The following is a 223,500-nucleotide window of genomic DNA, read 5'->3' as shown; positions in this document are numbered from 1 at the left end:
CTGACCCACGCCTCCCGCTCCAAGCTCGTCGTCCGGGCCGCCAAGGCCCACCCCGGTGGCCTCGTCGTGCGCCTCATGGACGGCGACCCAGCCACCTTCAACGGGCTCGCCGAGGAGGCCGCCGCCTGCGTCAAGGCCGGAGTCCCCTTCGAGGTCGTTCCCGGGGTGAGCTCGGTGAGCGCGGTCCCGACGTATGCCGGTGTCCCCCTCACGACGACCGGCTCGCGCGGGATCCACGTCATCACCGCCGGCCAGAAGCTCAAGGACCTCGCGGTCGCCACCGACCCGTCGGTGACCGTTGTCGTCCTCGGCCAGCCGGACACCCTCGTCGCCACCCTCGAGGCGCTGCGCGAGGCCGGCCGGGCCGGCGAGACCCCCGTGGCCATCACCGAGCGCGGCACGACCGTCGAGCAGGTCACCGTCACGACGACCCTGGCCGAGGTCGCCACCGCGGCGAAGTCGATCCAGTTCCCGGCGCTCGCCGTCGTCGGCGACACGGTCTCGCTGCGCGACAACCTCTCGTGGTTCGAGACCAAGCCGCTCTTCGGCTGGAACGTCCTCGTCCCCCGCACCAAGGACCAGTCGGGGCCGATGGTGCGTCGCCTCGAGCGCTACGGTGCCCGCGCGACCACCGTCCCGACGATCTCGGTCGAGCCGCCGCGCACCCCCCAGCAGATCGAGCGGGCGGTCAAGGGCCTCGTCACCGGTCGCTACGAGTGGGTCGGCTTCACCTCGGTCAACGCCGTCAAGGCGATCCGCGAGAAGTTCGAGGAGTTCGGGCTCGACGCGCGCTCCTTCGCCGGGCTCAAGGTCGCGGCCGTCGGCGGCGTGACCGCGGACGCGCTGCGCGCCTGGGGGATCAACCCCGACCTCGTCCCGCAGGGCGAGCAGTCCGCGAAGGGCCTGCTCGACGAGTGGCCGCCCTTCGACGAGCTGCTCGACCCCATCAACCGGGTCTTCCTGCCCCGCGCCGACATCGCCACCGAGACGCTCGTCGCCGGGCTGCACGACATGGGCTGGGAGGTGGACGACGTCACGGCATACCGCACCGTCCGGGCCGCCCCGCCGGCCGCGCCGATCCGCGACGCGATCAAGAGCGGCAACTACGACGCAGTCGTCTTCACCTCGAGCTCGACCGTGCGCAACCTCGTCGGCATCGCCGGCAAGCCGCACCCGTCGACGGTCATCGCCTGCATCGGGCCGGCCACCGCCAAGACGGCGGAGGAGTGCGGCCTGCGGGTCGACGTCCTCGCGCCAGAGCCGTCGGCCGACCAGCTCGTCGACGCGCTCGCCGACCACGGTCGCTCGCTCGCGCTGGCCGCCGAGGAGTCCGGCGGCGCGGCAGTGCGCCCCAGCCAGAAGCGGCCGACGGCCCGTCGTCGCGCGAAGTGATCGGCCCCCGCCGGTGAACGCCCAGCGTCCGCGCCGCCTCCGACAGTCGGGGGCGGTGCGCCGCCTGGTCGCCGAGACGCGGCTGCACCCGGCCGAGCTCGTCCTGCCCGTCTTCGTCCGGGAGGGCATCGACGAGCCGCAGCCGATCACGGCCATGCCCGGCGTCGTGCAGCACACGCTGGACTCGCTCGTCGCCGAGGCGCACCGCTGCGTCGAGGCCGGTCTCGGCGGGATCATGGTCTTCGGCGTGCCCGCGGCCAAGGACGCCATCGGGTCCGGGGCCGACTCGGACGAGGGCATCCTCAACGTCGCGCTGCGCCGCGTCGTCGACGCCGTCGGCGACGACCTCGTCGTCATGGCCGACCTGTGCCTCGACGAGTTCACCGACCACGGACACTGCGGCGTGCTGGACGCCGACGGCCGGGTGGACAACGACGCGACGCTCGTCCGCTACGCCGACATGGCGCTCGCGCAGGCCCGCGCGGGGGCGCACGCCCTCGGCCTGTCCGGGATGATGGACGGCCAGGTCGCCGCCGTGCGCGAGGCGCTCGACGACGCCGGCTTCACCGACACGATCCTGCTCGCGTATGCCGCGAAGTACACCTCCGCGCTGTACGGCCCGTTCCGCGAGGCGGTCCAGTCCTCGCTCGTCGGGGACCGCGCCACCTACCAGCAGGACCCGGCCAACACGACCGAGGCGCTGCGCGAGATCGAGCTCGACCTCGCCGAGGGCGCCGACATCATCATGGTCAAGCCGGCCCAGCCGCACCTCGACATCGTCGCGCTCGCCGCCCAGACGTCGACGGTGCCGGTCGCGGCATACCAGATCTCGGGGGAGTACGCCCAGATCAAGGCGGCCGCCGAGCGCGGCTGGATCGACGGCGACCGCGCCGTCCTCGAGTCGCTGCTGCACATCCGCCGGGCGGGGGCGCAGATCATCCTCACCTACAGCGCCCTCGACGTCGCGCCCCACCTCTGACCCCCCGGCCCGTTCCGCGACTTGTTGCGCATTCCGGCCCCACCAGCACAACTGATTGCGCCTTCCGTTCACCGAGATGAACGGAAGGCGCAATCAGTCGCACTTCCTGGAACGGAAGCCGCAATCAGTCGCACTTCCTGGAACGGGATGCGCAATCAGTCGCGGGGGGGTCAGGCCTGCTTGGCGAGCTGGACGTCAATGTTGATGGTGATCTTGTCGGAGACGAGCACGCCGCCACCCTCGACCGCGGCGTTCCAGGTGAGGCCCCAGTCCTTGCGGTTGACGGTCGTCGTGGCCTCGAATCCGGCCTTGGTGTTGCCCCACGGGTCCTGGCCGACGCCACCGAACTCGACGTCGAAGGTCACCGGCTTGGTGACGTCCTTGATGGTGAGGTCGCCCGCGAGCGTCGCACCGTCGAAGGAGGTGGAACGGAAGGTCATGGCCGGGAACTGCTCGGCGTCGAAGAAGTCGGCGCTCTTGAGGTGGGTGTCGCGGTCGGGGCTGCCGGTCTCGACCGAGGCGATCTGGGCGGCGACCTCGACGGAGGACTGGGTGACGTCCTCGGCGACCTCGACGGTGCCGGAAACCTCGCGGAAGGTGCCGCGGACCTTGGAGACCATGAGGTGGCGGGCGACGAAACCGACCTCGGTGTGGCTGGCGTCGATCGCCCAGGTGCCGGAGGGGAGCTGGACGGTGGTGCCGGCAGTCGTGGTCATGCGCACTCCTTGAAGAGGTGGGGGTGAGGGTGTCCTGAGGGTCAACACTGGTCGTCTTGTCAATATTTCAACTATCGCGACCTTTCCGGATCGCGCGGAGGTCGGTCGGTCCGGGCCCGCGGAGCGCTAGCATGCGAGCGTGTCCACAGGGGAGAGCGCGGGGGTCCGCTGGCTGTCGCACGGCGAACAGCAGGCGTGGCGGGCCTACCTGCGCGGCCACCGCGAGCTCGAGGTGGCGCTCGAACGCGACCTCGACGCCTTCGGCATGAGCCTGCCCGAGTACGAGCTGCTCTCGATGCTGTCCGAGCAGGACGGGGACCGCGCTCGCATGTCGGTGCTCGCGGACCTCGTCGTGCAGAGCCGGAGTCGGGTGACGCACACCGCGAAGCGCCTCGAGGCGCGCGGCTGGGTCCGACGCGAGCCGACCCCCGAGGACGGCCGGGGGGTGGCCCTGGCGCTGACCCCCGCAGGTCGCCGCACGGTCGAGGCCGCGGCGCCGGTGCACGTCCAGTCCGTGCGCGCCCACTTCGTCGACCTCCTCACCGACGAGCAGGTGGCGAGCGTCCACGACGCGTTCGCGCAGGTACGGGCCCACCTCGTCCCCGGAGCCCGGGCGGACGACGAGATCCACTGAGCGGGACAATGGACGCATGACGTCCAGCCCCGCCAGCCCCGCCGTGCCCGCACCCGACGCCGCCGGCGCCACCGCCGCCCCCGCCTCCGCCGCCCTCCTCGAGCGCGCCACCCGGGTCATCCCCGGTGGGGTGAACTCGCCGGTGCGCGCCTTCCGGGCCGTCGGCGGCACGCCGCGGTTCATCGCCAGCGCCACGGGCCCGTGGCTCACCGACGTGGACGGCCGCCGCTACGTCGACCTCCTCTGCTCGTGGGGGCCGATGATCCTCGGACACGCCCACCCCGACGTCCTCGCCGCCGTCACCGAGGCGGCGGGGCGCGGTTTCTCGTTCGGCACGCCGAGCGAGAACGAGCTGCTCCTCGCCGAGGAGATCGTCCGTCGCGTCGACCCCCTCGAGCAGGTGCGCCTCGTCTCCAGCGGCACCGAGGCGACGATGAGCGCCGTCCGGCTGGCCCGCGGCTTCACCGGCCGCTCGGTCATCGTCAAGTTCGCCGGGTGCTACCACGGCCACGTCGACGCCCTCCTCGCTGCCGCCGGTTCCGGAGTCGCGACCTTGGCGCTGCCCGACTCCGCCGGCGTCCCGCGCGAGATGACGATGGACACCGTCGTCGTCCCCTACAACGACGTCGAGGCGCTCGAGGCCGTCTTCGCCGCACGCGGCAGCGAGATCGCCGCCGTCATCACCGAGGCGGCTGCCGGCAACATGGGGGTCGTCCCGCCCGCCCCCGGCTTCACCGAGGCGTTGCGCCGGGTCACCCGTGACCACGGCGCGCTGCTCATCTCCGACGAGGTCATGACCGGCTTCCGCTGCAGCCCGGCCGGGTGGTTCGGTCTCGAGGGGCCGTATGCCGCCGGCGCACCCGACCTGTTCACCTTCGGCAAGGTCATGGGCGGCGGTTTCCCCGCCGCGGCCTTCGGGGGCACCGCCGAGATCATGAGCCACCTGGCACCGCTGGGCCCGGTCTACCAGGCAGGAACGCTGAGCGGGAACCCCGTCGCCACCGCCGCCGGGCTCGCCACCCTCAAGGGCTGCACCGACGACCTCTACCCGCGGCTCGAGGCGACCGCGCGCACCATCGCCGACGCGGCGAGTGCGGCGCTGGCGGACGAGGGCGTCCCGCACACCGTGCAGTGGGCCGGTTCGATGTTCTCGGTGTTCTTCCGCGGCGCCCCGGTGACGAACTACGACGAGGCCCGCGACCAGGACACCGCGGCATACGGTCGTTTCTTCCACTCCATGCTGGACCAGGGCGTCCACCTGCCGCCGAGCGCGTTCGAGTCCTGGTTCGTCAGCGGCTCGCACGACGACGAGGCGGTCGGCCAGGTCGTCGCGGCTCTGCCCGCCGCGGCCCGCGCCGCCGCCCACGCCGGGTGACCGGGCGCTCAGGTTCGTTTGAGACAATCGGTGCCATGACGCCCTCCCCGACCGCCGACCGCACGGTCGTGCACCTCGTGCGGCACGGGGAGGTCCACAACCCGGACCGGGTCCTCTACGGGCGGCTGCCGGAGTTTCACCTGTCCCCGCTGGGCCGGGAGATGGCCGAGCTGGTCGCGGCGCACCTCGCCGACCACGACGTCACCCACGTCATCTCCAGCCCGCTCGAGCGCGCCCGCGAGACGGCGGCGCCCATCGCGGCCGCCCACGACCTCGAGGTCGAGCTCGACGCGCGGGCCCTCGAGGCCGAGAACGCCTTCGAGGGGCGTGCGGTCGCCGGTGGCAAGGGGATCTTCCGCGACCCGAAGATGTGGAAGCTCATGGTCAACCCGATGCGTCCGTCCTGGGGCGAGCCCTACGTCGACCTCGCGGCTCGGATGCAGGCCGCCGTCGACGACGCGCTCGAGCTCGGCCGGGCCCACGAGGTCGTCATCGTGTCGCACCAGGCCCCGATCTGGATGCTGCGCCTGGCGATCGAGGGCCGCCGCTTCGTCCACGACCCGCGGCGCCGCGAGTGCTCCCTCGCCTCGCTCACCTCGCTGACCTACGTCGGCGACGAGCTCGAGTCGCTCGCCTACAGCGAGCCCGCTGCCGCCCTCCTCCCGCAGGCCCAGGCGGGTGCCGGCGCATGACCCGCAGCCCTTCTCGGTATGCCGTGTCCCGCGCCTTCGTGGCCCTCACCTCCATCGTCGCGCTGCTCGCGCTGGGCGCCTGCTCGTCCGACCCCAACTCCATCGCCGAGCAGGCCAAGAAGGGCGACCAGAAGGGCTACATCGCCGGCAACGGTGCGCTCGAGCAGATCGCGGTCGGCGACCGGCTCAAGCCGATCACCCTCGAAGGCGCCACCCTGGACGGACGGCAGTGGTCGAGCACCTCCGAGCGGGGGAAGCAGGTCGTCGTCGTCAACATGTGGGCCTCGTGGTGCGGGCCGTGCATCAAGGAGATCCCGGACCTGCAGAAGGTCTGGACCGACGTCCAGGCCGCCGGCAAGCCGGTGCAGTTCATGGGGATCAACTTCCGGGAGGGGCCCGAACGCGGAGCGGCCCTCGCCCAGGAGACGAAGATGACCTACCCCAGCCTCACCGACGAGGGCGGCACGCTCATCCTCGCCTTCGGCCGCCAGGCCCCGGTGAACACGCCGTCCACCCTCATCCTCGACCGCGAGGGCCGGGTCGCCGCCCGCGCCAACGGAGTCGTGTCCGCCACGACGCTGCAGGGCCTCATCGACGACGTGCTGAAGTCCTGACCCCTTGACCGACACGATCGCCTCCGGCGCCCTGCCCCTCGCCGTCCTCGTGGCGGCGCTCGCGGGCCTGGTCTCCTTCGCCTCCCCGTGCGTGCTGCCCCTGGTCCCCGGGTTCCTCGGCTACGTCACCGGCCTCAGCGACACCGCGCTGGAGCGGCGCTCGCGCGGACGCATGGTGCTCGGGGCGACGCTCTTCGTCGTCGGGTTCGCCGCCGTGTTCGTCATCGGCTCGATCTTCATCGCCTCCCTCGGCCGCGCCCTCGTCGAGCACCGCGTCCTCCTCATGCGGGTCGGGGGAGTGCTCGTCATCCTCATGGGCCTGGTCTTCCTCGGCGTCGGGGCGAACGCCGGCTCCCAGCGGCAGCTCGCCCCGTCCTGGCGCCCGCGCGCCGGGCTCCTCGGCGCCCCTCTGCTCGGCGCCGTCTTCGGGCTCGGCTGGGCCCCCTGCACCGGGCCGACCCTGGCCGCGGTCCTCACGCTCTCCGCCTCCACCACGAACCCGAGCACCGGCCGCGCGGTCACCCTCGCGACGGCATACGCCCTCGGTCTGGGGATCCCGTTCATCCTCGCGGCCGCCGGGATCGAGCGCTTCGGGCGCGTCTCCGGGTGGGTGCGTCGCCACCACCGCGCCATCCAGCTCGTCGGCGGGGGGCTGCTCATCGTCGTCGGGCTGCTCCTCCTCACCGGTGTCTGGGAGGAGCTGACCCGCTGGCTCCAGGCCGAGCTGGTCTCCGGGTTCGAGGTCCCGATCTGATGAGCCTGTCGACCCAGCCCGCCGACCCGCGCACCGAGCGCGACGACGTCACCCAGCCGCAGCTCGGGCCGCTCGGCCTGCTCCGGTTCGCCTGGCGCCAGCTCACCTCGATGCGCACCGCGCTGTTCCTCCTCCTGCTCGTCGCCGTCGCGGCCCTGCCGGGGTCGATCTTCCCGCAGCGCTCGATCGACGCCGTCCGCACGGCCGACTGGATCGCCCGCCACGAGACCGCCGGCCCGATCCTCGACACCCTCGGGTTCTTCGAGGTCTACGCCTCGCCATGGTTCGCGGCCATCTACCTGCTCCTCTTCGTCTCGCTCGTCGGCTGCGTCCTGCCCCGGTCGAGGATCCACTGGAAGGCCATGCGCTCGCTGCCGCCGCGGGCACCGAAGCGGCTGGAACGACTCTCCGCCCACGAGTCGGTGACCCTCGACGGCGCCCCCGACGAGGCGCTGCGCGAGGTCCGGTCGGCGCTGCGGTCGGCGCGCTTCCGGACCCACTCGCACGACGCCACCACGGTGTCGGCGGAGAAGGGCTACCTCAAGGAGACCGGCAACCTCCTCTTCCACCTCGCCCTCATCGGCGTCATCGTCGGCATGGCCTGGGGCCACCTCCTCGGGTGGAAGGGCGACGTCATCCTCCCCGTGGGACAGACCTTCGCCAACACGGTCGCCCGCTACGACACGATCAGCCCCGGCCCGCTCGTCGACCCCGCCGACTTCACCCCGTTCACGATGACGCTCACCCGCTTCGACGCGGAGTTCGAGGACGACGTGCAGGGCAAGGGGCAGTTCGGGTCGCCGCGCGACTTCACGGCACACGTCGACTTCACGAAGGAGCCGGGCGCGGAGCCGGAGAAGAAGGTCATCCGGGTCAACGGTCCGCTCGAGACCGGAGGGGGGACGGCGTTCCTCCTCGGCAACGGCTACGCCCCGAAGATCACCGTGCGCAACGCGGCGGGCAAGGTCCTCTACTCCGAGGCGACGCCGTTCCTCGCGCAGGACAACAACTACACCTCGGTCGGCGCCGTCAAGGTCGCGGGCGCCGGCCCGGCGGGCAAGCAGCTGGGGTTCGCGGGCCTCTTCCTGCCGACCGCGGTGCTCGACGAGCAGGGGCCGCGCTCGGTCTTCCCCGACGCGCTCGAGCCGGCGCTCGCGCTCAGCGCCTTCGAGGGCACGCTCTTCCCGCAGGGGCGCCCGTCGTCGGTCTACTCGCTCGACACCGACGACATGACCCAGCTCAAGAGCGCCGACGGCTCCGACCTGCTGCGGATCTGGCTCACCCCGGGCCAGACCTTCACGCTTCCCGGTGGACAGGGCTCGATCACCTTCGACGGTCTCGAGCGGTTCGCCGGCATCTCGATCCGCAGCGACCCGGGCAAGGAGCTGACGCTCGCGTCCGCCCTCGCGGCCCTGCTCGGGCTCATCCTGTCGCTGACGATCCGGCGCCGACGGGTCTTCGTGCGGGTTGCGCCCTCCTCGGAGCAGGGACGTACCGTAGTGAGCATCGGCGGACTGGCCAAGGACGACGACGAGGGCATGGGCGAGCAGCTCGAGGACGTCCTCACCCGACTGAAGGAACGGCGCACGTGACGAACGAGACCCTGGCGAGCTACGCGAACCTCAGCCTCTACTCCGCCATGGCGGTGCTCACCCTCTCCATGCTCGGGTATGCCGGCTACCTCGCCGGGCTGCTCCCGGCCCGTGACGCTCGAGCCGAGTCCGCGGACGCCCCCGACCGTGAGCTCGTCGCCGCCGGTGGTGCCTCGGCGTCCGACGGGGGACCGGTGCGGGCCGACGCGGTGACCGCTCGCGGCGGCTCGGACGCGGAGGTGCCGCTGCGGGCCCGCAAGGCCGCCGGCGTCGCCCAGACCCTGGCCCTGCTCGGAACGGTGCTCCTCTTCGCCTCGGCCGCCCTGCGCGGCGCGTCGGTGCAGCGCTGGCCGCTGGGCAACATGTTCGAGTTCGGGGTCGCGGCAGCGCTCTTCACCATGGTCGTCTTCGTGGCCTACGGGGTGCGCCGGGACCTGCGCTGGCTCGGGCTCTTCGTCGTCGCCCCGGTCCTCATCCTGCTCGGCCTGGCCAACACCGTCTGGTACACCGAGGCCGCCGAGCTCATGCCGTCGCTCAAGAGCGTGTGGCTCGTCATCCACGTCACCGTCGCGACCATCTCCGTGGGGCTGTTCGCGGTCGGCTTCGTCATCGCCCTGCTCTACCTCGCGCAGGACCGGTTCGGGACCGAGCGTGGCGTGCTGCGGGCGCTGCCGGACGGGAGGACGCTCGAGCGGCTGACCTACGGGCTGCACATCATCGCCTTTCCGCTGTGGACGTTCACCCTCATCGCGGGGGCGATCTGGGCCCGTCAGGCGTGGGGGTCCTACTGGAACTGGGACCCCAAGGAGGTCTGGACCTTCATCATCTGGGTCGTCTACGCGGCCTACCTGCACGCCCGGGTGACCCGCGGCTGGCGGCGCCAGTCGGCGACCTGGGTCGCGGTGGCGGGCTTCGTCTGCATCATCGTCAACTACGCCGTCGTCAACGTGTACTTCGTCGGCCAGCACTCCTACTCGGGCCTCTGAGGTGAGCATGGTCCGCTACCTCATCCTGAGGACCCTCATCTTCACCGGCTGCCTCGCCGCGACCTGGCTGCTCGGTCTGCGTGACCGCGAGGAGCAGCTGCTCGCCGTGGTCATCGCGGCCGTCGCCTCGCTCGTCATCTCGGCGTTCGTGCTCAAGCCGTTTCGCCAGCAGGCCTCGGCCGACATCGCGGCACGGGTCGACCGTCGCGTCGATCGCAAGCGGGAGCAGGGCGGCGACGAGGTCGCCGAGGACGCCGAGGTGGCACGGCCCGACGCCCGCCGCGCCGCTCCCGACGACGGCAGCTCCGACTTCCGCTGACCCGCGAGCGAGCGCGGTTCAGGCCCGCGATCGAGCCCGGCTCAGGCCAGGGAGCGGGAGGCGACGATCCCGGCGAGGACGGCGACGGCATACGCCAGCTCGTACCTGCCGGTCGAGCCGAGCACGGGCACGAGCCCGCGGCCCTGGGAGCCACCCATGACGACCTTGACGGCACCGGCGACGACGACGAGGGAGAGCAGGCCGATGAGGGCCCACACGTCCCACAGCGCCATGACGCCGAGGGCGAGGACGCTGACGGCGATGAGGCCGAGCCAGAGCCGGCGCGTGCCGGCGTCGCCCAGCCGCACCGCGAGGGTGCGCTTGCCGGACTCGGCGTCGGTGGGGATGTCGCGCAGGTTGTTGACGACGAGGATGGCCGACGCGATGGCCCCGACCCCGACCGCAGCCGCGAGCCCGAACCACGACAGCTCCGCGGTCTGCGCGTACATCGTGCCGAGCGTGGCGACGAGGCCGAAGAAGACGAAGACGAAGAGCTCGCCGAGCCCTCGGTAGCCGTAGGGCTTGTCGCCGCCGGTGTAGGTCCACGCCGCCCAGATCGACGCGATGCCGATGGGCAGGAGCCACCACGCCTCCGAGAGGGCGACGAGGGCGAGGCCGGTGACCGCGGCGAAGCCGAACGACAGGAACGCCGCCGCCTTGACGTTGCGGGCGACCGCGAGCCTCTGCCCGACGAGCCGCACGGGGCCCACGCGCTCGTCGTCGGTGCCGCGGATGCCGTCGGAGTAGTCGTTGGCGTAGTTCACGCCGACCTGGAGCGAGAGCGCGACGACGGCCGCGAGGATCGCGATCCCCCAGCTCGGCTCGGAGTGCTGGGCCGCCGCGGCGGTGCCGATGACGACCGGGGCGACGGCGGCGAAGAGGGTGCGAGGGCGCGCGCCGGCGACCCACTGTTGGTACGTGGCCATGAGGGGAGGTGCCTAGAGTCCTTTGAGGAAGTCGGGGTCGTCGTCGGGCCCGCGGGGGAGCGGGCGGCGTGGCGCCGGTGTGGCCTTGGGGCGACCGGCGAAGAGCCACGCGAGCGAGCCCGCGAACGGGAAGAGCAGGATGACGAACACCCACACGAGCTTGGGCAGGCCACGGACCGCGCCGTCGTTGCTCTGGATGCAGTCGACGACGCAGTAGATCGACAGTGCGAGAGAGATGACCACGGGCAGGAAACGGAGCACGTGCTCATTCTCCCACGTCGGCGAACAGTGCTCGGATCGCGGCTCGGTCGGGCTTGCCGGGCCCTCGGGTCGGGATCGCGTCGACCTCCCGGACCGCTCGGGGCAGGGCGTGGTCGGGGAGTATGCCGCGCAGCCGCTCCCGCAGATCGGTCACCCCGGGTGCCCCGCGGGCGGGGTCGCTCACGACGACGACGGCGACGACCTCGCCCCACTCGGGGTGGGGGACCCCGACGGCCACGGCCTCGCGGATGCCGGGCAGCGCGGCCACGGCCTCCTCGACGAGCCGGGGTGCGACCTTGAGGCCGCCGGTGTTGACGAGGTCGTCGATGCGACCCTGCACATGGAGGACCCCGGCCCCGTCGACGTGCCCGACGTCGTCGGTCCGGAAGGTCCCGGGCTCCGGGAAGGCCGCGGCCGTGAGGGCGGGGTCGCCGAGGTAGCCGGCGGCGACGACGGCTCCGGTGAGGTGGATCCGGTGGTCGCCGTCGAGGCGGATCCCGACACCGTCCAGCGGCCGGCCGGAGTAGACGCAGCCACCGGCCGTCTCGGACATGCCGTACGTCGTCACCACCGCGACCCCGGCGTCTGCCGCCCGGGCGAGCAGCGCGGGGTGGGTGGCGGCGCCCCCGACGAGGACCGCGGCGAACCGGGCGAGCCGCGCGGTGGCGCTTGGGTCGTGGAGCAGGCGGGTGAGCTGGGTCGGGACGAGGGAGACGTGGGTGGGACGGTCGGTGGCCGGCAGGGCGTCGACCGCGGTGGACCAGGACTGCGGGGTGAACCCGGCGGCGGGGTCCAGGACGTGGGGGGTGGTGCCGGCGACGAGCGAGCGCAGCAGCACCTGCAGCCCGGCGACGTGGTGGCCGGGCACGGTGAGCAGCCACTGGCCGTGCCCGCCGAGGCGTGCCGCGGTCGCCTCGATGCTGGCGTGCAGGGTGGCCGTCGTGAGCATCGCCCGCTTGGCGGCCCCGGTGGACCCCGAGGTCCCCACGACCACGGCGAGGTCGTCGGGGAGATCGGGGATGGCGCCCGGGACGGACGGCGACAGGTCCGGGGGAGGTGAGCCGACGGCATACGGGGCCACGGGGTGGCCACCCTCGAGGGCCTGCGCGAGACGGGGGAGGACGGCGAGGACGGCCACGCCGGAGGGCACGGCGAGCGGCTCGATCCTCATGGCGACCACTCTAGGCAGCGCCGCACATCGTGAGGATGATGGCCGCATGGACCCCGAGTTCGCGGCATACCTCGAGCGGGTGCGAGGCCACCGGGCCGAGCTGGGCGAGTCGATGGCCGCGCTCGACGCGGCCCTGGCCCTGCCCGTCGGCCTCGGCTCGCTGTGGCGGCGCCGGGTGCGCGCCGCGCTCACCGAGCTCGCCCACGACCTGCGCGACCACCGTGCGGTCACCGAGGAGCCCGGAGGGCTCTACGCGGACGCCGTGTCCCGCGCGCCCCGGCTCGCGTCGCTCGCCAAGGTGCAGATGAACGAGCACCTCGACTTCATCGAGGTCGTCGAGCGGTTGCTGGGGGAGCGGGAGGCCGGCCTCCAGAGCCCGGATGCCGTTGCGGCACACCGCGAGGCGGCGACCGAGCTCGTGGGCCGCATCGTGCGTCACCGCCAGCGCGGGGCCGACCTCATCTACGAGGCGTACGAGGTGGACATCGGCGGGTCGGGCTGAGCACCCGGCGTGACGCGCTCCCCGGGCCTCAGAAGTACCAGGGGAAGGGCGACCAGTCGGGTTCGCGCTTCTCGAGGAACTGGTCGCGTCCCTCGACGGCCTCGTCGGTCATGTAGGCGAGCCGCGTCGCCTCGCCGGCGAAGACCTGCTGCCCCATGAGCCCGTCGTCGGTGAGGTTGAACGCGAACTTGAGCATGCGCTGTGCCTGGGGTGACTTCGACATGATCTCGCGGGCGACCTGCAGCGCGTCGGACTCGAGCTCCGCGTGGGCCGAGACGATGTTGACCGCGCCCATGCGGTGCATGTCGTCGGCGGTGTAGGTGCGGCCGAGGAAGAAGATCTCGCGGGCGAACTTCTGCCCGACCATCTTCGCGAGGTAGGCGCTGCCGTAGCCGCCGTCGAACGAGCCGACGTCGGAGTCGGTCTGCTTGAACCGGGCGTGCTCGCGCGAGGCCATCGTGAGGTCGCAGATGACGTGCAGCGAGTGGCCGCCGCCGGCCGCCCAGCCGTTCACGAGCGAGATGACGACCTTGGGCATGGTCCGGATGAGGCGCTGCACCTCGAGGATGTGGAGCCGTCCGCCCTCGGCCTTGACCCGGCGCTCGTCGACGCCCGCCGCCGTGTCGTCGTCGGTGTCCTGCGCCGCGTACTGGTAGCCGCTGCGCCCGCGGATCCGCTGGTCGCCGCCGGAGCAGAACGCCCACTTGCCCTCACTGCCGGTGCCGGACGGACCGGGGCCGTTGCCGGTGAGGAGGACGACGCCGACGTCAGGGGTGCGGCGGGCGTGGTCGAGCGCGCGGTGGAGCTCGTCGACGGTGTGCGGCCGGAAGGCGTTGAGCACCTCGGGCCGGTCGAAGGCGATGCGTACGCAGCCGAGGTCCCGGGCCCGGTGGTAGGTGATGTCGGTGAAGTCGAAGCCCTCGACCTCGTCCCACGCCCCCGGGTCGAACGTCTCGCTCACGCCTTCGATCGCCGTCACACGCGCGAGCCTATCCGGGCGTGATCAGGCCCAGTACGTCGAACCGCCCGCGCTCGGTGGTGGGCCTCGCCCCGGCGTCGCAGGAGCCGCCTGTGGAGAACTCGGCTGTCGTCTCGACGATCTCTGGGACGGTGGCTCACAGCGGCAGTCGAGCCGCAGGGACCGAAGGAGCAGGGTGAGCAACGACATCGTCAACCTCGGCCGGTCGCGCCGGGTGGAGCCCTACCAGGACTGGGGAGCCGACGACCCGTACTCCTACGGTGACGACCACCTCGGCCCGGGACACGGCCGCGGATCGCTGGGCGACCTCCTCGAGGTGGTCGTCATCGACGACCACGTGGTCGACGTGCGTCGTCGGCCCGTCGACGGCACCGGCTACGAGTGCGCGGCGGAGGAGCTGGGGCGTGGGCGACTCGTCGTCCGGGCGCCCGCGACGCCGCCGGAGCCGCCCCGGCACGAGAAGGTGCTGACCTGGCTCGGACTGCTCGTCGGCGGCGAGGGCCCGCTGCTCGCCCTCGAGCCGACGACGTTGCCCGATGAGCCAGTGCAGGCCGACGGCCTGTCCGAGCAGGCGCGAGGCACGCTCCTGCGCGTCGACGCCGAGCTGACCAGGGTGACGGACCTCCTGCTGGGGTCCGAGGTCCGCACGGCCGCGCGGCGACTCCTGGTGCGTGCCGTGACCGCCCAGCCCACGCTCCTGCGCTCCACGGCATCCGAGGAGGTCGTGGCGTGCGCAGCCCTGACCGCGGTCGCCAGGGCCAACGACCTCGTCGGACCCGGCCGCGTCGTGCCCGTGTCCCTGCTGCGGACGATGTTCAACCTCCGTTCGTCCCCCAACGACAAGGTGCAGGCGTTGGCGCGCGCGGTGGCCCCGCAGACCGCCTTCCTCGCCGGCTGGGACCGGCCGGAGTTCGATGTCACGGTGCTGGGGTCCGAGGACTACCTCGTGGGTTCGTTCCGACGGGCGGTCGTCCTGGCGCGTGACGCGGCCCTCCGGCTGCGAACGGCCACCGAGGCCGCCCCCGACCCCGCCCCCGACCCCGCGGACGCCGTCCCGGAGTAGGTTCGCGGGCATGGCCCTGCTCTGGTACACGCTCGTCGTCGACAGCCACGACCTGGCGGCCCAGGCCCGCTGGTGGGCGGAGACGCTCGACTGGAAGGTCGGGTACGAGGACGACGAGGAGGTCGTCATCGCCCCCCCCGACGCGACCGAGGACCCGGTCGCGACGCTGGCGGAGTGGCGGCGCCAGCCGCAGGAGCTCGTCTTCGTCCGGGTCGAGGAGACCAAGACCCGGAAGAACCGGCTCCACATCGACCTCGCCCCCCACACGAGCCAGGACCGCGACGCCGAGATCGCCGCCCTCCTCGAGCGCGGCGCCACCCGCGTCGACGTCGGCCAGTCCGACGACGTCACCTGGACCGTGCTCGCCGACCCGGAGGGCAACGAGTTCTGCGTCCTCTCCTCGCGCGACCGGTGACCGGCCCGTCGCTGGACGACCTGCTCGGCTCCGTGCGGGTCGTGTCGATCCCGTTGCGCGTGCGCTTCCGCGGGGTGAGCGAGCGCGAGGTGGCCCTGATCGAGGGGCCGGCGGGGTGGGGGGAGTTCGGTCCCTTCCTCGAGTACGGACCGGCCGAGTCGGCGCGCTGGCTGTCCGCCGCGGTGGAGGCGGCCTGGCGCGGGTGGCCCGTTGCCCTGCGGGACACCGTCCCCGTCAACGCGACCGTGCCCGCCGTGGCTCCCGAGGCCGTGCCCGGTGTCCTCGCGCGCTTCCCGGGCTGCACGACCGCCAAGGTCAAGGTCGCCGAGCGTGGGCAGTCGCCCGACGACGACGTGTGCCGGGTGGCCGCGGTGCGTGACGCGATGGGACCTCGCGCTCGTATCCGGGTCGACGCCAACGGCGGCTGGGACGTCGCCACGGCGACCGAGGTGCTGCGGCGGCTCGCCGCGCACGACCTCGAGTACGCCGAGCAGCCCTGCGCCACCGTCGAGGAGCTGCGGGACCTCCGGCTCGCCCTGGCCCGCCAGCGGATCGACGTGCCCGTCGCCGCCGACGAGTCGATCCGCAAGGCCGAGGACCCGATGCGCGTGCGCGACCTCGACGCCGCCGACCTCATCGTCATCAAGGCGGCGCCGCTGGGCGGGGTGCGCCGAGCGCTCGAGGTCGTCGCCGAGTGCGGGCTCCCGGCCGTCGTGTCGTCCGCCCTGGACACCAGCGTCGGCATGGCCGCGGGGGTGGCGCTCGCGGCCGCGCTGCCGCGGCTCGACCACGCGTGCGGCCTCGGGACGGTGGCGCTGCTCGACGGCGACGTCACGACCGCGTCGCTCGTCCCGGTCGACGGGCAGCTCGCGGTCCGCCGGGTCGCGGCCGACGCCGACCTCCTCGACCGTCACGCCGCACCGGCCGACCGCGTCCGCTGGTGGCGCGACCGCCTCACCGCCGCCTGGGAGCTCGCATGATCGAGATCCGCTGGGTCTGGGCCTTCCTCGACACCCCGACGTCCGACGCCGAGGAGTCGTGGCGGTTCTGGGCCACCGTGACCCGCTCCCGCCTCTCGCAGCCCCGGGGCGAGCGCGGCGAGTTCGCGACCCTCCTGGCCGAGCGCGGGGACGCCTGGGTCAAGCTGCAGCAGGTCCTCGAGGGTGGTGGCGTGCACGTCGACCTCGACGTCGACGTCCCCCTGCCGGAGGCGGCCGTCGAGGCCAACCGGCTCGGTGCCGTCGAGGTCGCCCGTCACGACGACGTCGTCGTGCTGCGCTCGCCGGGAGGCATGACCTTCTGCCTCACCTCGTGGGCGAACGCCGGGTCGGCCGCGCGGCAGGTCCGGGAAGGCCAGCCCGACCTGCTCGACCAGGTCTGCCTCGACGTCCCGTCCGCGTCCTTCGCCCGGGAGGTCGACTTCTGGGAGACCCTCACCGGGTGGCCGAGACGGCCCGGCTCGCTGCCGGAGTTCGTCTCGCTGACGCGACCGGACGGCATACCCGTGCGGTTCCTCCTGCAGCGGCTGGGGGAGCCCACCGGCACCGTCTCCGCCCACGTCGACCTCGCCACGCAGGACCGCGGTGCCACCCGCGAGGCGCACGTCGCCGCCGGCGCGGAGGTCGTCTCCGAGCACGAGTTCTGGACGGTGATGCACGACCCGGTCGGACGCACCTACTGCCTCACCGACCGCCGGCCCTGAGTTCGCGCAACTCCCGGGCCACGCACAGGCAGGCCCCTTAGCCTGAGCCCGGACGAGCGGATGGAGGGTCGATGGCGACCAAGGGCCTCAAGGGTCGACGCAGTGCGCTCGAGCGTGCGCGGTCGGCCTGGGCGGAGCGCGCGGACCGCCCGGACCGGCTCGGGACGCGCCCGCACGCGAGCGAGGTGCCGGAGACCATCGTCGACAGCTGGGACCGCAGCGCCGGCCACGTCCCCGAGGGCGTCACCGAGGCGCCGATGGCGGACCCGGACCAGACCCGGGCCGAGTTCGAGGACTCGCCGCTCCACGTCGCCGTCGGCAACATCTCGAGCGAGCTGCGCCGCGCCGCCGAGGACGGCGACCTCGTCGTCGCCATCACCGACCGTGACACCCGGATCCTCTGGACCTACGGCGGCCGGGTGATGAGGCGCAAGGCCGAGCGGGTCAACTTCGTCGCCGGGGGCCGGTGGGACGAGGAGAGCGTCGGGACCAACGCCCTCAGCCTGGCGCAGCGGACGGGCCGCACGCAGACGGTGTTCTCCGCCGAGCACTACGCCCCGATCGTCCACAACTGGGTGTGCTGGGCGGCGCCCGTGCACGACCCGGCCACCGGTGAGCAGATCGGCGTGCTCGACCTGTCGACGACGTGGGACCGCACCCACCCCATCGGCGCGGCGACCGCGACGGCGCTGGCCGCCCTCCTCGAGCGCGAGATCCCGCGCGGGGGTCTCGCCGGCGCCGCGCCCCGAGTCGGAAGCGGCCTGACCCTGCGCATCCTCGGAGCGGCCGAGGCCCACCTGGACGGCACGCGGCTGCTCCTCACCCGGCGGCAGAGCGAGATCATCGCCCTCCTGGCCCTGCACCCCGAGGGGCTGACCCTCGACGCGCTGCACGCCGCGCTCTACGGCGACGCTCGGGTGTCGGCGTCCACCCTCAAGGCCGAGGTGTCGCACCTGCGCCAGGCCCTCGGGGGGCGGCTCGCCTCACGCCCCTACCGGCTCGACCTGCGGGTGACGTGTGACGCCGTCACCGTGATGGAGGCCGTCCGTGCCCGCGACGTCGAGCGGGCGGTCGAGCACTACGGCGGCGACCTCGTGCCCGGGACCGACTCGCCCGAGCTCACCTCGACCGGTGAGTACCTCGCGGTGGCCGTGCGCGAGTCGCTGCTCGCCGACCCGCGCCCCGACGTCGTCGCCCGCTACGCCCGCGCGGTCCCGTGGGACACCGAGGTCGTCGAGCGCGCCCTCGCGGTCCTCGGCGACCGGCCGCACCCTGCTCGCGCCGAGCTCGCCGCGCACCTCGCCGCCGGCCGCTGAGCGCCGACCAACCTCTGACCAACCCACGCCGGCCTAGGGTCCGCAGCAGGTGGTGACGCACTGGCGCGTCGCCGCAAGGACAAGGAGGTCCGGTCATGGTGTTTGCACCCCCCAACGCGGACGGCTCGAAGGTGACCCTGCCGTCGCAGCTCGACAACTTCATCGGTGGCAAGTGGGTCCCCGCCCAAGACGGTGAGACGTTCGAGGACATCTCACCCGTCGACGGCAAGGCGTTCGTCCTGGTCGCCCGCAGCAAGGCAGCCGACATCGACGCCGCGGTCCAGGCCGCGACCGACGCCAAGGACGCCTGGGGCCGCACGTCGACGACGGAGCGGAGCAACATCCTGCTCAAGATCGCCGACCGGCTCGAGAGCCACCTCGAGGAGCTCGCCGTCCTCGAGGCGTGGGAGAACGGCAAGCCGGTCCGCGAGACCCTCGCCGCCGACCTCCCGCTGGCGATCGACCACTTCCGCTACTTCGCCGGATGCATCCGCGCCCAGGAGGGCGGGATCTCCGAGATCGACCACGACACGATGGCCTACCACTTCCACGAGCCGCTCGGCGTCGTCGGCCAGATCATCCCCTGGAACTTCCCCATCCTCATGGCGACGTGGAAGCTCGCCCCCGCGCTCGCCGCCGGCAACTGCGTCATCCTCAAGCCGGCCGAGCAGACCCCCGCGTCGATCCTGCGGGTCGTCGAGATCATCGCCGACCTGCTCCCCGACGGTGTCCTCAACGTGGTCAACGGCTTCGGTGTCGAGGCCGGGAAGCCGCTCGCCTCGCACCCGGGCATCAACAAGGTGGCCTTCACTGGTGAGACGACGACCGGCCGGCTGATCATGCAGTACGCCTCGCAGAACATCATTCCGGTGACCCTCGAGCTCGGCGGCAAGAGCCCGAACGTCTTCTTCGAGGACGTCATGGCAGCCGACGACGCGTTCCTCGACAAGGCGCTCGAGGGCTTCACGATGTTCGCGCTCAACCAGGGCGAGGTGTGCACCTGCCCGTCGCGGGCCCTCGTCCAGGAGTCCATCTACGACGAGTTCATGGACAAGGCCATCGCCCGCGTCAACGCGATCACCGTGGGCAACCCGCTCGACCCCAACGTCATGGTCGGCGCGCAGGCGAGCAACGACCAGTACGAGAAGATCCTCAGCTACCTCGACATCGGCAAGAAGGAGGGCGCCAAGGTCCTCACCGGTGGCAACCGGCGCACGGTCGAGGGTCTCGAGGGCGGTTTCTACATCGAGCCGACCGTGTTCGAGGGCGACAACTCGATGCGCGTCTTCCAGGAGGAGATCTTCGGACCGGTCCTGTCGGTGACGAAGTTCAGCGACCGCGACGACGCCCTCCGGATCGCTAACGACACCCTCTACGGGCTGGGAGCCGGCGTCTGGTCGCGAGACACGAACACGGCATACCGCATGGGTCGTGGAATCGAGGCGGGACGCGTCTGGGTGAACTGCTACCACCAGTACCCCGCGCACGCCGCGTTCGGTGGCTACAAGCAGTCAGGCATCGGCCGTGAGAACCACAAGATGATGCTCGACCACTACCAGCAGACCAAGAACCTCCTGGTCAGCTACAGCCCCGACAAGCTCGGCTTCTTCTGAGATGGCCGAGGCACCGGCGACGACCCGCGTCGACCTCACCGCGACCGCTGCCGTGCTCCTCGAACGGCTCGAGCGGATCCACGGACCGCTGATGTTCCACCAGTCCGGTGGGTGCTGCGACGGGTCGTCCCCGATGTGCTTCCCGGACGGCGACTTCATCACCTCGGACGCCGACGTGCTCCTCGACACGTTGGCGCCCGAGGGGGTGACGCCCATCGAGTTCTGGATGAGCGTGGCGCAGTACGAGTACTGGAAGCACACCCACCTCACCGTCGACGTCGTGCCCGGCCGCGGCTCGGGGTTCTCCGTCGAGGCGCCGGAGGGCGTGCGCTTCCTCATCCGCTCGCGGCTCATGACCGAGGAGGAGCTCACCGCCTTCGGGCTGCTCTGAGCACGTCCGTCGGCCTCGCCGTAGGCTCACCCGCGTGCCGCTGCTCCTCGACCTGGAACCGCTGCGGAGCAACCTCGACTACCGCCGGCTGTATGCCGGGTTCACCCTGTCGAACGTCGGCTCCCAGCTCGCGGTGGTCGCCATCGGGCTCCAGGTCTACGAGCTGACCGGCTCCACCGCCTCGGTCGGCCTCGTCGGTCTCTTCGCCCTCGTCCCGCTCGTCGTCATGGGGCTCTACGGCGGCTCGCTCGTCGACCACTTCGACCGGCGGGTCGTCGGGCTCGCCGCGCAGTCGGTGGCGTTCGTCGTCAGCCTGCTGTGCGCGCTCCAGGCCTGGCTCGGCAACACCGAGGTGTGGGTGCTCTACGTCCTCGTCGCCGCGTGGAACGCCGCGTTCGCCGTGTCGTCGCCGGCCCGCACCTCGATCTACCCGCGGATCCTCCGGCGCGACCAGCTGCCTGCGGCCAACGCGCTGTCGGTCTTCGCGATGAACGCGTCGATGACGGTCGGACCGCTGCTCGCCGGGGTGCTCGTCGACGTCGGCGGCTTCCGGACGGCGTACACGGTCGACGCGGTCATCACGACCGCCGCGCTCTGGGGGCTCGCCCGGCTGCCCTCGCTGCCGCCCGAGCCGGCCGAGACTCCCGATCGCGCCGGGGACGCCGCGGCGAGCGGGGCGGCGAGGCGGGCACCCGGGATACGGTCCGTGCTCGACGGCTTCACCTTCCTCGCGACCCGACCGAACGTCCGCATGACCTTCCTCGCCGACATCGCCGCGATGGTCCTCGCGCAGCCACGCGTGCTCTTCCCCGCCGCGGGCGCCCTGATCTTCGGCGGCGGGGCGACCACCGTGGGTGCGCTCTGGGCGGCCGCCGCGGTCGGCGGCATCGGGGCGATGTTCTTCTCGGGCCGGCTCGGCTCGGTCCGGCGCCAGGGCCTCGCGATCCTCGTGTCCATCGTCGGGTGGGGCGCGGCCATCGCCGGGCTGGGCGCCGCGATGCTCATGGCCGGTGACGTCCTCACCCGCGGGCAGGCCCTCTGGGTGGGGCTGGTCGCCATGGCGCTCGCCGGTGGCGCCGACTCGGTGAGCGCGGTGTTCCGGACCACGATCCTGCAGTCCGCGACCCCCGACCACCTGCGCGGCCGCCTGCAGGGCGTCTTCATCGTCGTGGTCGCGGGCGGGCCGCGCCTGGGTGACGTCATCGGCGGGTTCGTCGCGGAGCACGTCGGTGAGGGGCTGACGGCGGTGCTCGGTGGGGCCGCGTGCGTCGTCGCGATCGTCGTCCTCGCGCGCGTCCAGCCGGGGTTCACCCGCTACGACGCGCGGCACCCGACGCCGTAGGGCTGGGCGGCAGAGCGCTGGTCGTCAGACCTCGAGGCCGATGAGGGCGTTCTCGACGACCTCGGCCAGGGCCGGGTGGATCCAGTACTGGCCGCGGGCGACCTCGCCCGCGGGCTGCCCGAAGGACGCGGCCTGGATGAGCGGCTGGATGAGCGTGGACGCGTTGGGCCCCAGGCAGTGCGCGCTGAGGAGCAGGCCGGTCTCGGGGTCCGCGCACACCGTGAGGATCCCGGTGGTGTCCTCGAGCGCCCACCCGTAGGCCGTGTCGCCGAACGCCTGCGTGTAGTCGACGTACGGAGTGCCGGCCTCGTCGAGCTCGGCGCGGGTGGGACCGAACGCCGCGATCTGCGGGTGCCCGAACACGGCGTGCGGCACGAAGCGGTGGTCGGCCTCCATCGGCTCGCCCTCGCTGCGCCCGGTGTCGACGGCGAGGTTGTGCGCGACGACCCGGGCCTCGTGGTTGGCGACGTGCTTGAGCTGCCACGCGTTCGCGACGTCACCGAGGGCCCACACGCCGTCCGCCGTGGTGCGCTGCTGCGCGTCGACGACGACGACGCCTCGCGGGTCGAGCTCGATGCCGCCGGCCTCGACGCGGAGCCGCGAGCCGTTCGGGGTGCGACCGACCGCGACGAGCACGGCGTCGACCTCGACGTCGGTGTCCCCGTCGAGGCCCTTGAGGGCGAGCGTCCACGTGCCGGCGTCGCTGCGGGAGGCGGAGGTCACCTGCGTCTCGAGGCGGAGGTCGTGCCGGCCACGGGCCAGCTCGGTGTAGCGGCGGGAGATCTCGGCGTCCTCGCTGCGCAGGAGCGCGCCGGAGCGCTGGATCTGGGTGACCTCGACACCGAGCGCCGCGAAGACGTGGGCGAACTCGCAGGCGACGAACCCGCCTCCGACGATCGCGATCCGGCGGGGGAGCTCGTCCATCCGCATGACGGTGTCGCTCGTGTGGACCCCGCGGTCGGGGGCGACGCGGTCGAGCCCGTCGACCTCGAGCAGGTCGGCGCGCGACCCGGCGGCGACGACGACCCGGTCGGCGGTGATCTCCTCACCCGTCGACAGCGCGAGTCGCCGCGGTCCGACGAACTCGGCGGTGGCGGCATACACGGTGACGAAACCCTGGCTGCGGCGGTAGCGCTCGCCGCCCGCCGAGATCTGGTCGATGCGGTCGGTGAAGATGCGGTCGCGGATGGCCGGCCAGTCCACGGTGACCTCGCCGTCGATGGTCACGCCCAGGCGGGCGGCGTCGCGGCTCTCGAGCACGCGGTCGGCGGGCAGGACGAGCATCTTGGTCGGGATGCACCCGACGTTGAGGCAGGTGCCGCCGAAGGTCCCCTCCTCGACGATGGCGATGTCGAGCCCCTCGAGCTCGGGAGTGACGAGCGAGTTCCCCGACCCGGTGCCGATGATGATGAGGTCGTGGTGCGTGGCCATGCCGATCAGCGTATGCCGCCCGCTCACGGCGCTCGGCCGGGTGCGCCCTGCGTGGCCTTGGCCTCGTCCACAGAGGTCCGTCGGTGAGCTGGGCATCCACAGGTCGGGGGCCGACCGCTGGTCGTGAACCGCCCTGTGGGAGTGGGATGTCGGCATGAACGAGGCGAGCGAGCTGAGGCGCAGGGCGGCCAGGTGGCGGGAGGGTGCCGAGGTGACGCGCACCGAGGTGCGGACGCTCCGGACGCTGGCGACGCTCACGTGGCGGGGCGAGTCGGCCGCAGCCTTCCGCGAGGTGCTGGGCCGACGGGTGCGCGAGCTCGGGGAGCTCGCCGACCGGGAGGACGCCGTCGCCGACCTGCTCGACCGGGTCGCGGCGGTGGTGGAGCAGGCCGCGTGAGCGACCTCGAGGTCGTCGGCGGGCTCGGCGGCCTCGAGGTGGCGGTCGAGGACCTGCGCCGGGCCGCCGCGGGCCTGCGCCGCTGCGCCGCGGTGCTCGAGGACTGGCTGGGTCCCCACTGGGACGTCGCCCCGTGGCTGTCGCTCCACGTGCCAGCGGTCCCGCTGGTCCCGCCGGTGCAGCCCGCCGTGGCGGTGCAGGTCACCCGGGCCCGGGCGGAGTCCGGTGAGCTGCGCCGGTGGGTGGCCTCGGCCGCCGTCCGGCTCCGCGACCTGGCGGACGCGACGGCGCGGGCGGCGGACGGGTTCGAGGCCGTCGAGGCGCGCAACCGCGCCCTCGTCGGGGCCGTCCACGACCAGGCGATGCTCGTCGCGCGGATCGTCACCGCGGCGACCGGGCGCGCGTTCGGGCTGCTCGACGAGGGGACGGGCTGGGAGGTCGCGGTGACCGCCGCCCGCACGCGGGACGGGGTGGTCGTGCCGGTCCCCGACTCGGCCGAGACCCTGCTGGCCGGCGTCGAGTCGCTGGCCGTCGAGGGACGGGTGCGTGTCGTCGAGGTGTCGACGGCCGACGGCTCGACGACGTGGGTGGTGCAGGTCCCCGGAACCCACGGCTCCTGGTTCGAGGGCGGCTCGGTGCCGATGGACTGGCCCGCCAACGTCTCCCTCATGCTTGCCGCGACGAGCGCGTCGGCGGTCGCGGCGACGACGGCGCTCGACCGCGCACAGGCGGGGCGGGCCCGCCCCGGGGACCGCGTCGTCCTCGTGGGACACAGCCAGGGGGGCCTCGTCGCCGCGGCGCTCGCGTCCGACCCCGTGTTCGGTCGGCGCCACCGGGTGACCCACGTCGTCACGGCCGGGTCGCCGATCGACGAGTTCCCGATCCCGGCGTCCACCGACGTGCTGTCGCTCCAGCACCGCGGCGACCCCGTGCACGGGCTCGACGTCTCCCCGCCGCCCGACCGTCGCTCGTGGACCACGGTGGTCGCCACCCCGGCGACCCGCTCGCTCTCGCGTGGCGGACCGGCGCCGGCCCACGAGCTGGGCGCGTACCGCTCGACGGCGGCGGCCGTGGACCGCTCGGGCGACGTGTCGCTGCAACGCTGGCGGGCCGGAGTCGCCCCTGCTCTGACGTCGCGCAGCGGCTCGGTCCCGGTGGTGCATGAGTTCCGCTCCGAGCGGCGGTGGCACAATCGCGACTCGTGACCCCCTCGCTGCTCTTCCGCCGTGTCGCCATCGCCGAGGCCATCACCTGGGCCCTCCTGCTCGTCGGCATGTTCCTCAAGTACGTCACCGAGACCACCGACCTGGGCGTGCGCGTCTTCGGGATGGTGCACGGGGTCGTCTTCATCGCCTACGGCCTCGTCGCCCTCGTCACCTGGGTCAACCAGAGGTGGCCGCTCGGGGTCGGCCTGCTCGCCGTCCTCAGCGCGGTCCCGCCCTTCGCGACGATCGTCTTCGACCGCCGCGCCGAGGCGTCCGGGCTGCTCGAGGGGCCGTGGCGCTTCGGTGACGGCGGCGAGTCGCCGACGTCTCTCCCGGAGAAGGTCCTCGCCTGGCTCACTCGCCAGCCCGCGCTCGCCGCCGTCGTCGGCGTGGTCGCCGTCGCCGCCCTGACCGGGGTCGCCCTCGTCGTCGGCCCCCCGGCGTCGGGCAGCTGATGAACCCCTCCACCGCGCTCGCTCGGGTCCTCGTCGACGAGCTGGTCCGCGGTGGGGTGCGTGACGTCGTCCTCGCTCCCGGGTCGCGCTCGGCACCCCTGGCGTATGCCGTCCAGCAGGCCGAGCGCGACGGTCGCCTCCGCCTCCACGTCCGGGTGGACGAGCGCACCGCGGGGTTCCTCGCCCTCGGGCTGGCGAAGGGCTCGGGACTCCCGGTTCCCGTCATCACGACCTCCGGGACGGCGGTCGCCAACCTGCACCCCGCCGTGCTCGAGGCCCACCACACGGGGGTGCCCCTCGTCGTCCTCTCCGCCGACCGGCCGCACGAGCTGCGGGGGACCGGCGCCAACCAGACGACGACCCAGCCGGGGATGTTCGGGTCCGCGGTCCGCTGGTCCGCCGACCTCCCGGCGCCGGAGTCGGTCGAGTCCGTCGGCGCGTCCCACCGGTCGACCGTTTGCCGCGCCCTCGCCGCCGCGACCGGTGCGCCGGGAAGCGGGGTCCCGTCGTCGCACCGCGGCCCGGTCCACCTCGACGTCGGGTTCCGCGACCCCCTCACCCCCGACCTCGGTGACGACGCCCCGCAGGGCTCGGGACTGTCGGGACGCGCCGACGGTGGGCCGTGGGTGGAGGTGTCGTTGGATGAATGGATCGGCGGCGCTCACTCGATGGCCGATGTCCCGCGCACCCTCGTCGTCCTCGGCGACCTGTCGCCCTCGCCTGTGGCCTCGCGCCAGGTGTGCGAGTGGGCTACGGCGCGGTCCTACCCGGTGGTCGCGGAGCCGTTCGGGGACCACGCCCGGGATGGCGTCGTGCCGCATGGCCCTCTGCTCCTCACCGACGCCGACTGGCTCGCAGCTCACCTGCCGGAGCGCGTGTTCGTCGTCGGGCGCGTCACCCTGTCGCGTGCCGTGGCCGGACTCCTGCGCCACCCGGCCGTGCGGGTCGAGGTCTTCAGCTCCCAGCCCCAATGGTCCGATCCCGGCCACGTCGCGCACGCCGTTCACCCCTTGGTCCAGCTCGCTGGCGCGGGGGAGCCCGAGGGGGACACCGAGTGGGCCTCCCTCTGGTCCGAGGCGGGATCGGCTGTGGCACAGGCGGTCTCGACATCCGCTGCCCAGTGGGGTACCGGGCTCGCCGTCGGGACAATCGTGGGGGAGTCGCTGCCGGACGGTGCTCGGCTCTTCGTGGGTTCGTCGAACCCGGTGCGCGACCTCGACCTCGGTCTGGCCCCTCGCAGCGCGCAGCTCACGGTCGTGGCCAACCGCGGGCTGGCCGGCATCGACGGGTGCCTCTCCACGGCGGTCGGCTTCGCGCTCACCACCGACGCACCGAGCTACGCGTGGGTGGGCGACCTCACGTTCCTCCACGACTCGAACGCGCTCGCCATCGGCTCGGACGAGCCGCGCCCCGACCTCACGATCCTCGTCACCAACGACGGTGGCGGTGGGATCTTCCGCACTCTGGAGCACGGGGCCCCCGAGCGCGCCGAGGACTTCGACCGGATCTTCGGCACCCCGACCGGGACCGACGTCGGGGCACTGTGCCGTGCGCACGGCATACGTCATGTCCTGGCGCAGACGCGTGGAGCGGCAGCCGAGGCGCTGTCCGCGCACCCCGACGGCATCACCGTCGTCGAGGTGCCGGTCGACCCGGAGTCGCACCGCGAGGCGCACGCCGAGCTGCGCCGCGTGGCCCGCGAGGCGCTGGCGATTTCGGGCTGAGCGCCGCGCTTGCGAGAATGAGCCCGTGACCACCACCCCCCAGCGCACGGATGTCCTCGTCGTCGGTGCCGGTCCGGCCGGGTCCGCTGCGGCGACCTGGGCCGCCCGCGCCGGCCGTGACGTCGTCCTCGCCGACGCCGCCGTCTTCCCGCGTGACAAGACCTGCGGCGACGGGCTGACGCCGCGCGCGATCGGCGAGCTCCAGCGGCTCGGCGTCGACGACTGGATCCGGGCGCACGCCGTCAACCAGGGTCTGCGCGCCCACGGGTTCGGCCAGACCCTCGAGCTGCCGTGGCCCGGCGGGTCGCTGCCGGACTACGGGTCGGCCGTCGCCCGCACCGAGCTCGACGACCACCTGCGCACCACCGCGCTCAAGGCGGGCGCCACCGGCGTCGAGGGTGCGAAGGCCGTCGACGCCCGGCTCGAGGGTGGCCGCGTGCGCGCCGTGACCTTCCAGCGCGACGGCGAGACCTTCGAGATCGAGTGCGAGAGGCTCATCGTCGCCGACGGCGTGCGGTCCGGGCTCGGCAAGGTGCTCGGCCGCGTGTGGCACAAGGACACCGTGTACGCCGTCGCCGGCCGGTGCTACGTCGACTCCACGATGTCGGACGACCCCTGGATCAGCAGCCACCTCGAGCTGCGCGGTGAGTCCGGCGAGATCCTGTCGGGCTACGGCTGGATCTTCCCGCTCGGCGGCGGGCAGGTGAACGTCGGCGTCGGCACGCTCGCGACGACGAAGCGCCCCGCCGAGGTCGCCATCAAGCCGGTCATGGCGCACTACGTCGACGAGCGGCGCAAGGACTTCGGCGTGAGCGGCGAGGCCCGCCTCCCGATGAGCGCGCTGCTACCCATGGGCGGGGCAGTGAGCAACGTCGCCGGACCCAACTGGGCCCTCATCGGTGACGCCGCCGCCTGCGTCAACCCGCTCAACGGCGAGGGCATCGACTACGGCCTCGAGTCCGGCCGGCTCGTCGTCGACCTGCTCGACACCGACCTGTCGCGGACCTGGCCGGCGCTGCTCACCGAGCACTACGGCGAGGCGTTCTCGATCGCCCGCCGGCTCGCGGGCGTCGTCACCGTGCCGCGGGTGCTGCCGGCGCTCGGACCGGCCGGCATGCGCTCGGACTGGCTCATGACGCTGGCGCTGCGCTGGATGGGCAACCTCGTCACCGACGAGGACCGCGACCGCGCCGCCCGGGTGTGGCGCTGGGCCGGGCGCCAGTCGGTGCGCCTCGAGCACCGCCCGCCCTTCAGCTGACGGGTCCTTCCCGCTGGGCCATGGCGTTCTCGCCGAGCCATGGCGCCCCGGCGGCGTGCGGGAGCGGGACCGACGTGCCAGAACGAGAGTGACCCGACGACCTGGGGTGTCCGGCGTCCCGTGTGCCGAGCGACCGGCGTGTCGCGTCCCTCACGAGGGGAATTGGCGAGTTAGGCGCGGGGGGGCCGGGGCGGTGAGGGCGTCGCGCATGGGAATGAGCTTGGCGTCGGACTCGGCCACCTCGGCCTCCGGCACGGACCCCGCGACGATGCCGCACCCGGCGTACAGGGACATGGCGTGGTCGTCCTGCGGGTGCACCGCCCCGCAGCGCAGCGCGATGCCCCACTCACCGTCGCCGCTGGCGTCCATCCAGCCGACCGGTCCGGCGTAGCGGCCGCGGTCCATCTGCTCGAGCTCCTGGAGGAGGGCGTCGGCCGCGGCCGTCGGCGTCCCGCACACGGCGGCGCTCGGGTGGAGCGAGGCCGCGAGCGCCAACGAGGACGTCGCGTCGGTGAGCACCCCGGCGACGTCGGTGGCGAGGTGCATGACGTTGGAGAGGTGGAGGACGAACGGCGCCTCGGGCACGTTCATCGAGGAGCAGTGCGGGGCCAGGGCGTCGGCCACGGAGCGCACGGCGTACTCGTGCTCCTCGAGGTCCTTGGACGAGCGGGCCAGCGACGCCGCGAGCGCGAGGTCGTGCTCGTCGTCGCCGGTGCGCCGGATCGTGCCCGCGAGGACCCGTGACGTGACGAGCCCCTTCTCGCGGCGCACGAGCATCTCGGGCGTCGCCCCGACGAGCCCGTCGACGGCGAACACCCACGTCGACTCGTAGCGCTCGGCCAGCCGCGACAGGAGCCACCGGACGTCGACCGGCTGGGCGGTGCGCACGTCGAGGTCCCGGGCGAGGACGACCTTGTCGAGGTCGCCCGCCTGGATCCGCCGGACCGCCTCCGCGACGGCGCCGGCCCATTCGGTCGGCGAGAGCTGGCCGTCGGCGAAGGTCACGTCGCCCGGCGCCTCCGGGGCAGGCCCGGCGAACGCCACCGACGGGTCCACGACCACGGGGAGCGCGTCGGTCGAGGTCGTCGTCACCCACCACCGGTCGCCACGCCGCCCGACGACGACCGAGGGCACGACGAGGGTGGCACCGGCAGGCGAGTCCGCGGCATACGCGATGGAGCCGAAGGCGACCGGTCCGGTGCCGGGCAGGTCGACCTCGTCGCGCACGACGGCGGACCCGGACACCGACCGCCACCACTCCTCGAGGACCTCGAAGCGGTCGGCGCCCCCGGCGGAGACCGAGAGGGTGCGCCCCCAGCCGACGAGGCCCTCGCCGCGCCGGACCCACGACGTCGTGTCACGCGCCCTCGTCGCGGGAAGGAGGTCCAGCAGGGCCGTGCCGTCCGCGGGGGACAGCGCGACGGTGCGGGTGACGAGAGGCGCGTGCGGCGCGGTGTCCTGGGCGGACGTGGGCAGGGACGTCATCACGCACGAGCGTAACGCCGAGGGCCGCCCGGGCCGGCACGGGCGCGGTGAGAGGATGACGACATGAGCCGCGCCTCCCTCGACAAGCAGCCCCGCGACGTCGCCGCGATGTTCGACGACGTCGCCGAGCGGTACGACGTCACCAACGACGTCCTGTCCCTCGGGCAGGACCGGCTGTGGCGGCGGGCGGTCGTCCGGGCGCTCGCCGCGCAGCCGGGGGAGCGGGTCCTCGACATCGCCGCCGGCACCGGCACGTCGAGCGAGCCCTTCGCGGACCACGGCGTCCACGTCGTCCCCGCCGACTTCTCGCTCGGCATGCTCCGGGTCGGCAAGAAGCGCCGCGACGACCTCGGCTTCACGGCTGCCGACGCGATGAGGCTCCCGTTCGCCGACGGAGCCTTCGACGCGGTGACGATGTCGTTCGGGCTGCGCAACGTCGCCGACGTCGACGCCGCCCTGCAGGAGTTCGCCCGCGTCACCCGCCCTGGCGGCCGGCTCGTCGTGTGCGAGTTCAGCCAGCCGGTCAACGGGCCCTTCCGCAAGGTCTACTCGGAGTACCTCATGGAGGCGCTGCCCCGCGTCGCCCGCAAGGTGAGCTCCAACCCCGAGTCCTACGTCTACCTCGCCGAGTCGATCCAGGCATGGCCCGACCAGAAGGCCCTCGCCACCCGGGTCGCCGGCGCCGGGTGGAGCCAGGTCGAGTGGCGCAACCTCAGCGGCGGGATCGTCGCTCTGCACCGAGCGGCGAAGCCGGCCTGAGGACACGAGCCGGGTCCCATGCTCTGCGTGGGCGTGCCAGCGAGGCCCGGACGGGTGGCAGAGCGCGAGCAAGGGTCCGAGCGGCGAAGCCGGCCTGAGGGCCTCCGCGGACCGCGACGGCGCAGGTTAGGCGCGCCTTAGTGCGTGCGCCGGAAACCGGTGCATAGAGTGGTCCGTTGTTCGTGAAGACATTCACAAGCAAGGTGTGTCGTTGACTTTCTCCCCTGATGCCGCTGGTCCCGCCAGCGCCGCCCGCGCCCTCGAGAGCGCGGTCGTCGTCGTCGTCGGAGCCGGCCCGGCTGGTTCCGCCGCTGCCGCACACCTGTGTGCCGCCGGCCTCGACGTCATTGTCCTCGAACGCGCCGACGCCGGCGCCGTCCGCACCGGCACCGCGGCCCTCACTCCGCAGGCCGTCGCCGAGCTGCGGGCCCTGGGGATCGACGACGCCGGCACCCGGCGGTGGCACCGGACCACCGGCGTGCGCTTCGTCGGCGGCGGCATGCGCCTCGCCCTCGCGTGGCCCGACGTCGCGGGGCGCCCGGGCCTCGGGCTCGCCTGCGCACAGGCCGTCCTCGATGACACCCTCTCCTCGTATGCCGTCGCGCGCGGCGCACGCGTCCACCGCGCCACCGAGGTCGCCGGCCTCCGGACCGACGCGCAGGGTCGGGTCACGGGTGTGGCGGCGCAGCCGGTCGACGCGTCCGGGCAGCCGACCGGAGCCGGCTTCACCGTGGAGGCCGGGGTCGTCATCGACGCCTCCGGTGTCGCCGCCACCGACCAGCCGTCCGGCATCGCCGTCAGCGCCGACTTCGCGAGCCCGCGCCATCTCGACGACCACGTCGAGTCGTGGCTGTCCCTCACGTCCGCGGACGGCACCCGCCTGCCCGGCCACGGCTGGATCGTCGGGCGCGGAGACGGTCACGTCACCGTCGGCGTGGGTGCCCTCGCCGCCGACACCACCGCGACCCCCGACCGGTGCGCCGGCGTGCTCCAGCAGTGGCTCACCGCGCTGCCGGCCACCTGGCAGCTCACCGAGACCACGATGACCGGCCCGGTCGCTGCCGCCCGCCTGGGCGCCGCCCGCGCCCACCGGGACGGCGCACGGGACGGAGTGCTGCACGTCGGTGACGCCGCCGGTGCCGCGCACCCCGTCACCGGCGAGGGCCTCACCGGCGCCCTCGTCTCCGCGCGTGTCGCCGCAGCCACCGTCGTCGACGCCCTCACCCGCACGACTGACGCCGAGACCGCGACGACGCTCGCGGCATACGGCTCGCGCCTGGACGACGCACTCGGCCGGCACGAGCGGTGGGACCGGCTCGCGGCCCGCCTGCTCGACCGGCCGTCCGTGGCGCGGCTGGTCACCACGCACGCCCTCCCGCGGGAAACGCTGATGAAGCGCGTCCTGCGCCACACGACCACGACGCCGGGCGCTGCAGTTGAGACCTCGGTCACTCCCCCTACGATGGTCTCCGTGACCCGAGCCGCCGCACACCCAGGCACCGAAAGGGGAGTTGACCAGCGATGAGCAACCCCTACGTCCCGATCCTCTTCCTCGTCGGACTCGGCTTCGTCTTCGCCGTCGGCTCGGTGGGCACCAGCCTCGTCGTCGGGCCGAAGCGCTACAACCGCGCCAAGTCCGAGCCCTATGAGTGCGGCATCCAGCCGACGCCGCGGGCCGAGGGCGGCGGGCGCGTGCCGATCAAGTACTTCATCACGGCCATGCTCTTCATCATCTTCGACATCGAGTCGGTCTTCCTCTACCCGTTCGCGGTGGCCTTCGACCAGCTCGGCCTGTTCGCCCTCGTCGAGATGGTCCTCTTCATCCTCACCGTCTTCGTGGCCTACGCCTACGTGTGGAAGCGCGGGGGTCTCGAGTGGGACTGACGCGTATGCCGTGTGCCCGGTTGGCCTGTGCGCCAGCCGTCCTGATGTCTGAACCGATCGGAAGGGGTCTCTAGATGGGACTCGAGGAGAAGCTGCCCGCGGGGTTCGTCCTCACGACGCTCGAGAACGTCGTCGGCTACATGCGCAAGGCCTCGATCTGGCCGGCGACCTTCGGCCTGGCCTGCTGCGCCATCGAGATGATGGCCGTCGGCACGCCGGACTACGACATCGCGCGCTTCGGCATGGAGCGCTTCTCGGCGACGCCGCGCCAGGCCGACCTGATGATCGTCGCCGGACGCGTGTCCAACAAGATGGCGCCGGTGGTCCGCCAGGTCTACGACCAGATGCCGAACCCCAAGTGGGTCATCGCCATGGGCGTCTGCGCCAGCTCGGGCGGCATGTTCAACAACTACGCGATCGTCCAGGGCGTCGACCACATCGTGCCCGTCGACATCTACCTGCCCGGCTGCCCGCCGCGCCCGGAGATGCTGCTCAACGCGATCATCGAGCTGCACGACCAGATCCAGAACTCCAAGCTCGGGGTCAACCGCATTGCCGCCGCGCGTGCCGCCGAGGAAGCCGCGCTGCGCGCCACCCCGACCCACCTCATGCCGGCCACCCACGACCACGGGGCCCTCACCGCGACGCCCGGGAAGAGCCTGCTCGCATGAGCGACGACACCCCCAAGGGCACCGAGGCCGCCGAGCCCGCCCCCGCGACGCTCGACTCGTCCGACCTCCACGCGACCGACGTTGACCTCACCCGGGCCCGCGCCGCCGACGACACCGACCCGGTGAGGATCGGCGAGCGGCGCGGCATGTTCGGCGCCTCGACCGGGACCGACACCTCCGGCTACGGCGGACTGCGCACCCCGATCCTCTTCCCCGGTTCGGCCGAGAAGCCCTACGGCGGCTACTTCGACGAGCTCACCGGCACGCTGGAGACGGCCCTCGACGGCGCCGGCGACACGAGCTTCGGCGCGGCCGTCGAGCGGGTCGTCGTCGACCGCGGCGAGCTGACCCTGCACATCGCCCGTGAGGCGCTCCCGACCGTGGCGCGCGCGCTGCGCGACGACCCGGCGCTGCGCTTCGAGATCTGCACCGGCGTCTCCGGGGTCCACTACCCGGACCTCGTCGGTCGCGAGATGCACGCGGTCTACCACCTGCTCTCGATCACCCACAACCGGCGCGTGCGCCTCGAGGTGAGCGTCCCCGACGGCGACGCGACGATCCCGTCGGTCGTCGAGACCTGGCCCGCCGCCGACTGGCACGAGCGCGAGACCTGGGACATGTTCGGCATCGTCTTCGAGGGGCACCCGTCCCTCACCCGGATCCTCATGCCGGACGACTGGCCGGGTCACCCCCAGCGCAAGGACTATCCGCTGGGTGGCATCCCGGTGGAGTACAAGGGCGGAACGGTTCCCCCGCCCGACGAGCGGAGGTCGTACAGCTGATGACCACTCACGATGACACCGTCTACGAAGAGATCCCGGCGGACGAGCAGAGCCCGGGGCTGCACCCGGACCTCGGCGACGGGGACCCCTACGCCACGACCGAGGGCGACCGCGAGGGCGGCGCCCGGGTCCTCAACGCCAGCGGTGGCGACTGGGCCGACCTCGTCGACGAGGCGACCTCGCTCAACGAGGAGCGCGTCGTCATCAACATGGGTCCCCAGCACCCCTCGACCCACGGCGTCCTCCGCCTCATCCTCGAGCTCGACGGCGAGACGGTGACCGAGGCCCGCGCGGGCATCGGCTACCTCCACACCGGCATCGAGAAGAACATGGAGTACCGCACGTGGGTGCAGGGCGTGACGTTCTGCACGCGCATGGACTACCTCACGCCGATGTTCCAGGAAACGACGTACTGCCTCGGCATCGAGCGGCTCCTCGGCATCGAGGACCAGATCCCCGAGCGGGCGACGATCATCCGCGTCCTCATGATGGAGCTCACCCGGATCAGCTCCCACCTCATCTGCCTCGGCACCGGCGGCATGGAGCTGGGCGCGACGACGGTCATGACCGTCGGCTTCCGTGAGCGCGAGCGGATCCTGCGCATCATCGAGAGCGTCACCGGCCTGCGCATGAACAACGCCTACATCCGCCCCGGTGGCGTGGCCCAGGACCTGCCGCACGGCTGCCTCGACCTCGTCAACGACACGGTCGGCGAGCTGCGCACCGGCATCCGGGAGCTCGAGCTGCTCCTCAACGAGAACCCGATCCTCAAGGGCCGCACCAAGAACGTCGGCTACCTCGACCTCGCCGGCTGCATGGCGCTCGGCATCACCGGCCCGATCCTGCGCTCCACCGGCCTGCCGCACGACCTGCGCAAGAGCCAGCCTTACTGCGGTTACGAGACCTACGACTTCGAGGTCGTCACCCGCACCGGCGCCGACGCCTACGACCGGCTCCGGATCCGCCTCGACGAGATGTACGAGTCGCTCAAGATCATCGAGCAGTGCGTCGAGCGCCTCAAGAAGGTCACCGGCCCGGTCATGGTCGAGGACAAGAAGATCGCGTGGCCGGCGCAGCTGTCCGTCGGCAGCGACGGTCAGGGCAACAGCCTCGACCACATCCGCGAGATCATGGGCACTTCCATGGAGTCGCTGATCCACCACTTCAAGCTCGTCACCGAGGGCTTCCGCGTGCCCGCCGGGCAGGCGTACGTGCCGATCGAGTCGCCCAAGGGCGAGCTGGGGGCGCACGTCGTGTCCGACGGGGGGACCCGTCCGTTCCGGGCGCACTTCCGGGACCCGAGCTTCAACAACCTGCAGGCCGTGGCCGCGCTGTCCGAAGGCGGCCAGGTCGCTGACGTCATCGTCGCGGTGGCCAGCATCGACCCCGTCATGGGAGGCGTGGACCGCTGATGGAGCACTACGGATTGCAGACGGCCGCCGGTCACCTCACGGTGTCGGCGGAGTCGAAGGAGCCGTATGCCGCGGACCAGCTCGCGCAGCTGCACGCGGACGCCGAGCTGGTCGTCTCGCGCTACCCGCAGAAGCGGTCGGCACTGCTGCCCCTGCTGCACCTCGTGCAGTCGGTGGACGGCTACGTGACCGGTCGCGGCATCGACTTCTGCGCCGAGGTCCTCGACCTCACCCGCGCCGAGGTGTCCGGCGTCGCGACGTTCTACACGCAGTACAAGCGCCACCCCAACGGCGAGTACACCGTCGGCGTCTGCACCAACACCCTCTGCGCGATCATGGGCGGCGACGAGATCTGGGAGTCGGTGTCCGAGCACCTCGGCGTCGCCCACGACGAGACCACCGCCGACGGCAAGGTCACCCTCGAGCGCATCGAGTGCAACGCGGCGTGCGACTACGCACCCGTCGTCATGGCCAACTGGGAGTTCTTCGACAACCAGACGCCGGAGTCGACCAACCAGCTCGTGGACGACCTGCGTGCCGGTGCTGCGGTCAAGCCCACCCGCGGCGCGAACTCGGTGTGCACGTTCAAGCAGATGTCGCGGGTCCTCGCGGGCTTCGAGGACGGCCGGGCCGACGAGGGCGTCGGCGCCGGGCCGGCGTCGCTGCGAGGCCTCGAGGTCGCGCACGCCAACAACTGGACCGCCCCGGCCGGCGCCGACGCCGACGAGGGCGCGGGGTCCGGCACCGCGGACGCCGACACCGCTGCGAGCCCGGCGGGCGAGCAGGTCGAGGGCCGGGCGGCCGGACGGCACACCTCGGTCAACACGCCGACCAACGAGCCGGACGAGAAGCCGGGCGGCGCGCCCGCGAAGGACTCCCGCAAGGACGACGCTCCCAAGGAAGAGGGGAAGTGACCGCTGTGACCACCACGCTCACCCCGATCCTCACCAAGTTCTGGGACGACCCCCAGAGCTGGACCCTCGAGACCTACGAGAAGAACGAGGGCTACCAGGCCTTCAAGAAGGCCCTGGGCATGAAGCCCGAGGACCTCGTCCAGCTCACCAAGGAATCCGGCCTGCGCGGGCGAGGCGGCGCCGGGTTCCCGACCGGCATGAAGTGGGGCTTCCTGCCCCCGCCGGACGGCGGTCCCCGCTACCTCGTCGTCAACGCGGACGAGTCCGAGCCGGGCACGTGCAAGGACATCCCGCTCATGATGGCCGCGCCGCAGTTCCTCATCGAGGGCGTCGCGATCACGTCGTACGCGATCGGGTGCAACCACGCCTTCATCTACATCCGTGGTGAGGTCGTCCACGTCTACCGGCGGCTGCTGCGCGCCGTCGAGGAGGCGTACGCCGCCGGCCACCTCGGCAAGAACATCCACGGCTCGGGGTTCGACCTCGAGGTGACCGTCCACGCCGGTGCCGGCGCCTACATCTGTGGTGAGGAGACGGCGCTGCTCGACAGCCTCGAGGGCCGTCGTGGCCAGCCGCGGCTCAAGCCCCCGTTCCCGGCCGTCGCCGGGCTGTACTCGCGCCCCACGGTCGTCAACAACGTCGAGAGCATCGCGTCGGTGCCGCCGATCCTGCTCCACGGCTCCGAGTGGTTCTCCGACATGGGCACCGAGAAGTCCCAGGGCTTCGGCATCTTCAGCCTCTCGGGCCACGTCAAGAACCCCGGCCAGTACGAGGCGCCGCTCGGCATCACCCTGCGCGAGCTGCTCGACATGGCCGGTGGCATGCGCGACCCCGACAAGCAGCTGAAGTTCTGGACGCCGGGCGGCTCCTCGACACCGCTGTTCACCGCCGAGCACCTCGACACCCCGCTCGACTTCGAGTCGGTCGCCGCGGCCGGCTCGATGCTCGGCACGCGAGCCCTGCAGATCTTCGACGAGACGACCTGTGTCGTGCGCGCCGTCGACCGCTGGACCGACTTCTACAAGCACGAGTCCTGTGGCAAGTGCACCCCGTGCCGTGAGGGCACGTGGTGGCTCAAGCAGATCCTCGGGCGCCTCGAGCACGGCCAGGGGTCCGAGGAGGACCTCGACAAGCTGCTCGACATCTGCGACAACATCCTCGGCCGCGCCTTCTGTGCGCTGGGCGACGGAGCGACGAGCCCGATCACGAGCTCGATCCAGTACTTCCGCGAGGAGTACATCGCGCACCTCACGCAGGGTGCCTGTCCCTTCGACTCCCGCGAGTCGACGCTCTTCCACAAGGACCGCGTGACGGCATGACTGTGATCTCCAAAGAATCCGCCGACAAGTCCGGCGCCGGAGCCGGGGACAAGCCGGCGGTCGAGATGGTGGCGCTCACCATCGACGGCATCGACGTCTCCGTCCCCAAGAACACCCTCGTCATCCGGGCGGCCGAGGAGGTCGGGATCGAGATCCCGCGCTTCTGCGACCACCCGCTGCTCGAGCCGGTCGGCGCCTGCCGCCAGTGCCTCGTCGACGTCTCCACACCCGGCCCGGACGGCACCCTGCGACCCATGCCCAAGCCGCAGGCGTCGTGCACGATGACGGTCTCGCCGGGCATGCAGGTCCAGACCCAGCACACGTCACCCGTGGCGGAGAAGGCCCAGAACGGCATCATGGAGATGCTGCTCATCAACCACCCGCTCGACTGCCCGGTCTGCGACAAGGGTGGCGAGTGCCCCCTGCAGAACCAGGCGATGAGCAACGGCCGCGCGGTCAGCCGCTTCGAGGACGTCAAGCGGACCTACCCCAAGCCGATCAACATCTCCAGCCAGGTCCTCCTCGACCGCGAGCGCTGCGTCCTCTGTGCGCGCTGCACGCGCTTCTCCGACCAGGTCGCCGGCGACCCGTTCATCGCCCTCGTCGAGCGCGGTGCCCTGCAGCAGGTCGGCATCTACGAGGAGAAGCCGTTCGAGTCGTACTTCTCGGGCAACACCGTCCAGATCTGCCCGGTCGGCGCGCTCACCGGGGCGGCCTACCGCTTCCGGGCCCGCCCGTTCGACCTCGTCTCGACGCCGAGCATCTGTGAGCACTGCGCGAGCGGCTGCTCGATGCGCACCGACCACCGTCGCGGCGCGGTCCTGCGCCGCCTCGCGGGGAACGACCCGGCGGTCAACGAGGAGTGGAACTGCGACAAGGGCCGCTGGGCCTTCCAGTACGCCGCCACCCCGGCCCGGCTCCAGCTCCCGATGGTGCGCGAGGACGGCGAGCTCCGTGTCGCCTCCTGGCGTGAGGCCCTCGAGGCCGCCGCCGCAGGCCTGCGCGCCGCGTCCGGGGTCGGTGTCCTCACCGGCGGGCGCGTGTCCGCCGAGGACGCCTACGCGTACTCGAAGTTCGCGCGAGCGGTGCTGGGCACCAACGACATCGACTTCCGGGCTCGCCCGCACTCGGCGGAGGAGGCCGACTTCCTCGCCTCCCGGGTCGTCGCCACCGGCCCCGAGGGCGGCGCGGTCACCTACGCTGATCTCGAGACCGCCAGGACCGTCGTCCTCGCGGGCTTCGAGCCCGAGGACGAGAGCCCGATCGTCTTCCTGCGCCTGCGCAAGGCGTCGCGCAAGAACAGGACGGCGGTGTATGCCGTGTCGCCCGTCGCGACCCGCGGGCTCGAGAAGGTCTCCGGTCGGCTCATCCCCACCGCCCCGGGCACCGAGCCCGAGGTGCTGGACGCGCTCGGCAAGGGCTCGGCCAGCGGCGCTGCCGGTGACGGCCCCGACACCGTCCGCGCGGCCGCCGAGGCGCTGCGCGGTGACGGCGCGATCATCCTCGTCGGCGAGCGGCTCGCGACCGTGCCCGGTGCGCTGAGCGCTGCTGCTCGTCTGGCCGAGACCACCGGGGCCCGCCTCGCGTGGATCCCCCGTCGTGCGGGGGAGCGCGGTGCCCTCGAGGCCGGCGCCCTCCCGACCCTGCTGCCCGGCGGCCGCCCCGTCGCCGACGCCGCGGCCCGGGCCGACGTCGCGTCGGTGTGGCGGGTCGACTCTCTCCCCGAGGCGCCCGGCCGGGACGCGGCCGCGATCCTCGAGGCGGCTCGCTCCGGCGCGATCGGTGCCCTCGTCGTCGGTGGCGTCGACCCCCTCGACCTCGGCCGGGCCGACGCGCTCGCCGCGTTCGAGGCACCCTTCGTCGTCTCCCTCGAGATCCGCGAGTCGGCCGTGACCGCGCTCGCGGACGTCGTCCTGCCGGTCGCCGCGCACGCCGAGAAGTCGGGCGCCTTCGTGGACTGGGAGGGCCGCACGCGCCCCTTCGCTCAGGCCCTCGACACCGGCTTCGTCAGCGACCACCGCGCCCTGCACATGCTCGCCGACGAGATGGGCGAGTTCCTCGGGTGCCGCACCGTCGCCGAGATCCGCTCCGAGATGGAGCGCCTCGGCCCGGGGTCCCAGGGCGGCCGCCTCGCGGCCCCCGACGTCGCCGCCGGTGAGGTCCCGAGCGCCGAGGACGGTCACCTCGTCCTCGCGACCTGGCGCCACCTGCTCGACAAGGGCACGCTCCAGGACGGTGAGCCGTTCCTCGCCGGCACGGCCCCCCGGGCCGCCGCCAAGGTCTCGGCGACGACCGCCGCCTCGATCGGGGTCGCCGACGGCGACTCCGTGACCGTCCGGGCCGGCGACGCCACCGTCACCGTCCCCGTCGACGTCACCGAGATGGCCGACCACGTCGTCTGGCTCCCGACCCACTCCGCGGGCTGTGACCTCCGGGGCACGCTCGCGGACGCCCCGGGCATCCGCGTCTCCGTCACCAAGGTGGACAAGGTGGACACAGCATGAGCACTCTTCTCAGCCTCCAGCACGCGGTCGGGACGTTCGCCGACACCGGACTGACCGGCATACAGGCGCTGGCGACCGAGGGCAAGGACAACCCGCGGGCCGACTTCTCGGACACGCCGTGGTGGCTCTCGCTCGTCAAGGCGCTGATCATCTTCGTCTACCTGCTCGTCTCGACCCTGCTCGTCATCTGGTTCGAGCGCCGCGTCATCGGCCGCATGCAGCAGCGCCCCGGGCCCAACCGCAACGGTCCGTTCGGCCTGCTCCAGACCCTCGCCGACGGCATGAAGTCGATGCTCAAGGAGGACAACACCCCCGCGAAGGCGGACCGGTTCGTCTTCACGCTGGCACCGCTCATCACCGCGACCATGTGCTTCATCGGCTTCGCGATCATCCCGCTCGCCGGCGAGGTGAGCATGTTCGGGCACCGGACGCCGCTCCAGCTCGCCGACTCCTCGATCGCCGTGCTCTTCGTGCTCGCCATCGCCGGCATCGGCATCTACGGCGTCGTCCTCGCCGGCTGGTCGTCGGGCTCGCCGTACCCGCTCATGGGTGGACTGCGATCCTCGGCCCAGATGATCTCCTACGAGATCGCCATGGGCCTCTCGCTCGTCGCCGTCTTCCTCTACAGCGGCTCGATGTCGACCTCGCAGATCGTCGGCGCCCAGGGCAACGTCTGGTACATCATCCCGGCGTTCTTCAGCTTCTTCGTCTACGTCATCACCATGGTCGGCGAGACCAACCGTCTCCCGTTCGACCTCGCCGAGGGCGAGGGAGAGCTCACCGGTGGCTTCCACACCGAGTACGGCTCGATGCGCTTCGCCATGTTCTTCCTCGGCGAGTACATCAACATGTTCACCGTCGCCGCGCTGGCGACGACGATGTTCCTCGGCGGATGGCAGGCACCTCCCGGTATCGCCGCCATCAACGACGGCATGTTCAACGAGGGCTGGTGGGGCCTGCTCTGGTTCACCGTCAAGCTCTGGATGTTCATGTTCGTCTTCGTGTGGCTGCGCGGCTCGCTGCCCCGCACCCGCTACGACCAGTTCATGCGGTTCGGGTGGAAGTTCCTCATCCCCGCCACCCTGGGCTGGGTCGTCCTCGTCGCGTTCTTCCGCGGTGCGCAGAACGGCTGGTTCGGTGACTCGGCGCTCGAGTTCGCGGGCCGCCGCTTCCCGATCTCGTCGCTGGCCATCGTCGGCCTCGTCGCCGTCGGCGCGCTCGCGCTCGGCTGGTGGTGGGACAACCGTGCCCTCGCCAGGGAAGCGGCAGCGTCCGCCGCTCCGCCGGAAGAGATCGACCCGTATGCCGGTGGGTTCGTCGTGCCGCCACTGCCGGGTCAGCGACTGCGCGAGACCGCCCGCGTCGGCGCCCCCGCACTTCCCGAGGCCGAACCCGTGACGCAGTCACCGGTGTCCGCCACCACGCCCGACCCCGACAAGGAGGCCACTCGTGGCTGACGACCAGAAGAAGGGCGGGTTCCTCTCCGACCTCTTCGCCCCCGTGGGTGGGTTCGGGGTGACCTTCGCGACGATGTTCCGCAAGGTCGCCACGACCGAGTACCCCGAGGTGAAGCGCCCCACGGCGCAGCGTTTCCACGGCCGCCACCAGCTCAACCGTCACCCCGACGGGCTGGAGAAGTGCGTCGGCTGTGAGCTGTGTGCATGGGCCTGCCCCGCGGACGCGATCCTCGTCGAGGGTGCCAACAACGACGACAGCGAGGGCGGCGCCGGTCGCTTCTCACCCGGCGAGCGCTACGGCCGCGTCTACCAGATCAACTACCTGCGCTGCATCTTCTGCGGCCTGTGCATCGAGGCCTGCCCGACGCGCGCGCTGACGATGACCAACGAGTACGAGATCGCCGACAACAACCGCGCCGACCTCATCTTCACCAAGGAGCAGCTGCTCGCGCCGCTGCAGGCGGGCATGCTCGCGGCTCCTCACCCGATGGTGGAGGGGCTCGAGGAGCGCGACTACTACCTCGGCTCCGTCTCCGAGGCCACGCCCACCCAGCAGGCCTGGGCCGCCGAGCACCACGTCAAGGCGACCGAGGAGGTCCCGTCATGACCAGCACAGGTGAGGCGGTCCTCTTCTGGATCCTCGCCCCCGTCTGCGTCGTCGGCGCACTGGGCCTGGTCTTCGCCCGCAAGGCCGTCCACGCCGCCCTCGGCATGGCCCTGACGATGATCATGCTCGGCATCTTCTACCTCGCGCAGGGAGCCGACTTCCTCGGCGTCATCCAGATCTTCGTCTACACCGGCGCCGTGATGATGCTCTTCCTCTTCGTCGTCATGCTCGTCGGCGTCGACTCCTCCGACAGCGTCGTCGAGACCCTCAAGGGACAGCGCGCCGCGACCGTGGTGCTCTCCCTCGGCCTCGGCGCCCTCCTCGTCGGCGCCATCGGCCGGGTCACCGTCGGTGACGGACCGGCGAACAAGCTCGACGCGATCAACTCCGAGACCGGCAACGTCTCCGGGGTCGCCGAGCTGATCTTCGGCCGCTACGTGTGGGTCTTCGAGACCACTTCGGCGCTGCTCATCACGGCGGCCCTCGCCGCCATGGTCCTCGCCCACCGCGAGCGCCTCGGCGCCGCGCCGAGCCAGCGCACGTGGAGCGAGCGCCGGATCCGCTCCGGTGAGAACCTCGCCGGGCTGCCCGCCCCGGGCGTCTACGCGCGCCACAACGCGGTCGACACCCCCGCCCTGCTCCCGGACGGCTCGCCGAGCGAGCTGTCGGTCTCGAGGGTCCTCACCGCCCGCGGCCAGGTGGCCTCCGCGACACCGTGGGTCGAGGCCTCCGACGAGATGGAGCGCGACATCGCCGCCGACGACGTGCCCGGCCGGCTCCCGCAGCCCGGGAGCCCGGTCACCAGGGAGGACCAGCCGTGAACCTGATGAACTACGTCTACCTCGCGACGCTGCTCTTCGTCATCGGTGGCGCGACGGTCCTCACGAGGCGCAACGCCATCGTGGTCTTCATGGGTGTCGAGCTCATGCTCAACGCCGCGAACCTCGTGTTCGTCACCTTCGCGCGCATGCACGGCACCCTCGACGGCCAGGTGATCGCGTTGTTCGTCATGGTCGTCGCGGCGGCGGAGGTCGTCGTCGGCCTGGCCATCATCATGATGATCTTCCGCTCCCGCCGGTCGGCCTCGGTCGACGACGCCAACTTGCTGAAGCTCTGAAGGGGCCGCACTCGTGAACTCACTCGTACAGCTCGCCGTGGAAGGCGAGGTGGCCACGGCCACTGGCGTCACGGCATACGCCTGGCTCCTCGTCGGGCTGCCCCTGCTGGGAGCCGCACTGCTCCTCTTCGGGGGCCGCGCCACGAACGCCTGGGGCCACCTCCTCGCCACCGCGCTCTCGTGGGCCAGCTTCGTGCTCGGCTTCCTCATCGTCCTCGCGATGGCGGGGCGGGGCACCGAGGAGCGTGCGGCCCACGTCGGCGGCTGGGACTGGGTCCCCGCGGGGCAGTTCCAGCTCGAGACGGGGCTGCTCGTCGACCAGCTGTCGATCGCCTTCGTCCTGCTCATCACGTTCGTCGGCTCGCTCATCCACGTGTACTCGATCGGCTACATGGAGCACGACGCCGACCGGCGCAAGTTCTTCGCCTACCTCAACCTCTTCGTCGCGTCGATGCTGCTGCTCGTGCTCGCGGACTCCTACCTGCTGCTGTTCGTCGGCTGGGAGGGTGTGGGACTCGCCTCGTACCTGCTCATCGGGTTCTGGAACCACAACCCGGCGTACGCGACCGCGGCCAACAAGGCCTTCTTCGTCAACCGGGTCGGCGACGTCGGCATGTCCGTGGCGATCATGGTCATGTTCTTCACCTTCGGCGCGGTCGACTTCGAGACCGTCCACGCCGGTGCCGCCGAGGCCGGGTCGACGGCGATGACCGTCCTCGGCCTGCTCCTGCTGCTCGGGGCGTGCGCCAAGTCGGCGCAGTTCCCGCTGCAGTCGTGGCTCGGCGACGCCATGGCCGGTCCGACCCCGGTGTCCGCGCTCATCCACGCGGCGACGATGGTCACCGCCGGCGTCTACCTCATCGTCCGCTCGCACACGATCTTCAACGCGGCCCCGAACGCGCAGCTCGCCGTCGCCGTCGTCGGCGCGATCACGCTGCTCTACGGCGCCATCGTCGGCTGCGCCAAGGACGACATCAAGAAGGCGCTGGCCGCCTCGACGATGAGCCAGATCGGCTACATGATGCTCGCCGCGGGTCTCGGCCCGGTCGGCTACGCCTTCGCGATCTTCCACCTCGTCACCCACGGCTTCTTCAAGGCCGGGATGTTCCTCGGCGCCGGCTCGGTCATGCACGGCATGAACGACCAGGTGAACATGCGCCGGTTCGGTGGCCTGTCGACCGCGATGAAGATCACCTGGGTCACGTTCGGCCTCGGCTGGCTCGCGATCCTCGGAGTCCCGCCCTTCTCCGGGTTCTGGTCCAAGGACAAGATCATCGAGTCCGCGTTCATCGGTGAGGGCTGGCAGCCGTGGGTCTTCGGCTTCGTCGCGCTCATCGGCGCCGGCATCACCGCCTTCTACATGTCGCGCCTGTTCTTCATGACCTTCCACGGCAAGAAGCGCTGGGTCGACGCCCGCGAGGGAGAGCCGGAGTACCACCCGCACGAGTCGCCGCTGACGATGACCGTGCCGATGATCGTCCTCGCCGTCGGCTCCGGCGTGCTCGGCCTCGCCCTCTCCTGGGGCGGCATGTTCTCGCACTGGCTCGAGCCGGTCGTGGGGGAGCACGGTGAGGAGCACCCCGTCCTCGCGGTGCCCGTCATCATGGGGCTGACCCTGCTTCTCGTCGCCGGTGGGGCGGCCTACGCCTGGATGCTCTACTGGCGTGACACGGTGCCGGAGACGGCCCCGCGTGGCTCGCTCCTCACCCAGGCGGCTCGCGCCGACCTCTACCAGGACGCCATCAACGAGGGCCTGTTCATGCGGCCCGGCACCCACCTCACCCGCGCGCTCGTCTTCACCGACGGCAAGGGTGTCGACGGTGTCACCGGCTCGCTCGCCGCCTCCATCGGCGGGGCGTCCTCACGGCTGCGCCGCCTGCAGACCGGCTACGCCCGGTCCTATGCCCTGACGATGCTCACCGGCGTCGTCGTCGTCCTCGGAGCCCTGTGGGTGATGAACTGATGTCCGGCTTCCCCCTGCTCACGGTCATGATGGTCGTGCCGCTCGTCGGCGCGGCGATCGTCGCGCTGCTGCCGGGCGGGTCCGCGCGACTGGCCAAGCCGATCGCGCTGGCCACCTCGCTCGTCACCCTCGCGCTGGCCCTGCTCGCGTGGGCCCGCTTCGACGGCGGCGGCTCGGCGGAGCGCTACCAGCTGGCCGAGACGCACTCGTGGATCCCCCAGTTCGGGGTCTCCTACGCCCTCGGCGTCGACGGCATCGCGCTCTCCCTCATCGTCATGGCGACGATCCTCACGCCGGTGTGCCTGCTCGCCGCGTGGAACGACCTCGGTGAGGACGCCGAGCCGCAGCGCGAGAAGACCTACTTCGCGCTCATGCTCGTGCTGCTCACCTTCATGGTGGGCGTCTTCGCGGCGCGCGACGTCTTCCTCTTCTACGTCTTCTTCGAGGCCATGCTCATCCCGGTGTACTTCCTCATCGGGCTGTTCGGTGGCCCGCGGAGGCAGTACGCCGCGGTGAAGTTCATCCTCTTCTCGCTCGTCGGCGGGCTCATCATGCTCGTCGCCGTCATCGCCCTGTACTTCAACGGGCCCGGCGGTGAGCAGGGCTTCCTCTACGAGGCTCTCGAGGGTGGCGTGACCGCGTCCACCACCACGCAGCGCTGGCTGTTCGTCGGCTTCTTCATCGCCTTCGCGATCAAGGCGCCGATGTGGCCGGTCCACACGTGGCTGCCCGACGCGGCCTCCGAGTCGCGTCCGGCCACGGCCGTCCTCCTCGTCGGCGTGCTCGACAAGGTCGGCACCTTCGGGATGCTGCGCTTCTGCCTCGGCATGTTCCCCGAGGCCTCCAAGTGGGCCACCCCGGTGGTCATCACGCTCGCCGTCATCTCGGTGATCTACGGAGGCCTGCTCGCGATCGGCTCCCGCGACATCATGCGGCTCATCGCGTTCACCTCGATCAGCCACTTCGGGCTCATCGTCCTCGGCATCTTCGCGATGACGTCGACGGCCGGGTCCGGGTCGGCGCTCTACATGATCAACCACGGGTTCGCGACGGCCGGGCTGTTCCTCATCGCCGGCTTCCTCATCACGCGCCACGGCTCGCAGCGGATCGCCGACTACGGCGGCTGGCAGCGGGTCACGCCCCTCCTCGCCGGGACCTTCCTCGTCTCCGGGCTGTCGTCGCTGGCCCTGCCCGGGCTGTCGTCCTACGTCTCCGAGTTCCTCGTGCTCACCGGGACGTTCCAGCGCTACGAGGTGGCGGCCGTCATCGCGACGCTCGGCATCGTGCTCGCCGCGCTCTACATCCTGCTCACCTACCAGCGGGTCTTCACCGGGCCGCGCCCGGTGTTCCTCGAGGGGCGCGAGCCGCGTGACCTGGGCCTGCGCGAGAAGGTCGTCGTCGTCCCGATCATCGCCTCGTTCCTCCTGCTCGGGGCCTACCCGAAGCCGGTCCTCGACCTCGTGAACCCCGCCGTGAAGCAGACCCTCGACCTCGTCGGCGTCACTGACCCGGCGCCGACCAACGCCTCCGGGAGTGCCCAGTGACCGCCCTCATGCCCACGGCCTTCGAGGCCGTGACGGTCGACTACGCCGCCGTGGCGCCGATGCTCATCATCGTGGGCGCCGCGCTCGTCGGGGTGCTCGTCGAGGCGTTCGCGCCGCGGCTCCAGCGCCACGCGATCCAGGTGGGGCTGGCGCTCGTCGCGCTGGTCGCGTCGTTCGCTGTCCTCGCGCTGGTCTCCGTCGACCACCACACCGTGACGGCCGGTGGCTCCATCGCCATCGACGGCCCGGCCCTGTTCCTCCAGGGTGGCCTGCTGATCTTCGGGATCCTCGGCGTCCTCACGATGTCGGAGCGCTTCGGTGGCCGGTCCGCCGACGCCTTCACGCCCATGGGTGCGGCGACTCCGGGGTCGCCGGCCGAGTCCGCCGCCGACCGTGCCGGGTACGCCACGTCGGAGGCGTTCCCGCTGACGATGTTCGCGGTCTTCGGCATGCTCATGTTCGTCGCGGCCAACGACCTCATCACGATGTTCGTCGCCCTCGAGGTCCTCTCGCTCCCGCTGTACGTCCTCACCGGCCTGGCGCGCCGCCGCCGCCTGCTCTCGCAGGAGGCGTCGCTGAAGTACTTCATCCTCGGCGCCTTTTCGTCGGCGTTCTTCCTCTTCGGTGCCGCCCTGCTCTACGGGTATGCCGGTTCGTCCGACCTCGCGGACATCGCCACCGCGATCACGACGGCCAACAGCGCCTACGAGGGGCTGCTGCTCCCCGGCGTCGTCCTCGTCCTCATCGGTCTGCTCTTCAAGATCGGTGCCGTGCCGTTCCACTCGTGGACCCCGGACGCCTACCAGGGTGCGCCGAGCCCGGTCACCGGCTTCATGGCCGCCGCCACCAAGCTCGCGGCCTTCGGTGCGATCCTGCGCTTCACCTACGTCGGCGTCGAGTCCTCGCGTCTCGAGTGGCGCCTCGGCGTCGCCGCCATCGCCGTGCTGACGATGGTCGTGGGCGCGGTCCTGTCCGTGACCCAGACCGACATCAAGCGGCTGCTCGCGTACTCGTCGGTGGCGCACGCGGGCTTCATCCTCGTCGGCGTCCTCGCCTTCGACGTCACCGGCGTCTCCGGCGTGATGTTCTACCTCCTCGCCTACGGCCTGGCCACGATCGCGGCCTTCGCCATCGTCGCCCTCGTCCGCTCCGGCGGGTCCGAGGCGACGCACCTGTCGCAGTGGGCCGGCCTCGGGCGCAACCACCCGGTCGTCGCCGGGATCTTCGCGCTGCTGCTCCTCGCCTTCGCCGGCATCCCGCTGACGTCCGGGTTTACCGCGAAGTTCGCCGCGTTCGCCCCGGCGATCGCCCACGGCGGGCTGGCCGGCGTCGTCATGGTCGTCGTCGGAGTGCTCGCGTCCGCGGTCACGGCGTTCGTCTACTTCCGACTCATCGTCCTCATGTACTTCACCGAGCCGACCGGCGACGAGGTCGTCGCGCTCACGCCGTCCATCGCCTCGACGATCGCCATCACCGTCGGAGCCCTCGGCACCGTCATCCTCGGCGTCGTCCCGGGCCCGATCCTCGACCTCGCCGGTCGGGTGTCGCAGTTCATCCAGTGACCCTCGCCCTGCCCGAGGTGTCGGACGGTCTGCGGCAGCGGCTCACCGACGGTCTGTCCCGCGTCGAGTCGCTCATCGAGGAGCGGATCGACCACGAGGACCCGTTCATCGCCGAGGCCAACGTCCACCTGCTGCGCGCGGGCGGCAAGCGGTTCCGGCCCATGCTGACGATCCTCGCGTCCGAGCTCGGGGAGGGCGTCGACGACTCGGTGGTGGCCGCCGCCGCGGCGGTCGAGCTGACCCACCTCGCCTCGCTCTACCACGACGACGTCATGGACGAGGCGGACCTGCGCCGCGGGACGCCCACGGCCAACACGGCATACGGCAACTCCACGGCCATCCTCGTCGGTGACCTGCTCTTCGGTCACGCGTCCGCGCTCGTCGCGGACCTCGGCCCGGTGGCGGTGCGCATCCAGGCCGAGACCTTCATCCGCCTGTGCACGGGGCAGATCCGCGACGAGCGACAGGCACCCGAGGGGACCCCCGCCGACGAGCACTACCTGCGCGTCCTCCAGGACAAGACGGGGGTGCTCATCGCCACCGCCGCCCGGTACGGCGCCATGTTCTCCGGGTGCCCCGACGACGTCGTCGAGACGATGCGGGTCTATGGAGAGCGGCTCGGCATGGCGTTCCAGCTCGCCGACGACCTCATCGACATCGAGTCCTCGGAGGAGGAGCTGGGCAAGACCCCCGGCACCGACCTTCGCGAGGGCAAGCGGACGCTGGCGGTCCTCCACGCCCTGGCCTCCTCCGACCCCGCGGACGAGCGGCTCCGCTCGCTGCTGCGCTCGGACCTGTCGGGTGACGCCGAGCTCGCGGAGGCGCTCGGCCTGCTGCGTGCCCACCCGGCGCTCGAGCAGGCGCGCGCCGAGACCCGAGCCGTCGGCGTGCAGGCCCAGGAGGCGCTCGCCCCCCTGCCCGACAGCGAGGCCAAGACGGCCCTGCTCGCCCTCGCCACCTCGGTCACCGACCGCACCTCCTGACCCGGACGTCGGGCTCGGAGTCGGCTCAGCGGGGGCACCGTGGCAGCCGAAGGTACTGCTGGCACTCGTCGTCGGTGAGGGACCGGGTGACCCGGGTGCGGGCCAGGGCGGTCAGCTCCCCGACCCGGAGCGGGTGCAGGGCCACCGTGCCGTCGATGCTGGCGGTGGCGAGGAGGCGCCCGTCGGGGCTGAACCGGACCCGGTAGACGCTCTTGGTGTGGCCGACGAAGGTGATCCGCTCGCGGCCGGTGGCCGCATCCCAGAGCCGGGCGGTGCCGTCGGCGCTTCCGGTGGCGATGGTCCGGTGGTCAGGGCTGACGGCCAGTCCGAGGATCGCCCCGTTGTGCCCGCGGAGCGTGCGCAGCTCCTGTCCACTCGTCACCTCCCAGAGGGTGGCGACGCTCTGGTCGTCGCCGAACGAGGCGATGGTCCGGTCGTCGACGAACGCGAAGCCGAGGACCCGGCCCACGCGTGACCCGAGGACCCGCGTGCGGGCCCAGTCGTCCGTCGCGAACACCGCCATGAGGCCGTTGGCGTCCGGGCCGGCGACGAGCGTGCGGCCGTCGGGGCTGAACGACATGGCCGACGCGTCCGCACCGACCTCGATCGTGCGCAGCGCCCCGCCGGTCGCGGCGTCCCAGATCCGCAGGGTTCCGTCGGCGCTGCTCGTGACGAGGCGCCGGCCGTCGGGGCTGTGCACGACGTTGGAGACTTCGCCCGTGTGGCCCCTCAACGTCATGACGAGCTGGCCGGTGTCGGTGTCCCAGATGGGCACGGTGTGGTTGACGGGGTCCGTGCTGACGGCGGATCCCGCGGACCCGGCGAGCCGCGAGCCGTCCGGGCTGAAGGACAGCTGGCTCAGGGTCGCGGCGTTCCCGCCGAGGACGCGTTCGACCCTGCCGGTGTCGCTGTCGTGGAGGGTGGCGCCGTACGCGGACCCGGCCACCGCGAGCAGGTCGGCGCGCGGGTGGAAGGCGAGGCCCCCGTAGTGACGGACGGACCCCGCCACCGTCGCCCAGTCCCGCGCACCTCCGACGCTGAGGTCCCACATCCGGGTGGTGTCGTCGCCCCCCGAGGTGAGCAGCCGGGAGCCGTCGCCACCGAAGGCCACCGACGTGACCACACCCTGGTGCCCCGCCAGCGACTCGAGGAGGACGCCGGACGCCGAGTCCCAGACCCGCACCCCGCCGTCGGTCGCCCCGGTCGCGACCCGTGAGCCGTCAGGGCTCCAACCCACGGCGTACACGTCACCCTTGTGGTCGGCGAGGCTGGTGACGAGAGCGCCGGTCGCGGCGGTCCAGATCTTCGCGGTCCCGTCGATGCTCGCGGTCGCCACCCGCCCACCGCGGGGGTCGAACGCCAGGTCCATGACCGGCCACTCGTGGCCCACGAGGCGGCTGACGAGGCGCCCCGTCCGCACGTCCCAGACGACGGCCGTGGCACCCGCCTGGCCGGCGGCCAGAAGGGTGCCGTCCCGGCTGAACGCCAGACCGTGCGAGCGGGACCCGGAGGTGCTCTCACCGGGCGGGTCGGCGAGCACCCACTCCTCCCCGCCGGTGCGGAGCCGCCACACGTGGACGCGACCGTCCGTGCCGGAGGCCGCGAGGCGCTCCCCGTTGGGGCCGAAGGCCACGCGCTCCGCACCCGTGGGCACGCGGTAGGTCGACAGCGCCGCGCCGTCCTCGCTGTCCCACAGCCGGACCGTACCGTCGACGCCGGCGGTGGCGAACGTGGTGCCGGTCGGGGCGAAGGCGACATCGTTGACCGCCCCCACGTGCCCCGCCACGTCGTACAGCCGCCTGCCGTCCTCGGCGGCCCACACGGTCGCACCGCCCTCCCGGCCCAGTGTGGCGAAGCGGACCCCGGCGGGCCCCAGCGCGGCGCCGCCGCCGTCGGCGACCGTGAGGACGAGCCGAGACCGCCAGAGGGCCCGGTGCAGGGCCTCGGTGACCTCTCGGGCCGAGGACTCGTCGACCCCACGGGTCGTCTCCATCCCCTCGAGGGCGAGCAGGATGCTCCGCTCCGGGTCGACCTCGAGGTTGGCGACCGAGGCGGCCGCGAGCTCCCGGCCCGTGGCGATGCGCGCCTCGAGGGCGCTGCGGCGCTGGTTCTGCAGGGTGAGCCCGGCCAGGACCGCGGCGACGACGGTCAGGAGCCCGAACACGACCACGGCCCCCTGCAGCAGACGCTTCGAGCGACGCTCGGCCTGGACCTCCCGCGCCACGCGCGCCTCCTCGGCATCCGCGAGGGCGGCCTGCCGGCGCAGGCTCGTGTCCAGGTAGGCGCGCTCGTCCGACGTGAGGGCGATGCCGGACCGGTCCGCCCACGCCTCGACCCGGGCGAGGCGGTCTCCCAGCAGGAGCGTGCTCTCGTCCCGGTCCGCCTCGATCCACTCGGCGGTGGCCGAGGCGATGCGGCGCTCGAGCTCGACGTCCTCGCGGGCCGCCTCGAGCCATCCGCGCAACCGGCCCCACTGGGTGAGCAGGGCCTCATGGGCGACCTCGACCGTGGGTCGCCCGCTCGACGCGTCCCGGTCGAACGCAAGCAGGCGGCGGGCCCCGAAGGACTCGATGACCGTCGCCACCGCGACCGGGTCGAGCCCCAGGGTCTCGAGCTCGGAGCGCAGCACCCTCCTGCGTGAGTGCCCCGTCCCGACGTCGCCCAGGGTCACCAGCCGCAGGAAGAGCTGCCGGGCCACCGCTCGGGCCGTCTCGTCGAGCCGGCCGTAGGTCTCCTCCGCGCCGCGGGTGAGCGCGCCCGCGAGACCCCCGAGGTCGCGGAAGGCGCGCGAGGTGAGGATCCCGTCGTCCCGGTTCTCGAACGTCTCCCTCAGGGCGTACTGGAGCAGCGGCAGGGCGGCGGGCTGGCTCGAGAACTCGAGGACGATGTCGGTCAGCAGGGTCCTGTCCAGGCGCACCCCGACCCGTTCGGCCGGCTGGGCGACGGCCCGTTGGAGCTCCTCGACGGAGAACGGGGGCAGCGCCTCCGTGCGCTCGGCGATGAGGTCGCCGAAGCCGGGCAGGGCCAGCGGGCGGTCGTAGAAGTCGGCCCGCAGGGTCACGACGACGCGGACCCGGCCGCCCGGGGCGGTGACCGCCTCCTCGACGGCCGCGAGGAACCGGGCGCGGTCCCGATCCTCCGTCACCAGGGTGAAGACCTCCTCGAACTGGTCGACGACGACGAGCAGCTCGGCGCCGCCGTCGGGGAGGACGGTGTCGACCGCGCCCATGAAGCCGCTGTCGCCGTCGAGTCGCGCGCGGAGGTCGGGCGGGCAGGCGCACTCCCGGGCGAGCGCGCCCGCCAGCTCGTCGAACGGGTCGAAGCCCGGCCGCATGAGCGCGATGACCCAACGGTCGGAGCCCGGAAGGGCGCCGTTCCGCAGGGCCGGCACGAGTCCCGCGGCCACGACCGACGACTTGCCGCTGCCGGACGGACCGACGACGGCGAGGAAGCGTGAGCCGGGGGCCTGCTCGGCGAGCCGGCCGACGAGGCGCTCGACGACGCGCTCACGACCGAAGAAGTGCTCGGTGTCCGACTCGAGGAACGGCCGCAGGCCCATGTAGGGGTTGGGCGGCGCGGCCCGCGTCGGAGTGACGACGACGAGGGCCTCGTCCTGGGCCAGCATCCGCTGGTGGAGCAGGACGAGCTCGGGGGACGGGCTGATCCCGAGGTCGTCGCGCAGCACCTCGGCCGCCCTCCGGAACGCGGCCAGGGCCTCGGCCTGGCGCCCACAGCCGTAGAGGGCCGTCATGTGCTGGGCGACGAGCCGCTCCCTCAGGGGGTGCTCGGACACGAGCAGCTCGAGCTCGGGCACGAGCAGGGCGTGGTGGCCCAGGTCGAGCTCGACGGTGATGAGCTCCTCGGTCGCCGCCATCCGCATCGCCTCGAGGTGGGCGACCTCGGGCTGGAGGGCGGTGAGGCCAGCGAGGTCCTCGAGGGCCGGACCGCGCCAGAGGGCCAGGGCCTCGCGCAGCACCCGGACGGCACCCGCCGTGTCGGTCGGGACGAGCCCCCGCCCCTCCTGCACGAGCTGCGTGAACCGCTGCAGGTCGACGGTGCCGGGGTCCACGACGAGGAGGTAACCCGGTGGGCGGTGCGCGATCCGGTCGCCACCGACGATCTTGCGCAGGTGGCGGACGTAGGTCTGCAGGGTGTTGCGTGCGGTCTCGGGGGGTTCCTCGGCCCACACCGTGTCGATGAGGCGCTCGACGGACACGACCTCCCCGGCGTGCAGGGCCAGCAGGGCGAGGACGGCGCGCTGCTTCGGGCCACCGAGGGGCAGCGACAGTCCGTCAGTGGTCACCTCAAGGGGACCGAGGAGCCTGAACTCCATCTTGGGACCGTAGCGCTGTGGGACCCGCCCGCGCTGCCATTTTTTCGGCTTCCAGCGCTTCTCCAGCGGCAGCACGCCGCTCTTCCACCGCCCCGGGCCACGGTGGAGCCTGACCACCGGTTCAACGGGACCACGACGCACCGTCCGGTCCTCCACCACCAGCCGAAGGAGCAGGGGTCATGTCTCACCGAACCAGCATTCGTCGGACGGCCGCGATCGTCGGGACCTCCGGCATCATCGCCCTCTCGATGGCGGCTCCCGCCAGTGCCCGTCAGGACCCGGGCGCGGGGAACCAGCAGGAATGGAGCTGCCGCTCCCTCTGCTACGAGGGTGGCACCACGGGAAGCAACGTCACGGGCGCGATCACCGCCGACGACGGGGCGATCGAGATCGTGCAGCTCGGCGCCGGCGTGCTCGCCGGGGTCGCCCTGGCGGGCGCGGGACTCGCGGTGGCCACGCGCCGCCGGCACGCCCACGCCGTGCACCCGGCCTGACCGGGACGTCCCGAGGAACGACGGAGCCGAGGTGGGTGCGCTGCTGAAGGCAGCGGCGCATTCACCTCTCCCGTCCGGGTCAGACGGCCGCTGTGGCCCGTCGGGGGATCGACAGGGCGACGACGACGCTGGCGAAGCAGAGCCCCGACGCGAACAGCCACGCCCCGCTGTAGCTGCCCGACGAGGTGCGCACCCACCCGGCGATCGAGGCCCCCACCCCCGCGCCGACCATGTGCGACGCGAAGACCCACCCGAAGACGATCCCGGAGTCGGCGAGCCCGAAGTGCTGACGGCACAGCGCCACCGTGGGCGGCACGGTCGCCACCCAGTCGAGGCCGTAGAAGACGATGAAGACCCACAGGGCCGGTTGGACGTCGGGTGCGAGGACGGCGTCGATGGCGAGCAGCGAGAGACCCCGACCGCCGTAGTAGATGGCGAGGAGGATGCGCGAGTCGACCCGGTCCGTGAGCCACCCGGAGGCCACCGTCCCGGCGATGTCGAAGATCCCGACGAGCGCGAGGAGCCCGGCCGCGGTCTGGGTGCCCATGCCGTGGTCGTGGGCGGCCGGGATGAAGTGCGTCTGGACGAGGCCGTTGGTCGACCACCCGCACACCCAGAACGTCAGCATGAGGGCCCAGAACGTCCAGGTCCGGCTGACCCGAGCGAGGACGGCGACGGCGGTCCGGGCAGGGGAGACGACCGGGCGGGTGGCCGCCAGCCGAGCCGCTTCCGAGGCGGCCCGCTCGGACTTCTCCGTGGCGCCGTACGGCAGCAGTCCCCGGTCCGAGGGGCGGTCCGGGAGCAGCGCGGCGACGAGCACCGACACGACGAGGGCGAGGACGGCCACGACGAGGGCGGCCGACCGCCAGCCGTGCCTCGTCGCGGCATACGCGATCGCGGGCAGGAAGACGAGCTGACCCGTGGCGTTCGCCGCGGAGAAGATGCCCATGACGAGCCCGCGGTGCGAGACGAACCAGCGGTTGGCGACGATCGCCCCGAAGACGAGGGCCATCGAGCCGGTCCCGATGCCGATGACGAAGCCCCACAGCACCCACAGGTGCCAGGCTGAGGTCATGAGGGTCGTCGCCGCCGAGGCGAGCCCGACGGCGACGAGCGAGATCGTGACGATGCGGCGCAGGCCGAAGCGCTCCATGAGGGCCGCCGCGAACGGCGCGGTCAGCCCGTAGAGGACGAGGTTGAGGCTCACCGCACCGGAGGTCGTCGCGCGTGACCAGCCGAACTCCTGCTCCACGGGCTCGAGGAGCACGCCGGTGGAGGAGCGGAAGGCGGCCGCCGCGACGAGACCGGCGAGCGTCACCCCCGCGACGATCCACGCGCGGTGGAGGGGACGACGAGGAGGGTCGCCGGCGAACGGCTCGGTGGAGGCCGGCGAGGTCGCGTCGGCGCCCGTCGCCATGTGCTCGGTCATGCAGCGATCCTGACAGGGACGAGGCCGTCGACCTAGTGGCAGGAACGCCACAATGTGCAAAGATCCAGCCATGAGTCCTCGGGTCTCCACCGGTCCGCACCGTGTCGTCGTGCTCCTCCTCGAGCCGCTCGTCGGCTACGACGCGACGATCCCGCCCGCCGTCCTCGGCGGTGCCCTCGGGCCCGGCGGTGAGCCGCTCTACGAGGTGGTGATGGCCACGCTCGACGGCGGGCCGGTCGCCACGACGAGCGGGTACGCCGTGGTGCCGCACGGTGACGCCGGCCTCCTCGCGCACGCCGACACCGTCGTCGTGCCCGGGACCCGCTGCCCCGCTCCCCGGCGGGAGGGCGTCCTGGACGATGCACTGCGCGCCGCGCTGGACCGGGTCCGCCCGGGAACCCGGATGGTCTCGATCTGCACCGGCGCCTTCGTCCTCGCCGCCGCGGGCCTGCTTGACGGACGCCGGGCCACGACCCACTGGCAGCACACGGAGTCCTTCCGGGCGCTGTACCCGCGGGTCGACCTTGACGAGGACGTGCTCTTCGTCGACGACGGGGACGTCCTCACGTCCGCGGGCCTCTCGGCCGGCGTGGATCTCTGCCTGCACCTCCTGCGCCGCGACCACGGGTCCCACGTTGCGAACGAGGCCGCCCGCTACTGCGTGGTCCCGCCGTGGCGGGACGGCGGGCAGGCGCAGTTCATCGAGCGCCCGGTGCCCGTCGTCGACGACGCCTCGACCTCGGCGGTGCGCACCTGGGCGCTCGCCCACCTCGACCGCGACCTCTCTGTGCCCGCGCTGGCCGTCCGGGCCCGCATGAGCGAGCGCACGTTCGCCCGGCGGTTCCGCGACGAGACCGGCCTCACCCCCGCGACCTGGGTCACCCAGCAGCGGATGCGCCGCGCCCAGCACCTCCTCGAGACCACCGACCTCACCGTCGACGTCATCGCGACCCGGTCCGGCTTCGGCACGGGGGCGTCGCTGCGCAAGCACTGCGCTGCCACGCTGGGCGTCTCCCCGCACGCCTACCGCCGCACCTTCCGTGGCACGAGTGAGAGCAGGAGCGCATGACCGGCCGGGACGAGCCCTTCGTCGACGTCGACGCGCTCGACGCGGCGACGGCCGGGCTGCCGGCACCGCTCGTCGCCGTCGACCTCGACGCCTTCGACGCGAACGCCGACGACCTCGTGCGGCGTGCCTCCGGCCGCCCGATCCGGGTGGCGAGCAAGTCGGTGCGGTGCCGGTCGCTGCTGCGGCGCGTCCTCGACCGTCCCGGCTTCGCCGGCGTCATGGCGTATGCCGTTCCCGAGGCCGTCTGGCTCGTGCGGCAGGGCTTCACGGACGTCTACGTCGCCTACCCGAGCGTCGACCGCGAGTGGATCGAGACCCTCGCCGTGGACGAGCGGCTGCGCGATGAGGTCACGCTCACCGTCGACAGCGTCGAGCAGGTGCACTTCCTCGTCGGGGTCGTGGGCGCCTCGAGCGGCGTCCGGGTCGCCCTCGACGTCGACTGCTCCCTGCGGGTGGGGCGTCTCCACCTCGGGGTGCGGCGCTCGCCGCTGCGCACCCCCGCCCAGGCGCTCGCGGTGGTGCAGGCCGCGCTCGATGCCGGGCTTCGGGTCGCCGGGGTGATGTTCTACGACGCGCAGGTCGCCGGGCTCCCCGACCGGGGGCCGCATCTGCGGGGTCTGAAGAAGCGCTCCCTGGCCGACCTCGCCGAGCGCCGGGCCCCCCTCGTCGAGGCCGTGAGGGCGCTCACCGACCTCGACTTCGTCAACGGGGGCGGGACCGGCAGCCTCGCACGGCTCGCCGCCGCGGACACGCTCACCGAGCTCGCCGCCGGCTCCGGCCTCTACGGGCCGACCCTCTTCGACGCCTACGACGACTTCAGCCCCCGGCCCGCGATGGCCTTCGCGCTCCCGGTGGTGCGTCGCCCCGCGACGGGGGTCGTGACGGCATACGGCGGTGGGTACGTCGCGAGCGGTGAGCCGGGGTGGTCGCGGGTCCCGCGGCCCGTGGGCCGGGGCCTGCGGCTCGTGAGGAGCGAGGCGGCCGGTGAGGTGCAGACCCCGCTGCGCGGTCGCGCCGCCGACGGTCTCGCGGTCGGCGACCGCGTCTGGATGCGCGGCGCCAAGGCCGGCGAGCTGCTCGAGCGCTTCGACCACGTCCACCTCGTCCGGCAGGGGCGGCTCGTCGAGACCGGCCCCAGCTACCGCGGCGAGGGGCAGAACTTCGGATGACGTGGACCAACTGGTCGGGCGACGTCACCGCCACGCCGGCCCGGGTCCTTTCACCGCGCTCCGCCGACGAGGTCGCCGACGCGGTCCGGGACGCGGCGCACTGCGGGCAGCGCGTCAGGGTGGTCGGCGCCGGCCACTCGTTCACGCCGCTCTGTGCCACCGACGGGACGATGCTGCACCTCACGCGCCTGTCGGGCGTCGTCGAGGCGGACCTGGCCGCGCGACGGGTGCGGGTCGCCGCCGGCACCGAGCTGCACGTGCTCAACCCGCTCCTCGAGGAACTCGGGCTCGCGCTGCCCAACCTCGGCGACATCGACCGGCAGACCATCGCCGGCGCGGTCGCGACCGGCACGCACGGCACGGGCGTCCGCCACCAGGGGATCGCGGCGGCGGTCACCGGGCTGACCCTCGTGCTGGCCGACGGCTCCGTGGTCCGCGTCGACGCCGAGCACGACCCGGACCTCTTCCGGGCGGCGACCGTCGGGCTGGGCGCGTTCGGCGTCGCCACCGAGGTCGAGCTCCAGTGCGTGCCGGCGTTCCGGCTGCGCGCGCTCGAGACGCCGGGCCGGCTGGGCGAGGTGCTCGAGGGCTACGAGCAGCTCGTCGTGGAGCACGACCACGTCGACGTCCACTGGTTCCCGCACACCGACCGCGTTCTGCTCAAACGGAACTCACGCGTCGAGGACGACGACCCGGGTGTGCCGCAGCCCGCGTGGCGGGCCAGGCTCGACGACCACCTGCTGAGCAACCGGCTCTTCGAGGTGGTCAACCGGGTCGCGGCGGCGCGCCCGCAGGTCGTCCCGCGGCTCAACCGGGTGAGTGCCCGGGTGCTCGGCGCCAAGGAGTACACCGACGCGTCGTGGAAGGTCTTCTGCACGACGCGCGACGTCCGCTTCCGGGAGAGCGAGTATGCCGTCCCGCGAGGCTCCCTGCCCGCCGTCATCTCCGCGTTGCGCTCGTGGATCGACGCGCACGACGTGGCGCTGCCGTTCCCGGTCGAGGTGCGCTCGACCGGCGCGGACGACGTGTGGCTGTCCACGGCACACGAGCGGGAGAACGCCTACGTCGCGGTGCACCAGTACCACCGGATGGACGACGGGGGGCTGTTCGCGGCCTTCGAGGCGATCGTGCGCGAGCACGACGGGCGTCCGCACTGGGGCAAGCTGCACACGCTCGGAGCCGAGGAGCTGATGCACCTCTACCCCCGGTTCGGTGACGTGCAGCGCGTCCGCGACCGCGTCGACCCCGACCGACGCTTCGCCAACGCCCACCTCGACCACGTCCTCGGTCCCTGACCGGCGCTGTGCACTGCTGCGCCGGACCGCAGCACCGCACACTCTCCCTGTGCGCTGCTGCGCCGGACCTCAGCAGTGCACTCTCCGCCCGCCCTCGCTGCACTGCTGCGCCGGGGGGCAGCAGTGCACAGCGCCGCGGGACGAGGTCAGCGCGGCGGCGACCCGGACGTCAGGGGCAGGGGTCGGGCTCGAGCGCCGCGAGGCGGGTCCGGCGGTTGCTCCGGGCCTGGCGCAGCGAGTCGATCGAAAGCAGCACCAGCGCGACCCAGACGATGCCGAACCCGATCCACAGGGCGCCGCTCACGTGCTCGTCGAGCAGCAGCACCCCGATGAGCAGCTGCAGCATCGGCGTGAGGAACTGGATGAGCCCGATGGTGACCAGCGGGATCCGTCGGGCGGCGGCGGCGAAAAGCAGCAGCGGGATCGCCGTGACGACACCGGCGGCCACGAGCAGGGACGTGTGCCAGGGCCCTTGGGAACCGAACGTCGTCGATCCCTGCGACCCCAGCCACACGAGCACCCCGACCGCGACCGGGGCGAGGACCAGCGTCTCGACGGTCAGCGAGTGCATCGCGTCGAGCGTCGCGCCCACCTTCTTCTTGACCAGCCCGTAGAACGCGAACGAGAAGGCGAGCGAGACGGCGATCCAGGGGAACTCGCCACCGGCCACGGTGAGGTAGACCGCCGCCACCGCACCCACGGACACCGCAGCCCACTGCAGCGGCCGCAGCTTCTCGTGAAGCACGAGCACGCCCAGCGCCACGGTGACGATGGGGTTGAGGAAGTAGCCGAGGGCGGCGGCATACGTGCGGCCGGTGATGACGGCGAGCACGTAGACGGTCCAGTTGGCGGCGATCAGGAGCGCGGCGATCGTGAGCCCCGCGAGCAGGCGCGGTCGGGCCGCGACCGTCCGCAGCCACCCGAAGTCGCGCTTGACCAGCAGCACGAGGCCGCAGAAGCCCAGCGTCCACAGGATCCGGTGCGCGAGGATCTCGAACGCGCCGGACGGCTTGAGGGCGTGGAAGTACAGCGGGAACAGGCCCCAGATCCCGTAGGCCAGGAGGGCGAAGACCGTGCCGCGCCTCAGCTCACCGGGGTCGCCCGCGAGGGGCGCGCTCACGCTCCTGTCACCGGGTGGTCCACGATCACCCGACGGTCCAGGTGTCGCGGCCACGTAGCAGGGCGCCGAGGTCGTCGTCGGTGGCCGGCCCGCCGGCGATGTCGACGGCCGCCCGGATCTGGGAGCGCACCCCGTCGTCGTACGTCGGGCGCGACACCGAGCGGAAGATTCCCATCGGCACGTGCGTCATCTCGGGGGAGTCGAGCCGGGACAGGGCGAACGCCTGGCTCGGGTCCTCGGCCCCGGCGTCGTGCACGACGACGTCGGCACCGGCAGCGTCAGCCGCGGGCACGAACTCGACGCGACCACCCGGCATACGGACGAGGACCTTGCGGTCGTCCTCGGGACCGACACCGACGGGCTCGCCGTCGAGGAGGTGCACGATCCGCGCCTCCTGCTGGGTGCGGTCCTTGATGAGGTCGAACGCGCCGTCGTTGAAGATCGGGCAGTTCTGGTAGATCTCGACGAGCGAGGTCCCACGGTGCTCGGCCGCCGCCCGCAGGATCGCGGTGAGGTGCTTGCGGTCGCTGTCCATCGTGCGCGCAACGAACGTCGCTTCGGCGCCGAGCGCCAGCGAGACCGGGTTGAACGGCTGGTCGACCGAACCGAGCGGCGAGGACTTGGTGACCTGGCCGACCTTCGAGGTGGGGGAGTACTGGCCCTTGGTCAGCCCGTAGATCTCGTTGTTGAACAACAGGATCGTCATGTTGACGTTGCGTCGAAGGGCATGGATGAGGTGGTTGCCGCCGATGGACAGCGCGTCACCATCACCGGTGACGACCCACACCGACTGGTCCGGCCGCGAGGTCGCGAGCCCGGTCGCGATCGCCGGCGCGCGCCCGTGGATCGAGTGCATGCCGTACGTGTCGAGGTAGTACGGGAAGCGTGAGCTGCACCCGATGCCGGAGACGAAGGTGATGTTCTCGCGCTTGAGCCCCAGCTCGGGCAGGAACGACTGGACGGCGGCGAGGATCGCGTAGTCGCCGCACCCGGGGCACCAGCGAACCTCCTGGTCGGAGGTGAACTCGCGCTTGGTCTGCTTCGGGGCGTCGGCGGCGAGCAGCGGTATGCCGGCCAGTCCGCTCGGGCGGGCGGCTCCGCCCACGATGGTGTCCGGGTGCGTCGTGGGGTCGGTGGTGGTCACGAGACCTCCTCGAGGTGGGAGAGGACGACGTCGGCGAGGTCGACCGTCGAGAACGGCAGGCCGCGCACCGACGTGTGCGGGCGGACGTCGACGAGGAACTGCGCGCGCAGCAGCATGGACAGCTGGCCGAGGTTCATCTCCGGCACGACGACCCGGTCGTAGGCGCACAGGACGTCGCCGAGATTGGCGGGGAACGGGTTGAGGTGGCGCAGGTGCGCCGACGCGACGTCGTGCCCCGCGTTGCGCACCGCGCGCACGGCCGCGGCGATCGGGCCCTGGGTCGAGCCCCAGCCGAGCACGAGCACCCGGGCGGCACCGGACGGGTCCTCGACGACGACGTCCGGGATGCCCGCGATGCCGGCGATCTTGGCGGCGCGCAGCCGCGTCATCCTGTCGTGGTTGTCGGGGTCGTAGGAGATGTTGCCGGTGATGTCGGCCTTCTCGATGCCGCCGATGCGGTGCTCGAGACCGGGCGTGCCGGGGACGGCCCACGGCCGGGCGAGCGTCTCCTCGTCGCGCAGGAACGGGTGGAAGACCGGCTCACCCTTGTCGTCGACGCCGTTGGGCTCGGAGGCGAACTCGACGCGCAGGTCGGGCAGGTCCGCGACGTCCGGCACCGACCACGGCTCGGAGCCGTTGGCGAGGTAGCCGTCGGAGAGCAGGAACACGGGGGTCCGGTATGCCGTGGCGATCCGGACCGCCTCGAACGCGGCGTCGAAGCAGTCGGCCGGGGTGGACGGCGCGATGATCGGGACGGGCGACTCCCCGTTCCGTCCGAACATCGCCTGCAGCAGGTCGGCCTGCTCGGTCTTGGTCGGCAGCCCCGTCGACGGACCGCCGCGCTGGACGTCGACGATGATGAGCGGCAGCTCGAGCGAGACCGCGAGCCCGATGGTCTCGGACTTCAGCGCGACCCCGGGTCCGGACGTCGTCGTCACGCCGATGGCGCCGCCGAAGCTGGCGCCCAGCGCGATCCCGATGCCCGCGATCTCGTCCTCGGCCTGGATCGTCATGATGCCGTGGCGCTTGAGCGAGGACAGTGCGTGGAGGATGTCCGACGCGGGAGTGATCGGGTAGGACCCGAGGACCAGGGGCAGACGGGCCTGGTGCGCCGCGGCGACGAGGCCGTGCGCCAGGGCGGTGTTGCCGGTGATGTTGCGGTAGGTCCCGGGCGGCATGACCGCGGGGGCTATCTCGTAGCTCGACGCGAAGTCCTCGGTCGTCTCGCCGTAGTTCCACCCCGCCTTGAGCGCGGTGAGGTTGGCCTCGAGGATCTCGGGGTGGGCGCCGAACTTCTTCGTGAGGAAGCGCTCGGTGCCGGTGAGGGGGCGGGTGTACATCCACGAGAGGAGCCCGAGGGCGAACATGTTCTTGGCCCGCTCCTTCTCCTTGCGGGTCAGGCCGTCGAACTTCGCGAGCGCGTCCACGGTGATCGACGTGAGCGGCACGGCGTGGACGTGGAAGGACTCGAGGGTGCCGTCGTCGATGGGACTCTCGGCGTAGCCGACCTTGCCGAGGTTGCGCTTGGTGAACTCGTCGGTGTTGACGATGATCGTCGCCCCACGCGGCACGTCGTCGAGGTTGGCCTTGAGCGCGGCCGGGTTCATCGCAACGAGGACGTCAGGAGCATCCCCGGGGGTGAGGACGTCGTGGTCGGCGAAGTGGAGCTGGAAGCTCGACACCCCGGGCAGCGTCCCCTGGGGCGCACGGATCTCGGCGGGGAAGTTCGGCAGCGTCGAGAGGTCGTTGCCCATCGCCGCCGTCTCAGAGGTGAACCGGTCCCCCGTGAGCTGCATCCCGTCGCCGGAGTCGCCGGCGAAGCGGATGACGACGCGATCGAGCTTCTGAACCGTCTTGCTGGACATGAACACCTGACTCGAGAGACGTCAGTCGGGCCTTTGTCTCGTCTCGCCCGACGTGTGTCATCCCATCGTACGACCGAGGTGAGGCAAGCCTTGCGCGCGCCCACCGTGCGTCGGGGAGTGCTCCCCATTGTCGCCGCGGCCGCGGGCCTGACAGCCTTGGGTCCGGGGGCCGCACACGACGGGGGGAGCCGGATGACGTACGAGGTCGAGATCACCGACCTGCGCGACTCGGCCGAGGCGGCCCGGTCCGCTGCCAGGCAGCTGGGGAAGTTGACGCCCGGCAGCGACCTCATCGGGGCGGCGTCCGGCATCCCCGGAGCGGCGAGCGTGGCGGTCATGACGCGGGTGAGCAGCGGCTGGACCACCGAGCTGTCGGACTGGGCCTCGGCCGCCCGGGACTACGCGCGCACCCTCGACACCAACGCCACCCAGTACGAGCTCGACGACGAGGCCGCCCGCGTCGCCTTCGGGCCCCTCGGCGGGACGCCCTGATCATGGCGCTCACGTGGTCCGACGTCACGTCGTGGAGGCACGAGCCGTTCGCCACCGCCGAGCGCGACCTGCGGACCACCCGGCGCGACATGCTGGACCTCGCCGACGAGCTCGCGACGATGGGCCTGCCACGGCACTGGACCGGCCCGGCGTCACAGGCGTCGGGCAACCGGCTCACGGCGGTCACCGACGACCTGCGGGACGTCGTCGCCGAGGTCTCCGCGGCATACACCGCCGTCTGCGACGCGGCCGACGCCGTCCTCGGCGTGGTCCACGCCGTCGACGCGGCACACGAGTACGCGCGCATCAACGGTCTCGTCATCAGCGCCGACGGCACGGTGGCGACGACCGAGCTCCTCGTCTGCCGGGTCGACGAGACCGAGGCCGACGGCGACGCCCGCCGGGCACGGCAGGCGCAGGTCGACGAGTGCACCACCCGGATGTCGGAGGCGCTGCGCAAGGCCGAGGACGTCGACGCCGACCTCGGGGCCGTCCTCCGCAGCATCGAGAAGGACCGGATCGACGGCGGCACGGGAACGCTCGCCCAGGCCTCGGCGCTCGGGGCGGTCGAGGGCGACCTCACCGTGCTGAAGCCCCCGCCGGGAGGCTCTCCCGTGGAGAACGCCGCCTGGTGGGCGACCATGTCACCGGACGAGCGGGCGTTCGTCATCGCCCAGCACCCGGAGTGGGTCGGCAACCGCGACGGCGTGGACGCGGTGTCGCGCGACCTCGCCAACCGCTCGCTGCTCGACGCTCGCCGGACCCACGTCGAGGACCGCTTGGCGGAGCTCCGAGAGGGGTTCATCCGCCCGGACGGTACCGTGCCCGACGCCTACTGGGCGGCCCACATCGACGAGTACACCGACCTCATGGAGGAGCAGGGAGCCATCTCCACCCTCGACGAGATGCTCGCCTGGCCCGGGGAGCACCAGCTGATCGGGCTCGACTTCACGACGCCGCGGACCCAGGCGATCGTCGCCAACGGCAACGTCGACACGGCCGACCACGTCGCCGTCTTCACGCCGGGCCTCACCTCGACGGTGGAGGGGATGGGCGGCTACGACTCGTCCATGGCCCAGCTGCGGACCCGCACCGAGGACGAGCTCTTCCGCCGCGGGGAGACGGGGACGGTGGCGACGGTGACGTGGCTCGACTACCAGGCACCGCAGTGGGGCACGACGTTCGCCGGGGACTCGGTCGCCCTGTCGGGGGCCGCTCAGGACGGGGGCCGTGACCTCGCGGCGTACTTCACGGGGATCAACGCCTCCCGGATGGCCGACCCGGACCTCACCGGGCTCGCGCACTCCTACGGGTCGACGACGCTCGGGTACGGCCTGCAGCACGAGGGAACGGGGGTGGACCGCGCCGTGGTGTTCGGCTCTCCCGGGCTCGGCACGAGCGACCTCGGCGACCTGCACCTGCCCGACGGCGCCATGTACTACGCCGAGGCGAAGTGGGACCCGGTCGGCGACTTCGGACGGTTCGGCACCGACCCGACCGGACTCGAGGGGATGAACCACCTCCAGCCCGGGGACGCGTCCTCCGGTGACGGGCGCGACTGGGCGGGGGTCACCGGCCACTCGGACTACCTCCAGGAGGGCTCGACGAGCCAGTACTCGATGGCCCAGGTCGTGGGCGGTCACCCGGAGGACGCGATCGAGGGCAAGAATGTGGGACTGCTGACCGACCCGCTCGACGCCCAGGACTGGTGGCCGGACTTCCTTCGATGAGAGACGACATGCCTCCCGACCACACCGCCGCGCCACCCGCGCCACCCGGGCCGCCGTGGCGGCCCCGACGGCGCCGGCGCCGGACCGTCGCTCTCGCGACCGTCGTGGTCGCCGCCCTCATCACCCTGCTTCCCGGATGCACAGGAGAGAACGTGGACGCACGACAGCAGCTCGAGTCCCGCCGTTCGTCGGCGGAGGCGGAGCGTGAGAACCTCGCACTGCTCACCGAGGTCCGCGCGGCCCTCAGCGAGGTCGCGCCTGGCCTCACGTGGCGCACCCCGGCTCCCGAGGTCGAGTCGGGCTCCCTGTGCAAGAAGCCCTTCGACGGGGTCGACGGGGCGGGAACGCTCACCCTCACGAGCGGTGGCGCCCTCGGCGCGGTCCCGGACGCCGACTGGCCGCGGGCCTGGGAGGCCGTCAAGAAGGCCGCGGCGGCGAGGGGGTACGGCGACGAGAACGTGCTCAAGGACGCACCCGGCGAGCACCAGGTGTCGCTCTACGACCAGGACGGCGCCGAGCTCTCCGTGGGCACGGGCGTCAACACGGTGGCCACGATCTACGGGGGCTGCCACCTCGAGCGGTGACGTGCGCGAGGTCGGGCTCGCGCCGGACCTCATGGGGGGCCGCTCGCTATGGTGACGGCATGACCGGATACGTCGCCGCCGCCGCGGTGCTCGCCACCGGCATCCTGCTCGTCCTCTCGGCGTCCGGCGCGCGCTGGCTGCTCGCGCCGAGGGCCGCCACCGCAGCCAAGCTCACGACCTACGAGTCGGGGGTCGACCCGGTGGGGGAGGGCTGGGCGCAGAGCCAGGTCCGCTACCTCTCGTACACGTTCCTCTACGTCGTGTTCGCCGTCGACGCGGTCTACCTCTTCCCGTGGGCGTACGTCCTGCGTGACCCGGAGCTCGGCGCGGCGTCGCTGGTCGAGATCGCCGTCTTCATCGGCATCATCGTCGTCGGCCTGGTCCACGCGGCCCGCCGGGGACTGCTGCGCTGGACGTGAGCGCCGCGAGGTCACCGCGAGGTCTCTGCCCGTCGACAACCGGTTGTCCTAGGGTGGCCACGTGAGCGTCGACGAGCCCGTGCTGCTGCCGATGCCGCGCGTCGGGCCGCTGGGTGAGCACGCCCCGAAGCCGATCCGGGTGGTGCTCAACTGGGGACGGCGTTACTCCCTGTGGGTCTTCAACTTCGGCCTCGCCTGCTGCGCGATCGAGTTCATCGCCGCCTCGATGGGACGGCACGACTTCATCCGGCTCGGGGTCATCCCGTTCGCGCCGGGGCCGCGCCAGGCCGACCTCATGGTCGTCTCCGGGACGGTCACCGACAAGATGGCGCCGGCCATCCGCCGCCTCTACGACCAGATGCCCGAGCCCAAGTACGTCATCTCCTTCGGCGCCTGCTCCAACTCGGGCGGGCCCTACTGGGACTCCTACTCCGTCACCAAGGGCGTCGACCAGCTCATCCCCGTCGACGTCTACGTCCCCGGGTGCCCGCCCCGCCCCGAGGCCCTGCTCCACGGCATCATCCGGCTGCAGGAGCAGATCGCCGGGGAGAAGCTGTCGGGCCGCGGGATCGCCGACCGGCTCGGCGGCGCGGGCGCCGGGCACGACACCGGGACGGCCGCGCGCTACACCGCCCACCGCACCGGGTCGGCCGCCGAGGTCACCCGCGGGCGGGTCAGCAGGCCGCGCTGATGCTCGTCGTCCTCGGGCTGCTCGCGTTCGTCATCGAGTTCGCCTTCATGGTCGGCGTCTTCCTCCTCGCCTCGGGGGTGGCGGGTGGCGGGGTCGCCGGCACGGTCGCCGGCGTCCTGGCCGTCGTCGTCGTGGCCGCCCTCTGGGGGCTCTTCGTCGCGCCCAGGGCGCGTCGCCGCATCCCCAAGGTGCCACGGGCGCTCGCGGCCGGTGGGGCGGTCGGTGTCGTCGGGGCGGGACTCCTCGGCCTGGGCCACCAGCGCTTCGGGCTCGTCCTCATCGGCGCCGGGCTCGTCCTCGTCCTCGCCCAGATCGCGCTCGACGACGTCGCCCTACCTTCCCGCTGACCCGCAGCGTCCGCAACCTTGGTGGGGAACCCGACCACCCTTGCGGACGCTGACCGTCAGCGTCCGCAACCGTGGTCGGGAACTCGACCACCTTTGCGGACGCAAGGGCGGCGCGCGCGGGGGGGCGGACGGCATACGGGCGTCGGGTCAGGACTTGGCAAAGGTGACGTCCACCGGGTGCGGTGGGTGCACCCGCGGCCCTAGGTTGCGAGCACCAGCCCTCGCGACCCTGGGGAGATGTCCATGACGACAGTTCGAGCGATGGGTGTGGTCGCGGCGTGTGCCGCCGCGACCAGCCTCGTCATCAGCGCAGCACCGGCGCAGGCCGCCGCCACCTCGTACGTCGCCCTGGGCGACTCGTACTCGTCGGGCACGGGAACGCGCAGCTACCTCAGTGACGGCACGACCTGCCAGCGCTCGGCGCTCGCCTACCCCTCACTCATCGCGGCGGCCCAGGGGCTCACGCTGAACTTCCGGGCCTGCTCGGGCGCGACCGTCACCGACGTCACCACGACCCAGCTCAGCGCGCTCACGTCGTCGACCACCCACGTGAGCATCTCCGTCGGCGGCAACGACGCCGGGTTCGCCAAGGTCCTCACCGAGTGCGCCAAGCCCGCGTGGGCGAGCAGCTGCAACGGGGCCATCGACACGGCGCAGAGCTACATCACCAACGTCCTCCCCGGCCGGCTCGCCACCCTCTACTCGAGCATCCGCAGCAAGGCCCCCAACGCCAAGGTCGTCGTCGTCGCCTACCCGCGGATCTTCCAGGGCGAGGACTGCAACGCCCTCACCTGGTTCTCGCCGACCGAGGAGGCCCGGCTCAACCAGATGGCCGACCTCCTCAACGGCAGGACGGCAACAGCCGCCGGTGCCAAGGCCTTCGGCTTCGCCAACCCCACGTCGCGCTTCATCGGCCATGCGGTCTGCGACGACGTCGAGTGGCTCAACGGCCTCTCCAACCCGATCGGCGAGAGCTACCACCCCAACCGCCCCGGTCACAGCTCCGGCTACGCCCCGGCCGTGAGCACCCCGCTCACCGGCTCCGCCTTCACGAGCTCGACGGCCACGCTGCAGCGGGCCGCCGCCTCAGGCGACCGCCTCGCGGCCCAGCAGCGGACGTATGCCGCACGGGACGCGAGCATCACGCCGGAGCAGGTCCTCGCCCCGGACCTCGGCTCGCCGCAGGTCAGGGCGGCCGCCACCCGTGCCGGTGTCGACCTCTCGTCGCGGGCCAGCATCGACCGCGCCGACCGGGTGCACGCGGCGCGCCAGGCCGCCGAGCACGCCGCCCGCCGCTGACAGTTCCGTCCTCACCGCCCCACGGCGGCGTCCGCAGAAATGGTCGGGTTCTCGACCACTCCTGCGGACGGTCGCGTGCGCGGGGCCGCCTAGTCTCGACGTCATGGGCGAGGCGGCGCGGAAGGCGCGGGTGGCGCAGGTGGGGACGTCGTGCTGATCGCCCTGCTCGTCGCCGCGGCCGTGCACCTGGGCTTCCAGCTGACCGTCACCGTCATCGTCTATCCCGCCCTGCTCGCGACGTCCGACGCCGAATGGCCCGCCGCACACGCAGCGCACGGGCGGCGGATCGCCCCACTGGTCGCCGTGGTCTACGGGGCGCTCGTCGTCACCGCTCTCGGCGCTCTGCTCACGTCCCCCTCTCCCGCGGTGGTCGTCGCCGCGTCGGCCGCTGCCGTGGCGCTCCTCAGCACGGCGGCGGTGGCCGCACCGACCCACGGCCGGCTGGGCGAGGGCCGCACCGTCGAGCTCGTCCGGCGGCTCACGGTCGCCGACGGCGTCCGCACCGCAGCCGCCGCCGTCGCCGCGGTCGCCGCAGCGGTGGCGGTCGTCGGGGGTGGCTAGGCTGCGCAGGTGAGCACCGACGAGCTGCGTGGGGTCGCCCCGGCCGACTGGCACGACGCCGTCGCCGCCGCCCGCGCGCAGCGCTTCACCTTCTTCGACTGGCTCACCGCGGTCGACCGCACCTACGACGACGCGGCACCCGGCTACGACGTCGTCCTCCGGCTGCTCGCGTTCCCCCGGTTCGACCCGGTCGTCGGTGTGGAGATCACCCACCTCCGCGGCCTGCGGCTCACGACCCGGGTCCCGGAGGGTGTCGCCCTCGCGTCCGTCACCGACGTGTATGCCGGTGCGGCCTGGCACGAGCGCGAGACGCACGAGATGTTCGGGGTCGAGTTCGCCGGCTTCGACGACGGGTCCGGGCTGGGCCTGCGCCCGCTGCTCCTCCCCGACGGCTTCGAGGGCACACCGCTGCGCAAGTCGTTCGTCCTCGCCGCCCGTGCGTCCAAGCAGTGGCCCGGCGGCAAGGAGCCGGGCGAGGGCCACGACTCCGCGAAGTCCCCGTCCCGGCGGCGCGTCCAGGCGCCCGGTGTCCCCGGGCCCGACTGGGGTCCGCGCTGACGGGGCTCCTCGCACGAGAGGACTCGCGTCACTCGGGCTCGTTGGAGTTCGACCCGCCCACCCGGTAGGGCGTCGTGACGTCGTCGTACATGAGGTGGGCGACGAGTCCCTCCCGGGCGTGGGGCAGGTTGTGGCAGTGGTCCATCCAGATGCCCGGGTTGTTCGCGACGAACGCGACGTCGAAGCTGGTGCCGATCGGGACCTCGAGCGAGTCGTCCACCAGGGGCTCCCCGTCGCCGGCTTCCCGTCGCGGGCCAGGACGAGGACGTGGTGCCCGTGGAGGTGCATCGGGTGCGTCTCGTTGCTGCGGTTGGTGATCTGCATCCGCACGACGTCGCCCTCGGACACGACGTACATCGGGATGTCCGGGTAGAGCTTGCCGTTGACCGACCAGAACACCCCGGGACGTCCCTTGACGAACCCGGGCCGCCGACCGATCGAGTAGGTGAACCGCCGGTCGGGCCGGTCGGGGTCGAAGTCGGGCGGCGCAGGGGAGCCGTAGGTCAGCAGGTCGACGGGGTCCTTCGGGACGCGGGTCGAGGGGGCGCTCGAACCCGCCGGGCCCAGGACCATCGAGGCGCCGCTCAGCTCGACCCGGGCGGCCCCCGATGTGGGTACCTCGACGACGAGATCGGCCCGTCCTCCCGCCGGGACGTTGAGCGAGCGGCCCTGAACCGGCGTCGGCGCGTTGACGTCGGTGCCGTCGATCGCGGCGACGACGTATGCCGCCCCGCTCACCCAGAGCGGTGCGACGCCGGCGTCGGTGTTGATCACCCGGACGCGGACGCGCTCACGCGGCGCGGCGTCGACGTGCTGTTCGCCCACCTTCCCGTTGATGGTCCGCTTGCCGCCGTAGGTGTGCGACAGGGCCACGACGTCACCGCCGCCTTCCGACGCGGTGGAGGCGGCCGACGCGGTGGACTCGGCCGACGCGGCCGACGGGCCCGACTCCCCGGGTGTGATGACGAGCGCCCCGAGGAGGCCCTTGCGCACCTGCTCGTGGGAGACCTGGTGGGAGTGGTACCAGAACGTGCCGGACTGCCCGGCGACGAAACGGTAGACGTGGGTCTGCCCCCGGTGCACGGCGTCCTGCGTGACTCCCGCGACGCCGTCCTCGGCGTTGGGCACGTCGAGGCCGTGCCAGTGCAGCGTCGTCCCGCCCGGTACCGACTCGTTGACGAAGGTGACCTCGACGAGGTCGCCCTGGCGTGCCCGGATCGTCGGCCCGGGTGAGGACCCGTTGAGGGTGATCCCGGCCACCGTGACGCCGGGCGCGATGGTGACCCGCCCTGCAGCGGCCACGAGCCTGACGGTGACGTCGGGTGGCCCCTGCTGCTTCTCGACGAGGTCGTCCACCGAGACCGTCGCCGCGGTGGGGTGGGGGAGTGGATGCCCTGACGCGTGCCCTGACCGCTGTCCGCCGGTGACACCGGCGAGCCCGGGCTCGTGGACGCCCATGTCCATGACCGAGTACGTCTCGGGCATGCGGCTCGCGTTCCACATCCAGGCCAGGGGGAGCGTGATGGCGAGGGTCGCGACGAGGGCCAGCAGGAGTGCCATCCGGCCCTTGCCGCGAACCCGTGAGTCGTCAGGCGATGACACGTTCCCTCGGGACGTCCGACGCCGCCGAGGTGTCGCCGACCACGCGCCGGGACCGGTAGACCGTCCACGCGGCCGACGAGAAGAGCAGCAGCGCGTTGATCCCGTGCAGCGCCCCGATGATCGGGTAGCTGTGCCCGAGGAGTCCCAGGGTCACCTGGAGCAGCACGAGTCCGAAGACGATGGCCGCCCATTTGACGCCGCCCGGCACCTTGGCGAAGAAGGACGAGACGAGGAGCCCCAGAGCGAGGAGCGGGATGACGAACATCCCGTTCATCCCGTGCAGGAGGAGCCCGATGAACTCGGCGAAGGGCGCGTCGCCGCTCTCGAAGGCCGCTTCCATCCCGGCCTTGTCGATGACTCCGCCGTCGTCGACGTACTTGCCCATCCCGGCGTCGCCGTACACGATGAACGACGCCTGGAGCATGACCTCGACGGCGACCAGGCCGGCGAACACGCGGTAGAGAGTCCGCATGGTTGAGCCTTTCTGACAGGGCTCGGTGGGAGCAACGCCGCCAACCGCGCCGCGGAACCGCAGTGGAGGTCCCCTGCGATGGTGGGGAGGCTCCGGTTCGACCTCGAATCCATGGTCCCGCTGCCGCTTCCGGCTGTCCACCGAATGGCGAAATGCCGCTGCCGCTCGGCACCCACCACGCGCTGCCGTCGCCAACTAGGCTGCGCACGATGAGCGCGCTCGAGGTGGTCGTGAGGTCAGTGGCCGTGCTGGCCGCCTTTCTCGTGCTCCCGCTGCTCGTCGGCCAGACCGAGCACAAGGTCATGGCGCACATGCAGGGACGACTCGGACCGATGTATGCCGGGGGGTTCCACGGGTGGGCCCAGCTCGTCGCCGACGGGGTGAAGTTCGCGCAGAAGGAGGACATCACCCCGCGCGCGGCGGACCGGACGATCTTCCGGATCGCGCCCTTCGTCGCCCTGGTGCCCTACCTCCTGGCCATGGCGGCGCTCCCGCTGCACGAGGGCGTGGCGGCCGTCGAGGTTCCGGCCAGCGCCGTCCTCCTGCTCGCGGCGACGAGCGTCGGCGCCCTCGGCACGCTCATGGCCGGCTGGGCCAGCGCCAACAAGTACGCCCTCCTCGGCGCGCTGCGCTCCGCCGCCCAGCTCGTCTCCTACGAGCTGCCGCTCGTCCTCTCCGTCGCGTCGGCCTGCCTCGCGGCCGGCACGCTCAGCCTCGCGGGGGTCGTCGAGGCGTGGTCGCCGTGGTGGCTCGTCTGGCAGCTCCCCGGCGCGGTCGTGTTCCTCGTCGCCGCCCTCGCCGAGCTGCAGCGGCCGCCGTTCGACATGCCGATCGCCGACGCCGAGCTCGTCATGGGGCCGTGGACCGAGTACACCGGGCTGCGGTTCGCGTTCTTCCTGCTCGCCGAGTACGCGGGGATCGTCGTCTTCTCGCTCCTCTTCGCCGTCCTCTTCCTCGGCGGCTGGCGCGGCCCGTTCAGTGACGAGCTCGGCTGGCTCTGGACCCTGCTCAAGGGCCTCGTCGTCGCAGTGCTCGTCATCTGGTTCCGCGTCGCCTGGCCGCGCATGCGCGAGGACCAGCTGCAGCGCCTCGCCTGGCTCGTCCTCCTGCCCGTCGCCCTGGCCCAGCTGGCCCTCACCGGAATAGGAGTGGTGGTGACCCCATGAACGCCCCCACAGGACACGACCACTCGGGCCACGACCACTCGAGCCACGGCCATGGCGGACCCGGCCACGGCGGGAGCAAGCCAGCGGCGAAGGGCATGCTGCCCGGCATCCTCAAGGGTCTGGCGACGACCGCGAAGACGGCGACGCGCAGGACCCACACGGCCGAGTACCCCGACGTCGCCCCCGACCTCCCGCCGCGCAGCCGCGGCGTCATCGCGCTCCTCGAGGAGAACTGCACGAGCTGCATGCTCTGCGCCCGCGAGTGCCCCGACTGGTGCATCTACATCGACTCGCACAAGGAGACGATCCCCGCGACGACCGAGGGTGGACGCGACCGCCAGCGCAACGTCCTCGACGACTTCTCGATCGACTTCTCGCTGTGCATGTACTGCGGGATCTGCATCGAGGTCTGCCCGTTCGACGCGCTCTTCTGGAGCCCGCAGTTCGAGTACGCCGAGACCGACATCCGCGACCTCCTCCACGACAAGGAACGGCTCGGCGGCTGGATGGACACGGTGCCGCCGCCGCCGGCCCTGGACGAGCGGTCGGCCGAGCCGGCCGAGGTCGCCGCGGCCAACAAGCCGGCCCGGGCGCCGCGGGGCGCGGCGACGACGGGGACGTCCGGGACGTCCGGGGCATGACCTCTCTCGACCTGGCGTTCGCCGCGTGCGGTCTGCTGGCGGTCGTCGCCGGCCTGCTCGCCGTGACGACCCGGCAGGTCGTGCACGCCGCCCTCTGGCTCGTCGTCGCGCTGCTCGGGGTGGCGGGGTGCCTGCTCGTCCTCGGGCACGAGCTCGTCGCCCTCGTGCTCGTGCTCGTCTACGTCGGGGCCGTCGTCGTGCTCGTCCTCTTCGCGCTCATGCTGACGCGGGCGCCGATCGGGCCCGACCTCGCGCACGCCGCGCCGGCCTGGCGGCAGGCCGCCGCGGCCGTGGCCGGGGCGGCGACGACGGCGCTGCTGCTCGCCGCCCTCGTGCCGGTGGCGGGCTCGGCCGTCGAGCGGCGCGAGATCTCCAACCAGGCCGTCGCGACCGAGCTCTTCGGGACGTGGGTGTGGCCGTTCGAGGCGCTCTCGGTGCTGCTGCTCGCGGCCCTCATCGCCGCCCTCGCGGTCTCGCGGGGACGCACCGGGGAGGACGCGTGATCCACCTCCTCGGGCCCTACGTCGTCGCCGCGCTGCTCGTCGGCCTCGGCGTCATGGGCGTCCTCGCCCGCCGCAACGCGGTCCTCGTGCTCGTCGGGGTCGAGCTCATCCTCTCGGGCTCGCTCGTCCTCCTCGTCGCGGCCGGCGCGACGGCACCGTCGCGCTGGGAGGCCTCGAGCGTCCTGCCGCTCTTCGTCATCACGATCGCGGCCGCCGAGGTCGTCGTCGCCCTCGCCGTCATCCTCACGGCCTTCCGCCACCGAGGGTCGATCGACATGGACGAGGCGCTGTGAGCGCGCTCCGGGTCTCGCACCTCCTCGTGCTCGTCCCCGCCCTCGCCGCCGTGGCGACCCTGGCCCTGCGACGGTGGCAGGGACCCGCGACGCTCGTCTCGGTCGCCGCCGCGCTCGTCTCGCTCCTCCTTGCGGTCGTCGGGCTCGTCGTGGCCCCGGTGCGGGGCACCGACCTCGTTCAGCTGCGCGGCTCGTATGCCGTCGGCGGGCTCGACCTCCCGCTCCAGCTGGGTGCCGGACCGGCGACGGCCGCGGTGGCCGGCGTCGTGGCCCTCGTCGCCGCGGCCGTGCTCGTCTTCACCCGCTGGTACCTCGCCGACGACGACCGCCTCGCCGTGTTCGCCGCCACCGTCAGCCTCTTCACCGCCGCGATGATGCTCGTCGTCCACGCCCGCGACCTCGTGCTCACCGTCGTCGGGTGGGAGGTCATGGGCTGGTGTTCCTACCTCCTCATCGGGCACTGGTCGCGCAAGGAGTCGGCCCGGCGGGCCGCGCTCAAGGCGTTCCTCGTCACCCGCGTCGCCGACATCGGCTTCGTCCTCGGGGTCGTCGGCCTGTGCGCCGGCGCCGGCTCCACCGGGCTCGACGCCGTCGTCGCCGCCTGGACCTCCGACGAGGCACCCGGCTCGCCCGCGCTGCGGTCGACCCTGCTCGCGCTCGTGGTCATCGGGGTGCTCGGCAAGTCGGCCCAGTTCCCCTTCCAGGACTGGCTGCCCGACGCGATGGAGGGCCCCACGCCCGCCTCGGCCCTCATCCACGCCGCGACGATGGTCGCCGCCGGGACCGTCGTCCTCGCCCAGCTGTTCGAGGTCCTCGTCCTCGCCGATGGCGCCCGCTGGGTCCTCGGCCTCGCGACCGCGGTGACGATGGTCGGTGCCGCCGTCCTCGCTCTCGGACAGTCCGACCTCAAGCGGCTGCTCGCGTGGTCGACGGTGAGCCAGGTCGCGATCATGCTCTCCGCGCTCGCGACGACCACCCGGGACGTCGGCCCCGACCCCGCGCTGTTCCATCTCTGGTCGCACGCGATCTTCAAGTCGCTGCTCTTCCTCACCATCGGCTGGCTGTCGGTCATCGCCGGCTCGACGCTCGCGACCGCGCTGCGCGGCGCGGCGCACGGACACCCGCTCGCCCAGGTCGCCTGGCTCGTCGGCCTCCTGGCCCTCGCCGGTGCGCCCTTCGTCGTCGGGGGACTGTCGAAGGAGCACGTCGTCGTCACGGCCTACGAGGGAGCGGCCAGCGCGGGCGGCCCCGGGGTCCTCGTCCTCGCCGCCCTCCTCGTCACCGTGGTCCTCACCGCCGCATATGCCGTCCGCGCCCACCTCGTCGTCTCCGCCCCCGTCCCCATCTCGCCAATTCCCCCGTTCGGTCCGGACACGCCGGGGCCGAACGGGGGAATTGGCGAGAAAAGCTCGGGACACGCCGGTATGCCGTCCGCACCGGTGCTCGCGTCGCTCGCGGTCCTCACCGTGCTCACCGTCGTCGGGGGGCTCGTGCTGCTCACCGGGCTGTTCGACGTCCACGGGGCGTCGGTGTGGTGGATGGTGCTGACGACCCTGCTGATCGTCATCGGTGGCGGCCTCTCCTGGCTAGCCCGAGGCGCCGGCGACCCGCGCGACCAGTTCGTCCGCACGCCCCGCCACCGCGCACTGGCCGACTCCGGCTTCGGTGCCGACGCGGCATACCGGGCCGTCGTGGCGCGCCCGGTGCTGGGGCTGGCGCGGGTCGTCGCCTTCCTCGACCGCGAGGTCGTCGACGGCTACGTGCGGGGGGCGGCGGCGTCGGCCGGTGTCGCGGGGTGGCTCGCCGAGCGCGGTCACCGCCGTGAGTCGCCCTCTGCCGGGCTGGGCCTCCTCGCCCTCGGGCTGCTCGTCGCGGCCGGGACGGCGGTGCTCACATGGCGCTGATCCTCATGCTCCTCGTTCCCGGGGCGGTCGGCCTGTGGCTCGTCACCGGCGGCCGCGGCCTCGACGCCCACACGGCTCGGGTCGTCGCTCTCGTCGCCGCCGCGGTCGGAGGGCTCGCGGCCGTCGTCGCGGCCGTCATGCGCCCCGTCGTCGACCGCGCCTGGATCCCCGACCTCGGGGTGCGCTGGCACTTCGCGATCGACGGGATCAGCGCTCCGCTCGTCGTCCTCACGGGCGTCATCGGGGTCCTCGTCGTCGCGCACGCGTGGGTCGAGCAGCCGTGGACCGACACCCACCTCGGCCGCGCCCGGGGGAGTGCCGCGACCTACCTCGGCGCGCTGCTCCTCGTCGAGACCGGTGCCCTCGCCGCCTTCGCCGCCCGCGACGCCATCCTCTTCTTCATCGCCTTCGAGGTCGTCCTCGTCCCGATGTGGGTGCTCATCTCGCGCTACGGCGACCCGAAGAGCGCGGCGGCGCGGGCCGACGCGTCGGCGAGGTTCATCCTCTACACCGCCGTCGGGTCCACCCTCATGCTCGTCGGGATCCTGCTGCTCGTCGCGCAGGCCGGGACCGCCGACCTCGACGCCCTGCCCGCCTCCGCGAGGGCGCTCGGGACCGGCCAGCAGACGCTCATCGCCGTCCTGCTCACCCTCGGGCTCGCCGTCAAGGTGCCGGTCTTCCCGCTGCACACGTGGTTGCCGGCGGCGCACACCACCGCACCGACCGCCGGGTCCGTCCTCTTGGCCGCCGTGCTGCTCAAGCTCGGCACCTACGGGCTGGTCCGGCTCCCGCTGGCGAACGTGCCGGACGGCTTCGCCCGGATCGCGCCCGGCCTCGCGATCGCCGGCGTCGTCGGCATCCTCTGGGGTGGGCTCATCTGCCTCGTCGAGCGCGACCTCAAGCGGCTCATCGCGTTCTCGTCGGTGGCCCACATGGGCTTCGTCGTCCTCGGGCTCGCGTCGGGGAGCGCGACCGGGCTGCAGGCCGCACTCATCGGCAACATCGCCCACGGCGTCATCTCGGCCCTGCTCTTCGTCATCGTCGGAGGGCTCAAGCACCGCTGGGGCTCGGTCGACCTTGCGGTGGTGCGACCGGCGCTGCGCGAGGTGTCGCCCCGACTGGGCTTCGCCCTCATCCTCGGGCTCGCGGCCGGACTCGGCCTCCCCGGTCTCGCCGGCTTCTGGGGCGAGTTCCTCGCGCTCGTCGCGGCGTGGGAGCCCGCCCACCACGAGGGCTTCCTGCGCACCTGCGCGGTCATCGCGGCCGTGGGCGCGGCGCTGGCTGCCGCCTACGCCCTGCGGGTCGCGCGCATCGTCTGGGTCGGCGACGCCGTCCCCGCCGCCGTCCCGGACGCCGCGGCCGACGACGCGCTCGCCGGCCGGCTCGACCGCATCGACACCCGGACACCGGACACCCGCGGCGTCGAGCTCGTCGTCCTCGCCGTCCTCGTCGCCGCCGTCGTCACCATCGGCGTCGTGCCGCACACAGTCCTCTCCGTCACCGCCGCAGCCGCCGAGGCGCTCGTCGGGGGTGGGCGATGACCCTCGAGATGTCGTGGGCCCTGCTCCTCCCGGCGCTCGTCCCGGTCGCGGCGGTGCTCCTCGTGCTCGTGGTCGACGCCGTCGCCCCACGGGCCCGGCTGGCCGCCCCGGTCATCGGCGCCCTCGGGCTCGGTGGCGGCGCGGCCACCGCGCTCCCCGGGCTCGTCGGCACCGGTCCTCGGCTCACCCTCTGCACCCCCGCCCCGGAGGGCCGCTGCCTCTGGGACGGCGGACCGCTGACGAGCACCCTCCAGGTCGCCGCCCTGCTCGCGACCCTCGCGGTCCTCGCCCTCGTCTCGATCCACCGGGCCGGGGTCATCGACGTCGTCCTGCTGCTCGCGTCCGCCAGCGGCGCCGTCGCCGTCGTCGCCTCCCGCGACCTCGGCACTTGGCTCGTCACGCTCGAGCTCGCGACCCTGCCCGTCATCGCCCTCGTCGCCTGGCGGGACCGCCGGGCCGCCGCGCACGGAGCGCTGACCCTGCTCACGACCTCGCTCGTCTCGTTCGGCCTGCTCGTCCTCGGCGCCGCCCTCTGGGTCACCGGCACCGGCGACCCGACGCTCACCGGGGACTCGCTTGCCACCGCCTGGGAGGTCCCGGAGCAGCGGGTCCTCGTCAGCCTCGCCACGGTCGTCCTCGTCGCCGGGCTGGCGTTCAAGATGTCGGCGGTGCCGTTCCACGCGTGGACGCCCACCACCCTGGCGGCGGGACCCCTGCCGGTGGCGGCCCTGCTCGCGTCGGCGTCCAAGGTCGCCGCCGTCGGAGCGCTCATCGTCGTCCTCGCCCCCTACGAGTCGGTCCTCGGCCTGACCCCCGGCCCGCACGCCGTCGTCGCGGCCCTCGTCACCCTCACCGTGGCGTCGATGCTCGTGGGCACGGTCATGGCGCTGCGCCAGACCGAGGTCGTGCGGCTCCTCGCGTGGTCGACCGTCGCCCAGGCCGGCTGGGTGATCCTGCCGCTGACCGCGCTCACCGCCGCCGGTCGCCGGGCCGCCGCGGTCTACGTCGTCGTGTATGCCGTCGCCGGCCTCGTCGCCTTCGCCGCGGTCCGCGCCGTCCACGGACCGCACGTGGAGGACCGACGGGACCTCACGGCATACCCGGGGCTGCTCCGTCGCGACCCGGTGACCGGTGGGGCGCTCGCGCTCGCGCTGCTCGTCCTCGCCGGCCTGCCGCCGGGGGTCATCGGGCTCGTCGCCAAGATCGTCGCGATCCGACCCGTCGTCTCGGCGGGGCTGTGGCCGGTGGCGGTCGTCGCCGTCGTCGCGGCGGTGCTCGGGATCGCCGTCTACGTCCGGTGGTTCGCGGTGCTCATCGGCGAGCCCGGGGAGGACGCGCCGGCCCGGCCGCGCTCGCGCCGCGCCAGCGTGGGTGTCGCCCTCGTCGGGTCGGCGGTCCTCGTGCTCGCCAGCGTCCTGCCACAGCTGCTCGTCGGGCTGGTGTCGTGAGCGTGGGACCGGAACGATTCGTGCTCGACCAAGCGTTGGAGGGGACATGCACAACCATTTCAACGGCCTGAAGACCGCCGGGCTCTTCGGCCTCATCTTCGGGCTGCTGCTCGCCCTCGGCTGGGCCGCCGCGGCCTACTTCGGCAACCCCAACTTCATCCTCATGTTCGCCCTCATCGGCGTCGCCATGACGTTCTACTCCTACTGGAACAGCGACAAGCTCGCCATCAAGGCGATGCATGCGTTCCCGGTGAGCGAGACCGAGGCGCCGGGCATGTACCGCATCGTGCGCGAGCTCTCGACCAAGGCCGGGCAGCCGATGCCGCGCCTCTACATCTCGCCGACCGAGGCGCCGAACGCCTTCGCGACCGGCCGCAACCCGCAGAACGCCGCCGTCTGCTGCACCCAGGGGATCCTGCAGCTGCTCGACGAGCGCGAGCTGCGCGGCGTCCTCGGCCACGAGCTCATGCACGTGTACAACCGCGACATCCTCACCGGCTCCGTCGCCGCGGCCATCGCCGGCGTCATCAGCACCGTCGGGCAGATGCTGAGCTTCAGCGCGATGTTCGGCGGGGGCAACCGCGACAGCAACAACCCCGGCGGCGCGATCGCCGGCCTCGCGATGGCGATCATCGCCCCCATCGGCGCCATGGTGATCCAGCTCGCGATCTCGCGCACCCGCGAGTACGACGCCGACGAGGACGGCGCGACCCTCACCGGTGACCCGCTGGCCCTGGCATCGGCGCTGGCCAAGCTCGAGGCGGGTGTCTCGCGGGCGCCGCTCGCCCCGACCAAGGACCTCGTCAACGCGAGCCACATGATGATCGCCAACCCGTTCCGCGCCCAGGACGTCTCCCGGCTCATGGCGACCCACCCGCCGATGGCCGACCGCATCGCACGCCTCCAGGTCATGGCGACCGGCTTCCGGGGCTACTGACCCGACCAGGCCCGACCTGCCGCGCGCCGTGTGGCAGCATCGCGGCGTGCCTTCTCTGACTCGCGACGAAGCCCGGCAGCGGGCGCAGCTCATCACCGTCGACCGCATGGAGGTGGACCTCGACCTCGACCGCGGCGCCGAGCACTTCGGCTCGACCGCGCGGATCCGGTTCTCCTGCAACGCCCCGGGTGAGGCGACGTTCCTCGACCTGCGCCCGGTGTCGGTGGAGTCGGTCGTGCTCAACGGTGCCGTGGTCGACGTGGGGCTGCTCGCCGGCGGCCGGGTGGCGCTCTCCGACCTGCGGGCCGAGAACACCGTCGAGGTGACCGCGACGATGGCCTACTCGCGCGACGGGCAGGGACTGCACCGCAGCACCGACCCGGCCGACGGGGAGGACTACGTCTACGGGCACCTGTTCCTCGACGCCGCCCCGACGGTGTTCGCCTGCTTCGACCAGCCCGACCTCAAGGCGCCCTACGCCGTGTCGGTCCGGGCGCCGCAGGAGTGGCTCGTCCTCGGCAACGGCCGCGCGACCCGGACCGCGCCCGGGGCGTGGGAGCTCAGCGAGACCCTGCCGCTCGCGACCTACTTCGTCACGGTCTGCGCCGGGCCGTGGGTCTCCGTCCACGACGAGCACGACGGCATCCCCCTGGGGATCCATGCCCGCCGCAGCCTGCGCGCCGACCTCGAGCGGCACGCCCCGCAGATGCTCGAGGTGACCAGGCAGTCCTTCGACCACTTCCACCGGACCTTCGACGTGCGCTACGCGTTCGGCGACTACGACCAGGTCTTCGTGCCGGAGTTCAACGCCGGCGCGATGGAGAACCCGGGCTGCGTGACCTTCCGCGACCCGATGCTGTACCGCGGGGCGGCCACCCGCGAGCAGGTCCTCCAGCGCAGCAACACCATCGCGCACGAGATGGCGCACATGTGGTTCGGCGACCTCGTGACGATGCGCTGGTGGGACGACCTGTGGCTCAACGAGTCGTTCGCCGAGTTCATGGCCTACACCGCGACGAGCGCAGCGACCGAGTTCACCGACTCGTGGGTCGAGTTCGGGATCGCGCGCAAGCAGTGGGGGTATGCCGCCGAGCGCGCTCCCAGCACCCACCCCGTGGCCGGGTCACCCGCGCCGGACGCCCAGAGCGCCCTCGAGAACTTCGACGGCATCTCCTACGCCAAGGGCGCCTCCGTCCTGCGCCAGCTCATCGCCCACATCGGTGAGGACGCGTTCAACGCCGGTGTCACGGCATACCTCCGTTCCCACGAGCACGGCAACGGCGAGCTGTCCGAGTTCCTCGAGGCGATGGAGGCCACCCACGGTGCCTCGCTCGCCGACTGGAGCCGCGCGTGGCTCGAGACGGCGGGAGTCGACGTCATCGCCCTCGACCGCGACGGGACGCTGACCCGGACCGTGCCGGAGGCGCACCCCGCCGACCGCACCCACGCCCTCGACGTCGCGGGGTTCACCGGCGGCGCCGAGACCTTCCGCACCGCCGTCACGCTCGACGGCCCGCAGGTGCGGCTCGACGAGGTGCCGGACTCCGCCGTGCTCCTGCCCAACGCGGGTGACCTCACCTGGGCCACCGTCGACCTCGATGCCGCCTCGCTCTCGGCCCTGCCGGCCGAGCTGTCGCGCATCCCGGACACGACCGCCCGCTCGGTCCTCTGGGGCGCGGTGCTCACCGGGGTGTTCCGGGCGAGTGTCGACCCCAAGCTCGCGCTCGACGTCTTCACGGCGGCCTGGCCGCTGGAGTCCCACGACGCCCTGATGTCGCGGGTGGCCATCGCGTTCGGCGACCGGATCCTCCCGACCTTCCTCGCGGAGGGTGACGTGCAGGACGCCGAGGAGCGCGTCGCCGGTGCGGCGCTCATGGCGTTCCAGGGGGCCACACCCGGGTCGGACCGGGCCCTCGTGGCGGCGCGGGTCCTGGCCGTTGCGACGACCGACGAGGACCGCCTCTCCGCGTGGGTCGACGGGCGTTCCCTCCCCGAGGGCCTCGAGGGCGACTCCGACTTCCGGTGGCTCGTCGTGCAGACCATGGCACGTCTCGGGCTCGCCGACGACACGCTCATCGCCGGAGTCGAGGCGGACGACACGACGCTCTCCGGGCGCCTGGCGGGGCTCTCGGCACGGGCCGCCCGCCCCGAGGCCGCGGACAAGGAGTGGGCGTGGGCCGAGATCGCCGCGAACCGGGAGCGCTCCAACTACGAGCTCAACGCGCTCGCGACCGGGTTCTGGTCCAGCGGGTCCATCGAGACCCTGCGACCGTATGCCGCCCGCTACGTCACCGACATCCCCCGCCTCGCGACGTGGCTCGGCGCGGACGCGCACGACCGGGTCGCGAGCCTGGCCTTCCCATCGCGGGTGGTCGAGCCCGGGACCGTCGAGCTGGTGCGCAGGGCGATGGCCGGCCCCGGCCTCACCGCCGGTGTGCGCCGGGCGATGGGTGACGAGCTGTCCAAGCTCGAGGAGGCGCTGACCTCACGCGCCCGCTGGGCCTGAACCGCACACAGGGCAGGAGTCAGAGGGTGACGCGGGCCATGATCTGGTCGGCGTAGGCGCGCTCGCCCGCGGCGTTCGGGTGGATCGGCACGAAGTTGAGTGACCCGACGGCCGGCTCGACCCAGCGCACCCACGGGAGCTGGCAGGCGTCACGCCCGGCCGACGGCGCCCACATGTCGACGTAGGTCGCCCCGTTGTCCAGGGCGGCCTGCTTCACGGCCGCGTTGAGCGTCTGCTCGATCCCGTTGACGTAGGGCAGGTCACCCGCGGCGATCGGCATCGTGAGGTAGCAGCCCTTCGTCGGCGGCAGCACCTGCGGGTAGCCGGGGACGACGATCCGCGCCTGCGGTGCGCGCGCCCTGGCGGCGGCGATGGCCGCACGTACGGCCGGGTAGGTCCTGGTCTGGATGGTCGTGGCGAAGGACGACCCGTACTTCACCTGGCACGGGCTGCCCTGACCCAGGGTCGACAGCCCCGCCGTCATGCAGCTCTGGATGAGGCCGGTGAACACGCTGGAGTCGTTCCCGCCGATGCCGATCGTCACGAGACGGGCGCTCGGGGTGAGCGCGTCGAGCTGGGGCGGCACGCCGGGATACTGCGCGGTGAAGAAGTCCATCGTGTCGGCGCCGCCGCACGTGACGTCGGTGAGCGCGCGGCCGGTGCGCTTGGCGATGAGGTGCGGGTAGTTGACCGCGGACTGGGCGCACAGCGGGTGGGCGGTGCTCAGCGGCAGGACCCCCGAGCCGGCCGAGAAGCTGTCGCCGAGGGCCACGTAGGGGCCAGCCGGCACGCGTGGCGACGAGGCCGCGGTGGCCAGGGCGGGGGTGACGAGACCGAGGGCGAGCGCGGCGGCGGCGGTGCCGGCGAGGGCGGCGAGACCGCGGGCGGGGCGGCGCATCTCAACTCCGTAGTTCGATCCGGTGGTTACTGGAGCGTAACCACCTTCGCGCCGCCGTGGCGGATGGAGATCGGCTCAGCGGTAGTTCGTGTACTGCAGCGCGACGTCGAGGTCGGCGTCGGTGAGCATGCGCTGCACCGCCTGGAGGTCGTCGCGCGACTTGCTGCTCACGCGCAGCTCGTCGCCCTGGATCTGCGACTTGACGCCCTTGGGCCCCTCGTCGCGGATCATCTTGTTGATCTTCTTCGCGTTCTCGGTCGAGATGCCCTGCTTGAGCGGGACGTCGAGCTTGTACTCCTTGCCCGACAGTCGCGGCCCGGCCTCGGGGACATCGAGGTGCTTGAGCGACACCTTGCGCTTGACGAGCCAGGTCTGGACGACGTCGAGGACGGCGAGGACGCGCTCCTCGGAGTTGGCCTGCATGGAGATCGACTCACCCGACAGCTCGACCTTGGCGCCGATGTTCTTGAAGTCGTAGCGGTTGGCGACCTCCTTGGCTGCCGCGTTGACCGCGTTGGCGACTTCCTGCTTGTCGTAGTTGCTCACGATGTCCATCGAGCTGTCCGCCACGGGTCCTCCTGGAGTCGAGTTTCGGGTTCAGGGTCTCGGCTTGCTATCCTTCCACGCGCACGGCGGGTTGCCCGAGCGGCCAATGGGAGTGGACTGTAAATCCATCGCGAAAGCTTCGAAGGTTCGAATCCTTCACCCGCCACCACGTGCTCGAAGGCCCTTGACCGTATGCCGGTCAGGGGCCTTCGTCGTGGCACCTCAGGTCGTGCGCCCACGCAGCCAGTCGCGAACGTGCTTGCGCGGGAGCTGTCGCAGCGCCTCCTCGTAGTCCCGTTCAGCGGAGCGAGCGCGCTGCACCTCTCCTGCGTGGAGACGACCGGCGCCGAACGCCACGGTGACGTCGCCGTCAGCCCGCTCGGCGAGGTCCTGCAGCCAGGCTCGCGCGACGACCGTGTCCTGATGGGCGCCCAGTGCCTCCTGCAGAGCCTTCGCCTGCGCGACGAGGGTCCTCGCCGGCGTGCCGAGCACCGGGGTCCCGGACTCGGCGGAGTACCGCAGCCTCTTGACCTTCTTGCGGACCTCGTGCAGCGCCACGTCGTGCGCCGGACCGGGGGTGGAGCGGCGAACGACCTTGGCGGCTCGTCGTACCCGTCGCACGTCACGCTCGAGGATCCCGGGGAGCACGGAGCGCGCCCGACGAGGGCTCGGGGGCAGCACCGTGGGGGACTCGATGATGGCCTCGAGCGACGTGACCAGACGACCGTAACGTTCGCTCGCCACGGCTGCCATCGCCGCTTGGCGCCCTGCGCGGTGCGCCTGTTCGAGCTCGTGGTCGATCCGGGCGCGCAGGGTCGCGGAGGCAGGGTCGGTGGGCTGGCCGAGCTCGCCGACCACCTCGTCGAGGTGGCGTCGCAGGACCTCGAAGTCGCGAGCTGGTCCCAGCGACAGCCCGAGCCACCGCAGCTCCTCACGGATGGGCTCCACGGTGCCCGGGTCCTCGTGATCGCGATAGCTGGCGAGCACCGACCGCAGGCGGCGGGCGGCGATCCGCAGCTGGTGGACAGTCTCACCCTGCAGTCCGGCGTCGTGCTCCTTGAGGACGCCCAACTGCTCGGCGAGGTAGGTGTGCAGCACCTCACTGGTGGCGGACCGGCGACGGGGCGGTGTCGACGGCGGCTCGTCCCCGCGTTCGGGTGCGTCCTCCGCCAAGGCCCTGGCCACCTTCGACGGCGCGGGCGCCGGGCGGGCGCCGGCAGCCACCACGGCGGCCGTCAGGTGCTCGAGAAGGTCACGTTGCCGTCAGTGAGCTCGATCTCCCACTCCCGCCAGTGGCGGTGCAGGGTGGGCGGGACGAGCCGCTCGGTTTGCACGACGTCGTCACAGAAGAGCGCCAGGTCGGCGCCGGACGCGTCACGCAGCGCGCGCTCGGTTCGGTGCGTCGTCACCCGAGCGACGGGCACGAGCGGCGTCGACCCGATGACCGGCTCCACCAGCACGCGCAGTCGCTTCGGCACGGTGCGGACCGCCCGGCCCAGTGGCAGGCGCGTCTCGGTGCGCGTGTCTGGACCGGAGGGCTCCTTCACGTGCCAACCCTCGTCAGCCCCGCCGACCCGCCGCCGCAGGGTGATGCCGGCTCGAAGCAGCTCAAGCTCGACGGTGTCGAAATACAGCGCCTCCAGGTCGACCTCGACGGCGCGTCCCACCTCGGCGACGGCGGCGATGTCGGAGAACGAGGGGCACTCGGCGTGGGGTTCGACGGCGTACTTGCGCTCGACCTCCTCGTGCCGCGTCGCTGCCATGACCCTCATCCTCGCGGACGAGCGCGGTCCGTCGGAGGGTTCTGTGACCAGCCGCTGACGCCAGGTCGGCACGAGCCCGTATGCCGGTCAGGGGCATTCGTCCTGTGCCTGCGGACCGTGGACGGTGCGGTTCGGGGTAGAACTGCGGTGACCGCGAAAGGACGATGCGCATGCCCGTGTGGGCCGAGGCAGGACTGTGGGGGCTCCTCGCGGGCGCCGCACTGGTGCTCGGCGCCGGCATCGCCTGGTTCGTCAAGGTGCCGCAGCAGGTCGTGGCCACCGTCATGGCGTTCGGGGCCGGCGTGCTCATCTCGGCCCTGTCGTTCGACCTCGTCGACGAGGCGGAGTCCGTCGGCGGGCTCGTGCCCACCGCAGCCGGCTTCATGGGCGGGGCGGTCATCTACGTCGCGGCGAACGTGGCCCTCGCCAAGCGTGGGGCGCGGCACCGCAAGCGGTCGCACGAGATCCAGGGCTCGGAGGAGGAGACGCCGGGCAGCGGCGCCGCCATCGCGATCGGTGCCCTGCTCGACGGGATCCCCGAGTCGATCGTCCTGGGGCTCAGCCTGCTCGGCGGGGGCGGTGTCGGGATCCCGGTCTTCGCGGCGATCTTCATGTCCAACCTGCCGGAGGGCCTGTCCAGCGCTGCGGGGATGAAGGCGTCGGGTCGGGGGGCCCGGTACGTCTTCGGGGTGTGGATCGGCATCGCCGCCACCACGGGTCTCGCCGGCCTGCTCGGCGTCCTCCTGCTCGAGGGTGCCGCGCCGGAGACCGTCGCGGCCATCACGGCGTTGGCTGCCGGGGCCATTCTCGCCATGGTCGCCGACACGATGATCCCGGAGGCCTTCGAGAAGACCCACCTGTACGCGGGACTCGCCGCGACGGTGGGGTTCATCTCCGCCTTCGTCCTGAGCCACGCCTGACCCGTCAGGGCGCGATGATCTGGCGCACCTCGGTGCCCGCATGCAGCCGGTCGAGGGCGAGGTTGACGTCGTCGAGGGCGACCTCGCCCGAGGTGACGAGGGCGTCGGCGGGGAGGAGCCCGGCGGCATAGAGCTCGAAGAGCCGGGGCAGGTCACGGCGAGGGACCGACGAACCCATGTAGGACCCGAGGATCGACTTCTCCTCGGCGACGAGCGACGCGATGGAGACGCCCACCTCGTGGCGCGGGTGGGGGAGCCCGGCGACGACGACCCGGCCCCCGGTCCGCGCCGCTGCGTAGGCCGTGGCGAGGGCGCCCGGATGCCCTGCGGCCTCGACCGCGACGTGCACGCCACCACCGGTGAGGTCCCGGATTTCCTCGAGGGCCGTGTCGCTCGCGAGCACGCCGTGGGTGGCGCCGACGGCCCGGGCCGAGTCGAGCTTGCCGGCGACGGCGTCGACGGCGATGACGGGGTGGGCACCGGCGAGGGCAGCGGCCATGACGGCGGAGATGCCGACGCCGCCGAGCCCGACGACCGCGACGGCCTCTCCGGGGCGCACCTGCGCCGTGTTGAGGACGGCACCGGCACCGGTGAGAACGGCGCAGCCGAAGACGGCGGCGGTCTCCAGCGGCACGGCGTCCGGAACCGGCACGAGGGAGCGCGGCGACACGATGGTCAGCTCGGAGAACGCCGAGACGCCGAGGTGGTGGTGGAGCTCGCGCCCGTCGGCGTCGCGGAAGGGGCGCCGGCCGGTGACGAGCCGGGCCTCCCGGTTGGCGGTCTGGCCGTCGGCGCACCGCACCGGGTTGCCGCCCGCGCAGTCGGCGCAGCTCCCGCACGAGGGGACGTAGGAGCAGACGACCCGGTCGCCCACCGCGAAGGCGGTGACCCCGGCGCCGACCTCCTCGACGACGCCGGCGGCCTCGTGCCCGAGGACCATCGGGAGCGGGCGGGGTCGGTCGCCGTTGACGACCGACAGGTCGGAGTGGCAGAGCCCGGCGGCGACGATCCGGACGAGCACCTCGCCCGGGCCGGGTCCGTCGAGGGTCAGGTCCTCGACGGACAGCGGTGCCGAGTCGACGAAGGGCCGGGCGTCGGTGGAGCGGCGCAGGACCGCCGCCCTCGTCGTGATGCCCATGGGTGCCCCTGTCGTGTGTGCGCGGGTCGTGGTCCGGAACCCCACCGTAGGCGTGCCGCAACCCTGCCGCCGCCCCTCGGCCCCGCCGCCCCGCCCCGTCCACGCGTCCGCGGGTCCACGACGGCGGTGGCACAGTGTGCGGATGGTGCATGACGGCGTGGTCGGGCTCGTCCTCGCGGCCGGGGCCGGCCGCCGGATGGGCGGGCCCAAGGGGCTGCTCCGGCTCGCGCCGTCCGGCCCGACCTTCGTCGAGACCGCCGTGGCACGCATCCACGAGGCCGGGGTGAAGGAGGTCCACGTCGTCGTGGGGGCCTCCGCCTCGGCCGTCGCGTCTCTGGCCGAGAAGGCAGGAGCCCGCGTCGTCGAGGCCCCCGACTGGGACGAGGGGATGGGCGCCTCGCTGCGCCACGGCCTCGACGCCCTGGCGGGCACCAGCGCGCAGGCGGCGCTGGTCATGCTCGTCGACCTGCCCGACGTCGGGTCGGCCGCCCACGCGCGGGTGCTGGAGGCGGCGAGCGCAGCGGGCGCTGGGCTCGGCAGCGTCCTGGTGCGGGCGGCATACGACGGGAGGCCGGGGCACCCCGTCCTGCTCGGGCGCGACCACTGGGACGCGATCCGGGAGGAGGCGGTGGGTGACCGGGGAGCCCGGGGCCACCTCGACGCCGCCGGCACGCTCCTCGTCGAGTGCGGCGACCTCGCCACCGGCCGCGACGTCGACCGTCCCGCCGACCTCTGACCGACTTCCGGGGGAGTGCGTGGCCCGGGGCGGCTGCGCGTGTGACGATGCGGGCATGGACTTCCCCACCGCGGCGGACCTCCGCCGGCGACTCGAGGACACCGGCTACCTCGGCGACGACGCGCTCGCCACCGTCGCGTGGCTCGCCCACCGGCTCGACCGGCCGCTGCTGCTCGAGGGCGAACCGGGCACGGGCAAGACCGCCCTCGCCGAGGCCCTCGCCGAGGCTGGGGGCGTCCCTCTCATCCGGCTCCAGTGCCACGAGGGCATCGACGCGAGCCAGGCCCTCTACGACTGGGACTTCCCGCGCCAGATCCTCCACCTGCGCGCGGTCGAGACGGTCGGGACGGCCGGCGGCGCCGGGGCGCTCGAGGACGTCGAGGCCAGCCTCTTCGACGAACGCTTCCTCCTCGCCCGGCCGGTCCTGCGAGCCCTGCGCGAGGCGCCGGCTGTCCTCCTCGTCGACGAGATCGACCGGGCGGACGACGAGTTCGAGGCGTTCCTGCTCGAGGTCCTCTCGACGTGGCAGGTGAGCATCCCCGAGCTCGGCACGATCAAGGCCGAGACGCCGCCGCTGGTCGTCCTCACCTCGAACCGCACCCGCGAGGTGCACGACGCCCTCAAGCGACGCTGCCTCTACCACTGGCTCGAACACCCGTCTCTCGAAAGGGAGCTGGCGATCGTTCGGACCCGCGCGCCCGAGGTCCCCAAGGAGCTCGCCGAGCAGGTCGTCCGTGCCGTCCACACGATCCGTACCGACGCCGAGCTCATCAAGCCGCCGGGCGTCGCCGAGACCCTCGACTGGGCCCGCGCCCTCCACGAGCTCGGGACGAGGGAGCTCGACACCGCCTCCGTGGCCGCGACCCTCGGCGTCGCGGTGAAGTACCGCGAGGACGGCGCCCGCGTCCGCGCGTCGCTGGACCGGCTGATGGCGCGGTGATCCGGTCGTGACGACCGCGGTGCGCCCTGCCGAGGAGGTGCTCCTCGGCTTCGCGCGCGCCCTCCGGGCCGCCGGGGTCGCGGTGACCGCAGACCGGGAGCGCACCTACCTGCTGGCCGTCTCGACCGTCGGCCTGGACGACGAGGCCGCGACGTATGCCGCGGGCCGGGCCACGCTGTGCGGCTCGCCGTCCGACTTGGAGCGCTACGACCTCGTGTATGCCGCGTGGTTCGGTGCCGAACGCCCCGGCGCGGCCCGCCGTGCGCCCGTCCGGCCCCCGACGACGATGGCCGACCTGCGGGGTGAACCGCCGCCCGGCGAGCCGGGTGAGGACGTCGACCAGGACGCGGTCCGGGCGACGGCCAGCGACACCGAGGTGCTGCGGCACAGGGACATCGCCGCGATGTCCGCGAGCGAGCGCGCGATGCTCACGCGGATGTTCGCGACGCTCCGGCCGCGACCACCGAGGCGGCTCGCCCACCGCCGCAGGCCCTCCCGACGCGGCGACGTCGATGCCCGGGCGACGTTGCGCGACATGCTGCGTCGCCACGGTGAGCCCGGCCCGATCCGCCACCGTCGTCGCACGGACCGGCCCCGCCGCGTCGTCGTGCTGCTCGACGTGTCGGGGTCGATGAGCGCCTACGCCGACTCCCTCCTCCGCCTCGCGCACGTGTGGTGCCGGTCCGACGGTCCCGTCGAGGTGTTCACGCTCGGGACCCGCCTCACGCACGTGACCGCCGCCCTGCGCCAGCCCGACGCGGACCGGGCCCTCGTGGCGGCCGGCCGCGCCATCCCGGACTGGTCCGGGGGCACCCGCCTGGCCGACGGCCTCCGGGTGTTCCTCGACCGCTGGGGGCGGCGGGGGATGGCCCGTGGCGCCGTCGTCGTCGTCATCAGCGACGGGTGGGAGCGGACCGCCCCCGACGCCCTCGCGGAGCAGATGCGCCGAGTGGCCGGGCTCGCCCACCGCGTCGTGTGGGCCAACCCGCACCAGGGCCACGCGGCGTACGAACCGGTGCAGCAGGGCATCGTCGCGGCCCTGCCGTACGTTGACACCTTCGTCGCCGGCCACTCGATGGCCGCGTTCGCCGAGCTCCTGGAGGTGGTTGCCGATGCGTGAGGTCCTCACCGAGCTGCGCCGGTGGTGGGACGCCGGAGAGAGCACCGCCGTCGGCACCGTCGTCGACACCTTCCGCTCCTCGCCCCGCCCTCCCGGCGCCTCGATGCTCGTCGGGCCGAGCGGTGAGGCCGTCGGGTCCGTCTCCGGAGGCTGCGTCGAGGGCGCCGTCTACGAGGAGGGCCAGGACGTCCTGCGCTCCGGCACGGCGCGACTCGTGCACTACGGCATCTCGGACGACACGGCATACAGCGTCGGACTGACCTGTGGGGGACAGCTCGACGTGTTCGTCGAACAGGTCGACCGCGAGACCTTCCCCGACTTCGGCGAGGTCGCCGACGACATCGATGCCGGGCGCCCCGTGGCCGTCGCGACGGTCGTCGCCCACCCCGACCCGGCCCGCGTCGGGAGCCGGCTCGTCGTGCGCCCCGAGACGGTCAGCGGTTCGCTGGGGTCGCGGCGCGCCGACGAGGCCGTCACCGACGACGTGCGCGGGCTGCTCGCCACCGCCCAGACCGAGACGCTGACCTACGGCCCGGAGGGTGAGCGGCGGGGTGAGGGCATGCGCGTCTTCGTCGCCGCCCACGCCCCCAAGCCGCGGATGATCGTCTTCGGCGCCATCGACTTCGCGGCCGCGGTCGCCGAGCTCGGCCACTTCCTCGGGTATGCCGTCACGGTGTGCGACGCGCGCCCGGTCTTCGCGACCCCCGCCCGGCTCCCCGCCGCGGACGAGGTCGTCGTCGCGTGGCCGCACACCTACCTCACGGCCGAGGCGGAGGCCGGTCGGGTCGACGGGCGCACCGTGCTCTGCGTGCTCACCCACGACCCGAAGTTCGACGTGCCGCTCCTCGAGGTCGCGCTGCGGCTGCCAGAGGTGGGCTACGTCGGGGCGATGGGGTCCCGGCGCACCCATGACGAGCGCACGGACCGTCTGCGCGAGGCCGGGCTGACCGACGACGAGCTGGCCCGCCTGTCCTCGCCGATCGGGCTCGACCTCGGCGCGCGCACCCCCCAGGAGACCGCGGTCTCGATCGCCGCGGAGATCATCGCGCTCCAGTGGGGAGGGCACGGCGACCGCCTGTCCGAGCGCGGCGGGCCGATCCACCTGCACGGCTGACCCCGACGCCGTCGGGACGCGGGCGCCGCCACGTGCGGCTGGAACGAGGACTTTCCCCGAACGCTTGCGACGGACGTCGATGTCGGTTCAAGATCAACTACCGCACCACCCGCCCACGGCGAAGGGTCAATGATGACTCGGATTTCGGTCACGGTCGACGGCTCGACCTACAGCGACGAGGTGGAGCCCCGCATGCTCCTCGTGCACTACCTCCGAGAAGTGGTGGGCAGGACGGGGACCGTGATCGGTTGCGACACGAGCAACTGCGGTGCGTGCACCGTGCATCTCGACGGGGTGAGCGTGAAGTCGTGCAACATCTTGGCCGTCCAGGCCGACGGGCACGAGGTGTCGACGATCGAGGGCCTGGCCAAGGACGGTGTCCTCCACCCGATGCAGGAGGCCTTCCGCGAGTGCCACGGCCTCCAGTGCGGCTACTGCACGCCGGGGATGATCATGCAGAGCCTCGACCTCGTGCGGGAGAACCCGCATCCGACCGAGGACGAGATCCGCAAGGGGCTCGAGGGCAACCTGTGCCGGTGCACCGGCTACCACAACATCGTCCGGGCGGTCGACACCGGCGCCAAGGCCATGGCCGCCGCTGGTCCCGCAGGCACGAGCCCCGACCTCAAGGGGGGCGAGTGACGTGACCACCGTTGACGACCGGCCGGACAGCGACACCGCCGTCCCGCAGAAGGAGATCGGACGCGACCGGCGACGCAAGGAGGACCAGCGCCTCATCACCGGTCGGACGAAGTGGACCGACAACATCGTGCTCCCGGGGATGCTTCACCTGGCCATGGTGCGGAGCCCGTTCGCGCACGCGACGATCGGCAGCATCGACGTCGAGCAGGCGAAGGCGGCGCCGGGGGTGGTCGCCGTCATCACGGGTGCCGACATCAAGGACACCCAGGGAGCCATCGCCAACGCGTGGCCGCTCTCCGCAGACCAGAAGACGCCCGACCACCTGCCGATGGCCGTCGACCGGGTGGCCTGCGCGGGTGAGATCGTGGCGTGCGTGGTGGCGCGGTCCGCTGCGGCGGCGCGTGACGCGGCCGAGCTCGTCGACGTCGACTACGACGAGCTGCCGGCCGTCTTCGACGCCCATGAGGCCATGAACGACACGGTGCTGGTCCACCCGGACCTCGGCACGAACAAGTCGGACTTCTGGCAGCTCGACTCCGCCCAGGCGGGCACCGGAGGTGACGTCGACGAAGCCAGCGCGAGGGCCCGCGAGGGCGGGATCGTCATCGAGCGCGAATACCGCCAACAGCGGCTCGTCCCTGCCTTCATGGAACCCCGGTCAACGGTCGTGGACCCCACGGGCGAGCAGATCACCATCTGGACCTCCACCCAGATCCCGCACATCCTCCGGTTCCTCATCGCCGCGACGACGGGGATCTCCGAGGCCAAGATCCGGGTCATCGCCCCCGACGTCGGCGGCGGCTTCGGTGGCAAGCTCCAGACCACTCCGGAGGAGTTCATCACCCTCGCCGCCGCGCGTCGGGTGGGCCGACCCTGCAAGTACACCGAGACGCGTTCCGAGACGATGGTCTCGTGCCACCACGGACGCGACCAGCACCAGAAGCTCACCCTGGCCGCGACCAAGGACGGCGCGGTCACCGGCCTCAAGGTCGAGCTCCTGGCTGACCTCGGGGCGTACGCCGCGATCCTCGGCGGTGGTGTGCCGGTCCTCGGCGCGTGGATGTTCAACGCCATCTACAAGTTCCCCGCCTACCAGTTCAACTGCCAGACGGTGTACACGAACAAGACGTGGGTGGACGCCTACAGGGGGGCCGGGCGGCCTGAGGCGACCTATGGCATCGAGCGGATCATGGACGAGCTGGCAGCAGAGGTCGGGGTGGATCCGCTCGAGATCCGAGCGAAGAACTGGATCACCCACGACGAGTTCCCGTTCACGTCCGTCGCGGGCATGACCTACGACTCCGGCAACTACGAGGCGGCGACGGCGCGGGCGACCGAGCTGTTCGACTACGAGGGGCTGCGGCGAGAGCAGCAGGAGCGTCGCGACCGCCAGGACGCCGTCCAGCTCGGCATCGGCGTGTCCACGTTCACCGAGATGTGCGGGCTCGCACCGTCGCGCATCCTCGGGGCGCTCAACTACGGAGCCGGCGGCTGGGAGCACGCGAGCATCAGGATGCTGGCGACGGGCAAGGTCGAGGTCGTCACGGGCGCGTCAGCGCACGGTCAGGGGCACGAGACGGCGTGGAGCCAGATCGTCGCAGACCGTCTGGGGGTCGCGTTCGACGACGTCGAGGTGCTGCACGGCGACACCATGGTCGCCCCGAGGGGGCTCGACACCTACGGGTCGCGCTCGCTCGTCCTCGGTGGCGAAGCCCTGGTCCGGGCCGCCGACAAGGTCATCGAGAAGGCCAGACCCATTGCGGCGCACCTGCTCGAGGCCAACGTCGACGACCTCGAGTTCACGTCCGGGCGGTTCGGGGTCAAGGGCACGGACAAGGGTCTGTCCATCGGCGAGATCGCGCTGGCGTCGTGGACGGCGCACGACCTCCCCGAGGGGGTCGAGCAGTCCCTCGACTCCGACGCCACGTTCGACGCCGACACGTTCTCGTTCCCGCACGGCACCCACCTGTGCGCCATGGAGGTCGACACCGAGACCGGTGCGAGCCGGATGCGCGCCTACGTCGCGGTCGATGACATCGGCGTCGTCATCAACCCGCTCATCGTGGCCGGGCAGGAGCACGGCGGGATCGTCCAGGGGATCGCGCAGGCCTTGTGGGAGGAGGCCGTGTTCGACGAGAACGGGACGCTCGTGACGGGGTCCTTCGTCGACTACACGCTGCCCACGGCGGCCGACACCATCTCCTTCGTCACGGACAACACGTCGACCCCGTCGACGACGAACACGTTGGGGACCAAGGGCGTCGGCGAGGCCGGGACGATCGCCTCCACTCCCGCCGTGGTCAACGCGATCGTCGACGCGCTGCGGCCGATGGGCATCAACGACATCACGATGCCGTGCACCCCCGAGCGGGTGTGGTCGGCGATCCAGTCGGCCCGTGCCGGCGGGGCGACCGAGACCACCCCCGAGGCCCAGCCGCACTTCGTCGAGGGTGAGCCCAACCAGGATCCCGGCGCCGGAGCCGAAGGAGGCACGCGATGATCCCCGCAACCTTCGACTACCTCGCCCCGACCTCGGTCGAGGACGCGCTCGCGGCCCTCGCCGAGCACGGCGACGAGGCCAAGGTGCTGGGCGGCGGCCAGTCGCTCCTCCCCGTCCTGCGGATGCGGCTGGGCGACCCCTCCGTCGTCGTCGACCTCGGGCGGATCGACACCTTGCGCGGCATCACCGACGACGGCGACCACCTCGTCATCGGCGCGATGACGGCATACGTCGACCTCATCGCAAGCGACGCCGTGCGCGAGCACGCGACCGTCCTCACCAAGGCCGTCGAGGAGGTGGCCGACCCCCAGATCCGCCACCGCGGCACCGTCGGGGGAGCGCTCGTGCACGCGGACCCGGCCGGTGACGTCGCCGCCCCGATCCTCGCGCTCGAGGCCCAGCTCGTCATCACCGGACCGGGCGGAGAGCGGACCGTCCCGGCGAGTGAGTTCTTCAAGGGCCTGTTCGAGACCGCCGTCGGCGACGGTGAGCTGCTCACCGCGATCCGCATCCCGAAGCACACGGGTTGGGGCGGGCACTACGAGAAGTTCGTGCGGGTCGTCCACCAGTGGTCGATCGTCGCCGTCGCGGCGGCCGTGCGCACCGAGGGCGGCACGATCGCCGAGGCGCGCATCGGCCTGACCAACATGGGTCTCACTGCGGTGCGCGCCACCTCGGTCGAGCAGGCGCTCGTCGGCTGCGAGGTCAGCGAGGCAGCCATCGGCGCGGCCTGCGCGTCGGCCGCCGAGGGCACCGAGCCGCCGAGCGACCTCAACGGCAGTGCCGACTACCGTCGCGCGCTGGCCCCCGTCCTCACGAGGCGAGCCGTCCTGGCTGCGGCGGGAGGCTGACCGGTGGAGCTGCACCACGAGTTCACGGTGCCCGCGGACGCCGACCATGCCTGGGAGACGCTGCTCGACCTCGAACGCGTCGGCGGCTGCTTCCCGGGGGCGACCATCACCGAGTTCTCGGACGACGGCTTCTCGGGCACGGTCAAGGTCAGGCTCGGCCCGATCTCCCTCGTGTATGCCGGCTCCGGCACCTTCACCGAACGCGACGCCGCCGCGCGGCGGGCCGTGATCGAGGCCAAGGGCAAGGACAAGCGAGGCAACGGCACCGCAGGCGCCACCGTGACGCTCCAGCTCTCGCCCGTGGGTGAGCAGACCAGGGTCGAGGTCGACACGGACCTCGCGATCACGGGCAAGCCGGCGCAGTTCGGTCGGGGCGTCATGCAGGACGTCTCCGACAAGCTGCTCCGTCAGTTCGTCGACTGCATCGAGAGCCAGTTCGTCGCTCCGGCGGAGGACGGTGCGGCGACGCGCGTGGCGGGCGGGGCGGGCGTGGCGGGCGGGGCGGGCGTGGCGGCCGCCGGGTCGGCGGGCGAGGCGACGCCGCCGACCTCGGGAGGCGAGGAGGCGGACGCCGCCGGGTCGGCGCACGCGGCCATGGCCGCGGCACCGGCCCCGGTGCGGACCCGCGCCGCGACGCGACCCACGCCGGTGGTCGACGACGCGATCGACCTCGGCGCGGTCGCCCTGCCGTCGGCGGTGAGGCAGTGGGGGCCGTATGCCGTGGCCGGCCTCATCGGGATCCTCATCGGCTACGCGATCGGTCGGGACCGCGGCTGACGAGCACCGACGAGGTCAGGCGGCTCGACCGTAGGCGTCCCAGTCGTGCGCGCTGCGCCGGTGGTCGGCGTCGTGCTCGGCCGGGTGGCGGAAGTCGTCGGCCCAGGGGGCCTGCTGCTGACGCCGGTGGTTGCGCTCGAGCGCCCAGACGAAGAGGGCCGTTAGCAACAGTGCGGGGATGAACGGGGCGATGTCGGAGAGGAAAGTGCTCATGGCAAGAGTTTGACGGCCGACGATATCCTGCCACGAGTGGCTGATCTGACGGTCTTGCACAAGATACTGCCAACCTGTCATGCTGGCCGCATGGCCCTGCACTCGATCGCCGTCGTGCTCCAGGATCCGGTCGCCGTCTTCGAGTTCGGCGTGCTCGCCGAGGTCTTCGGCGTGGACCGCACGGACGACGGGGTGCCGCCGTTCGACTTCCGCGTCTGCACCGAGCGTCCCGGGGTGCCGCTGCGCGCCGACGGCGGGACGGCCCTCGTCGCGGCGCTGGGCCTCGAGGCGGCGGCCGACGCCGATCTCGTGGCGATCCCGGCGAGCAGCGCCGCCTTCGCCCCCTCCGACGCCGTCGTGCAGGTCGTGCGTGACGCGGTCGACCGCGGGGCCTGGGTCCTCTCGGTCTGCTCCGGCGCCTTCACCCTCGGCGCGGCCGGTGTCCTCGACGGCCGCGAGTGCACGACCCACTGGCGACACAGCGAGGAGCTCGCAGCGTCGTACCCGCTGGCCAGGGTGAACCCCGACGTGCTCTACGCGCACGACGGGACGGTCATCACGAGCGCCGGCACCGCCGCCGGGGTGGACGCCTGCCTGCACCTCGTAAGGGCCGAGCACGGCGGCGCCGTCGCCAACCGCATCGCCCGGCGGATGGTGGTCTCCCCCCACCGCGACGGCGGCCAGCGGCAGTTCATCGACCGGCCGGTCCCGGTCACCGAGGCCGACAGCCTCGGGCCCGTCCTCGAGTGGATGCTCGAGCACCTCGACGAGCCGCACACCGTCGACCAGCTGGCCCGGCGCTCCTCGATGTCGGGGCGGACCTTCGCGCGCCGCTTCGTCTCTGAGACCGGGACCACCCCGCACCAGTGGATCACCGACCAGCGGATGCTGCGGGCGCGGGAGCTCCTCGAGGAGACCGACCTGTCGATCGACCAGGTCGCGCGGGATGTCGGCTTCGGCAGCGCCGCCCTGCTGCGGCACCACTTCGCCCAGTGCACCGGGCTCACGCCGACCGTCTTCCGAACGCGCCACCGCTCCCCCGCCTGACAGCGTCCGCAACCCTGGTCGCGATGCCGACCAAGGTTGCGGATGCAAGCCGACGCACGCGGGACGGCATACGCCAGCGTCTGCGTGGATGGTCAGAAACCTCACCATCCACGCAGACGCAAGCGGTCACCGGGGGGCGCTCGGCACGAGGCACGTCACCGAGGCCGAGCGGTGGGCGCTCAGGGCCGATCTTCACGAGATCTCCACAGGTCGCGCCCACGGACTCCATCGGCGGGCTCCTAGTGTCAGGGACATGAGCGGAACAGGTGTGGGGACGGCGGCCCCGGCGAGCATGACGGTGCTCATCGTCGAGGACGAGCCCACGATCAACCAGGCGGTCACCGACCGCCTGCGCGCCGAGGGCTACGTCGTCCACCAGGCGCACGACGGCCCCGGTGCGGTCACGGCGTTCCACGAGCACGCCCCCGACCTTGTCGTCCTCGACGTGATGCTCCCCGGCTACGACGGGCTCGAGGTGTGCCGCCGCATCCAGGCCGTCCGCCCCGTGCCGGTCCTCATGCTCACCGCCCGGGACGACGAGACCGACATCCTCGTGGGGCTCGGCGTCGGCGCCGACGACTACGTGACCAAGCCGTTCCGGATGCGCGAGGTCGTCGCCCGCACCCACGCCCTCCTCCGGCGGGTCGAGCGCGCCGCCGAGCTCGCCGCGACGCCGACGCCGACCACCCACGTCGGCGCGGTCCAGATCGACGGCCCGGCGCGTCGGGTCACCGTCGCCGGTACCGAGGTCCACCTCACCCCCCTCGAGTTCGACCTCCTCTCCGCGCTGGCCTCCACGCCCGGAGCGGTGCGCTCCCGCGAGCAGCTCATGGGCGAGGTGTGGGGCTGGTCGGACGCCTCCGGCACCCGCACCCTCGACAGCCACGTGAAGTCCCTGCGCTCCAAGATCGGCGCCGGCCGGGTGCGCACGGTGCACGGCGTCGGCTACGCCCTGGAGGACGCGTGAACTCCGACCAGCCCCTCGAGGGGGTCGGCTCGATCAAGGTCAAGCTCGGGCTCCTCGTCGGCGTGAGCTGCGTCGTCGCCGCGCTCTTCGCGACGATCGGCGAACGAGCCGGTATGCCGGCCTGGCTCACCCTGCCCGTCACCGTCGCCGCCGCCCTGCTCGTCACCCAGTGGCTGGCCCGCGGCCTGACGGCGCCGCTGCGCGAGATGACCGAGGCGACGAGCCGCATGGCGGCGGGCGACTACGGCCAGCGCGTGTCCACGGCGTCCACCGACGAGGTCGGTCACCTCGCCCGCGCGTTCAACGCGATGGCCTCCGACCTCGCCGACGCCGACCACCAGCGCCGGCAGCTCATCGCCACGGTGTCGCACGAGCTGCGCACCCCCCTCACCGCGCAGCGCGCCCTGCTCGAGAACCTCGTCGACGGGGTGGTGCAGCCCGACGACAAGGCGCTGCGCGGAGCCCTCACCCAGTCCGAGCGGCTCAGCGACCTCGTCGGCGACCTCCTCGACCTCTCCCGGATCGACGCGGGCGTGGCGCCGCTCCGGCTCGAGGAGGTCGTCGTCGGCGACGTCCTGCGCCGCGCCGTGGCCGAGGCCGAGCTCGGCGCCCGCCCGGTCCGCTTCGTGTGCCGGGTGGTCCCCGAGGACCTCGCCGTCACCGCCGACCCCGCGCGCCTCGCGCAGCTCGTCGCCAACCTCCTCGACAACGCCGCCCGGCACAGCCCGCCCCACGGCGAGATCCAGCTCGTCGCCTCGGTCCTCGACGACGCCCGCTGGGCGCTCGAGGTCGTCGACGACGGACCCGGCATCCCGGTCGAGAAGGCCGCCAGCGTCTTCAGCCGGTTCGGGACCGGTGACGACTCCGGTGGCGGCACGGGCCTCGGCCTCGCCATCGCTTCATGGGTCTGCGAGCTGCACGGCGGCTCGATCCACGTCCTGCCCACCGAGCCCGGCGCGCGAGGCGCGCGACTGCGCGCGGTGCTGCCACGGCATACGACGAAGAACGCACCAACGACCCCGGAGGTCACCATGACGCCCACGCCCGCGCAGCCCCCCGCCCAGCCCTCCGCACCGCACCCCCAGCCGGCCCTCCCGGACGTGGCGGCACGGCCGGGACCCCCGGCGCTGACCGACACGCTCTTCGGCAGGTTCTGGCCGGAGACCAGTCGCGGGCCACAGCCCAAGCTCCTCATCGGCGCGCTGCTGATCGGCCTCCTGGCGGCGATCATGTTGCCGGACAGACGGATCGGCATGGCCGCCGGACTCGTCGCGCTCCTGTCGGCCGTCCTCATCCTCTCGGCGTCGCGCGAGAGGCGGACGCCGTGGGCGATCGCCTGCGTCGCGGTCGGGGTCGCGCTCACCGCCATGACGGTCCTTCGGGCGGCCGAGTGGATCATGGTGCTGTCGGCGATGATCGCGGCCCTGCTCCTGGCGGCCACCGTCACGCGGGCGCGGTCGTTCGTCAGCATCCCCCTGTCCGCGATGTCGTGGGTGCTCGCCGGGCTGCGCGGCCTGCCGCTGCTCGGCCGGACCCTCAGCGCGACGAGCCGGATGCCGCTGCTGTGGCCGGTGCTGCGGACCGTCGCGATCGCCGCGGTCGGGCTCGTCCTCTTCGGTGGGCTCTTCGCCTCGGGCGACGCGATCTTCGGGTCGTGGGCGCAGTCACTCGTTCCCGACCTGCGTTGGGACTCGATCATCGCGCGGGTCTTCATCTTCGTCTTCGTCGCCGGGGTCTCCCTGGCCGGCGCCTACCTCGCGCTCAACCCGCCGCGCATCGCCGACCTCGACATCCCGCGCAGCGCCCCCGTCTCGCACCGGTGGGAGTGGCTCGTGCCGCTCGGGGTCGTCATCGCGCTGTTCGCGGCATTCCTCGTCGCGCAGGCGACGGCCATGTGGGGCGGTCACGAGTACCTGCGGGAGACCACCGGCCTGACGTACGCCGAGTACGTGCACCAGGGCTTCGGCCAGCTCACCACCGCGACCTTCCTCACGTTCGTCGTCATCGGCATCGCCACCCGCAAGGCGCCGCAGGCGTCGGCCTCTGACCGGCTCGTCCTCAAGGTCGCGCTCGTGACGCTGTGCGTGCTGACGCTCGCGGTCGTCGCGTCGGCGCTCTACCGGATGAGCCTCTACCAGGAGGCGTACGGCTACACGACGCTGCGCGTCTTCGTCGACGGCTTCGAGCTGTGGCTCGGGCTGCTCCTCGTCCTCATGGTCGTCGCGGTCGTGAGGGGCCGGGGCGCGTGGGTGCCCCGGGCGGCGCTGCTGTCCGGTGCGCTGTTCTTCCTCGGCTTCGGGCTGATGAACCCCGACGCCTGGGTGGCGTCCCGCAACCTCGACCGGTTCGAGCAGACCGGCAAGCTCGACACCGCCTACCTGTCCACCCTCGGGCCCGACGCCACCCCGGCGATCCTCGAGCGGCTCGACGACGCGCAGGCGGCGTGCGTCCTCGGGTGGCGCCACGAGTACGACGCGGGGCGCGACGACGTCCTCTCATGGAACATCTCTCGTGATCGCGCCTTCGACGCCCTCGAGGGCGCCGACCTCACCGTTGACGCGGCCACGTGCCGTGCCTTCGGTGACGGGTTCGTGCCGGACGCCACGCGAGGCTGATCGGCCGGCATACCCGCTGGCTGCGTGCGTCCGCAGAGGTGGTCGGGTTCTCGACCAGGGTTGCGGACGCAGCGCGTATGCCGGGTGCGTGCGTCCTCAGAGGTGGTCGGGTTCTCGACCAGGGTTGCGGACGCAGCGGGTATGCCGGGTGCAACGAGGCGGAGGCGGCGGCGTGGGACCGGCATACTCGCGGCATGGACTCGACCACGGTGCTCGTTCTCAACGGCCCCAACCTCAACCTGCTGGGGGAGCGCGAGCCGGAGATCTACGGCAGCGCGACCCTCGCCGACGTCGAGGAGCTCTGCCGAGCGGCCTGCGCAGCCGCTGGGCTGGACCTCGACTTCCGGCAGAGCAACCACGAGGGCCAGCTCATCGACTGGCTGCAGGAAGGGCGGCGCGGGATCGCCGGCCTGGTCGTCAACGCCGCCGGCTACACGCACACCTCGGTCGCGCTGCGCGACGCGATGTCGGCGGTCACCGTCCCGAGCGTCGAGGTGCACATCAGCGACATCCACGCCCGCGAGGCGTTCCGCCACCACAGCTACCTCACGGACGTCACCGGCCACCAGGTCATCGGCCGCGGGGTCACCGGGTACGTCGAGGCGGTTCGATGGGTGGCCGAGCAGCAGGACCGCTAACCTGACGCTCCGGGCCCGTCCGTGGTCTGGGGGAAGCAGGGGCTGGACATGAGGTACCTCATCGCGCTCGTCGTCATCATCGCGATCCTCGCCTACGTGCTCAACCGTCGCGGGTCGAGCGGTCTGGGCGGCGGGACCGAGACGACGGAGAAGGCCCTCGGCCAGTCGACCCACCGCGAGGGCTCCGGCCAGGGCTTCGGCGGCGGCTGAGCGCACCACCGGCCGGGTCGGCGCGGGCGCGTCACCAGGCCGGCCGGCGGGGCGCTACCCCTGAGGGACGAGCTGCTGGAGCGTCCAGCGGTTGCCGTCGGGATCCGGGAAGGTGACGAAACGCCCCCACGGCTGGTCGTCGACCTCGCTCGCGGCGACACCGGCTCCAAGGAGCGTCGCCCGCGTCGCATCGGCATCGTCGACGACGACCTGCACGTTGCGCAGCGACCCGGGCTCGTCCTCGCTGAGCCCCTCGCCGAACGCGATCGAGCACGCGGATCCCGACGGCGTCACCTGGACGAACCTCAGGCCCGGCTGCACCGTCTGGTCGAAGTCGACGTGCCAGCCGAGTTGGCCCTCGTAGAACGCCTTCGCGCGGTCCGGATCGCTCACCGGCACGAAGATGAGCTCGATGCGGTAGTCCATGGCTGCTCCTGTCGTTCTCGACTGGTCGTGGCCCGGACGCCGTCGCCCGGGCGCTGGAGCCGAGGCTACGCCGGACCCCGACAGTCGAGACCCGGCGCCTGACCGGCCCGATCGAGGCATGGCGGTCCCTGACGCACCCGCTCTCGCCTTGGTCGCCGAACCCGTTCGCGGCACGGCGGAGCGGAGGACGCCATCTGGACATTCATCGCTCTTATCATCGTCATCGTGCTCGTGGCTCTGTTCCTCAAGCGCCGCGGCACCTCGGGTGTCGCAGGCAATGTCCGGACCAGCGGGGACACCATGGCGTGGCTGAGCGCGCGGCACCCCGACATGCGGGAGCGCTGACGGGCCATGTCCAGGTGACTTCCCGGTATTAGTAGGACGTCCTACTATCGAAGGCATGACACAGAAGTCGCCCGATCTGCACGTGCCCACGAACCCGGTGCGCATCGTCACCGCGTCCAGCCTGTTCGACGGCCACGACGCGTCGATCAACATCATGCGGCGGATCATGCAGAGCCAGGGCGCCGAGGTCATCCACCTCGGGCACAACCGCTCGGTCCAGGAGGTCGTCGACGCGGCGATCGAGGAGGACGTGCAGGGCATCGCCGTGTCGTCCTACCAGGGCGGGCACGTGGAGTACTTCGAGTACCTCGTCCAGCTGCTGCGCGAGGCCGGCGCCGGCCACGTCAAGGTCGTCGGCGGTGGTGGCGGCGTCATCGTCGCCGACGAGATCGCCCGGCTCCGTGAGGCCGGTGTGACGATCTTCAGCCCCGAGGACGGCCAGCGGCTCGGCCTCGTCGGCATGATCAACACGGTCATCGAGGCCTGCGACACCGACCTCTATGCCGCCGGACCGGCCGACGTCGCCGCGGTCCTGGCGGGGGAGCGCCCGGCCGTGGCCCGGGCCATCACCGGCGCCGAGGTCGAGGCGCTCTCCGACGCCGACCGAGCCGAGCTCACGAAGGCGGCTGCCGGCCGCACCGTCCCCGTCGTCGGCATCACCGGCACCGGCGGCTCGGGCAAGTCGAGCCTCACCGACGAGCTCGTCCGCCGCCTGCGCGTCGACCAGCAGGACAAGCTCCGCATCGCCGTGGTGGCCGTCGACCCGACGCGCCGCCGCGGTGGTGGCGCGCTCCTCGGCGACCGCATCCGGATGAACGCCAACAGCAGCCCCGACGGAGCCTCTCCCGTGTTCTTCCGCTCGCTCGCGACCCGCGGCGGCCGCGAGGTGCCCGAAGCGCTCGAGGACGTCATCACGATCCTCAAGGCCGCGGCATACGACCTCATCATCATCGAGACACCCGGCATCGGCCAGGGCGACGCGGCGATCGTGCCCTTCGCCGACGTCTCGATGTACGTCATGACACCCGAGTTCGGCGCGCAGAGCCAGCTCGAGAAGATCGACATGCTCGACTTCGCCGACCTCGTCGCCATCAACAAGTTCGAGCGGCGCGGTGCGCTGGACGCGCTGCGCGACGTCGGCCGCCAGCTCGTCCGCAACCGCGGCGCGTTCGGCAAGAAGCCCGAGGACATGCCCGTCTTCGGCACCTCGGCCGCGACGTTCAACGACGACGGGGTCACCGCTCTCTACCAGGAGCTGCGCGGGCTGCTCGTCGCCAAGGGGCTCCAGCTCGCCGAGGGCGTCCTGCCGCACGTCGACGTGCGCCACTCGTCGGTGCTGCGCCAGATCGTCCCGGCCGCGCGGGTCAGATACCTCTCCGAGATCGCCGACACCGTCCGTGGGTACCACTCGCAGACGGAGGCGTATGCCGTCCACGCCCGTCGCGTGCAGCGGCTCGAGTTCGTGGACGACGAGCTCGCGGCCGCCGGTCACGTCGAGGACACGGCCCACGCCGTCGATGTTCTTCTGGTCGAGGCCCGCAAGGAGCTCCCGACCGCCGTGGCCGAGGCGATCGAGAGGTGGCCGGCCGTCGTCGAGACGTACGCGGGTGACGAGCAGGTCGTGACGATTCGGGGACGAGAAGGCGCAGAGCTGCACACGCCGTTGTGGAGGGAGTCGTTGTCCGGCAACAAGATCCGCCGGGTGGCAGTGCCGTCCTTCGCTGACAACGGCGACCTCGTGTCGTTCCTGCGCCGCGAGAACCTCCCCGGCTTCTTCCCGTTCACTGCGGGTGTCTTCCCGTTCAAGCGCGACAACGAGGACCCCGCGCGCATGTTCGCCGGCGAGGGCGACCCGTTCCGCACGAACCGTCGCTTCAAGCTCCTGTCCGAGGGGCAGCCGGCGACCCGTCTGTCGACAGCGTTCGACTCGGTGACCCTCTACGGCCGCGACCCCGACCCGCGACCCGACATCTACGGCAAGGTAGGCACCTCCGGTGTGTCGATCGCGACGCTCGAGGACATGAAGGCGCTCTACGACGGGTTCGACCTCACGTCTCCGAGCACCAGCGTGTCGATGACGATCAACGGCCCGGCGCCGACGATCCTCGCGTTCTTCCTCAACACGGTCATCGACGCCGAGCTGGCGAAGTTCACCGAGCGCGAAGGGCGCGATCCGAGCGAGGAGGAGGCGTCCGGCATCCGTGCGTCTGCCCTCACGCAGGTGCGCGGCACGGTGCAGGCTGACATCCTCAAGGAGGACCAGGGGCAGAACACGTGCCTGTTCTCGACCGAGTTCTCGCTGCGGATGATGGCCGACATCCAGGAGTGGTTCATCGAGCAGCAGGTGCGCAACTTCTACTCGGTGTCGATCAGTGGCTACCACATCGCCGAAGCCGGGGCGAACCCCATCAGCCAGCTCGCGTTCACGCTGTCGAACGGCTTCACCTACGTCGAGGCGTACCTCGCGCGCGGCATGGACATCAACGACTTCGCGCCGAACCTGTCGTTCTTCTTCTCGAACGGCATGGACCCGGAGTACTCCGTCATCGGCCGCGTGGCCCGCCGCATCTGGGCGGTCGCCATGCGCGAGAAGTACGGCGCCAACGAGCGCAGCCAGAAGCTCAAGTACCACGTGCAGACGTCGGGTCGGTCGCTGCACGCGCAGGAGATGGACTTCAACGACATCCGCACCACGCTCCAGGCGCTCATCGCGATCTATGACAACGCGAACTCGCTGCACACCAACGCTTTCGACGAGGCGGTGACGACCCCGGGTCCGGACTCGGTGCGCCGTGCGTTGGCGATCCAGATGATCATCAACCGTGAGTGGGGACTCGCGATGAACGAGAACCCGCTCCAGGGGTCGTACATCATCGACCAGCTCACCGACATGGTCGAGGCGGCTGTGCTGGCCGAGTTCGACCGGATCAGCGAGCGCGGGGGAGTGCTCGGTGCAATGGAGACCGGATACCAGCGCGGCAAGATCCAGGACGAGTCGATGGTCTACGAGCACCGCAAGCACGACGGGTCACTGCCGATCATCGGAGTCAACACCTTCCGCAAGCCCGACGCCGAGGGCGGCACGCCGCAACACGTCGAGCTGGCGCGCGCGTCCGAGTCCGAGAAGGAGTCCCAGCTGGCCCGGGTGCGGGCCTACCGCGAGACGCACCGCGAGGAGGCCGAGGTGGCGCTGCAGCGACTGCGGGAGGCCGCGATGTGCGGGGACAACGTCTTCGCCGTCCTCATGGACGCCGCGCGGGTCTGCACCCTCCAGCAGGTGACCGACGCCTTCTTCGAGGTCGGAGGCCAGTACCGCCGCAACGTCTGAGAACCGTTCGAGTCAGCGGCCACTCACCGTCATCGCGTCGCGCGGGAGGCCAGACCCTTGAGCATCCCCTGGGCCATGACGTGGTCGGCCGGCACCACGAGGGCGCGGTAGGCGAGGTCCAGCCATCGTGGCGTGACCCATCCGCGGTTGCGGATGAGCAGCCGGGTGCCGGTGCCGCTCCCGATGGGGGTCGGCGTCAGCGAGAAGGTCCAGACCCAGTCGAGGTCGGCTCCGAAGCGCTCGGCCCAGCCGGGTGGCAGGTGCGTCCGCGAGTGCAGGACGAGCACGGAGGGCGCCTCCGCCAGCTCCACGACGAACTCGGCGGTGCCCGGTGGGCCGTCGGGAACGGTGTCGCCGCGACGGAGGTCTCTCACGAGGGCAGGATCGAGGCGCTCCGCGCTGGGCCAGTTGCCGGGGAAGAGCAGACGGTCGACCCAGCGCGGGGTGTACCAGCCGTCGCGGTGCCATCCGAGCTGGGTGAGCCAGGGCCACACGCGTTCCGGCGGAGCGGCGATGGTCGCGGCATGGTGGGTCACCAGGGTCGGGTGCGCGATGAGCTCGTCCCCGGGAAGCCCACACCGGCGCTCTTGGAACGTGGATCCGGACGTCATCCCCCGCCGGAGCAAGACGGAGTATGCCGCCGCCACCGCGAGGGCTGCGGCGAACCTCCCGTTCGGGTGCACCACACAGGCCTCCTCCGGCCGTGACGCCTGGTTCAGAGAGTGGACGGGCAGGCAGCGGCGGCCTCGAGCGAGGTGAGGACGTCTCGCTGGAGCCTGCTGCCCGCCAGGCGTGGATGTGACCCGGCCCGGCGTGGAGCGGTTCCCCGGCGGCTCGACCTCGATCATCGCGACACCGGGGCTGAGGTCGTCCGCTGGCGAGCTCGTCGAACTTCTTGGGCCGAGTGGACTCGAGGACGTTCATGATCCCTCCCTTGATCCACGGGCGAGCGGCCCGGCGAGGAGCCCGATCGCGTCCTCCCGGCGCGCTCGCCCAAGACCATTTTGTCGCGGCACGGGGGCCACCCCCCAGGTGGTGAACCCTGCCAGCTCGAGGTGGGCCGGGAACGCGAAGTGCGCCCGAGTGGCGGCGTCGGCGTCGGCGTCCGGTCGGTCCTCCCGCGCGACTCGGTCACGCGGCTCCAGCACGTCGGCTCGGCCAGCCGGCCCAGGCCACGGTCGCGCGGCTGGCCACATTCCTCACGATGTCGGGCGGCAGGGTCGCGACGATCTCGGTGTAGGCCCCGTCCGGGGTGGCAGCGATCGGCCAGGCCAGGGACCGCATGAGCGCGAGCACCGGGCGGTTGTCGGAGAGCACGGTCGCCGTGAAGTGGGTGATGCCAGCCTCGCCGGCGAGCACGGCGAGCTCGCGGACCAGCCGGCTGGAGACCCGGCGTCCGTGGTGACTGTCGGCGAGCTCGACGGCAACCTCCGCGTGGTCGGGTTGCTGCGAGGACCTGAAGTACTGCGCGATCCCGACGAGGGGGCCTGCGTCGAACGCCCCGACGGCCACGTGGGTGGGACTGAGCGCCACGAAGCGTGCGATGTCGGCCGGCTCGAAGGACCGCACCGGGCGGAAGTAGCGCTGGTAGCGCGACTGCGGGGACATCCGCTCGACGAGGTCCCTCACGTGGTGCCCGTCGTCGGGCGTGAGACAGCGCAGGTGGATGGTGTCGGCGGCCCGGTCACCGGTGTTCCGGCGCTCCCGGGCGGCAGCCATGAGGGGGATGTTCATCGGAGTGTCTCTCTGGGCCGAGTCTCGGCTCGGGCCCGTGCAGCGGTGGGGGCTAGGCGGTGGCCGTGCCGGCGATGTGGGGGTTGAACGGCAGGAACGGCGAGTGGATCCGGTAGTGGGTGAGCTCGACGCGCGCGAAACCCGCGGACCCGATCGCGCTCGCGAGGTCCCGCTCGCACGAACAGCCCTCGAAGAGCCACGCCCACGGCCGACGCAGCGCCCGCTGCACCCAGCGCGTCGGCGTGCCCGGCTCGGCTGCCACGTGCTCGGCGAACGCGAACCGACCACCGGGCCGCAGGACGCGGCGGACCTCGGCGAGGACGGCATACGGGTCACTGACGCTGCACAGGACGAGGCTGGAGATGACGACCTCGGCACTCGCGTCGGGCAGGTCGATCCGTTCGCCGACGACGCTGCGGATCTCGAGGTCGACGCCGTGTGACCGGGCCGTCCGCCGGAGCCGGGCGTGCATGTGGGGGTTGGGTTCGACCGCGATGAGGCGCGCGCCGTCGGGCAGGTGGCGCAGGTTCGCGCCGACTCCCGCCCCCAGCTCGACCACGGTCGACGGCAGCTCGGCGAACGCGATGGCCTTGCCCTGGCGCATGTGCCAGTTGATGTAGCCACCCATGACCCAGAAGAAGGCCGAGTTGAACCGACCGCGGACCGGGTGCGCCACGAAGTCCGCGACATCCTTGCGGTCCTCGAGGTCGACAAAGGCACGGGTGTGCCGTGTGGTCACCGAGGCGGTCTGCGCGAGTTCTGTGCTCATGCATCGAGCGTGCCGGTGGCGGTCAGACGCCGTCAGCAGTGGAAATACCGCAGTTGGGGGATCAGCCGCCGGCGTGGGAGGCGACGTACCAAGCCGCGACCTGGGCCCGGGACCGGAACCCGAGCCGGTCACGGATCCGTTCGACGTGTGACTCGGCGGTTCGTTCGCTGATGACGAGCTCCTCGGAGATCTGCCGGTTCGACCACCCCTGCGCCACGAGCGCCGCCACCTGCGTCTGGCGCGAGGTCAGCGTGGGCGGCGCCTCGGGCAGGAGGGCGGGCAGGCCGAGGCCTCGGCGCATCGCGTCGAGCACGGAGCGCGAGTCACCGGCGAAGGGGATGTGGGTGCGTCCGCCCAGCACGGTCAGGTTTGCTCCGCCGATGCCGGCAGCCAAGCGTTCACCCTCGGCCAGGGGGACGGCGCGGTCGCCCCGGCGGTGGATGACCGAGGTCGGTGCCACGATCCGGGCGAGGTCGTCGGAGACGTCGATGTCGTAGCAGGCCGCCAGCAGCTGGTGCGCCCATCCAGCAGACGACGACTCCCGCTGGTAGCGGGAGAACATGGCGCGGAACCCGGCGTCGGCCTCGGGGGCGAAGATCTCCGTCAGCACGTCCGAGGCGAGGCCCCAGTGCTGGTCGACGAGACCGAGGACGTGCTCCCGTATGCCGGGTGGGGCCACCGCGGCACCGTCGACCCACCCGCCGTAGAGCACCAGGCGCCTCACTGACTCCGGATGACGAGCCGCCCACCTCGCCGCGAGGGGCGCACCGAAGGAGGCGCCGAGGAGGTCGAACCGGTCGGCCCCGACCGCCGCCGCGACCGCGCTGAGGACCTCCATCTCCAGGTCGACGACGTCCGAGCGGCTGGTCGTGCCGGACAGCCCGCACCCGGGTCTGTCGTAGCGGACGAGGGTCCGACCGGTGCAAAGACCCTCGTAGAACTCACGCTCGGCCGGCACCGCCCACCCCAGCTCGAGATGCGACACCCACCCCGGGACGTGGATCGCCACCGGTCCCCTGCCCGCCACGGCGAACCGGACCGCCGTCCCGTCAGCCAGGGTGGCCGACCCGAGCTCCTGCTCCACGAGCCACAGTCTGGTGGGCGGGAGCGGTCGACGGAAGCGGGCGGCGTGGCGCACCCTCGCTCCGAGAGGGGTCAGGCCGGGAGCGCGAGGTTCCGGTGGCGCATCCCGACGGCCGAGGTGACCGCCAGCAGTGCGGCGGTCACGGCCAGCCCCAGGATCGGAGCGACGGTGACGGCGGCCGCCGGTGCGTTGGGCACGTGGGTGAAGGGCGAGAAGTTCAGCAACCAGGACGGCAGCCCCAAGGAGGCACCGAACATGGGGCCGACGACGATGAAGACGACCACCAGCGCCCACAACAGCCCGGTGGCCCACTTCGGGGCCACTGCGGCCATCGCCACGGCAGCAGCACCGACGACCGCGACGGCGGGGATCTGGACGAGGGCGGCGACGACGAGGTCACCCAGCAGCGGCCCGGCCTCGCCGAGCGCGCCGCCGCCCGACACGGCCATCGCCACCGCGAAGCCGAGCATCAGCACCATGGCGCCGACGAGGGCGTTGAGGGCGTAGGCGCCCAGCCAGTGGAGGCGCGAGACCGCCGTCGCCAGCACCGACTCGAGGATGCCCTGCGACTCGTCACGGTGAAGGCGCAGCATGAGCGTCACCACGTAGATCGACACGTCTGTCCCCGCGATCTGCATCATCGACGCCCAGTAGGCGCCGATGAGGTCGACGTCGCCGCCGAACGCGTCGTACCACTCGGTCCCGGCACCGTCCTGCCCCGCGATCTGGTCGCTGAGGGCCCCGAAGATCAGGCCGATGCCGACCAAAGCCGCAGCCCAGCCGAGCAGCGTGCTTCGCTGCAGTCGCCAGACCAGGCCCGCCGGGCTCAACAGGGCTGGGTGCGCGGAGGCGGCGCCCCGGCGCTCGGCCCACATCCCACGTCCCACGTCACGCCGGCCGACGAGGACGACCGCCGTCGCGAAGAGCCCGGCCAGGGCCAGGACGGCCACGGACGCTGGCCACCAGAGGTTGTCGGCGTACGGTCGCATCTGCTGGCCCCAGCCGATGGGCGACAGCCACGCCGGCCAGGCGCTGGTCACCCGCAGAGCCGCCCCGTCCACCGTCCCCATCATGTTGCCGAGGGCCGCGAGCACGAACGCTGCGCCCAGTCCGGCGCTCGCGAGGCCGGTCGCCCCGCGGCTGGTCGACGACAGCTGCGACGTCACTGCAGCCACTCCGGGTGAAGAACACCCCCACGACGCCGATCGACGCGCCGCCGACCAGCGACCCTGCGACGGGCTGTCCGGCGACCACCAGCCCGAGCGCGATGGTGAGGGCGAGCGCCACGTTCGCGGCGAGGGTGACCGCGGTCGCCGCGGCCAGGGAGGCGTACCGACCGACGACGACCGCACCCAGCATCTCCTCGCGCCCCAGCTCCTCGGACTGCCGAGTGTGACGCACCACCGCCAGCACGCTCATCATGGCGGCCAGGACGGCGAGGGTCAGCGCGTCCCGGTGGAGGGTGTATCCGCCGACACTCGCTCCGGTCACGAGCCCCAGCACCCGCATGCCCGGGTTCTCCACGACGATCCGGGTGTCCTGCTCCAGGAGAACGGGGTTGGTGGCGAACCTGTCGTCGAACAGGGCCGTCGTGACCGCCACGAAGGCTCCCATGCCGAGAACCCAGGCCGGGAGGGTGAGCCGGTCACGGCGCAGTGCGAGGCGCAGCAGCCTCGCACTGCCGGTGAACCCGGTCATCGTGCCCTCACCGCCCCAGAGGGCAGGGCCGGCTCATGCTCGGCCTCGGCGCGGAGGTTCTCGCCGTAGTGCCGCAGGAAAAGCTCCTCGAGGGTCGGCGGCGAGGTCACCATCGAGCGCACCCGGTGCTCGACGAGGTGGGCGAGCACCTCGTTGGACGCACCGGCCTCGACACTGAACTCGGCGTGGCCGTCGTGCTGACGGGCGTCGTGCACGCCGGGCCAGCGCTCCACGGACTGCAGCGGACGGATGGCGTCCACGGCCACGGACGTCCGCGTGAGGTGGCGGAGCTCGGTGAACGTGCCGCTCTCGGCCGCCCGACCCGCCCGGATGATCGTCACGCGGTCGCACAGGGCCTCGACCTCGGACAGGATGTGGCTCGAGAGCAGGATGCTGCGCCCCGCTGCTCGCAGCTCCTGGACGACGTCCTGGAAGACTGCCTCCATGAGCGGGTCCAGCCCCGACGTGGGCTCGTCGAGCAGGTACAGCTCGACGTCGGAGGAGAGGGCGGCCACCAGGGCGACCTTCTGTCTGTTCCCCTTGGAGTACGCCCTGACCTTCTTCGTCGGGTCGAGCTGGAAGCGCTCGAGGAGCACCTCCCGGCGAGACGGGTCGAGGCCGCCGCGCAGGTCCCCGAGGAGGTCGATCGCCTCGCCGCCCGTGAGGTTGGGCCAGAGGTTCACCTCGCCGGGGACGTAGGCCAGACGTCGGTGCAGCGCGACCGCGTCACGCCAGGGGTCGCCGCCGAGGACGGACACCAGCCCCTCGTCCGCGTGCAGGAGGCCCAGCAGGACGCGGATCGTCGTCGTCTTCCCCGCACCGTTGGGGCCGAGGAACCCGTGCACCTCGCCGGCCTCAACCTGCAGATCGAGACGGTCCAGCGCCCGCGTGCTGGGGCCGAAGTTCTTCACCAGTCCGGAAACCGTGATCGCCGAGGCCACCGGAACCACTTCCTTCCACCGCTCCTCCTTCGAGGCCACACCCACCGCGGGTCGTCTTCGCCCACGGCTTCGGCTGCGACCAGAACATGTGGCGCCACGTCGCCCGCCAGTTCGAGGACGACCACCGCGTCATCCGCTTCGACTACGTCGGCTCCGGAGGGGCGCGGGCGCACTACGACCCCGAGCGCTACTCGTCCCTGACCCGCTACGCCGACGACGTGCTGCGGATCCTGCGCGAGCTGGAGCTGCGCGACGTCGTCTTCGTCGGGCACCACCGATGGCATCACCGAGGCCCGTAGCCCCGACGGCCTCGTCAGCGCAGTCCTCGCCGACGTCCTGCGCTTCCAGCGTGGTCTGCCGGAGGACGACATCGCCATGATCGCCCTGCACACCTCCCCGGGGTGAGCCCGACGACCGGTCGCCCGCGCGACGGTCGGCGTGCCGCCCTGAACCGAGCGACGGCTGGTCCGGGGCCATGAGCCCGGCTCCGTTTTGACTATGGCGGGCTCGCTGGCTCGATGCCTTACTGGATGATGCGGCCGCATCACGTGGCCGGGCGGCATTCACGCTCTCCTGACGACACCCGGTGCGACCCAGTCCACAACTGCATGCCGGTGCGAGAAGGAGACTCATCATGCTGCGAGGTCGATCTGTCGCTGTCGTCACGGTGACCGTTGGGGCGCTCTTGGGCGTACTCGGCACGAACAGCGCCACGGCGAAACCACCCACGGGGACCGATGCCAGCGAGGTGACCCGCTGGAACGAGCTCGCCGCAGCCACGCTCGGCGCGGTTCCGCCCCCGAACGGTGGTGCCCCGCCGGCATTCCAGATCAACATGGGCATCGTCCAGGGCGCCGTGTACGACGCCGTCAACGCGATCGGGCCGAAGAAGCACCGGCCCTACGTGCTCAAGAGACGAGCCGGGGCCCGGGCCTCGGTCGACGCCGCGGTGGCGACGGCCGCCTTCCACGTCCTCGACGCGCTCGTCTCGACGGCACCGGAACGGGCACCCTTCCCGGATCGCGACGACCTGCTGACCACGTTGTCCACGACCTACGAGTCCTCGCTCGCCGCCATCGCGGACAACGCCTTCAAGCGGCAGGGCATCAGGGTGGGACACGCCGCGGCGGAGGCCATGCTCGACAAGAGGAGGGGGGACGGGCGGTTCGGTCCGTCGGCCTGGGTGCCGAACCCCGCCCCCGGGCACTGGCAGCCGATCGTCACCAACGGCGTGGCGGCGCTCGACCCCACCCCGTGGGCAGGCAACGTGCGGCCCTTCCTCATGAAGAGCTCCTCGCAGTTCCGCTCGGCCCCGCCCCCCGATCTCGAGAGTGCACAGTGGGCCACCGAGTACAACGAGGTCAAGGCCCTGGGACGGGCCACCGGCTCCACGCGGACCGACGACCAGACCTACATTGCCCGGTGGTGGCAGAGCGCGCCCGTCCACAGCTGGAACGAGGTCGCCCGACAGCTCATTGCGCGGACGGACCTCGACGCCGCCGACAGCGCGCGCCTGCTCGCCCTGCAGAACATGGCCGGGGCCGACGCGTCGATCACCTGCTGGAACGACAAGTACCACTTCGACTTCTGGCGGCCCTGGAACGCCATAAAGCGCGGCGACGAGGACAACAACCCGATGACCGTCGCCGACCCGACGTGGACGTCCCTCATCGCCGCGCCGTACCCGGAGTGGACCTCGGGACACAACTGCCAGGACGGTGTGCACACCGAGGTCCTGCGCATGTTCTTCGGTGACGACCCCGTGGGCGGCACCTACCACATCACGAGCAAGGCGACGAACCACGGAGGGTCGGCGGTGCGGACGTTCGACACGTTCACGCAGCCGCTCACCGAGCTCATCGAGGCCCGCATCTGGGCCGGGCTGCACTACCGCAGCGCAGACGTGGCGGGCCAGCTGCTCGGCCGCAACGTCGCCAACTACGGAGCGGCACACTTCGCCCAGCCGGTGGGCCGCCGCTAGCGGCACCGACCTGGGACGGGTTTCGGCCCGGGGGCTTCGGCCCTCGGGCCGGACTCAGGTCAGAGCTTGGTCATCTTGCGGAAGGGAGTGGCGATCCGCACGGTCGCGCTGCTGAAGTCGACCGTCGCACCGGTGCTGTCGACGCCGATGACCCGACCCAGGCCGTAGGAGTCGTGACAGACCCGGTCGTCGACCGCGAACTCCTCGACGACCGGCTCGGGCTGAGCCATGAAGGGGCTGCTGGCATGACGAGGGCGCGGGTTCACGGGTGAGGTGGGCATCCACACCATTATGTCCGCAAGGGCGCCCAGCGGCAACGCCGTCCACCGGCCACGAGGTCACGTGTCAGTGACAGGATGACGGCCATGCAGACCCATGAGACCTCCGCCATCGTCACCGGCGGCGCCTCCGGCCTGGGGGCCGCGACCGCCGCCGCCCTCGCCGCGCAGGGCGTCCACGTCTTCGCGCTCGACCTCGCCCAGGGCATCGAACAGGCCGCTCAGGTGGACGGCGTGACCTACGTCGCGACCGACGTCACCGACGAGGAGCAGGTCCGCTCCGCCGTCGCCCGGGCGAGCAGCGACCCGGCCGTCCCCCTGCGGTTCGTCGTCAACTGCGCCGGCATCGGTCCGAGCGCCCGCATCCTCGGAAAGAAGGGCGTGCACGACCTCTCGCTCTACCGCAGGGTCATCGAGATCAACCTCGTCGGCTCGTTCACCGTCCTCGCGCTCGCCTCCGAGGCCATCGCGCGGACCGAGCCGGACGTCGACGGCCAACGCGGCGTCATCGTCAACACGGCGAGCATCGCCGCCTACGACGGCCAGGTGGGCCAGGCGGCATACGCCTCCTCCAAGGGCGCCATCGTCGGTCTCACCCTGCCGGCCGCCCGCGACCTCGCCCAGTACGGCATCCGCGTCTGCACGATCGCACCCGGCATCGTCGAGACGCCGATGCTCGCGACCGTCTCCAACGAGTTCCGCGCCGGGCTCGCGGCCGGCATCCCGTTCCCGCAGCGGTTGGCGCGCCCCGACGAGTACGCCAAGCTGGCCCTGGCCATCATCGACCACGACTACCTCAACGGCGAGACGATCCGCATGGACGGCGCCCTGCGGATGGCCCCACGCTGACCCGCCGACAGGTGACCCGATGAGCCACAGCCACAGCGACCACCACCCCGACTCCCACCACGACCCCGACCCCCACCACGACCACGGCCACTTCGACGCCGCCGCCAGCACGTGGGACGACGACCCCGCCAAGGTCGAGCGCGCCCGGGCCACGGCAGCCCTGCTCCGGGCGACCCTCGGGCTCCGCGGCACCGAGCGGGTCCTCGAGCTCGGCGGCGGCACCGGCCAGCTCAGCCTCGCCCTCGCCGCCGACGTCGCCTCGGTGCTCGTCACCGACGCCTCGGCGGGGATGGTCGAGGTGGCCCGCGCCAACATCGACCGCGCCGGGTGCGCCGACCGCCTCACCGCGCAGCGGCTGGACCTCGTCACCGACCCGGCCCCGGGCGGTCGGTTCGACGGGGCGTGGGCCCAGCTCGCGCTGCACCACGTCCGTGAGGTGGACCTCCTGCTCGGTCGCGTCAAGGACGTCCTCGTCCCCGGCGGCTGGCTGGCCGTCGTCGATCTCGATGACGACCGGGCCGGCGCCTTCCACGCCGACCAGGGGGACTTCACCGGTCACGACGGCTTCGACCGCGACGCGTTCGCGGCCCGCCTGCGGCACCTGGGGTTCCACGACGTCACCGTGTCCGATGCCGGGTCGGTCGAGAAGGAGCTCGGCGGCGACCACCAGGGTCGGGGCACCTTCACGACCTTCCTCGCCGTCGCCCACGCCTGAGGTCCTGCCTCCATGAGCCGCACGCTGCGTGACGACCTCGGCCACACCGTGGTCCTGCCCGACCGCCCCGTGTGCCGGGTGGTCTCGCTCGTGCCCTCCCTCACCGAGGCGGTGGCGGCGACCGCGCCGGACGCCCTCGTCGGGGCCACGGACTGGTGCAGCCACCCGGCCGACCTCCACGTCGCGCGGGTGCGCGGCACCAAGAACCCGGACCGGGCGGGCGTCGCCGCGCTCGAGCCGGACCTCGTCGTCGCCAACAAGGAGGAGAACCGGGAGCTCGACGTCACCCGGCTCCGCGAGGGCGGCGTCCCCGTCTGGGTCACCGACATCGAGACCGTGCCGCAGTCCCTGGCGTCGATGCGCCGGCTCCTCGTCGACGCGTGCGGCTGGGACGAGCCGCCGTGGCTCGTCGCCGCCGAGCGCCTGTGGTCCGGCGGCGCCCCGCGGCCGCACACCCGCGTCATCGTGCCGATCTGGCGCGACCCGTGGATGGTCGTCGGCCACCCGACGTTCACGGCCGACCTGCTCGCCCGTCTCGGCCTCGAGGTCGTCACGGCCGGGGTCGAGGGGCGCTACCCGCCGGTGGACGTCGAACGCCTCGACGCCGCCGGTGCCGACGTCGTGCTCCTCCCGGACGAGCCCTACGTCTTCACAGCGGAGGACGGCCCGGAGGTGTTCGAACGCACGCCCACCCGGCTCGTGAACGGGCGGCTGCTCACCTGGTACGGGCCGTCCCTCGTGGACGCCCGCGCCGTCCTCGACGGCCCGGTCTGACCGCCACTCAGTCGGAGTAGAGGACGCGGAAGCGCTCGCACACGACCGGCATGTCGGCTGCGAACCCATGGTCGTGCCCGGCCTCCGCGGTGAAGAACCGCTGGTGCACGTCACGCCAGTGCGCGAGCGACCGGTCGCCCTCGCCCTCGAGACGCGCGTGCTCCTCGTCGACGCGGTCGAAGGGCACGACCGCCACGTCCGTGGTCTCGATGAGGGCCCGGGGCCGGCCCGAGCCGTCGAGGATGATGCTCAGCGCGCCTCGCTCGGGCAGCGGCTCGTCCTCGGCCTCGTAGTCCCGGGCCGCGCTCGCCGTGGCGGTCTTCGTCCCGGCGAGCACGAGCGCGAGCAGCTCGTCGGCCTGCTCGGCGCCGGCCCCGAACGACCACGCGGGCGGGGGCACCGACTCCAGCGGTGTGGGACCGAAGTAGGTGGGGACCCCGTCGATCCTGGCGTGGGCGCGGGCGACGTCCCAGAAGGTGCGGACCTCGTCGTCGTCGATCATCGGGCCAGCGTCGCACGACCCGGATTTCACGGGCGCGCGGGTGGCCGTGTAATGTCTCCGACGCACTCAGCCCGGGCCAGACCCGGTGTCTGGAACGCCCCCTTAGCTCAGTCGGTAGAGCGTTTCCATGGTAAGGAAAAGGTCGTCGGTTCGATTCCGACAGGGGGCTCAGGTCAGGGCCATCACCACCGCGTGGCGACCCCGGACCCCAAGGCGGGGTAGCTCAGCTGGTTAGAGCGCACGACTCATAATCGTGAGGTCGCGGGATCGAGCCCCGCTCCCGCTACACCGCGTGATTTCAGGGAACACCTGAACTCGCGTACTCTGTTGTGCTGGCGTCGCGCGTTCCCCGCAGCGCGAGTGCCGACACACTTCACACCACGTTCAATTTCGAGAGCAGGTTGCCCCGATGGCCAAGGCCACTGACGTCCGCCCCAAGATCACCATGGCGTGCACGGAGTGCAAGGAGCGCAACTACATCACCAAGAAGAACCGTCGGAACGACCCCGACCGTCTCGACCTGGCGAAGTTCTGCCCGCGCTGCAAGAAGCACACGACGCACCGCGAGACCCGCTGACCCCAGCGCCTCGTCCGACGAAGCCGCCCCACCCCACGGTGCCGGGCGGCTTCGTCGTTCCCCAGTCCCTAGAGTGGGCCCATGACTGAGACCTCCGGTGTGAACGCCGACTTCGTGGGGCGCACCTACCCACCGAGCGGACCGTATGCCGTGAGCGCGGCCGAGATCGCCGCGTTCGCCGACGCGGTCGGTTCCGTTGACCCGCTGCACCGCGACCCCGAGGCCGCGCGAGCGGCCGGGTACGCGGACGTCATCGCGCCACCGACGTTCGCCGTGACGATCGCGCAGCAGTGCGACCGGGCCTACGTCATGGACCCCGAGGCGGGTGTCGACTACAGCCGGGTGGTCCACGGCGAGCAGCGCTTCGTCCACCACCGCCCCATCACCGCCGGGGACGAGCTGACCGGCGAGCTCACCGTCGACTCCATCCGGATGGCCGGTGGCCACGCGATGATCACGACGCGCACCGAGCTCGGCGCCGCCGGCGAGCCGGTCTGCACCTCGACCTCGACCATCGTCGTCCGGGGAGGCGAGGACCAGTGACCGTCCGCACCGTCGCCGAGACCGCCGTCGGGGACACCCTCGGCCCGGTCACCGTGCCCGTCGGGCGTGAGACCCTCGTGTCCTACGCGAAAGCCTCCGGCGACCAGAACCCCATCCACCAGGACGAGCAGTTCGCCACGTCCGTCGGCCTGCCCGACGTCATCGCCCACGGCATGTGGACCATGGGGGCGGCCGGCTCGGTCGTCTCCGGCTGGGCCGGGGGAGCGGGACGTGTCGTCGAGTTCGGCACCCGCTTCACCAAGCCCGTCGTCGTGCCGGCTGCCGGAGCGGAGATCGAGGTCGGTGGTGTCGTCAAGGCGCTCGACGCGGACACCGGTCGCGCCACGGTCGAAATGACGGTCACGGCAGAGGGCGCCAAGGTCCTCGGCCGCTGCGTCGCCGTCGTCCAGCTCGACTGATGCAGGAGCTCCACGACACCCCGCTCGCCGAGCACACGACGATGCGGGTCGGTGGTCCGGCCCAGCGGCTCGTCGTCGTCGAGACGATCGACGAGCTCGTCGACGCCGTGCGCGAGGTCGACGACGCCGACGAGCGCCTCCTCGTCCTCGGGGGCGGGTCCAACCTCGTCATCGCCGACGCGGGCTTCCCGGGGACGGTCGTCAAGATCGCGACGTCGGGGATCGAGCCGGAGTCGGTCGACGCCTGCGGGGGAGCGATGGTCCGCGTCGCCGCGGGCGAGGTGTGGGACGACGTCGTCGTCCGGGCGGTCGCGGAGGGATGGTCCGGGGTCGAGGCCCTGAGCGGCATACCCGGGTCGAGCGGTGCGACACCGGTGCAGAACGTCGGCGCCTACGGTCAGGAGGTCGCGCAGACCATCGCGCGGGTCCGGGTCTGGGACCGGCAGACGCAGGCGGTGCGCACGCTCACGGCCGCCGAGTGCGCGTTCACCTACCGACACTCGTTGTTCAAGGGGACCTCGCAGTACGTCGTGCTCGACGTCACCTTCCAGTTCGTCGTGGCCGACCTCTCGCGGCCCGTCGCCTACGCCGACCTCGCCCAGGGGCTCGGCGTCGAGGTCGGTGCCCGCGTGCCGCTCACGGACGCCCGCGAGGCGGTGCTCGAGCAGCGGCGCCGGCGCGGGATGGTGCTCGACGACGCCGACCGCGACACGTGGAGCTGCGGCTCCTTCTTCACCAACCCGATCATGTCGGTGGCGCGCTTCGACGCGCTGGCGGAGCGGGTGCGCTCCGCGCTCGGCGACGACTGCGCGACGCCGCCGCGGTTCACCGACGCCAGCGGCGACGTCAAGACGAGCGCCGCATGGCTCATCGACAAGGCCGGCTTCGGCAAGGGCTTCGGACTGCCGGGGCCCGCCGCGCTCTCGACGAAGCACACCCTCGCGGTCACCAACCGCGGGTCGGCGACGGCGGCCGACGTCGCCGCGCTGGCGCGGCAGGTGCGCGACGGGGTGCACGACCGCTTCGGCGTCACCCTGGTCAACGAACCGGTCTTCGTCGGCCACGACCTCTGAGAGGACCCGTCATGCAGACGCTCACCCTCCAGGTGCGCACCGGAGGCGAGGACGTCGTCCTCGACCTCACCGACCGGTGCGCGGACTTCGTGCGGGAGCTGGGGGACGGGCTGCTGCACGTCTTCGTCCCGCACGCGACGGCCGGCATCGCGATCATTGAGACCGGGGCGGGCTCGGACGGCGACCTGCTCGCGGCGCTGGCCGACCTGTTGCCCGCCGACGACCGGTGGTGGCACCGGCACGGCACCCCCGGGCACGGCCGGTCACACGTCATGCCGGCGCTGGTCCCGCCCTACGCCAGCGTGCCGGTCGCGGCCGGCCACCTCGCCCTCGGCACGTGGCAGAGCATCTGCCTCGTCGACCTCAACGTCGACAACCACGACCGGAGCGTCCGGCTCGACTTCCTCGCGGGCTAGACCTCAGGCGGCGCGGCGCAGCTTGAGCGTGACCGATCGGCCGCCGGCACGCGCGGCGTCGTGCGACTCCGCGAGCTGCTGGCGGGCGAGGTCGCGCAGCTCGGCCATCTGCGGTGTGACCTCTGCGAGGGTCAGCTCGGTCTCGATGACGTCGAGGTCCAGACCCCAGACGTCGACGAGGATGCGTCGCAGGTAGCCGGTGGCGTGGTCCCAGCCCTCGCGGGGGGTGCCCTCGGCGTAGCCGCCACCGCGGGCGATGACGAGGAACGCGGGCCTGCCCTTGACGGTCTCGGCGCCCGGCGCAAAGCGCGGGTCGGAGATGAGGGTGTCGATCCAGGTCTTGAGGTGCTGCGAGACGCCGAAGTTGTAGAGCGAGGTGGCGATGACGAGGACGTCGGCCGCCTCGACCTCGTCCGCGAGCTCGGCGGCGACCGCCCGGGCCGCGACCTGCTCGTCGCTGCGGTCGGGCTCGGGGACGAAGCCGGCGAAGGCGGAGGTGGCCCAGACGTCGCTGGGGAGGGGATGCTGCCCGACGTCGCGGCGGACGACGGTCGCGCCCGGGCCCTCCGCCTCGAGGATCGACGCCTCGAGGGTGTCGGCGACGGCTCGGCTGACCGAGCCCTCGGTACGGATGCTGGAGTCCAGCCGGAAGATCGTGCTCATCGTGTGCTCCTGGGATCGAGGGTGGCCGGGTCGTCTGCCAAGCAGATCATATGTCATGCCGATCATCGTGCATAACGATGATCGCTTTACCCACACGTGGCGCTAGACTTCGGGACATGGCCAAGGTGATCGACGCTCCCGATGTGCTGCCGCACGGCGACGTCGCCATCGACCTCGGTCAGGCGTTGGGCGCCCTGCTGCGGCGCTACCTCGACGGTGCCCGGGACGCGGTCGATGACCTGCCCGGCGGTCCGCGAGGGTTCCAGGTCCTCTCCATCGCGGGTGAGGGGGTCTGCAGCAACCAGGCGACGATCGCGCAGCGGCTGGGCATCGACCGCACCGTCATGACCTACCTCGTCGACGACCTCGAGAAGGCCGGCATGGTCAGCCGGCGACCCGACCCGGCGGACCGGAGGGCCCGACAAGTCGTCCTCACCGCCACGGGTGACCGGACGCTGCGCACCGCGTCGGCCCGCATCGCGGAGGTCGAGCGCGACGTCCTCGGTGGACTCACCGACGACGAGGCCGCCCTCTTCCGGTCGCTCCTCGCCCGGGTCACCGCGGACGCACCGACCGACCACTCGGCGTGCTCCGGACCCGTACCGAGCTGCTGACGCCGCGACCTGGTCGGCGGTCGGGTCAGCGGCTGCGCAACGGCAGGGCGTGCAGCTCGAGCCCGCTGATCGCGCCGTCGCCCACCGTGCACGTCATGTAGGTGCAGTGCGGCTGGCTCCGCCGGTCCGTGGGGGACCCGGGGTTGAGCAGCCGCAGCCCGTCGTGCTCGGTGTCCCAGGGGATGTGGCTGTGCCCGAACACGAGGACGTCGAGGTCGGGGTGTGCCACGCGCATGCGTTCTCCCCGGCGGGCCCTGGCGCCGGTCTCGTGGACGACCCCCCACACCAGGCCGCCCAGCTCGACCCGGGCCACCTCGGGGAGCCGGCGGCGCAGCTCTGGTCCGTCGTTGTTGCCCCAGACGCCGACGAGGCGGGTCGCCCTCGCCTCGAGGGCGTCGAGCAGGGCGGGAGCCATCCAGTCGCCAGCGTGGACGACGACCTCGGCAGCGTCCACCCCCTGCCACACCTGCGGGGGCAGGTCACGGGCGCGGGCGGGCACGTGGGTGTCGGAGATGAGCAGCAGCCTCAGCGCGGAGCCGCCGGCCGAACCCGAGTCAGGGTCAGTCGTCGAGGCGGTCAAGGTCGGTCAACGCCTCCTCCCAGCGGCGGCGCCGCTCCGAGGCATCCTGCTCCCACCACGGGGTGCCACGCTCGCCGAGGCCGTGCTTGGCGAGATCCACCCGGCGCCGGGACGCGGCGGGGTCCTCGCCCGACGTGGTGGCAGCCCGCACACCCGAGCGGCCGCGTCCCAGGTGCGACAGGAGGCGCTGCGCGACCTCGGGCGGCAGCTCGGGGTCCTGCCGCCGCCAGCGCCGACCGTTGACGACGAGCCACCGGTCGGGGTGCTCCTCGGGCGGGCGCACTGCCTCAGGCGCCACGGTGCGCCTCCGGTGTCGCCGGCGCACCGACGGGGTCGGCGGCCAGCCACGCGTCGATGTCGCAGAGGGCCGCATCCCTGACGGAGGCGGGCGCCCGCGACGCCCGCAGCGAGCCGCGCGCCAGCTCGGCGAGCTCGGCGTCCGTGAACTCGAGCAGCCGTGCGACCTCGTACTGAGCGACGAGCCGCGACCCGAAGATCAGCGGGTCGTCGGCGCCCAGCGCGACCGTCGCACCCGCGTCGACGAGCCGTCTCAGCGGCACGTCCTCAATCTCGTCGTAGACCCCGAGCGAGATGTTGCTCCCGGGGCACACCTCGAGCGCGACACCGTCGGCCGCCACCCGCTCCAGCGTGCGCGGATCCTCCACCGCCCGGACCCCGTGGCCGAGCCGGTCCGGCGCCAGCGACGACAGCGTGCGCTCGACCGCCTCCGGCCCCAGCAGCTCGCCCGCATGGGGTACCAGTGCCAGTCCGGCCCGGCGGGCGATGGCGAAGGCGGGCGCGAACGACTCCGTCTCACCACGGCGCTCGTCGTTGCTCAGCCCGAAGCCCACGACGGCACCGGGCCCCTCACCGGCATACCGCGCCGCGAGGCGGGCGAGCGTGCGTGACTCCAGCTCGTGGCGCATCCGTGAGGCCGCCACGATGATGCCGACCTGCGCCGCGCCGGGTTCGCGGGACACCGCCGCCGCCTCGTCGAGCACGATCTCGATCGCCGGGGTGATCCCCCCGACGAAGGGTGCGTACGACGTGGGGTCGACCTGCAGCTCGAGCCAGCGCGAGCCCTCGGCATCGTCGTCCAGGGCGGCCTCGCGCACGATCCGGCGCATCTCCGCCTCGCCGCGCACGCACGCGCGCGCCGCGTCGTACAGGCTCTGGAAGCGGAACCACCCGCGCTCGTCACGGGTCTCGAAGGTCACCGGCCAGTCGGCCTCGAGCGCCGAGGGCAGGCGCAGATCGTGGGCCCGCGACATCTCTCGCACGGTGTCGATGCGCATCGACCCGGTGAAGTGCAGGTGGAGGTGCGCCTTCGGCAGGGTCGCCGTGGGGCGGAGCGCCCCGCTCACTCCTCGACGATGTGCATGGCCGACTCCTCGGCCGACCGCGTGTCGTCGGCCTCCGGGCCGGGCTCCCCGACGTAGTCCTCGGACGCGGGGATGGCGTCGGGGTCGTCACCGCCGACCGGGGCCTCGCCGTCGAGACCGGACTCGTTGTCGGGAGCGCCGTAGGCCGAGTCCGGGTCCGGCACCTCCTGGGCGATGCGCTGGTCGATGGTCTCGTCCTGCGCCTGCTCGAAGGCCGTGGTGCCCCACTCGGTCGCCCGCGACTGCTTGTCCGGGGGCGAGAAGGGCAGGTTGTCGCCCTCACTCGAGTCGAGCAGGTCCGGCTCCCCGGCACCTGCGTCCACGCCGTCGTCAAGGCTCATCGAGCCCAGGTCGGTGTCGAAGCTCTCTGTTCCCGGCTGGTCGCTCATGTCCTCAGCCTTGCACGCCGGAGAGCGTTTCGGCGGCGGCGAGGAGCACGCACGTGGCCACCCCCGCCATCGCGGTCCGGACCTCGTCGAGGACCGGGAACGACGGCGCCAGGCGGATGTTGCGGTCTCGTGGGTCGCGGCCGTGCGGGAACGACGCACCGGCGGGAGTCAGCGCGATCCCGGCAGCCTTGGCCAGCTCGACGACCCGGGTCGCGGTGCCGTCGAGGACGTCGAGGTTGACGAAATAGCCACCGGACGGCTTGGACCACGTCGCCACCTCGCGGCCTCCGAGCGCCGACGCCAGGGCCTCGTCGACGGCGGCGAACTTGGGCGCGAGGATCTCGCGGTGCCGGGCCATGTGCTCGCGCACGCCCTCGGCCGAGCCGAAGAACTGGGCGTGCCGGAGCTGGTTGACCTTGTCGGGCCCGATGGACGCGAACTGCTGGTGGCCGAGGTACCAGTCGACGTTGGGCCTCGACGCCGCGAGGAACGCGACCCCGGACCCGGCGAAGGTGATCTTCGAGGTCGACGCGAACATGATCGGCCGGTTCGGGTGCCCGGACCCGGAGGCGAGCGTGAGGATGTCGGCGCTCTTGGCCTCGTCCTCGGTGAGGTGGTGGAAGGCGTAGGCGTTGTCCCAGAAGATGCGGAAGTCCGGGGCGGCGGTCTCCATCGACGCGAGCGCGCTGGCCACCTCCTGCGAGCAGGTCGAGCCGGACGGGTTCGCGTAGGTCGGGACGATCCACATCCCCTTGACCTCAGGGTCCTTGACCAGCTCGCGCACGGCGGCGACGTCCGGGCCGTCGTCGTGCATCGGCACCGTGAGCATCTCGATCCCGTAGGACGCGAGCATCGTGAAGTGCCGGTCGTAGCCGGGGACGGGGCAGATGAACTTCACCGTCTCCTCCTGTGACCACGGCCGCGGTGAGTCCGGGGCGCCGTGCAGGAGCAGCTGGACGAGGCAGTCGTGCATCATCGTCAGGCTCGAGTTGCCGCCGGCGACGACCTGCTCGGTCTCGACCCACAGCAGGTCGGCGAACATCTCCCGCAGCTCGGTGATCCCGGACAGCCCGCCGTAGTTGCGCACGTCGGTCCCGTTCGCGTCGAGGTGCCCGGTCGGCAGGTCGAGGAGCTCGTTGCAGAGGTTGAGCTGGGCCACCGAGGGCTTCCCACGGGTGAGGTCGAGCCTGAGCCCCCGGCCCTGGAGCTCGGCGTATGCCGTGCGCTGGCTCCCGAGGAAGGACTCCAGCTCGTCGGCGGAGAGGTCGGACAGGGCAGTGGCAGTGGTCGGCTCGGTCACGTGCCCATGCTCGCAGACCCGGACCGGCACCGAAATATCTGCTCAAGGCGGGAACCCTCCCGGCTGGGCGCTGCGACAGTCGTTGTATGTGGCACGTCGATGAGCCCGCTGACGCGGAGCTGGTCCGGGCCCTCCACCGGGGGGACGTTGACGCCCTGCGGGTGCTCTACGACCGCCACTCACCGTGGCTCGCCGCGCGGCTCCGCCGTCGGTGCAGCGACCCGGACGTCGTCGCCGACGCGCTCCCAGACTGCTTCACGTCGGTGTGGCGGGCGAGCGGCTCGTGGCGTGGCGACGGCGAGGTGGCCGCCTGGCTCTGGGGCATCGCGATCCGGCGGCTCGTCTCCCGACTCCGCTCCCCGGGGGCGGTCCGCACGGTCGTGGCGCCGCTCCCGGCGTCGCAGACGCCGTCGGCGTCCGAGAGCGCAGGGGAACGGGTCCTGCTCGGCATCGAGTACGGCGACCTCGGCGGCGCCCTCGAACGGCTCAGCCCGGACATGCGGGCCGTCGTCGAGGAGACCGTCCTCGACGGACTGACCAGCCGCGAGGCCGCGACCCTGCTCGGCATCCCGCAGAACACCGTCAAGACCCGGCTGCACCGCGCCAAGGCGCAACTCCGGGCAGACCTGGCCGGAGGCGCTCCATGACCCAGCCGTAGCGACCGTGGCACGCGGACGAAAGCCTGCTCACGGCATACTCGCACGCCGACCCCGGGTGGGAGGTGGCCGTGGCCAGCCCGTCGTGGCCGGTGCGGCTCGTCCAGCTGCGGGCCGGTGCCGTCATCGCCAGCGCGCTTCCCCTGTCGGCCCTGGCTGGCGCCGTGCTGCCCGGGTGGTGCAGGCGCTCGACCTCTCGGGGACGCGGTCTCGACGACGGGCTTCTGGGTGGTGGTCCTCGTGCTCGGCGTGGCCGGTCTGGCGTGGGGCAGCCGGGACACGGGGTCCCGCCGGTCAGGTCCTGCGGCCGGTCGGCACGAGCGTCGATGACCCGGGCGCGCGGGGGCGCCCGGGTCATCGTCCGCCCGCCCTTCGAGTGAGTCGCCCGACGGCGGGGAGCGCTCCCCATGGTCGCGATCGGCCGGCGGTGCGACGGTGGGGCGCACCGGGGGGCCGAGACGCGGCGCTCCACGTCCCACTGGGGGAGACATGACTCGTTCGAAGGTTCGACACGTCGCATCGCTGGCGGTTGCCGGCATCGCGCTGACCGGGGCCATCGGGGTGACCGCCACCACCGCCGCCGCACCCGCTCAGGCCGCGCCCGGATCCATCGGCGTCATCACGCACAACATCGCCAAGAACGACACAGCGCTGTCCAGGGTGATCACGAAGGCAGCGAACATGCCCGGGCCGCAGGTGGTGCTCGTGCAGGAGGTCTGTCAGAGCATGCTCCCGCGCCTTGATGCTCTGGGACCCACGGCGTTCCATCCCCGCCGCACGAACCAGGCCGACTGTTCCGACAAGGTCATCGGCGAAGCCGTCGTCTTCTCGAAGAAGGGGCTGGCGGCCCAGGCTGACTCCGTCGACTTCGCGGTGGACGGCCAGGACGACCAGACCTACGGCATGGCCTGCCTCACCTTCATGCACGCCGGCCGCACGACGCGGGCCTGCTCGACCCACCTCGCCGCCGGGAAGGGCGACGACCGCGACGCGGTACGCCTGGCGACCACGCGGGAGATGCGCACCAAGGTGCGTGCGTGGAAGCAGCACGACGTCGTCATCATCGGCGGTGACTTCAACAGCCAGCCCGGGGAGCGGGCGATGAACCGGCTGTACGGGGTCGGGCCGAGGGCCGAGGGCGACTTCCGCGAGATCAGCCAGACGGCGGGAGCGGGGAACACCCGGCGCGATGGCAGGGCCACGTTCTACAGGAAGAAGATCGACTACGTCTTCGTCGCGAAGACCGGCTCGCGTGCGAGCGGTGGGACGGTGGATGTCGCACCCACCGCCTCGGACCACCGCATGCTCTTCGGCAAGCTCCCGCTGAGTTGAGCCGGCGACACTGGGCCCCGGTCCGACGGTTTCGCGTCGGACCGGGGCTTCCCGTATGCTGGTTGATCGGTGATTGCACCATGATTCGTCATGCCTGCCGTCACCTCGGAACCACCGGCCCAGCGGGTGCGTTCCTAGGGCAGTGGCTCAATTGGTAGAGCTCCGGTCTCCAAAACCGGCGGTTGGGGGTTCGAGTCCCTCCTGCCCTGCAGGTTCAGATCATTTCGGAGAAGAGGCATCGTGACGGAAGTGGGCGAGTCCCGCGACTCGAAGCAGGCGACGAAGCGCGCCCGCGACGGGCGCAACCCCGTGTCGCGGCTCTTCGGATCCCTCGGTCTGTTCATCAGCCAGATCCTCGACGAGCTGCGCAAGGTCGTTCGACCGACGCGCTCCGAGCTGTGGAACTACACCATCGTCGTCATCGTCTTCGTCACGGTGATGATGGCGATCGTGTCCGGACTCGACTTCGGCTTCAGCAAGCTGGTCGGTCTGGTCTTCGGCAACGGGGGCTGAGCCCCCGGGCACGTCCGCGAGGTCGCGCCCGCACCACGATGGAACTCAACGCTGTACAGGAAGTAGGTCCGCACGTGTCCGACCACACGACGTCCCAGGACGCCGAGTCGACCTCTGGCGACCCCGAGACCCTCGCCGTCGACGAGGTCGACAGCGCCGCCCAGCGTGAGTCGCTGTCTCTCGGCGACACCGCCCCCGCGTTCCTTGACACGCTCCCCGACGCGCCCCGCGAGAGCCTCGACACCGACGAGTCCGAGTCCGACGAGTCCGACACCGACTCCGAGGAGTCCGTCACCGGCGACTCCGACTCCGACGAGGACGAGGACGAGGTCGGCGAGAGCGCCCTCGTGTCGGCCACGACCGAGACCGACGAGGACGGCGACGTCGTCCCCACCGAGATCGACCCGGTCAAGGCCTTCAAGGAAGACCTCGCGTCGAAGTTCGGCGACTGGTACGTCATCCACTCCTACGCGGGCTACGAGAACCGCGTGAAGACCAACCTCGAGACCCGGATCCAGTCCCTCAACATGGAGGACTACATCTTCGAGATCGAGGTCCCCATGGAGGAGGTCACCGAGATCAAGAGCGGTCAGCGCAAGCTGGTCCGCCGGGTCCGGATGCCCGGGTACGTCCTCGTCCGCATGGACCTCACCGACGAGTCGTGGGGCGCCGTGCGCCACACGCCCGGTGTCACCGGTTTCGTCGGCAACGCCCACCAGCCGGTGCCGCTGAGCCTCGACGAGGTCTACACGATGATCAAGCCGGCCGACCTCGAGCTCGCCGCCTCCGCGGCCTCCGGGTCCGGCTCCTCCGGCTCCGGTGGCGGGTCCGCCTCCGGCCCCGCCATCGTCGACTTCGAGGTCGGCGAGTCGGTCACCGTCATGGACGGCCCCTTCGAGACCCTGCCGGCGACGATCTCCGAGATCAACGCCGAGAGCCAGAAGCTCAAGGTCCTCGTCTCCATCTTCGGCCGGGAGACCCCGGTCGAGCTGTCGTTCAGCCAGGTCACCAAGATCTGACGTCCGCCAGCTCTGCAACCGGGTCATCGCCCACGGCGTGGGCCCACAACCAACAAAAGGAACACAGACATGCCTCCCAAGAGCAAGAAGGTCTCCGGCTACATCAACCTGCAGATCCAGGCTGGTGCGGCGACCCCGGCTCCTCCCGTGGGCCCCGCCCTCGGTCAGCACGGTGTCAACATCATGGAGTTCGTCAAGCAGTACAACGCTGCGACCGAGCACCAGCGGGGCAACATCATCCCCGTCGTCATCACCGTGTTCGAGGACCGCTCGTTCACCTTCATCACCAAGACCCCGCCGGCCTCCGAGCTGATCAAGAAGGCCGCGGGCGTCCAGAAGGGCTCCGGCGAGCCGCACAAGACCAAGGTCGCCAAGCTGACCACGGACCAGGTGCGCGAGATTGCCGAGCAGAAGATGCCGGACCTCAACGCCAACGACATCGACGCCGCGATGAAGATCATCGCCGGTACGGCCCGTCAGATGGGTATCGAGACCTCCCTCTGAGGGGGACGATCGAGACCGACGTCGGTGTGCCGACCGGCCCGCGCACAGCGTGGGACCCCCCAGACGGGGGCGGCCGGCATACCGGAAGCGTTTCGCCCCCTCGGGCGAAGCGGGTGGGAGGGCCAGCGCTGGCCCGGACCACGACTCCACCACTGAGACACCAGGAGCAGACATGAAGCGCAGCAAGGGCTACCGCGCCACCGCGGAGCAGATCGACCCGGACACCGCCTACGCACCGCGCGAGGCCGTCCGCCTCGCCAAGGCGGGCGCCAAGGCCAAGTACGACGAGACGGTCGAGGTCGCGATGCGACTCGGCGTCGACCCGCGCAAGGCCGACCAGATGGTCCGTGGCACCGTCAACCTCCCGCACGGCACGGGCAAGACCGCCCGCGTCCTCGTCTTCGCCAACGGCGACAAGGCCGAGGCGGCCAAGGCTGCCGGCGCGGACTACGTGGGCTCCGACGACCTCCTCGAGAAGGTCGCGAACGGCTGGCTCGACTTCGACGCGATCGTCGCCACCCCCGACCTCATGGGCAAGGTCGGTCGTCTCGGCAAGGTCCTGGGCCCGCGTGGTCTCATGCCGAACCCGAAGACCGGCACGGTCACCATGGACACGGCCAAGGCCGTGACCGACATCAAGGGCGGCAAGATCGAGTTCCGCGTCGACAAGCACGCGAACCTCCACTTCATCATCGGCAAGGCGTCCTTCGACGAGACCAAGCTCGTCGAGAACTACGCCGCCGCGCTCGAGGAGATCCTCCGCCTCAAGCCCGCGTCGTCAAAGGGCCGCTACATCAGCAAGGCCACGATGTCGACGACGATGGGCCCCGGCATCCCGGTGGACTTCACCAAGACCCGCAACCTGCTCGGCGAGGACCAGGCCGACGCCTGAGTCCCCCCGCCGGACGACGAAGGCCCCCACCCGTGACGGGTGGGGGCCTTCGTGCTGCCCGGGACGCGGCATGAACAGCGCGTCCCTCGGGCCGAGCCCGGCCGGCGTCGCGCGCTCGCGCCGGCGCTCTTCCGCTCCCTCGCCCGCTCGGGGCGCGGGAGGAGATCCTCAGCGACAACCACGCACAACGATGACCCAGCAGCTGCCGGCCAGCCAGGCGCTGCTCACGGTACCTTCCAGGACGAGTCCGGCACGACGATGACGACGACAATCGTCCCCCTCGCCCAGAAGGACAAGACGGTCGTCCGGGCCCGCGTCAGCGAGGTCGGGGTGGTCTCGCAGACCGACCGGACCGTCACCGTGCAGGCCTTCGTCAACCAGGCCCGCCCCAGCGACACCCAGGAGGAACCCTCGATCGAGCAGAACCGGGTCCTCGCGACGGTGAACCGCGTCGGCGACCGCTGGCTCGTGTCCGGGTTCACGGCCTTCTGAGGGCTCTCGCCCGCCGACGGGTTCGTGGTGCGGCGGGGCTCGCCGTTACGCTCGAGGCACTCAACAGGGGAGGGAACCCATGACACTCACGATGCGCCGCTCCAGCGGTGCGGCTCTCGCACTCGCCGGGCTGCTCGCGCTCGGCGCCTGCGGCTCGGCCGACACCGGCTCGGCCGACACCGGCTCGGCCGACACCGGGTCGTCCGACCCCAAGGCCTCGGGTTCCACGTCCGCGGATGCCAAGGATGCGGCCCAGGGCGACAAGGCCGACGCCGGCGAGGTCGCGAGACGCATGGTCGCGGCGATGGAGAAGGCCGGCAGCGGCACGATGACGATGGACACCGGCGGCGAGACGGCCACGGGGGACTTCCGCTACGTCGACGGCAAGCTCGAGCAGCACACCACGGTCCCGATCGAGGGCTCCGAGATGGAGATCGTCGCTGTCGGCGACTTCGTCTACCTCAAGGGCCTCCCGGGCCAGGCCAAGCCGTGGGTCAAGATCGACCCCGCCGCCGACGACCCGCTGAGCCAGATGTTCAAGGGCATCGTCGAGGGTGGCGTCAGCGACCCCTCCAAGATGGCCGCCAACCTCAAGGGCACGCAGGCGACGGTCAAGGCCGCGTCCGCCGACAGCACCACCTACGAGTTCTCGGTCGACCCCGCCAAGGCCATGGGGGCGACCGCGTCCCCGAGCCCGTCGGCGAGCGCCTCGGCGCAGCCGCTGACCATGGTCTACGTCCTCGACAGGGACGACCGCCCGGTCACCCTCTCCACCCAGGTGGCCAGCCAGTCGATCAAGGTCACCTACGGCGACTGGGGCAAGAAGGTCCAGATCACCGCGCCGCCCGCGGACCAGGTCGGTCCGATGAGCTTCCCCTCCGCCGGCTGACCCCACCCCACCCGACCCCGACTGCCCCGGCGACCCCCGGCCGCCGCAGCGTCCGCAACCTTGGTCGCGAACCCGACCAGGGTTGCGGACGCACGCGGCCGGCATACCCGGGCGTCCGCAGCGGTGGTCACGAACCCGACCAGGGTTGCGGACGCACGCGGCCGGCATACCCGGGCGTCCGCAAGGGTGGTCGCGAACCCGACCAGGGTTGCGGACGCACGCGGCCGGCATACCCGGGCGTCCGCAAGGGTGGTCGCGAACCCGACCAGGGTTGCGGACGCAGGAAGCGCCGGGGGCCGATTTGGCTGCCGGGGCGTGACGCGTCTACTGTGTCCCTTGACCAAAGACCGCCGGTTGTCGGGTGCATCCGCACCTGACCGAAGGATCCGCGAGAGCGGGCAACCAGCGCAGGCCGAGTTTCGACCACATGCGACTTCCCCGTCGTGTCTGCTTGAGCCCCGCGCCCTGCGCCGGGGCTCATTCTCATTTCGCGGCTGCTTCACCCGATGGTCGTACCGACGGAAGGAGGCCCGAATGTCTCGTGCAGACAAGACCGCGGCGATCGCCGAGCTCGCGGAGAAGTTCCGTAGCTCCAACGCCACTGTCCTCACGGAGTACCGCGGGCTCTCGGTGAAGCAGATCACCGACCTTCGCGCCGCCCTTCGTGGCAACGCGACCTACGCCGTGGTCAAGAACACGCTGACCGAGCTCGCCGCCAAGGAGGCCGGAGTCACGGCCTTCGACGGGCAGTTCGTGGGACCCTCCGCCATCGCCTTCGTCGATGGTGACCCGGTCGAGGCCGCCAAGGGCCTGCGTGACTTCGCCAAGGCACACCCCCTCCTCGTGATCAAGAGCGGCCTGCTCGACGGCAAGGCGCTCTCGGCCGAGGAGATCACCAAGCTCGCGGACCTCGAGTCCCGCGAGGTCCTCCTCGCCAAGCTGGCCGGCGCCATGAACGCCTCGCTCAGCAAGGCCGTCTACCTCTTCGCCGCTCCGTTGTCGCAGACCGCTCGGGTCGTCGACGCATTGCGCGCCAAGGTCGAGGCAGAGGGCCCGATCGGTGGTTCTGCCGCTGCGCCCGCAGCCGAGACCGCTGGTGAAGAGACACCCGCCGAAGCCGCACCTGCGGCCGAGGCAACCGCAGACGTCGCCACGGGTGGCGACGACGCCTGAGTTCGCGCGTCTCGACGCACGGACCCAGGTTTTCCACCTCACCGCCACTCACGGCATACACAGAAGTAGAAAGGCGCCATCATGGCCAAGCTCAGCACCGACGAGCTCCTTGAGGCTTTCAAGGAGATGACCCTCATCGAGCTCTCCGAGTTCGTCAAGCAGTTCGAGGACACCTTCGGCGTCACCGCCGCCGCGCCCGTCGCGGCCGCTGCGGCTCCCGCCGGTGGTGGCGGCGACGCCGCTGCCGCCGAGGAGCAGGACGAGTTCGACGTCGTCCTCGTCGCCGCCGGCGACAAGAAGATCGCCGTCATCAAGGAGGTCCGCGCCCTGACCTCCCTCGGTCTCAAGGAGGCCAAGGACCTCGTCGACGGCGCCCCCAAGGCCGTCCTCGAGAAGGTCGACAAGGCCGCGGCCGACAAGGCCAAGGAGCAGCTCGAGGGCGCAGGCGCGACCGTCGAGCTCAAGTGAGCTGAGCCTCGACAGAGGCTGAATCACCTCGCGAACGGGCGGGACGGATCCTCGGATCCGTCCCGCCCGTTCCGGTCCCGCTGGGTGTCCCACAGGGCCTCCCATCATGGCGACACGCCAGGTATGCCGGCGACAGCGCTTGACGTCCGGCGCTGCGCGAGTCATCCTTTCCGGGTCACACCGCGTGCTTGCCGCATGCGACGGTTGACCGGACCTGCGTCCGCTCCCGCGAGGGGCGTGATTGGACAGGGTTGGACGGTTGTGCCCTTTTTGGTCTAGACTCGTGCTTTGCCCTGCCCATGACCTCCGTCCGCTCCCGCCGAGCGTCCTCTGCCGTGCCCCCGCCGCAACCCGGCTACTGCACGGCGTGGCCGCACCAAGGCACGAGCACTCGGGAGTCCTGGGTCGTGCGACCTCCGTACAAACACATGGCCAGTGGAAGGACCATCCTTGGCTGCCTCGCGCACCGCGTCCAAGACCGTGACCACCGCATTGACGGCTTCGGGCCGTCTCTCGTTCGGCAAGATCCGTGAGCCCCTGGAGGTCCCTGACCTCCTCGCTCTCCAGACCGAGAGCTTCGACTGGCTCCTCGGCAACGAGCGCTGGCAGGAGCGCGTCGCCGAAGCGCGCGCTGTCGGCCGTGACGACGTCCCGGAGCGGTCCGGGCTCGAGGACATCTTCGAGGAGATCTCCCCGATCGAGGACTTCAGCGGCTCCATGTCGCTCTCGTTCCGCGACCACCGCTTCGAAGACGTCAAGTACTCGATCGAGGACTGCAAGGAGCGCGACCAGACCTACTCCGCGCCCCTGTTCGTCACCGCCGAGTTCATGAACAACACCACCGGTGAGATCAAGAGCCAGACCGTCTTCATGGGCGACTTCCCGCTCATGACCGAGCGCGGCACCTTCATCATCAACGGCACCGAGCGGGTCGTCGTCTCGCAGCTCGTCCGCAGCCCGGGCGTCTACTTCGAGCGCACCGCCGACAAGACGTCCGACAAGGACATCTACACCGCCAAGATCATCCCGAGCCGTGGCGCCTGGCTCGAGTTCGAGATCGACAAGCGCGACATGGTCGGCGTCCGCGTCGACCGCAAGCGCAAGCAGTCGGTCACCGTCCTCCTCAAGGCGCTCGGCATGACCGAGGCGCAGATCCGCGAGGAGTTCGCCGGCTACGAGTCGATCGAGCTCACCCTGGACAAGGACAACACCCAGGGCCAGGACGACGCGCTGCTCGACATCTACCGCAAGCTCCGTCCGGGCGAACCGCCCACCCGTGAGGCCGCGCAGAACCTGCTCGACAACCTCTACTTCAACGGCAAGCGCTACGACCTGGCCAAGGTCGGTCGCTACAAGATCAACAAGAAGCTCGGCCTCGACGGCGAGCTCACCAACTCGACGCTGTCCATCGACGACATCGTCGCGACCATCAAGTACATCGTCGCCCTGCACAACGGCGACGAGACGCTCCCGGGCACCCGCAAGGGCGAGTCCGTGGACGTGCGGGTCGAGACCGACGACATCGACCACTTCGGCAACCGTCGCCTGCGCAACGTCGGCGAGCTCATCCAGAACCAGGTCCGCACGGGCCTGTCCCGGATGGAGCGCGTCGTCCGCGAGCGGATGACCACGCAGGACGTCGAGGCGATCACGCCGCAGACCCTGATCAACATCCGCCCCGTGGTGGCCTCGATCAAGGAGTTCTTCGGCACCTCCCAGCTGTCGCAGTTCATGGACCAGAACAACCCGCTGTCGGGGCTGACGCACAAGCGTCGTCTGTCCGCCCTGGGCCCGGGTGGTCTCTCCCGTGACCGCGCCGGCATGGAGGTCCGTGACGTCCACCCGTCGCACTACGGCCGCATGTGCCCGATCGAGACCCCTGAGGGCCCGAACATCGGCCTCATCGGCTCGCTCGCGTCCTACGGCCGCATCAACGCGTTCGGCTTCATCGAGACCCCGTACCGCAAGGTCACCAAGGGTCGCATCACCGACGAGATCCACTACCTGTCGGCGGACGAAGAGGACGAGCACGTCATCGCCCAGGCCAACGCGACCCTCGACGCCGAGGGTGAGCGCTTCGCCCACGAGCGCGTGCTCGTGCGCGTCAAGGGTGGCGAGGTCGAGTACATCCCGGGTGACGACGTCGACTACATCGACGTCTCCGCCCGCCAGATGGTCTCGGCCGCGACCGCGCTCATCCCGTTCCTCGAGCACGACGACGCCAACCGCGCGCTCATGGGGTCCAACATGCAGCGTCAGGCCGTGCCGCTCGTCAAGGCCGAGGCCCCGCTCGTCGGGACCGGCATGGAGTACCGCGCAGCGGTCGACTCCGGTGACGTCGTCATCGCCGAAAAAGCGGGCGTGGTCACTGAAGTTTCGGCTGACCTCGTCACGGTCGCCGCCGACGACGGCACCTCGCGCACCTACCGGATCGACAAGTTCACCCGCTCCAACCAGGGCAACAGCTACAACCAGCGTGTGGTCGTGGCCGAGGGTGACCGGGTCGAGAAGTCCGGACTCATCGCCGACGGTCCCGCGACCGACGGTGGCGAGATGGCGCTCGGTCGCAACCTCCTCGTGGCGTTCATGCCGTGGGAGGGCCACAACTACGAGGACGCGATCATCCTCAGCCAGCGACTGGTGCAGGACGACGTCCTCTCCTCGATCCACATCGAGGAGCACGAGGTCGACGCCCGTGACACCAAGCTCGGTCCGGAGGAGATCACCCGCGATATCCCCAACGTCTCCGAGGAGGTCCTCGCGGACCTCGACGAGCGCGGGATCATCCGCATCGGTGCCGAGGTCCGCGACGGCGACCTCCTCGTCGGCAAGGTCACGCCCAAGGGCGAGACCGAGCTGACCCCGGAGGAGCGCCTGCTCCGTGCGATCTTCGGTGAGAAGGCGCGCGAGGTCCGCGACACCTCCCTCAAGGTGCCCCACGGTGAGACCGGAACGGTCATCGCCGTCAAGGTGTTCGAGAAGGACGACGGCGACGAGCTGCCCCCGGGCGTCAACCAGCTCGTGCGCGTCTACGTCGCCAACAAGCGCAAGATCACCGACGGTGACAAGCTCGCCGGTCGTCACGGCAACAAGGGCGTCATCTCCAAGATCCTGCCGGTCGAGGACATGCCGTTCCTCGAGGACGGCACACCGGTCGACGTCGTGCTCAACCCGCTCGGGGTCCCCGGTCGAATGAACATCGGCCAGATCCTCGAGCTGCACCTGGGCTGGGCCGCGAGCCGTGGTTGGGACATCGAGGGCAAGCCCGAGTGGGCCGACCTCATCCCCTCCGACGCCCGCTCGGCCGAGCCCGGCACCCGGGTCGCCTCGCCCGTCTTCGACGGCGTGCGCGAGAACGAGATCGTCGGCCTGCTCGACAGCACCCGCAAGACCCGTGACGGTGTCCGTCTCATCGACGGGTCCGGCAAGACCATGCTCTTCGACGGCCGCTCCGGCGAGCCGTACCCGGAGCCGGTCTCGGTCGGATACATGTACATCCTCAAGCTGCACCACCTCGTGGACGACAAGATCCACGCACGCAGCACGGGTCCGTACTCGATGATCACCCAGCAGCCGCTCGGCGGTAAGGCCCAGTTCGGTGGCCAGCGCTTCGGTGAGATGGAGGTGTGGGCGCTCGAGGCCTACGGCGCCGCCTACGCGCTGCAGGAGCTGCTGACGATCAAGTCGGACGACGTCAACGGCCGCGTGAAGGTCTACGAGGCCATCGTCAAGGGCGACAACATCCCCGAGCCCGGCATCCCCGAGTCCTTCAAGGTGCTCATCAAGGAGATGCAGAGCCTCTGCCTCAACGTCGAGGTCCTGTCCAGCGACGGCCAGGCCATCGAGATGCGTGAGGCCGAAGAGGACGTCTTCCGCGCCGCGGAGGAGCTCGGTATCGACCTGTCCCGCCGCGAGCCCAGTTCGGTCGAAGAGGTCTGATCCGTATGCCGTGCGCTCGCTCCCGCACACCGCGCTCGGCGAGCGCACGGCATACCCAGGGTCCCCGACGACCCACCTGCATTGATTTTTTGACTTTCAGCTAGAGCAACGAGAGAAGGAACCACGTGCTCGACGTCAACTTCTTCGACGAACTGCGCATTGGCCTCGCCACTGCCGACTCCATCCGTGAGTGGAGCCATGGCGAGGTGAAGAAGCCTGAGACCATCAACTACCGCACCCTCAAGCCCGAGAAGGACGGACTTTTCTGCGAGAAGATCTTCGGCCCGACCCGGGACTGGGAGTGCGCGTGTGGCAAGTACAAGCGCGTCCGCTTCAAGGGCATCATCTGTGAGCGCTGCGGCGTCGAGGTGACCCGTGCGGCCGTGCGTCGTGAGCGGATGGGCCACATCGAGCTCGCCGCCCCCGTCACCCACATCTGGTACTTCAAGGGCGTCCCGTCGCGCCTGGGCTACCTGCTCGACCTCGCCCCGAAGGACCTCGAGAAGGTCATCTACTTCGCCGCCTACATGATCACGAGCGTCGACGAGGACCAGCGTCACACCGACCTGCCCTCGCTCGAGGCTCAGATCGAGGTCGAGAAGAAGGAGCTCGAGAACCGTCGCGACGCCGACGTCGAGACCCGCGCCAAGAAGCTCGAGGCGGACATCGCCGCCCTCGAGGCCGAGGGTGCCAAGTCCGACGCCAAGCGCAAGGTCCGCGACTCCGCCGAGCGCGAGATGAACCAGATCCGCAAGCGCGCCGACGCCCAGGTCGAGCGCCTGGCGCAGGTGTGGGACCGGTTCAAGAACCTCAAGGTCCAAGACCTCGAGGGCGACGAGATCCTCTACCGCGAGATGCGTGACCGCTTCGGTCTGTACTTCGAGGGTGGCATGGGCGCCGCCGCGATCCAGAAGCGTCTGGAGTCCTTCGACCTCGACGCCGAGGCGCTGCTGCTGCGCGAGATCATCGCCACCGGCAAGGGCCAGAAGAAGACCCGTGCCCTCAAGCGGCTCAAGGTCGTCTCCGCCTTCATGACGACGACCAACAAGCCGGCCGGCATGGTCCTCGACGCCGTCCCGGTCATCCCCCCGGACCTGCGCCCGATGGTGCAGCTCGACGGTGGCCGCTTCGCGACGTCGGACCTCAACGACCTCTACCGTCGCGTCATCAACCGCAACAACCGCCTCAAGCGACTGCTCGACCTCGGCGCGCCCGAGATCATCGTCAACAACGAGAAGCGGATGCTGCAGGAGGCCGTCGACAGCCTCTTCGACAACGGTCGTCGTGGCCGCCCGGTCACGGGTCCCGGCAACCGTCCGCTCAAGTCGCTGTCCGACATGCTCAAGGGCAAGCAGGGGCGTTTCCGCCAGAACCTGCTCGGCAAGCGCGTCGACTACTCCGGCCGTTCGGTCATCGTCGTCGGCCCGCAGCTCAAGCTGCACCAGTGCGGCCTGCCCAAGCAGATGGCCCTCGAGCTGTTCAAGCCGTTCGTGATGAAGCGCCTCGTCGACCTCGACCACGCGCAGAACATCAAGTCGGCCAAGCGCATGGTCGAGCGTCACCGCTCCGTCGTGTGGGACGTCCTCGAAGAGGTCATCACCGAGCACCCGGTGCTGCTCAACCGTGCACCCACGCTGCACCGACTCGGCATCCAGGCGTTCGAGCCGCAGCTCGTCGAGGGCAAGGCCATCCAGATCCACCCGCTCGTCTGCACCGCGTTCAACGCGGACTTCGACGGTGACCAGATGGCCGTCCACGTCCCGCTCTCCGCGGAGGCGCAGGCCGAGGCCCGCATCCTCATGCTGTCGAGCAACAACATCCTCAAGCCGGCCGACGGCCGCCCCGTGACCATGCCCACCCAGGACATGATCATCGGCCTCTACCACCTCACGTCGCCCATCGAGGGCAGCCAGGGTGAGGGCCGGGTCTTCTCGACCGTCTCCGAGGCCCGGATGGCGTTCGACGCCGGCGAGATCCTGCTCGGCACCCCCGTGCGGATCCGTCTCAAGGACGTCGTCCCGACCCCCGGGGCCGTGCTGCCCGAGGGCCTCGAGCCCGACGCCGACGGCTTCGTGGCCGAGTGGCTGCCGGAGACGTCCCTCGGCAACGCGCTCTTCAACGAGACGCTGCCGGTGGACTACCCGTACGTCAACGACCAGGTCGACAAGAAGCGCCTCTCGACGATCGTCAACGACCTCGCCGAGCGCTACAGCAAGGTGCAGGTCGCGGCCTCGCTCGACGCACTCAAGGAGTACGGCTTCCACTGGGCCACCCGGTCCGGCATCACGGTCGCGATCTCCGACGTCGTCACGCCTCCTCGCAAGCTCGAGATCCTCGAGGCCTACGAGACCAAGGCCACCAAGGTCCAGACCCAGTACGAGCGCGGTCTCATCACCGACGACGAGCGTCGCCAGGAGCTCATCGAGATCTGGACGCAGGCCACCAACGAGGTCGCCAAGGAGATGGAGGCGAACATCCCGCCGACCAACACCATCTTCCGCATGGTCTCGTCGGGTGCTCGCGGAAACTGGATGCAGCTGCGCCAGATCGCCGGCATGCGAGGGCTGGTGTCCAACCCGAAGGGCGACATCATCCCGCGACCGATCCGCGCGAACTTCCGCGAGGGCCTGTCCGTGCTCGAGTTCTTCATCTCCACGCACGGCTCGCGCAAGGGCCTGGCGGACACCGCACTGCGGACCGCCGACTCGGGCTACCTCACGCGTCGTCTCGTGGACGTGTCGCAGGACGTCATCGTCCGCGAGGACGACTGCGGCACCGACCGCGGCCTGCCGATGCCGATCGCGGCCGTCGACGAGCGCACGGGCAACCGGACGGTCCACGAGGACGTCGAGACCTCGGTCTACGCCCGCACGCTCGCGGACGACGTCGTCAAGGACGGCGAGACGCTGGCCGAGGCCGGCATCGACCTCGGTGACCTCGTCATCGGTGCGCTGTTCGCGGCCGGGATCGACAACGTCAAGGTCCGCTCCGTGCTCACCTGCGACAGCAAGGTCGGCACGTGTGCGGCCTGCTACGGCCGCTCGCTCGCCACGGGCAAGCTCGTCGACATCGGCGAGGCCGTCGGCATCATCGCGGCCCAGTCGATCGGTGAGCCGGGTACCCAGCTGACGATGCGCACCTTCCACACCGGTGGTGTGGCCGGTGACGACATCACGCAGGGGCTGCCCCGTGTCGTCGAGCTCTTCGAGGCGCGCACCCCCAAGGGTGTCGCCCCGATCGCCGAGGCCAGCGGACGGATCACCATCGAGGAGACCGACAAGGCGCGTCGCATCCTGCTCACGCCGGACGACGGCTCCGAGGAGCACGCCTACCCGGTGATCAAGCGGGCCCGCCTGCTCGTCACCGACGGCCAGAGCGTCGAGGTCGGGCACCAGCTCACGGTCGGCTCCATCGACCCGAAGCAGGTCCTGCGCATCCTCGGCCCGCGTGCGGTCCAGATCCACCTCGTGGACGAGGTCCAGCACGTGTACCGCCAGCAGGGCGTGTCGATCCACGACAAGCACATCGAGGTCATCGTGCGGCAGATGCTGCGCCGGATCACGATCATCGAGGCCGGCGACGCCGAGCTGCTTCCGGGCATGCTCGCCGAGCGTGGCCGCTTCGAGGACGAGAACCGTCGCGTCGTCTCCGAGGGCGGCACCCCCGCCTCCGGTCGTCCCGAGCTCATGGGCATCACCAAGGCCTCGCTCGCGACCGAGTCGTGGCTGTCGGCGGCCTCCTTCCAGGAGACCACCCGCGTGCTCACCGAGGCCGCCATGGAGGGCAAGTCCGACTCCCTCCTCGGCCTCAAGGAGAACGTCATCCTCGGAAAGCTCATCCCTGCCGGGACCGGGCTGTCGCGCTACCGCAACATCAACGTGGAGCCGACCGAGGAGGCCAAGGCCGCGATGTACTCGATGCCGAGCTACGACGAGTTCGCCTACCCGGCGTTCGGTCCGGGTTCGGGCGAGGCCGTCCGCCTCGACGACAGCGAGCTGGGCCTCGACCGCCTCTGAGGTCTGACGCACCCGTTCGACAAGGGCGGGTATGCCGTGTGGTCACCACACGGCATACCCGCCCTTCGTCGTTCCTCCCGATCCCCGTCGCAACGTCAGCGCCAACGGTGGCTGTAACCACCGTTGGCGCTGACGTTGCCCCGTCAATGAGAGGCTGGGCGCATGCGTGACGACATGACCATCAGGCGCGAGCAGCCCCGGGACCACGCCCAGATCGCGGCGCTGCACGACGACGCGTTCGCGCGGGTCGAGGGGGCCGCCCGCTCAGTGGAGTCGAGCCTCGTCGACGAGCTGCGGGGCGACGGGGACGTCATCGACGAGCTCACCTTCGTCGCCGAGCTCGACGGCGTCGTCGTCGGGCACGTCATGTGCTCCACCGCGACGCTGGGGGAGTCGCCCTCGGTCGGTCTGGGGCCGATCGCGGTCACCCCCGAGCTCCAGCGGCAGGGGATCGGCGCGGCGCTCATGGCCTCGGTCATCGCCTCGGCCGAGCAGCGCGGCGACGCGGTCCTCGTCCTGCTCGGCGACCCCGCCTACTACGGGCACTTCGGCTTCGTGCCCGCCGGCGACCTGGGCATCGGCTGCCCGGGTCCGTGGGACCCGGCCCACTTCCAGGCGAAGACGCTGCGCGCGTGGCGCCCCGAGCAGGCGGGCCCGTTCCGGTACGCCCCCGCTTTCGAACGCCTCGACGCCTGACCCTCCCGCCCCGCGCACCCCCCTTGCGTCAGCGCGAACGGTCGCCATAGCGACCGCTGGCGCTGACGGTGCGGGGGCACGGGGACGTCGCGGGAGGTTGGGACGGCGTCGCTGTGGGGTTGGGGTGGGGCCGGGGTGGGGTCGGGGCGATTTGGTGCCCTCCCCGCATGCCGGTATCGTTGATCAGCGTGTCTGGCTAGGACCAGACGACACGAGCCGCGTGCGTCAGCGCACGGCCGCCCATCTCTCGCCGGGCACCCCATTCCACGACCGAGTCACCTCAGGGTGATGCGGGCTGGGGCGGGGAGTGCAGGGGAGAGCACCCGGAGTGACACGCCCGACCTCGGGGGTCGACGCTCCGGACACCCCAAGGAGTCGCGGCAACCGCCGCGACATCGACCAGACAGACAAAGGATCCAGGTTGCCTACCATCAACCAGCTGGTGCGCAAGGGCCGGCAGGACAAGGTCACGAAGACGACCACTCCTGCCCTCAAGGGCTCTCCGCAGCGCCGCGGTGTGTGTACCCGCGTGTACACCACCACCCCCAAGAAGCCGAACTCCGCGCTCCGCAAGGTCGCGCGCGTCAAACTCACCTCGGGCATCGAGGTCACGGCCTACATCCCCGGTGAGGGCCACAACCTCCAAGAGCACTCCATCGTGCTCGTCCGCGGTGGCCGTGTGAAGGACCTTCCCGGCGTCCGCTACAAGATCGTCCGCGGCTCGCTCGACACCCAGGGTGTCAAGGGCCGCAAGCAGGCTCGCAGCCGCTACGGCGCCAAGAAGGAGAAGAAGTAATGCCCCGTAAAGGCCCCGCGCCCAAGCGCCCGCTCCTCATCGACCCGGTCTACCAGAGCCCGCTCGTGACCCAGCTGGTCAACAAGATCCTCCTCGACGGCAAGAAGTCGATCGCCGAGACGATCGTCTACGGCGCCCTCGAGGGCGCCCGCGAGAAGACCGGCACCGACCCCGTGCTGCTCCTCAAGCGCGCGCTCGACAACATCAAGCCGACGCTCGAGGTCAAGTCCCGCCGTGTCGGTGGCGCCACCTACCAGGTGCCGATCGAGGTCAAGCCCAACCGGGCCGTGACCCTGTCGCTGCGCTGGCTGGTCGGCTATTCGCGTCAGCGTCGTGAGAAGACGATGACCGAGCGCCTCATGAACGAGATCCTCGACGCCTCCAACGGCCTCGGCGCCGCAGTCAAGCGCCGCGAGGACACCCACAAGATGGCCGAGTCGAACCGGGCCTTCGCGCACTACCGCTGGTGACAGCGACCGGTATGCCGGCCCACGCAGAGCGCGGGACCCGCGTCCACCGCGTGGGCCGGCATACCGGGACCGCAGTTCCGTTGGAACTGCCCCCCGTACGACACAGCACGCAGAACTTCAGCTACCAGGAATGAGATGAACGAGTGGCACTCGACGTCCTGACGGACCTGACCATGGTCCGCAACATCGGCATCATGGCCCACATCGATGCCGGCAAGACGACGGTGACGGAGCGCATCCTCTTCTACACCGGCGTCAACCACAAGATCGGTGAGACGCACGACGGCGCCTCCACGACCGACTGGATGGAGCAGGAGAAGGAGCGCGGCATCACGATCACGTCCGCCGCCGTGACCTCCTTCTGGGGCGACAACCAGGTCAACATCATCGACACCCCCGGTCACGTCGACTTCACCGTCGAGGTCGAGCGCTCGCTGCGCGTCCTCGACGGCGCCGTCGCCGTCTTCGACGGCAAGGAGGGCGTCGAGCCCCAGTCCGAGACTGTGTGGCGCCAGGCCGACAAGTACGACGTCCCGCGCATCTGCTTCGTCAACAAGATGGACAAGCTCGGCGCGGACTTCTACTTCACCGTCGCCACCATCAAGGACCGCCTCGGTGCGGAGCCGCTCGTCATCCAGCTCCCGATCGGTGCCGAGAACGACTTCCTCGGCGTCATCGACCTGGTCGAGATGCGCGCTCTGGTGTGGCCCGGTGACTCCAAGGGTGACGTCACCATGGGCGCCAAGTACGAGGTCCAGCCGATCCCCGCGGACCTCCAGGCCAAGGCCGACGAGTACCGCCACCACCTCATCGAGCGCGTCGCCGAGTCCGACGACGCCCTGATGGAGAAGTACCTCGGTGGCGAGGACCTCACGGTGGCCGAGATCAAGGCTGGCATCCGCACCTTGACCGTCCGTTCCGAGCTCTACCCGATCCTCTGTGGCTCGGCGTTCAAGAACCGCGGCGTCCAGCCGATGCTCGACGCGGTCGTCGACTACCTCCCGTCGCCGATCGACGTGCCCCCCATGGTCGGCCACAAGCCGAACCACGAGGAGGTCGAGCTGACCCGCAAGCCGGACACCACCGAGCCGTTCTCGGCGCTGGCCTTCAAGGTCGCCACGCACCCGTTCTTCGGCACGCTCACCTTCATCCGGGTCTACTCGGGGCACATCTCCGCAGGCACCGCGGTCGTCAACACGACCAAGGGGAAGAAGGAGCGCATCGGCAAGCTCTTCCAGATGCACGCCAACAAGGAGAACCCGGTCGACGAGGCTCTCGCGGGCCACATCTACGCCGCGATCGGCCTCAAGGACACCACGACCGGTGACACCCTGAGCGACCCCGACCAGCAGATCGTGCTCGAGTCGATGTCGTTCCCGGACCCGGTCATCCAGGTGGCCATCGAGCCCAAGACCAAGGGTGACCAGGAGAAGCTCTCCACGGCCATCCAGAAGCTCTCCGCCGAGGACCCGACCTTCCAGGTCCACCTCGACGAGGACACGGGCCAGACGATCATCGCCGGCATGGGCGAGCTCCACCTCGACATCCTCGTCGACCGCATGAAGCGCGAGTTCAAGGTCGAGGCCAACGTCGGCAAGCCGCAGGTCGCCTACCGCGAGACCATCCGTCGCACGGTCGAGAAGCACGACTACACCCACAAGAAGCAGACGGGTGGGTCGGGCCAGTTCGCCAAGATCCAGATCCGTCTCGAGCCGCTCGACACCACCGAGTCCGGCGAGCTGTACGAGTTCGAGAACAAGGTCACCGGTGGCCGCATCCCGCGCGAGTACATCCCGTCGGTCGACGCGGGCATCCAGGACGCCATGCAGTACGGCGTGCTCGCGGGTTACCCGCTCGTCGGCATCAAGGCCTCGCTGCTCGACGGCTCCTACCACGACGTCGACTCCTCGGAGATGGCGTTCAAGATCGCCGGCTCGATGGCGCTCAAGGAGGCCGTCCGCAAGGCCGACCCCGTGATCCTCGAGCCGATGATGGCCGTCGAGGTGAGGACTCCCGAGCTCTACATGGGTGACGTCATCGGCGACATCAACTCGCGCCGTGGCCACATCCAGGCCATGGAGGACATCAGCGGCGCCAAGGTCGTCAAGGGCCTCGTCCCGCTGTCCGAGATGTTCGGCTACGTCGGCGACCTCCGGTCCAAGACGCAGGGCCGGGCCAACTACTCGATGGAGTTCGACTCCTACGCCGAGGTTCCCAAGTCCGTGGCCGAGGAGATCATCGCCAAGACCCGGGGCGAGTGACCGCTAGACTGGTCGCTGGTCCGGATCTGGGCACCCTGTCGGCACGGCACGACGTCGACAGCGTCCAGAGCAACCACATCCCCAAAGCACCATCCCAGAACGACGCCACGTCCCTCACGGCCGTGTTGCGTTTCACCAAAGAAGAGTCCTGAGGAGGACAACAAGTGGCGAAGGCAAAGTTCGAGCGGACCAAGCCGCACGTCAACATCGGCACCATCGGTCACATTGACCATGGCAAGACGACGCTGACGGCTGCGATCTCGAAGGTCCTGCACGACAAGTACCCGGACCTGAACCCGCAGTTCGCGTTCGACGACATCGACAAGGCGCCCGAGGAGAAGCAGCGCGGCATCACCATCTCCATCGCGCACATCGAGTACCAGACCGAGAAGCGTCACTACGCCCACGTTGACTGCCCCGGTCACGCGGACTACGTGAAGAACATGATCACCGGTGCTGCCCAGATGGACGGTGCGATTCTCGTCGTCGCCGCCACTGACGGCCCGATGCCGCAGACCAAGGAGCACATCATCCTGGCTCGCCAGGTTGGGGTTCCCTACATCGTCGTGGCGCTCAACAAGGCCGACATGGTCGACGACGAGGAGATCCTCGAACTCGTCGAGATGGAGGTCCGCGAGCTGCTGTCGACCTACGAGTTCCCGGGCGACGACGTCCCCGTGGTCAAGGTCTCCGCGCTCAAGGCGCTCGAGGGCGACGCCGAGTGGGGCAAGACCGTCATGGAGCTCATGGACGCGGTCGACGAGTCCGTCCCGGAGCCCGAGCGTGACGTCGACAAGCCGTTCCTCATGCCCGTCGAGGACGTCTTCACGATCACCGGTCGTGGCACCGTCGTCACCGGTCGTATCGAGCGCGGCATCCTCAAGGTCAACGAGGACGTCGAGATCGTCGGCATCCACGAGGGCCCGGCCACGAAGACCACGGTCACCGGCATCGAGATGTTCCGCAAGCTCCTCGACGAGGGTCGCGCGGGAGAGAACGTCGGTCTCCTCATCCGTGGCGTCAAGCGCGAGGAGGTCGAGCGCGGGCAGGTCATCTGCAAGCCGGGCTCGATCACCCCGCACACGAACTTCGAGGCCAACGTCGTCATCCTGTCCAAGGACGAGGGCGGCCGTCACACGCCGTTCTACGACAACTACCGCCCGCAGTTCTACTTCCGCACCACGGACGTCACCGGCGTCGTCTCGCTGCCCGAGGGCACCGAGATGGTCATGCCCGGCGACAACACCGAGATGTCGGTCGAGCTCATCCAGCCGATCGCCATGGAAGAGGGCCTCAAGTTCGCCATCCGTGAGGGTGGCCGGACCGTCGGCGCCGGCCGCGTCACCAAGATCACCAAGTGATCTGACGCTGTCGCGTCGCACTGACGCCCCATCGCGAAGGGCCCCGTATGCCGTCCGGCACACGGGGCCCTTCCGCGTCGCCTCCGCGTCCCCTCCGCGTCCCCACCCGTCAGCGCCCAGAGGGAGGGGAGGGACGGCCCCCGGGACTGACAGGCTCGTGACAGGTTGGCCATGGGTGCGCCCCAGATCGCGGCCCGACAGTGGAGGGCAACGAGGTCAGCCATTCGGGCCGGCCCTCACGAGAGGACACCCTTGATGACGAGGATCACGAAGACCACGGCGCTGGCCGGTGTGGCCGGTGCGGCAGCGATCGTCACCCTCGGGCTCGGCGCCAACGCGGCGCTGGCCGAGACCACGCCCGCCCCGACGCCCAGCGCCTCGAGCGCCACCCCCGACTCCGATGCCACCACGGACGGCACGACGGGCGAGCGTCCTGGTGGCCACGGTGGTCCGGGTGGCAGGGGCGGCATGCGGGGCGCGGACTCCGCCGCGCTCGCCGAGGCCCTCGGACTCGACGAGGCCAAGGTCGAGGCGGCCGTCACGAAGGTGCGGGAGGCGAACCGGCCCACGGAGAAGCCCGCCGAGGGCACCCAGCCGACCGAGGCCGACCGGGAAGCGCGGCAGGCGGCATACGTCACCGCCCTGGCCAAGGAGCTCGGTGTCACCGAGGCGAAGCTGACGGCGGCCCTCGCCGACATCCGCAGCGAGCACCAGGCGGAGCACCGCACGAGGCTCGGCGAGCGGCTCGACACCGCCGTGGAGGACGGCACCCTCACCGACGCGGACAAGGCGTCCGTCCTCAAGGCGTTCGACGCAGGCGTCCTGGGCGGCGGGGGACCCCGCTGACCGACCGCCGCACCCGTGACCCTCGTGGACCCGTCCACGGGGGTCGCGGGTCTGTCGAGCGCTGCGGGACCGGCGGGCACGGCACGGACCGACGCCCGTCAGCGTGGCGGCAGCGAGGCCGACGGCGGCGGGTCGGCCGGTGGGCGCGACGCGCCACGTGCGCACCGTTGCCGCCTGCGGCAGCCCCGATTTGGTAGGTCGACACCGCCTCTGGCACACTTGTCAGGTTGCTGGGTGCAGGACGCCATCGACTCGACCACTCGAGAAGACACCGTCCCGCCAGTGCACGTGAGAACCAACCGAACCGGTGACCCCGGGGCGACACACGGCAGACCAGAGCAACCCCGGTTCACCGGAGATTCGATCCACCCGACGACACGACGCGCACCATCGCGTCTGCCGCCGGACTGCGGAACGGGCGCGACACGCCCGACCTCGGGGGTCGGACCGGTACCGGCCACAGACAGAGGCAAGACGACGGCGAGAGAGAGACGGAAGCCAAGATGGCGGGACAGAAGATCCGCATCCGCTTGAAGTCGTATGACCACGAGGTCATCGACAACTCGGCGCGGAAGATCGTCGACACGGTGACCCGTGCCGGCGCAACGGTGGTCGGCCCTGTGCCGCTGCCCACGGAGAAGAACGTCTTCGTGGTCATCCGTTCGCCGCACAAGTACAAGGACAGCCGCGAGCACTTCGAGATGCGCACCCACAAGCGCCTCATCGACATCATCGACCCGACGCCCAAGGCCGTCGACTCGCTGATGCGCCTCGACCTCCCGGCTGACGTCAACATCGAGATCAAGCTCTGAGGGTTGACCAGATGACCAACATTGCAGACAAGACCGTGAAGGGTGTGCTGGGCAGGAAGCTCGGCATGACCCAGGTGTGGGACGCCGACAACCGGCTCATCCCCGTCACCGTCATCGAGGCGGGTCCCTGCGTCGTCACGCAGGTCCGCGACGCGGGCAAGGACGGCTACGCCGCCGTGCAGATCGCGTTCGGCGCGATCGACCCGCGCAAGGTGACCAAGCCGCTCACCGGCCACTTCGAGAAGGCCGGCGTCACGCCGCGCCGCCACCTCGTCGAGCTCCGCACCGCGGACGCCGCCGAGTACTCGCTGGGCCAGGAGCTCACCGCCGAGACCTTCGAGGCCGGCCAGGCCGTCGACGTGTCCGGCACGACCAAGGGCAAGGGCTTCGCCGGTGTCATGAAGCGTCACGGCTTCCACGGCGTCTCGTCCTCCCACGGTTCCCACAAGAACCACCGCAAGCCGGGCTCGATCGGTGGCTGCGCCACCCCGGGTCGTGTCTTCAAGGGCATGCGCATGGCCGGCCGCATGGGTGGCGTGCGTCAGACCACCCAGAACCTCACCATCCACGCCGTCGACGCCGACCGCGGCCTGCTGCTCGTCAAGGGCGCCGTTCCCGGTCCCCGCGGCGCGGTCGTGCTCGTCCGCAACGCCGTGAAGGGAGCGTGACCACGATGGCCACGAACACCGTCAACGTCGAGCTGCCCGCCGAGATCTTCGACGTGCAGACCAACATCCCGCTGATCCACCAGGTCGTCGTCGCCCAACTCGCCGCCGCGCGTCAGGGCACGCACTCGACCAAGACCCGCGGCGAGGTCCGCGGTGGTGGTCGCAAGCCGCACCGCCAGAAGGGCACCGGCCGCGCCCGTGCGGGCTCGACCCGCGCGCCGCACTGGACCGGCGGTGGCGTCGTCCACGGCCCCCAGCCGCGTGACTACTCGCAGCGGACCCCCAAGAAGATGAAGGCAGCCGCCCTGCGCGGTGCCCTCTCCGACCGGGCGCGTCACGGCCGCATCCACGTCGTCACCTCGCTCGTCACCGGCAACGCGCCGTCCACCAAGGACGTCGTCGCGCTGCTCGCGGGCCTGACCGACCGCAAGAACATGCTCATCGTCCTCGACCGCAGCGACATCGTGTCGATGAAGTCGGTGCGCAACCTGGACAACGTGCACGTCATCGCCGCCGACCAGCTCAACACGTACGACGTGCTCTGCGCGGACGACGTGGTCTTCACCCAGGCCGCCTTCGACGCGTTCGTCGCCGGCCCCGCCGCTGCCGTCGCGTCCATGGAGTCGGTCGAGGTCGTCGAGACCGAGGCCGCCCCCGTCGCGAAGGCCGACAAGCCGGCGAAGGCCACCAAGCCCGCCACGCTCGTCGACACCGACACCGTCGAGGCCGACGAGACCGACGCCGACACCGGCTTCGGGCCGGACAGCCACGCCGCCCTCGAGGACGGGTCCGCTCCTGCGGGCTTCGACGTCAAGGGCAACAAGGACTCGATGAAGTACCACGTGCCCGGCTCGCGCTGGTACGACGCCACCGCCGCCGAGGTCTGGTTCCGCTCCGCGGACGCCGCCAAGGCTGCCGGCTTCGTCCCCGCCGGCGGCGAGTCCGCCCAGCAGATCTCCGAGGAGGACAAGTGAGCATCGGCAAGGACCCCCGGGACATCCTGATTTCACCGGTCGTGTCCGAGAAGTCCTACGGGCTGCTCGACGAGGGCAAGTACACGTTCATCGTGGACCCGCGCTCGAACAAGACCGAGATCAAGATCGCCGTGGAGAAGATCTTCAACGTCAAGGTCGACTCCGTCCACACGCTCAACCGCAAGGGCAAGACGCGGCGTACCCGCTTCGGCCTGGGCAAGCGCAAGGACACCAAGCGCGCGATCGTCACCCTCCGCGAGGGCACGATCGACATCTTCGGCAGCGCCGGCGCCTGAGAGACGACTGAGGGACTTAAGGGAATACGACATGGGTATCCGCAAGTACAAGCCGACGACGCCTGGCCGTCGCGGCTCAAGCGTCGCCGACTTCGTCGAGGTCACGCGCAGCACGCCTGAGAAGTCGCTCGTGCGCCCGCTCACCAAGAGCGGTGGCCGCAACAACAACGGCCGCATCACGACGCGTCACATCGGGGGTGGCCACAAGCGCGCCTACCGACTCATCGACTTCCGTCGCCACGACAAGGACGGCGTCCCGGCCAAGGTCGCTCACATCGAGTACGACCCCAACCGCACGGCGCGCATCGCGCTGCTGCACTTCGCCGACGGTGAGAAGCGCTACATCCTGGCCCCCAAGGGTCTGGAGCAGGGCGCCAACATCGAGAACGGCCCCGGCGCCGACATCAAGCCCGGCAACAGCCTGCCGCTGCGCAACATCCCGACCGGTACGGTCGTCCACGCCGTCGAGCTCCGCCCCGGTGGCGGCGCGAAGATCGCGCGTTCGGCCGGTGTCCGGGTGCAGCTCGTCGCCAAGGACGGTCCCTACGCCCAGCTGCGTATGCCGTCCGGCGAGATCCGCAACGTCGACGCGCGCTGCCGCGCGACGATCGGTGAGGTCGGCAACGCCGAGCAGTCCAACATCAACTGGGGCAAGGCCGGCCGCATGCGCTGGAAGGGCAAGCGCCCGACCGTCCGTGGTGTCGTCATGAACCCGGTCGACCACCCCCATGGTGGTGGCGAGGGCCGTACGTCCGGTGGTCGCCACCCGGTGAGCCCCTGGGGCAAGCCCGAGGGACGCACCCGTCGCCCCGGCAAGCCGAGCGACAAGATGATCGTCCGCCGACGCCGCACTGGCAAGAAGCGCTGACAAGGAGCCTTTGACACATGCCTCGTAGCTTGAAGAAGGGCCCCTTCATCGACGGCCACCTTCAGAAGAAGGTCGACGTCCAGAACGAAGCGGGCACCAAGAACGTCATCAAGACCTGGTCACGCCGTTCGGTCATCAGTCCGGACATGCTCGGCCACACCCTCGCCGTCCACGACGGCCGCAAGCACGTCCCGGTGTTCGTCACCGAGTCGATGGTCGGCCACAAGCTCGGCGAGTTCGCACCCACGCGCACCTTCCGGGGTCACGTGAAGGACGACAAGAAGGGCCGGCGCCGCTGATGGCCACCACATCCACCGAGAACCCGACCCTGGAGGCGCGGGCCCAGGCCCGCCACGTCCGGGTGACGGCGCAGAAGGCGCGCCGGGTCATCGACCTCATCCGTGGGAAGAACGCCAGCGAGGCCATCGCCACGCTGCGCTTCGCCCCGCAGTCGGCGTCCGAGCCGATCCTCAAGGTGCTCGAGAGCGCCATCGCGAACGCCCGGGTCAAGGCCGACAAGACGGCCGAGCGGTTCGACGAGCGCGAGCTCGTCATCACCTCCGCGTACGTCGACGAGGGCGCCACCATGAAGCGCTTCCGTCCCCGTGCCCAGGGCCGCGCCTCACGCATCAACAAGCGCACGAGCCACATCACCGTGGTCGTCGCGCCCCAGACCAAGCCCAGCAAGGGAGGCAACCGCTAATGGGTCAGAAGGTCAACCCGCACGGCTTCCGTCTGGGAATCACGTCCGAGCACCGCAGCCGCTGGTTCGCTGACTCCACCAAGGAGGGTCAGCGCTACCGCGACTACGTCAAGGAAGACGTCGCCATCCGCAAGCTCATGTCCGAGGGCATGGAGCGCGCGGGCATCTCCAAGGTCGAGATCGAGCGCACCCGTGACCGTGTCCGCGTGGACATCCACACGGCGCGTCCGGGCATCGTCATCGGCCGCCGTGGTGCCGAGGCCGACCGCATCCGCGGCGAGCTCGAGAAGCTCACGGGCAAGCAGGTGCAGCTGAACATCCTCGAGGTCAAGAACCCCGAGACCGATGCGCAGCTCGTCGCCCAGGGCGTCGCCGAGCAGCTCTCTGCTCGCGTCTCGTTCCGTCGCGCCATGCGCAAGAGCATGCAGTCGGCGACCCGCGCCGGTGCCAAGGGCATCCGCGTCCAGGTCTCCGGCCGTCTCGGCGGCGCCGAGATGTCCCGCACCGAGTTCTACCGCGAGGGTCGCGTGCCGCTGCACACCCTTCGTGCGCAGATCGACGTGGGCTTCTACGAGGCCAAGACCACCTTCGGCCGCATCGGCGTGAAGGTCTGGATCTACAAGGGCGACGTCACCGCACGTGAGCTCGCCGCCCAGCAGGCCACCGCGCCGCGTCAGGGCCGTGGCCCGCGTCGCGACGGTCCCGGCGCCGACCGTCCGGCCCGCGCTCGCCGCGGCGACCGGCAGGACGCCCCGCAGACCGACGCCACTCCGGCCGCCGCTGAGGCTCCGGCCGCAGCGGAGACCACTGAGGGAGGGGCCAGCTGATGCTGATTCCCCGTCGCGTCAAGCACCGCAAGCAGCACCACCCGGGTCGCTCGGGCGCTGCCAAGGGTGGGACGACCATCGCCTTCGGTGACTACGGTCTCCAGGCTCTCGAGCCGGCCTACGTCACCAACCGCCAGATCGAGTCCGCGCGTATCGCCATGACGCGCTACATGAAGCGTGGCGGCAAGGTGTGGATCAACATCTACCCCGACCGCCCGCTCACCAAGAAGCCGGCTGAGACCCGCATGGGTTCCGGTAAGGGTTCACCCGAGTGGTGGATCGCCAACGTCAAGCCGGGACGCATCATGTTCGAGATCTCCGGTGTGTCCGAAGAGGTCGCGCGCGAAGCCATGCGCCTGGCCATGCACAAGCTGCCGATGAAGTGCCGCTTCGTCCAGCGTGAGGGTGGTGACTTCTGATGGCTCTCGGTTCCAAGGACCTGATCTCCAACGAGCTGCGTGGCTTCGACGACGACCGTCTCGTCGACGAGCTGCGCAAGGCCAAGGAGGAGCTGTTCAACCTGCGGTTCCAGTCCGCCACCGGCCAGCTCGACAACCACGGCCGTCTGCGTGCGGTCCGCAAGGACATCGCGCGGATCTACACCGAGATGCGTGAGCGCGAGCTCGGAATTGGTACCAGCATCGGTTCTCCTGCGACGGAGTCGACCAAGTCGGAGGACACCAAGTGAGTGAGAACGTGAAGGACGACACCGTGCAGAGCGAGACCGTGAACGCGCGGAACGACCGCAAGACCCGCCAGGGCTACGTCGTCAGCGACAAGATGGACAAGACCGTCGTCGTCGAGGTCGAGGACCGCGTCAAGCACGCGCTCTACGGCAAGGTGCTGCGTCGTTCCAGCAAGGTCAAGGCCCACGACGAGGACAACACCGCCGGCATCGGCGACCGCGTCCTCATCATGGAGACCCGACCGCTCTCGGCCACCAAGCGCTGGCGCCTGGTCGAGATCCTCGAAAAGGCGAAGTAAGCCACTGCAAGCCCCAGGTTCGGCCAGGCTCCGCCGCGAGGCGGAGAACCAGCACGACGTATAGGAGACAGATAAGTGATCCAGCAGGAGTCGCGAGTGCGCGTCGCCGACAACACGGGTGCCAAGGAGATCTTGTGCATCCGGGTTCTCGGGGGCTCGGGTCGCCGGTATGCCGGTATTGGCGACACGATCGTCGCCACGGTGAAGGACGCCATCCCCGGTGGCAACGTGAAGAAGGGTGACGTCGTCAAGGCGGTCATCGTCCGCACCAAGAAGGAGCGCCGTCGTTCCGACGGTTCCTACATCAAGTTCGATGAGAACGCCGCAGTGATCCTCAAGACCGACGGTGACCCCCGTGGTACCCGCATCTTCGGCCCGGTGGGCCGTGAGCTTCGCGACAAGAAGTTCATGAAGATCATCTCGCTGGCGCCGGAGGTCCTGTGACCATGGCCGCGCGAATGAAGATCAAGAAGGGTGACACCGTCCAGGTGCTCACCGGCAAGGACAAGGGTTCAACCGGCAAGGTCATCGCGGTCTACCGCGAGACCGAGCGTGTCCTCGTCGAGGGCGTCAACCGCGTCACCCGCCACACCAAGGCCGGCCAGACCGCCCGTGGCAGCCAGACCGGTGGCCTGGTCGTGCAGGAGGCGGCGATCCACGTGAGCAACGTGCAGGTCGTCGACCCCTCCGACAAGAAGCCGACCCGTATCAAGACCCGCGTCGAGACCACTCAGCGAGACGGACGTCAGAAGACCGTCCGGACTCGTGTGAGCGTGCGCTCGGGCAAGGACCTGTGAGCACCATGAGCACCCAGACCGAGAACACCACGGGCAGCCAGCCCCGTCTCAAGGCGCGCTACGCCGACGAGATCAAGGGCTCGCTCCAGGAGAAGTTCGGCTACGGCAACGTCATGCAGATCCCCGGCGTCGTCAAGGTCGTCGTCAACATGGGTGTCGGCGACGCGGCCAAGGACAGCAAGCTCATCGACGGCGCGGTGCGCGACCTCACGGCGATCACCGGCCAGAAGCCGATCGTCACCAAGGCTCGCAAGTCCATCGCCCAGTTCAAGCTGCGTGAGGGCATGCCGATCGGCACGCACACCACGCTGCGTGGGGACCGCATGTGGGAGTTCCTCGACCGCCTCATCTCGGTCGCGCTTCCCCGCATCCGTGACTTCCGCGGCATGAGCCCCAAGCAGTTCGACGGCCGCGGCAACTACACCTTCGGTCTCACGGAGCAGTCGATGTTCCACGAGATCGACCAGGACAAGATCGACCGCGTCCGGGGCATGGACATCACCATCGTCACCACCGCGACGAACGACGACGAGGGACGCGCGCTGCTCAAGGCGCTCGGCTTCCCGTTCAAGGAGAACTGACATGGCCAAGACCGCTCTGGTCAACAAGGCGAACAAGAAGCCGAAGTTCAAGGTTCGCGGCTACACCCGCTGCCAGCGCTGCGGTCGTCCCCACGCCGTCTACCGCAAGTTCGGCCTGTGCCGGATCTGCTTCCGGGAGATGGCCCACCGCGGCGAGCTCCCCGGGATCACGAAGTCCTCTTGGTGACCACGGCTGACGCAGCCTTCCCGGTCGAGGCACTGCCGAGACCACGCCGCACTCGCGGCACACCCCACAACCATCTACATCGAAGGTCAGCCGGAGCAGCAGCCCCGGATGAAACCACGGTGAGAGAGGGCGGAGAAGCCCAATGACCATGACAGACCCGATTGCGGACATGTTGACCCGCGTCCGGAACGCCAACTCGGCGCACAAGGACACGGTTGCCATGCCGTTCAGCAAGCTCAAGTCGCACATCGCGGAGATCCTCGAGTCCGAGGGCTACATCGCCGGCTGGACCGTCGAGGACGCCGAGGTCGGCAAGACCTTGACGATCAACCTCAAGTACGGCCCGAACCGCGAGCGCTCCATCGCCGGTGTGCGTCGCGTGTCCAAGCCCGGACTGCGCGTCTACGCCAAGTCCACCAACCTTCCCAAGGTTCTCGGTGGTCTCGGTGTTGCCATCATCTCGACGTCGTCCGGTCTGCTCACTGACCGGCAGGCCGCTAACAAGGGTGTGGGTGGGGAAGTCCTCGCCTACATCTGGTAAGGGGATCTGACATGTCGCGCATCGGACGCCTTCCGGTTGCCATCCCCTCTGGTGTCGAGATCGCCGTCGAGGGCCAGACCGTCAAGGTCAAGGGTCCCAAGGGCGAGCTCGCACACACGGTGGCGCAGCCCATCGTGGTGGAGCGCAAGGACGACCAGGTCGAGGTCACCCGCCCCAACGACGAGCGCGAGTCGCGCTCGCTCCACGGCCTGACCCGTTCGCTCATCAACAACATGGTCCTCGGTGTCACCGAGGGCTACGTCAAGAAGCTCGAGATCCACGGCACCGGTTACCGCGTGGTGAACAAGGGCGGCTCGCTCGAGTTCGCTCTCGGGTACTCGCACTCGATCACGATCGAGCCGCCGCAGGGCATCACCTTCACCGTCGAGAACCCCACCCGGTTCCAGGTCGAGGGCATCGACAAGCAGCTCGTCGGTGAGGTTGCCGCCAACATTCGCAAGCTCCGCAAGCCTGACCCGTACAAGGGCAAGGGCGTGCGTTACGCCGGCGAGCACATCCGCCGCAAGGTCGGAAAGGCTGGTAAGTAGGCCATGGCAATGATCATCAAGCGTGCCAAGGGCAAGGTCGCCGCGCGCGGCCGTCGCCACGCTCGCGTCCGCAAGCACGTCGCGGGCACGGCAGTGCGTCCCCGTCTCGTCGTCTCGCGCTCGTCGCGTCACGTCTTCGTCCAGGTCGTCGACGACACCGCGGGCAAGACCGTCGCGTACGCGTCGACCATGGAGGCCGACGTCCGCACCTTCGACGGTGACAAGACCGCCAAGGCGAAGAAGGTCGGCGAGCTCGTCGCCGAGCGCGCCAAGGCTGCCGGTGTCGAGGCGGTCGTCTTCGACCGCGGCGGCAACAAGTACCACGGTCGAGTGGCGGCCATCGCCGACGGCGCCCGCGAGGGTGGGCTGTCCCTGTGACCCGCACCGTGACCATGACTCTCTGTGGAATGAGGAACATCTGATGCCAGGACCCCAGCGTCGAGGCACCGGTCCCGCGTCCGCCGGTGGCGAGCGCACCGACAACCGTGGTGGCGGCGACCGTCGCGGCGGCGGTCGTGACGACCGCCGTGGTGGCGGCCGTGAGGCCGAGAAGAGCACCTACCTCGAGCGCGTCGTGACCATCAACCGCGTCTCCAAGGTCGTCAAGGGTGGTCGTCGCTTCAGCTTCACCGCCCTGGTCGTCGTCGGTGACGGCGACGGCACGGTCGGCGTCGGCTACGGCAAGGCGAAGGAAGTTCCTGCCGCCATCGCCAAGGGTGTCGAGGAGGCCAAGAAGGAGTTCTTCAAGGTCCCGCGCATCCAGGGCACCATCCCGCACCCCGTGCAGGGTGAGGCCGCTGCCGGTGTCGTCCTGCTCCGTCCCGCCAGCCCCGGTACCGGCGTCATCGCCGGTGGCCCGGTGCGTGCGGTCCTGGAGTGCGCCGGCATCCACGACGTGCTCTCCAAGAGCCTCGGCTCGAGCAACGCGATCAACATCGTCCACGCCACCGTTCAGGCTCTCAAGGAGCTCGAGCGTCCGGAGTCCGTGGCCGCGCGCCGTGGTCTCCCCGTGGACCGGGTCGCCCCCGCGGCGATGCTTCGCGCTCAGGCTGCAGGTATCGCCGAGACTCGTGACGCTGCGAAGGCGGGTGCGTGATGGCTCGTCTCAAGGTGACCCAGACCCGTTCGGAGATCGGCGGCAAGCAGAACCAGCGTGACACGCTGCGAAGCCTCGGTCTCAAGCGCATTGGCGACGTCGTCGTCAAGGAGGACCGTCCCGAGATCCGCGGGATGGTCAAGACGGTGACGCACCTCGTTGCCGTCGAGGAGGTTGAGTGATCATGGCTGACAAGAAGGCCACCATCGAGGGCGCGGCCCAGGCCTCCGCCCTGAAGATCCACCACCTGCGTCCGGCCCCCGGAGCCAAGACCGCCAAGACCCGCGTGGGTCGTGGCGAGGGCTCCAAGGGCAAGACCGCCGGTCGCGGTACCAAGGGCTCCAAGGCCCGCTACCAGGTTCCGGAGCGCTTCGAGGGTGGCTCGACCCCCCTCCACATGCGTCTCCCGAAGCTGCGCGGCTTCAAGAACCCGTTCAAGACCCACTACCAGGTCGTGAACCTCGACAAGCTGTCCGCTCTCTTCCCCGACGGTGGAGACGTGACGGTCGAGGAGCTCGTCGCCCGGGGTGCGGTCCGCGACAACCAGCTCGTCAAGGTGCTCGGCACCGGCGAGATCACGGTTGCCGTCAACGTCACCGTCGACGCGTTCTCCTCCTCCGCCAAGGAGAAGATCGTGGCGGCGGGCGGCTCGGCCACCCTCAGCGGTTCCTGAGTCGTTCACGCAGTGCGTATGCCGCAGGGCGCGGTTCCCGGAGGCGATCCGGGAACTCGCCTTGCGGCATACGTCGTTTGACCCCCTGTGAGCACCGCGGTCCCGGACCGCAGCCCACGCCGGGGTATCTTGTTCGTCGATCACCACACTGACGCGGCGCCTGCCGCCCACCTGGAGGACCTGTGCTCACCGCCTTCGGCCGCGCGTTCAAGACGCCCGACCTGCGCAGGAAGATCCTGTTCACGCTCGCCGTCATCGCGATCTACCGCCTCGGCGCCCACGTGCCGACGCCCGGCGTGAGCTACTCGCTCATCCAGGCCTGTCAGGCAGGAGCGGGTGAGGCCAACGACCTCCTCGGCCTGGCCAACCTCTTCAGCGGTGGGGCCCTGCTCCAGCTGTCGATCTTCGCGCTCGGGATCATGCCGTACATCACGGCGAGCATCATCGTCCAGCTGCTGACGGTGGTCATCCCGAAGTTCGAGGCCCTCAAGAAGGAGGGCTCGGCGGGCCAGTCGAAGATGACCCAGTACACGCGCTATCTCACCATCGCCCTCGCGGTGCTCCAGTCGGCGACGTTCATCACCTTCGCGCAGAACCCCTCGCAGCTGTTCGCGAACCCGGCGTGCACCAACATCCTCACCGACGACTCCACCGTGACGATCCTCATCATGGTGCTCACGATGACGGCCGGCACCGGCCTCGTCATGTGGCTCGGTGAGCTCGTCACCGACAAGGGTGTCGGCAACGGCATGTCGATCCTCATCTTCACCTCGATCGCCGCCACCTTCCCCGGTGCGCTGTGGGCGATCCAGCAGAAGGACGGTCGCTGGGACATCTTCCTGGGGATCATCCTCATGGGCTTCGTCGTCATCGCGCTCGTCGTCTACGTCGAGCAGAGCCAGCGGCGCATCCCCGTGCAGTACGCCAAGCGCATGGTCGGCCGCCGCGTCTACGGCGGGACCTCGACCTACATCCCGCTCAAGGTCAACATGGCCGGCGTCATCCCCGTCATCTTCGCCAGCTCGCTGCTGGCGCTGCCGACGCTGCTCGCCCAGTTCAACCGGCGCGCCGACGGCACGAGCGCGGGCTGGGTCCAGTGGATCGACGCCAACTTCGCCGGCGGTGACACGTGGGAGTACATGCTCACCTACACGGCCCTGATCCTGTTCTTCACGTTCTTCTACGTGTCGATCACGTTCAACCCCACCGAGGTCGCCGACAACATGAAGAAGTACGGCGGCTTCATCCCGGGTATCCGCGCCGGGCGACCCACGGCCGAGTACCTGCAGTACGTTCTCACCAGGATCACCGTCCCGGGTGCGATCTACCTCGCGCTGATCTCGCTCATCCCGCTCATCGCGATCGTCCTCGTCGGGGCCAACCAGAACTTCCCCTTCGGTGGCACCTCGATCCTCATCATCGTCGGTGTCGGTCTCGAGACCGTGAAGCAGATCGAGTCCCAGCTGCAGCAGCGTCACTACGAAGGGTTCCTCCGTTAATGCGACTCATCATCCTCGGACCCCCCGGCGCCGGTAAGGGCACCCAGGCCGCTCGCATCGCCGAGCACTTCGGGATCCCGGCGATCTCGACCGGCGACATCTTCCGGGCCAACATCAAGAACGGCACGGACCTCGGCAAGCAGGTGCAGGAGATCACCGCCTCCGGCGGGTACGTCTCCGACGACATCACCAACGCCATCGTCGAGGACCGGCTCAACGAGGACGACGCCCGTGAGGGCTTCCTCCTCGACGGCTACCCGCGCACGACCGGCCAGGTCACCGCCCTGGACTGGATGCTCGGCAAGCACGACCACGGTCTCGACAAGGTCCTCGCGCTCACCGTCGACGAGGAGGCCGTCGTCTCCCGCCTGCTCAAGCGCGCCGAGGTCGAGGGTCGCCCCGACGACACCGAGGACGTCATCCGCGAGCGCCAGGCCATCTACCGCCGCGAGACGGCCCCGCTCGTCGAGGTCTACGCCGAGCGCGGCCTCCTCGTCGAGGTCGACGGTCTCGGTGAGGTCGACGAGGTCACCGAGCGGATCGTCTCCGCCCTCTCCTGACCCTTCCGCCCCCGGTGCGCTCTCGCGCACGCACACGACGGTTCGCGAACCGGAGGTGGGCTCGCACTCCGGATCGAACCGGTTCGCGAGCGACCTCCCGGTTCGCGAACCGTCGTGGGTGAAGGCCCCCCGGAGGCGAGGGGGACGAACGCCACCCCGCGAGCGGGAATGGGCCGACGCCGGAGCCTGTTGGTTGAATTGTGAATCAATTGCGCATCATCGTGTCCAGCACCCGCCCGAACCGGATCGGTCCGGCCGTCACCCAGTGGGTGGCCGAGCAGGCCGACCCCTCCCAGTGGGAGGTCAAGGTCCTCGACCTCGCGGCGATCGGCCTGCCGTTCATGGACGAGGAGGACATGCCGAAGACCGGCAACTACGCCAAGCCGCACACCCAGGCGTGGGCGAGCGAGGTCTTCGAGTCCGACGCGATCGTCGTCGTGACTCCCCAGTACAACCGCAGCTTCCCGGCGCCGATCAAGAACGCGATCGACTTCCTCTACGCCGAGTGGCACGCCAAGCCCATCGCGATCGTCGGCTACGGCTGGTCCGGCGGGGTGGACGCCCGCGCCGACCTCACCCGGATCCTCACGCACGTCGAGGCCGACGTCGTCGGAGACCTGGGCCTGACCTTCCCCGAGCAGCTCACCCCCGCGGGTGCCGTGGCCGACGAGGCCGGGGCGGCCGATGAGCTCCGCGGGCTCCTCGACGCGCTCCGCACCAAGGTCCTCGACCTCGACGAGGTCCCCGCCCAGTCCTGAGCCCCTCGGACCGGTCCGGCGCCCGCCCGGTCACCCGACCTCCGCGATTCGGGGGAGCGGGTGGCCGGGCGGTAGCGTGCGGCCCATGGGACTGTTCGGACGTGAGCGCATCGAGGCCAAGACCCCCGAGCAGGTGGTGCTCATGCGCGCCGCCGGGCTGCTCGTCGGCCGGACGCTCGAGCTCGTGCGGGCCACGGTGCGCCCGGGCATGACGACCGGGGACCTCAACGCCCTCGCCGAGACCCACATCCGTGACGGCGGCGGCACCCCGAGCTTCCTCGGCTACCACGGGTTCACCGGCACCCTCTGCACCTCGGTCAACGACGAGATCGTCCACGGGATCCCGGGCCCTCGTGTCCTGCTCGAGGGCGACCTGCTCTCCATCGACTGCGGCGCGATCGTCGAGGGCTGGCACGGCGACGCCGCCATCTCGCTCATCGTCGGTGGGCGCGAGGCCGGCCGCCCGGAGGACCTCGAGCTCATCGACGACACCGAGGCGTCGATGTGGGCCGGCATCACCGCGCTCGCCGTCGGCAAGAGCCTGCACGCCGTCGGCGCGGCCGTCGAGGACAGCCTCACGGCGGCGGGGCAGCGGCGCGGCCGTCAGTACGGCATCGTCGAGGACTACGTCGGTCACGGCATCGGCACGTCGATGCACATGGACCCGCAGGTCCCGAACTACCGGGTGAGCGGCAAGGGTCCCACCGTCGTCGACGCGACGACCGTCGCCATCGAGCCGATGGTGACCCTCGGCGACGAGGCCAACCACGTCCTCGAGGACGACTGGACGATCATCACCGACGACGGCTCACGCGCCGCCCACTGGGAGAACACCGTCGCGGCCACGTCCCGTGGGCTCTGGGTGCTCACCGAGGTCGACGGCGGCGAGGCCCGTCTGGGCGAGCTCGGTGCCGCCCACGCGCCCATCGCCTGACCGGGCGACGGCCCGCCCGGGCTCAGGCCGAGCCGCCCTCGTGGACCACGTCGTAGACGAGGGCGAGCGCCCCGCTCGCGAAGGTGTGCTGCCGGCGCAGGGCCAGCCCGGTCGAGAACCCGACCGGCAGCCAGGGAGTGCCACCGCCGGCGAGGTGCGGCATGACGTATGCCGTCAGCTCGTCGACGAGTCCCGCCTCGAGGGCGTGGGCGGCCAGGGTCGGGCCGCCGATCTCCACGTCGAGATCGCTGTCGCGCACCAGAGCGGCGAGCTGGTCGAGGTCGAGCCGGTCCCACAGCGACGTCCGGGGCTCTGCCGGGGGAGCGAGGGTCGTCGAGACGACGATCTTGTCGGTGTCCTGCCAGGTCTGCGCGAACTCGCGGGCCTCGGGCGCGGTGAGGTCCTCCTCGGGCGGGGACTGCCAGTAGCGCATCGTCTCCCACAGGCCGCGGCCGTAGACCCGCGTTCCGACCGTGCGGTCCTGCTCGCTGGCGAAGCCGTGCAGCTCCTCGTCGGCGAGCATCCAGTCGGTCGACCCCGTGGCGTCCCGGATGAACCCGTCGAGCGAGATCATCATCCCGTACAGGAGGCGTCCCATCAGTTCTCCTTGCGCTGGAAGAGCAGGTGCGTGACACCCGAGGTCGGTGAGTGGACGGTCTCGACGTCGAAGTCGGCCTCGAGGCCCTCGAGCCCCTCCCAGAGGGACACTCCGCGACCGAGGACGATGGGCACGAGCGCGACGTGCATGAGGTCGACGAGCCCGGCGGCGAGGAACTGCCGAACCGTGCTCGGCCCCCCGCCGATCCGCACGTCCAGCCCATCCGCCGCCTCGCGGGCCTGGGCGAGGACCTCCTCGGGGGTGGCGTCGACGAAGTGGAAGGTCGTGCCGCCCTCCATCTCCAGCGGGGGTCGCGGGTGGTGGGTGAGCACGAACACCGGCGTGTGGAAGGGCGGGTCCTCACCCCACCAGCCGCGCCACCCGTCGTCGGTCCACGGCCCGGTCTGCGGTCCGAACTTCCGCCGGCCCATGATCTCGGCGCCGACGCTGCCGTCCCAGCCGGACGAGACGAGGGCGTCGTCGACGCCCCTGCGGGCGGGCGTGCCGTCGTCGTGCACCTGGCGGCCGAGGCGCGTCGCGGCGAACCACTCCATGAGCCGATCGCCGGCATGGCCGAACGGCGCGTCGAACGACTGGCCCTCGCCGGTGGCGTAGCCGTCGAGCGAGACGCTGAACTGGGTGACCCGGACGAGTGACATGACGGCTCCTCGAGTGGCGAGTGATTGCGAAAGGCAACCACTCGTCACGCTAGTGTAGAGTGATTGCCGTTGGCAAGCACTTTGAGGAGATCGATGCGGAGCGAACCACGGTCGGGCTGCCCGATCAACGCCGCCGTCGAGGCGCTCGGCGACCCGTGGAGCCTCATCGTGCTGCGCGACATGATGTTCGGCGACCGGCGCCACTTCCGCGAGCTGCTCACCGGCTCGGAGGAGGGGATCGCGAGCAACGTGCTGGCCTCCCGGCTCAAGTTCCTCGTCGCCGCCGGCCTGCTCGTCCGCGACGACGCCACCCGCGGCCAGCGGGCGCGCTACACCCTCACCGAGGCCGGGATCCAGACCCTGCCGGTCCTCGTCGCCCTCGGCACCTGGGGCCGGGCCCACCGCGACACCAGCCCGCGGCTCACCATCCGCCAGCAGGTCATGGAGGAGGGCGGGCCGGAGATGGTCGCCGAGCTCATGGACGAGCTCCGGTCGCACCACCTCGGCGTCCCGCTGCCCCCCCGCCGGGGCCCGCTCGCGAGCGAACGGTTGCGGGCGGCATACGAGTCCCTCGTCTGAGACCGGTGTGCCCAAACTCTCGTCGTCGGTGCACGCGGCCGCCGGTAGGGTGACGCAAGGTCCGCAGACCTCATGACGCAGGTGCGGCCGACTCGATCAGCGCGAAGGAGCGGTGGATGACGGTGGCCCCGAAGCGGCCCGCGGCGATGGCGCTGGCGGCACACTTCCCCGAACGTACCGAGGCCCAGTGGCGCGAGCTCGTCGCCGGGGTCGTCAACAAGGGCCGGCCCGAGGGCGAGCACCTCGGCCCGGACGAGGCCGTCGCGTCGATGCGCAGCCGCATCGAGGGTGGTCTCGTCGTCGAGCCCCTCTACACGCGGCCCGCCGAGCCGCAGCCGCTGGGTGTTCCCGGCGCGATGCCGTTCACGCGCGGTCGATCGGTCCGCGACGCCGACGTCCCGTGGGACGTCCGCCAGCTCCACGACGACCCCGACGCCGCCGCGGCGCGCTCGGCCGTCCTCGCGGACCTCGAGAGCGGCGTCACCTCGGTCTGGCTCCACGTCGGCGCCGACGGACTGGCGGCGGCGGACGTCGCCGAGGCGCTGGCCGACGTGCGTCTCGACCTCGCCCCGGTCGTCGTCTCCTCGTGGGACGACCAGGTCGGTGCCGCCGATGCCCTGTATGCCGTCCTGTCCGCTTCCGCTGCCGCCTCGGGCAACCTCGGCCACGACCCCCTGGGTGCCGCGGCCCGCACCGGAGCACCCGCCGACCTCTCCCCGCTGGCCGGCGCGGTGCGTCGACTCGTCGGGCACGGGGAGGTCCGGGCGGTCACCGTCGACACGCGGCCCTACGCGGACGCGGGCGCGTCCGTCACGGACGAGCTCGGGTTCGCGCTCGCGACGGGCGTCGCCTACCTCCGCCACCTCGAGAGCGACGGGGTCGAGGTCGCCGAGGCGTTCCGGCACATCGAGTTCCGGGTGAGCGCGAGCGCCGACCAGTTCCTCACGGCCGCGGCGCTGCGCGCGCTCCGACGCGCCTGGGCGCGCGTGGGCGAGAGCGTCGGTGTCCCCGAGGCCTCGCGCGGCGCCTTCACCCATGCCGTGACGTCGGGACGGATGTTCAGCCGGGACGACGCGTGGACGAACATCCTGCGGAGCACGCTGGCGACGTTCGGGGCGAGCCTCGGGGGCGCGGACGCCATCACCGTGCTGCCCTTCGACACCGTCGCCGGGCTGCCGACCGCGTTCTCGCGCCGGATCGCCCGCAACACCCAGATCCTCCTCGCGGAGGAGTCCAACGTCGCACGGGTGACCGACCCGGCAGGGGGCGCTTGGTACGTCGAGGCCCTCACCGACGACGTCGCGACCGCGGCGTGGGCCGTGCTGCAGGAGGTCGAGCGCGTCGGCGGAATGGCCGAGGCGCTCGCGAACGGCGCTGTCGCACAGCGAGTCTCTGCGGACGTGGCGGCGCGCGACCATGCGTTGGCCACTCGGGCGCAGCCGTTGACCGGGGTCAGCGCGTTCCCGCTCGCCGGCGAGAAGCCGCTGGGCCGGGTCCGCCGGGCGGCCCCGCCGACGCAGGCCGGTGCCCTCGTGCCCCACCGCGACGCGGCGATCTTCGAGGCGCTCCGCGACCGCTCGGCGGCCTACGCGGCGGAGCACGGACACCCGCCGCGGGTCGCAGTGCCGACCCTCACGGCGCCACGCGCCGCAGACCGACGCATCGACGCGGTCAACATCCTCACCGTCGCCGGCATCGAGGCCGTGGTCGACGACCCGGACGTCGCGGCGTCCCTCGCGGCGACCGACACGGGCTACGAGGGCGTGGCAGCGGACATGGACGTCGTCGCCTTCCTCTCCGCTCTCCTCGACGAGACAGGAGCTCCCGCATGAGCCCGATCCCCGACTTCGCCCAGGTCGACCTCGGTGACGGCCGGCCCGCCACCGCCACCGCCAGCGAGACCCGCGACCCCGGCGGCCGGACGTGGCTGACCCCCGAGCAGATCGAGGTGCAGCCGCTCTACACCGACGCCGACCTCGAAGGCCTCGACTTCCTCGAGACCATCCCCGGAGCGCCGCCCTACCTGCGCGGGCCGTACCCGACGATGTACGTCAACCAGCCGTGGACGATCCGCCAGTACGCCGGGTTCTCCACCGCCGAGGAGTCCAACGCGTTCTACCGGCGCAACCTCGCCGCGGGGCAGAAGGGCCTGAGCGTCGCCTTCGACCTCGCCACCCACCGGGGGTACGACAGCGACCACCCGCGCGTCGAGGGAGACGTCGGCATGGCCGGCGTCGCGATCGACTCGATCTACGACATGCGCACCCTCTTCGACGGCATCCCGCTGGACCAGATGTCGGTGTCGATGACGATGAACGGCGCGGTCATCCCCGTGCTGGCACTCTTCGTCGTGGCTGCTGAGGAGCAGGGGGTCCCTCCCGAGAGGCTGTCGGGGACCATCCAGAACGACATCCTCAAGGAGTTCATGGTCCGCAACACCTACATCTACCCGCCCGAGCCGTCGATGCGGATCATCAGCGACATCTTCGCGTTCACCTCCGAGAAGATGCCCCGCTACAACTCCATCTCGATCTCCGGCTACCACATGCAGGAAGCCGGGGCGACGCAGGACCTCGAGCTCGCCTACACGCTCGCCGACGGGATCGAGTACCTCCGCGCCGGCAAGGCGGTCGGCCTCGACGTCGACCGGTTCGCCCCGCGGCTGTCGTTCTTCTGGGCCATCGGGATGAACTTCTTCATGGAGGTCGCCAAGATGCGCGCGGCCCGCCTGCTCTGGGCGCGGCTCGTCGAGGAGCAGGGCGCGAAGAACCCGAAGTCGCTCAGCCTGCGGACCCACTGCCAGACCAGCGGGTGGTCGCTCACCGCGCAGGACGTCTACAACAACGTCGTGCGCACCTGCATCGAGGCGATGGCAGCCACCCAGGGCCACACGCAGAGCCTGCACACCAACGCCCTCGACGAGGCGATCGCGCTGCCCACCGACTTCAGCGCGCGCATCGCCCGCAACACCCAGCTCGTCATCCAGCAGGAGTCGGGCACGACCCGCACCATCGACCCGTGGGCCGGGTCGGCGTACGTCGAGCGGCTCACCCACGACCTCGCCGAGCGCGCGTGGGCGCACATCGAGGAGGTCGAGGCCGCCGGGGGCATGGCCAAGGCGATCGAGGCCGGCATCCCCAAGATGCGCATCGAGGAGGCGGCAGCCCGCACCCAGGCGCGGATCGACTCCGGCCAGCAGCCGGTGATCGGCGTCAACCGCTACGTCCCCGACGGCGACGAGCCGTTCGAGGTGCTCAGGGTCGACAACGCCGCCGTGCGCACGAGCCAGATCGCGAAGCTCGAGCGACTGCGCGCCGAGCGCGACGAGGCCGTGTGCCGTGCGGCACTGGAGCGCCTCACCGTGGCCGCCCGCGGTGGCTCGGACGGCTCCCTGGACACCAACCTCCTCGCGCTCGCGATCGACGCCGCACGCGCCAAGGCGACGGTGGGCGAGATGTCGTCGGCGATGGAGGAGGCGTTCGGGCGCTACACCGCCCAGATCCGTACGATCGGTGGCGTGTACTCCGACGAGGCCGGCTCCGACGCCACCGTGCGCCGGGCGCAGGACATGGTCGAGGAGTTCGAGCAGGCCGAAGGGCGCCGACCACGGATCCTCGTCGCCAAGATGGGACAGGACGGCCACGACCGGGGCCAGAAGGTCATCGCCACCGCGTTCGCCGACCTCGGCTTCGACGTCGACGTGGGCCCGCTGTTCCAGACGCCGACCGAGGTGGCGCGCCAGGCGGTCGAGTCCGACGTGCACGTCGTCGGTGTCTCGTCGCTGGCGGCCGGCCACCTCACGCTGGTCCCCGCCCTGCGCCGCGAGCTCGACGCCCTAGGCCGTGAGGACCTCATGATCGTCGTCGGCGGGGTCATCCCCACCCAGGACTTCGATGACCTGCGCGCCGCCGGCGCCGATGCCATCTACCCTCCCGGCACGGTCATCTCGACCGCGGCGATCGGGCTCATCGGCGACCTGCGCTCACGCCTGCACGGCGCCAACGGGGCGGGCGCGTGACGGCAGCGGGTTCGCGCACCAGTCGGGGCCTGCATGACGGGTCGGGGCATGCAGCGGTGCCGACTTGTCACAGGACCCCCGACTCGTGCGCCCCACGGGCCGCAGGTGACGCGCCGCTGTGACCGACGAGCTCCTCGACGGGATCTGCACGGGGGACCGGGCCGCGATCGCGCGCGCGATCACGCTCGTCGAGTCCACCCGACCCGACCACCGAGAGCGGGCGCGAGCCCTGCTCACCGAGCTCGCGGACCGCACAGGGTCGGCCGTGCGCGTCGGCATCTCGGGCGTGCCCGGGGCGGGCAAGTCGACCTTCATCAACGCGCTGGGCGTGCGCCTCATCGAGGCGGGCCACCGGGTCGCCGTCGTCGCGGTCGACCCCAGCTCGCGGCGCACCGGCGGCTCGATCCTCGGTGACCGCACCCGCATGGGCGAGCTGAGCGCCAGCGACCACGCCTTCGTGAGGCCCAGCCCCAGCGGCCGCCATCTCGGCGGCGTGGCGCGCGCGACCCGCGAGTCGATGCTCGTGCTCGAGGCGGCTGGGTTCGACGTCGTCATCGTCGAGACCGTCGGCGTCGGGCAGAACGAGATCGCCGTGTCCGAGATGGTCGACACCTTCCTCCTGCTCACCCTGGCCCGGGCGGGGGACCAGCTGCAGGGCATCAAGCGCGGCATCCTCGAGCTCGCCGACGTCATCGCGGTCAACAAGGCCGACGGGGACGGCGAGGTCCCGGCGAGGGGGGCCGCGAAGGACCTCACCGCCGCGATGCGGCTCATGCTCCCGGGCAAGGACGTGCGACGACCGGCGGTGCTCACCTGCTCCGCACAGACCGGTGCCGGCCTCGACGAGGTCTGGGCCGCGGTGCTCTCCCACCGCACCCACCTCGAGTCCGAGGGCTCGCTCGAGGCCCGCCGCGCCCAGCAGCAGCAGGACTGGATGTGGGCGCTCGTCGACGCCCACCTCACCGACGCGGTCCGCGCCGCACCCGCGGTGCGGGAGCAGCGGGCCCGGATCGAGACCGCGGTGCGCTCCGGTGAGCTCAGCGCCGTCGACGCCGCCGCCCGGGTGCTGGCTCTGTTCGGCCACGCCGACTGACCGTCCCACGGGCCGTGGCTCCTCTGGCGTCAGCCCCGGGCGGGCGTCCGCCACCCCGGAGGAGCGACGCCGCGACGGCGGGCCAGCCACAGCAGCACCGCCGTGACGGCGGCCGTCGCCACGAGGTTCATGCCGGCCGACAGCGGTGACCCCTCGGTCGCGCCGTCGATGTAGGACTCCTCGAGTCCGCCGAGCAGGATCCCCGTGACCATGATGAGCACGTTGTTGACGACGTGCAGCACGATCACCGCCTCGAGCCCACCGGTGCGCCACGCGAGCCAGCAGCCGGCGACGGCCAGCGAGCCGAGCTCGATGATGATCCACGGGTCCGCCGACCCGTGCGCCGCCGCGAACGTCGCCGTGGACAGGACCGCCGTCACCGCGAGGGCTGCCATCGGTGAGCGGATCCACGCACCGAGACCTTGCACCAGCCCGCCGCGGAAGGCGATCTCCTCGCCCGCCGCCTGCAGCGGTGTGGTGAGCAGCGTGAGGAGCAGCAAGGCGACCCAGTGCTCGGGACGGTCGAGCACCTCCTGGTCGAACACGACCCAGGTCACCGCGAGGTAGGCCGCCCACACCGGGGTCACGACGAGCAGACACCAGCCCAGCCAGCCCCAGCGCAGCCGTCCGGTCACCGACAGCACCCGCCACGGGCTGCGCCGGAACCCGACCCACAGCCCGATCAGCGTCGCGGGGATGAGACCGGCCAGCAGGAGGTTGAGCGACACCGACGCCCACGGGTTGACCGGGTTGGCCATCTCCTCCTCGGACTCGATGAGCCCGGGCACCAGTACGGGGACGAACGCCACGACGGCGCACATGACCCAGATGGCCGTCGCGACCGCGAGGGCGAGCAGCGGGCGCCACCAGCGGAAGCGGGGGCCGCGCATCTGGTGCACGTAGGGGCGCGGCTCGCGCTCGGCCACGTCGATCGCCGCGAGCTCGGCCGCTCGCTGCTCACCACGGATCCGGTGTGCCGCCCGCTCGCGCGCCTGCCAGACGAACGGCGGGGGTGGCACGGCGGCGGAGACGAGGACCGGCGTGCCGCCACCGCGGGCCTGCCACGCCGCGCGGCGCAGGCCCTCGGCATCCGCCGACTTCGGCCACGTCATGAACCAGACACCGTCCCAGACCCCCAGTGGCTGGCCCTCGAGCTCGCCCACGGTGAGCGGCGACCACTCGAGGTCGGCGGCTCCGCCCACGGACAGGGCTCGGGCCCGCTCGACGGCCTGCTGGTCCTGCTGGTCTCCGGGGTCCCCCACGGCGGCGATGCGCACGGTCATGGACTCAAGTCTCCCCACCCGTGGAGGTGACCACATCGTCCGGTGGGTGCGGACGGCATACGACCTCGGTATGCCGGTCACGAACCTCCCGGCACCGCGTCCGGCACGATTTCGTGCTCAGGACCCGCTCCCGTAGGATGGAGCGTCGGTCTCGTGTGCTCACGCATGCGCGACCACTTCCATGGTTCCACTGGTGGCCTCGCGCCGCACCCAGGGTGGGGCCAGCAACGGATTGAGAGGGTATGGCCAAGAAGGACGGCGTCATCGAGATCGAGGGCACCATCGTTGAGGCGCTCCCCAACGCGATGTTTCGCGTGGAGCTCACCAACGGCCACAAGGTGCTCGCGCACATCTCGGGCAAGATGCGCCAGCACTACATCCGGATCCTCCCCGAGGACCGCGTGGTGGTGGAGCTCAGCCCCTACGACCTGACCCGAGGCCGCATCGTCTTCCGCTACCGCTGACCGGTTCACCGGACCAGCAGCAGCACCGCACCACCAGAACACCCCAGAGCACAACCCGTCGCGGCCTCCGCCGTGTCGGGAGGATCGACAAGACAGCAGAGGCAATGAAGGTTCAGCCGAGCGTCAAGAAGATCTGTGACAAGTGCAAGGTGATCCGCCGCAACGGTCGGGTCATGGTCATCTGCGAGAACCCCCGCCACAAGCAGCGCCAGGGCTGACCAGAGACCACCTCCGTCCCACCCGGACGGAGTCCTGCACGAGGCACGGCTTCGAGCACACGCACAAGTGAATGTTGAGAACGCAGCGCCCGACCCCCTTGTCCGTCACCTGTAGAGGTGAGCGAGGGACGTCACCCCCGGCCCGGAGGCCGAGGACCGGACACGACCGGACCGGCGACTGCACCAGACCTCCGGAACACCAGAACAGGAACCATCAACAGATGGCACGTCTCCAAGGAGTCGATCTTCCGCGTGAGAAGCGCGTCGAGATCGCACTGACCTACATCTTCGGTGTGGGCCGCCCCAGCTCCCAGAAGGCCCTCGCCGCCACCGGCGTGGACCCCAACACCCGCGTCAAGGACCTCACCGACGCCGACCTCGTCTCCCTGCGCGACTGGATCGACGAGCACCTCAAGGTCGAGGGTGACCTCCGCCGTGAGGTCGCCGCCGACATCCGCCGCAAGGTCGAGATCGGGTCCTACGAGGGAATCCGCCACCGTCGCGGCCTCCCCGTCCGCGGTCAGCGGACCAAGACCAACGCGCGCACCCGCAAGGGCCCCAAGCGCACCGTCGCCGGCAAGAAGAAGGTTGGTAAGTAATGCCTCCCAAGGGCCGTATGGCTACGGGCGCCAAGAAGGTGCGCCGCAAGGAGAAGAAGAACATCGCCGTGGGCCAGGCCCACATCAAGTCGACGTTCAACAACACGATCATCTCGATCACCGACCCCGCCGGTGCCGTCATCGCCTGGGCCTCCGCCGGCCAGGTGGGCTTCAAGGGTTCGCGCAAGTCGACCCCGTTCGCCGCGCAGACCGCCGCCGAGGCTGCTGCCCGTCGCGCCATGGACCACGGCATGCGCAAGGTCGACGTCTTCGTCAAGGGCCCCGGCTCCGGTCGTGAGACCGCGATCCGCTCCCTGACCGCAGCCGGCCTCGAGGTCGGTTCGATCCAGGACGTCACCCCCGCGCCGCACAACGGTGTCCGCCCGCCCAAGCGCCGCCGCGTCTGAGCGCCTGAGAAGACGGAAAGAGAACTAGAGACATGGCTCGTTACACCGGCCCGATCACCAAGAAGTCCCGTCGCCTGAGGGTTGACCTCGTCGGCGGCGACAAGAACTTCGACCTCCGCCCCTTCCCGCCCGGCCAGCACGGCCGTCGCCGGATGCAGGAGAAGGAGTACCTCACCCAGCTGCAGGAGAAGCAGAAGGCCCGCTTCACCTACGGCGTCATGGAGAAGCAGTTCCGCCGCTACTACAAGGAAGCGGCGAACCGCCCCGGCAAGACCGGTGAGAACATCCTGACGATCCTCGAGTCCCGGCTCGACAACGTCATCTACCGTGCCGGCCTCGCCCGCACCCGTCGTGCCGCGCGTCAGCTCGTCACGCACGGCCACTTCGAGGTCAACGGCGTTCGCGTCGACGTCCCGTCCTACCGCGTCGAGCAGTACGACATCGTCACCGTGCGCAAGCAGTCGACGGAGAAGCTCCCGATCCAACTGGCTCGTGAGACCTTCGGCGACCGCCCGACCCCGGCCTGGATCCAGGTCGTCCCGGGCTCGCTGCAGATCCTCATCCACTCGCTCCCGATCCGTGCCCAGATCGACACGATCCTGACCGAGCAGCTCATCGTCGAGTTCTACTCGAAGAACTGATCACCAACCGACTTATTGCGACTCTCGGCGCGTTCCAGCGTCGGTGCGCCGACCGCGGTCTGCGCCGAAAGTCGCAATAAGTCGGGGCCGTGGGCACCCCGGTGCGTCACGGCATACCGAATGGCTTGTCCGGACCACGTACAGAGGTGGGTCGGACGCCGGGCTGGACCCGGCAGCTTCGCGAGGCGTCATATAGCGGTCGCCCGTGGGAAGGAACATCACCGTGCTCATCGCACAACGTCCGATCCTCACCGAGGACGTCATCTCCGAGAACCGGAGCCGTTTCACCATCGCTCCGCTCGAGCCCGGCTTCGGCTACACGCTCGGCAACTCGCTTCGTCGCACCCTGCTCTCGAGCATCCCCGGTGCCGCCGTGACGAGCATCCGCGTCGACGGCGTGCTCCACGAGTTCTCCACGATCCCCGGGGTCAAGGAGGACGTCACCGAGATCATCCTCAACATCAAGGGCCTCGTCGTCTCCTCCGAGCACGACGAGCCGGTCGTCATGTACCTGCGCAAGCAGGGTGCGGGCGCCGTCACGGCCGCGGACATCGCTCCGCCGGCCGGTGTCGAGGTCATCAACCCCGACCTGCACATCGCGACGCTCAACGACAAGGGCAGCGTCGAGATGGAGCTGACCGTCGAGCGCGGTCGCGGCTACGTCTCGGCCCAGCAGAACAAGTCCGGTGACCAGGAGATCGGCCGCATCCCGGTCGACTCCATCTACAGCCCGGTCCTCACCGTCACCTACAAGGTCGAGCTGACCCGAGTCGAGCAGCGCACCGACTTCAACAGCCTCGTCCTCGACGTCGAGACCAAGCAGTCGGTCACCCCGCGCGACGCTCTCGCCTCCGCAGGCAAGACCCTCGTCGAGCTCTTCGGCCTCGCCCGCGAGCTCAACGTCGAGGCCGAGGGCATCGACATGGGCCCGTCGCCCACCGACGCCGCCCTGGCCGCCGACCTCGCCCTGCCGATCGAGGACCTCGACCTCACCGTCCGGTCCTACAACTGCCTCAAGCGCGAGGGCATCCACACCGTGGGTGAGCTCGTCGGTCGCAGCGAGGCCGACCTGCTCGACATCCGCAACTTCGGTCAGAAGTCCATCGACGAGGTCAAGGCCAAGCTGCACGGCATGGGTCTGGCCCTCAAGGACAGCCCGGCAGGCTTCGACCCGAGCCAGATCGCTTCCTACGACGACGAGTTCAGCTTCTCCGACGCCGACGACGCCGAGGACGCGTCGTTCGCCGAGGACGAGCAGCTCTGACGCTGACTCAAACCCCTAGGAGATAACAGACATGCCTACGCCCACCAAGGGTCCCCGTCTCGGAGGCGGCCCGGCCCACGAGCGCCACATCCTGGCGAACCTCGTGACCTCGCTGTTCGAGCACGACTCCATCACGACGACCGAGACGAAGGCCAAGCGCCTCCGTCCGCTCGCCGAGCGTCTCATCACCTTCGCGAAGCGCGGTGACCTCCACGCCCGTCGCCGGGTGATGACGGTCGTGCGCGACAAGGGTGTCGTCCACCGCCTGTTCGTCGAGGTCGCCCCCGACATGGCCGAGCGCCAGGGTGGCTACACGCGGATCACGAAGATCGGCCCGCGCAAGGGCGACAACGCCCCGATGGCGGTCATCGAGCTCGTCCGCGAGCCCGTCGCCAAGAAGGCCACCGTCAAGGAGGCCGAGGGCGCGACCAGGCGTGCCGCGAAGGACGCCGACGCGGCTGCCGCCGCGGAGACCACGGAGGCCCCGGCCGCCGAGTCCACCGAGGCCGCTGCGCTCGTCGAGCTGCCGAAGGGTGCGGTCGCCTCGAACGAGGACGGTTCCGCTCCCGAGGGCTACTCGGTCAAGGGCAACGCCGACTCCGGCAAGTACCACGTCGAGGGTTCGCAGTGGTACGACCAGACCGAGGCCGAGTTCTGGTTCGCCTCGGCTGACGACGCCAAGGCGGCCGGCTTCGAGCCGGCCGGCGGCGAGTCGAAGCAGCAGGTCGACGGCGACGACGCCTGACCTGCCACCCGGCACACGAACGGGGCCGTTCACCTCTCGCCAGGTGGACGGCCCTTTCGTGTGCCGCTTTGTGGTTGGTCGCGGGCGAAGGCTGATTCGCCGCTGTCCCATCCGCACTCGCGCGCTGCGCGCGCTCTCGCTCCCGCCAGGCCCAGCCGGCGGCGAATCAGCCTTCGCCCGCTCCGTGCCGCCGGCACACTCACTCGGCCGTGTGGATGGGGCGCGTTCGTCCGGCGGGGGTCCGTAGGCTGGGTGCGTGGACTGGACCCTGTACGACGCTGCCCTGTTCGACCTCGACGGTGTGCTGACGCCCACGGCGGAGGTGCACATGCGGGCGTGGAGCGAGATGTTCAACGACTTCCTCCAGGCCAGAGGTGTCTCGGATCCGTACACGGACGAGGACTACTTCGCGCACGTCGACGGGCGGCCCCGGTACGAGGGGGTGCGGACCTTCCTCGAGTCCCGGGGGATCGACCTGCCGGAGGGGGACCCGTCGGACGGCACGGACGTCGAGACGGTGAGCGGGCTGGGGAACCGGAAGAACGAGGCGTTCAACGCGGTCCTCGCGCGGGACGGCGTGACGGCCTACGAGGGATCGATCCGGCTCCTCGACGCGCTGGAGAAGGCAGGGACACGGATGGCCGTGGTGTCGTCGTCGAAGAACGCTGCCGCCGTCCTCGCCGCGGCGGGGGTCGCGGACCGCTTCCCCGTCGTCGTGTCCGGGGCCGAGGCGAACGAGCTGGGGCTGGCCGGAAAGCCGTCGCCCGAGACCTTCCTGCACGCGGCGTTCGCGCTCGGCGTGACGAGGGAGCGGTCGGTCGTGCTCGAGGACGCGACGTCCGGGGTGCGTGCCGGCCGCGACGGCGAGTTCGGGCTCGTCGTCGGGGTGGACCGCGGCGCGGGGGCGGCCGCCCTGACCGCCGCCGGCGCCGACCTCGTCGTGCAGGACCTCGCGGAGCTCCTGCCGTGACCGCGGAACGCGTCGAGCACGACCCCATGGACCGGCAGCGTTTCCCGGTGGACGAGTGGCGGCTCGTCGAGGCGTTCCCCAGCGACGCCGACGTGGGCGTGACCGAGACGCTCTTCGCGGTCGGCAACGGCTACCTGGGCATGCGTGGCAACCAGCCCGAGGGCCGTCCGACGGTGAGCCACGGGACGTTCGTCAACGGCTTCCACGAGACGTGGGACATCCACCACGCGGAGCAGGCCTACGGGTTCGCCCACACGGGCCAGACGATCGTCAACGCGCCCGACAGCAAGGTCATGAAGCTCTACGTCGACGACGAGCCGCTGCTCCTGTCGACGGCGGACCTCGTCGCGTACGAGCGTTCGCTCGACCTTCGTGACGGGGTCGCCCGCCGCCACCTCGTCTGGCGGACGCCGTCGGGCAAGGTCGTGCGGGTCGACACGAGCCTGATGATCTCCTTCACCGAACGCCACCTGGCGGTGATGACCATCGAGGTGACGATGCTCGCAGGGTCGGCCCCGGTGGTGATCTCCAGCCAGATCCTCAACCGCCAGGACGGCGCCGACGAGTACCAGGACGGCGGCGCCATGGCCGAGAAGGGCTGGGACCCGCGGCAGGCAGGGGCGTTCACGTCCCGCGTCCTCGAGCCACAGGGCAACTGGCACAGCGGCCGTCGGATGATCCTGGGCTACCGGTGCGCCAGCTCGCGGATGACGATCGCCGTGGGGGCGGACCACTCCATCGAGACGGCCAACGACTTCGAGGAGCTCATCGACACCGAGCCGGACCTCGCCAAGAAGGTCTACCGGGTCGACGCGGCCGAGGGTGAGGCGATCCGGATCACGAAGGCCGTGGCCTACCACACCTCGCGTGGCGTGCCGACGCGCGAGCTCTTCGACCGTTGCCGGCGCACGCTCGACCGGGTCCGCCGGGACGGCATCGCCCACCAGTTCACGCAGCAGCGGGAGTGGGTCGACAAGTACTGGCTCAACGCGGACGTCGAGGTGGAGGGTGAGCCCGAGCTCCAGCAGGCGATCCGCTGGAACCTCTTCCAGATCGCGCAGGCCTCGGCGCGGGCCGACCAGCTCGGCGTCCCGGCCAAGGGTGTCACCGGCAGCGGCTACGAGGGCCACTGCTTCTGGGACACCGAGATCTACATCGTCCCCTTCCTCGCGTACACGTTCCCGGTCGCGGCCAAGAACCTTCTGCGCTTCCGGGTCAACCTGCTCGACCGCGCACGGGAGCGGGCCAGGGAGCTGGCGCAGCGTGGGGCGCTCTTCCCCTGGCGCACGATCAACGGGCTCGAGGCCTCGGCCTACTACGCGGCGGGCACCGCGCAGTACCACATCGACGCCGACATCGCGTATGCCGTGGCGCGCTACTGCGACGCCACCGGGGACACCGCCTTCCAGCGCCGGGACGGGGCCGAGATCCTCGTCGAGACCGCGCGCATGTGGGCCGACCTCGGGTTCTGGCGGGTCGACGGCTCCCGGACGTTCCACATCCACGGCGTCACCGGCCCGGACGAGTACACGACGGTCGTCAACAACAACCTCTTCACCAACGTCATGGCCCGTTTCAACCTCGAGCGGGCCGCGGCCGCGGTGCGTGAGCTGCGTCAGGCCGACCCGACGGCATACGCGCGGTTCAGCTCGCGACTGCGCCTCGAGGAGGGTGAGGTCGAGGAGTGGGAGGAGTGCGCCGCCGCGATGGCCATCCCGTTCGACGAGGGGCTGGGCATCCACCCGCAGGACGAGAACTTCCTCGACCGTGAGATGTGGGACCTGTCGGTCACGCCCCCGGACAAGCGTCCGCTGCTGCTCAACTACCACCCGTTGGTCATCTACCGGTTCCAGGTGCTCAAGCAGGCCGACGTCGTCCTCGCGATGCTGTTGCAGGGCAACCGGTTCACCCTCGAGGAGAAGCGACGCAACTTCGAGTACTACGACCCGATCACCACGGGGGACTCCTCGCTCAGTGCGGTCGTCCAGTCGATCATCGCCGCCGAGGTGGGGCACCACCACATGGCCATGCACTACTTCCGTAGCGGCCTCTTCGTCGACCTGGCCGACCTGCACCACAACACCTCCGACGGCGTGCACATCGCGTCGGCGGGCGGGGTGTGGAACGCGCTCGTCTACGGGTTCGCGGGCATGCGCGACCACGGCGGCGGACTGACGTTCGACCCACGGCTCCCAGAGGCCTGGCCCCGCCTCACCTTCCGGATGCGGCTGCGAGACAGCAAGATCCGCGTCGAGGTCGAACAGGAGGCGATCACCTTCACGCTCGTCGACGGCGACCCGTTCACGGTCGCGGTCCGCGGCACGTCGCACGACGTCGGTCCGGACGCGCCCGTCCGGGTGGCCCTCGACGGACAGGGGCCCAGGCTCACGCACGTCGTGCCGCGAGAGCCCTCCCCGATCGTCCGGGACGACGGGACCGTGGTGACGGCAGGTGTGCCGACCGACTTCGCCCACCTCGACGAGCAGACCTCCTAGACGGTCCCGCCACTGCGCCAGTACCGCCCGTCCCGCCTGTCGAGGTCCTCGTGGTCGACGACCGATCTTGGTCGGAAGGGCGCGACGTGCCGACGACCTCGATCTGCTCGACGACAGGTGGGCGGAGCCCTACGGTGTGAGCACTGACCGCACATCACCGGGGGAGATGCACCATGGCAGACGACACCAGGACGACCTCGGCCCAGTCGGGCGCGAGTCTGCTCACGCCCGTCAGCCGCGCCGTTTCCGGCCTGGCCCTCGCCGTGTCGGCGTTGTTGGGTCAGAGCGTCATCACCTCCGGTCTGCAGCTCGTCCTGATGGGGCGTGACGGCACGATGTCCGGGCCGTTTGCCCAGCCCCTCGGTCTGGGGCTCGGCGCGGCTGTTCCCGCCCTGCTGGCTCTGGCTCTCGTCTGGCAGGCCGCCCGCGCGGAGGGTGACGACTGGACCGCCCACCTCTCGCGCGCAGGCGCGATCATCTCGATCGTCGCGCTCGTCGGTGTCTTCCTGACGGTCGTGGGTACCTTCCTACCCGTGTGAGCGATCGCACCACGACCCCGTGGTGACCTAGGCTGCCGAGCCATGACGGTGCTGCGGGTGCGGATCGACCTCGCCTACGACGGCACCGACTTCTCGGGGTGGGCCGCGCAGCCCGGCCGACGGACCGTCGAGGGCGAGCTGTCGACGGCCCTGACGACGCTCCTGCGTGCACCGGAACCGGTGCGGCTCACCGTCGCCGGCCGCACCGACGCCGGGGTCCATGCCCGCGGACAGGTCGCCCATGCCGACGTGGACGAGTCCCTGTATGCCCTCCTGCCCGGACGGTCCTCGCGCTCGGCGGAGGAGGCGGCGCGCACCCGCCTCGCCGGCCTGCTCCCGGCCGACGTCGTGGTGCGCCGGGTGAGCCGGGCCCCTGACGGCTTCGACGCCCGCTTCTCCGCGCTGCGACGGCGCTACCGCTACCGGATCTGTGACGACCCGGGAACCCTCGACCCCCTGAGGCGTCACGACACGGTCGTCGTCAAGGACCGGCTCGACCTGCCCGCGATGGTTGCAGCGAGCGAACGGCTCATGGGCCTGCACGACTTCGCGGCGTTCTGCAAGAAGCGGGAGGGCGCGACGACCGTCAGGACCCTGCTCGCGTACGCGTGGGAACGTGAGCCGGACGGCACCGTCGCAGCCACTGTGGTCGCGGATGCGTTCTGCCACAGCATGGTTCGCGCGCTCGTGGGATCCGTCGTCCCCGTCGGACTGGGGCGCGCCGACGTCGCCTTGCCCCATGAGGTCCTCACCGCGCGCGCCCGAGATCCCCGGGTGAAGGTCATGCCCGCCCACGGGCTCTCGCTCGAGGAGATCTCGTACCCACCCGACGCGGAGCTGGCGGAGCGAGCCCGGCAGGCCCGCTCGACGCGCACCCTCGGGGACTGAGGGCGGCCGCCTCAGCGGGTGATCGCGACGTCGTCGCCGCGCAGATGGGCGCGGAAGCCGCCGGGCTGCACCGAGACCGACGTGAGCGCCATGCCCTCGGGGACGCCCTCGACCGTGTGCCGGATGGTCACGAGCTGCCGGACGAGGGCCGAGGCCGCCGAGTCGAGCCAGTCGGGGCCGTCGAGGTCGAGCGTCTCGGGCTCGATGACCAGCCGTCCGTCAACGGCCCGCACGGTCCCGGTCGCCCGCACCTCGACGTCGCGCCCCAGGACGCTCACGCCGCGGCGCAGGCCCGCCAGACCCGCGTCGGCGGCGTACAGGCTCACCCCGCCGCCGATCTGGCTGGCCGCGGTCGCGAACGGCAGTGTCGCGTCGATGTCGAGCCGCCCGGCTCGCAGGCCGTCGGCCGTGAGGGTGACACTCGACCCCACGGCCGTCACGTCACTGAGGCCACCGTCACCGGTCGCCACGTCGGCGCTGGTCAGGCGCACGTCCTCGAGCCAGGTCTCGCCCACGGCGAGGTCCGTCGGCGCCGTGGTCGGCGTCGACGCGGTGGCGGCGGGCGAGGGGACGTCCGCGCCGGTGCCCGGGCTGCCCACCGACCAGACGACGGCGAGCACGGCGACGACGAGGGCGACGAGCATCGAGGCGGCCCCGAGGGCGAACTGCTTCACCCGCCACATCCTGCCCTGTGCGCCTGCCGCAGACGGATCCGTCGGCGGCAGGCACACAGGGCAGGGCGTGGGGTGCCTGTAAACCGTTTTCGCAGCTAGCCTCGACGACAGACATCCCTTCCGCGGGGCCAACGACGGCAGCGCGGGGACCCCGGAGGAGCAACGATGCCCAGTCCACGCCGCCTGCTAGCCGTCGCGGCAGGAGCCGCAGTCGCCCTGACACCCGTGGTGGGATCCTCGCTCCCCGCCGCAGCGGAGACGACCACCGTCGCCCTCGTCGGCTCGCTCCAGTCCGAGATCGGCTGCCCCGAGGACTGGAAGCCGGAGTGCGCGGCCTCCGAGCTGACCCGCGTGGGTGACACGACGGCATACACCAAGACGTTCACCGTGCCCGCGGGGACGTACGAGTACAAGGTCGCCCTCAACGACACCTGGGCGGTCAACTACGGTGCCGGCGGCGTGCTCGACGGAGGCAACCTCCCCCTCGTGCTCGAGGCCCCGGCGACGCTGACGTTCACCTACGACGACGCCACGCACCTCGTGAGCCTCACGCCCCAGAGCCTCTCCGGGGGCACGACGGCGGGTGACGCGGCGCTCGCCCAGAGCTCGCTGCGCCCGCCCCTGACGCGTGAGCGGTTCTACTTCCTCATGGCCGACCGGTTCGCCAACGGCAGCACCGCCAACGACCGGGGCGGGCTCACCGGCGGTCCGTTGACGACGGGGTTCGACCCGACCAACAAGGGCTTCTACCACGGTGGCGACCTCAAGGGCGTCATCAACAAGCTCGACTACATCAAGGGCATGGGGACGACCGCGATCTGGCTCACGCCGAGCTTCAAGAACAAGCCGGTCCAGGGCAAGGCGGGTGCGGAGAGCGCGGGCTACCACGGCTACTGGATCACCGACTTCACCCAGATCGACCCCCACCTCGGCACCAACGAGGAGATGAAGGCGCTCATCGCCGCGGCCCACAAGAAGGGGATGAAGGTCTTCTTCGACATCATCACCAACCACACCGCGGACGTCATCGACTACGAGGAGCAGCAGTACACCTACCGCTCCAAGAGAGCGTTCCCGTACAAGGACGCCGCCGGAGAGGCCTTCGACGACCGGGACTTCGTCAACGAGACGTTCCCGGAGATGGACCCGGAGACGTCCTTCCCGTACACCCCGGTCCTCCGCCCGGGCGACGAGGACGCCAAGACGCCCGCCTGGCTCAACGACCCCCTGATGTACCACAACCGCGGTGACTCGACCTTCGCCGGCGAGTCCTCGACCTACGGCGACTTCATCGGGCTCGACGACCTGTTCACGGAGCGGCCCGAGGTCGTCGAGGGCATGGGCGAGATCTACAAGCAGTGGGTCGACTTCGGCATCGACGGCTTCCGCATCGACACCGTGAAGCACGTCAACCTCGAGTTCTGGCAGAAGTTCATGCCGGACCTGCTCGAGCACGCGGCGAAGAAGAACGACGACTTCTTCGCGTTCGGCGAGGTCTACGACGGCAACCCCGCGGTGATGTCCGAGTACACGACCCGCGGCAAGCTCCAGGCGACCCTCGACTTCGGCTTCCAGCAGCAGGGGGTCGACTTCGCCAAGGGCAAGCCGGCCGGCGCGCTCGCGGACTTCTTCGCCAAGGACGACTGGTACACCGACGCCGACAGCAACGCCTACCAGCTGCCCACCTTCCTCGGGAACCACGACATGGGTCGTGCCGCGATGTTCCTCAAGGACGGCGTGACGAGCGAGGCCCAGCACCTCGCCCGGGTGAAGTTCGCCGACTCGCTGATGTTCGCGACGCGCGGCAACCCGGTCACCTACTACGGCGACGAGCAGGGCTTCGTCGGCACCGGTGGCGACCAGCTGGCCCGCGAGAACATGTTCGCGAGCAAGGTCGACGTCTACAACACCGAGGACGTGCTCGCGGGGCCGGAGGGCTCGCGCGACCGGTACTCGACCACCCACCCGCTCTACGAGCACATCAAGGCACTGTCGGCGGTGCGCGCCAAGCACCCGGCGCTCGCGGACGGCGCCCAGGTCAACCGGTACGCCGCCCAGGGCGCGGGCATCTTCGCCGTGTCCCGGATCGACGCCGGTCAGAACGTCGAGTAACGTCGTCGCGGCCAACAACGACAGCAAGCCCGCGTCCGCGACGTTCCCGACGTGGAGCAAGGGCAAGGGCGTGGTGTTCACTCCGGTGTCCGGCACCGACACAGCCGTCAAGCCGACGGCCGACGGCTCGGTGAAGGTCACGGTGCCGCCGCTGACCGTCAGCGTCTGGCGGGCCAACAAGCCCATCGCCACCGCTGGCGCCGCACCGACCGTGGAGCTGTCCGCGGGGTCGGGCTCCACCGTGGCCGGCCGCGCCGAGGTGGCGGCGGACGTCACGACGAGCACGTTCGCGCAGACGACGTTCCTCTACCGCCCGGTCGGGACGGCGACGTGGCGCCCCATCGGAACCGACGACAACGCCCCCTTCCGCGTCTTCCACGACGTCGCAGGTATGCCGCTGGGCTCCGTCCTCGAGTACCGCGCGGTCGTGCGTGACGCTGCGGGCCGTGTGGCCGCGGACGGCACGTGGGCCTCGGTGGTCGCGGAGGCCACCGGCGGCTCGACGGAGGGTGAGATCGGCGACCCGCCGGCGACCCAGCCGACGGCGGTCTCCGTGCCGGGGACGCACAACTCGGAGATGGGGTGCCCGACCAACCTCGGCGTCAGCGGGGACTGGGCACCGGACTGCGACCAGGCCCAGCTGACCCTCGACCCCGACGACCTCATCTGGAAGAAGACGTTCACGATTCCGGCCGGGCCGTACGCCTACAAGGTGGCGCACGACCGCTCGTGGACCGAGGCCTACGGCGACGGTGGCGGGACGGAGAACATCTCGTACGAGACGCTCGACGGGACGGTGACGTTCTTCTACGACCCGCGGACCCACTGGGGCACCTCGGACGAGCAGACCGAGATCATCACCGCGGCCGGCACGTTCCAGTCCGAGCTCGGCTGCCCGGCGGACTGGTCCCCGGACTGCATGCGCCCGTGGCTGCAGGACAAGGACGGCGACGGCGTCTTCACCTGGGCGACGACGAAGATCCCCGCGGGCACCTGGCAGTTCAAGATCGCCCACGACCAGTCGTGGACCGAGAACTACGGCGACGGCGGCGTCCTCAACGGCGGCGACATCAGCGTGATCGTGCCGAGCGACGGGGCGACGACGAACTTCGTCTACGACTCGGCGACCCACCGCACCACCGTCACGAGCGTCGCCGCCGCCCCGTGACCCCGCGACCCGCGCTTGCGTCTGCGTGGATGGTCGAGAACCTCACCATCCACGCAGACGCAAGCGGGGGGATCAGGTGACGGGGGCCGGGCGGGCGCCCTTGAGGGCGCGCTCCTGGCGCAGCGCCGGGAGGTAGAGGAACGCGCCCAGCACGCTGACGAGCCCGGCGACGACCATCGCCGTCTGCACCGAGGTGGTCGCGGCCAGCCACCCGATCGTCGGCGCGGCCACCGAGCCACCGGCCTGCATGACCATCGAGTTCATCGACAGCACGGTGGCGCGGTTGCGGGCGCTCGCCTCGCGGTGGAGCAGGGTCAGGTGCGGGGCGCCACCGACGCCGTGCAGCATGTAGGTGACGAGGTAGGCCCCGACGAGGCCGGCCGGACCGAGCATGAGGCCCATGAAGGCCGCGCCGAGGCCGTTGAGGATGCGTGCCGCGATGGCCGCGCGCACGACGCCCCACCGTCGCATCATCCGGCCGGCGACGGCCGACCCGATGGCGAACACCGCCCACCCGCCCGCGGCGACAGGCCCGAGGAGGGCGCCGGCGTCCGTGGTGCCGAGCATCTCGGCCAGCCGGATGGGGAGCATCGTCTCGAAGACCATCATGCCGATGACCCAGAAGAGCTCGACGCCGACCAGCCCGGCGAGGATCCGGTTGTGCCTCAGCAGGGTCAGCCCGTCGCCGATGACCTTGGGGGTGTCCCTGGCCGAGTCCAGGGCCTGGCGCGCCCGCGTCGCCTCCGACGCCTCGCGCGGCTCGTGGACCATCGTCAGGGTGAGGGCGAGGTGGACGACGGCGAAGGCGATGGAGACGACGATCGGGAAGGCGATGGCGCTGTAGTCGGGGAACGGGTGCCACAGGATCAGTCCGCCGGAGGCCAGCGACCCGCCGGCGATGGCGACACCGACGATGGTGCCCTGGGCGGCGAGGGCCTGGTCGACGTCCGCCCCGGGCTCGGTGAGGTGCACGGTGTCGACGAACCACGCCTCGAGCGGGCCCGAGTCGAGCGCGCGGTAGATCCCCAGGAAGCCGGCCGCCAGCGCGAACTGCCAGAACGTCGTCGCGGTGAGGTAGAGGACGCCCGCGACGACGTTGACGACGCCGGCCGCGATGAGGACGGCCTTGCGGCCGAAGGCGTCGGCGAAGCCGCTCGTCGGCAGCTCGAGGAGCAGGACCATGACGCCCTGCGCGGCGCCGTAGGTCATCGTCTCCTGGACGGTCAACCCGCGTTCGAGCGCGAAGAGGGTGAACACCCCGATGACGAACCCGACGGGCAGCCACCGGGTGGCGGTGAGGACGAGGAAGACGCGGCGGGCGGCGGCGGGGGAGAGGTGGGTACTCACGCCTCCTCCCCGCGCGGGATGCGGTCGAGGTCGAGCGGGTAGGCGACGCTGTAGACAGCCAACCGCCGCGCCGCCGGGTTGCCCTGGCCCACACGTCGGTACCGGGTGATGACCTCGTCGATCTCGGCGTTCATCGCCTGGAGCTGGGCAGGGGTGGCCACGACGTAGGAGTCGTTCATCCCGGCGGCGTCCCGCCAGGCGACCGGCCAGGCGCCCTCGACGTCGAGCCACTTCTCGAACTGCTCGGCGAAGTGCCTCGTGTAGTCACGCACGAGCCAGTTGAGCGCGGTCTCGGAGTCCTCGTCGCCGGCGAAGTCGCTGGCGTCGAACTGGTGGCTCTCGGTGGCGGCGCGCCACAGCCGCCGCTTGCCCTCGCCGTCCCCCGTGTCGGCGACCAGCCCCACCGCCTCGAGCTTGCGGAGGTGGTAGCTCGTCGCTCCCGAGTTCGTGTGCAGGGTCGCGGCGAGGTCGGTCGCCGTTGCCGGCCCACCGCGTCGGAGGGTGGAGAGCAGTCGCGAGCGGAGCGGGTGGGCGAGCACCTTGAGCGAGGTCGCGTCCAGCCGGATGCCGGTGAGACCACGGGTGTTGACGGACGGTTCGGAGGCCATGCGTGCACAATACCTCTGCACACTCCGTTTGCACAAGGAGTGTGCACGGCCGGGCAAAGTCGCTGTCCGTGCAGGTCAGCGGGGGTTTCGGTGGGTGCGGCCCGGGATTTGGGCACACGGGCGTCCCCCCGTAAACTTGGTGACTGTTGTGCCGTGCGCCCTTCCCAGGGTGGCCCGAGAGGTGAGAGCCCTGGCGGGAGCACACGGCATACCCCTGACGGCCGGATGTTCACCGTCGCCAGGTTCCCGTTCCATCCACACGTTAGGTAACACCGTGCGTACCTTCACCCCGAAGTCGGGCGACATCACGCGGCAGTGGCACGTCATCGACGCCACTGACGTCGTGCTGGGGCGCCTCGCGAGCCAGACCGCGATCCTGCTGCGCGGCAAGCACAAGGCGACCTTCGCCCCCCACGTCGACACCGGTGACTTCGTCATCATCATCAACGCCGACAAGGTCGCCCTCACCGGCGCCAAAGCCGAGCAGAAGCGTGCCTACCGTCACTCGGGCTTCCCGGGTGGTCTCCGGAGCCGCACCTACGTCGAGATGCTCGACAAGTTCCCCGCGAAGGCCGTCGAGAAGGCCGTGCGCGGCATGCTCCCGCGGACCACGCTCGGTCGCGCGCAGCTGACCAAGCTCAAGGTCTACGCCGGCTCCGAGCACCCCCACGCGGCCCAGCAGCCCAAGCCCTTCGAGATCACCCAGGTGGCCCAGTAATGACCGAGAACACCTCCATCGAGTCGCCCGAGCTCGGCACCGACGCCGACGACGTCGAGATCTCCGAGTACACCTCGGAGTCCTCCGGCGACATCGCGGGCGAGGAAACCCGCCGTCCCACCGCCTCCGCCCCCGGCGCTGCCACCGGTCGCCGCAAGCAGGCCATCGCCCGCGTGCGCATCGTCCCCGGCACCGGTGAGTGGAAGATCAACGGCCGCTCCCTCGAGGGGTACTTCCCCAACAAGGTGCACCAGCAGATCGTCAACGAGCCGCTCGCGGTCCTCGAGCTCGTCGGTGCGTACGACGTGCTCGTGCGCGTCCACGGTGGTGGCCCCTCCGGCCAGGCCGGCGCCGTCCGTCTCGGTGTCGCCCGCTCGCTCAACGGGGTCGACGAGGAGCTGAACCGTCCGGCACTCAAGAAGGCCGGCTTCCTCACCCGTGACGCCCGCGTCCCCGAGCGCAAGAAGGCCGGTCTCAAGAAGGCCCGCAAGGCGCCCCAGTACTCCAAGCGCTGATCCCGCTGGCGCGGTCTCATCGCTTGGCTCCTCAAGCGCTGATCCCGCTGGCGCGGTCTCATCGCTTGGTTCCTCACGCGCTGATCCGGCGTTCCGCAACGAAGGCGGCATCCCTCGGGGGGTGCCGCCTTCGGCATGCGGCGGTAGGTTGTCTCGTCGGCCGTCTCCACGGCCCGCGACGTTCGTAGGACGAGGAAAGGCACGGCACGCGCATGGCACGACTGTTCGGGACCGACGGGGTTCGAGGACTCGCCAACGTCGACATCACCGCAGACCTCGCCCTGGGGCTTGCCGTCTCGGCGGCGCACGTCCTCGGTCGTGAGGCCCGCGAGGCGGGGCGCCGGCCCAAGGCCGTCGTCGGACGCGACCCGCGGGCATCGGGGGAGTTCCTCGGCGCGGCCGTCGTCGCCGGGCTCGCCTCCGCCGGGGTCGACGTCCACAACGTCGGGGTGCTGCCCACGCCGGCAGTCGCCTTCCTCACCTCCGACATGGACGCCCACTTCGGCGTCATGCTCTCGGCCTCGCACAACGCCATGCCCGACAACGGCATCAAGTTCTTCGCCTCCGGGGGACACAAGCTCCCCGACTCGGTGGAGGACGAGATCGCGGCGGGTCTCGGCCGCGAGTGGGAGCGTCCCACGGGGGCCCAGATCGGACGGGTGCACCAGAACCGCGCCGGGCAGGCCCGCTACGTCGCGCACCTGCTCCAGGCCCTGCCCAACCGCCTCGACGGGCTCACCGTCGTCATCGACGGCGCCCACGGCGCGGCCTCGTCCGTCTCACCCGAGGTGTTCCGCCTCGCCGGGGCCGAGGTCATCGAGATCGGCACCGAGCCGGACGGTCTCAACATCAACGACGGCTACGGCTCGACCCACCTCGACCACCTCAAGCAGGCCGTCGCGGCCAAGGGGGCCCACATCGGCATCGCCCACGACGGCGACGCCGACCGCTGCCTGGCCGTCGACGCCGACGGCAACGAGATCGACGGCGACCAGATCATGGGCATCCTCGCCGTCGCCCTCAAGGAGCGCGGTGCGCTCGCCGGCGACACCCTCGTCGCCACCGTGATGAGCAACCTCGGCCTCCTCCAGGCCATGGAGCGCGAGGGCATCACCGTGAAGCAGACCGGCGTGGGGGACCGCTACGTCCTCGAGGAGATGCGCCGGTCGGGCCACACGCTCGGCGGCGAGCAGTCCGGCCACGTCATCATGATGGAGCACGGCACGACGGGCGACGGCGTCCTCACCGGCCTCATGCTCGCCGCGCGCATGGCCGAGACCGGCCGCACCATCGCCGACCTCGGCACCGTCATGACCCGTATGCCGCAGGTGCTCGTCAACGTCAAGGGCGTCGACAAGGCCCGCGTCGACACCGACGAGGGCGTGCAGGCCGCCGTCGCCGCGGAGACGGTGCTCCTGGACGGCAAGGGCCGGGTCCTGCTGCGCAAGTCCGGCACCGAGCCGGTCGTGCGCGTCATGGTCGAGGCCGTCACGGCGGAGGACGCGCAGGACGTCGCCGACCGCCTCGTCAAGGTCGTCAAGGACCGCCTCGCCCTCTGACGAGCGCGAGCCGGGTCAGCGCTGGGGGTCGAGAGGGACGTTCGGCCTCGCGGCGGCTCCTGCGGCGGCGTCGGCCCGGTGACGCTCGGCGTGGGCCGCATCCTCGGCTCCCGCCTCGACGTGCGTCGGGTCGAGCACCCGCTGGAGGAAGACCTTGGTCCGCTCCTCGGTGGGCGCTCCGATGACCTGGCTGGGGGCGCCCTCCTCGACGATCGACCCACCGTCCATGAAGATCACCCGGTCGGCGACCTCGCGCGCGAACGCCATCTCGTGCGTGACGACGAACATCGTCATCCCCTCGGTGGCCAGGCGGCGCATGACCGAGAGGACGTCACCCACGAGCTCGGGGTCGAGGGCCGAGGTCGGCTCGTCGAAGAGCATGAGCTTGGGGTCCATGGACAGGGCGCGCGCGATGGCCACGCGCTGCTGCTGACCGCCGGAGAGCTGGGCGGGGAAGGCGTCGGCCTTCTCGGACAGCCCGACCTTCTCGAGGTTCTCGCGGGCCTTGGCCTCGGCCTCGGTCTTGGACCGCTTGAGGACCGTGGTCTGGGCGACGGTGCAGTTGTCGAGCACCGACAGGTGCGGGAAGAGGTTGAACTGCTGGAAGACCATGCCCATGTTGCGGCGGATGGCGTCGATGTCGCAGTCGGGGTCGGTGACCTCGTCCCCGCCGACCTTGATCGAGCCGCTCGTCGGCTCCTCGAGGAGGTTGATGCACCGCAGGAACGTCGACTTGCCCGACCCCGACGGACCGATGACGCAGACGACCTCGCCCTGGTGGATGGTGGCGTCGAGGCCCCGGAGGACGTGGTTGGAGCCGAACGACTTGTGGAGGTCGGTGACCTCGACGACGGGTGCTCCGGTGGCGGTGGCGGACATGCTCAGCGCTCCTTCTTCTGGCGGGCTTCCATGCGGCGCACGATGAGGGACAGCGGGAGGGTGATGATGAGGTAGCAGAAGCCCGCGACGACGAGCGGGGTGAGGCTGGCGTTGTCGCTCGAGAGCTGCCGCCCGTACTTGGTGAGCTCGTAGCCGCTGGCGGAGAGGCCGAGCACGTAGACGAGCGAGGAGTCCTTGACGAGCAGGATGAGCTCGTTGGTCAGGGGCGGGGTGATCACCCGAAACGCCTGAGGGAGCACGATCTTGCGGGTCGCGACGCCGGACGGCATACCGAGGGAGCGAGCCGCCTCGATCTGGCCCGGAGGGACCGCCTGGATGCCGGCCCGGATGGTCTCGGCCATGTACGCGGAGGCGACGAGGCCGAGGGCGACCCAGACCGTCCCGTACGGGTCGTAGGGGATGACGAAGCCCTCGAAGGCGAGCGACATGAGGCCGAAGGCGATGAAGACGATGATCGCCGGGAGTCCACGGAAGAACTCGATCCAGACGGTGGCGATCCACCGGTACGGGGCGACCGACGACAACCGCATGAGCGCCAGGACGGTGCCGAGCAGCAGACCGATGACGAAGGCGCCGGCGGTGTAGACGATCGTGTTCTTGAGTGCCGACCCCACACCTTCGGTCAGGGTCGTCTTGATGAGGTCGGTTCGGAAGAACTGTTCCTGGATCTGGCCCCAGTCCGCCGTGAGCCCGAGGGCCAGTGCGACGACCACGAGTACGGCGTACTGAGCCCACCGGATCCGTTGGGCGCGCTTGCGCGGGGACAGCTTCTTCTTCGGGGGAGCGTCAGTGGTGGTGGTGCTCATGCGTTCTCCTGCCCTGCTGCGGGTGCTGGGACCAAAGACGCCGAAGGGCGGCGGTCCGGTCGAACCGTACCGCCGCCCTCGGCGTCGAAGGAAGGATCACTTCGGGGCGTCGACCCCGAACCACTTCTTGTAGATGGTGTTGTAGCGGCCGTCGGCCTTGGCGGCCTTGAGGATCTCGTTGGCCTTCTCCGCGAGCTTCGTGCCGTTGGGGTCGTCCTTCTTGAACATCAGGCCGTACTGCTCGCCGGTGTCGAACTCCTTGACGACCTCGGTCGTCGGGTTGTCCTTGGCGTAGTCGAGGAGCGGGCCGTTGTCGTTGATCGCGCCCTCGACGCGACCGGCGAGCACGCCGGCGAGCTGGGTCGGCAGGTCGTCGAAGACGACGGGGGTGAAGCCGTTGGCGCCCTTCTCCTTCTCGGCGAACTCCTGCCCGGTGGTGTCGGTCTGGACACCGAGCTTCTTGCCCTTGAGGCCCGCGAGGTCGGTGATCCCCGAGTCCTTCTTGACGATGAGGGCGGCGGTGGAGTCGAAGTACGGGTCCGAGAAGAGGACGGCCTTCTTGCGCTCGTCGTTGATGGTCGTGGCACCGAAGCCGGCGTCGCACTTCTTGGCGGCGAACGCGGCGCCGGAGGTGATCGTCGCGAACTCGATGTCGACGACCTCCTGCTCGAGGCCGAGGTCCTTGGCGAGCAGGTCCATGAGGTCGACGTCGAAGCCGACGACCTTGGACCCCTCCTTGAACTCGAACGGCTTGTACGACAGGTGCGTGCAGGCCTTGAGCTTGCCCGAGGTGATGGTCGTGATGCCGCTGGAGTTCGAGGCGGCGGGGTCGGCGTCGCCGTCGCCGTCGCTGGAACCGCAGGCGGCGAGGGCGAGCGTGGAGACGAGGGCTGCGGCAGCGAGGGCGCTGGCGCGGCGGGTACGTGAGGTGGTCACCGGTACTCCTTGGCAGTAGTGGACGTGGTCGACCCACGTCTGACTAGTCGCTGACCCTACCCAGCGGTGGGGCGGATGAGCCGTTTTTCTCCCATCAGACCCCCGAATCGTGACCTGTGTTGCGTCGGTGTTGCCGCGCTCAGCGCTGGTGGGCGGCGATGATCCGGGCGTACTCGTGCCCGGAGTCCTTGACCGTCCGCTGCTGCGTGTCGTAGTCGACGTGGACGATCCCGAAGCGCTTGCTGTAGCCGTACGCCCACTCGAAGTTGTCCATGAGCGACCACGCGAAGTACCCGCGGACGTTGGCGCCGTCGTCGATGGCGCGGTTCACCGCCTCGAGGTGGCCGTGGAGGTATGCCGTCCGGTCCGGGTCGTGGACCGCGCCGTCCGCGTCGACGACGTCGGGCCAGGCGGAGCCGTTCTCGGTGATGTAGATCGGCAGCCCCGACTCCCGCGACGACCGCAGGATGATGTCGCGGTGGCTGTCGGGCGAGATCTCCCAGCCCATGTCGGTCAGCGGCGGGTGCGGGGCGGTCTCCTCGACGCCGTCGCAGCCCGGCATCGGGTTCTCCGCCCCCTCGGTGAAGCGCACTCGCGTCGGGAAGTAGTTGTTGACCCCGAGGTTGTCGAGGGGGTCGCTCGTGACCGCGAAGTCGCCGTCGTGGAGGTAGGCGTGGTCGGTGAGGTGCGCGGTGTCCTCGAGCATCCCCTCGGGGTAGGCCCCGTGGAACAGCGGGCCGAAGAAGATCCCGTTGAGGGCGTTGTCGGCACGGCGGACGGCGTCGACGTCGCGCTCGTCCGGGTCCTCGGGGCCGTGGACCTGGGTGGGGTTGAGCGTGATGGAGACCTCGGCGCCGGGGGAGAGCTCGCGGATGACAGGGACCGACATGCCGTGCGCGAGGGTGAGGTGGTGCGCGGCGACCAGCGACTCGGCCGCGTCCGTGTGCCCGGGCGCGTGCGCGCCGATGGCGTAGCTGAGGACCGAGGAGCACCACGGCTCGTTGAGGGTCGTCCAGTTGGTGACCCGGTCCCCGAGCGCCCCGACGACGGCGGCGGTGTAGTCGGTGAACCAGTCCTTGACGTCGCGGTTGAGCCAGCCGCCGCGCTCGTCGAGCACCTGCGGGAGGTCCCAGTGGTAGAGCGTGACGAACGGACGGATCCCGTTGTCCAGCAGCCGGTCGACGAGGCGCGAGTAGAAGTCGAGCCCGGCCTGGTTCACGGTGCCCGTCCCGGTCGGGATGACGCGCGGCCACGCCACCGAGAACCGGTACGCCTCGAGGCCGAGGCCCTTCATGAGGTCGACGTCGGACTCCATGCGGTGGTAGTGGTCGCACGCGACCTCGCCGGACTCGCCGCCGAGCACCTTGCCCGGGGTGGCGCTGAACGTGTCCCAGATGGACGGCGAGCGGCCGTCCTCGGACACCGCACCCTCGATCTGGTAGCTCGCGGTCGCTGCTCCCCAGAGGAAGCCGTCGGGGAAGGTCGTCTGGAACGTCATGGACCCACGGTAGTGCTGCCCCGAGAGCTGAGGCAGGGTGTCGGCATGGCACCCGACGCAGTCAACGCCCCGAAGGCCTCCGTCACGATCATCGGCGGGCACGGCAAGATCGCCCTCCGGCTCGCCGGACTGCTGTCCGGCGCCGGCCACGACGTCACGTCGTGGATCCGCAGCGCGGACCAGGGCCCGGACATCGACGCGGTGGGCGCGACGCCGGCCGTCCTCGACGTCGAGCAGATGTCCGAGGAGGAGATGGCGGCCGCGCTCGCGGGCGCCGACGCGGTGGTGTGGTCCGCCGGCGCCGGCGGTGGCAGTCCGGAGCGGACCCTCGCCGTCGACCGGGACGCCGCGATCCGCTCCATGGACGCGGCCGCGCGCTCCGGCGACCCGATCTACGTCATGGTGTCCTACTTCGGCGCGCGACCGGATCACGGTGTGCCGGAGGACCACCCGTTCCACACGTACGCCGAGGCCAAGGCGGCGGCTGACGGGCACCTCCGTGCGTCGGCCCTGAGATGGGTCGTGCTCGGGCCGAGTGCCCTCACCGACGACACCGGCACCGGGCGGGTCGAGGTGGGTGGCGACGCGGGCGGCCGGAGCGTCTCGCGCGACGACGTGGCCGCGGTGGCCGCGCACGTCCTGGAGCACCCCGAGCTGGCCGGTTCGACCATCGAGTTCACCAACGGCGACACCCCGATCGCCGAGGCGCTCAGCCCGGCGTGACCTCGTCCCCGACGTGCACCTCACCGGTGCCGTCGGGGATGAGCTGGACGGCGAACCACGTGGCACCGTCCCAGCGGCGGTGGCGGGCCAGCGTCCGGATCGGCTCCCTGCCCGTGTCGAGGCTGTCGAGGTCGATCGTCGTCATGACGCAGCGGTCGACCGGCTTGGCGACCCGGAAGGTCACGCCGCCGATCCGCACCCGGGCCCACGTGTCCTCGACGAACGCCTCCCAGGCGCCGTCGACGACGACGTTGGCGCGGAAGCGTTCGACCGGCAGGGGCTCGGGCACGGGCTCGCCGCGCTCCACGGCGCCCTCGGCCATCCAGTCGTTGAGCTGTCGCAGCGAGGCTCGGCTCGCGAGCGTGACCGGGTACCCGTCCGCGTATGCCGTGTGGTCGCCGGGCGCGCTGTGCGCCGGGTTGAGCGCGCGCCGGGTCGGGTCGACGCAGCGCACGAGCCGGAGGCCGGGCCGGCCCAGCACCTGCTGCAGCCAGGCGTCGGCGTCGGGGGACACCGGCGCACCGGTGAGGTCGTGGCGGTGCAGCCGCACCGGGACCACCTCGCCGGTGTCACCGTTCAGGTGCAGGTCGGGCGCGCCGGGGGCCCGCAGCCGCAGGCCGCCGTCCACCTCGCCGCTCGTCTCGGCGGTGTCGGGGACGACGGAGAACAGCGGGTGCAGCTCGCGGGCGGAGACGAGCCGGCCGTCCGCGTCGACGACCATCCACCTGCGGTCCCCGGCGAACCCGGCGCGTTCGACGAGGGCCGACCGGACCGGCCGGATGGCGCAGCTCTTCACGGGGTGCACGTTGAGCGCGACGACCCTCACGGCATACCTCGCCCTCGTCGACCGGCCCGCACTCAGGCGCGGTGCTCGAGGAGGCCGGTGTCGACGTCGTAGAGGAAGCCGCCGACGTCCACGGTGTCGGGGATGAGCGGGTGCGACCGGATCGCCGCGACGTCGGCACGCAGGGCGGCGTCCTGGTCGGCGACGACGTGGAAACCCTGCCACGACGCGTCGGACCCTGCCTTCTGGCCGATGAGGGCGCGCAGCTCGACCTCCGTGTGGTTGGCCATGGCGCATCGGGTGTGCGGCACGACGAGGATGCGCTGCACGTTGAGGAGGTGCACGCCGAGGACGAGGGCCTCGAGCGCCGCCGCGGTGACGCGACCGCCTGGGTTGCGGAAGATCTTCGCGTCGCCGGGCGCGAGGCCGATCATGCCCAGCGGGTCGATGCGCGAGTCCATGCACGTCACGACGGCGACGCCGCGGTGCGCGATGCCGTCGAAGCCCCCGAGCGTGAACTCCTGCGCGAAGGCCGCGTTCGCGGCCAGCAGGTCGTCGAACCCGTGCGGAGCAGGCGTGTCGTCGTTCACTGCGGTCCTCGTCCCTGTGGGGTGGTGGTGGCGGCGTCGGTCGGGAGCTCGTCCCGGGTGGGAGCGTAGGCGCCGGCGTGCACGACGGTGATCGCGCTCGTGCTCATGGCCCGGTCGACCGCGCCGGCGACGTCGCCGAGGGTCGCGTCGGCGAGGCGTGAGCGGGCGGCGGCCCCGCCGAGCACCCCGGCGTCGAGCAGGCCCGAGACGAGTCCGGCCATGAACGAGTCGCCGGCGCCGACGGTGTCGGTGACCCGGTCCACCCGGGCGGGGGACTCGGCGGTCTCACCGGTGGCGGTGACGCGGTAGGTGACGCCGTCGCCACCCCGGGTGATGACGACCAGGCCCGGTCCCAGCCGGCCCCAGGCGGCCATGACGTCGGGAAGGGACTGGCCGGCATACAGCCACTCGACGTCGTCCTCGCTGGCCTTGACGACGTCGCTGAGCGCGATGAGCTCCTCGATGCGCGGGCGCACCCCGTCCACGTCGCCCATGATCGTGGGGCGGGCGTTGGGGTCGTAGGAGATGGTGGCGTGGGCCCGGGCGTCGCGCAGCGTCTCCGCGACGACGGCGGCGCCGGGGGTGAGGGTGGCGGCGATCGAGCCGGTGTGCACGTGGGCGAAGCGGTCGAGCCGGTCGATGGCGCGCAGGTCCCAGTGCAGGTCGAACTCGTACTCGGCGGCGCCGGAGTCGTCGAGCGTCGCGATGGCGGTGGAGGTGGGGTGGTTCCCGGCGTCGAGGTTCTCGATGCTCACGCCCCGGTCGGTGACGTGGCCGCGGCAGCGGGTGCCGTGGGGGTCCTCGCCGAGCGAGGTCGCGAGGACGGTGTCGTGACCCAGCCGGGCGAGGCCCATCGCGACGTTCGCGGGGGAGCCGCCCACGTGCTCCTCGACCAGGCCGTCGGGCGTGTGCACGATGTCGACGAGGGTCTCGCCGACGACGAGCACCTGCTGCGCGGCGGCCATGTCAGGCGTCGCCCTTCGGGAGTCCGGCCGTGCGGTCGAGCACGTGGTGGCTCTCGATCACCCTGACCGTGCCGGACTTGCTGCGCATGACGATCGAGTTCGTCGTCGCCTGCCCCCGGGAGTAGCGGACCCCCTGGAGGAGCTCACCGTCGGTGATGCCGGTGGCGACGAAGAAGCAGTTGTCGGAGGTGACGAGGTCCTCGGTCGTCAGCACCGCGTCGAGGTCGTGGCCGGCGTCGAGCGCCCGCTGCCGCTCGTCGTCGTCGGTGGGCCAGAGGCGGCCCTGGATGACGCCGCCGAGGCACTTGATGGCGCAGGCGGTGATGATGCCCTCGGGGGTGCCACCGATGCCGAGGAGGAGGTCGATGCCGGTCGTCTCGCGGGCCGCCGAGATGGCGCCGGCCACGTCGCCGTCGGAGATGAACTTGATCCGGGCGCCGGCGTCCCGGACCTCCTGGGCGAGGGCTTCGTGGCGGGGCCGGTCGAGCATGACGACGGTGACGTCCTGCGGTCGCTCCTTCTTGGCCCTGGCGATCCGGCGGATGTTCTCGGCCGCGGGGAGACGGATGTCGACGACGTCGGCCACCTCCGGGCCGGCGACGAGCTTGTCCATGTAGAAGACCGCGCTGGGGTCGTACATGGTCCCGCGGTCGCTGACGGCCATGACGGAGATGGCATTGGGCATGCCCTTGGCGGTGAGGGTCGTGCCGTCGATCGGGTCGACCGCGACGTCGACCTCCGGCCCCGACCCGTTGCCGACCTGCTCGCCGTTGAAGAGCATGGGGGCGTTGTCCTTCTCGCCCTCGCCGATGACGACCGTGCCGCGCATCTCGACGGTGGCGATGAGGGCGCGCATCGCCTCGACGGCGGCGCCGTCCGCGAGGTTCTTGTCGCCGCGGCCGACCCAGCGTCCGCCGGCCATCGCGGCGGCCTCGGTGACCCGGACGAGCTCGAGCGCGAGGTTGCGGTCGGGGACGTTCGTGGAGGGGGCGTCAGGCATGGGGTGGACCTGTCTTCCTTGACGGGGCGAGGTGTGCCGTGGCGTGAGCGGAACCTGCGCGCCGACTCTATCGCCGACCCCGATGGCTGGAATCGCGCGGTCATCAGCGACCATGGAGGGGTGAGCACCGCGCCGGGCAAGAGCCGCTACTCGATGGGATCGACCCCGAACATGCTGCGGTCGCTGCTCGTCATCGGTGCCCTCATGGCGATCATCTGGTTCATGACTCCCCGGGTCAACACCCTCGGCGGACCGACGGTCGACGTGCACGGCACCGCGCTCACCGTCGCGCAGGACAGTGGCTGGCCGATCTCGGAGGCCGTCGACCTGCCCCAGGGCTGGACGACGACGAGCGCCCGCTACGTCAAGAGCACCGACGGGCTGATGACGTGGCACGCCGGCTACCAGGCCCCGTCCGGCAACTATGTCGCGGTCGAGCAGACGCGTGACGCGACCCAGGGCTGGGTCGAGGCGCAGACCAACCGGGCCCGCCGCATCGGGGAGCTGCAGGCCGCGGGCACGACCTGGCTGAAGTACGAGCGCGGGGCCAAGGTCCAGAACAGCCTCCTGGACCGGCGCACCGGGTCGGGGGAGCTCACCACCCTGCTCACCGGGACCGGCACCTTCGAGGAGCTGGCCTTCGTCGCCGAGCGACTCGCGCCGGTCGCCCCGTGACGGTCAGTCGCTGAGCTTGGCCTCGGCGTCGTCGAGCCACTTCGCGCAGTGGGCGGCGAGCGCCTCACCGCGCTGCCACAGGCCCATGCTGTCCTCGAGGCCGACCTGGCCGTTCTCGAGCCGCGAGACGATGTCGACGAGCTCGTCGCGGGCGGCCTCGTAGCTCAGCTGCGGCACGTCGGCGTTGGCGTCGGCGCCGTCCGCGGGGACGGTCTGGGTCGGCTGGCCGTCGACCTTGTCGGTCTCGGTCTGCGGGGTGTCCTGGGCCATGACGAGCACCCTAACCCGCCGTCCGGACGCCGAAGTCGCCTCGGGCCACGGTGACCCGCAGCAGCTCGTCGACGTCGAGCTCCTCGGGATCCATGACGATGTCGCCGGCCACCCGCTGGACGATCGCGTAGCCCCGGTCCAGCGTGGACTGGGGTGACAGGGTCCGCAGCTGGGCACTGAGGTGGGTCACGCCGTCCTGGTGCCGGTGCAGCTGGGCCTCGGCGCGGCGCCGGGCGCGGGCGCGCAGGGCAGTGACGACCTCGCGCTGGACCCGGACGAACGCGCCGGGGTCGGCCAGCACGGGGCGAGACCGCAGCTCGACGAGTCGGCGGCGCTCGTGGTGGAGCCTGGCCTCGAGGGCCCGGCGACCGCGCGTGCGGGCCGCCACGACGAGCTGGTGCTCCCTCTCGGTGTCGGGGACGATCGCCTTGGCCGCGTCGGTGGGGGTGGAGGCGCGGTGGTCCGCGACGAGGTCGAGCAGCGGCGAGTCGACGTCGTGCCCGATGGCGCTGACGACCGGGGTGCGGGCGGCGGCGACGGCCCGGATCATCGCCTCGTTGCTGAACGGCAGGAGGTCCTCGACGCTGCCGCCGCCGCGCGCGATGACGATGACGTCGACCTCGGGCGCCGCGTCGAGCTCGCGCAGCGCCTGGGACACCTCGGTGACGGCACTCGCGCCCTGGACCGCCACCTGCCGGATCTCGAACCTGGCGGTCGGCCAGCGGCGACGGGAGTTCTCGACGACGTCCTTCTCGGCGGCGCTGGCCCGCCCGCAGATGAGCCCGATCCGGCGCGGGAGGAAGGGCAGGGGGCGCTTGCGGTCGGCGTCGAAGAGGCCCTCGCTCGCGAGGTTGCGCTTGAGGTACTCGATCCGCGCCAGGAGCTCGCCGACACCGACGGGTCGGATCTGGCGACCGTCGAGCATGAGCGTGCCGCGCTGGGTCCAGAAGGACGGCTTGGCCTGGACGACGACGCGGGCGCCCTCGGCGACGGGTGCGGCCATCGCGTCGAGGGCGTTGACCTGGATGGCGACCGAGAGCGACATGTCGACGTCCGGGTCGCGCAGGGTGAGGTATGCCGTCCGCGCACCCGGGCGCCGGTTGAGCTGGACGACCTGCCCCTCGACCCAGAGCACGGACATCCTGTCGACGTACTCGGCGATCTTCATGCTGAGCAGCCGCACCGGCCACGGGTGCTCCGCGCTGGTGTCACCGGCCCGTTCGGGCAGGGCGGGACGCTCGGGAGGGCTGCTCACGTCGCCCACTCTAGGAGGGGTCACCGTCACCGAGCCGGTCCCAGGTCGCCGCAGTGACCCCGCGTCGTCGCAGCTCGGCCTTGCGGACCTTCTCCGTGGGGGTGCGCGGGATCTCGGTGACGATCTCGACGTAGCGCGGCTGGGCGAATCGGGGGAGTACGCGGTCGGCATGGGCGGCCACCTCGGGGGCGGACAGGCGGGAGCCCGGTTCGGCGACGACGGCGAGCATCACCTCGTCCTCCGTGCCCTCGGCACCCGCCGGGACGGCGAACGCGGCCACCTCGGCCACCCCGGCGAACCGCGTCACCGCGGACTCGACCTCGAACGAGGAGACGTTCTCCCCGCGCCGGCGAATGCAGTCCTTCGTCCGGTCGACGAAGGTCACCCACCCGTCGTCGTCCATCGTCCCGGAGTCACCGGTGTGGAACCAGGAGCTGCGCCAGGCCTCGGCCGTGGCCTCGGGGAGCCCGGCGTAGCCGGCCATGAAGCCGGACGGGATCCGCGGCCGGACCATGATCTCACCGACCTCTCCCGGGGCGAGGGCGTCGTCGGTGTCGGGATGGCGGATGGACACCTCGAAGAACCGGTCGAGAACGAGGCCCGCAGTCCCCGGCCGCGACCGTCCCAGGCGGCCGTAGAGGGGAATGTTGACCTCGGTCATCCCGTAGGCCGAGACGACGTCGGCGAGGCCGAAGCGCTCGCGCCACGTCTCCTCGTGGGTCGGCGGGTTCGGGACGGGGCAGATGACCCGCAGGGCATGGTCACGGTCGTCCCCCGCGGGCTGCGCCTGGACGAACTGGCTCATCGCGCCGAGGAGGTTGGTGACGGTGCACCGGTGTGCCTGCACGTCGCCCAGCCACGACGAGGCGCTGAAGCGAGCGCGGACGACGGCGGTGGCACCCGCGATGAGGGTCGCGTAGAGCTGCATGAAGAGGCCGTTGGCGTGGAAGAACGGCATGCAGATGTAGTAGCGGTCCTGCGCGGTCAGGCCGAGGGCCTCGATGCTGCCGAACCCGAACAGGTAGCAGTGGGCGTGGGGCATGAGCACGCCCTTCGAGGGGCCGGTCGTGCCGGAGGTGTACATGACGCACGCGATGTCACTCGCTGCCGCGTCGGGGGTCTCGGCGTCCGGTCGGGACGGCTGCGCGTCCCATCCGACCAGCGACAGCGGCGCCAGCCGGGGGACGGCGTCCAGGACCTCGGCGACGGCGGCCGCTGGGGTGCCCGCGACGACGACGTGCTGCGCTCCGCTGTCGCGCAGCTGGTGGACGAGGAAGTCACCGGTCAGTGCCGTGTTGACCGGCACCATGACCGCCCCGAGCCGTCCCAGCGCGAGCCACACCCTGACGAAGTCGAGCCCGTTGGGCAGGACGACCGCGACGGGGTCGCCGACCCCCACCCCGGCCGCGCTGAGGTGGTTCGCCATGCGGCCGGCGTCCCGCTGCGCGTCGGCGTAGGTCAGCTCCCCCTCGTCGATGACGGTGACGAAGACCTTGTCCCCGTGGCGCCCCGCCTGGTCGGCGAGCACCTCCGGCAGGGTCCAGCGGAGGTGGTCGGTGAGGTGGGTGTACACCCTCGGACCCCATCACGCGCGGGCGGTCGAGGCCATGTGGTCCCGCCCCATGCCTCCGGTGCCGGACGGGCGTACAGGGAAGGCCCAGAGCGCCCGCCTACGATGGGCCCATGACCGCCACGACTGACCAGGCCACCAAGCGCGTCCTCCTCGCCGCGCCCCGCGGCTACTGCGCCGGGGTCGACCGGGCCGTCGTCACCGTCGAGAAGGCGCTCGACCTCTACGGCGCGCCCGTCTACGTCCGCAAGGAGATCGTCCACAACAAGCACGTCGTGACGACGCTCGAGAAGCGCGGGGCGATCTTCGTCGAGGAGACCGACGAGGTGCCCGAGGGTGCCACCGTGATCTTCTCCGCGCACGGCGTCGCCCCCGTGGTGCACGAGGAGGCCAAGGCGCTGGGCCTCAAGACCATCGACGCGACCTGCCCGCTCGTCACCAAGGTCCACCGCGAGGCCGTCCGGTTCGCGAGCGACGACTTCGACATCCTGCTCATCGGGCACGAGGGTCACGAGGAGGTCGTCGGCACGGCAGGGGAGGCGCCCGAGCACATCACCCTCGTCGACGGCCCCGACGACGTCGACAACATCGAGGTCCGCGACCCCGAGAAGGTCGTCTGGTTGTCCCAGACCACCCTCTCGGTCGACGAGACGATGGAGACGGTCCGCAGGCTGCGCGAGAAGTTCCCGAAGCTGCAGGACCCGCCCAGCGACGACATCTGCTACGCCACCCAGAACCGCCAGCTCGCGGTCAAGCACATGGCCCCCGACACCGACCTCATGATCGTCGTCGGCTCGCGCAACTCCTCCAACTCGGTCCGCCTCGTCGAGGTCGCTCTGGAGCACGGTTCCCGCGCCGGTCACCTCGTCGACTACGCGGACGAGATCGACGAGTCGTGGCTCGACGGGGTGGGCACCGTCGGCGTCACGTCCGGCGCGTCCGTGCCCGAGCTCCTCGTGCGCGGCGTCCTCGACTACCTCGCCGAGCGCGGGTACGAGGACGTCCGCCCGGTCGTCGCCGCGGAGGAGTCGCTGATGTTCTCCCTCCCCAACGAGATCCGCCGCGACCTCAAGGCCGCCGGGATGTCGGACAAGATGCGCCACGACGGGTCGTTCGTCGAGGCCGGCTCGCTGCACTGACGGTGCCGACCCCGGACGGCGTCGTCGTCCTCTCGTTCCCGTTCCGGGGGACGTGGCGGGTGGAGAACAGCCCCGCCCGGCGCGTCCCCAGCCACGGGACGGAGGCGTTCGGGGTGTCCCACGCCATCGACTTCGTCGCGGTGGACGAGCGGAACCTCTCCGCGCCCCGTACGTGGCGCACCCGGGTGGGCGTCGAGGACCCGGAGGGCTTCCTCGGGTTCGGCGAGCCGGTGCTCGCACCGGCGGCCGGTGAGGTCGTGGCCGTGCACGACGCCGAGCCCGACCACGAGGCGCGGCGCTCGCCGCTGCGGCTAGCCGCCTACGCGCTGGGCCAGGCCGGGAGGGCCCGTCGCGGCATCGTCGGGCTGGCCGGCAACCACGTCGCGATCGCGCTCGGACCTGCGGGGCCCTTCGTCCTGCTCGCGCACCTGCGCCAGTGGTCGGCGTCGGTCCACATCGGGCAGCGCGTCGAGGCCGGCGAGCAGGTCGGGGAGTGCGGGAACTCCGGCAACAGCACGGAGCCCCACGTCCACCTCCAGGTGAGCGACTCGATCGAGGGGGTGTCGGCGCGCGGGGTGCCGGTGGCCTTCCGCGCCCCGGACGGTCAGGCATGGCTCCCCGGTGAGGGCGAGCTCGTCACGGCCTGAGGCGGAACGGCTCGCGAGCCGTCCGTGGTGTCGTGAGCCGCTTCGCGACGGCTCGCGACGTCCTACCCGGCTCGCGAGCCGCCTCGATCGTCGCGCTCGGCGTCGAGCAGCAGGTCGGGACGCTCGTGCTCGGCCCCGACGGCCTCGAGCAGCTCGATCGCCGTCAGCACCCTCGGCCCGGTCTCGACGGGAACGAGGTGCGGGAGCTCGTCGGTGACGACGTCGAGCTCCTGCATCCGGCGGGCCGTGACGAGGACCCGGGACTCCAGGGCGCCGACGAACTGGTTGTAGCTCTCGACGGTCGCGTGCAGCGAGCGCCCCATCTTCGCGGTGTGGGTGCCGAGCGACCCCAGCCGGCGGTAGAGCTCCTGGCCCAGGGCGAGCAGCTCGCGGGCGCTCGTCGAGAGCGAGTCCTGCTGCCAGCCGAACGCGACCGTGCGGAGCAGGGCGAGGAGGGTGCCGGGCCCGACGAGCACGACCTTCGACGTCATCGCCCGCTCGTGCAGACCGGGGTCGGCCGACAGCGCGGCGGCGAGCATCGCGTCGCTGGGGACGAAGCAGACGACCATCTCGGGCGTGGCCTCGAACGCGGACCAGTAGTCCTTGGCCGAGAGCGCGAGGACGTGCTGGCGCAGGGCGGTGGCGTGCTCGCGGAGCAGCTGGGTCCGCTCGTCGTCCGGCAGGTCCTCGGTCTGGGCGTCGAGGAAGGCGCTCATCGGCGCCTTGGCGTCGATGACGAGCGTGCGCCCGCCGGGCAGGCGCACGACGACGTCGGGGCGGACCTCGCGGTCGTGCCGGCTGCGGGCGCGGACCTGCTCCTCGAAGTCGCAGCGCGCGAGCATGCCGGAGGCCTCGAGGACGCGGCGGAGCTGGACCTCGCCCCACGACCCGCGCACCGACGACGAGCGGAGCGACCCGGCGAGCGACTGTGTCTGGCGGCCGAGGTGCTGGGCCTCGGACTCGACCCGGCCCATGACCGCCCGCAGTGCGCCGAACTGCTCGACCCGGTCACGCTCGAGCACCCCGACCTGGCGCTCGACGCGGCCCAGGGCGTCGCGCAGCGGCGCGAGCAGCGACGCGGTCTCGAGGTCCTCGGCCAGGGACGCCTCGAGGTCGACGACCCGCTCGCGCAGGAGGTCGCGCTCGGTCGCGGCGGACGCCGCGCGGACGGCATACGACGAACGAAGGAGCAGGTGTGCCAGGAGCGCACCGATGACGATGCCGCCCACCAACGTGATCCACGGGTTCATGGGGACACCGTGCCAGCGGGCACCGACATCGGGCGGGAGGTTAGCCTCGGCACATGGCTGACAGTGGGCGCTCGTTCATCCACGTCCTCAACGACCGGCTCCCGCGCAAGCGCAACATCGCGCAGGGACTGCTGCGCAACGAGGACGGCGAGATCCTGCTCTGCGAGCTGACCTACAAGTCCGAGTGGGACCTGCCGGGCGGGGTCGTCGACCCCCGGGAGAGCCCGGCCGCATGCGTCGTGCGGGAGATCAGCGAGGAGCTCGGCGTCACCGTCGGGATCGAGGGTCTCGTCACCGTCAACTGGCTGCCCCCGTGGCGCGGCTGGGACGACGCCGTGCTGTTCCTCTACGACCTCGGCACGGTCCCGCGCTCGTTCGCCGACGGCCTCACCCTGCTCAGGCGGGAGCTCAAGGCCGTGCACTGGGTGGCGCCCGCGGACGTCCCGGCGCACGTCGCGCCCTACAACGTGCGGATGCTGGAGCAGGTCCTCGCCGGCGAGCACGCGGCATACCTGGAGAACAGCGAAGTGCCCGGGAGCATGGCGTGACGGCCGGCAGGTTCGCGGGCATCCTCGCCGCGATGCTGCTCGCGGCGCTCGTCCTCGTCTGGGTGTTCGTCAGCCTCGCTGCGCTCGCCTACGCCCTGAGCCAGGGTGAGGGACGGGCGGCCACGACCTACGCGCTCTTCGCCGGCGTCGGCATCGCCGTGGGCGGGCTGGCGGCCTGGGCCGTGCGGCGCGTGGCGGAGGCACGGCGCGAGCGCGACTAGACTCCTGTCCCCGTGGCACTCACCATCGGAATCGTCGGGCTCCCCAACGTCGGCAAGTCGACGATGTTCAACGCCCTGACCAAGAACAACGTCCTCGCCGCGAACTACCCGTTCGCGACCATCGAGCCCAACGTCGGCGTCGTCCCGCTGCCGGACGACCGGCTCGCTCGCCTTGCCGAGATCCACGGGTCCGACAAGATCCTCCCGGCCACGGTGTCGTTCGTCGACATCGCGGGGATCGTGCGCGGCGCCTCTGAGGGGGAGGGGCTCGGCAACAAGTTCCTCGCCAACATCCGCGAGGCCGACGCGATCTGTCAGGTCGTGCGGGCCTTCGAGGACGGCGACGTCGTGCACGTCGACGGCAAGGTCTCGCCCGAGTCCGACATCGAGACCATCCACACCGAGCTGGTCCTCGCCGACCTGCAGACCCTCGAGAAGGCCGTCGCGCGCCTCGAGAAGGAGGCGCGGATCAAGAAGGAGTCAAAGCCGCTCCTGGACAACGCGCTCGCCGCCCAGAAGGTGCTCGAAGAGGGAAGCACCCTGTATGCCGGTGGGCGGGCTGCCGGTGTCGACCTCGACCAGGCGCGTGGGCTGGGCCTGCTCACGACGAAGCCGTTCATCTACGTGTTCAACCTCGACGAGGACCAGCTCACCGACGATGCGCTCAAGACGTCGCTCGCGGCGCTCGTGGAGCCGGCCGACGCGGTCTTCCTCAACGCCAAGCTCGAGATGGACCTCATGGACATGTCGCCGGAGGACGCGCAGGAGATGCTCGAGGGGTTCGGCGCGACCGAGTCCGGGCTCGACCAGCTCGCGCGCACCGGGTTCCACACGCTCGGGCTGCAGACCTACCTCACGGCCGGGCCCAAGGAGTCGCGGGCCTGGACCATCGGCCGCGGGTGGACCGCGCCGCAGGCCGCCGGGGTCATCCACACCGACTTCCAGCGCGGCTTCATCAAGGCCGAGATCGTCTCGTTCACCGACCTCGACGCCGCCGGGTCGATGGCCGCCGCGAAGTCCGTGGGCAAGGTCCGCATGGAGGGCAAGGAGTACGTCATGCAGGACGGCGACGTCGTGGAGTTCCGCTTCAACGTCTGATCCTGAAGCAAACACGCAGGTCAGAGGCGTTGTGGTCGGTTTTGGGCGCCGCCTAGTCCGCAAAAAGTCCGCAAGATTCTCCGTAGCGTCCGTCGCTGAGCAGCACGCATCGCGCGGGATCAACGCTGATCGGGAGCCCGCATCGTGGTCCCGGCGGCGCGCGGCTCCTCGCCTGACCTTCCTGCTTGAGCGGTCAGGATGATCGACTCGGCGGCCGCTCGGGTTCGGTCCTCGGCGCTCGGCCAGAGGTGGGCGTAGGTGTTCAAAGTGGTCGTGGCCGACGAGTGGCCAAGCGCACGCTGAACGGTCACGACGTCACACCCAGCGGCGATCAGACCGGAGGCGTAGAAGTGTCGAAGGTCGTGCAGCTTCAGCCCAGACTGCCCGGCGGCCGCCTGGGTCTTGCGCCACCAGTAGCCAACCGTGTTCTGGTGCGGCGGATCGTTTGCATGACCCACGAAGAGCCATCCGTCGCTGCTGTGGGTGCCGTAGTTCTCGACGTGCCGGGCCAGGATGTCGACGAGGCTGTTCGCGAGGTAGATGACTCGCTCCGATCCGTATTTCGGTCGTCGAATGTCCACACCGCCACCGTTCAGGCGCTGCACCTGCCTGTGAACGTGGAGCTCCCGCCGAAGGAAGTCGATATCGGTGCGCTGGACGGCGGCGGCCTCACCAAGCCGCAGGCCGGCAAACGCGCACAAGGCGATGAACGTCGCGAAACGGTCGTCGGCGGCCTCCTGTAGGGAGGCCACCTGGCGGGGCGTCGGAATGGACATCGCGACTTCGCGTCGACGGCCGCGGGGAAGTCTGACTCCCGCGGAGGGGTCCGTGCCGATGACACGGTCTTGTTGTGCCGCCCTGAACACTCCTCGCACGTTGTTGAACCGGGTCTTGACGGTGCCGGCAGCCAGGCCTGAGGCGTCCATCCCTTTGACCCAAGTCTCCAAATCCGAACGAAGAATTCGGTTCAAGGGTCGGTTCCAGAAGGGCGTGGAGCGAGCAGCCAGCGTCATCGCACGAACCGTTCCGGGCGCCCACAACTGCCGCGAAGACCACTCCTCGAAGTACTCACTGAAACGAATTCGGCCAGCCCTCGGGTCCGAGTACGTGCCTGTCAGCAGTGAGGCCGAAGTCTGATCGAGCCATTGCTGCGCATCGACCTTGCGATCGAAGTGACGAGCACGTTCGGTGCCGTCGCTGTCCCTGTGCCGAGCGCGCCACTTGCCGTCCGCTCGCTTCGCGATGCTTCCAGCCACCTGGCCTCCTCCCTGTTGAGCTAATCGTCCTGCCGGCGCCAGTGCGCGAGGGGGCGCGACTCAGATCTGTGGAGGACGGGAGGAGGAATCCTCGGCCTGCTCGGTCAGCCATAGGACTAGGTCGCCTCGCCAATACCGAACGTGGCGGGCCACCTTGAAGCTGTTCGGCCCTGAGCCGCAGTGCCGCCAGTACCTCAGCGTCGCGACTGGCACGCGGAGGTAGCGTGCAGCTTCCTCGATGGTCATGAGCTCGTCATGGGCTCGGCTCTCACTTGTTGGTGCGCTGCTCATCGGTCTACTCCATGCTCAGACTCTGGGCGGCCGATCTCCGCGCGGCGCCATTGGCGCGTGGTCTGGAGAACGACAAGCCCTGGAACCTCCATATGCGTCTCGATGCCTCCCTCGCGGACAACTAGCAGCCAAGGAATGTTGCCCGGTGCCAGCTGGGGACGATGGGACTGTGGACGCAGCGCCGCCGCGCCTGGATCCGCCTACATTGGTGGCGTGACGAGGGGGCATCGAGCGCTTGACTGGTTGTCTCGCCGCCGCGCGGGCGAGTCAGCCGCGTACATCGCTGCTCACGCGGGAGTCTCAAAGCAGGTGGTTGTCCGCGCAACAAGGGCGTTTGGCCCTTTTCCGCGTCCCACGCGTCCGCTTGGTCGTGCGGTTGGCTCTCGGGAAGAACTGGACGAGCGCACCCAACGGTGGATCGCGGGTCGTCGAGCCGGCCGAACCACAGTCGAAATCGCGCGCGAGCACGGCGTGTCGAGGCAGCTTGTCGGCGCGGCAACAGCGGAGTACGGCCCGTTCCCATCGATCGAGCAGATCGAACTGTGGGTTGAGGCACGGAAGGCCCGCAGGACATTGCGCGCGATAGCGGACGACTTTGGCGTGCCCCAAGCGCTAATTCGCCGCCATACGCACCAACACGGACCGTTCCCTCCGCCGGGTTCGCATCTCCCAGAGGGGGTTTGGGGCGTTGCCGCGGTGGCCGCGCGGGTCGGGATGCCAACGCCCACGGTGATGCAGTGGAGGGAAAGGGGGCTCCTGCCGAAGCCTGATTTCATTACGGCACTGGGGCGCGTCCTGTGGTTGCCGACGACAATCGAGCACTGGCTCATTGAGACGACGGAGTTGACCGAGTGTCCCGATTGCGGCGCGTATTGCCGCTCAGTAGGGCATCACCGTTCGGCGAAGCATCCTGAGAGCTGGGCGGCGTCCCGGGCTTAAGTCGCGGCTGGTTGTGGCCCGCCGGTGAGTCGACTGCGAGCACCGGCAGTTGTCCACAGAAGCGACTCCACCTCCCCACAGGGCTCGCGCTCATGTCATCGTGAACCCAGACGCCGTCGATAGATGCGGTGTAGGGCGTGGCAGGGGACTGCGCACACCTTGACCGCCAAGAGCGGTCGGGGCGCTTAGGGAGTTGACCGGAGGGAGGGTCAATGAACACCAGGAGCACAATTGCTCGCGCCCTGATCTGCGCAGCGACGATCTTGGCCGTTGGCGCCTGCGACAGCGAGCCACAGCCACCGCCTACCCCTGTGACTAGTGGGTCAGCCACATCGAGTTCCGCAACCAGCTCTCCAAGTCCGTCAGCGTCGCCGACGCCGACAGACGACCCAGGACGTGCCGTTGCAGCTGTCGTGGCCTACTGGTCGGCGATCGACGCCGTTTCTGTAGACCCATCCACCAAACTCGAGCAGCTCGCGTCCGTCGCTCGAGGTCAGGCGCTGGCTCAGTGGCAGAGCACGATCGCTTCCGATCGAGCGAACGATCTTCGGCAGACCGGGATCTCGCAAGTCACGAATGCCGAGGCCGTCGCACTAGGTGCGCAGGCCTACCGCGTCGTGGCCTGCATCGACGTGTCAGCAGTCGACGTGGTTGACAGGAGCGGTAAGTCCGTCGTGGCTGCCGGCCGTCCCGAGCGGCAGAAGTACTCGTACACGGTCGACAAGACGACGGATGGGTTCTTTGTCACTGAGGACCTGCTCAAGGGCAAACCGTGCGACGCCTAGCTCTGGCCGTCGCATGCCTGGCTTTCTCCCTGACCGGGGCCGCCTCCGCGTGGGCTTCGCCCCCTGTGCAATGCCCACCTGGCCAGGAACCTCATCCGAAGACGGGCCAGTGCGTCATCATCATCGTTACTCCTCCCACTGATCCGTCTGATCCTCAAGAGCCCGGCGAGCCTCAACCCCCCGGAGATGACGAGCCTCCGGAGAAGCCGGTCTGCACCTTCGACGGTGAGTCTCCGCCGACGGAGATCGACTGCTCCGGAGAGATGGGGTGGTGGGTGCAGTCGCGGCAGTGCTACGCCAAGGCGTCCACGCCGCAGCCGCCGATGTCTGACTCGCTGTGGCAAGGGCACACCGACGGTGCGATCTACGACTGCGCCCGGCCGGTGCTGGGCCCGGGCGGGTTCATCATCTACCAGTTCTGGTCGGCCGAGCCTCCCGGCGTGGGCGCCCCGCCGGACCCGCGGGCGCTGGCCCGACGGGCGGTCGCGGTGATGAACCTGCGCGCGATCCGGGTCGGCATGGTGCCCGAGCCGGTCCCGGGTCGGATCGGGGTGGTCGGGATGCCGACCTGGATGTGGGCGGACCAACCCGACCCGCTCACGTGGGGCCCGGTGACCCGCACCGCAGGGGCGGGCGGGTTCACGGTCACCGCCACCGCGCACGTCACGAAGGTCGTCTGGTCCATGGGAGACGGAGCCACGGTCGTGTGCCACACCGCCGGAACGCCGTACCGCGACGAGTTCGGGAAGAAGTCGAGCCCCGACTGCGGCCACACCTACGAGGTCGAGGGCCGCTACACGGTGCGCGCCACCTCGCACTGGACGGTTGACTGGACCGGGATGGGCCAGATCGGCTCCATCCCGCTGACGTTCTCGGACACGGTGCCCGTCACGATCGGCGAGGCGCAGGTGCTCACGCAGTAGCACCGGCAGGAGAAGGGGGAAGCAGATGGCGATCGACACGGCCCGGACCACACCCGAGGCCCATGCCGCGAGGAGTGAGAAGGCGGCGGGGCGACCGGTCGCGCCGCCGCCGAAACTGCGCCGGCGACCCGCGCTGGTCGCGGCGTCGATCGCGCTGATCTGCCTCGGCGGGGTCCTCGCCGCGTTCGCGTGGAACGTCACCACGACTACCCAGTCGGTGGTCGCCGTCCGCGAGGACGTGCAACGCGGCCAGGTCATTCAGGCGCGAGACCTGATGAGCGTCAGGGTAAGCGTCGACCCTGCTCTTCGCCCGGTGCCGGCGACGCAGCTGAGCTCGCTGGTCGGCCGCCGCGCGGCGATGGACCTGGCGGCCGGGTCGCTGGTCACCAGCGCTCAGGTGACCGACCAGAGCGTGCCGCCGGCCGGGCGGTCGCTGGTCGGGGTCGCCCTGCCGCCGGGCCAGCTGCCGGGCGAGCAGCTCGTCGCCGGCGACCAGGTTCGTGTCGTGTCCACCCCCGGAGCGCAGGGCGAGGTCGGCGATGCCCCGCCGGTCACGATCACCGCCGAGGTGGTCTCGGTCCGGGTCAACGACGACGACGGCCAGGTGGTGGTGACCGTGCAGGTCCCCGAAGGCGACGCCCCCGATCTTGCGGCCCGGGCCGCCACCGGCAACATCGCCATCGTCCTGGACTCCCGGGAGCGCTGAGATGGCGCTGATCGTCCTAACCTCCGCCTCCGGGTCGCCCGGGGTGACGGCGACCGCGGTCGGCTTGGCCCTGACCTGGGACCGGCCGGTGCTGCTGGTCGAGGCCGACCCCACCGGAGGGTCCGCCATCCTCGCCGGCTACTTCCGCGGGCAGGCGTCCCCACCGGACTCCCTGATCGACCTCGTCCTGGCCCACCGCGACGGCACCCTGCGCGAGTCGATCCCGGCGGTCGCGATGCAGGTTCCCGACAGCACCGTCACCCTCATTGCGGGAACCCGAGCCCACGGTCAGGCACGATCCATCGACGGTCTGTGGGAGCCGCTTGCCGCCGCGCTGGGCACGCTGGACGAGCTCGGGCAGGACGTCATCGTCGATGCCGGCCGGCTCGGCCTGACCGGGGCTCCCGAACCGCTGCTGCACGCTGCCGACCTCGCGCTGATGGTGACCCGGACCGACCTGGTCGCTCTCGCCGGTGCCCGGTCCTGGGCGCAGACGCTGGCGAGCGCGTTCGCCGGGCAGGGCGTCGCGGACTCCTTCGGGATCCTCACCGTCGGTGACGGGCGCCCCTACGGCGCGCGCGAGGTCGGCAAGGTCCTCGCCGCACCGGTCGTCGGGACGGTCGCGTGGGACGAGCCCGCCGCGGCGGTGTTCACCCACGGCTCGCAGCCGCCGGGACGGTTCGACCGGTCAGCGCTCGTGAGGTCGCTGCGCACGGTTCAGGACGCCATCGCCGCCCGGGTGACGGCGAACTCCGCCGACCTGGCGGCCTCGCGCGCGGGGGGTGGCGCATGACCACCGAACCGGTCCTGAACGGCCACGGCCCGGACCCGAGCGACCTGCCCCTGTTCCGGAGCCCGCACGAGTCGCGAACCGGGCGGGTCCGCGGCGCGTTCTCCCTCGCCGGGCAGTCCCCGGTGACGACCACCGCTGCGCCACAACGCATCCCGATCTCCCGGCCCGCGCCGACACCATTCGACGGCGCCATCGACTGGGGCTTGGTCGCGACGATCCGTCAGCAGGCTTCCGACCGCCTGTCCGCCGCCGTGGGGGCGGACCGATCCCGGGCGACCGCCGCGGAACAGCGCGTCGAGGGGCGCCGCATCATCGCCGACCTCCTCGAGACCGAGGCTGCCGAGCGGGTCACCTCCGGGTCCCCGTCGTGGAGCCGCGCCGAGCAGGCCGCCACCGCGGTCGCCGTCGAGGACGCCCTGTTCGGCCTGGGCCGGCTGCAGCCGCTCGTCGACGACGACGACGTCGAGAACATCATCATCACCGGCCACGACCAGGTCCGCCTCGAGCTGACCGACGGCCGCCTCGTCGACGGGCCACCGGTCGCGGACAGCGACCGCGAGCTCATCGACTTCCTCGTGTTCCTGGCCTCCCGCAGCGAGGTCAACGCCCGCCCCTTCTCCGAGGCGCAACCCCGGCTGCACCTGCGCCTGGATGGGGGAGCGCGCCTCGCGGCCGCCGCGTGGGTCACCCCCCGCCCGTCCGTGGTGATCCGCCGGCACCGCCTCAACCGGGTCACCCTGGCCGACCTCGTCGAGCTCGGGACCCTGTCCGAGGTCGCGGCCTCGTTCCTGGCGGCCGCGGTCAAGGCACGCCGCAGCATCGTCGTCGCCGGCGCCCAAGGCGCCGGAAAGACCACCCTGGTGCGGGCCCTGTGCTCACAGATCCCCCGGCACGAGGCCATCGGCACCTTCGAGACCGAGTACGAGCTGCACCTGCACGAGATGACCGACCAGCACCCCGTCGTGTTCGCGTGGGAGGCCCGCCCCGGCTCAGGCGAACGCGGCCCCGACGGACGCCAGGCCGGCGAGTTCACCCTGTCCGAGGCCCTGTTCGACTCGTTCCGGTTCAACCTGTCCCGGCAGATCGTCGGCGAGGTCCGCGGCCACGAGATCCTCGCGATGCTGAAAGCGATGGAGTCCGGAGCCGGGTCGATCTCCACCACCCACGCCCGCACCGCAGAAGGCGCCATCGGCAAGCTCGTCACCTGCGCCCTCGAGGCCGGCCCGCACGTCACCCACGACTACGCCCTCCGCGCCATCGCCTCCGCCATCGACATCGTCGTCCACGTCCACCTCGACACCACCCCCGGCCCGAACGACACGTGGCAGCGCCGCCGCTGGGTCTCTGAGATCATCACCGTCGCCCCCGGCGAACGCGAGAAGGGCTACGCGATCCAGCACGCCTTCCGCACCCGCCCCGGAACCACCGTCGCCACCGCCCACGTCCTCGACGACACCTACCGCGACCTCGACGCGTACGGCTTCGACGCCGACGCCTACCACCGCGACGCCCAGGACACCCCGTGACCGCCGTCGTCCCGGCACTGGCCGGCGCGCTCGTCGTCGCCGGCATCCTCGGCTGCATCGCCGGGCTGCGCCGAACCCCGCCACCATCACCCAAGCCCCGGCAGCCTCGCCGACGCCCGCTCGCCCGCCTGACCACCCGCAGCAAGCGGCTCCTGGCCGCGGGCGCCTTGGCCGGGCTCGTCATCGCCGTGGTCACCGGTTGGTGGATCGCCCTCATCGCTGTCCCCGCCGCCGTGGCAGGTTTGCCCGCGCTGCTGTCCGCACCCGCCGCGGCTGCGCACGTCGACCGGCTCGAGGCCATGGAGGAGTGGACCCGCGCCCTGGCCGGGGTCCTCACCGTCGGCGCGGGCCTGGAGCAGGCCCTCATCGCCACCGTCCGCTCCACCCCGCAACCGATCCGCCCCGAGGTCACCCGCCTCGCCGCGCGGCTGCGAGCCCGTTGGCCCACCGAGGACGCGCTGCGCGTGTTCGCCGACGAGCTCGACGACGCCACCGGCGACGTCCTGGCCGCCAACCTCATCCTCGCCGCCCGCCGCCGCGGCGCCGGGCTGGCCAGCGTCCTCGAAGGCGTCGCCGAGTCCGTCGCCGCCGACGTCCGTGCCCGCCGCGAGGTCGAGGCCGACCGCGCCAAACCCCGCGCGACCGCCCGCTGGGTCACGATCATCACCGTCACCGTCCTGGGGTTCCTCGCCCTGTCCGGGCAGTACGTCGCCCCCTACGGCACCGCCCTCGGGCAGGTCCTGCTCGTGGCCCTGCTCGGCCTGTACGTCGCCACCCTGGTGTGGATGCGCCGCATGGCCACCGGCCGCCAGCTCCCACGGTTCATCAACGCCACCCCCGAGCAGGTGACACCGTGACGTCCCCGACCGGGCTCCAGCTCGTCATCACCGCCGGCGTCCTCCTCGGCGCCGGTGTCGCGCTGCTCATCTGGCACCTCGTGCCCGCCCACCCCGACCTGCGCGACACCCTCGAACGGCTCTCACCCGAGGCCGCACGCCACCACCGCGCCGCAACCGAACCGACGCGTGACGAGGCCGGATCGACCGAACGCCTCGGACGGTGGGCCCTGACCCGCCTCCCCGCCGGGATCTGGGGACGCCCACCCACCCGGGACCTGGCGATCCTGCGCACCCCACTGACCCGGTTCTACGGCGAGAAGCTTCTCTACGCCCTGCTCGGCCTCGCGATTCCCCCGACCATGACCGTCGTATTCAACGCGATGGGCGCCGGCATCCCCATCACCGTCCCCGCCGTCGGCTCCCTCCTGGTCGCGGCCGGGCTGTTCTTCCTGCCCGACCACAACGCCCGCGACGACGCGAAGAAGGCCCGCGCCGAGTTCTCCCGGGCCCTTGGCGCGTACATCGACCTCGTCGCCCTCGAACGCCTCGGCGGCGCCGGACCCCGCCAAGCCATGGAGGCCGCCGCCTCCGTCGGCGACTCCTGGGTGTTCCACCGCCTCACCGAAGAGCTCGCCCGCACCCGCTGGTCCGGCCTGACCCCCTGGGAGTCCCTGCACGCCCTCGCCACCGAGCTCGCCCTGCCCGAGCTCGACGACCTCGCCGACATCATGCGCCTGTCCGGGGAGGAAGGCACCCAGGTCTACACCGCCCTGCGAGCCCGCTCCGCCGCCATGCGCGTGGCCACCCTCTCGGCCGAGAAGGCCCGAGCCAACGAGGTCGCCGAACGCATGACCATCCCCATGAGCCTGCTCGGCGTCATCTTCCTCGCCATCCTCGTCACCCCCGCCCTCCTGCGCGTCCTCGCCGGAACCTGAACCCGCACAACCAAACCCGAAAGGCACCCGCCATGCACCACCTCGCCGCCACCCTGCACACCCTCGGGGTCCACCTCACCGACCGAGCCCGCGCCCGCCTGCGCACCGAGCAGGGCTCGGTCACCATCGAGCAGGTCCTGTGGGCGGTCGCCGTCATCACCATCGTCGGCATCGTCGTCCTGGCCATCACCGCGTACGTGACCTCCGAGGCCGCCAAGATCACCTAGGGGGAGTGATGACCCCAACCCGCGCCCCCACACCCGCCAGCCGCCCGCCCCGGCGGCGGGACGAGCACGGCTCCACCTCCATCCAGATGGTCCTGCTCATGCCCGCGCTGTTCACCGTCATGTTCCTCGGCATGCAAGCCGCCCTGCACTACCACGCCCGCACCCTGGCCATCGCCGCCGCGCAGGAAGGCGCCCGCGCCGCCGGCGCCCAGAACGGCACCAAGGCCGACGGCATCACCACCGCCACCACCTACCTCGCCGCCACCGCCGGCGACTCCCTTACCGTCAGCGGCATCACCGGCGCCCGCACCGCCACCACCGCCACCATCACCGTCCGCGGCACCGCCTTGTCCGTGCTGCCCGGCTGGACCCCCACCGTCACCCAGTCCGCCACCGTGCCCGTCGAACGGACCACCCGATGACCACCCGCGCCGAACGCGGCTCCGCCGCCCTCGAGGCCGCCATCGGGCTGCCCGCGTTCGTGCTGTTCGTCGGGCTCATCATCATCGCCGGACGCATCGCCGTCGCCGGACAGGCCGTGGACGCCGTCGCCACCGAAGCCGCCCGCACCGCCTCCATCGCCCGCACCGAAACCACCGCCGCCGCCACCGCCCGCGACGCCGCCACCGCCAGCCTGACCACCCAAGGCCTGCGCTGCACCACCACCACCGTGCGCGTCGACACCCGCGGCTTCCGCGCCCCCGTCGGCACCCCCGCCGCCGTCACCGCCACCATCACCTGCGCCGTCCCCCTCGGCGACATCGCCATCCCCGGCCTGCCCGGCACCACCACCGTCACCGGCACCGCCACCTCACCCATCGACACCTACCGGGGACGCACATGACCACCCCCACCCCGGCACCCGAGCGCGGGTCCGTGAGCATCTGGCTGGCCACCACCGGGTTCGCCATGGTCGTCCTCGCCGGCCTGGCCATCGACCTCGGTGGCCACGTCCACACCCAGCAACGCGCCCGCGCCGTCGCCGCCGAAGCCGCCCGCACCGGCGGACAACAGCTCCAAGCCGCCCCCGCCATCCGCGGCCAAGCCGTCCGCACCGACATCACCGCCGCCACCCGCGCCGCCAAGACCTACCTGGCCGCCTCCGGCATGACCGGCCACGTCCGCGTCACCGGAGGCGACACCATCACCGTCGACACGGCCGACACCTACACCAGCACCTTCCTCGGCATCATCGGCATTACGACCCTCCCGGTCACCGGCCACGCCGAAGCCAAGGTCACCCGCACCGTCGGAGGAGTCGAGCAATGACACCCACCCTGCGCGCCCGCCTCACCGGCCTGGCCGCCACCACCGCCCTGGTCGCCCTCCTCGCCGGCGTCCCCGCCGCCCTCCTCGCCGCCGGCTCGACCCCCACCGGCTGGCCCGGCTGGGACCGCCTGCGCGAGCTGCTCAGCACCCCCGACGACGGCACCGTCGCCCTGACCGCGCTCACCATCGCCGCGTGGCTCGCCTGGGCCTTCCTCGCCGGCACCACCCTCCTCGAGATCGGCGCCCGAGCCCGCGGCATCCCCACCCCGCACCTGCCCGGTCTCGCGCTGCCACAGTCCGCGGCGCACGGACTCGTCGGTGCCGCTGTCCTCCTCTTCGCCACCACAGCGACCTCAACCACGCCGGCCGCCGCCCCGGCCGGCCAGGTCACTGCGGCCCCCACCGTCGCCGCCGCACCCGCCGTCACCGCAATCCCCGCGCCAAGGCGGGCGGCCGCGACCACCGCGCCCGTCCCCGAACAGACCCACACCGTCCGCAAGGGCGACACCCTCTGGTCCATCGCGACCGACCGGCTCGGCGACCCGCGCCAGTGGAGCGCCATCGCCGCCCTCAACCGCGCCACCGTCCCCGACCCCGACGCGCTCACCCCCGGCACCGTCCTCCGCCTCCCGGCCGCCGCAGCGGCGCAGACACCGGCCGCCCCGGCCGGCGGGCGCTACGTCGTCGAGAGCGGCGACACCCTCAGCGGCATCGCCGACACCGAGCTCGGCGACCCCGGCCGCTACCCCGAGATCTACGCCGCCTCCCGCCACGCCACCCAACCCGACGGGCGACACCTCAGCGACCCCGACCTCATCGTCCCCGGCTGGGTCCTCACCCTCCCCACTGACACCACGACACCGGCCCCCACGACCGCACCAGCCTCCGTGCCGACCCCGACCACGCCGGCCCCAACCGCGCCGGCCACGACCGGACTCAAACCGGCCGACCGCGGACCCGCCCCCACGACTAAACCGACCCCCACCGCCCGTCACGATGCCCAACACGGCACGACGGCGGAGCCGCCGATCGCCGCTCCCGCCGACGACGCGCCCTCCTTCCCGTGGCTGGTCACCGGACTCGCCACCGCACCCGTCCTCGCCGGCTCCCTGTGGCTCCTCCTCGCCCGCCGCCGCGCCGCCCAGCAACGCCACCGCCGCCCCGGCCGCACCATCGCCACCCCAACCCCGGCTCTCGCCCCCATCGAGAAGACCCTCGCCGTCACCGGAGCCCCAGCCGCCCCCGACGTCGAGCGGCTCGACCTCGCCCTGCGCCACCTCGCCACCACTCTGACGGCCGCCGGGCAGCCCATGCCCTCCCTGGCCGCCGTCCAGCTCACCGCCGACGACGCCACCCTCCACCTCCAGACCCCCTGCCCGCTGCCCGACCCGTGGGTCGACCCCGACGGCGCCGCGACCCGCTGGTCCCTGCCCGCCACCGCGGCCCTGCCCGGACACCTCGCCCCTGACCAGCCAGCCCCGTTCCCGCTCTTGGTCACCATCGGCACCAGCGACCCCGCCACCAACGCCGCCGGCGACACCTGGCTGCTCAACATCGAGGGCGTCGTCCTCACCCTGACCGGCGACCCCACGATGGCCGAGGACCTCGCCCGCTACCTCGCCGCGGAGATCGCCTGCAACCCCTGGGCCGAGACCGTCACCGCGCACTGCCACGGACCGGCCGCCGACGTCACCACCCTCAACCCGGACCGGCTCCACCGCCACGACGTCCTCGACGCCCCCGCCGCCGACACCCTCACCCACGCCGTGACCGCCCACGACCGGGCCACCGCAGCACGACTCGACTCCGCCACGGCCCGCGCCGCCATGAGCGGTGAGGACGCCTGGCCTGCCGCCGTCCTCATCGCCGACGGCCGCGGCGACACCCCACCCGCCCTCGGACAGCTCCTCACCGTCATCGACCAGCACCACGACACCGCCGCCGTCGCCGTCGTCCTCACCGGTCCCGCGACCTCCGCCGGGACCGTCGCCGAGGTCAGCCCCACCGGGCGCGTCCGCCTCCCACACGTCGGGCTCGACCTCGTCGCCGTCGGGCTCACCCGCGACGAAGCCCTCGGCTGCGCCTCCCTCCTCGCCGCCGGAGCGGCCCTGCAGGACCAGCCCATCCCCGACGCCGCCGACACCGGCGCGACGAGCGACTGGCGCGCCGACACCGACGCCGCCGGCGCCCTGCGCGCCTCCTCGACCCTGCCGCGCGACCCCCACGGCGACCCCACCAGCCTGCTCCCCGACCCCGACGAGAACTACCTCGACGACGCCGCCACCACCAACGACGACCTCGCAGCCCTCGCGCCGCGCCTCGACCCCGCCACCCGACCCGTCGCCGACGATGTCGACCCCGACCTCGACGGCGACCTCGAGCTCTGGTTCGCGCACGACTGCCCGCTGCCCCGCCTGACCCTCCTCGGCCCCGTCACCGCCCGCACCCGCGGACGAGCCCTGGCCGAACGCAAGGCGTACATGACCGCCGTCCTGGCCTTCATCGCCCTGCGCCCGCACGGCGCCACCCCCGACGAGCTCGCTGACGCCATGGGCATCACCCCCGCCAAGGCCCGCGAGTACGCCCGCGTCGTGCGCGAATGGCTGGGCACCAACCCCCGCACCGGCGAGCCGCACCTGCCCGACGCCCGCAAGGCACCCACCGCGATCGAGCGCGGCATCGGCGTCTACCAGGTCCAGGACCTCCTCACCGACGCCGACCTGTTCCGCCGGCTACGCCGCCGCGCCCAGAATCGTGGCCCCGCCGGTATCGACGACCTCACCACCGCGCTCACCCTTGTCCGCGGCGAGCCGTTCAGCCAGCTCCGCCCCGGCGCCTGGACCTGGCTCCACGAAGGCGACCGCCACGACCACCACCTAGTCGCCGCGATCGTCGACACCGCCCACATCGTCACCACCGCCGCCCTACGCCAGCACGACCTCGACACCGCCCGCCACGCCGCCGAGCAGGCCCTGCTCGCCGCACCCCACGACGAGACACCCCGCCTCGACCTAGTCGCCGTCGACGCCTCCGACGGCCGGGACACCGACGCCCACGACCGCCTGCGCGCGACCGTCCTGGACCGAGTCGACGTCCCCGGACCTCCCGAGGACTTGCCCGAGCGCAGCGAGACCGTCATCGCCCGCCACCGCTGGACCGGCGGCGCGCAAGCCAGCTGACCCCTGGCCCGTCACCAGCCGCCGCGCGGCTGAGCTGACCGGCTCCGGCACGGACCCTCCGCGGACCGACCGGCAAGCCCGTCGACCACGACGGCGCACCTTTCCCGGGGACGAACGTTTCCGCAGGTCACGCGCTCGTCCCTGCACGTCATCGGCCCGTCCCCCCACCCGGGCCGGCACGTCCCGGGACGAAACCGGGGACACCGCCACCGCACCGTCACCTCGTCACCCCCTGACGAAAGGCGACAGCGATGAGCGTGACCACTCAGCTGCAGATGACCGACCTCGACGCCGGCCCGCTCGCCGGCGCCGCGCAGGCCTGGCCCACCTGGGTCCGGCAGCACCCCGAGCTCACCCCGATCCCGGACCTGGCCGACCTGCCCGGCTGGCTGCGCACCGCCGCACCCGGCGACCGGGACCCCGTCCTGCGGGTCCTGGCCCGCAAGGGCTCCACCCTCGGCGATGACGAACCGCTGGCGGCCGCCGTCCTCATCTGGGTCCTGCTGCCCGGCGCCAGCATCCTGGCCAACCGCCTGCGCTACCTCAGCCCCGACATCGACCAGTTCGTCGCCTCCCAGCTGTGGCTCGAGGTCCGCGCCCTGCGCTGGCAGAGCACCTGGAAGGTCGCCGCCACCGTCCTGCTCAACACCCGCAAGGGCGTCATGGTCGACCTCGGCGCGCGCGGGCACGCCGAGGCCGTCTGGGAACGACTCGTCACCGTCGACCCCACCACCGTCGCGTGGCTCGACCTGCCCGACACCACCCACGCCGAGGACCCGGCCGCCGAGCTCGCGCTCCTGCTCGAGCGCGCCCACCGCGACGAGGTCATCACCGACCACCAGCGCGCCATGATCACCCGCCTCGCCGAGCTCGCCGACAACGGCAGCAACCCCCGCTGCGGCACCCAGGCCGGGATCGTCTGCGCCGCCTCCGCGAACGTCGTCGCCGCCGAGCTCGGCACCTCCGCGCGCACCATCCGCCGCCACACCCAACGCGTTCTCGCCGCTCTCACCGCGACCTACGCCATCCCGGCCTGACCGCCAAGCCCACCGCGCCGGCTTAGGGAAATCGACACCCGGACCCGCCACAGCCACCCAGGAGGGGGCCATGACCACCACCATCACCACGACCCGACCCGTCACCGTCGCCGAGCTCCAGCGCGCCTACCGCGACGTCCTCGACGGCCGGTTCCGACGCCTGCGCCCCCCCACGCCACCGGCCGAGGACCGCTGGCACGGGCCCGCCCTGCCGGTCCTGGGCGCCTCCAGCGGCAGCGGAGCCTCCACGATCGCCCTCGCCCTGGCCACCGCCGCCGGCCGGGCCCGGCTCCTCGACTGCGCCGGACCCGCCTCCGCGCTGGCCGGCGCCGCAACCGCCGAGCTCGGCACCCACGACGACGGATGGGTCCGCGGCCGCCGCGGCGATGTCCTCATTGAGCGCCCCGTCGCACCCGTCGCCACCGCCCACCCACCCACCACCCCCGACTCCCACACCGGCGCCCTGGCCGTCATCGACGTCGCCGCCCCGCTCGAGACCGTCCTCGCCGGCCACTCCTGGGTCGCCGACCTCCTGCGCCGACCCGGCCCCGTCGTCGTCACCGCCACGACCACCGTGCCCGGGTTCCGACGCCTCGACCAGACCCTCGCCCTGCTGCGCCACCGCGACGTCGTCGTCGCCACCGGCAGCCCCAGCCGCCGCCACCGCGACCGCGCCGCCGCCCACGCCTGGGACCAGGTCTGCGCCGCGCACGACCTGCGCGGCCGAGTCGTCACCGTCCCACTCGACCCGCGGCTGCGGGTCCACGGCATCGACTCCACGCCCCTGCCGGCAGCGGTCCTGCGCACCGCCCGCCACGCACTGACCCTGACCGCCACCGCCACGCACACCACCGACCGGAATGCCCTGTCATGACCAGCACCAGCGCAACCCTCGCCGCGCTCACCACCCGGATCTGCCCCGTCGCCCCACCCGGCGCGCAGGGCTACGCCGACCAGCTCATGGGCTACCTGCTCTGGGGCATCGGGATCCTGTTCATCCTCGGCGTCCTCGTCGGCATCGGCGCCGTCGTCGGCGGCCGCGCCTTCGCCATGCCCCACGCCTCCCGCGCCGGCGTCGTCGGCATCGTCCTCGTCTTCGCCGCCATCGTCGGCTACCTCGTCCTGCCCGGCATCGTGCGCGCCATGACCGGCTCCGGGTGCGTCTGATGCCCCAGACCTGGTCCGCCACCGCACCCGGGTGGGGACGCGCCCGGCTCCTGTCCACCCTGGTCGGGATCCTCCTGGCGGCCCTCACCCTCATCGGTGGGGTCGTGGCCCTCATCCGCGACACAGCCGACGACACCCTGCCGTACGACGACTACGTCGCCGCCACCGTCGCCGCCGACGCCCGGACTTCCTATCGGGACGCCGTCGCGGGGGCCCCCATGCTCGACGTGGCCCCGGCCGACGCCCGAGGCGGCATCCCCTCGGTGGCACCCACCGACCCCATCGACATCCCCGCGCCCACCACATCAGGGCCCGCCCAGGTCCCCTCCGGCTTCCCGCACACCCCGGCCGGCGCGATCGGGCAACTCGCCGCCAGCGACACAACCGTCCTGACCGCCATGGACATCCCCGTCGCCCGCGCCGTCCACGACGCCTGGACCCTGCCCGGGGCGCCCGCGCTCGAGGCCTGGGTCCCCACCGCCGCGGTCCGGGCCTTCCGCACCGCCTCCAACACCACCGGCCCAGTCGCGGTCGCCATCACCCCCGTCGCCGCACAGGTCAAGGGCAGCGACGGCCCCGACTGGGTCCTGGCGTGTGTGCTGTACCGCATCGACGCCGCCGTCACCCGCACCGCGACCATCGCGTACGGCCGCTGCGAACGCCTCCAATGGCAGCACGACCGGTGGGTTGTCGCGCCCGGACCCGCCCCCGCCTCGGCCCCGTCCACGTGGCCCGGCACCGACCTCGCCCACGCCGCCGGATGGCGGCCCTGGCGCACCGACCCCGGGGGCGGGTGATGGCGACCACAGCGCAGGGCTGGGACGACCTGCTCGACCCGTTCACCTTCCTCGGCAACGCCGCCGCCAAGGCCGCCGCCGACGCCTGGACCACCACCATGCTCGCCCTTTGGAACGGCGGGCTGTGGCTGCTGCGGCTCGTCTTGGGCTGGGTCGACACCTTCCTCACCCCCGACCTGCGCGAGACCGGCCCGATGGCCGGCACCTACCGCGTCACCTTCTGGGTCGCCGCCACCCTCGTCCTCGCCCTCGCGCTCGTCCAGACCGGCATCGCCGCCGCCCGCCGCGACGGCAAGTCGCTCGCCCGCGTCCTGGTCGGCGGTGCCCAGTTCGTCATGGTCTGGGCCGCTTGGATCACCTACGCCATCGCCCTGCTCTACGCCTGCTCCGGACTGACCCGCTCGCTGATGAAGGCGACCATGGGCGTCGACACCTGGGCCCAGTGGAACCCGTGGGGACGGGTCGAGGCCGAAGACCTCACCGACGCCACCATCGCCACCGTCCTCGGGATCCTCGGGGTCCTCGTCATCATCGCCGCCATTGGCCACCTCATGGTCATGCTCGCCCGCGCCGCCGCCCTCATCGTCCTCGTCGCCACCGCACCCATCGCCGCCGCCGGACTCGCCTCCGAGGTCGGGCAGTCCTGGTTCTGGAAGAGCGTGCGCTGGACCCACGCCGCCGCCCTCACCCCACCCCTGATGGCGCTGGTCATCGGCGCCGGCACCCAGACCACCACCGCGGTCGTCACCGGCACCGGCGAGGCCGGCCTCGCGTCCGCGGTCGGCACCGCCGTCCCCGGCGTCATGCTCGTCCTCATCTCCTGCTTCGCCCCCCTGGCCCTGTTCAAGCTCCTCGCGTTCGTCGACCCCGGCACCAGCTCCGGCGCGGCCATGCGCAACGGCCTCGCCGCCGCCGGCGGCGTCCAAGGCCTGCTGTCCGGGTCGAGCCCGACCGGCCCCGCGACCGCGTCCAGCACCGACGGGATGGGCCGCGCCGCACCTGAGGCCACCGGCGAGGACGCCACCACCAGCCGCTTCGCCCAGACCGCGTCCGGGATGCTCGGCGCCGCCGGCCGCGTCCTCGGCACGGCCGCGGGGATCGGCGCCACCGGCGCTGCCGTCAGCGCCGACATGACGAACCAGATGGGCGTCGGCCACCACAGCTACATCCCCGACTTCACCCGCCCCCCACGCCCCGGCCCCAACAGGCCGTCAACCCCCGACACCCGCGGCGAAGACCAGGCCGGCGCCCCCGACGTCAGCGCACCCGACGGGATCGCCCCGGTCCGGGCACTGCCCACCCCCTTCCCAGTCGGAGCCCCTGGCGGCGCGCCAGGCGCCGCCGCTGGGGGAGCCGGTACAGGTGCGGCCGC

At 71.4% G+C, this 223,500-nt stretch carries 230 protein-coding genes, 4 tRNA genes and 2 pseudogenes (2 of these 236 cut by a window edge); 180 read left to right on the top strand and 56 right to left on the bottom strand.

What is annotated here, in order from left to right; all coding sequences use genetic code 11:
* Positions 1-1,392: the 3' portion of a bifunctional uroporphyrinogen-III C-methyltransferase/uroporphyrinogen-III synthase gene (locus AC3EU2_RS04600; RefSeq protein WP_488178548.1), read on the top strand. It extends 234 nt beyond the left edge of the window; the window shows 1,392 of its 1,626 coding nt (coding positions 235-1,626); its start codon lies beyond the left edge, outside the window; it ends in the stop codon at positions 1,390-1,392.
* 13 nt (positions 1,393-1,405) lie between these two features.
* Positions 1,406-2,371, top strand: a complete 966-nt coding sequence (gene hemB, locus AC3EU2_RS04595; RefSeq protein ID WP_488178547.1) for a porphobilinogen synthase — start codon at positions 1,406-1,408, stop codon at positions 2,369-2,371.
* A 170-nt stretch (positions 2,372-2,541) separates the two neighbouring features.
* Here the strand turns inward: hemB and AC3EU2_RS04590 are convergent, their stop codons facing one another.
* On the bottom strand, positions 2,542-3,087 hold the full coding sequence (locus AC3EU2_RS04590) for a YceI family protein (RefSeq protein ID WP_488178546.1): 546 nt from the start codon (positions 3,085-3,087) through the stop codon (positions 2,542-2,544).
* A gap of 139 nt (positions 3,088-3,226) precedes the next feature.
* On the opposite strand from AC3EU2_RS04590, the gene AC3EU2_RS04585 reads away from it, so the two are divergent.
* From AC3EU2_RS04585 to AC3EU2_RS04550, 8 genes are read left to right on the top strand one after another with little or no spacing between them, the layout of a single operon-like run.
* Positions 3,227-3,721 (top strand): MarR family winged helix-turn-helix transcriptional regulator, encoded by a 495-nt coding sequence (locus AC3EU2_RS04585; protein WP_488178545.1) that lies wholly within the window; start codon positions 3,227-3,229, stop codon positions 3,719-3,721.
* A gap of 16 nt (positions 3,722-3,737) precedes the next feature.
* Positions 3,738-5,096 (top strand): glutamate-1-semialdehyde 2,1-aminomutase, encoded by a 1,359-nt coding sequence (gene hemL, locus AC3EU2_RS04580; protein WP_488178544.1) that lies wholly within the window; start codon positions 3,738-3,740, stop codon positions 5,094-5,096.
* Positions 5,097-5,131: 35 nt separating this feature from the next.
* On the top strand, positions 5,132-5,788 hold the full coding sequence (locus AC3EU2_RS04575) for a histidine phosphatase family protein (RefSeq protein WP_488178543.1): 657 nt from the start codon (positions 5,132-5,134) through the stop codon (positions 5,786-5,788).
* A complete protein-coding gene (locus AC3EU2_RS04570; protein ID WP_488178542.1) occupies positions 5,785-6,402 on the top strand; it encodes a TlpA family protein disulfide reductase in 618 nt (205 codons plus the stop codon). The genes AC3EU2_RS04575 and AC3EU2_RS04570 overlap by 4 nt, the downstream gene beginning before the upstream one ends.
* Before the next feature lie 4 nt (positions 6,403-6,406).
* On the top strand, positions 6,407-7,156 hold the full coding sequence (locus AC3EU2_RS04565; protein WP_488178541.1) for a cytochrome c biogenesis CcdA family protein: 750 nt from the start codon (positions 6,407-6,409) through the stop codon (positions 7,154-7,156).
* Positions 7,156-8,748 carry a cytochrome c biogenesis protein ResB gene (gene resB, locus AC3EU2_RS04560; protein ID WP_488178540.1) on the top strand — a complete coding sequence of 531 codons (1,593 nt, stop codon included), beginning with the start codon at positions 7,156-7,158 and terminating at the stop codon, positions 8,746-8,748. Before AC3EU2_RS04565 ends, resB begins: the two co-directional genes overlap by 1 nt.
* A complete protein-coding gene (ccsB, locus tag AC3EU2_RS04555) occupies positions 8,745-9,734 on the top strand; it encodes a c-type cytochrome biogenesis protein CcsB (RefSeq protein ID WP_488178539.1) in 990 nt (329 codons plus the stop codon). Before resB ends, ccsB begins: the two co-directional genes overlap by 4 nt.
* A 7-nt stretch (positions 9,735-9,741) precedes the next feature.
* Entirely contained in the window at positions 9,742-10,053 is a 312-nt protein-coding gene (locus AC3EU2_RS04550; protein ID WP_488178538.1) for a DUF4229 domain-containing protein, read from the top strand.
* 41 nt (positions 10,054-10,094) lie between these two features.
* On the opposite strand, the gene AC3EU2_RS04545 is transcribed toward AC3EU2_RS04550, so the two are convergent.
* Genes AC3EU2_RS04545 through menE form a run of 3 tightly spaced genes read right to left on the bottom strand, consistent with a single transcriptional unit; the run spans position 10,095 to position 12,411 of the window.
* The gene (locus AC3EU2_RS04545) at positions 10,095-10,979 is read right to left on the bottom strand and encodes a 1,4-dihydroxy-2-naphthoate polyprenyltransferase (RefSeq protein ID WP_488178537.1); all 885 of its coding nucleotides are present in this window, start codon (positions 10,977-10,979) and stop codon (positions 10,095-10,097) included.
* A gap of 12 nt (positions 10,980-10,991) precedes the next feature.
* On the bottom strand, positions 10,992-11,240 hold the full coding sequence (locus tag AC3EU2_RS04540; protein WP_488178536.1) for a PLDc N-terminal domain-containing protein: 249 nt from the start codon (positions 11,238-11,240) through the stop codon (positions 10,992-10,994).
* Between the two features lie 4 nt (positions 11,241-11,244).
* Positions 11,245-12,411, bottom strand: coding sequence for an o-succinylbenzoate--CoA ligase (menE, locus tag AC3EU2_RS04535; RefSeq protein WP_488178534.1), 1,167 nt, complete (start codon positions 12,409-12,411; stop codon positions 11,245-11,247).
* 46 nt (positions 12,412-12,457) lie between these two features.
* On the opposite strand from menE, the gene AC3EU2_RS04530 reads away from it, so the two are divergent.
* Positions 12,458-12,913, top strand: coding sequence for a hypothetical protein (locus AC3EU2_RS04530; RefSeq protein WP_488178533.1), 456 nt, complete (start codon positions 12,458-12,460; stop codon positions 12,911-12,913).
* 28 nt (positions 12,914-12,941) lie between these two features.
* Here AC3EU2_RS04530 and AC3EU2_RS04525 read toward each other — a convergent pair whose 3' ends face one another.
* Positions 12,942-13,892 (bottom strand): 1,4-dihydroxy-2-naphthoyl-CoA synthase, encoded by a 951-nt coding sequence (locus AC3EU2_RS04525; RefSeq protein ID WP_488178532.1) that lies wholly within the window; start codon positions 13,890-13,892, stop codon positions 12,942-12,944.
* 175 nt (positions 13,893-14,067) lie between these two features.
* Between AC3EU2_RS04525 and AC3EU2_RS04520 the strand changes: the two genes are divergently transcribed.
* From AC3EU2_RS04520 to AC3EU2_RS04485, 8 genes are all read left to right on the top strand, one after another.
* A complete protein-coding gene (locus tag AC3EU2_RS04520; RefSeq protein ID WP_488178531.1) occupies positions 14,068-14,955 on the top strand; it encodes a hypothetical protein in 888 nt (295 codons plus the stop codon).
* A 10-nt stretch (positions 14,956-14,965) separates the two neighbouring features.
* Positions 14,966-15,370 carry a VOC family protein gene (locus tag AC3EU2_RS04515; RefSeq protein WP_488178530.1) on the top strand — a complete coding sequence of 135 codons (405 nt, stop codon included), beginning with the start codon at positions 14,966-14,968 and terminating at the stop codon, positions 15,368-15,370.
* Positions 15,367-16,350: an o-succinylbenzoate synthase gene (locus AC3EU2_RS04510; protein ID WP_488178529.1), complete on the top strand. Its 984-nt coding sequence runs from the start codon at positions 15,367-15,369 to the stop codon at positions 16,348-16,350. The genes AC3EU2_RS04515 and AC3EU2_RS04510 overlap by 4 nt, the downstream gene beginning before the upstream one ends.
* Complete coding sequence (locus tag AC3EU2_RS04505) at positions 16,347-17,072, top strand: VOC family protein (RefSeq protein ID WP_488178528.1); 726 nt, start codon at positions 16,347-16,349, stop codon at positions 17,070-17,072. Before AC3EU2_RS04510 ends, AC3EU2_RS04505 begins: the two co-directional genes overlap by 4 nt.
* 71 nt (positions 17,073-17,143) lie before the next feature.
* The gene (locus AC3EU2_RS04500) at positions 17,144-18,388 is read left to right on the top strand and encodes a sigma-54-dependent transcriptional regulator family protein (RefSeq protein ID WP_488178527.1); all 1,245 of its coding nucleotides are present in this window, start codon (positions 17,144-17,146) and stop codon (positions 18,386-18,388) included.
* Between the two features lie 95 nt (positions 18,389-18,483).
* The gene (gene exaC, locus AC3EU2_RS04495) at positions 18,484-20,001 is read left to right on the top strand and encodes an acetaldehyde dehydrogenase ExaC (RefSeq protein WP_488178526.1); all 1,518 of its coding nucleotides are present in this window, start codon (positions 18,484-18,486) and stop codon (positions 19,999-20,001) included.
* Position 20,002: 1 nt separating this feature from the next.
* Positions 20,003-20,392 (top strand): DUF779 domain-containing protein, encoded by a 390-nt coding sequence (locus AC3EU2_RS04490; RefSeq protein ID WP_488178525.1) that lies wholly within the window; start codon positions 20,003-20,005, stop codon positions 20,390-20,392.
* Between the two features lie 34 nt (positions 20,393-20,426).
* The gene (locus tag AC3EU2_RS04485) at positions 20,427-21,734 is read left to right on the top strand and encodes an MFS transporter (RefSeq protein ID WP_488178524.1); all 1,308 of its coding nucleotides are present in this window, start codon (positions 20,427-20,429) and stop codon (positions 21,732-21,734) included.
* 24 nt (positions 21,735-21,758) lie between these two features.
* Here the strand turns inward: AC3EU2_RS04485 and AC3EU2_RS04480 are convergent, their stop codons facing one another.
* Positions 21,759-23,165 carry a mycothione reductase gene (locus tag AC3EU2_RS04480; protein ID WP_488178523.1) on the bottom strand — a complete coding sequence of 469 codons (1,407 nt, stop codon included), beginning with the start codon at positions 23,163-23,165 and terminating at the stop codon, positions 21,759-21,761.
* A gap of 154 nt (positions 23,166-23,319) precedes the next feature.
* On the opposite strand from AC3EU2_RS04480, the gene AC3EU2_RS04475 reads away from it, so the two are divergent.
* From AC3EU2_RS04475 to AC3EU2_RS04455, 5 genes are read left to right on the top strand one after another with little or no spacing between them, the layout of a single operon-like run.
* Entirely contained in the window at positions 23,320-23,562 is a 243-nt protein-coding gene (locus AC3EU2_RS04475) for a hypothetical protein (protein ID WP_488178522.1), read from the top strand.
* Positions 23,559-24,767 (top strand): PGAP1-like alpha/beta domain-containing protein, encoded by a 1,209-nt coding sequence (locus AC3EU2_RS04470; RefSeq protein ID WP_488178521.1) that lies wholly within the window; start codon positions 23,559-23,561, stop codon positions 24,765-24,767. Before AC3EU2_RS04475 ends, AC3EU2_RS04470 begins: the two co-directional genes overlap by 4 nt.
* Positions 24,764-25,222, top strand: a complete 459-nt coding sequence (locus tag AC3EU2_RS04465; protein WP_488178520.1) for a DUF3817 domain-containing protein — start codon at positions 24,764-24,766, stop codon at positions 25,220-25,222. Before AC3EU2_RS04470 ends, AC3EU2_RS04465 begins: the two co-directional genes overlap by 4 nt.
* A complete protein-coding gene (gene menD, locus AC3EU2_RS04460; protein ID WP_488178519.1) occupies positions 25,222-26,946 on the top strand; it encodes a 2-succinyl-5-enolpyruvyl-6-hydroxy-3-cyclohexene-1-carboxylic-acid synthase in 1,725 nt (574 codons plus the stop codon). The genes AC3EU2_RS04465 and menD overlap by 1 nt, the downstream gene beginning before the upstream one ends.
* A gap of 25 nt (positions 26,947-26,971) precedes the next feature.
* Positions 26,972-28,204 carry a geranylgeranyl reductase family protein gene (locus AC3EU2_RS04455; RefSeq protein WP_488178518.1) on the top strand — a complete coding sequence of 411 codons (1,233 nt, stop codon included), beginning with the start codon at positions 26,972-26,974 and terminating at the stop codon, positions 28,202-28,204.
* Between the two features lie 150 nt (positions 28,205-28,354).
* Here the strand turns inward: AC3EU2_RS04455 and AC3EU2_RS04450 are convergent, their stop codons facing one another.
* The gene (locus AC3EU2_RS04450) at positions 28,355-29,689 is read right to left on the bottom strand and encodes an isochorismate synthase (protein WP_488178517.1); all 1,335 of its coding nucleotides are present in this window, start codon (positions 29,687-29,689) and stop codon (positions 28,355-28,357) included.
* 63 nt (positions 29,690-29,752) lie between these two features.
* Here AC3EU2_RS04450 and AC3EU2_RS04445 point away from each other — a divergent pair, with 63 nt between their 5' ends.
* The 17 genes from AC3EU2_RS04445 (at position 29,753) to AC3EU2_RS04365 (ending at position 49,167) form a co-directional block, all read left to right on the top strand.
* Positions 29,753-30,448, top strand: a complete 696-nt coding sequence (locus AC3EU2_RS04445; RefSeq protein ID WP_488178516.1) for a demethylmenaquinone methyltransferase — start codon at positions 29,753-29,755, stop codon at positions 30,446-30,448.
* A gap of 211 nt (positions 30,449-30,659) precedes the next feature.
* Positions 30,660-31,973 carry an NAD(P)/FAD-dependent oxidoreductase gene (locus AC3EU2_RS04440; RefSeq protein WP_488178515.1) on the top strand — a complete coding sequence of 438 codons (1,314 nt, stop codon included), beginning with the start codon at positions 30,660-30,662 and terminating at the stop codon, positions 31,971-31,973.
* The gene (locus tag AC3EU2_RS04435) at positions 31,970-32,332 is read left to right on the top strand and encodes an NADH-quinone oxidoreductase subunit A (protein WP_488178514.1); all 363 of its coding nucleotides are present in this window, start codon (positions 31,970-31,972) and stop codon (positions 32,330-32,332) included. Before AC3EU2_RS04440 ends, AC3EU2_RS04435 begins: the two co-directional genes overlap by 4 nt.
* Before the next feature lie 74 nt (positions 32,333-32,406).
* Positions 32,407-33,003: a NuoB/complex I 20 kDa subunit family protein gene (locus AC3EU2_RS04430; protein ID WP_488178512.1), complete on the top strand. Its 597-nt coding sequence runs from the start codon at positions 32,407-32,409 to the stop codon at positions 33,001-33,003.
* Positions 33,000-33,785, top strand: coding sequence for an NADH-quinone oxidoreductase subunit C (locus AC3EU2_RS04425; protein ID WP_488178511.1), 786 nt, complete (start codon positions 33,000-33,002; stop codon positions 33,783-33,785). The genes AC3EU2_RS04430 and AC3EU2_RS04425 overlap by 4 nt, the downstream gene beginning before the upstream one ends.
* A complete protein-coding gene (locus AC3EU2_RS04420) occupies positions 33,785-35,197 on the top strand; it encodes an NADH-quinone oxidoreductase subunit D (RefSeq protein WP_488178510.1) in 1,413 nt (470 codons plus the stop codon). The genes AC3EU2_RS04425 and AC3EU2_RS04420 overlap by 1 nt, the downstream gene beginning before the upstream one ends.
* Entirely contained in the window at positions 35,197-36,111 is a 915-nt protein-coding gene (gene nuoE / locus AC3EU2_RS04415) for an NADH-quinone oxidoreductase subunit NuoE (protein WP_488178509.1), read from the top strand. Before AC3EU2_RS04420 ends, nuoE begins: the two co-directional genes overlap by 1 nt.
* Positions 36,112-36,116: 5 nt before the next feature.
* The gene (nuoF, locus tag AC3EU2_RS04410; RefSeq protein WP_488179436.1) at positions 36,117-37,430 is read left to right on the top strand and encodes an NADH-quinone oxidoreductase subunit NuoF; all 1,314 of its coding nucleotides are present in this window, start codon (positions 36,117-36,119) and stop codon (positions 37,428-37,430) included.
* A complete protein-coding gene (locus AC3EU2_RS04405) occupies positions 37,427-39,934 on the top strand; it encodes an NADH-quinone oxidoreductase subunit G (RefSeq protein ID WP_488178508.1) in 2,508 nt (835 codons plus the stop codon). Before nuoF ends, AC3EU2_RS04405 begins: the two co-directional genes overlap by 4 nt.
* A complete protein-coding gene (gene nuoH, locus AC3EU2_RS04400; RefSeq protein ID WP_488178507.1) occupies positions 39,931-41,391 on the top strand; it encodes an NADH-quinone oxidoreductase subunit NuoH in 1,461 nt (486 codons plus the stop codon). The genes AC3EU2_RS04405 and nuoH overlap by 4 nt, the downstream gene beginning before the upstream one ends.
* Positions 41,384-41,998, top strand: coding sequence for an NADH-quinone oxidoreductase subunit NuoI (nuoI, locus tag AC3EU2_RS04395; RefSeq protein WP_488178506.1), 615 nt, complete (start codon positions 41,384-41,386; stop codon positions 41,996-41,998). Before nuoH ends, nuoI begins: the two co-directional genes overlap by 8 nt.
* Complete coding sequence (locus tag AC3EU2_RS04390; RefSeq protein WP_488178505.1) at positions 41,995-42,819, top strand: NADH-quinone oxidoreductase subunit J; 825 nt, start codon at positions 41,995-41,997, stop codon at positions 42,817-42,819. The genes nuoI and AC3EU2_RS04390 overlap by 4 nt, the downstream gene beginning before the upstream one ends.
* On the top strand, positions 42,816-43,115 hold the full coding sequence (nuoK, locus tag AC3EU2_RS04385; protein WP_035931569.1) for an NADH-quinone oxidoreductase subunit NuoK: 300 nt from the start codon (positions 42,816-42,818) through the stop codon (positions 43,113-43,115). Before AC3EU2_RS04390 ends, nuoK (AC3EU2_RS04385) begins: the two co-directional genes overlap by 4 nt.
* Before the next feature lie 13 nt (positions 43,116-43,128).
* A complete protein-coding gene (gene nuoL / locus AC3EU2_RS04380; protein WP_488178504.1) occupies positions 43,129-45,078 on the top strand; it encodes an NADH-quinone oxidoreductase subunit L in 1,950 nt (649 codons plus the stop codon).
* Positions 45,078-46,622, top strand: coding sequence for an NADH-quinone oxidoreductase subunit M (locus AC3EU2_RS04375; protein ID WP_488178503.1), 1,545 nt, complete (start codon positions 45,078-45,080; stop codon positions 46,620-46,622). Before nuoL ends, AC3EU2_RS04375 begins: the two co-directional genes overlap by 1 nt.
* Positions 46,623-46,630: 8 nt before the next feature.
* Positions 46,631-48,184, top strand: a complete 1,554-nt coding sequence (nuoN, locus tag AC3EU2_RS04370) for an NADH-quinone oxidoreductase subunit NuoN (protein ID WP_488179435.1) — start codon at positions 46,631-46,633, stop codon at positions 48,182-48,184.
* On the top strand, positions 48,181-49,167 hold the full coding sequence (locus AC3EU2_RS04365; protein ID WP_488178502.1) for a polyprenyl synthetase family protein: 987 nt from the start codon (positions 48,181-48,183) through the stop codon (positions 49,165-49,167). Before nuoN ends, AC3EU2_RS04365 begins: the two co-directional genes overlap by 4 nt.
* Before the next feature lie 25 nt (positions 49,168-49,192).
* Here AC3EU2_RS04365 and AC3EU2_RS04360 read toward each other — a convergent pair whose 3' ends face one another.
* Positions 49,193-53,500, bottom strand: a complete 4,308-nt coding sequence (locus AC3EU2_RS04360; RefSeq protein WP_488178501.1) for an nSTAND1 domain-containing NTPase — start codon at positions 53,498-53,500, stop codon at positions 49,193-49,195.
* Between the two features lie 179 nt (positions 53,501-53,679).
* On the opposite strand from AC3EU2_RS04360, the gene AC3EU2_RS04355 reads away from it, so the two are divergent.
* A complete protein-coding gene (locus AC3EU2_RS04355) occupies positions 53,680-53,994 on the top strand; it encodes a hypothetical protein (protein WP_488178500.1) in 315 nt (104 codons plus the stop codon).
* A 79-nt stretch (positions 53,995-54,073) separates the two neighbouring features.
* On the opposite strand, the gene AC3EU2_RS04350 is transcribed toward AC3EU2_RS04355, so the two are convergent.
* Complete coding sequence (locus AC3EU2_RS04350; RefSeq protein ID WP_488178499.1) at positions 54,074-55,423, bottom strand: MFS transporter; 1,350 nt, start codon at positions 55,421-55,423, stop codon at positions 54,074-54,076.
* A 70-nt stretch (positions 55,424-55,493) separates the two neighbouring features.
* On the opposite strand from AC3EU2_RS04350, the gene AC3EU2_RS04345 reads away from it, so the two are divergent.
* The 3 genes from AC3EU2_RS04345 to AC3EU2_RS04335 are packed head-to-tail and all read left to right on the top strand — an operon-like array spanning position 55,494 to position 58,956.
* Positions 55,494-56,492 (top strand): GlxA family transcriptional regulator, encoded by a 999-nt coding sequence (locus AC3EU2_RS04345; RefSeq protein ID WP_488178498.1) that lies wholly within the window; start codon positions 55,494-55,496, stop codon positions 56,490-56,492.
* Positions 56,489-57,661, top strand: coding sequence for an amino acid deaminase/aldolase (locus AC3EU2_RS04340; protein ID WP_488178497.1), 1,173 nt, complete (start codon positions 56,489-56,491; stop codon positions 57,659-57,661). Before AC3EU2_RS04345 ends, AC3EU2_RS04340 begins: the two co-directional genes overlap by 4 nt.
* Complete coding sequence (locus AC3EU2_RS04335; RefSeq protein ID WP_488178496.1) at positions 57,658-58,956, top strand: D-arabinono-1,4-lactone oxidase; 1,299 nt, start codon at positions 57,658-57,660, stop codon at positions 58,954-58,956. The genes AC3EU2_RS04340 and AC3EU2_RS04335 overlap by 4 nt, the downstream gene beginning before the upstream one ends.
* Positions 58,957-59,125: 169 nt before the next feature.
* Here the strand turns inward: AC3EU2_RS04335 and rarD are convergent, their stop codons facing one another.
* From rarD to AC3EU2_RS04320, 3 genes are read right to left on the bottom strand one after another with little or no spacing between them, the layout of a single operon-like run.
* Positions 59,126-60,076, bottom strand: coding sequence for an EamA family transporter RarD (rarD, locus tag AC3EU2_RS04330; RefSeq protein ID WP_488178495.1), 951 nt, complete (start codon positions 60,074-60,076; stop codon positions 59,126-59,128).
* Between the two features lie 25 nt (positions 60,077-60,101).
* The gene (locus tag AC3EU2_RS04325; protein ID WP_488179434.1) at positions 60,102-61,184 is read right to left on the bottom strand and encodes a 2-oxoacid:ferredoxin oxidoreductase subunit beta; all 1,083 of its coding nucleotides are present in this window, start codon (positions 61,182-61,184) and stop codon (positions 60,102-60,104) included.
* 32 nt (positions 61,185-61,216) lie between these two features.
* Positions 61,217-63,085: a 2-oxoacid:acceptor oxidoreductase subunit alpha gene (locus AC3EU2_RS04320; protein ID WP_488178494.1), complete on the bottom strand. Its 1,869-nt coding sequence runs from the start codon at positions 63,083-63,085 to the stop codon at positions 61,217-61,219.
* 192 nt (positions 63,086-63,277) lie between these two features.
* On the opposite strand from AC3EU2_RS04320, the gene AC3EU2_RS04315 reads away from it, so the two are divergent.
* The 9 genes from AC3EU2_RS04315 (at position 63,278) to AC3EU2_RS04275 (ending at position 69,766) form a co-directional block, all read left to right on the top strand.
* Entirely contained in the window at positions 63,278-63,577 is a 300-nt protein-coding gene (locus tag AC3EU2_RS04315) for a hypothetical protein (RefSeq protein WP_488178493.1), read from the top strand.
* Positions 63,578-63,579: 2 nt separating this feature from the next.
* Positions 63,580-65,307: an alpha/beta hydrolase gene (locus AC3EU2_RS04310; RefSeq protein WP_488178492.1), complete on the top strand. Its 1,728-nt coding sequence runs from the start codon at positions 63,580-63,582 to the stop codon at positions 65,305-65,307.
* Between the two features lie 152 nt (positions 65,308-65,459).
* The gene (locus AC3EU2_RS04305; RefSeq protein ID WP_488178491.1) at positions 65,460-65,891 is read left to right on the top strand and encodes an LppA family lipoprotein; all 432 of its coding nucleotides are present in this window, start codon (positions 65,460-65,462) and stop codon (positions 65,889-65,891) included.
* A 59-nt stretch (positions 65,892-65,950) separates the two neighbouring features.
* Positions 65,951-66,310, top strand: a complete 360-nt coding sequence (locus AC3EU2_RS04300; protein ID WP_488178490.1) for an NADH-quinone oxidoreductase subunit A — start codon at positions 65,951-65,953, stop codon at positions 66,308-66,310.
* Between the two features lie 91 nt (positions 66,311-66,401).
* Positions 66,402-67,001 carry an NADH-quinone oxidoreductase subunit B gene (locus AC3EU2_RS04295; RefSeq protein WP_488179433.1) on the top strand — a complete coding sequence of 200 codons (600 nt, stop codon included), beginning with the start codon at positions 66,402-66,404 and terminating at the stop codon, positions 66,999-67,001.
* Entirely contained in the window at positions 67,001-67,348 is a 348-nt protein-coding gene (locus tag AC3EU2_RS04290; protein WP_488178489.1) for a DUF2568 domain-containing protein, read from the top strand. Before AC3EU2_RS04295 ends, AC3EU2_RS04290 begins: the two co-directional genes overlap by 1 nt.
* 243 nt (positions 67,349-67,591) lie before the next feature.
* A complete protein-coding gene (locus tag AC3EU2_RS04285; protein WP_488178488.1) occupies positions 67,592-68,647 on the top strand; it encodes an SGNH/GDSL hydrolase family protein in 1,056 nt (351 codons plus the stop codon).
* Between the two features lie 150 nt (positions 68,648-68,797).
* On the top strand, positions 68,798-69,208 hold the full coding sequence (locus AC3EU2_RS04280; protein WP_488178487.1) for a hypothetical protein: 411 nt from the start codon (positions 68,798-68,800) through the stop codon (positions 69,206-69,208).
* 9 nt (positions 69,209-69,217) lie between these two features.
* Positions 69,218-69,766 (top strand): NADH-quinone oxidoreductase subunit C, encoded by a 549-nt coding sequence (locus tag AC3EU2_RS04275; RefSeq protein WP_488178486.1) that lies wholly within the window; start codon positions 69,218-69,220, stop codon positions 69,764-69,766.
* Between the two features lie 28 nt (positions 69,767-69,794).
* Here the strand turns inward: AC3EU2_RS04275 and AC3EU2_RS04270 are convergent.
* Positions 69,795-71,224: pseudogene (locus AC3EU2_RS04270) on the bottom strand (multicopper oxidase family protein).
* Between the two features lie 130 nt (positions 71,225-71,354).
* Positions 71,355-71,840, bottom strand: a complete 486-nt coding sequence (locus AC3EU2_RS04265; protein WP_488178485.1) for a hypothetical protein — start codon at positions 71,838-71,840, stop codon at positions 71,355-71,357.
* Positions 71,841-72,049: 209 nt separating this feature from the next.
* On the opposite strand from AC3EU2_RS04265, the gene AC3EU2_RS04260 reads away from it, so the two are divergent.
* The 9 genes from AC3EU2_RS04260 (at position 72,050) to pepN (ending at position 82,779) form a co-directional block, all read left to right on the top strand.
* Complete coding sequence (locus AC3EU2_RS04260; RefSeq protein WP_488178484.1) at positions 72,050-73,006, top strand: complex I subunit 1/NuoH family protein; 957 nt, start codon at positions 72,050-72,052, stop codon at positions 73,004-73,006.
* Between the two features lie 95 nt (positions 73,007-73,101).
* Positions 73,102-73,647, top strand: coding sequence for a 4Fe-4S binding protein (locus tag AC3EU2_RS04255; RefSeq protein ID WP_488179432.1), 546 nt, complete (start codon positions 73,102-73,104; stop codon positions 73,645-73,647).
* Positions 73,644-74,150, top strand: coding sequence for an NADH-quinone oxidoreductase subunit J family protein (locus AC3EU2_RS04250; RefSeq protein WP_488178483.1), 507 nt, complete (start codon positions 73,644-73,646; stop codon positions 74,148-74,150). Before AC3EU2_RS04255 ends, AC3EU2_RS04250 begins: the two co-directional genes overlap by 4 nt.
* A complete protein-coding gene (gene nuoK, locus AC3EU2_RS04245) occupies positions 74,147-74,443 on the top strand; it encodes an NADH-quinone oxidoreductase subunit NuoK (RefSeq protein ID WP_035931615.1) in 297 nt (98 codons plus the stop codon). The genes AC3EU2_RS04250 and nuoK (AC3EU2_RS04245) overlap by 4 nt, the downstream gene beginning before the upstream one ends.
* Positions 74,440-76,347 carry an NADH-quinone oxidoreductase subunit 5 family protein gene (locus AC3EU2_RS04240; RefSeq protein WP_488178482.1) on the top strand — a complete coding sequence of 636 codons (1,908 nt, stop codon included), beginning with the start codon at positions 74,440-74,442 and terminating at the stop codon, positions 76,345-76,347. The genes nuoK (AC3EU2_RS04245) and AC3EU2_RS04240 overlap by 4 nt, the downstream gene beginning before the upstream one ends.
* Complete coding sequence (locus AC3EU2_RS04235; RefSeq protein ID WP_488178481.1) at positions 76,338-77,888, top strand: complex I subunit 4 family protein; 1,551 nt, start codon at positions 76,338-76,340, stop codon at positions 77,886-77,888. Before AC3EU2_RS04240 ends, AC3EU2_RS04235 begins: the two co-directional genes overlap by 10 nt.
* Complete coding sequence (locus AC3EU2_RS04230; RefSeq protein WP_488178480.1) at positions 77,885-79,336, top strand: NADH-quinone oxidoreductase subunit N; 1,452 nt, start codon at positions 77,885-77,887, stop codon at positions 79,334-79,336. The genes AC3EU2_RS04235 and AC3EU2_RS04230 overlap by 4 nt, the downstream gene beginning before the upstream one ends.
* A gap of 46 nt (positions 79,337-79,382) precedes the next feature.
* Complete coding sequence (gene htpX, locus AC3EU2_RS04225; protein WP_488178479.1) at positions 79,383-80,273, top strand: zinc metalloprotease HtpX; 891 nt, start codon at positions 79,383-79,385, stop codon at positions 80,271-80,273.
* 46 nt (positions 80,274-80,319) lie between these two features.
* Positions 80,320-82,779, top strand: coding sequence for an aminopeptidase N (pepN, locus tag AC3EU2_RS04220; protein WP_488178478.1), 2,460 nt, complete (start codon positions 80,320-80,322; stop codon positions 82,777-82,779).
* 19 nt (positions 82,780-82,798) lie between these two features.
* Here pepN and AC3EU2_RS04215 read toward each other — a convergent pair whose 3' ends face one another.
* The gene (locus AC3EU2_RS04215; RefSeq protein ID WP_488178477.1) at positions 82,799-83,677 is read right to left on the bottom strand and encodes an SGNH/GDSL hydrolase family protein; all 879 of its coding nucleotides are present in this window, start codon (positions 83,675-83,677) and stop codon (positions 82,799-82,801) included.
* Between the two features lie 75 nt (positions 83,678-83,752).
* A complete protein-coding gene (locus AC3EU2_RS04210; RefSeq protein WP_488178476.1) occupies positions 83,753-84,247 on the bottom strand; it encodes a YajQ family cyclic di-GMP-binding protein in 495 nt (164 codons plus the stop codon).
* A gap of 61 nt (positions 84,248-84,308) precedes the next feature.
* On the opposite strand from AC3EU2_RS04210, the gene AC3EU2_RS04205 reads away from it, so the two are divergent.
* Positions 84,309-84,392, top strand: a tRNA-Tyr gene (locus AC3EU2_RS04205).
* A gap of 53 nt (positions 84,393-84,445) precedes the next feature.
* Here the strand turns inward: AC3EU2_RS04205 and AC3EU2_RS04200 are convergent.
* Both AC3EU2_RS04200 and AC3EU2_RS04195 read right to left on the bottom strand, forming a co-directional pair.
* The gene (locus AC3EU2_RS04200) at positions 84,446-85,396 is read right to left on the bottom strand and encodes a CHAD domain-containing protein (protein ID WP_488178475.1); all 951 of its coding nucleotides are present in this window, start codon (positions 85,394-85,396) and stop codon (positions 84,446-84,448) included.
* 62 nt (positions 85,397-85,458) lie between these two features.
* On the bottom strand, positions 85,459-85,986 hold the full coding sequence (locus AC3EU2_RS04195) for a CYTH domain-containing protein (protein ID WP_488178474.1): 528 nt from the start codon (positions 85,984-85,986) through the stop codon (positions 85,459-85,461).
* 170 nt (positions 85,987-86,156) lie between these two features.
* On the opposite strand from AC3EU2_RS04195, the gene AC3EU2_RS04190 reads away from it, so the two are divergent.
* Positions 86,157-86,906: a ZIP family metal transporter gene (locus tag AC3EU2_RS04190; protein WP_488178473.1), complete on the top strand. Its 750-nt coding sequence runs from the start codon at positions 86,157-86,159 to the stop codon at positions 86,904-86,906.
* A 4-nt stretch (positions 86,907-86,910) separates the two neighbouring features.
* On the opposite strand, the gene AC3EU2_RS04185 is transcribed toward AC3EU2_RS04190, so the two are convergent.
* Positions 86,911-88,044, bottom strand: a complete 1,134-nt coding sequence (locus tag AC3EU2_RS04185) for an alcohol dehydrogenase catalytic domain-containing protein (RefSeq protein ID WP_488178472.1) — start codon at positions 88,042-88,044, stop codon at positions 86,911-86,913.
* Between the two features lie 142 nt (positions 88,045-88,186).
* On the opposite strand from AC3EU2_RS04185, the gene AC3EU2_RS04180 reads away from it, so the two are divergent.
* The 8 genes from AC3EU2_RS04180 to AC3EU2_RS04145 all read left to right on the top strand — a co-directional run bounded on the left by AC3EU2_RS04180 (position 88,187) and on the right by AC3EU2_RS04145 (position 96,724).
* Positions 88,187-88,780 carry a nucleotidyltransferase family protein gene (locus tag AC3EU2_RS04180; RefSeq protein ID WP_488178471.1) on the top strand — a complete coding sequence of 198 codons (594 nt, stop codon included), beginning with the start codon at positions 88,187-88,189 and terminating at the stop codon, positions 88,778-88,780.
* A gap of 55 nt (positions 88,781-88,835) precedes the next feature.
* Positions 88,836-89,720: an AAA family ATPase gene (locus AC3EU2_RS04175; RefSeq protein WP_488178469.1), complete on the top strand. Its 885-nt coding sequence runs from the start codon at positions 88,836-88,838 to the stop codon at positions 89,718-89,720.
* A 7-nt stretch (positions 89,721-89,727) separates the two neighbouring features.
* Entirely contained in the window at positions 89,728-90,840 is a 1,113-nt protein-coding gene (locus tag AC3EU2_RS04170; RefSeq protein ID WP_488178468.1) for a vWA domain-containing protein, read from the top strand.
* The gene (locus AC3EU2_RS04165; RefSeq protein WP_488178467.1) at positions 90,833-91,954 is read left to right on the top strand and encodes an XdhC family protein; all 1,122 of its coding nucleotides are present in this window, start codon (positions 90,833-90,835) and stop codon (positions 91,952-91,954) included. The genes AC3EU2_RS04170 and AC3EU2_RS04165 overlap by 8 nt, the downstream gene beginning before the upstream one ends.
* A 132-nt stretch (positions 91,955-92,086) precedes the next feature.
* Positions 92,087-92,596 carry a (2Fe-2S)-binding protein gene (locus tag AC3EU2_RS04160; RefSeq protein ID WP_488178466.1) on the top strand — a complete coding sequence of 170 codons (510 nt, stop codon included), beginning with the start codon at positions 92,087-92,089 and terminating at the stop codon, positions 92,594-92,596.
* A gap of 1 nt (position 92,597) precedes the next feature.
* Positions 92,598-95,096, top strand: a complete 2,499-nt coding sequence (locus AC3EU2_RS04155; protein ID WP_488178465.1) for a xanthine dehydrogenase family protein molybdopterin-binding subunit — start codon at positions 92,598-92,600, stop codon at positions 95,094-95,096.
* Positions 95,093-95,947, top strand: a complete 855-nt coding sequence (locus AC3EU2_RS04150) for an FAD binding domain-containing protein (protein ID WP_488178464.1) — start codon at positions 95,093-95,095, stop codon at positions 95,945-95,947. Before AC3EU2_RS04155 ends, AC3EU2_RS04150 begins: the two co-directional genes overlap by 4 nt.
* Before the next feature lie 3 nt (positions 95,948-95,950).
* Positions 95,951-96,724, top strand: a complete 774-nt coding sequence (locus tag AC3EU2_RS04145; RefSeq protein WP_488178463.1) for an SRPBCC family protein — start codon at positions 95,951-95,953, stop codon at positions 96,722-96,724.
* A gap of 15 nt (positions 96,725-96,739) precedes the next feature.
* Here AC3EU2_RS04145 and AC3EU2_RS04140 read toward each other — a convergent pair whose 3' ends face one another.
* Complete coding sequence (locus AC3EU2_RS04140; RefSeq protein ID WP_488178462.1) at positions 96,740-96,937, bottom strand: hypothetical protein; 198 nt, start codon at positions 96,935-96,937, stop codon at positions 96,740-96,742.
* Positions 96,938-97,027: 90 nt separating this feature from the next.
* On the opposite strand from AC3EU2_RS04140, the gene AC3EU2_RS04135 reads away from it, so the two are divergent.
* From AC3EU2_RS04135 to AC3EU2_RS04115, 5 genes are all read left to right on the top strand, one after another.
* Positions 97,028-97,984: a helix-turn-helix domain-containing protein gene (locus AC3EU2_RS04135; protein WP_488178461.1), complete on the top strand. Its 957-nt coding sequence runs from the start codon at positions 97,028-97,030 to the stop codon at positions 97,982-97,984.
* Positions 97,985-98,237: 253 nt separating this feature from the next.
* Positions 98,238-98,951, top strand: coding sequence for a response regulator (locus AC3EU2_RS04130; RefSeq protein ID WP_488178460.1), 714 nt, complete (start codon positions 98,238-98,240; stop codon positions 98,949-98,951).
* Entirely contained in the window at positions 98,948-101,566 is a 2,619-nt protein-coding gene (locus tag AC3EU2_RS04125; RefSeq protein ID WP_488178459.1) for a DUF4153 domain-containing protein, read from the top strand. Before AC3EU2_RS04130 ends, AC3EU2_RS04125 begins: the two co-directional genes overlap by 4 nt.
* A 194-nt stretch (positions 101,567-101,760) precedes the next feature.
* Complete coding sequence (gene aroQ, locus AC3EU2_RS04120) at positions 101,761-102,204, top strand: type II 3-dehydroquinate dehydratase (protein WP_488178458.1); 444 nt, start codon at positions 101,761-101,763, stop codon at positions 102,202-102,204.
* 48 nt (positions 102,205-102,252) lie between these two features.
* Complete coding sequence (locus AC3EU2_RS04115) at positions 102,253-102,414, top strand: hypothetical protein (protein WP_156996375.1); 162 nt, start codon at positions 102,253-102,255, stop codon at positions 102,412-102,414.
* A gap of 54 nt (positions 102,415-102,468) precedes the next feature.
* Here AC3EU2_RS04115 and AC3EU2_RS04110 read toward each other — a convergent pair whose 3' ends face one another.
* The gene (locus AC3EU2_RS04110; protein WP_488178457.1) at positions 102,469-102,840 is read right to left on the bottom strand and encodes a VOC family protein; all 372 of its coding nucleotides are present in this window, start codon (positions 102,838-102,840) and stop codon (positions 102,469-102,471) included.
* 400 nt (positions 102,841-103,240) lie between these two features.
* On the opposite strand from AC3EU2_RS04110, the gene icmF reads away from it, so the two are divergent.
* Positions 103,241-106,513, top strand: coding sequence for a fused isobutyryl-CoA mutase/GTPase IcmF (icmF, locus tag AC3EU2_RS04105; RefSeq protein ID WP_488178456.1), 3,273 nt, complete (start codon positions 103,241-103,243; stop codon positions 106,511-106,513).
* A gap of 29 nt (positions 106,514-106,542) precedes the next feature.
* On the opposite strand, the gene AC3EU2_RS04100 is transcribed toward icmF, so the two are convergent.
* The 7 genes from AC3EU2_RS04100 to AC3EU2_RS04070 form a co-directional block, all read right to left on the bottom strand.
* On the bottom strand, positions 106,543-107,199 hold the full coding sequence (locus tag AC3EU2_RS04100; protein WP_488178455.1) for an SRPBCC family protein: 657 nt from the start codon (positions 107,197-107,199) through the stop codon (positions 106,543-106,545).
* Between the two features lie 445 nt (positions 107,200-107,644).
* On the bottom strand, positions 107,645-108,247 hold the full coding sequence (locus AC3EU2_RS04095) for an N-acetyltransferase family protein (RefSeq protein ID WP_488178454.1): 603 nt from the start codon (positions 108,245-108,247) through the stop codon (positions 107,645-107,647).
* Positions 108,248-108,299: 52 nt separating this feature from the next.
* Positions 108,300-109,016 (bottom strand): class I SAM-dependent methyltransferase, encoded by a 717-nt coding sequence (locus tag AC3EU2_RS04090; RefSeq protein WP_488178453.1) that lies wholly within the window; start codon positions 109,014-109,016, stop codon positions 108,300-108,302.
* A 61-nt stretch (positions 109,017-109,077) separates the two neighbouring features.
* Entirely contained in the window at positions 109,078-110,100 is a 1,023-nt protein-coding gene (locus tag AC3EU2_RS04085; RefSeq protein ID WP_488178452.1) for an alpha/beta fold hydrolase, read from the bottom strand.
* A 71-nt stretch (positions 110,101-110,171) separates the two neighbouring features.
* Positions 110,172-111,050, bottom strand: a complete 879-nt coding sequence (locus tag AC3EU2_RS04080; protein WP_488178451.1) for a hypothetical protein — start codon at positions 111,048-111,050, stop codon at positions 110,172-110,174.
* A complete protein-coding gene (locus AC3EU2_RS04075; protein WP_488178450.1) occupies positions 110,989-111,798 on the bottom strand; it encodes a hypothetical protein in 810 nt (269 codons plus the stop codon). The genes AC3EU2_RS04080 and AC3EU2_RS04075 overlap by 62 nt, the downstream gene beginning before the upstream one ends.
* The gene (locus AC3EU2_RS04070; RefSeq protein WP_488178449.1) at positions 111,795-112,739 is read right to left on the bottom strand and encodes an ABC transporter ATP-binding protein; all 945 of its coding nucleotides are present in this window, start codon (positions 112,737-112,739) and stop codon (positions 111,795-111,797) included. The genes AC3EU2_RS04075 and AC3EU2_RS04070 overlap by 4 nt, the downstream gene beginning before the upstream one ends.
* Positions 112,740-112,795: 56 nt before the next feature.
* Between AC3EU2_RS04070 and AC3EU2_RS04065 the strand changes: the two are divergent.
* Together AC3EU2_RS04065 and AC3EU2_RS04060 are read left to right on the top strand one after the other, a co-directional pair.
* Positions 112,796-113,038 (top strand): annotated as a pseudogene (locus AC3EU2_RS04065) (alpha/beta fold hydrolase); the annotation flags it as partial.
* A 449-nt stretch (positions 113,039-113,487) separates the two neighbouring features.
* Positions 113,488-114,720, top strand: a complete 1,233-nt coding sequence (locus AC3EU2_RS04060) for a vanadium-dependent haloperoxidase (protein WP_488178448.1) — start codon at positions 113,488-113,490, stop codon at positions 114,718-114,720.
* A gap of 59 nt (positions 114,721-114,779) precedes the next feature.
* Here the strand turns inward: AC3EU2_RS04060 and AC3EU2_RS04055 are convergent, their stop codons facing one another.
* Entirely contained in the window at positions 114,780-115,001 is a 222-nt protein-coding gene (locus AC3EU2_RS04055) for a hypothetical protein (RefSeq protein ID WP_052112482.1), read from the bottom strand.
* An 84-nt stretch (positions 115,002-115,085) separates the two neighbouring features.
* On the opposite strand from AC3EU2_RS04055, the gene AC3EU2_RS04050 reads away from it, so the two are divergent.
* Genes AC3EU2_RS04050 through AC3EU2_RS04040 form a run of 3 tightly spaced genes read left to right on the top strand, consistent with a single transcriptional unit; the run spans position 115,086 to position 117,336 of the window.
* A complete protein-coding gene (locus tag AC3EU2_RS04050; protein ID WP_488178447.1) occupies positions 115,086-115,847 on the top strand; it encodes an SDR family NAD(P)-dependent oxidoreductase in 762 nt (253 codons plus the stop codon).
* 19 nt (positions 115,848-115,866) lie between these two features.
* On the top strand, positions 115,867-116,562 hold the full coding sequence (locus AC3EU2_RS04045; RefSeq protein ID WP_488178446.1) for a class I SAM-dependent methyltransferase: 696 nt from the start codon (positions 115,867-115,869) through the stop codon (positions 116,560-116,562).
* 12 nt (positions 116,563-116,574) lie between these two features.
* The gene (locus AC3EU2_RS04040) at positions 116,575-117,336 is read left to right on the top strand and encodes a helical backbone metal receptor (protein ID WP_488178445.1); all 762 of its coding nucleotides are present in this window, start codon (positions 116,575-116,577) and stop codon (positions 117,334-117,336) included.
* 7 nt (positions 117,337-117,343) lie between these two features.
* Here AC3EU2_RS04040 and AC3EU2_RS04035 read toward each other — a convergent pair whose 3' ends face one another.
* A complete protein-coding gene (locus AC3EU2_RS04035; RefSeq protein ID WP_488178444.1) occupies positions 117,344-117,838 on the bottom strand; it encodes an ASCH domain-containing protein in 495 nt (164 codons plus the stop codon).
* A gap of 96 nt (positions 117,839-117,934) precedes the next feature.
* Here AC3EU2_RS04035 and AC3EU2_RS04030 point away from each other — a divergent pair.
* The 7 genes from AC3EU2_RS04030 to AC3EU2_RS04000 all read left to right on the top strand — a co-directional run bounded on the left by AC3EU2_RS04030 (position 117,935) and on the right by AC3EU2_RS04000 (position 120,866).
* Positions 117,935-118,007, top strand: a tRNA-Thr gene (locus AC3EU2_RS04030).
* Between the two features lie 43 nt (positions 118,008-118,050).
* Positions 118,051-118,124 (top strand) — tRNA-Met (locus AC3EU2_RS04025).
* Positions 118,125-118,247: 123 nt separating this feature from the next.
* Positions 118,248-118,415, top strand: coding sequence for a 50S ribosomal protein L33 (rpmG, locus tag AC3EU2_RS04020; protein WP_035931703.1), 168 nt, complete (start codon positions 118,248-118,250; stop codon positions 118,413-118,415).
* Between the two features lie 81 nt (positions 118,416-118,496).
* A complete protein-coding gene (locus AC3EU2_RS04015; protein WP_488178443.1) occupies positions 118,497-118,958 on the top strand; it encodes an FAS1-like dehydratase domain-containing protein in 462 nt (153 codons plus the stop codon).
* A complete protein-coding gene (locus tag AC3EU2_RS04010; protein WP_488178442.1) occupies positions 118,955-119,377 on the top strand; it encodes a MaoC/PaaZ C-terminal domain-containing protein in 423 nt (140 codons plus the stop codon). The genes AC3EU2_RS04015 and AC3EU2_RS04010 overlap by 4 nt, the downstream gene beginning before the upstream one ends.
* Positions 119,377-120,450: a UDP-N-acetylmuramate dehydrogenase gene (locus AC3EU2_RS04005; protein ID WP_488178441.1), complete on the top strand. Its 1,074-nt coding sequence runs from the start codon at positions 119,377-119,379 to the stop codon at positions 120,448-120,450. Before AC3EU2_RS04010 ends, AC3EU2_RS04005 begins: the two co-directional genes overlap by 1 nt.
* Before the next feature lie 11 nt (positions 120,451-120,461).
* Positions 120,462-120,866 carry a secondary thiamine-phosphate synthase enzyme YjbQ gene (locus AC3EU2_RS04000; protein ID WP_488178440.1) on the top strand — a complete coding sequence of 135 codons (405 nt, stop codon included), beginning with the start codon at positions 120,462-120,464 and terminating at the stop codon, positions 120,864-120,866.
* A 3-nt stretch (positions 120,867-120,869) separates the two neighbouring features.
* Here AC3EU2_RS04000 and AC3EU2_RS03995 read toward each other — a convergent pair whose 3' ends face one another.
* Positions 120,870-121,529, bottom strand: a complete 660-nt coding sequence (locus tag AC3EU2_RS03995) for an FMN-dependent NADH-azoreductase (RefSeq protein WP_488178439.1) — start codon at positions 121,527-121,529, stop codon at positions 120,870-120,872.
* A gap of 116 nt (positions 121,530-121,645) precedes the next feature.
* Here AC3EU2_RS03995 and AC3EU2_RS03990 point away from each other — a divergent pair, with 116 nt between their 5' ends.
* Complete coding sequence (locus AC3EU2_RS03990; RefSeq protein ID WP_488178438.1) at positions 121,646-122,143, top strand: MarR family winged helix-turn-helix transcriptional regulator; 498 nt, start codon at positions 121,646-121,648, stop codon at positions 122,141-122,143.
* A gap of 25 nt (positions 122,144-122,168) precedes the next feature.
* Here AC3EU2_RS03990 and AC3EU2_RS03985 read toward each other — a convergent pair whose 3' ends face one another.
* The 5 genes from AC3EU2_RS03985 to AC3EU2_RS03965 form a co-directional block, all read right to left on the bottom strand.
* Positions 122,169-122,723 (bottom strand): metallophosphoesterase family protein, encoded by a 555-nt coding sequence (locus tag AC3EU2_RS03985; protein ID WP_488178437.1) that lies wholly within the window; start codon positions 122,721-122,723, stop codon positions 122,169-122,171.
* Positions 122,704-123,021, bottom strand: a complete 318-nt coding sequence (locus AC3EU2_RS03980) for a 2-polyprenylphenol hydroxylase (protein WP_488178436.1) — start codon at positions 123,019-123,021, stop codon at positions 122,704-122,706. Before AC3EU2_RS03980 ends, AC3EU2_RS03985 begins: the two co-directional genes overlap by 20 nt.
* On the bottom strand, positions 123,011-124,018 hold the full coding sequence (locus AC3EU2_RS03975) for an adenosine deaminase (protein WP_488179431.1): 1,008 nt from the start codon (positions 124,016-124,018) through the stop codon (positions 123,011-123,013). Before AC3EU2_RS03975 ends, AC3EU2_RS03980 begins: the two co-directional genes overlap by 11 nt.
* A gap of 65 nt (positions 124,019-124,083) precedes the next feature.
* A complete protein-coding gene (locus tag AC3EU2_RS03970) occupies positions 124,084-124,494 on the bottom strand; it encodes an adenosine deaminase (RefSeq protein ID WP_488178435.1) in 411 nt (136 codons plus the stop codon).
* A 4-nt stretch (positions 124,495-124,498) separates the two neighbouring features.
* The gene (locus AC3EU2_RS03965; RefSeq protein WP_488178434.1) at positions 124,499-125,794 is read right to left on the bottom strand and encodes an aspartate aminotransferase type Ic; all 1,296 of its coding nucleotides are present in this window, start codon (positions 125,792-125,794) and stop codon (positions 124,499-124,501) included.
* Between the two features lie 86 nt (positions 125,795-125,880).
* On the opposite strand from AC3EU2_RS03965, the gene AC3EU2_RS03960 reads away from it, so the two are divergent.
* From AC3EU2_RS03960 to map, 44 genes are all read left to right on the top strand, one after another.
* On the top strand, positions 125,881-126,441 hold the full coding sequence (locus tag AC3EU2_RS03960) for an RNA polymerase sigma factor (protein ID WP_488178433.1): 561 nt from the start codon (positions 125,881-125,883) through the stop codon (positions 126,439-126,441).
* Between the two features lie 498 nt (positions 126,442-126,939).
* Positions 126,940-127,782 (top strand): endonuclease/exonuclease/phosphatase family protein, encoded by an 843-nt coding sequence (locus AC3EU2_RS03955; RefSeq protein WP_488178432.1) that lies wholly within the window; start codon positions 126,940-126,942, stop codon positions 127,780-127,782.
* Positions 127,783-127,918: 136 nt separating this feature from the next.
* Positions 127,919-127,991 (top strand) — tRNA-Trp (locus AC3EU2_RS03950).
* 31 nt (positions 127,992-128,022) lie between these two features.
* Complete coding sequence (gene secE / locus AC3EU2_RS03945) at positions 128,023-128,295, top strand: preprotein translocase subunit SecE (protein WP_488178431.1); 273 nt, start codon at positions 128,023-128,025, stop codon at positions 128,293-128,295.
* A 74-nt stretch (positions 128,296-128,369) separates the two neighbouring features.
* A complete protein-coding gene (gene nusG / locus AC3EU2_RS03940) occupies positions 128,370-129,314 on the top strand; it encodes a transcription termination/antitermination protein NusG (protein ID WP_488178430.1) in 945 nt (314 codons plus the stop codon).
* 69 nt (positions 129,315-129,383) lie between these two features.
* On the top strand, positions 129,384-129,818 hold the full coding sequence (rplK, locus tag AC3EU2_RS03935) for a 50S ribosomal protein L11 (RefSeq protein WP_035931731.1): 435 nt from the start codon (positions 129,384-129,386) through the stop codon (positions 129,816-129,818).
* Between the two features lie 172 nt (positions 129,819-129,990).
* Positions 129,991-130,710: a 50S ribosomal protein L1 gene (gene rplA / locus AC3EU2_RS03930; RefSeq protein ID WP_488178429.1), complete on the top strand. Its 720-nt coding sequence runs from the start codon at positions 129,991-129,993 to the stop codon at positions 130,708-130,710.
* 258 nt (positions 130,711-130,968) lie between these two features.
* Positions 130,969-131,202 (top strand): hypothetical protein, encoded by a 234-nt coding sequence (locus AC3EU2_RS03925; protein ID WP_488178428.1) that lies wholly within the window; start codon positions 130,969-130,971, stop codon positions 131,200-131,202.
* Between the two features lie 79 nt (positions 131,203-131,281).
* On the top strand, positions 131,282-132,091 hold the full coding sequence (locus AC3EU2_RS03920; protein WP_488178427.1) for a hypothetical protein: 810 nt from the start codon (positions 131,282-131,284) through the stop codon (positions 132,089-132,091).
* 534 nt (positions 132,092-132,625) lie between these two features.
* Positions 132,626-133,264 (top strand): 50S ribosomal protein L10, encoded by a 639-nt coding sequence (gene rplJ / locus AC3EU2_RS03915; RefSeq protein WP_488178426.1) that lies wholly within the window; start codon positions 132,626-132,628, stop codon positions 133,262-133,264.
* Between the two features lie 81 nt (positions 133,265-133,345).
* Positions 133,346-133,732 (top strand): 50S ribosomal protein L7/L12, encoded by a 387-nt coding sequence (rplL, locus tag AC3EU2_RS03910; protein ID WP_488178425.1) that lies wholly within the window; start codon positions 133,346-133,348, stop codon positions 133,730-133,732.
* A 450-nt stretch (positions 133,733-134,182) separates the two neighbouring features.
* Positions 134,183-137,671, top strand: a complete 3,489-nt coding sequence (gene rpoB, locus AC3EU2_RS03905) for a DNA-directed RNA polymerase subunit beta (RefSeq protein ID WP_488178424.1) — start codon at positions 134,183-134,185, stop codon at positions 137,669-137,671.
* Between the two features lie 125 nt (positions 137,672-137,796).
* Positions 137,797-141,687 carry a DNA-directed RNA polymerase subunit beta' gene (locus AC3EU2_RS03900; RefSeq protein WP_488178423.1) on the top strand — a complete coding sequence of 1,297 codons (3,891 nt, stop codon included), beginning with the start codon at positions 137,797-137,799 and terminating at the stop codon, positions 141,685-141,687.
* Positions 141,688-141,849: 162 nt separating this feature from the next.
* The gene (locus AC3EU2_RS03895) at positions 141,850-142,383 is read left to right on the top strand and encodes a GNAT family N-acetyltransferase (RefSeq protein WP_488178422.1); all 534 of its coding nucleotides are present in this window, start codon (positions 141,850-141,852) and stop codon (positions 142,381-142,383) included.
* 421 nt (positions 142,384-142,804) lie between these two features.
* Positions 142,805-143,179 carry a 30S ribosomal protein S12 gene (gene rpsL, locus AC3EU2_RS03890; RefSeq protein WP_035931747.1) on the top strand — a complete coding sequence of 125 codons (375 nt, stop codon included), beginning with the start codon at positions 142,805-142,807 and terminating at the stop codon, positions 143,177-143,179.
* Positions 143,179-143,649, top strand: a complete 471-nt coding sequence (gene rpsG / locus AC3EU2_RS03885; RefSeq protein ID WP_009775971.1) for a 30S ribosomal protein S7 — start codon at positions 143,179-143,181, stop codon at positions 143,647-143,649. The genes rpsL and rpsG overlap by 1 nt, the downstream gene beginning before the upstream one ends.
* 143 nt (positions 143,650-143,792) lie before the next feature.
* Positions 143,793-145,910, top strand: coding sequence for an elongation factor G (gene fusA / locus AC3EU2_RS03880; RefSeq protein ID WP_488178421.1), 2,118 nt, complete (start codon positions 143,793-143,795; stop codon positions 145,908-145,910).
* Positions 145,911-146,074: 164 nt separating this feature from the next.
* Positions 146,075-147,271, top strand: a complete 1,197-nt coding sequence (tuf, locus tag AC3EU2_RS03875) for an elongation factor Tu (protein WP_488178420.1) — start codon at positions 146,075-146,077, stop codon at positions 147,269-147,271.
* Positions 147,272-147,526: 255 nt separating this feature from the next.
* On the top strand, positions 147,527-148,117 hold the full coding sequence (locus tag AC3EU2_RS03870) for a hypothetical protein (RefSeq protein WP_488178419.1): 591 nt from the start codon (positions 147,527-147,529) through the stop codon (positions 148,115-148,117).
* 503 nt (positions 148,118-148,620) lie between these two features.
* Complete coding sequence (gene rpsJ / locus AC3EU2_RS03865; protein ID WP_009775966.1) at positions 148,621-148,929, top strand: 30S ribosomal protein S10; 309 nt, start codon at positions 148,621-148,623, stop codon at positions 148,927-148,929.
* 11 nt (positions 148,930-148,940) lie between these two features.
* The gene (gene rplC, locus AC3EU2_RS03860) at positions 148,941-149,597 is read left to right on the top strand and encodes a 50S ribosomal protein L3 (protein ID WP_488178418.1); all 657 of its coding nucleotides are present in this window, start codon (positions 148,941-148,943) and stop codon (positions 149,595-149,597) included.
* A 5-nt stretch (positions 149,598-149,602) separates the two neighbouring features.
* A complete protein-coding gene (gene rplD, locus AC3EU2_RS03855; RefSeq protein WP_488178417.1) occupies positions 149,603-150,571 on the top strand; it encodes a 50S ribosomal protein L4, sunset domain variant in 969 nt (322 codons plus the stop codon).
* Positions 150,568-150,867, top strand: a complete 300-nt coding sequence (gene rplW, locus AC3EU2_RS03850; RefSeq protein ID WP_035931761.1) for a 50S ribosomal protein L23 — start codon at positions 150,568-150,570, stop codon at positions 150,865-150,867. The genes rplD and rplW overlap by 4 nt, the downstream gene beginning before the upstream one ends.
* A 31-nt stretch (positions 150,868-150,898) precedes the next feature.
* Entirely contained in the window at positions 150,899-151,735 is an 837-nt protein-coding gene (gene rplB / locus AC3EU2_RS03845) for a 50S ribosomal protein L2 (RefSeq protein WP_035931763.1), read from the top strand.
* 17 nt (positions 151,736-151,752) lie between these two features.
* Complete coding sequence (gene rpsS / locus AC3EU2_RS03840) at positions 151,753-152,034, top strand: 30S ribosomal protein S19 (RefSeq protein ID WP_035931765.1); 282 nt, start codon at positions 151,753-151,755, stop codon at positions 152,032-152,034.
* A 29-nt stretch (positions 152,035-152,063) separates the two neighbouring features.
* Positions 152,064-152,438, top strand: a complete 375-nt coding sequence (rplV, locus tag AC3EU2_RS03835) for a 50S ribosomal protein L22 (protein ID WP_084108000.1) — start codon at positions 152,064-152,066, stop codon at positions 152,436-152,438.
* Positions 152,438-153,265 carry a 30S ribosomal protein S3 gene (gene rpsC / locus AC3EU2_RS03830; protein ID WP_488178416.1) on the top strand — a complete coding sequence of 276 codons (828 nt, stop codon included), beginning with the start codon at positions 152,438-152,440 and terminating at the stop codon, positions 153,263-153,265. The genes rplV and rpsC overlap by 1 nt, the downstream gene beginning before the upstream one ends.
* Complete coding sequence (gene rplP, locus AC3EU2_RS03825; protein ID WP_009775958.1) at positions 153,265-153,684, top strand: 50S ribosomal protein L16; 420 nt, start codon at positions 153,265-153,267, stop codon at positions 153,682-153,684. Before rpsC ends, rplP begins: the two co-directional genes overlap by 1 nt.
* Positions 153,684-153,953 carry a 50S ribosomal protein L29 gene (gene rpmC / locus AC3EU2_RS03820; protein WP_488178415.1) on the top strand — a complete coding sequence of 90 codons (270 nt, stop codon included), beginning with the start codon at positions 153,684-153,686 and terminating at the stop codon, positions 153,951-153,953. Before rplP ends, rpmC begins: the two co-directional genes overlap by 1 nt.
* Positions 153,950-154,249 (top strand): 30S ribosomal protein S17, encoded by a 300-nt coding sequence (gene rpsQ / locus AC3EU2_RS03815; RefSeq protein WP_488178414.1) that lies wholly within the window; start codon positions 153,950-153,952, stop codon positions 154,247-154,249. The genes rpmC and rpsQ overlap by 4 nt, the downstream gene beginning before the upstream one ends.
* Positions 154,250-154,324: 75 nt before the next feature.
* Positions 154,325-154,693, top strand: coding sequence for a 50S ribosomal protein L14 (rplN, locus tag AC3EU2_RS03810; RefSeq protein WP_035931773.1), 369 nt, complete (start codon positions 154,325-154,327; stop codon positions 154,691-154,693).
* A 2-nt stretch (positions 154,694-154,695) separates the two neighbouring features.
* Positions 154,696-155,046: a 50S ribosomal protein L24 gene (gene rplX / locus AC3EU2_RS03805; protein WP_488178413.1), complete on the top strand. Its 351-nt coding sequence runs from the start codon at positions 154,696-154,698 to the stop codon at positions 155,044-155,046.
* Positions 155,047-155,051: 5 nt separating this feature from the next.
* The gene (rplE, locus tag AC3EU2_RS03800) at positions 155,052-155,627 is read left to right on the top strand and encodes a 50S ribosomal protein L5 (protein WP_035931991.1); all 576 of its coding nucleotides are present in this window, start codon (positions 155,052-155,054) and stop codon (positions 155,625-155,627) included.
* A gap of 1 nt (position 155,628) precedes the next feature.
* On the top strand, positions 155,629-155,814 hold the full coding sequence (locus AC3EU2_RS03795; RefSeq protein WP_009775952.1) for a type Z 30S ribosomal protein S14: 186 nt from the start codon (positions 155,629-155,631) through the stop codon (positions 155,812-155,814).
* A 142-nt stretch (positions 155,815-155,956) separates the two neighbouring features.
* Positions 155,957-156,355 (top strand): 30S ribosomal protein S8, encoded by a 399-nt coding sequence (rpsH, locus tag AC3EU2_RS03790; RefSeq protein WP_488178411.1) that lies wholly within the window; start codon positions 155,957-155,959, stop codon positions 156,353-156,355.
* 11 nt (positions 156,356-156,366) lie between these two features.
* On the top strand, positions 156,367-156,903 hold the full coding sequence (gene rplF / locus AC3EU2_RS03785) for a 50S ribosomal protein L6 (protein WP_488178409.1): 537 nt from the start codon (positions 156,367-156,369) through the stop codon (positions 156,901-156,903).
* Positions 156,904-156,906: 3 nt separating this feature from the next.
* Positions 156,907-157,281, top strand: a complete 375-nt coding sequence (gene rplR / locus AC3EU2_RS03780; protein ID WP_035931783.1) for a 50S ribosomal protein L18 — start codon at positions 156,907-156,909, stop codon at positions 157,279-157,281.
* A gap of 43 nt (positions 157,282-157,324) precedes the next feature.
* Complete coding sequence (gene rpsE, locus AC3EU2_RS03775; RefSeq protein WP_488178408.1) at positions 157,325-157,999, top strand: 30S ribosomal protein S5; 675 nt, start codon at positions 157,325-157,327, stop codon at positions 157,997-157,999.
* Positions 157,999-158,181, top strand: coding sequence for a 50S ribosomal protein L30 (gene rpmD / locus AC3EU2_RS03770; protein WP_035931789.1), 183 nt, complete (start codon positions 157,999-158,001; stop codon positions 158,179-158,181). Before rpsE ends, rpmD begins: the two co-directional genes overlap by 1 nt.
* Positions 158,182-158,183: 2 nt before the next feature.
* Complete coding sequence (rplO, locus tag AC3EU2_RS03765) at positions 158,184-158,672, top strand: 50S ribosomal protein L15 (protein WP_488178407.1); 489 nt, start codon at positions 158,184-158,186, stop codon at positions 158,670-158,672.
* A 182-nt stretch (positions 158,673-158,854) separates the two neighbouring features.
* Positions 158,855-160,171, top strand: coding sequence for a preprotein translocase subunit SecY (secY, locus tag AC3EU2_RS03760; protein ID WP_035931791.1), 1,317 nt, complete (start codon positions 158,855-158,857; stop codon positions 160,169-160,171).
* On the top strand, positions 160,171-160,731 hold the full coding sequence (locus AC3EU2_RS03755) for an adenylate kinase (RefSeq protein WP_488178406.1): 561 nt from the start codon (positions 160,171-160,173) through the stop codon (positions 160,729-160,731). The genes secY and AC3EU2_RS03755 overlap by 1 nt, the downstream gene beginning before the upstream one ends.
* A gap of 221 nt (positions 160,732-160,952) precedes the next feature.
* A complete protein-coding gene (locus AC3EU2_RS03750) occupies positions 160,953-161,489 on the top strand; it encodes an NADPH-dependent FMN reductase (protein WP_488178405.1) in 537 nt (178 codons plus the stop codon).
* 85 nt (positions 161,490-161,574) lie between these two features.
* A complete protein-coding gene (gene map / locus AC3EU2_RS03745) occupies positions 161,575-162,423 on the top strand; it encodes a type I methionyl aminopeptidase (RefSeq protein ID WP_488178404.1) in 849 nt (282 codons plus the stop codon).
* A gap of 22 nt (positions 162,424-162,445) precedes the next feature.
* Here map and AC3EU2_RS03740 read toward each other — a convergent pair whose 3' ends face one another.
* Positions 162,446-163,021, bottom strand: coding sequence for a dihydrofolate reductase family protein (locus AC3EU2_RS03740; protein ID WP_488178403.1), 576 nt, complete (start codon positions 163,019-163,021; stop codon positions 162,446-162,448).
* Complete coding sequence (locus tag AC3EU2_RS03735) at positions 163,021-163,680, bottom strand: dihydrofolate reductase family protein (protein ID WP_488178402.1); 660 nt, start codon at positions 163,678-163,680, stop codon at positions 163,021-163,023. Before AC3EU2_RS03735 ends, AC3EU2_RS03740 begins: the two co-directional genes overlap by 1 nt.
* 93 nt (positions 163,681-163,773) lie before the next feature.
* Between AC3EU2_RS03735 and AC3EU2_RS03730 the strand changes: the two genes are divergently transcribed.
* The 4 genes from AC3EU2_RS03730 (at position 163,774) to meaB (ending at position 169,370) form a co-directional block, all read left to right on the top strand.
* On the top strand, positions 163,774-164,259 hold the full coding sequence (locus AC3EU2_RS03730; protein ID WP_488178401.1) for a winged helix-turn-helix transcriptional regulator: 486 nt from the start codon (positions 163,774-163,776) through the stop codon (positions 164,257-164,259).
* 116 nt (positions 164,260-164,375) lie between these two features.
* Positions 164,376-166,091, top strand: coding sequence for a methylmalonyl-CoA mutase family protein (locus tag AC3EU2_RS03725; RefSeq protein ID WP_488178400.1), 1,716 nt, complete (start codon positions 164,376-164,378; stop codon positions 166,089-166,091).
* Positions 166,088-168,277, top strand: a complete 2,190-nt coding sequence (gene scpA, locus AC3EU2_RS03720) for a methylmalonyl-CoA mutase (protein WP_488178399.1) — start codon at positions 166,088-166,090, stop codon at positions 168,275-168,277. Before AC3EU2_RS03725 ends, scpA begins: the two co-directional genes overlap by 4 nt.
* A gap of 118 nt (positions 168,278-168,395) precedes the next feature.
* Positions 168,396-169,370: a methylmalonyl Co-A mutase-associated GTPase MeaB gene (gene meaB, locus AC3EU2_RS03715; RefSeq protein ID WP_488178398.1), complete on the top strand. Its 975-nt coding sequence runs from the start codon at positions 168,396-168,398 to the stop codon at positions 169,368-169,370.
* A gap of 29 nt (positions 169,371-169,399) precedes the next feature.
* On the opposite strand, the gene AC3EU2_RS03710 is transcribed toward meaB, so the two are convergent.
* Positions 169,400-170,653: a CPBP family intramembrane glutamic endopeptidase gene (locus tag AC3EU2_RS03710; protein WP_488178397.1), complete on the bottom strand. Its 1,254-nt coding sequence runs from the start codon at positions 170,651-170,653 to the stop codon at positions 169,400-169,402.
* A 242-nt stretch (positions 170,654-170,895) separates the two neighbouring features.
* Between AC3EU2_RS03710 and infA the strand changes: the two genes are divergently transcribed.
* The 11 genes from infA to truA all read left to right on the top strand — a co-directional run bounded on the left by infA (position 170,896) and on the right by truA (position 179,883).
* Complete coding sequence (gene infA, locus AC3EU2_RS03705; protein ID WP_006946284.1) at positions 170,896-171,117, top strand: translation initiation factor IF-1; 222 nt, start codon at positions 170,896-170,898, stop codon at positions 171,115-171,117.
* 104 nt (positions 171,118-171,221) lie between these two features.
* A complete protein-coding gene (rpmJ, locus tag AC3EU2_RS03700; RefSeq protein WP_009775928.1) occupies positions 171,222-171,335 on the top strand; it encodes a 50S ribosomal protein L36 in 114 nt (37 codons plus the stop codon).
* A 221-nt stretch (positions 171,336-171,556) separates the two neighbouring features.
* Entirely contained in the window at positions 171,557-171,934 is a 378-nt protein-coding gene (rpsM, locus tag AC3EU2_RS03695; protein WP_488178396.1) for a 30S ribosomal protein S13, read from the top strand.
* Positions 171,934-172,341, top strand: coding sequence for a 30S ribosomal protein S11 (gene rpsK / locus AC3EU2_RS03690; RefSeq protein ID WP_035931814.1), 408 nt, complete (start codon positions 171,934-171,936; stop codon positions 172,339-172,341). The genes rpsM and rpsK overlap by 1 nt, the downstream gene beginning before the upstream one ends.
* Before the next feature lie 32 nt (positions 172,342-172,373).
* Positions 172,374-172,982 carry a 30S ribosomal protein S4 gene (rpsD, locus tag AC3EU2_RS03685; protein ID WP_035931816.1) on the top strand — a complete coding sequence of 203 codons (609 nt, stop codon included), beginning with the start codon at positions 172,374-172,376 and terminating at the stop codon, positions 172,980-172,982.
* Positions 172,983-173,205: 223 nt separating this feature from the next.
* Positions 173,206-174,246 (top strand): DNA-directed RNA polymerase subunit alpha, encoded by a 1,041-nt coding sequence (locus tag AC3EU2_RS03680; protein WP_488178395.1) that lies wholly within the window; start codon positions 173,206-173,208, stop codon positions 174,244-174,246.
* Between the two features lie 31 nt (positions 174,247-174,277).
* Positions 174,278-174,991 (top strand): 50S ribosomal protein L17, sunset domain variant, encoded by a 714-nt coding sequence (rplQ, locus tag AC3EU2_RS03675; RefSeq protein ID WP_488178394.1) that lies wholly within the window; start codon positions 174,278-174,280, stop codon positions 174,989-174,991.
* 256 nt (positions 174,992-175,247) lie between these two features.
* Positions 175,248-175,961, top strand: coding sequence for an HAD family hydrolase (locus AC3EU2_RS03670; protein WP_488178393.1), 714 nt, complete (start codon positions 175,248-175,250; stop codon positions 175,959-175,961).
* 26 nt (positions 175,962-175,987) lie between these two features.
* Positions 175,988-178,456 (top strand): glycoside hydrolase family 65 protein, encoded by a 2,469-nt coding sequence (locus AC3EU2_RS03665; protein WP_488179430.1) that lies wholly within the window; start codon positions 175,988-175,990, stop codon positions 178,454-178,456.
* A 173-nt stretch (positions 178,457-178,629) separates the two neighbouring features.
* Entirely contained in the window at positions 178,630-178,995 is a 366-nt protein-coding gene (locus AC3EU2_RS03660) for a hypothetical protein (RefSeq protein ID WP_488178392.1), read from the top strand.
* Between the two features lie 42 nt (positions 178,996-179,037).
* Entirely contained in the window at positions 179,038-179,883 is an 846-nt protein-coding gene (truA, locus tag AC3EU2_RS03655; RefSeq protein WP_488178391.1) for a tRNA pseudouridine(38-40) synthase TruA, read from the top strand.
* Between the two features lie 11 nt (positions 179,884-179,894).
* Here truA and AC3EU2_RS03650 read toward each other — a convergent pair whose 3' ends face one another.
* A complete protein-coding gene (locus tag AC3EU2_RS03650) occupies positions 179,895-180,557 on the bottom strand; it encodes an LmeA family phospholipid-binding protein (protein WP_488178390.1) in 663 nt (220 codons plus the stop codon).
* 165 nt (positions 180,558-180,722) lie between these two features.
* Between AC3EU2_RS03650 and AC3EU2_RS03645 the strand changes: the two genes are divergently transcribed.
* Positions 180,723-182,669 carry an alpha-amylase family glycosyl hydrolase gene (locus AC3EU2_RS03645; protein WP_488178389.1) on the top strand — a complete coding sequence of 649 codons (1,947 nt, stop codon included), beginning with the start codon at positions 180,723-180,725 and terminating at the stop codon, positions 182,667-182,669.
* Positions 182,670-182,739: 70 nt separating this feature from the next.
* Positions 182,740-183,837: a pullulanase X25 domain-containing protein gene (locus tag AC3EU2_RS03640; RefSeq protein WP_488178388.1), complete on the top strand. Its 1,098-nt coding sequence runs from the start codon at positions 182,740-182,742 to the stop codon at positions 183,835-183,837.
* 72 nt (positions 183,838-183,909) lie between these two features.
* Here the strand turns inward: AC3EU2_RS03640 and AC3EU2_RS03635 are convergent, their stop codons facing one another.
* Both AC3EU2_RS03635 and AC3EU2_RS03630 read right to left on the bottom strand, forming a co-directional pair.
* Complete coding sequence (locus AC3EU2_RS03635) at positions 183,910-185,184, bottom strand: MFS transporter (RefSeq protein WP_488178387.1); 1,275 nt, start codon at positions 185,182-185,184, stop codon at positions 183,910-183,912.
* Positions 185,181-185,792: an ArsR/SmtB family transcription factor gene (locus tag AC3EU2_RS03630; protein WP_488178386.1), complete on the bottom strand. Its 612-nt coding sequence runs from the start codon at positions 185,790-185,792 to the stop codon at positions 185,181-185,183. The genes AC3EU2_RS03635 and AC3EU2_RS03630 overlap by 4 nt, the downstream gene beginning before the upstream one ends.
* A gap of 274 nt (positions 185,793-186,066) precedes the next feature.
* Between AC3EU2_RS03630 and rplM the strand changes: the two genes are divergently transcribed.
* From rplM to glmM, 3 genes are all read left to right on the top strand, one after another.
* Entirely contained in the window at positions 186,067-186,510 is a 444-nt protein-coding gene (rplM, locus tag AC3EU2_RS03625; RefSeq protein WP_488178385.1) for a 50S ribosomal protein L13, read from the top strand.
* On the top strand, positions 186,510-187,025 hold the full coding sequence (gene rpsI / locus AC3EU2_RS03620) for a 30S ribosomal protein S9 (protein ID WP_488178384.1): 516 nt from the start codon (positions 186,510-186,512) through the stop codon (positions 187,023-187,025). The genes rplM and rpsI overlap by 1 nt, the downstream gene beginning before the upstream one ends.
* A 212-nt stretch (positions 187,026-187,237) precedes the next feature.
* On the top strand, positions 187,238-188,584 hold the full coding sequence (gene glmM, locus AC3EU2_RS03615; protein WP_488178383.1) for a phosphoglucosamine mutase: 1,347 nt from the start codon (positions 187,238-187,240) through the stop codon (positions 188,582-188,584).
* Between the two features lie 15 nt (positions 188,585-188,599).
* Here glmM and AC3EU2_RS03610 read toward each other — a convergent pair whose 3' ends face one another.
* The 4 genes from AC3EU2_RS03610 to AC3EU2_RS03595 all read right to left on the bottom strand — a co-directional run bounded on the left by AC3EU2_RS03610 (position 188,600) and on the right by AC3EU2_RS03595 (position 192,724).
* A complete protein-coding gene (locus tag AC3EU2_RS03610; RefSeq protein ID WP_488178382.1) occupies positions 188,600-189,463 on the bottom strand; it encodes an amino acid ABC transporter ATP-binding protein in 864 nt (287 codons plus the stop codon).
* 2 nt (positions 189,464-189,465) lie between these two features.
* The gene (locus tag AC3EU2_RS03605) at positions 189,466-190,290 is read right to left on the bottom strand and encodes an amino acid ABC transporter permease (RefSeq protein WP_488178381.1); all 825 of its coding nucleotides are present in this window, start codon (positions 190,288-190,290) and stop codon (positions 189,466-189,468) included.
* Positions 190,291-190,386: 96 nt separating this feature from the next.
* On the bottom strand, positions 190,387-191,226 hold the full coding sequence (locus AC3EU2_RS03600; protein ID WP_488178380.1) for an ABC transporter substrate-binding protein: 840 nt from the start codon (positions 191,224-191,226) through the stop codon (positions 190,387-190,389).
* A gap of 139 nt (positions 191,227-191,365) precedes the next feature.
* Positions 191,366-192,724 (bottom strand): GH1 family beta-glucosidase, encoded by a 1,359-nt coding sequence (locus tag AC3EU2_RS03595; protein ID WP_488178379.1) that lies wholly within the window; start codon positions 192,722-192,724, stop codon positions 191,366-191,368.
* Positions 192,725-192,769: 45 nt separating this feature from the next.
* On the opposite strand from AC3EU2_RS03595, the gene AC3EU2_RS03590 reads away from it, so the two are divergent.
* Complete coding sequence (locus tag AC3EU2_RS03590; RefSeq protein ID WP_488178378.1) at positions 192,770-193,447, top strand: NAD(P)H-binding protein; 678 nt, start codon at positions 192,770-192,772, stop codon at positions 193,445-193,447.
* On the opposite strand, the gene AC3EU2_RS03585 is transcribed toward AC3EU2_RS03590, so the two are convergent.
* From AC3EU2_RS03585 to glpX, 4 genes are read right to left on the bottom strand one after another with little or no spacing between them, the layout of a single operon-like run.
* The gene (locus AC3EU2_RS03585) at positions 193,434-194,273 is read right to left on the bottom strand and encodes an MOSC domain-containing protein (RefSeq protein WP_488178377.1); all 840 of its coding nucleotides are present in this window, start codon (positions 194,271-194,273) and stop codon (positions 193,434-193,436) included. The two genes, AC3EU2_RS03590 and AC3EU2_RS03585, sit on opposite strands and share 14 nt — an antisense overlap.
* Positions 194,274-194,305: 32 nt before the next feature.
* Positions 194,306-194,821, bottom strand: a complete 516-nt coding sequence (locus tag AC3EU2_RS03580) for a beta-class carbonic anhydrase (protein WP_488178376.1) — start codon at positions 194,819-194,821, stop codon at positions 194,306-194,308.
* Complete coding sequence (locus AC3EU2_RS03575) at positions 194,818-195,786, bottom strand: carbohydrate kinase family protein (RefSeq protein ID WP_488178375.1); 969 nt, start codon at positions 195,784-195,786, stop codon at positions 194,818-194,820. The genes AC3EU2_RS03580 and AC3EU2_RS03575 overlap by 4 nt, the downstream gene beginning before the upstream one ends.
* Position 195,787: 1 nt before the next feature.
* Positions 195,788-196,786 carry a class II fructose-bisphosphatase gene (glpX, locus tag AC3EU2_RS03570; protein ID WP_488178374.1) on the bottom strand — a complete coding sequence of 333 codons (999 nt, stop codon included), beginning with the start codon at positions 196,784-196,786 and terminating at the stop codon, positions 195,788-195,790.
* Positions 196,787-196,906: 120 nt separating this feature from the next.
* Here glpX and AC3EU2_RS03565 point away from each other — a divergent pair, with 120 nt between their 5' ends.
* Positions 196,907-197,461 (top strand): DUF4245 domain-containing protein, encoded by a 555-nt coding sequence (locus tag AC3EU2_RS03565; RefSeq protein ID WP_488178373.1) that lies wholly within the window; start codon positions 196,907-196,909, stop codon positions 197,459-197,461.
* A gap of 3 nt (positions 197,462-197,464) precedes the next feature.
* Here the strand turns inward: AC3EU2_RS03565 and AC3EU2_RS03560 are convergent, their stop codons facing one another.
* The 3 genes from AC3EU2_RS03560 to AC3EU2_RS03550 are packed head-to-tail and all read right to left on the bottom strand — an operon-like array spanning position 197,465 to position 200,559.
* Positions 197,465-197,731 (bottom strand): exodeoxyribonuclease VII small subunit, encoded by a 267-nt coding sequence (locus AC3EU2_RS03560; RefSeq protein WP_488178372.1) that lies wholly within the window; start codon positions 197,729-197,731, stop codon positions 197,465-197,467.
* Positions 197,732-197,741: 10 nt separating this feature from the next.
* Positions 197,742-198,986 carry an exodeoxyribonuclease VII large subunit gene (gene xseA / locus AC3EU2_RS03555; RefSeq protein ID WP_488178371.1) on the bottom strand — a complete coding sequence of 415 codons (1,245 nt, stop codon included), beginning with the start codon at positions 198,984-198,986 and terminating at the stop codon, positions 197,742-197,744.
* Positions 198,987-198,996: 10 nt separating this feature from the next.
* Entirely contained in the window at positions 198,997-200,559 is a 1,563-nt protein-coding gene (locus AC3EU2_RS03550; RefSeq protein WP_488178370.1) for an AMP-binding protein, read from the bottom strand.
* A gap of 110 nt (positions 200,560-200,669) precedes the next feature.
* On the opposite strand from AC3EU2_RS03550, the gene AC3EU2_RS03545 reads away from it, so the two are divergent.
* Together AC3EU2_RS03545 and AC3EU2_RS03540 are read left to right on the top strand one after the other, a co-directional pair.
* On the top strand, positions 200,670-201,695 hold the full coding sequence (locus AC3EU2_RS03545; protein WP_488178369.1) for a 4-hydroxy-3-methylbut-2-enyl diphosphate reductase: 1,026 nt from the start codon (positions 200,670-200,672) through the stop codon (positions 201,693-201,695).
* A gap of 2 nt (positions 201,696-201,697) precedes the next feature.
* On the top strand, positions 201,698-202,342 hold the full coding sequence (locus AC3EU2_RS03540) for a M23 family metallopeptidase (protein ID WP_488178368.1): 645 nt from the start codon (positions 201,698-201,700) through the stop codon (positions 202,340-202,342).
* 62 nt (positions 202,343-202,404) lie between these two features.
* Here AC3EU2_RS03540 and AC3EU2_RS03535 read toward each other — a convergent pair whose 3' ends face one another.
* Positions 202,405-203,592, bottom strand: a complete 1,188-nt coding sequence (locus tag AC3EU2_RS03535) for a DNA recombination protein RmuC (RefSeq protein ID WP_488178367.1) — start codon at positions 203,590-203,592, stop codon at positions 202,405-202,407.
* A 53-nt stretch (positions 203,593-203,645) separates the two neighbouring features.
* Between AC3EU2_RS03535 and AC3EU2_RS03530 the strand changes: the two genes are divergently transcribed.
* The 3 genes from AC3EU2_RS03530 to ychF are packed head-to-tail and all read left to right on the top strand — an operon-like array spanning position 203,646 to position 205,459.
* Positions 203,646-204,140: an NUDIX domain-containing protein gene (locus tag AC3EU2_RS03530; RefSeq protein ID WP_488178366.1), complete on the top strand. Its 495-nt coding sequence runs from the start codon at positions 203,646-203,648 to the stop codon at positions 204,138-204,140.
* Positions 204,137-204,361, top strand: coding sequence for a hypothetical protein (locus AC3EU2_RS03525; protein ID WP_488178365.1), 225 nt, complete (start codon positions 204,137-204,139; stop codon positions 204,359-204,361). The genes AC3EU2_RS03530 and AC3EU2_RS03525 overlap by 4 nt, the downstream gene beginning before the upstream one ends.
* A gap of 12 nt (positions 204,362-204,373) precedes the next feature.
* Positions 204,374-205,459 (top strand): redox-regulated ATPase YchF, encoded by a 1,086-nt coding sequence (gene ychF, locus AC3EU2_RS03520; protein WP_488178364.1) that lies wholly within the window; start codon positions 204,374-204,376, stop codon positions 205,457-205,459.
* Between the two features lie 119 nt (positions 205,460-205,578).
* Here the strand turns inward: ychF and AC3EU2_RS03515 are convergent, their stop codons facing one another.
* Both AC3EU2_RS03515 and AC3EU2_RS03510 read right to left on the bottom strand, forming a co-directional pair.
* Positions 205,579-206,715 (bottom strand): tyrosine-type recombinase/integrase, encoded by a 1,137-nt coding sequence (locus AC3EU2_RS03515; RefSeq protein ID WP_488178363.1) that lies wholly within the window; start codon positions 206,713-206,715, stop codon positions 205,579-205,581.
* Positions 206,716-206,775: 60 nt separating this feature from the next.
* Positions 206,776-206,961 (bottom strand): helix-turn-helix domain-containing protein, encoded by a 186-nt coding sequence (locus AC3EU2_RS03510; RefSeq protein WP_488178362.1) that lies wholly within the window; start codon positions 206,959-206,961, stop codon positions 206,776-206,778.
* Positions 206,962-208,358: 1,397 nt separating this feature from the next.
* Here AC3EU2_RS03510 and AC3EU2_RS03505 point away from each other — a divergent pair.
* The 17 genes from AC3EU2_RS03505 to AC3EU2_RS03425 all read left to right on the top strand — a co-directional run.
* Entirely contained in the window at positions 208,359-208,730 is a 372-nt protein-coding gene (locus AC3EU2_RS03505) for a hypothetical protein (RefSeq protein WP_488178361.1), read from the top strand.
* Positions 208,731-209,053: 323 nt separating this feature from the next.
* Positions 209,054-209,653, top strand: coding sequence for a hypothetical protein (locus tag AC3EU2_RS03500; protein ID WP_488178360.1), 600 nt, complete (start codon positions 209,054-209,056; stop codon positions 209,651-209,653).
* Positions 209,654-209,678: 25 nt separating this feature from the next.
* Entirely contained in the window at positions 209,679-210,359 is a 681-nt protein-coding gene (locus AC3EU2_RS03495; protein WP_488178359.1) for an SAF domain-containing protein, read from the top strand.
* A 1-nt stretch (position 210,360) separates the two neighbouring features.
* On the top strand, positions 210,361-211,152 hold the full coding sequence (locus AC3EU2_RS03490; protein WP_488178358.1) for a P-loop NTPase family protein: 792 nt from the start codon (positions 210,361-210,363) through the stop codon (positions 211,150-211,152).
* Positions 211,149-212,678: a TadA family conjugal transfer-associated ATPase gene (locus AC3EU2_RS03485; protein WP_488178357.1), complete on the top strand. Its 1,530-nt coding sequence runs from the start codon at positions 211,149-211,151 to the stop codon at positions 212,676-212,678. Before AC3EU2_RS03490 ends, AC3EU2_RS03485 begins: the two co-directional genes overlap by 4 nt.
* The gene (locus AC3EU2_RS03480; RefSeq protein WP_488178356.1) at positions 212,675-213,535 is read left to right on the top strand and encodes a type II secretion system F family protein; all 861 of its coding nucleotides are present in this window, start codon (positions 212,675-212,677) and stop codon (positions 213,533-213,535) included. Before AC3EU2_RS03485 ends, AC3EU2_RS03480 begins: the two co-directional genes overlap by 4 nt.
* On the top strand, positions 213,532-214,452 hold the full coding sequence (locus AC3EU2_RS03475; protein ID WP_488178355.1) for a type II secretion system F family protein: 921 nt from the start codon (positions 213,532-213,534) through the stop codon (positions 214,450-214,452). The genes AC3EU2_RS03480 and AC3EU2_RS03475 overlap by 4 nt, the downstream gene beginning before the upstream one ends.
* 32 nt (positions 214,453-214,484) lie before the next feature.
* The gene (locus AC3EU2_RS03470; protein ID WP_488178354.1) at positions 214,485-214,679 is read left to right on the top strand and encodes a hypothetical protein; all 195 of its coding nucleotides are present in this window, start codon (positions 214,485-214,487) and stop codon (positions 214,677-214,679) included.
* 8 nt (positions 214,680-214,687) lie between these two features.
* Complete coding sequence (locus tag AC3EU2_RS03465; protein WP_488178353.1) at positions 214,688-215,101, top strand: TadE family protein; 414 nt, start codon at positions 214,688-214,690, stop codon at positions 215,099-215,101.
* Positions 215,098-215,523, top strand: coding sequence for a TadE family protein (locus AC3EU2_RS03460; protein WP_488178352.1), 426 nt, complete (start codon positions 215,098-215,100; stop codon positions 215,521-215,523). The genes AC3EU2_RS03465 and AC3EU2_RS03460 overlap by 4 nt, the downstream gene beginning before the upstream one ends.
* Positions 215,520-215,948 (top strand): pilus assembly protein TadG-related protein, encoded by a 429-nt coding sequence (locus tag AC3EU2_RS03455; protein WP_488178351.1) that lies wholly within the window; start codon positions 215,520-215,522, stop codon positions 215,946-215,948. Before AC3EU2_RS03460 ends, AC3EU2_RS03455 begins: the two co-directional genes overlap by 4 nt.
* Positions 215,945-219,127 (top strand): LysM peptidoglycan-binding domain-containing protein, encoded by a 3,183-nt coding sequence (locus AC3EU2_RS03450; protein ID WP_488178350.1) that lies wholly within the window; start codon positions 215,945-215,947, stop codon positions 219,125-219,127. The genes AC3EU2_RS03455 and AC3EU2_RS03450 overlap by 4 nt, the downstream gene beginning before the upstream one ends.
* Positions 219,128-219,378: 251 nt before the next feature.
* Positions 219,379-220,164 carry a hypothetical protein gene (locus tag AC3EU2_RS03445; RefSeq protein WP_488178349.1) on the top strand — a complete coding sequence of 262 codons (786 nt, stop codon included), beginning with the start codon at positions 219,379-219,381 and terminating at the stop codon, positions 220,162-220,164.
* A gap of 70 nt (positions 220,165-220,234) precedes the next feature.
* Positions 220,235-221,038, top strand: coding sequence for a hypothetical protein (locus AC3EU2_RS03440; RefSeq protein WP_488178348.1), 804 nt, complete (start codon positions 220,235-220,237; stop codon positions 221,036-221,038).
* Positions 221,035-221,331, top strand: coding sequence for a hypothetical protein (locus AC3EU2_RS03435; RefSeq protein ID WP_488178347.1), 297 nt, complete (start codon positions 221,035-221,037; stop codon positions 221,329-221,331). Before AC3EU2_RS03440 ends, AC3EU2_RS03435 begins: the two co-directional genes overlap by 4 nt.
* Positions 221,331-222,128, top strand: coding sequence for a hypothetical protein (locus AC3EU2_RS03430; RefSeq protein WP_488178346.1), 798 nt, complete (start codon positions 221,331-221,333; stop codon positions 222,126-222,128). Before AC3EU2_RS03435 ends, AC3EU2_RS03430 begins: the two co-directional genes overlap by 1 nt.
* A protein-coding gene (locus AC3EU2_RS03425) for a hypothetical protein (RefSeq protein ID WP_488178345.1) crosses the window boundary here: on the top strand, positions 222,128-223,500 show its 5' portion. It continues 28 nt past the right edge of the window; only the first 1,373 of its 1,401 coding nucleotides appear in the window; it begins with the start codon at positions 222,128-222,130; its stop codon lies beyond the right edge, outside the window. The genes AC3EU2_RS03430 and AC3EU2_RS03425 overlap by 1 nt, the downstream gene beginning before the upstream one ends.

The sequence above is a fragment of the Knoellia sp. B-D-2 genome (genome assembly GCF_057714695.1).
This window is presented reverse-complemented; position numbering and strand designations above follow the sequence as displayed.

Bases quoted from the DNA above. Each gene is read 5' to 3' on its own strand.
- AC3EU2_RS03730 (WP_488178401.1), top strand. From the start codon at position 163,774: ATGCGGAGCGAACCACGGTCGGGCTGCCCGATCAACGCCGCCGTCGAG.
- AC3EU2_RS04375 (WP_488178503.1), top strand. From the start codon at position 45,078: ATGTCCGGCTTCCCCCTGCTCACGGTCATGATGGTCGTGCCGCTCGTC.
- AC3EU2_RS03955 (WP_488178432.1), top strand. From the start codon at position 126,940: ATGACTCGTTCGAAGGTTCGACACGTCGCATCGCTGGCGGTTGCCGGC.
- glpX (WP_488178374.1), bottom strand. From the start codon at position 196,786: ATGCCTGACGCCCCCTCCACGAACGTCCCCGACCGCAACCTCGCGCTC.
- AC3EU2_RS03960 (WP_488178433.1), top strand. From the start codon at position 125,881: ATGTGGCACGTCGATGAGCCCGCTGACGCGGAGCTGGTCCGGGCCCTC.
- AC3EU2_RS04295 (WP_488179433.1), top strand. From the start codon at position 66,402: ATGCCGCGCGTCGGGCCGCTGGGTGAGCACGCCCCGAAGCCGATCCGG.
- AC3EU2_RS03595 (WP_488178379.1), bottom strand. From the start codon at position 192,724: ATGACGTTCCAGACGACCTTCCCCGACGGCTTCCTCTGGGGAGCAGCG.
- AC3EU2_RS04055 (WP_052112482.1), bottom strand. From the start codon at position 115,001: ATGCCCACCTCACCCGTGAACCCGCGCCCTCGTCATGCCAGCAGCCCC.
- AC3EU2_RS04315 (WP_488178493.1), top strand. From the start codon at position 63,278: ATGACGTACGAGGTCGAGATCACCGACCTGCGCGACTCGGCCGAGGCG.
- AC3EU2_RS04550 (WP_488178538.1), top strand. From the start codon at position 9,742: ATGGTCCGCTACCTCATCCTGAGGACCCTCATCTTCACCGGCTGCCTC.
- AC3EU2_RS03725 (WP_488178400.1), top strand. From the start codon at position 164,376: ATGACGGTGGCCCCGAAGCGGCCCGCGGCGATGGCGCTGGCGGCACAC.
- AC3EU2_RS03645 (WP_488178389.1), top strand. From the start codon at position 180,723: ATGCCCAGTCCACGCCGCCTGCTAGCCGTCGCGGCAGGAGCCGCAGTC.
- AC3EU2_RS04475 (WP_488178522.1), top strand. From the start codon at position 23,320: ATGAACGAGGCGAGCGAGCTGAGGCGCAGGGCGGCCAGGTGGCGGGAG.
- AC3EU2_RS03710 (WP_488178397.1), bottom strand. From the start codon at position 170,653: ATGACCGTGCGCATCGCCGCCGTGGGGGACCCCGGAGACCAGCAGGAC.
- menD (WP_488178519.1), top strand. From the start codon at position 25,222: ATGAACCCCTCCACCGCGCTCGCTCGGGTCCTCGTCGACGAGCTGGTC.
- AC3EU2_RS03630 (WP_488178386.1), bottom strand. From the start codon at position 185,792: ATGGCCTCCGAACCGTCCGTCAACACCCGTGGTCTCACCGGCATCCGG.
- AC3EU2_RS04425 (WP_488178511.1), top strand. From the start codon at position 33,000: ATGAGCGACGACACCCCCAAGGGCACCGAGGCCGCCGAGCCCGCCCCC.
- AC3EU2_RS03465 (WP_488178353.1), top strand. From the start codon at position 214,688: ATGACCCCAACCCGCGCCCCCACACCCGCCAGCCGCCCGCCCCGGCGG.
- rpsS (WP_035931765.1), top strand. From the start codon at position 151,753: ATGCCTCGTAGCTTGAAGAAGGGCCCCTTCATCGACGGCCACCTTCAG.
- rplB (WP_035931763.1), top strand. From the start codon at position 150,899: ATGGGTATCCGCAAGTACAAGCCGACGACGCCTGGCCGTCGCGGCTCA.
- AC3EU2_RS04235 (WP_488178481.1), top strand. From the start codon at position 76,338: ATGGCGCTGATCCTCATGCTCCTCGTTCCCGGGGCGGTCGGCCTGTGG.
- AC3EU2_RS04490 (WP_488178525.1), top strand. From the start codon at position 20,003: ATGGCCGAGGCACCGGCGACGACCCGCGTCGACCTCACCGCGACCGCT.
- rpsK (WP_035931814.1), top strand. From the start codon at position 171,934: ATGCCTCCCAAGGGCCGTATGGCTACGGGCGCCAAGAAGGTGCGCCGC.
- AC3EU2_RS04260 (WP_488178484.1), top strand. From the start codon at position 72,050: ATGAGCGCGCTCGAGGTGGTCGTGAGGTCAGTGGCCGTGCTGGCCGCC.
- AC3EU2_RS03575 (WP_488178375.1), bottom strand. From the start codon at position 195,786: ATGGCCGCCGCGCAGCAGGTGCTCGTCGTCGGCGAGACCCTCGTCGAC.
- AC3EU2_RS03445 (WP_488178349.1), top strand. From the start codon at position 219,379: ATGAGCGTGACCACTCAGCTGCAGATGACCGACCTCGACGCCGGCCCG.
- AC3EU2_RS04095 (WP_488178454.1), bottom strand. From the start codon at position 108,247: ATGAACATCCCCCTCATGGCTGCCGCCCGGGAGCGCCGGAACACCGGT.
- AC3EU2_RS03920 (WP_488178427.1), top strand. From the start codon at position 131,282: ATGACACTCACGATGCGCCGCTCCAGCGGTGCGGCTCTCGCACTCGCC.
- AC3EU2_RS04360 (WP_488178501.1), bottom strand. From the start codon at position 53,500: ATGGAGTTCAGGCTCCTCGGTCCCCTTGAGGTGACCACTGACGGACTG.
- rplX (WP_488178413.1), top strand. From the start codon at position 154,696: ATGGCCGCGCGAATGAAGATCAAGAAGGGTGACACCGTCCAGGTGCTC.
- rplD (WP_488178417.1), top strand. From the start codon at position 149,603: ATGGCCACGAACACCGTCAACGTCGAGCTGCCCGCCGAGATCTTCGAC.
- rpsC (WP_488178416.1), top strand. From the start codon at position 152,438: ATGGGTCAGAAGGTCAACCCGCACGGCTTCCGTCTGGGAATCACGTCC.
- hemL (WP_488178544.1), top strand. From the start codon at position 3,738: ATGACGTCCAGCCCCGCCAGCCCCGCCGTGCCCGCACCCGACGCCGCC.
- nuoH (WP_488178507.1), top strand. From the start codon at position 39,931: ATGAGCACTCTTCTCAGCCTCCAGCACGCGGTCGGGACGTTCGCCGAC.
- AC3EU2_RS03450 (WP_488178350.1), top strand. From the start codon at position 215,945: ATGACACCCACCCTGCGCGCCCGCCTCACCGGCCTGGCCGCCACCACC.
- AC3EU2_RS04345 (WP_488178498.1), top strand. From the start codon at position 55,494: ATGAGTCCTCGGGTCTCCACCGGTCCGCACCGTGTCGTCGTGCTCCTC.
- AC3EU2_RS03795 (WP_009775952.1), top strand. From the start codon at position 155,629: ATGGCCAAGACCGCTCTGGTCAACAAGGCGAACAAGAAGCCGAAGTTC.
- rpsD (WP_035931816.1), top strand. From the start codon at position 172,374: ATGGCTCGTTACACCGGCCCGATCACCAAGAAGTCCCGTCGCCTGAGG.
- rplK (WP_035931731.1), top strand. From the start codon at position 129,384: ATGCCTCCCAAGAGCAAGAAGGTCTCCGGCTACATCAACCTGCAGATC.
- AC3EU2_RS03895 (WP_488178422.1), top strand. From the start codon at position 141,850: ATGCGTGACGACATGACCATCAGGCGCGAGCAGCCCCGGGACCACGCC.
- AC3EU2_RS04390 (WP_488178505.1), top strand. From the start codon at position 41,995: ATGACCAGCACAGGTGAGGCGGTCCTCTTCTGGATCCTCGCCCCCGTC.
- AC3EU2_RS04130 (WP_488178460.1), top strand. From the start codon at position 98,238: ATGAGCGGAACAGGTGTGGGGACGGCGGCCCCGGCGAGCATGACGGTG.
- AC3EU2_RS04575 (WP_488178543.1), top strand. From the start codon at position 5,132: ATGACGCCCTCCCCGACCGCCGACCGCACGGTCGTGCACCTCGTGCGG.
- AC3EU2_RS04215 (WP_488178477.1), bottom strand. From the start codon at position 83,677: ATGCGCCGCCCCGCCCGCGGTCTCGCCGCCCTCGCCGGCACCGCCGCC.
- AC3EU2_RS04340 (WP_488178497.1), top strand. From the start codon at position 56,489: ATGACCGGCCGGGACGAGCCCTTCGTCGACGTCGACGCGCTCGACGCG.
- AC3EU2_RS04005 (WP_488178441.1), top strand. From the start codon at position 119,377: ATGCAGGAGCTCCACGACACCCCGCTCGCCGAGCACACGACGATGCGG.
- rplC (WP_488178418.1), top strand. From the start codon at position 148,941: ATGACCAACATTGCAGACAAGACCGTGAAGGGTGTGCTGGGCAGGAAG.
- AC3EU2_RS03460 (WP_488178352.1), top strand. From the start codon at position 215,098: ATGACCACCCGCGCCGAACGCGGCTCCGCCGCCCTCGAGGCCGCCATC.
- AC3EU2_RS04140 (WP_488178462.1), bottom strand. From the start codon at position 96,937: ATGAGCACTTTCCTCTCCGACATCGCCCCGTTCATCCCCGCACTGTTG.
- AC3EU2_RS03740 (WP_488178403.1), bottom strand. From the start codon at position 163,021: ATGGGACGCCTCCTGTACGGGATGATGATCTCGCTCGACGGGTTCATC.
- AC3EU2_RS04530 (WP_488178533.1), top strand. From the start codon at position 12,458: ATGGACCCCGAGTTCGCGGCATACCTCGAGCGGGTGCGAGGCCACCGG.
- AC3EU2_RS03735 (WP_488178402.1), bottom strand. From the start codon at position 163,680: ATGTCACTCGTCCGGGTCACCCAGTTCAGCGTCTCGCTCGACGGCTAC.
- rpsG (WP_009775971.1), top strand. From the start codon at position 143,179: ATGCCCCGTAAAGGCCCCGCGCCCAAGCGCCCGCTCCTCATCGACCCG.
- AC3EU2_RS04110 (WP_488178457.1), bottom strand. From the start codon at position 102,840: ATGGACTACCGCATCGAGCTCATCTTCGTGCCGGTGAGCGATCCGGAC.
- rplQ (WP_488178394.1), top strand. From the start codon at position 174,278: ATGCCTACGCCCACCAAGGGTCCCCGTCTCGGAGGCGGCCCGGCCCAC.
- AC3EU2_RS03545 (WP_488178369.1), top strand. From the start codon at position 200,670: ATGACCGCCACGACTGACCAGGCCACCAAGCGCGTCCTCCTCGCCGCG.
- rpsM (WP_488178396.1), top strand. From the start codon at position 171,557: ATGGCACGTCTCCAAGGAGTCGATCTTCCGCGTGAGAAGCGCGTCGAG.
- AC3EU2_RS04335 (WP_488178496.1), top strand. From the start codon at position 57,658: ATGACGTGGACCAACTGGTCGGGCGACGTCACCGCCACGCCGGCCCGG.
- AC3EU2_RS04350 (WP_488178499.1), bottom strand. From the start codon at position 55,423: ATGACCGAGCACATGGCGACGGGCGCCGACGCGACCTCGCCGGCCTCC.
- rplR (WP_035931783.1), top strand. From the start codon at position 156,907: ATGGCAATGATCATCAAGCGTGCCAAGGGCAAGGTCGCCGCGCGCGGC.
- AC3EU2_RS04160 (WP_488178466.1), top strand. From the start codon at position 92,087: ATGACTCGGATTTCGGTCACGGTCGACGGCTCGACCTACAGCGACGAG.
- AC3EU2_RS04165 (WP_488178467.1), top strand. From the start codon at position 90,833: ATGCGTGAGGTCCTCACCGAGCTGCGCCGGTGGTGGGACGCCGGAGAG.
- AC3EU2_RS04290 (WP_488178489.1), top strand. From the start codon at position 67,001: ATGCTCGTCGTCCTCGGGCTGCTCGCGTTCGTCATCGAGTTCGCCTTC.
- aroQ (WP_488178458.1), top strand. From the start codon at position 101,761: ATGGACTCGACCACGGTGCTCGTTCTCAACGGCCCCAACCTCAACCTG.
- AC3EU2_RS04035 (WP_488178444.1), bottom strand. From the start codon at position 117,838: ATGATCGACGACGACGAGGTCCGCACCTTCTGGGACGTCGCCCGCGCC.
- AC3EU2_RS03755 (WP_488178406.1), top strand. From the start codon at position 160,171: ATGCGACTCATCATCCTCGGACCCCCCGGCGCCGGTAAGGGCACCCAG.
- htpX (WP_488178479.1), top strand. From the start codon at position 79,383: ATGCACAACCATTTCAACGGCCTGAAGACCGCCGGGCTCTTCGGCCTC.
- AC3EU2_RS04430 (WP_488178512.1), top strand. From the start codon at position 32,407: ATGGGACTCGAGGAGAAGCTGCCCGCGGGGTTCGTCCTCACGACGCTC.
- AC3EU2_RS04420 (WP_488178510.1), top strand. From the start codon at position 33,785: ATGACCACTCACGATGACACCGTCTACGAAGAGATCCCGGCGGACGAG.
- truA (WP_488178391.1), top strand. From the start codon at position 179,038: ATGACGGTGCTGCGGGTGCGGATCGACCTCGCCTACGACGGCACCGAC.
- icmF (WP_488178456.1), top strand. From the start codon at position 103,241: ATGACACAGAAGTCGCCCGATCTGCACGTGCCCACGAACCCGGTGCGC.
- AC3EU2_RS04230 (WP_488178480.1), top strand. From the start codon at position 77,885: ATGACCCTCGAGATGTCGTGGGCCCTGCTCCTCCCGGCGCTCGTCCCG.
- exaC (WP_488178526.1), top strand. From the start codon at position 18,484: ATGGTGTTTGCACCCCCCAACGCGGACGGCTCGAAGGTGACCCTGCCG.
- menE (WP_488178534.1), bottom strand. From the start codon at position 12,411: ATGAGGATCGAGCCGCTCGCCGTGCCCTCCGGCGTGGCCGTCCTCGCC.
- AC3EU2_RS04450 (WP_488178517.1), bottom strand. From the start codon at position 29,689: ATGACGTCCCTGCCCACGTCCGCCCAGGACACCGCGCCGCACGCGCCT.
- AC3EU2_RS04190 (WP_488178473.1), top strand. From the start codon at position 86,157: ATGCCCGTGTGGGCCGAGGCAGGACTGTGGGGGCTCCTCGCGGGCGCC.
- AC3EU2_RS03610 (WP_488178382.1), bottom strand. From the start codon at position 189,463: ATGTCCGCCACCGCCACCGGAGCACCCGTCGTCGAGGTCACCGACCTC.
- AC3EU2_RS04050 (WP_488178447.1), top strand. From the start codon at position 115,086: ATGCAGACCCATGAGACCTCCGCCATCGTCACCGGCGGCGCCTCCGGC.
- AC3EU2_RS03440 (WP_488178348.1), top strand. From the start codon at position 220,235: ATGACCACCACCATCACCACGACCCGACCCGTCACCGTCGCCGAGCTC.
- AC3EU2_RS04090 (WP_488178453.1), bottom strand. From the start codon at position 109,016: ATGAGCACAGAACTCGCGCAGACCGCCTCGGTGACCACACGGCACACC.
- rplL (WP_488178425.1), top strand. From the start codon at position 133,346: ATGGCCAAGCTCAGCACCGACGAGCTCCTTGAGGCTTTCAAGGAGATG.
- AC3EU2_RS04480 (WP_488178523.1), bottom strand. From the start codon at position 23,165: ATGGCCACGCACCACGACCTCATCATCATCGGCACCGGGTCGGGGAAC.
- AC3EU2_RS04355 (WP_488178500.1), top strand. From the start codon at position 53,680: ATGTCTCACCGAACCAGCATTCGTCGGACGGCCGCGATCGTCGGGACC.
- AC3EU2_RS04015 (WP_488178443.1), top strand. From the start codon at position 118,497: ATGACTGAGACCTCCGGTGTGAACGCCGACTTCGTGGGGCGCACCTAC.
- AC3EU2_RS03990 (WP_488178438.1), top strand. From the start codon at position 121,646: ATGGCCAAGGTGATCGACGCTCCCGATGTGCTGCCGCACGGCGACGTC.
- rplE (WP_035931991.1), top strand. From the start codon at position 155,052: ATGAGCACCCAGACCGAGAACACCACGGGCAGCCAGCCCCGTCTCAAG.
- AC3EU2_RS03470 (WP_488178354.1), top strand. From the start codon at position 214,485: ATGCACCACCTCGCCGCCACCCTGCACACCCTCGGGGTCCACCTCACC.
- rpsJ (WP_009775966.1), top strand. From the start codon at position 148,621: ATGGCGGGACAGAAGATCCGCATCCGCTTGAAGTCGTATGACCACGAG.
- AC3EU2_RS04195 (WP_488178474.1), bottom strand. From the start codon at position 85,986: ATGGCAGCGACGCGGCACGAGGAGGTCGAGCGCAAGTACGCCGTCGAA.
- AC3EU2_RS03535 (WP_488178367.1), bottom strand. From the start codon at position 203,592: ATGAACCCGTGGATCACGTTGGTGGGCGGCATCGTCATCGGTGCGCTC.
- AC3EU2_RS04500 (WP_488178527.1), top strand. From the start codon at position 17,144: ATGGCGACCAAGGGCCTCAAGGGTCGACGCAGTGCGCTCGAGCGTGCG.
- AC3EU2_RS04150 (WP_488178464.1), top strand. From the start codon at position 95,093: ATGATCCCCGCAACCTTCGACTACCTCGCCCCGACCTCGGTCGAGGAC.
- AC3EU2_RS04300 (WP_488178490.1), top strand. From the start codon at position 65,951: ATGACCGGATACGTCGCCGCCGCCGCGGTGCTCGCCACCGGCATCCTG.
- AC3EU2_RS04320 (WP_488178494.1), bottom strand. From the start codon at position 63,085: ATGTCCAGCAAGACGGTTCAGAAGCTCGATCGCGTCGTCATCCGCTTC.
- AC3EU2_RS03970 (WP_488178435.1), bottom strand. From the start codon at position 124,494: ATGAGCGACCAGCCGGGAACAGAGAGCTTCGACACCGACCTGGGCTCG.
- AC3EU2_RS03590 (WP_488178378.1), top strand. From the start codon at position 192,770: ATGGCACCCGACGCAGTCAACGCCCCGAAGGCCTCCGTCACGATCATC.
- AC3EU2_RS04445 (WP_488178516.1), top strand. From the start codon at position 29,753: ATGAGCCGCGCCTCCCTCGACAAGCAGCCCCGCGACGTCGCCGCGATG.
- rplJ (WP_488178426.1), top strand. From the start codon at position 132,626: ATGTCTCGTGCAGACAAGACCGCGGCGATCGCCGAGCTCGCGGAGAAG.
- AC3EU2_RS04285 (WP_488178488.1), top strand. From the start codon at position 67,592: ATGACGACAGTTCGAGCGATGGGTGTGGTCGCGGCGTGTGCCGCCGCG.
- AC3EU2_RS04115 (WP_156996375.1), top strand. From the start codon at position 102,253: ATGAGGTACCTCATCGCGCTCGTCGTCATCATCGCGATCCTCGCCTAC.
- AC3EU2_RS04435 (WP_488178514.1), top strand. From the start codon at position 31,970: ATGAGCAACCCCTACGTCCCGATCCTCTTCCTCGTCGGACTCGGCTTC.
- AC3EU2_RS04185 (WP_488178472.1), bottom strand. From the start codon at position 88,044: ATGGGCATCACGACGAGGGCGGCGGTCCTGCGCCGCTCCACCGACGCC.
- AC3EU2_RS03455 (WP_488178351.1), top strand. From the start codon at position 215,520: ATGACCACCCCCACCCCGGCACCCGAGCGCGGGTCCGTGAGCATCTGG.
- AC3EU2_RS04310 (WP_488178492.1), top strand. From the start codon at position 63,580: ATGGCGCTCACGTGGTCCGACGTCACGTCGTGGAGGCACGAGCCGTTC.
- rplO (WP_488178407.1), top strand. From the start codon at position 158,184: ATGGCTGACAAGAAGGCCACCATCGAGGGCGCGGCCCAGGCCTCCGCC.
- AC3EU2_RS04135 (WP_488178461.1), top strand. From the start codon at position 97,028: ATGGCCCTGCACTCGATCGCCGTCGTGCTCCAGGATCCGGTCGCCGTC.
- AC3EU2_RS04075 (WP_488178450.1), bottom strand. From the start codon at position 111,798: ATGACCGGGTTCACCGGCAGTGCGAGGCTGCTGCGCCTCGCACTGCGC.
- glmM (WP_488178383.1), top strand. From the start codon at position 187,238: ATGGCACGACTGTTCGGGACCGACGGGGTTCGAGGACTCGCCAACGTC.
- AC3EU2_RS03975 (WP_488179431.1), bottom strand. From the start codon at position 124,018: ATGCGCATCGACACCGTGCGAGAGATGTCGCGGGCCCACGATCTGCGC.
- rplP (WP_009775958.1), top strand. From the start codon at position 153,265: ATGCTGATTCCCCGTCGCGTCAAGCACCGCAAGCAGCACCACCCGGGT.
- AC3EU2_RS03870 (WP_488178419.1), top strand. From the start codon at position 147,527: ATGACGAGGATCACGAAGACCACGGCGCTGGCCGGTGTGGCCGGTGCG.
- rplF (WP_488178409.1), top strand. From the start codon at position 156,367: ATGTCGCGCATCGGACGCCTTCCGGTTGCCATCCCCTCTGGTGTCGAG.
- rpmC (WP_488178415.1), top strand. From the start codon at position 153,684: ATGGCTCTCGGTTCCAAGGACCTGATCTCCAACGAGCTGCGTGGCTTC.
- AC3EU2_RS03495 (WP_488178359.1), top strand. From the start codon at position 209,679: ATGGCGATCGACACGGCCCGGACCACACCCGAGGCCCATGCCGCGAGG.
- map (WP_488178404.1), top strand. From the start codon at position 161,575: ATGGGACTGTTCGGACGTGAGCGCATCGAGGCCAAGACCCCCGAGCAG.
- rpsH (WP_488178411.1), top strand. From the start codon at position 155,957: ATGACCATGACAGACCCGATTGCGGACATGTTGACCCGCGTCCGGAAC.
- rpsI (WP_488178384.1), top strand. From the start codon at position 186,510: ATGACCGAGAACACCTCCATCGAGTCGCCCGAGCTCGGCACCGACGCC.
- AC3EU2_RS04570 (WP_488178542.1), top strand. From the start codon at position 5,785: ATGACCCGCAGCCCTTCTCGGTATGCCGTGTCCCGCGCCTTCGTGGCC.
- nuoE (WP_488178509.1), top strand. From the start codon at position 35,197: ATGGAGCACTACGGATTGCAGACGGCCGCCGGTCACCTCACGGTGTCG.
- AC3EU2_RS04505 (WP_488178528.1), top strand. From the start codon at position 16,347: ATGATCGAGATCCGCTGGGTCTGGGCCTTCCTCGACACCCCGACGTCC.
- nuoN (WP_488179435.1), top strand. From the start codon at position 46,631: ATGCCCACGGCCTTCGAGGCCGTGACGGTCGACTACGCCGCCGTGGCG.
- scpA (WP_488178399.1), top strand. From the start codon at position 166,088: ATGAGCCCGATCCCCGACTTCGCCCAGGTCGACCTCGGTGACGGCCGG.
- AC3EU2_RS03665 (WP_488179430.1), top strand. From the start codon at position 175,988: ATGGACCGGCAGCGTTTCCCGGTGGACGAGTGGCGGCTCGTCGAGGCG.
- AC3EU2_RS04405 (WP_488178508.1), top strand. From the start codon at position 37,427: ATGACTGTGATCTCCAAAGAATCCGCCGACAAGTCCGGCGCCGGAGCC.
- AC3EU2_RS03925 (WP_488178428.1), top strand. From the start codon at position 130,969: ATGACGACGACAATCGTCCCCCTCGCCCAGAAGGACAAGACGGTCGTC.
- rpmJ (WP_009775928.1), top strand. From the start codon at position 171,222: ATGAAGGTTCAGCCGAGCGTCAAGAAGATCTGTGACAAGTGCAAGGTG.
- AC3EU2_RS04040 (WP_488178445.1), top strand. From the start codon at position 116,575: ATGAGCCGCACGCTGCGTGACGACCTCGGCCACACCGTGGTCCTGCCC.
- AC3EU2_RS03660 (WP_488178392.1), top strand. From the start codon at position 178,630: ATGGCAGACGACACCAGGACGACCTCGGCCCAGTCGGGCGCGAGTCTG.
- AC3EU2_RS04590 (WP_488178546.1), bottom strand. From the start codon at position 3,087: ATGACCACGACTGCCGGCACCACCGTCCAGCTCCCCTCCGGCACCTGG.
- infA (WP_006946284.1), top strand. From the start codon at position 170,896: ATGGCCAAGAAGGACGGCGTCATCGAGATCGAGGGCACCATCGTTGAG.
- AC3EU2_RS03490 (WP_488178358.1), top strand. From the start codon at position 210,361: ATGGCGCTGATCGTCCTAACCTCCGCCTCCGGGTCGCCCGGGGTGACG.
- rpmD (WP_035931789.1), top strand. From the start codon at position 157,999: ATGGCTCGTCTCAAGGTGACCCAGACCCGTTCGGAGATCGGCGGCAAG.
- AC3EU2_RS03430 (WP_488178346.1), top strand. From the start codon at position 221,331: ATGCCCCAGACCTGGTCCGCCACCGCACCCGGGTGGGGACGCGCCCGG.
- rpmG (WP_035931703.1), top strand. From the start codon at position 118,248: ATGGCCAAGGCCACTGACGTCCGCCCCAAGATCACCATGGCGTGCACG.
- AC3EU2_RS03500 (WP_488178360.1), top strand. From the start codon at position 209,054: ATGTCTGACTCGCTGTGGCAAGGGCACACCGACGGTGCGATCTACGAC.
- AC3EU2_RS03560 (WP_488178372.1), bottom strand. From the start codon at position 197,731: ATGGCCCAGGACACCCCGCAGACCGAGACCGACAAGGTCGACGGCCAG.
- AC3EU2_RS04545 (WP_488178537.1), bottom strand. From the start codon at position 10,979: ATGGCCACGTACCAACAGTGGGTCGCCGGCGCGCGCCCTCGCACCCTC.
- AC3EU2_RS03435 (WP_488178347.1), top strand. From the start codon at position 221,035: ATGACCAGCACCAGCGCAACCCTCGCCGCGCTCACCACCCGGATCTGC.
- AC3EU2_RS03485 (WP_488178357.1), top strand. From the start codon at position 211,149: ATGACCACCGAACCGGTCCTGAACGGCCACGGCCCGGACCCGAGCGAC.
- AC3EU2_RS04250 (WP_488178483.1), top strand. From the start codon at position 73,644: ATGACCTCTCTCGACCTGGCGTTCGCCGCGTGCGGTCTGCTGGCGGTC.
- rplA (WP_488178429.1), top strand. From the start codon at position 129,991: ATGAAGCGCAGCAAGGGCTACCGCGCCACCGCGGAGCAGATCGACCCG.
- AC3EU2_RS04045 (WP_488178446.1), top strand. From the start codon at position 115,867: ATGAGCCACAGCCACAGCGACCACCACCCCGACTCCCACCACGACCCC.
- AC3EU2_RS04265 (WP_488178485.1), bottom strand. From the start codon at position 71,840: ATGCGGACTCTCTACCGCGTGTTCGCCGGCCTGGTCGCCGTCGAGGTC.
- AC3EU2_RS04255 (WP_488179432.1), top strand. From the start codon at position 73,102: ATGCTGCCCGGCATCCTCAAGGGTCTGGCGACGACCGCGAAGACGGCG.
- AC3EU2_RS04515 (WP_488178530.1), top strand. From the start codon at position 14,966: ATGGCCCTGCTCTGGTACACGCTCGTCGTCGACAGCCACGACCTGGCG.
- AC3EU2_RS04175 (WP_488178469.1), top strand. From the start codon at position 88,836: ATGGACTTCCCCACCGCGGCGGACCTCCGCCGGCGACTCGAGGACACC.
- rpsE (WP_488178408.1), top strand. From the start codon at position 157,325: ATGCCAGGACCCCAGCGTCGAGGCACCGGTCCCGCGTCCGCCGGTGGC.
- AC3EU2_RS03530 (WP_488178366.1), top strand. From the start codon at position 203,646: ATGGCTGACAGTGGGCGCTCGTTCATCCACGTCCTCAACGACCGGCTC.
- AC3EU2_RS04180 (WP_488178471.1), top strand. From the start codon at position 88,187: ATGGTGCATGACGGCGTGGTCGGGCTCGTCCTCGCGGCCGGGGCCGGC.
- AC3EU2_RS04000 (WP_488178440.1), top strand. From the start codon at position 120,462: ATGCAGACGCTCACCCTCCAGGTGCGCACCGGAGGCGAGGACGTCGTC.
- AC3EU2_RS03605 (WP_488178381.1), bottom strand. From the start codon at position 190,290: ATGAGCACCACCACCACTGACGCTCCCCCGAAGAAGAAGCTGTCCCCG.
- AC3EU2_RS03995 (WP_488178439.1), bottom strand. From the start codon at position 121,529: ATGAGCACGATCTTCCGGCTGGACTCCAGCATCCGTACCGAGGGCTCG.
- resB (WP_488178540.1), top strand. From the start codon at position 7,156: ATGAGCCTGTCGACCCAGCCCGCCGACCCGCGCACCGAGCGCGACGAC.
- AC3EU2_RS03510 (WP_488178362.1), bottom strand. From the start codon at position 206,961: ATGACCATCGAGGAAGCTGCACGCTACCTCCGCGTGCCAGTCGCGACG.